The 230,686-nt window shown below is 48.9% G+C and carries 198 protein-coding genes, 1 pseudogene and 2 riboswitches (1 of these 201 cut by a window edge); of the genes and pseudogenes, 38 read left to right on the top strand and 161 right to left on the bottom strand.

Going from position 1 to position 230,686, the window contains the following annotated elements; translation table 11 throughout:
* Window positions 1-224 precede the first annotated feature (224 nt).
* The 22 genes from HP552_RS17045 to HP552_RS35045 form a co-directional block, all read right to left on the bottom strand.
* A complete protein-coding gene (locus tag HP552_RS17045; RefSeq protein ID WP_175396618.1) occupies window positions 225-767 on the bottom strand; it encodes a site-specific integrase in 543 nt (180 codons plus the stop codon).
* A 439-nt stretch (window positions 768-1,206) separates the two neighbouring features.
* Window positions 1,207-1,611 carry a hypothetical protein gene (locus HP552_RS17050; protein ID WP_175396619.1) on the bottom strand — a complete coding sequence of 135 codons (405 nt, stop codon included), beginning with the start codon at window positions 1,609-1,611 and terminating at the stop codon, window positions 1,207-1,209.
* Window positions 1,612-1,637: 26 nt separating this feature from the next.
* Entirely contained in the window at window positions 1,638-1,838 is a 201-nt protein-coding gene (locus HP552_RS17055; protein ID WP_175396620.1) for a hypothetical protein, read from the bottom strand.
* Window positions 1,835-2,068 (bottom strand): hypothetical protein, encoded by a 234-nt coding sequence (locus tag HP552_RS17060; RefSeq protein ID WP_175396621.1) that lies wholly within the window; start codon window positions 2,066-2,068, stop codon window positions 1,835-1,837. The genes HP552_RS17055 and HP552_RS17060 overlap by 4 nt, the downstream gene beginning before the upstream one ends.
* Window positions 2,065-2,304 carry a hypothetical protein gene (locus HP552_RS17065; protein ID WP_175396622.1) on the bottom strand — a complete coding sequence of 80 codons (240 nt, stop codon included), beginning with the start codon at window positions 2,302-2,304 and terminating at the stop codon, window positions 2,065-2,067. The genes HP552_RS17060 and HP552_RS17065 overlap by 4 nt, the downstream gene beginning before the upstream one ends.
* A complete protein-coding gene (locus HP552_RS17070) occupies window positions 2,301-2,582 on the bottom strand; it encodes a hypothetical protein (protein WP_175396623.1) in 282 nt (93 codons plus the stop codon). The genes HP552_RS17065 and HP552_RS17070 overlap by 4 nt, the downstream gene beginning before the upstream one ends.
* Window positions 2,572-2,952 (bottom strand): hypothetical protein, encoded by a 381-nt coding sequence (locus tag HP552_RS17075; RefSeq protein WP_175396624.1) that lies wholly within the window; start codon window positions 2,950-2,952, stop codon window positions 2,572-2,574. Before HP552_RS17075 ends, HP552_RS17070 begins: the two co-directional genes overlap by 11 nt.
* 60 nt (window positions 2,953-3,012) lie before the next feature.
* On the bottom strand, window positions 3,013-3,429 hold the full coding sequence (locus HP552_RS17080; RefSeq protein ID WP_175396625.1) for a hypothetical protein: 417 nt from the start codon (window positions 3,427-3,429) through the stop codon (window positions 3,013-3,015).
* 5 nt (window positions 3,430-3,434) lie between these two features.
* On the bottom strand, window positions 3,435-3,713 hold the full coding sequence (locus HP552_RS17085; RefSeq protein ID WP_175396626.1) for a hypothetical protein: 279 nt from the start codon (window positions 3,711-3,713) through the stop codon (window positions 3,435-3,437).
* Between the two features lie 13 nt (window positions 3,714-3,726).
* Entirely contained in the window at window positions 3,727-4,017 is a 291-nt protein-coding gene (locus tag HP552_RS17090) for a DUF7352 domain-containing protein (protein WP_175396627.1), read from the bottom strand.
* A gap of 44 nt (window positions 4,018-4,061) precedes the next feature.
* Window positions 4,062-4,229: a hypothetical protein gene (locus HP552_RS17095; RefSeq protein ID WP_175396628.1), complete on the bottom strand. Its 168-nt coding sequence runs from the start codon at window positions 4,227-4,229 to the stop codon at window positions 4,062-4,064.
* Between the two features lie 44 nt (window positions 4,230-4,273).
* Entirely contained in the window at window positions 4,274-5,257 is a 984-nt protein-coding gene (locus tag HP552_RS17100; RefSeq protein ID WP_175396629.1) for a DNA cytosine methyltransferase, read from the bottom strand.
* 16 nt (window positions 5,258-5,273) lie between these two features.
* A complete protein-coding gene (locus HP552_RS17105) occupies window positions 5,274-5,678 on the bottom strand; it encodes a zinc-finger domain-containing protein (protein ID WP_175396630.1) in 405 nt (134 codons plus the stop codon).
* On the bottom strand, window positions 5,672-6,067 hold the full coding sequence (locus HP552_RS17110; RefSeq protein WP_175396631.1) for a hypothetical protein: 396 nt from the start codon (window positions 6,065-6,067) through the stop codon (window positions 5,672-5,674). The genes HP552_RS17105 and HP552_RS17110 overlap by 7 nt, the downstream gene beginning before the upstream one ends.
* Window positions 6,064-6,591 carry a Holliday junction resolvase RecU gene (locus HP552_RS17115; RefSeq protein WP_175396632.1) on the bottom strand — a complete coding sequence of 176 codons (528 nt, stop codon included), beginning with the start codon at window positions 6,589-6,591 and terminating at the stop codon, window positions 6,064-6,066. The genes HP552_RS17110 and HP552_RS17115 overlap by 4 nt, the downstream gene beginning before the upstream one ends.
* Window positions 6,591-7,475 carry an ATP-binding protein gene (locus HP552_RS35395; protein ID WP_312884315.1) on the bottom strand — a complete coding sequence of 295 codons (885 nt, stop codon included), beginning with the start codon at window positions 7,473-7,475 and terminating at the stop codon, window positions 6,591-6,593. Before HP552_RS35395 ends, HP552_RS17115 begins: the two co-directional genes overlap by 1 nt.
* Entirely contained in the window at window positions 7,384-8,307 is a 924-nt protein-coding gene (locus HP552_RS35040) for a helix-turn-helix domain-containing protein (RefSeq protein WP_246310939.1), read from the bottom strand. Before HP552_RS35040 ends, HP552_RS35395 begins: the two co-directional genes overlap by 92 nt.
* 53 nt (window positions 8,308-8,360) lie before the next feature.
* Window positions 8,361-8,777, bottom strand: a complete 417-nt coding sequence (locus HP552_RS17125) for a hypothetical protein (protein WP_175396634.1) — start codon at window positions 8,775-8,777, stop codon at window positions 8,361-8,363.
* Window positions 8,774-8,929 (bottom strand): hypothetical protein, encoded by a 156-nt coding sequence (locus tag HP552_RS17130; RefSeq protein ID WP_175396635.1) that lies wholly within the window; start codon window positions 8,927-8,929, stop codon window positions 8,774-8,776. The genes HP552_RS17125 and HP552_RS17130 overlap by 4 nt, the downstream gene beginning before the upstream one ends.
* A gap of 13 nt (window positions 8,930-8,942) precedes the next feature.
* Entirely contained in the window at window positions 8,943-9,686 is a 744-nt protein-coding gene (locus HP552_RS17135; RefSeq protein ID WP_175396636.1) for an ORF6C domain-containing protein, read from the bottom strand.
* Window positions 9,687-9,700: 14 nt separating this feature from the next.
* Window positions 9,701-9,922: a helix-turn-helix domain-containing protein gene (locus tag HP552_RS17140; protein WP_246310940.1), complete on the bottom strand. Its 222-nt coding sequence runs from the start codon at window positions 9,920-9,922 to the stop codon at window positions 9,701-9,703.
* Complete coding sequence (locus HP552_RS35045; protein WP_312884316.1) at window positions 9,882-10,181, bottom strand: helix-turn-helix domain-containing protein; 300 nt, start codon at window positions 10,179-10,181, stop codon at window positions 9,882-9,884. Before HP552_RS35045 ends, HP552_RS17140 begins: the two co-directional genes overlap by 41 nt.
* A gap of 184 nt (window positions 10,182-10,365) precedes the next feature.
* On the opposite strand from HP552_RS35045, the gene HP552_RS17145 reads away from it, so the two are divergent.
* A complete protein-coding gene (locus HP552_RS17145) occupies window positions 10,366-11,031 on the top strand; it encodes a LexA family protein (RefSeq protein WP_175396638.1) in 666 nt (221 codons plus the stop codon).
* Window positions 11,032-11,047: 16 nt separating this feature from the next.
* Window positions 11,048-12,271, top strand: a complete 1,224-nt coding sequence (locus HP552_RS17150) for a site-specific integrase (RefSeq protein ID WP_175396639.1) — start codon at window positions 11,048-11,050, stop codon at window positions 12,269-12,271.
* A 66-nt stretch (window positions 12,272-12,337) separates the two neighbouring features.
* Here the strand turns inward: HP552_RS17150 and HP552_RS17155 are convergent, their stop codons facing one another.
* From HP552_RS17155 to HP552_RS17410, 52 genes and pseudogenes are all read right to left on the bottom strand, one after another.
* Window positions 12,338-13,279: a hypothetical protein gene (locus tag HP552_RS17155; RefSeq protein ID WP_175396640.1), complete on the bottom strand. Its 942-nt coding sequence runs from the start codon at window positions 13,277-13,279 to the stop codon at window positions 12,338-12,340.
* Between the two features lie 504 nt (window positions 13,280-13,783).
* Complete coding sequence (locus HP552_RS17160) at window positions 13,784-14,197, bottom strand: hypothetical protein (protein WP_175396641.1); 414 nt, start codon at window positions 14,195-14,197, stop codon at window positions 13,784-13,786.
* A gap of 295 nt (window positions 14,198-14,492) precedes the next feature.
* Window positions 14,493-15,215, bottom strand: coding sequence for a response regulator transcription factor (locus tag HP552_RS17165; protein ID WP_175396642.1), 723 nt, complete (start codon window positions 15,213-15,215; stop codon window positions 14,493-14,495).
* 4 nt (window positions 15,216-15,219) lie between these two features.
* Window positions 15,220-16,380 (bottom strand): sensor histidine kinase, encoded by a 1,161-nt coding sequence (locus tag HP552_RS17170; protein WP_175396643.1) that lies wholly within the window; start codon window positions 16,378-16,380, stop codon window positions 15,220-15,222.
* Between the two features lie 47 nt (window positions 16,381-16,427).
* Window positions 16,428-19,151, bottom strand: coding sequence for a stalk domain-containing protein (locus HP552_RS17175; protein WP_175396644.1), 2,724 nt, complete (start codon window positions 19,149-19,151; stop codon window positions 16,428-16,430).
* A gap of 345 nt (window positions 19,152-19,496) precedes the next feature.
* The gene (locus HP552_RS17180; RefSeq protein WP_175396645.1) at window positions 19,497-23,225 is read right to left on the bottom strand and encodes a SwmB domain-containing protein; all 3,729 of its coding nucleotides are present in this window, start codon (window positions 23,223-23,225) and stop codon (window positions 19,497-19,499) included.
* A gap of 216 nt (window positions 23,226-23,441) precedes the next feature.
* Entirely contained in the window at window positions 23,442-24,644 is a 1,203-nt protein-coding gene (gene metK, locus HP552_RS17185) for a methionine adenosyltransferase (RefSeq protein ID WP_175396646.1), read from the bottom strand.
* A gap of 255 nt (window positions 24,645-24,899) precedes the next feature.
* Window positions 24,900-25,175: an alpha/beta-type small acid-soluble spore protein gene (locus HP552_RS17190; protein WP_095291345.1), complete on the bottom strand. Its 276-nt coding sequence runs from the start codon at window positions 25,173-25,175 to the stop codon at window positions 24,900-24,902.
* Window positions 25,176-25,312: 137 nt separating this feature from the next.
* Complete coding sequence (locus HP552_RS17195; RefSeq protein ID WP_175396647.1) at window positions 25,313-25,870, bottom strand: hypothetical protein; 558 nt, start codon at window positions 25,868-25,870, stop codon at window positions 25,313-25,315.
* A gap of 137 nt (window positions 25,871-26,007) precedes the next feature.
* Window positions 26,008-28,599: a hypothetical protein gene (locus HP552_RS17200; RefSeq protein ID WP_175396648.1), complete on the bottom strand. Its 2,592-nt coding sequence runs from the start codon at window positions 28,597-28,599 to the stop codon at window positions 26,008-26,010.
* 191 nt (window positions 28,600-28,790) lie between these two features.
* On the bottom strand, window positions 28,791-31,784 hold the full coding sequence (locus HP552_RS17205; RefSeq protein WP_175396649.1) for an S-layer homology domain-containing protein: 2,994 nt from the start codon (window positions 31,782-31,784) through the stop codon (window positions 28,791-28,793).
* A gap of 516 nt (window positions 31,785-32,300) precedes the next feature.
* A complete protein-coding gene (locus HP552_RS17210) occupies window positions 32,301-32,642 on the bottom strand; it encodes a hypothetical protein (protein ID WP_127537230.1) in 342 nt (113 codons plus the stop codon).
* A gap of 205 nt (window positions 32,643-32,847) precedes the next feature.
* On the bottom strand, window positions 32,848-36,732 hold the full coding sequence (locus HP552_RS17215; protein WP_175396650.1) for an S-layer homology domain-containing protein: 3,885 nt from the start codon (window positions 36,730-36,732) through the stop codon (window positions 32,848-32,850).
* A gap of 162 nt (window positions 36,733-36,894) precedes the next feature.
* The gene (locus HP552_RS17220; RefSeq protein WP_175396651.1) at window positions 36,895-38,022 is read right to left on the bottom strand and encodes a glycosyltransferase family 4 protein; all 1,128 of its coding nucleotides are present in this window, start codon (window positions 38,020-38,022) and stop codon (window positions 36,895-36,897) included.
* A gap of 377 nt (window positions 38,023-38,399) precedes the next feature.
* A complete protein-coding gene (locus tag HP552_RS17225) occupies window positions 38,400-39,158 on the bottom strand; it encodes a WecB/TagA/CpsF family glycosyltransferase (protein WP_175396652.1) in 759 nt (252 codons plus the stop codon).
* Window positions 39,159-39,165: 7 nt separating this feature from the next.
* Complete coding sequence (gene csaB / locus HP552_RS17230) at window positions 39,166-40,335, bottom strand: polysaccharide pyruvyl transferase CsaB (protein ID WP_175396653.1); 1,170 nt, start codon at window positions 40,333-40,335, stop codon at window positions 39,166-39,168.
* A complete protein-coding gene (locus tag HP552_RS17235) occupies window positions 40,311-42,332 on the bottom strand; it encodes a DUF5693 family protein (RefSeq protein WP_175396654.1) in 2,022 nt (673 codons plus the stop codon). The genes csaB and HP552_RS17235 overlap by 25 nt, the downstream gene beginning before the upstream one ends.
* 230 nt (window positions 42,333-42,562) lie before the next feature.
* Window positions 42,563-44,284 carry a phospho-sugar mutase gene (locus HP552_RS17240; RefSeq protein ID WP_175396655.1) on the bottom strand — a complete coding sequence of 574 codons (1,722 nt, stop codon included), beginning with the start codon at window positions 44,282-44,284 and terminating at the stop codon, window positions 42,563-42,565.
* A gap of 114 nt (window positions 44,285-44,398) precedes the next feature.
* Window positions 44,399-44,830, bottom strand: coding sequence for a 3-hydroxyacyl-ACP dehydratase FabZ (fabZ, locus tag HP552_RS17245; RefSeq protein WP_175397056.1), 432 nt, complete (start codon window positions 44,828-44,830; stop codon window positions 44,399-44,401).
* A gap of 477 nt (window positions 44,831-45,307) precedes the next feature.
* A complete protein-coding gene (locus HP552_RS17250) occupies window positions 45,308-45,532 on the bottom strand; it encodes a DNA-directed RNA polymerase subunit beta (protein ID WP_175396656.1) in 225 nt (74 codons plus the stop codon).
* A gap of 12 nt (window positions 45,533-45,544) precedes the next feature.
* On the bottom strand, window positions 45,545-46,384 hold the full coding sequence (locus tag HP552_RS17255; protein ID WP_175396657.1) for a flagellar hook-basal body protein: 840 nt from the start codon (window positions 46,382-46,384) through the stop codon (window positions 45,545-45,547).
* A 30-nt stretch (window positions 46,385-46,414) separates the two neighbouring features.
* Window positions 46,415-47,299, bottom strand: a complete 885-nt coding sequence (locus HP552_RS17260) for a flagellar hook-basal body protein (RefSeq protein ID WP_175396658.1) — start codon at window positions 47,297-47,299, stop codon at window positions 46,415-46,417.
* A gap of 103 nt (window positions 47,300-47,402) precedes the next feature.
* Window positions 47,403-48,401, bottom strand: a complete 999-nt coding sequence (locus HP552_RS17265) for a rod shape-determining protein (protein WP_175396659.1) — start codon at window positions 48,399-48,401, stop codon at window positions 47,403-47,405.
* 218 nt (window positions 48,402-48,619) lie between these two features.
* Window positions 48,620-48,907 carry a sporulation transcriptional regulator SpoIIID gene (spoIIID, locus tag HP552_RS17270; RefSeq protein ID WP_024632710.1) on the bottom strand — a complete coding sequence of 96 codons (288 nt, stop codon included), beginning with the start codon at window positions 48,905-48,907 and terminating at the stop codon, window positions 48,620-48,622.
* 171 nt (window positions 48,908-49,078) lie between these two features.
* Entirely contained in the window at window positions 49,079-49,813 is a 735-nt protein-coding gene (locus tag HP552_RS17275) for a M23 family metallopeptidase (protein ID WP_175396660.1), read from the bottom strand.
* An 882-nt stretch (window positions 49,814-50,695) separates the two neighbouring features.
* Entirely contained in the window at window positions 50,696-52,042 is a 1,347-nt protein-coding gene (gene spoIID, locus HP552_RS17280; RefSeq protein WP_175396661.1) for a stage II sporulation protein D, read from the bottom strand.
* A 399-nt stretch (window positions 52,043-52,441) separates the two neighbouring features.
* Window positions 52,442-53,788, bottom strand: a complete 1,347-nt coding sequence (murA, locus tag HP552_RS17285) for a UDP-N-acetylglucosamine 1-carboxyvinyltransferase (protein WP_175397057.1) — start codon at window positions 53,786-53,788, stop codon at window positions 52,442-52,444.
* A gap of 519 nt (window positions 53,789-54,307) precedes the next feature.
* Window positions 54,308-54,565: a DUF1146 family protein gene (locus HP552_RS17290; RefSeq protein WP_175396662.1), complete on the bottom strand. Its 258-nt coding sequence runs from the start codon at window positions 54,563-54,565 to the stop codon at window positions 54,308-54,310.
* A gap of 605 nt (window positions 54,566-55,170) precedes the next feature.
* Window positions 55,171-55,575 (bottom strand): F0F1 ATP synthase subunit epsilon, encoded by a 405-nt coding sequence (locus tag HP552_RS17295; RefSeq protein WP_175396663.1) that lies wholly within the window; start codon window positions 55,573-55,575, stop codon window positions 55,171-55,173.
* Between the two features lie 63 nt (window positions 55,576-55,638).
* Window positions 55,639-57,042, bottom strand: a complete 1,404-nt coding sequence (gene atpD, locus HP552_RS17300) for a F0F1 ATP synthase subunit beta (RefSeq protein ID WP_175396664.1) — start codon at window positions 57,040-57,042, stop codon at window positions 55,639-55,641.
* A 95-nt stretch (window positions 57,043-57,137) separates the two neighbouring features.
* Window positions 57,138-58,010, bottom strand: coding sequence for an ATP synthase F1 subunit gamma (atpG, locus tag HP552_RS17305; protein ID WP_175396665.1), 873 nt, complete (start codon window positions 58,008-58,010; stop codon window positions 57,138-57,140).
* Between the two features lie 128 nt (window positions 58,011-58,138).
* Window positions 58,139-59,653 carry a F0F1 ATP synthase subunit alpha gene (atpA, locus tag HP552_RS17310; protein ID WP_175396666.1) on the bottom strand — a complete coding sequence of 505 codons (1,515 nt, stop codon included), beginning with the start codon at window positions 59,651-59,653 and terminating at the stop codon, window positions 58,139-58,141.
* A 16-nt stretch (window positions 59,654-59,669) separates the two neighbouring features.
* Window positions 59,670-60,218 (bottom strand): F0F1 ATP synthase subunit delta, encoded by a 549-nt coding sequence (locus HP552_RS17315; protein WP_175396667.1) that lies wholly within the window; start codon window positions 60,216-60,218, stop codon window positions 59,670-59,672.
* Entirely contained in the window at window positions 60,215-60,703 is a 489-nt protein-coding gene (gene atpF / locus HP552_RS17320; RefSeq protein WP_095291225.1) for a F0F1 ATP synthase subunit B, read from the bottom strand. Before atpF ends, HP552_RS17315 begins: the two co-directional genes overlap by 4 nt.
* A 114-nt stretch (window positions 60,704-60,817) precedes the next feature.
* The gene (gene atpE / locus HP552_RS17325) at window positions 60,818-61,042 is read right to left on the bottom strand and encodes a F0F1 ATP synthase subunit C (protein WP_017691934.1); all 225 of its coding nucleotides are present in this window, start codon (window positions 61,040-61,042) and stop codon (window positions 60,818-60,820) included.
* A 78-nt stretch (window positions 61,043-61,120) separates the two neighbouring features.
* Window positions 61,121-61,939, bottom strand: a complete 819-nt coding sequence (atpB, locus tag HP552_RS17330; RefSeq protein WP_095291222.1) for a F0F1 ATP synthase subunit A — start codon at window positions 61,937-61,939, stop codon at window positions 61,121-61,123.
* Window positions 61,940-61,984: 45 nt separating this feature from the next.
* Complete coding sequence (locus HP552_RS17335) at window positions 61,985-62,362, bottom strand: ATP synthase subunit I (RefSeq protein WP_095291219.1); 378 nt, start codon at window positions 62,360-62,362, stop codon at window positions 61,985-61,987.
* Window positions 62,355-62,609, bottom strand: a complete 255-nt coding sequence (locus tag HP552_RS17340; protein WP_175396668.1) for an AtpZ/AtpI family protein — start codon at window positions 62,607-62,609, stop codon at window positions 62,355-62,357. The genes HP552_RS17335 and HP552_RS17340 overlap by 8 nt, the downstream gene beginning before the upstream one ends.
* 187 nt (window positions 62,610-62,796) lie before the next feature.
* Window positions 62,797-63,954 carry a non-hydrolyzing UDP-N-acetylglucosamine 2-epimerase gene (wecB, locus tag HP552_RS17345; protein ID WP_175396669.1) on the bottom strand — a complete coding sequence of 386 codons (1,158 nt, stop codon included), beginning with the start codon at window positions 63,952-63,954 and terminating at the stop codon, window positions 62,797-62,799.
* Between the two features lie 38 nt (window positions 63,955-63,992).
* Window positions 63,993-64,622, bottom strand: coding sequence for a uracil phosphoribosyltransferase (gene upp / locus HP552_RS17350; protein WP_053782842.1), 630 nt, complete (start codon window positions 64,620-64,622; stop codon window positions 63,993-63,995).
* A gap of 230 nt (window positions 64,623-64,852) precedes the next feature.
* On the bottom strand, window positions 64,853-66,100 hold the full coding sequence (gene glyA / locus HP552_RS17355) for a serine hydroxymethyltransferase (RefSeq protein WP_095291213.1): 1,248 nt from the start codon (window positions 66,098-66,100) through the stop codon (window positions 64,853-64,855).
* A 265-nt stretch (window positions 66,101-66,365) separates the two neighbouring features.
* Window positions 66,366-66,959: a TIGR01440 family protein gene (locus HP552_RS17360; protein WP_175396670.1), complete on the bottom strand. Its 594-nt coding sequence runs from the start codon at window positions 66,957-66,959 to the stop codon at window positions 66,366-66,368.
* A gap of 142 nt (window positions 66,960-67,101) precedes the next feature.
* Window positions 67,102-67,183, bottom strand: a riboswitch (ZMP/ZTP riboswitch).
* Window positions 67,184-67,321: 138 nt separating this feature from the next.
* Window positions 67,322-67,894: a low molecular weight protein arginine phosphatase gene (locus HP552_RS17365; RefSeq protein WP_175396671.1), complete on the bottom strand. Its 573-nt coding sequence runs from the start codon at window positions 67,892-67,894 to the stop codon at window positions 67,322-67,324.
* A 126-nt stretch (window positions 67,895-68,020) separates the two neighbouring features.
* Window positions 68,021-68,581, bottom strand: a complete 561-nt coding sequence (locus HP552_RS17370) for a manganese efflux pump MntP (protein WP_175396672.1) — start codon at window positions 68,579-68,581, stop codon at window positions 68,021-68,023.
* 268 nt (window positions 68,582-68,849) lie between these two features.
* On the bottom strand, window positions 68,850-70,049 hold the full coding sequence (locus HP552_RS17375) for an L-threonylcarbamoyladenylate synthase (RefSeq protein WP_175397058.1): 1,200 nt from the start codon (window positions 70,047-70,049) through the stop codon (window positions 68,850-68,852).
* Window positions 70,050-70,360: 311 nt separating this feature from the next.
* Window positions 70,361-71,020, bottom strand: a complete 660-nt coding sequence (gene spoIIR / locus HP552_RS17380; RefSeq protein WP_175396673.1) for a stage II sporulation protein R — start codon at window positions 71,018-71,020, stop codon at window positions 70,361-70,363.
* Between the two features lie 261 nt (window positions 71,021-71,281).
* Window positions 71,282-72,501, bottom strand: a pseudogene (locus tag HP552_RS17385) (FtsW/RodA/SpoVE family cell cycle protein).
* A 247-nt stretch (window positions 72,502-72,748) separates the two neighbouring features.
* A complete protein-coding gene (locus HP552_RS17390) occupies window positions 72,749-73,969 on the bottom strand; it encodes an FtsW/RodA/SpoVE family cell cycle protein (RefSeq protein WP_175396674.1) in 1,221 nt (406 codons plus the stop codon).
* Between the two features lie 85 nt (window positions 73,970-74,054).
* Complete coding sequence (gene prmC / locus HP552_RS17395; protein ID WP_175397059.1) at window positions 74,055-74,939, bottom strand: peptide chain release factor N(5)-glutamine methyltransferase; 885 nt, start codon at window positions 74,937-74,939, stop codon at window positions 74,055-74,057.
* A gap of 25 nt (window positions 74,940-74,964) precedes the next feature.
* Window positions 74,965-76,032, bottom strand: a complete 1,068-nt coding sequence (gene prfA, locus HP552_RS17400) for a peptide chain release factor 1 (RefSeq protein WP_175396675.1) — start codon at window positions 76,030-76,032, stop codon at window positions 74,965-74,967.
* Between the two features lie 542 nt (window positions 76,033-76,574).
* Window positions 76,575-77,675 carry a redox-regulated ATPase YchF gene (gene ychF, locus HP552_RS17405; RefSeq protein WP_175396676.1) on the bottom strand — a complete coding sequence of 367 codons (1,101 nt, stop codon included), beginning with the start codon at window positions 77,673-77,675 and terminating at the stop codon, window positions 76,575-76,577.
* Window positions 77,676-77,785: 110 nt separating this feature from the next.
* The gene (locus HP552_RS17410; protein ID WP_281366067.1) at window positions 77,786-78,256 is read right to left on the bottom strand and encodes a GNAT family N-acetyltransferase; all 471 of its coding nucleotides are present in this window, start codon (window positions 78,254-78,256) and stop codon (window positions 77,786-77,788) included.
* A gap of 163 nt (window positions 78,257-78,419) precedes the next feature.
* Here HP552_RS17410 and HP552_RS17415 point away from each other — a divergent pair, with 163 nt between their 5' ends.
* A complete protein-coding gene (locus tag HP552_RS17415; protein WP_175396678.1) occupies window positions 78,420-78,854 on the top strand; it encodes a hypothetical protein in 435 nt (144 codons plus the stop codon).
* Window positions 78,855-78,940: 86 nt separating this feature from the next.
* Here HP552_RS17415 and fni read toward each other — a convergent pair whose 3' ends face one another.
* The 9 genes from fni to HP552_RS17460 all read right to left on the bottom strand — a co-directional run bounded on the left by fni (window position 78,941) and on the right by HP552_RS17460 (window position 89,413).
* Window positions 78,941-80,008 carry a type 2 isopentenyl-diphosphate Delta-isomerase gene (gene fni, locus HP552_RS17420; RefSeq protein WP_175396679.1) on the bottom strand — a complete coding sequence of 356 codons (1,068 nt, stop codon included), beginning with the start codon at window positions 80,006-80,008 and terminating at the stop codon, window positions 78,941-78,943.
* Window positions 80,009-80,147: 139 nt separating this feature from the next.
* Entirely contained in the window at window positions 80,148-81,629 is a 1,482-nt protein-coding gene (locus HP552_RS17425) for a phytoene desaturase family protein (RefSeq protein ID WP_175396680.1), read from the bottom strand.
* Complete coding sequence (locus HP552_RS17430) at window positions 81,626-82,774, bottom strand: glycosyltransferase family 2 protein (RefSeq protein WP_175396681.1); 1,149 nt, start codon at window positions 82,772-82,774, stop codon at window positions 81,626-81,628. The genes HP552_RS17425 and HP552_RS17430 overlap by 4 nt, the downstream gene beginning before the upstream one ends.
* Before the next feature lie 2 nt (window positions 82,775-82,776).
* Window positions 82,777-83,538 (bottom strand): lysophospholipid acyltransferase family protein, encoded by a 762-nt coding sequence (locus tag HP552_RS17435; protein ID WP_175396682.1) that lies wholly within the window; start codon window positions 83,536-83,538, stop codon window positions 82,777-82,779.
* Complete coding sequence (locus tag HP552_RS17440; protein WP_175396683.1) at window positions 83,507-84,274, bottom strand: carotenoid biosynthesis protein; 768 nt, start codon at window positions 84,272-84,274, stop codon at window positions 83,507-83,509. The genes HP552_RS17435 and HP552_RS17440 overlap by 32 nt, the downstream gene beginning before the upstream one ends.
* On the bottom strand, window positions 84,274-85,146 hold the full coding sequence (locus HP552_RS17445) for a phytoene/squalene synthase family protein (protein WP_175396684.1): 873 nt from the start codon (window positions 85,144-85,146) through the stop codon (window positions 84,274-84,276). The genes HP552_RS17440 and HP552_RS17445 overlap by 1 nt, the downstream gene beginning before the upstream one ends.
* Entirely contained in the window at window positions 85,143-86,606 is a 1,464-nt protein-coding gene (locus tag HP552_RS17450) for a phytoene desaturase family protein (protein ID WP_175396685.1), read from the bottom strand. Before HP552_RS17450 ends, HP552_RS17445 begins: the two co-directional genes overlap by 4 nt.
* Window positions 86,603-88,153 carry a phytoene desaturase family protein gene (locus HP552_RS17455; RefSeq protein ID WP_175396686.1) on the bottom strand — a complete coding sequence of 517 codons (1,551 nt, stop codon included), beginning with the start codon at window positions 88,151-88,153 and terminating at the stop codon, window positions 86,603-86,605. Before HP552_RS17455 ends, HP552_RS17450 begins: the two co-directional genes overlap by 4 nt.
* Before the next feature lie 318 nt (window positions 88,154-88,471).
* The gene (locus HP552_RS17460) at window positions 88,472-89,413 is read right to left on the bottom strand and encodes a MerR family transcriptional regulator (RefSeq protein WP_175396687.1); all 942 of its coding nucleotides are present in this window, start codon (window positions 89,411-89,413) and stop codon (window positions 88,472-88,474) included.
* 373 nt (window positions 89,414-89,786) lie between these two features.
* Here HP552_RS17460 and HP552_RS17465 point away from each other — a divergent pair, with 373 nt between their 5' ends.
* The 8 genes from HP552_RS17465 to HP552_RS17495 all read left to right on the top strand — a co-directional run bounded on the left by HP552_RS17465 (window position 89,787) and on the right by HP552_RS17495 (window position 99,288).
* Window positions 89,787-91,157 (top strand): phospholipase D family protein, encoded by a 1,371-nt coding sequence (locus tag HP552_RS17465; RefSeq protein WP_246310963.1) that lies wholly within the window; start codon window positions 89,787-89,789, stop codon window positions 91,155-91,157.
* Window positions 91,158-91,280: 123 nt separating this feature from the next.
* Window positions 91,281-91,904, top strand: a complete 624-nt coding sequence (locus HP552_RS17470) for a TetR/AcrR family transcriptional regulator (protein ID WP_175396689.1) — start codon at window positions 91,281-91,283, stop codon at window positions 91,902-91,904.
* The gene (locus tag HP552_RS17475; RefSeq protein ID WP_175396690.1) at window positions 91,901-92,245 is read left to right on the top strand and encodes a DMT family transporter; all 345 of its coding nucleotides are present in this window, start codon (window positions 91,901-91,903) and stop codon (window positions 92,243-92,245) included. The genes HP552_RS17470 and HP552_RS17475 overlap by 4 nt, the downstream gene beginning before the upstream one ends.
* Window positions 92,245-92,559 carry a DMT family transporter gene (locus tag HP552_RS17480; protein ID WP_175396691.1) on the top strand — a complete coding sequence of 105 codons (315 nt, stop codon included), beginning with the start codon at window positions 92,245-92,247 and terminating at the stop codon, window positions 92,557-92,559. Before HP552_RS17475 ends, HP552_RS17480 begins: the two co-directional genes overlap by 1 nt.
* 112 nt (window positions 92,560-92,671) lie before the next feature.
* On the top strand, window positions 92,672-92,803 hold the full coding sequence (locus tag HP552_RS35400; RefSeq protein ID WP_281366068.1) for a hypothetical protein: 132 nt from the start codon (window positions 92,672-92,674) through the stop codon (window positions 92,801-92,803).
* Between the two features lie 192 nt (window positions 92,804-92,995).
* Window positions 92,996-93,943 (top strand): TetR/AcrR family transcriptional regulator, encoded by a 948-nt coding sequence (locus HP552_RS17485; protein WP_175396692.1) that lies wholly within the window; start codon window positions 92,996-92,998, stop codon window positions 93,941-93,943.
* Between the two features lie 42 nt (window positions 93,944-93,985).
* Entirely contained in the window at window positions 93,986-97,201 is a 3,216-nt protein-coding gene (locus tag HP552_RS17490; protein WP_175396693.1) for an efflux RND transporter permease subunit, read from the top strand.
* Window positions 97,202-97,608: 407 nt separating this feature from the next.
* Window positions 97,609-99,288, top strand: a complete 1,680-nt coding sequence (locus HP552_RS17495) for a PucR family transcriptional regulator (RefSeq protein ID WP_175396694.1) — start codon at window positions 97,609-97,611, stop codon at window positions 99,286-99,288.
* Window positions 99,289-99,300: 12 nt separating this feature from the next.
* Here the strand turns inward: HP552_RS17495 and HP552_RS17500 are convergent, their stop codons facing one another.
* From HP552_RS17500 to HP552_RS17550, 11 genes are all read right to left on the bottom strand, one after another.
* Window positions 99,301-99,528: a hypothetical protein gene (locus HP552_RS17500; RefSeq protein WP_175396695.1), complete on the bottom strand. Its 228-nt coding sequence runs from the start codon at window positions 99,526-99,528 to the stop codon at window positions 99,301-99,303.
* A 5-nt stretch (window positions 99,529-99,533) separates the two neighbouring features.
* The gene (hydA, locus tag HP552_RS17505) at window positions 99,534-100,973 is read right to left on the bottom strand and encodes a dihydropyrimidinase (protein ID WP_175396696.1); all 1,440 of its coding nucleotides are present in this window, start codon (window positions 100,971-100,973) and stop codon (window positions 99,534-99,536) included.
* A complete protein-coding gene (gene preA / locus HP552_RS17510; protein ID WP_175396697.1) occupies window positions 100,970-102,265 on the bottom strand; it encodes an NAD-dependent dihydropyrimidine dehydrogenase subunit PreA in 1,296 nt (431 codons plus the stop codon). The genes hydA and preA overlap by 4 nt, the downstream gene beginning before the upstream one ends.
* 293 nt (window positions 102,266-102,558) lie before the next feature.
* Complete coding sequence (locus tag HP552_RS17515; protein ID WP_175397060.1) at window positions 102,559-103,869, bottom strand: NAD(P)-dependent oxidoreductase; 1,311 nt, start codon at window positions 103,867-103,869, stop codon at window positions 102,559-102,561.
* A 121-nt stretch (window positions 103,870-103,990) separates the two neighbouring features.
* A complete protein-coding gene (locus tag HP552_RS17520) occupies window positions 103,991-104,872 on the bottom strand; it encodes a nitrilase-related carbon-nitrogen hydrolase (RefSeq protein WP_175396698.1) in 882 nt (293 codons plus the stop codon).
* 80 nt (window positions 104,873-104,952) lie between these two features.
* A complete protein-coding gene (locus tag HP552_RS17525; RefSeq protein ID WP_175396699.1) occupies window positions 104,953-106,233 on the bottom strand; it encodes a M20 family metallo-hydrolase in 1,281 nt (426 codons plus the stop codon).
* 58 nt (window positions 106,234-106,291) lie between these two features.
* Complete coding sequence (locus tag HP552_RS17530) at window positions 106,292-107,665, bottom strand: aspartate aminotransferase family protein (protein ID WP_175396700.1); 1,374 nt, start codon at window positions 107,663-107,665, stop codon at window positions 106,292-106,294.
* 22 nt (window positions 107,666-107,687) lie between these two features.
* Window positions 107,688-108,749 carry an ABC transporter substrate-binding protein gene (locus HP552_RS17535; protein ID WP_175396701.1) on the bottom strand — a complete coding sequence of 354 codons (1,062 nt, stop codon included), beginning with the start codon at window positions 108,747-108,749 and terminating at the stop codon, window positions 107,688-107,690.
* 81 nt (window positions 108,750-108,830) lie between these two features.
* Window positions 108,831-109,769 carry an ABC transporter permease gene (locus tag HP552_RS17540; RefSeq protein WP_246310943.1) on the bottom strand — a complete coding sequence of 313 codons (939 nt, stop codon included), beginning with the start codon at window positions 109,767-109,769 and terminating at the stop codon, window positions 108,831-108,833.
* Window positions 109,766-110,578: an ABC transporter permease gene (locus HP552_RS17545; RefSeq protein WP_175396702.1), complete on the bottom strand. Its 813-nt coding sequence runs from the start codon at window positions 110,576-110,578 to the stop codon at window positions 109,766-109,768. The genes HP552_RS17540 and HP552_RS17545 overlap by 4 nt, the downstream gene beginning before the upstream one ends.
* Complete coding sequence (locus HP552_RS17550) at window positions 110,559-111,374, bottom strand: ABC transporter ATP-binding protein (RefSeq protein ID WP_217506472.1); 816 nt, start codon at window positions 111,372-111,374, stop codon at window positions 110,559-110,561. The genes HP552_RS17545 and HP552_RS17550 overlap by 20 nt, the downstream gene beginning before the upstream one ends.
* 563 nt (window positions 111,375-111,937) lie before the next feature.
* Between HP552_RS17550 and HP552_RS17555 the strand changes: the two genes are divergently transcribed.
* The 3 genes from HP552_RS17555 (at window position 111,938) to HP552_RS35405 (ending at window position 116,423) form a co-directional block, all read left to right on the top strand.
* On the top strand, window positions 111,938-114,160 hold the full coding sequence (locus HP552_RS17555) for a methyl-accepting chemotaxis protein (RefSeq protein WP_175396703.1): 2,223 nt from the start codon (window positions 111,938-111,940) through the stop codon (window positions 114,158-114,160).
* A gap of 129 nt (window positions 114,161-114,289) precedes the next feature.
* Window positions 114,290-115,291, top strand: a complete 1,002-nt coding sequence (gene moaA / locus HP552_RS17560) for a GTP 3',8-cyclase MoaA (protein ID WP_175396704.1) — start codon at window positions 114,290-114,292, stop codon at window positions 115,289-115,291.
* A 292-nt stretch (window positions 115,292-115,583) separates the two neighbouring features.
* Window positions 115,584-116,423 carry a methyl-accepting chemotaxis protein gene (locus HP552_RS35405; RefSeq protein WP_175396705.1) on the top strand — a complete coding sequence of 280 codons (840 nt, stop codon included), beginning with the start codon at window positions 115,584-115,586 and terminating at the stop codon, window positions 116,421-116,423.
* 112 nt (window positions 116,424-116,535) lie between these two features.
* On the opposite strand, the gene HP552_RS17570 is transcribed toward HP552_RS35405, so the two are convergent.
* The gene (locus HP552_RS17570; protein WP_175396706.1) at window positions 116,536-117,144 is read right to left on the bottom strand and encodes a LysE/ArgO family amino acid transporter; all 609 of its coding nucleotides are present in this window, start codon (window positions 117,142-117,144) and stop codon (window positions 116,536-116,538) included.
* A 153-nt stretch (window positions 117,145-117,297) separates the two neighbouring features.
* On the opposite strand from HP552_RS17570, the gene HP552_RS17575 reads away from it, so the two are divergent.
* On the top strand, window positions 117,298-118,785 hold the full coding sequence (locus HP552_RS17575; protein WP_175396707.1) for an aminotransferase-like domain-containing protein: 1,488 nt from the start codon (window positions 117,298-117,300) through the stop codon (window positions 118,783-118,785).
* A 93-nt stretch (window positions 118,786-118,878) separates the two neighbouring features.
* On the opposite strand, the gene mobA is transcribed toward HP552_RS17575, so the two are convergent.
* Entirely contained in the window at window positions 118,879-119,508 is a 630-nt protein-coding gene (mobA, locus tag HP552_RS17580; RefSeq protein WP_175396708.1) for a molybdenum cofactor guanylyltransferase, read from the bottom strand.
* Window positions 119,509-119,597: 89 nt separating this feature from the next.
* Between mobA and HP552_RS17585 the strand changes: the two genes are divergently transcribed.
* Window positions 119,598-120,836: an MFS transporter gene (locus HP552_RS17585; RefSeq protein WP_175396709.1), complete on the top strand. Its 1,239-nt coding sequence runs from the start codon at window positions 119,598-119,600 to the stop codon at window positions 120,834-120,836.
* Window positions 120,837-121,124: 288 nt separating this feature from the next.
* Here HP552_RS17585 and HP552_RS17590 read toward each other — a convergent pair whose 3' ends face one another.
* Window positions 121,125-122,852 (bottom strand): glutamine--tRNA ligase/YqeY domain fusion protein, encoded by a 1,728-nt coding sequence (locus tag HP552_RS17590; RefSeq protein WP_175397063.1) that lies wholly within the window; start codon window positions 122,850-122,852, stop codon window positions 121,125-121,127.
* 190 nt (window positions 122,853-123,042) lie between these two features.
* Here HP552_RS17590 and HP552_RS17595 point away from each other — a divergent pair, with 190 nt between their 5' ends.
* The 3 genes from HP552_RS17595 to HP552_RS17605 all read left to right on the top strand — a co-directional run bounded on the left by HP552_RS17595 (window position 123,043) and on the right by HP552_RS17605 (window position 124,665).
* Window positions 123,043-123,300, top strand: coding sequence for a DUF2164 domain-containing protein (locus tag HP552_RS17595; RefSeq protein WP_175396710.1), 258 nt, complete (start codon window positions 123,043-123,045; stop codon window positions 123,298-123,300).
* Window positions 123,301-123,332: 32 nt separating this feature from the next.
* Window positions 123,333-123,881 (top strand): GNAT family N-acetyltransferase, encoded by a 549-nt coding sequence (locus HP552_RS17600; RefSeq protein WP_175396711.1) that lies wholly within the window; start codon window positions 123,333-123,335, stop codon window positions 123,879-123,881.
* Between the two features lie 208 nt (window positions 123,882-124,089).
* Window positions 124,090-124,665, top strand: coding sequence for a hypothetical protein (locus HP552_RS17605; RefSeq protein WP_175396712.1), 576 nt, complete (start codon window positions 124,090-124,092; stop codon window positions 124,663-124,665).
* Window positions 124,666-124,793: 128 nt separating this feature from the next.
* On the opposite strand, the gene HP552_RS17610 is transcribed toward HP552_RS17605, so the two are convergent.
* Together HP552_RS17610 and HP552_RS17615 are read right to left on the bottom strand one after the other, a co-directional pair.
* A complete protein-coding gene (locus tag HP552_RS17610; protein WP_175396713.1) occupies window positions 124,794-125,582 on the bottom strand; it encodes an SDR family oxidoreductase in 789 nt (262 codons plus the stop codon).
* 24 nt (window positions 125,583-125,606) lie between these two features.
* Window positions 125,607-126,110 carry a GNAT family N-acetyltransferase gene (locus HP552_RS17615; protein WP_175396714.1) on the bottom strand — a complete coding sequence of 168 codons (504 nt, stop codon included), beginning with the start codon at window positions 126,108-126,110 and terminating at the stop codon, window positions 125,607-125,609.
* 201 nt (window positions 126,111-126,311) lie between these two features.
* On the opposite strand from HP552_RS17615, the gene HP552_RS17620 reads away from it, so the two are divergent.
* On the top strand, window positions 126,312-127,463 hold the full coding sequence (locus HP552_RS17620) for a MerR family transcriptional regulator (RefSeq protein ID WP_175396715.1): 1,152 nt from the start codon (window positions 126,312-126,314) through the stop codon (window positions 127,461-127,463).
* Between the two features lie 129 nt (window positions 127,464-127,592).
* On the opposite strand, the gene HP552_RS17625 is transcribed toward HP552_RS17620, so the two are convergent.
* The 3 genes from HP552_RS17625 to HP552_RS17635 form a co-directional block, all read right to left on the bottom strand.
* A complete protein-coding gene (locus HP552_RS17625) occupies window positions 127,593-130,973 on the bottom strand; it encodes a GH36-type glycosyl hydrolase domain-containing protein (RefSeq protein WP_175396716.1) in 3,381 nt (1,126 codons plus the stop codon).
* 131 nt (window positions 130,974-131,104) lie between these two features.
* Entirely contained in the window at window positions 131,105-131,872 is a 768-nt protein-coding gene (locus HP552_RS17630; protein ID WP_175396717.1) for an alpha/beta hydrolase, read from the bottom strand.
* Between the two features lie 126 nt (window positions 131,873-131,998).
* Entirely contained in the window at window positions 131,999-133,015 is a 1,017-nt protein-coding gene (locus HP552_RS17635) for a LacI family DNA-binding transcriptional regulator (RefSeq protein WP_175396718.1), read from the bottom strand.
* A 461-nt stretch (window positions 133,016-133,476) separates the two neighbouring features.
* Between HP552_RS17635 and HP552_RS17640 the strand changes: the two genes are divergently transcribed.
* The 3 genes from HP552_RS17640 (at window position 133,477) to HP552_RS17650 (ending at window position 138,059) form a co-directional block, all read left to right on the top strand.
* A complete protein-coding gene (locus HP552_RS17640) occupies window positions 133,477-135,123 on the top strand; it encodes an AraC family transcriptional regulator (RefSeq protein WP_175396719.1) in 1,647 nt (548 codons plus the stop codon).
* Between the two features lie 97 nt (window positions 135,124-135,220).
* Complete coding sequence (locus HP552_RS17645; protein ID WP_175396720.1) at window positions 135,221-136,249, top strand: iron-hydroxamate ABC transporter substrate-binding protein; 1,029 nt, start codon at window positions 135,221-135,223, stop codon at window positions 136,247-136,249.
* Between the two features lie 97 nt (window positions 136,250-136,346).
* On the top strand, window positions 136,347-138,059 hold the full coding sequence (locus HP552_RS17650) for an ABC transporter ATP-binding protein (RefSeq protein ID WP_175396721.1): 1,713 nt from the start codon (window positions 136,347-136,349) through the stop codon (window positions 138,057-138,059).
* A 101-nt stretch (window positions 138,060-138,160) separates the two neighbouring features.
* Here the strand turns inward: HP552_RS17650 and HP552_RS17655 are convergent, their stop codons facing one another.
* The 5 genes from HP552_RS17655 to HP552_RS17675 form a co-directional block, all read right to left on the bottom strand.
* On the bottom strand, window positions 138,161-139,075 hold the full coding sequence (locus tag HP552_RS17655) for a class I SAM-dependent methyltransferase (protein WP_175396722.1): 915 nt from the start codon (window positions 139,073-139,075) through the stop codon (window positions 138,161-138,163).
* Between the two features lie 198 nt (window positions 139,076-139,273).
* Entirely contained in the window at window positions 139,274-140,497 is a 1,224-nt protein-coding gene (locus HP552_RS17660) for an MFS transporter (RefSeq protein ID WP_175397064.1), read from the bottom strand.
* A 178-nt stretch (window positions 140,498-140,675) separates the two neighbouring features.
* On the bottom strand, window positions 140,676-142,739 hold the full coding sequence (locus HP552_RS17665; protein ID WP_175396723.1) for a molybdopterin-containing oxidoreductase family protein: 2,064 nt from the start codon (window positions 142,737-142,739) through the stop codon (window positions 140,676-140,678).
* A 383-nt stretch (window positions 142,740-143,122) separates the two neighbouring features.
* The gene (locus tag HP552_RS17670) at window positions 143,123-143,962 is read right to left on the bottom strand and encodes a formate/nitrite transporter family protein (RefSeq protein WP_175396724.1); all 840 of its coding nucleotides are present in this window, start codon (window positions 143,960-143,962) and stop codon (window positions 143,123-143,125) included.
* Window positions 143,963-144,211: 249 nt separating this feature from the next.
* Window positions 144,212-145,573: an FAD-dependent oxidoreductase gene (locus HP552_RS17675; protein WP_175396725.1), complete on the bottom strand. Its 1,362-nt coding sequence runs from the start codon at window positions 145,571-145,573 to the stop codon at window positions 144,212-144,214.
* A 515-nt stretch (window positions 145,574-146,088) separates the two neighbouring features.
* Here HP552_RS17675 and pelA point away from each other — a divergent pair.
* The gene (gene pelA, locus HP552_RS17680) at window positions 146,089-147,261 is read left to right on the top strand and encodes a pectate lyase (protein WP_246310945.1); all 1,173 of its coding nucleotides are present in this window, start codon (window positions 146,089-146,091) and stop codon (window positions 147,259-147,261) included.
* 72 nt (window positions 147,262-147,333) lie between these two features.
* On the opposite strand, the gene HP552_RS17685 is transcribed toward pelA, so the two are convergent.
* The 11 genes from HP552_RS17685 to HP552_RS17735 form a co-directional block, all read right to left on the bottom strand.
* The gene (locus HP552_RS17685) at window positions 147,334-147,813 is read right to left on the bottom strand and encodes a glutathione peroxidase (RefSeq protein ID WP_175396727.1); all 480 of its coding nucleotides are present in this window, start codon (window positions 147,811-147,813) and stop codon (window positions 147,334-147,336) included.
* Window positions 147,814-147,952: 139 nt separating this feature from the next.
* Entirely contained in the window at window positions 147,953-148,765 is an 813-nt protein-coding gene (locus HP552_RS17690) for a hypothetical protein (protein ID WP_175396728.1), read from the bottom strand.
* Window positions 148,766-148,856: 91 nt separating this feature from the next.
* Window positions 148,857-149,747 (bottom strand): ABC transporter ATP-binding protein, encoded by an 891-nt coding sequence (locus HP552_RS17695; protein WP_175396729.1) that lies wholly within the window; start codon window positions 149,745-149,747, stop codon window positions 148,857-148,859.
* A gap of 320 nt (window positions 149,748-150,067) precedes the next feature.
* On the bottom strand, window positions 150,068-150,586 hold the full coding sequence (locus HP552_RS17700; protein ID WP_175396730.1) for a hypothetical protein: 519 nt from the start codon (window positions 150,584-150,586) through the stop codon (window positions 150,068-150,070).
* Window positions 150,587-150,786: 200 nt separating this feature from the next.
* A complete protein-coding gene (locus HP552_RS17705) occupies window positions 150,787-153,987 on the bottom strand; it encodes a GAP1-N2 domain-containing protein (protein WP_175396731.1) in 3,201 nt (1,066 codons plus the stop codon).
* Window positions 153,984-155,243, bottom strand: a complete 1,260-nt coding sequence (locus HP552_RS17710; protein ID WP_175396732.1) for a TRAFAC clade GTPase domain-containing protein — start codon at window positions 155,241-155,243, stop codon at window positions 153,984-153,986. The genes HP552_RS17705 and HP552_RS17710 overlap by 4 nt, the downstream gene beginning before the upstream one ends.
* Before the next feature lie 48 nt (window positions 155,244-155,291).
* Window positions 155,292-155,939, bottom strand: a complete 648-nt coding sequence (locus tag HP552_RS17715; protein WP_175396733.1) for a beta-mannanase — start codon at window positions 155,937-155,939, stop codon at window positions 155,292-155,294.
* A 21-nt stretch (window positions 155,940-155,960) separates the two neighbouring features.
* Window positions 155,961-157,244, bottom strand: coding sequence for a vWA domain-containing protein (locus tag HP552_RS17720; protein WP_175396734.1), 1,284 nt, complete (start codon window positions 157,242-157,244; stop codon window positions 155,961-155,963).
* A 72-nt stretch (window positions 157,245-157,316) separates the two neighbouring features.
* Window positions 157,317-159,737: a transcription initiation factor TFIID gene (locus HP552_RS17725; protein ID WP_246310946.1), complete on the bottom strand. Its 2,421-nt coding sequence runs from the start codon at window positions 159,735-159,737 to the stop codon at window positions 157,317-157,319.
* Window positions 159,738-159,762: 25 nt separating this feature from the next.
* Window positions 159,763-163,152: a tubulin-like doman-containing protein gene (locus HP552_RS17730; RefSeq protein ID WP_175396735.1), complete on the bottom strand. Its 3,390-nt coding sequence runs from the start codon at window positions 163,150-163,152 to the stop codon at window positions 159,763-159,765.
* A 224-nt stretch (window positions 163,153-163,376) separates the two neighbouring features.
* A complete protein-coding gene (locus HP552_RS17735) occupies window positions 163,377-165,170 on the bottom strand; it encodes a vWA domain-containing protein (protein ID WP_175396736.1) in 1,794 nt (597 codons plus the stop codon).
* A 434-nt stretch (window positions 165,171-165,604) separates the two neighbouring features.
* Here HP552_RS17735 and HP552_RS17740 point away from each other — a divergent pair, with 434 nt between their 5' ends.
* The gene (locus HP552_RS17740) at window positions 165,605-166,537 is read left to right on the top strand and encodes a hypothetical protein (RefSeq protein ID WP_175396737.1); all 933 of its coding nucleotides are present in this window, start codon (window positions 165,605-165,607) and stop codon (window positions 166,535-166,537) included.
* A gap of 206 nt (window positions 166,538-166,743) precedes the next feature.
* Here the strand turns inward: HP552_RS17740 and HP552_RS17745 are convergent, their stop codons facing one another.
* From HP552_RS17745 to HP552_RS17900, 32 genes are all read right to left on the bottom strand, one after another.
* Window positions 166,744-167,916 carry a hypothetical protein gene (locus HP552_RS17745; protein ID WP_175396738.1) on the bottom strand — a complete coding sequence of 391 codons (1,173 nt, stop codon included), beginning with the start codon at window positions 167,914-167,916 and terminating at the stop codon, window positions 166,744-166,746.
* A 357-nt stretch (window positions 167,917-168,273) separates the two neighbouring features.
* Complete coding sequence (locus tag HP552_RS17750) at window positions 168,274-169,821, bottom strand: DEAD/DEAH box helicase (RefSeq protein WP_175396739.1); 1,548 nt, start codon at window positions 169,819-169,821, stop codon at window positions 168,274-168,276.
* Window positions 169,822-170,025: 204 nt separating this feature from the next.
* Window positions 170,026-171,474, bottom strand: a complete 1,449-nt coding sequence (locus HP552_RS17755) for a SulP family inorganic anion transporter (protein ID WP_175396740.1) — start codon at window positions 171,472-171,474, stop codon at window positions 170,026-170,028.
* A 543-nt stretch (window positions 171,475-172,017) separates the two neighbouring features.
* Window positions 172,018-173,688: an ABC1 kinase family protein gene (locus HP552_RS17760; RefSeq protein WP_175396741.1), complete on the bottom strand. Its 1,671-nt coding sequence runs from the start codon at window positions 173,686-173,688 to the stop codon at window positions 172,018-172,020.
* Window positions 173,689-174,069 carry a phasin family protein gene (locus HP552_RS17765; protein WP_175396742.1) on the bottom strand — a complete coding sequence of 127 codons (381 nt, stop codon included), beginning with the start codon at window positions 174,067-174,069 and terminating at the stop codon, window positions 173,689-173,691.
* A 72-nt stretch (window positions 174,070-174,141) separates the two neighbouring features.
* Window positions 174,142-174,780: a ThuA domain-containing protein gene (locus HP552_RS17770; RefSeq protein WP_175396743.1), complete on the bottom strand. Its 639-nt coding sequence runs from the start codon at window positions 174,778-174,780 to the stop codon at window positions 174,142-174,144.
* 219 nt (window positions 174,781-174,999) lie between these two features.
* The gene (locus tag HP552_RS17775; protein ID WP_175396744.1) at window positions 175,000-175,719 is read right to left on the bottom strand and encodes an SDR family oxidoreductase; all 720 of its coding nucleotides are present in this window, start codon (window positions 175,717-175,719) and stop codon (window positions 175,000-175,002) included.
* Between the two features lie 170 nt (window positions 175,720-175,889).
* Entirely contained in the window at window positions 175,890-177,389 is a 1,500-nt protein-coding gene (locus HP552_RS17780) for a cobyrinic acid a,c-diamide synthase CobB (protein ID WP_175396745.1), read from the bottom strand.
* Window positions 177,390-177,487: 98 nt separating this feature from the next.
* On the bottom strand, window positions 177,488-178,576 hold the full coding sequence (locus HP552_RS17785; protein WP_175396746.1) for a cobalt-precorrin 5A hydrolase: 1,089 nt from the start codon (window positions 178,574-178,576) through the stop codon (window positions 177,488-177,490).
* Window positions 178,569-179,366, bottom strand: a complete 798-nt coding sequence (gene cobM / locus HP552_RS17790) for a precorrin-4 C(11)-methyltransferase (protein WP_175396747.1) — start codon at window positions 179,364-179,366, stop codon at window positions 178,569-178,571. Before cobM ends, HP552_RS17785 begins: the two co-directional genes overlap by 8 nt.
* Window positions 179,363-180,079, bottom strand: a complete 717-nt coding sequence (gene cobI, locus HP552_RS17795; protein WP_175396748.1) for a precorrin-2 C(20)-methyltransferase — start codon at window positions 180,077-180,079, stop codon at window positions 179,363-179,365. Before cobI ends, cobM begins: the two co-directional genes overlap by 4 nt.
* A 32-nt stretch (window positions 180,080-180,111) precedes the next feature.
* Window positions 180,112-181,392, bottom strand: coding sequence for a precorrin-6y C5,15-methyltransferase (decarboxylating) subunit CbiE (gene cbiE, locus HP552_RS17800; RefSeq protein ID WP_175396749.1), 1,281 nt, complete (start codon window positions 181,390-181,392; stop codon window positions 180,112-180,114).
* Window positions 181,355-182,491 (bottom strand): cobalt-precorrin-5B (C(1))-methyltransferase, encoded by a 1,137-nt coding sequence (locus HP552_RS17805; protein ID WP_175396750.1) that lies wholly within the window; start codon window positions 182,489-182,491, stop codon window positions 181,355-181,357. Before HP552_RS17805 ends, cbiE begins: the two co-directional genes overlap by 38 nt.
* A gap of 498 nt (window positions 182,492-182,989) precedes the next feature.
* Window positions 182,990-183,637, bottom strand: a complete 648-nt coding sequence (locus HP552_RS17810; RefSeq protein ID WP_175396751.1) for a precorrin-8X methylmutase — start codon at window positions 183,635-183,637, stop codon at window positions 182,990-182,992.
* Window positions 183,638-183,705: 68 nt separating this feature from the next.
* Window positions 183,706-184,476 carry a precorrin-6A reductase gene (gene cobK, locus HP552_RS17815; RefSeq protein ID WP_175396752.1) on the bottom strand — a complete coding sequence of 257 codons (771 nt, stop codon included), beginning with the start codon at window positions 184,474-184,476 and terminating at the stop codon, window positions 183,706-183,708.
* Window positions 184,473-185,717, bottom strand: coding sequence for a sirohydrochlorin chelatase (locus tag HP552_RS17820; RefSeq protein ID WP_175396753.1), 1,245 nt, complete (start codon window positions 185,715-185,717; stop codon window positions 184,473-184,475). The genes cobK and HP552_RS17820 overlap by 4 nt, the downstream gene beginning before the upstream one ends.
* A gap of 207 nt (window positions 185,718-185,924) precedes the next feature.
* Window positions 185,925-187,802: a precorrin-3B C(17)-methyltransferase gene (cobJ, locus tag HP552_RS17825; protein ID WP_175396754.1), complete on the bottom strand. Its 1,878-nt coding sequence runs from the start codon at window positions 187,800-187,802 to the stop codon at window positions 185,925-185,927.
* Window positions 187,803-188,190: 388 nt separating this feature from the next.
* A riboswitch (cobalamin riboswitch) is annotated at window positions 188,191-188,379 on the bottom strand.
* A gap of 194 nt (window positions 188,380-188,573) precedes the next feature.
* The gene (locus tag HP552_RS17830) at window positions 188,574-189,398 is read right to left on the bottom strand and encodes a uroporphyrinogen-III synthase (RefSeq protein ID WP_175396755.1); all 825 of its coding nucleotides are present in this window, start codon (window positions 189,396-189,398) and stop codon (window positions 188,574-188,576) included.
* Window positions 189,399-189,530: 132 nt separating this feature from the next.
* The gene (locus tag HP552_RS17835; protein ID WP_175396756.1) at window positions 189,531-190,733 is read right to left on the bottom strand and encodes a GerAB/ArcD/ProY family transporter; all 1,203 of its coding nucleotides are present in this window, start codon (window positions 190,731-190,733) and stop codon (window positions 189,531-189,533) included.
* 52 nt (window positions 190,734-190,785) lie between these two features.
* Window positions 190,786-191,007, bottom strand: a complete 222-nt coding sequence (locus HP552_RS17840) for a hypothetical protein (protein WP_175396757.1) — start codon at window positions 191,005-191,007, stop codon at window positions 190,786-190,788.
* Window positions 191,000-192,199 (bottom strand): Ger(x)C family spore germination protein, encoded by a 1,200-nt coding sequence (locus HP552_RS17845; protein ID WP_175396758.1) that lies wholly within the window; start codon window positions 192,197-192,199, stop codon window positions 191,000-191,002. Before HP552_RS17845 ends, HP552_RS17840 begins: the two co-directional genes overlap by 8 nt.
* 4 nt (window positions 192,200-192,203) lie before the next feature.
* Entirely contained in the window at window positions 192,204-193,787 is a 1,584-nt protein-coding gene (locus HP552_RS17850) for a spore germination protein (protein ID WP_175396759.1), read from the bottom strand.
* A gap of 175 nt (window positions 193,788-193,962) precedes the next feature.
* Window positions 193,963-194,949, bottom strand: coding sequence for a siderophore ABC transporter substrate-binding protein (locus tag HP552_RS17855; protein WP_175396760.1), 987 nt, complete (start codon window positions 194,947-194,949; stop codon window positions 193,963-193,965).
* Window positions 194,950-194,982: 33 nt separating this feature from the next.
* Entirely contained in the window at window positions 194,983-195,741 is a 759-nt protein-coding gene (locus HP552_RS17860) for an iron ABC transporter ATP-binding protein (protein ID WP_175396761.1), read from the bottom strand.
* Entirely contained in the window at window positions 195,735-196,697 is a 963-nt protein-coding gene (locus tag HP552_RS17865; protein WP_175396762.1) for an iron chelate uptake ABC transporter family permease subunit, read from the bottom strand. Before HP552_RS17865 ends, HP552_RS17860 begins: the two co-directional genes overlap by 7 nt.
* A 2-nt stretch (window positions 196,698-196,699) precedes the next feature.
* Window positions 196,700-197,653, bottom strand: coding sequence for an ABC transporter permease (locus tag HP552_RS17870; RefSeq protein WP_175396763.1), 954 nt, complete (start codon window positions 197,651-197,653; stop codon window positions 196,700-196,702).
* Window positions 197,654-197,922: 269 nt separating this feature from the next.
* Window positions 197,923-198,336, bottom strand: coding sequence for a DoxX family protein (locus tag HP552_RS17875; protein WP_175396764.1), 414 nt, complete (start codon window positions 198,334-198,336; stop codon window positions 197,923-197,925).
* Between the two features lie 39 nt (window positions 198,337-198,375).
* On the bottom strand, window positions 198,376-199,236 hold the full coding sequence (locus tag HP552_RS17880; protein ID WP_175396765.1) for a M56 family metallopeptidase: 861 nt from the start codon (window positions 199,234-199,236) through the stop codon (window positions 198,376-198,378).
* Window position 199,237: 1 nt separating this feature from the next.
* On the bottom strand, window positions 199,238-199,654 hold the full coding sequence (locus HP552_RS17885; RefSeq protein WP_175396766.1) for a BlaI/MecI/CopY family transcriptional regulator: 417 nt from the start codon (window positions 199,652-199,654) through the stop codon (window positions 199,238-199,240).
* Between the two features lie 246 nt (window positions 199,655-199,900).
* The gene (locus HP552_RS17890; protein ID WP_175396767.1) at window positions 199,901-201,364 is read right to left on the bottom strand and encodes a catalase; all 1,464 of its coding nucleotides are present in this window, start codon (window positions 201,362-201,364) and stop codon (window positions 199,901-199,903) included.
* Window positions 201,365-201,599: 235 nt separating this feature from the next.
* Complete coding sequence (locus HP552_RS17895; RefSeq protein WP_175396768.1) at window positions 201,600-202,406, bottom strand: winged helix-turn-helix domain-containing protein; 807 nt, start codon at window positions 202,404-202,406, stop codon at window positions 201,600-201,602.
* Window positions 202,382-202,777 (bottom strand): Fur family transcriptional regulator, encoded by a 396-nt coding sequence (locus tag HP552_RS17900; RefSeq protein ID WP_175396769.1) that lies wholly within the window; start codon window positions 202,775-202,777, stop codon window positions 202,382-202,384. Before HP552_RS17900 ends, HP552_RS17895 begins: the two co-directional genes overlap by 25 nt.
* 274 nt (window positions 202,778-203,051) lie before the next feature.
* Between HP552_RS17900 and HP552_RS17905 the strand changes: the two genes are divergently transcribed.
* Entirely contained in the window at window positions 203,052-204,188 is a 1,137-nt protein-coding gene (locus HP552_RS17905; protein WP_175396770.1) for a GGDEF domain-containing protein, read from the top strand.
* Window positions 204,189-204,278: 90 nt separating this feature from the next.
* On the opposite strand, the gene HP552_RS17910 is transcribed toward HP552_RS17905, so the two are convergent.
* A complete protein-coding gene (locus HP552_RS17910; RefSeq protein ID WP_175396771.1) occupies window positions 204,279-205,217 on the bottom strand; it encodes an aldo/keto reductase family protein in 939 nt (312 codons plus the stop codon).
* Window positions 205,218-205,406: 189 nt separating this feature from the next.
* The gene (locus HP552_RS17915; protein WP_175396772.1) at window positions 205,407-207,044 is read right to left on the bottom strand and encodes an ATP-binding response regulator; all 1,638 of its coding nucleotides are present in this window, start codon (window positions 207,042-207,044) and stop codon (window positions 205,407-205,409) included.
* A gap of 378 nt (window positions 207,045-207,422) precedes the next feature.
* On the opposite strand from HP552_RS17915, the gene HP552_RS17920 reads away from it, so the two are divergent.
* The 3 genes from HP552_RS17920 to HP552_RS17930 all read left to right on the top strand — a co-directional run bounded on the left by HP552_RS17920 (window position 207,423) and on the right by HP552_RS17930 (window position 210,975).
* Window positions 207,423-209,384: an anaerobic ribonucleoside triphosphate reductase gene (locus tag HP552_RS17920; RefSeq protein WP_175396773.1), complete on the top strand. Its 1,962-nt coding sequence runs from the start codon at window positions 207,423-207,425 to the stop codon at window positions 209,382-209,384.
* Entirely contained in the window at window positions 209,381-209,890 is a 510-nt protein-coding gene (nrdG, locus tag HP552_RS17925) for an anaerobic ribonucleoside-triphosphate reductase activating protein (RefSeq protein WP_175396774.1), read from the top strand. The genes HP552_RS17920 and nrdG overlap by 4 nt, the downstream gene beginning before the upstream one ends.
* A gap of 245 nt (window positions 209,891-210,135) precedes the next feature.
* Window positions 210,136-210,975, top strand: coding sequence for a methyl-accepting chemotaxis protein (locus HP552_RS17930; RefSeq protein ID WP_175396775.1), 840 nt, complete (start codon window positions 210,136-210,138; stop codon window positions 210,973-210,975).
* 92 nt (window positions 210,976-211,067) lie between these two features.
* On the opposite strand, the gene HP552_RS17935 is transcribed toward HP552_RS17930, so the two are convergent.
* Window positions 211,068-213,887 (bottom strand): glycoside hydrolase family 3 C-terminal domain-containing protein, encoded by a 2,820-nt coding sequence (locus tag HP552_RS17935; protein WP_175396776.1) that lies wholly within the window; start codon window positions 213,885-213,887, stop codon window positions 211,068-211,070.
* A 385-nt stretch (window positions 213,888-214,272) separates the two neighbouring features.
* Between HP552_RS17935 and HP552_RS17940 the strand changes: the two genes are divergently transcribed.
* The 5 genes from HP552_RS17940 (at window position 214,273) to HP552_RS17960 (ending at window position 218,686) form a co-directional block, all read left to right on the top strand.
* Window positions 214,273-215,817 (top strand): FAD-dependent oxidoreductase, encoded by a 1,545-nt coding sequence (locus HP552_RS17940; protein ID WP_175396777.1) that lies wholly within the window; start codon window positions 214,273-214,275, stop codon window positions 215,815-215,817.
* Between the two features lie 259 nt (window positions 215,818-216,076).
* Entirely contained in the window at window positions 216,077-216,406 is a 330-nt protein-coding gene (locus HP552_RS17945; RefSeq protein ID WP_175396778.1) for a PadR family transcriptional regulator, read from the top strand.
* Entirely contained in the window at window positions 216,399-216,992 is a 594-nt protein-coding gene (locus HP552_RS17950) for a DUF1700 domain-containing protein (protein WP_175396779.1), read from the top strand. The genes HP552_RS17945 and HP552_RS17950 overlap by 8 nt, the downstream gene beginning before the upstream one ends.
* Complete coding sequence (locus HP552_RS17955) at window positions 216,989-217,888, top strand: DUF4097 family beta strand repeat-containing protein (protein ID WP_175396780.1); 900 nt, start codon at window positions 216,989-216,991, stop codon at window positions 217,886-217,888. The genes HP552_RS17950 and HP552_RS17955 overlap by 4 nt, the downstream gene beginning before the upstream one ends.
* A gap of 78 nt (window positions 217,889-217,966) precedes the next feature.
* Complete coding sequence (locus HP552_RS17960) at window positions 217,967-218,686, top strand: 3-ketoacyl-ACP reductase (protein WP_175396781.1); 720 nt, start codon at window positions 217,967-217,969, stop codon at window positions 218,684-218,686.
* A 162-nt stretch (window positions 218,687-218,848) separates the two neighbouring features.
* Here HP552_RS17960 and HP552_RS17965 read toward each other — a convergent pair whose 3' ends face one another.
* Entirely contained in the window at window positions 218,849-219,220 is a 372-nt protein-coding gene (locus tag HP552_RS17965) for a glyoxalase superfamily protein (RefSeq protein WP_175396782.1), read from the bottom strand.
* Between the two features lie 353 nt (window positions 219,221-219,573).
* Between HP552_RS17965 and HP552_RS17970 the strand changes: the two genes are divergently transcribed.
* Window positions 219,574-220,545, top strand: a complete 972-nt coding sequence (locus HP552_RS17970; protein ID WP_217506493.1) for a cation diffusion facilitator family transporter — start codon at window positions 219,574-219,576, stop codon at window positions 220,543-220,545.
* 126 nt (window positions 220,546-220,671) lie between these two features.
* On the opposite strand, the gene HP552_RS17975 is transcribed toward HP552_RS17970, so the two are convergent.
* Window positions 220,672-221,262 (bottom strand): NAD(P)H-dependent oxidoreductase, encoded by a 591-nt coding sequence (locus HP552_RS17975; protein ID WP_175396784.1) that lies wholly within the window; start codon window positions 221,260-221,262, stop codon window positions 220,672-220,674.
* A gap of 157 nt (window positions 221,263-221,419) precedes the next feature.
* On the opposite strand from HP552_RS17975, the gene HP552_RS17980 reads away from it, so the two are divergent.
* Together HP552_RS17980 and HP552_RS17985 are read left to right on the top strand one after the other, a co-directional pair.
* Window positions 221,420-222,457 carry an AraC family transcriptional regulator gene (locus HP552_RS17980; RefSeq protein WP_175396785.1) on the top strand — a complete coding sequence of 346 codons (1,038 nt, stop codon included), beginning with the start codon at window positions 221,420-221,422 and terminating at the stop codon, window positions 222,455-222,457.
* Window positions 222,458-222,650: 193 nt separating this feature from the next.
* A complete protein-coding gene (locus tag HP552_RS17985; RefSeq protein ID WP_175396786.1) occupies window positions 222,651-223,151 on the top strand; it encodes a hypothetical protein in 501 nt (166 codons plus the stop codon).
* A gap of 375 nt (window positions 223,152-223,526) precedes the next feature.
* Here the strand turns inward: HP552_RS17985 and HP552_RS17990 are convergent, their stop codons facing one another.
* The 4 genes from HP552_RS17990 to HP552_RS18005 are packed head-to-tail and all read right to left on the bottom strand — an operon-like array spanning window position 223,527 to window position 227,310.
* On the bottom strand, window positions 223,527-224,600 hold the full coding sequence (locus HP552_RS17990; protein WP_175396787.1) for an ABC transporter substrate-binding protein: 1,074 nt from the start codon (window positions 224,598-224,600) through the stop codon (window positions 223,527-223,529).
* Window positions 224,597-225,403: an ABC transporter permease gene (locus HP552_RS17995; protein WP_175396788.1), complete on the bottom strand. Its 807-nt coding sequence runs from the start codon at window positions 225,401-225,403 to the stop codon at window positions 224,597-224,599. The genes HP552_RS17990 and HP552_RS17995 overlap by 4 nt, the downstream gene beginning before the upstream one ends.
* Complete coding sequence (locus HP552_RS18000; protein ID WP_175396789.1) at window positions 225,378-226,211, bottom strand: ABC transporter permease; 834 nt, start codon at window positions 226,209-226,211, stop codon at window positions 225,378-225,380. Before HP552_RS18000 ends, HP552_RS17995 begins: the two co-directional genes overlap by 26 nt.
* Window positions 226,201-227,310, bottom strand: a complete 1,110-nt coding sequence (locus HP552_RS18005) for an ABC transporter ATP-binding protein (protein ID WP_175396790.1) — start codon at window positions 227,308-227,310, stop codon at window positions 226,201-226,203. The genes HP552_RS18000 and HP552_RS18005 overlap by 11 nt, the downstream gene beginning before the upstream one ends.
* Before the next feature lie 254 nt (window positions 227,311-227,564).
* On the opposite strand from HP552_RS18005, the gene HP552_RS18010 reads away from it, so the two are divergent.
* Complete coding sequence (locus HP552_RS18010) at window positions 227,565-228,911, top strand: MFS transporter (RefSeq protein WP_175396791.1); 1,347 nt, start codon at window positions 227,565-227,567, stop codon at window positions 228,909-228,911.
* Window positions 228,912-228,951: 40 nt separating this feature from the next.
* On the opposite strand, the gene HP552_RS18015 is transcribed toward HP552_RS18010, so the two are convergent.
* Complete coding sequence (locus HP552_RS18015; RefSeq protein WP_175396792.1) at window positions 228,952-229,419, bottom strand: NUDIX hydrolase; 468 nt, start codon at window positions 229,417-229,419, stop codon at window positions 228,952-228,954.
* 145 nt (window positions 229,420-229,564) lie between these two features.
* Window positions 229,565-230,686: the 3' portion of a nitric oxide synthase oxygenase gene (locus tag HP552_RS18020; protein ID WP_175396793.1), read on the bottom strand. 87 nt of this gene lie beyond the right edge of the window; only the last 1,122 of its 1,209 coding nucleotides appear in the window; its start codon lies beyond the right edge, outside the window — the gene reads right to left on this strand; the stop codon is at window positions 229,565-229,567.

The raw sequence follows: 230,686 nt of genomic DNA on the forward strand, positions 1-230,686 counted from the left end.
CAGCCTGCTTCAAATACACCAGCGGAATGCCATAGGCGGAAGCGATCTTTTTCTGGAGCGCTTCTCTATCAAGCTTTTCGTTTTCCATGCTCATCCTTCTTCCTCAATGAGTTATTCATATCTATATATTTTGCATAACTGGCATGGCTTGAAATTTCTTAGTTATATCAAGGGTTTATCCTGTTTTCTGAAAATGAGTTATACACTCGTTATTTATGTATAACTCAGAGTCCAAAGCGACTCATTGCATCATCCATCCGGTTTTGGTCCATTCCGATATAGCGCATTGTAATGGCTTTGTCAGAGTGGTTAAGGATCGTCTGCACGAGCGTTATATCCTTGGTCTTTTGATACATGTGATAGCCGAATGTCTTGCGCATTGTGTGCGTTCCGATATCGACCAGGCCAAAGTGTTTGGCAGCCTTGCGCATGATCTTATAAGCCATATCGCGTTTGATTGGCTTGTTTTCGCCTTGTCTGGATGGGAACAGGTATTCATTTTGTTCCATGCCTTCCGTGTATTTCTTCAACTCACGGCGTAACGTGGCTGTGATCTTAATCCATTTCTTCTTACCTGTTTTCATTTCGATCAATATTATGTGTTCGCCCTGAACGTCTCTCACACGCAACTTGAGCATGTCTTGTATGCGCAGGCCCGTGTTGATTCCGAATACGAACATCATGTAGTTGCGTTCGCTCTCCGACCGTAGGAACTCTTTTATTCCGTCAATGACAGCCGGGTCCCTGATCGGCTGTACGAAGTTCACCGGCTACCACCTCCTTGTTAAAAAGAAAAGAGCCACCCGGTTAACCCTCCGAATGACTCCAAAGACTATCAAGAAAATTTTATCCGGCCTGTCGGGACTCGAACCCAACGTTTCCCTTGAAGGCCATAAAGCACACTCGTAAGAGTGCGCAGAACCCGTAATGTGTACTCAATCGTACGGGACGCAAGGTCCATGCGTTACGGTCGCATATTGTCCGTATTTATATCCCGCCCGGATGGAGCAGCTGTGGGGAATCTAACCCCATCCCCACGCCACACCCTTGACGATCCACGTCTAAGGACATCAAGTCCCACAGCACAGCCGAGTCCAAGCGCGATAACGGGCACTAGGCACACCGGAGAGGGTCAATTCCTCTCTATGTGCCTAGTGTATAATTCATCAACCGTCACTTTGGCGTCAAACCACCGCCATATCACCGTCAAATCACCGTCAGTTTACCGTCACTTTTTCCGATGATTCCGCAAAGTTTCAAGTGTTCGGCAATGGTGTCCACTCCCAAAGCAATCCTGCGGTCAATGGTCTTCTCACTTCTGCGGTGCCTGTCCCAAAACCTATCGATTGTACTGGAGTATTTCATCCCATTCATGTATCTATGTTCAAATATTTGTTTCACTTCATCATCTATAATCAAACCGAATGCAACATTAATTTCATCAACCAGCGGACCCCATTCATCCAGACGCTGTTGTTGTTTCGGTGTTAATTGAGGTCTGCTTCTTAATTCCGGTACGATCCGGGACAACTTAGGATAACGTTTCAGCAGCAACTTCACTTCATTCCGTTCATCCTTTGTTATGCTCTCGTAAAATTCCATTTGATACACCGCAGCCCCCATATATGGCCCCTTTCCTAAAAATCAAATGTAGCTTGTCCTGCTGGCACCTCTTCTGTTTCAGCTTCACGAATTAACCCTTCATCCAACCAACGTTTTGGTGCCTTCTTCTTGTAATTATCCCAAACTGGTGTTCCCGCCACAATACTTTGAAACTTATTTTCCTCAACGGCTTTTTCTGTCCATTCCCAATGTGTTTTCGCTTCGAGTTGGGTCATTTGATTTCACCGCCTGCCCGCTTTCGCCGCATCTCATCAACCTGAAATTTAACGCATCTTGCTTTATAATGATCGGCTTCGCGCCGGAATAAGTCCCGCTCACATGATAACTGGTAGTTAACATCAGTGATTGCCTGCAACGCCTGGTCTTTCTCTTTCAATAATTCAATTAGATCCTCTTGAGATACGCCTTCCCACTCATTTATCAAACCAGCTACTCGGTTTTTCATTCCACCACCAACTTCCCTATCTCCCGTAATTCCGCTTTACTCTTGGCCTTGGTGAAGCTGTTGAGATATGCGATTTTCTTCATGCAACGTCTCATCTCGTCCTTGGCATTCCGCTTTTCAGTAGATGATAAGCCGTGGCTCGAAAATTTATAAACCATATTCTGAGCGCTCAATCCATCTAATAGTGATGCCTGGATAGCCACTGCATCGTCATAGTTTAAGCCGAATTTTCTCATGCTTGTTCCTCCTTGTAATCTTTTATATCCTGTTTGATTTCCTCAACCGTAATCCATCCAAATACCAACCGATCATAGCGACTATAATAAGTTTGATATGGTCTCGCGTATTTATAATCTTCACCATCAAGTTCTTCCAGGAGACTAATCTCATCCTGACTAAACCCTTTTTCCGTTAGAAACATTGACCTCTTTAATACGTAATCATCGACAATTTTTCGAGCTCTTTCTATATCATCGAGAGTTAATCTGAACGATGCTCCAAAGTTACTGAACATCCGTGTCCGCTCCTTCCTTGGGAGCCAACAAAACTGACAATGCCACTCCGTACGCATCACCCAACGCCATATCCCTTGGTATTTTCCATCTATACTTGATTGCAATTTCTGGAACCGTGAAAATGAGTGATCTGAAAATATCGTTTTCACCAGTCAAATGTTTCCCTATCAATTTCGCTTTGTACTCTTCTTGAAAACTTGGATGGTTAATGCTCATTGACCAAATTTTCATGATATGCGTTCTGTGCTTACTCGCTTCATAAGTGACGATACAGAGCATTGCCAAGGCTGCATTCGTTTGCATTGCCTCACGTAGTTCGCGGCTGAATTGATTTCTTATCTTGCGATACTTGTTTTTGAATTGGCTCATATCTTGTATATCCTCCTATTTGGGGAGACCAGACCTGATCCGGCCTCCACTTCGTTAAGTTTATTCAGCCGATTGGCCGCCTTCGGCCAATGATTTACGTTTTATTTTCTCAATAACAATGAAGTCTTTTTTATCAAAGTGCATTGCGGCAGCAGGTTCGTAATTTCCGCTTTTCCAATCAGCATCAAATCTCTCTCGATCATCAATGTAACTGCCGAATAAGGCGTCTTGTTCTATCCAATAAATGAACTCTTTGAATCTTTCATCATCGTTGTCTTCCCAACCATAAAGGCTGTAGTTGTCTGGACTGTATCCCCAAACAGCACCCACAACTTCTGTTCCATTCAAGTTGCGGAAAGCTTGAGCCATATTTTCCAGCACTTCTTGTGGTGGTAGAGAAAATCCAGCATCGTACCTTGATTTAATTTCCTCAGCATTTTTATTCGCTGTATTAAAACGCAATCTATACAGTTCCATTCTGTCTATCCCTCCCAATCAGCATAGTAAATCTCACATGTTTCAATGTTTTGCAAGTGCCGATGCTTTTCATGGTCGATCAATCTTATTCCGAATTTTACGAGCATTTCTGTGTTCCATTCATTGTCTTCGCGACCACTAAAAATTAATTCTTTATCCTGTCCGTTAACTTCATAAACATCAAATTCATAGTTCCATGCCATATAAATAGCTTCGACCACGTTATCAGTCTTTAGTGGAATGAACTCACCACCGTCCCAATCCCATGCCATAAATTTGGACATCTATATACCCTCCCTAAAATGGAATGTCTTGCATTTCAATTACGTGCCATACATACCCATCAATTTGAAGAGTACCTCTGAACTTTGGATGATACTCAGTGTCATCAATGTCCCAACCAGTACCGACTACCATGTACCGCAGTGAAGTCGTATTTTCTATGTGGGATTCACTATCAAGCTTCATCACCCACACAACCATCTGACCATCCTGCACACCGCAGGATACGATTTTGCTTCTGTATGGGACTGCTATGTGCTGAATCTGTTCGGATGGCTGTATCGGGTATTTATGAATGACTGCCATGTGCGTTATATCCTCCCTGGGAAAGAGGCCCTATGACCTCAAATTTATTCGACTACGTTTTTAAATACCAATGTGACAACAGCGTCTTTATTTCTCTTGTATGTTTCGATGTCTTTCCATTCAGCTTCAATTCCATGACTAGCAAATACCATTCGGATCTCATCCAAGAATTCTTCTTTTTTATCTTCATCGTTCCATTTGAATGTAATCATGTGTGTTATCTCTCCTTTGGTGGGCCTAGCCCAGATATGTGGTGCTATAATGCAAGTTCCATCTGCTTTTCCGGTGCTTCTATGAAGTCTTGAGCAAGAATTACTTCAAAGATAGCCTCCAGTTCACTGACAACTATGCTGTTTCCCGATTGGTGGTATAGAGTTCCGTTTAAGCAACCTTCTTTTGATGGGTGTTCCCTTAAAGCTGCTTCAAAATCACTATCATCAAAGCCCATCAGCCTGAAGCACTCTCGTTCCGTCAGATATCGATATCGACCATCTTGCATTTTCACAACTCCACTATTAGGGCATCGCATCTGCTTAGTAGTTATCGTGTAGGCATATTCTTTTATTTCTTCCAACATCCGTCCGCCGAAATTTCCACTTACTAACGGCATGCCGGGCAACTTGCGGACCATGCTTGGTTGGGTAACAATGTACTTTTCATCTACTTCCTTTTCCAACAGTTCCGTTATTGGCTTCATGGGCCGCTTCTTTAATTTGGTGAAATCAAAATATTTATTGTCTAGCAATGAGATGTTGAATAGTCTTTCTCTTGCTTGAGGAATACCGAAATCACGAGCATCTAGCACTTCATATGAATTTGTGTATCCCAATTTCTCCATATCACTCAAATAGTGATTGAATGCCTTCACCATATTTTTAGATAATGCGTTTTTAACGTTTTCCCAGATGACCACTTTCGGTTTCCAAACACCGAAATTTTCAATAATCTTGATAGTTTCAAACATAAGGGAGCTTCTTGTCCCGTCCTCTACATTACCGCCGTATTGTTTGCCTCCAATACTGAAGTCCTGGCACGGAGAACCGTGAACTAATATATCCGGTTGAAGGCTATAACCAACCACTGATTCAGGTTTATATCGATGGTCAAACATTGCGTTATAAGTCCTTACCGCCTTCTCATTCCACTCGACATAATCAATAGACTTATGCTCCACCCCGAGATTGATCAGTGCTTTTCGTGGAGCTCCGATGCCTCCAAACAGTTCGAGGATCTTTATCATGTTGCCTATCCCCTCCCTATCCCCTATTTGTTTTTCGATCCTCTAAAACTGATCTTCTGGGAGCAACTTTCAGGCGCTTTCCCAATTCTTGAATCTGCTTTCCTACCGGGCATTCGTTATTGCATACATTAGTTAATTGAGTTGACCGATTACTTAGCTTAATTCTTGTTTCGCATGGGTCACATTTTGAAATCAAAATTCTGTCAATCTCCTGAAGCGCGTCCTGCCTGGTCATGGATTGTTCTGATGATTCCGCCTGTTTTTCAGTCTTAATGGTGCGAATTTCTTTTAAGTCTTCTTTGCTGCTTGCAGCTTCTTCCGGCGAGTACCCGGAATATCTTCTTTTCAAATAAGCTGCATGAGTAACGTTGTTAGCCGTAGCAATTTCTTTCATTGCAGTCCAACCAGAGTCTTTCAACACTGTGTAACACCTCTCTTGCTATAAGGAGTCTTTTTTTTATCCACTTTATCCGTTGCAGCCCGTTCATGGCTCCAGCCGCTTTTCACCCTGGCATAATACGTATGCTTGGCAATATCATTCTTTTCAGCTATCTCCGGCCAGTTCCCATGTTTCTCATGCTTCCGAACCGTTTCCGTTATCGCCTCTTCAATCGGCCAATTGTAGCGTTTCACCCGTTCAACCACGTGCCCTTTACCAATGTCGTTCGCGGCAGCTGCTTCAATATCCGCCTGTGTAATCTCTGGCGATAAAGACAACTGCCTTACCTGATACCCGCAGAACGGACATTTAAAGACGTCCGTTCTTACTTCCTCCATGTCTGACGTGCATTGATAACATGTGATAATCATGACCCTGTCGCCTGCCACAGTTTGTTTACTACAGACAGGTAATCTACGGGTACCCTTGTCTTTGGAACCTCGTACGCGTGAATCTCAAAGTCCGTGATGCTGATGCTGCTAGATCCCTTTTTCGCTTTATATGCCGTCCAGTAATAACGCAAGGCTGTATAAGGGAGTAAATATATTTTGTTCTGCTTCACAAACTCCACAAGAAGAAAAGCAATCCCGTCCATTTTGTGGCATTTCAGTAGATAATCTACTTGATGGTCTTTTAAATTCTTCAAATCAAACCTTGAAAGACTCGCAACAGATTTGGCTTCAAACACGATTGCTCGGCCTCCCGGAATCAATCCGTCATAATCAACCGTAGATGGTTGTTCGTAATAACCTGATGTAATCCGTCCATTGGTTATCCTTAGAACCTTTACTGGAGTGGCCCGTTTATTTACAACCGCCAGATTGAGTCGGTCATACCGTTGATTTGTGAGGTCTATAATTGCCTCGAATGACATCCCTCTGTTTCCTTGTGTCATTACGCTTCACCTCTCATTCTCCGCAAAGCATCTTCTCTGCGTTTTGAAGTTCCTTGATTCTCGTATATATCAACGCTGCCCAGAATCCGGTCAAACAAGCGTCCGTCCTTATCAAGTGGTGATCCTTTCTTATCACGAGCAAACCATTGTTCCAATCGATTCAAGTCAAGATTCGTTGTGAAATTGGTCAGCTTCCCTTGCCGAGCGTTTATGATCGGGAACAAAATGTCTTTGAATTCCGTTTCGGTTAGGGCTCCACTACCCAGCTCGTCCAATGTAAGCAAGTCGCACTCCGCTGCACCGCGGATAATATCTGAGAGGGTAACTTTGGAACCTTGTTTATATGTGTCTTTTGCTAGATTGAATAATTGTGGTACATCCAGAAACAGACATACCCAGCCGTCCTGATTCAGTTTGTGGTGAATAGCCGCCGCCAGATGGCTTTTTCCGTTCCCTGGAGGACCATAAAACATGACGCCTTGTTTCTTGGACTCAAAGTTTTCATAGAAATTTAAAGCTGCCTTAAAGACATTCTCCGTTCCAGGTCTTGGCTGGAAACTGTCAAAGCTGGCTTGTTTCAAAGTCTCGTTAAGGATGCTTCGGGCATAGATTTTCTCAAGTTGCCCACGCCGATACTTTCGCACCCGCTCCTTTTCCTCTGCTTCACGCTCCGCCTCTACACATGAACATGCTTTGTTTAAGCCCCACCGTCCGCCAAGGACATCCCCGGACAACAAAGTCCGGGTTATTGTCTTCTTGCATCCTAGGCAACTATATGTGCCTTCAAATTCATTAGCGGCGAACAAACTTGTCGTACTCCGAACCGGTTGAAGCGGATCGATCGCCATAGATGTTTCGTTCAGCTCCCGAAGCACCTTCCCCATCGGAGACTTTTGCACCCTGGCTGCTGGTGTATGCTTGGTTATTTTCATTGTATTGATTAGCGTTTGCCGATCCTCCGGCGATAGATCCAGCTCGTCCACTTTCATCGTCATTTCCTCCCGGCAGATAATCTTTCCATGATTCAGCGTTCAAGTATGTTGAAGGAGCCTTTGAATACTCTCCATCCATTCCAATCGTTTTAAGATCCGATGCGTATTGTACGGTACAAGCAATAAGGCTTTGACGATCAGCTGCCTTTATTTTCTTTTTCCAGAGAGTAAAAGTTTTTGCTTTATCCTTTTTTCTATATTTAGGATAGACTCTCCAAAACTCTTCGAATTCGGTAGGATAACCGTGTTTCTCCGTAGGAGACACACTATCTTTCTTTATATCTAGTTCTTTATTAAAAGAGTTATTTATAGATAGTTCTTTATAGGGTGCATCCTGTGCACCACCCTGGTGCATATCCTGCACTACCCGTGGTGCATCCTGTGCACTACCCTGGTGCATATCCTGCACTACCCGTGGTGCATGCTGTGCACTAGGTCGCAAAATTTCGTATATGTTGCTTTCATTAATTCCGTCCGTTCGGCGGGTATGCTTAACTAGTAACTCGTGGTCAATTAACCAGTCCACACAATCAATTGCTTTACGGCGACTCATAGAGCATTTATCCGCTATTTTTTGAAAACTCGGAAACGCTACTGCGTTGTTGGCACAACGGCAAAGGTACAAATAAACCAATTTTTCATGCGTTTTCGTATCTATATCATCAAATATTTCATTCGGGGCCATGAAGAACCCCGTATCAAATTTCAGTTGATTCATCGTCATGTTGTAAATCCTTTCTCGCGGCTGTTTAATTCCCGCGCTTAGGTCGTGGCGACTTACTTGCTCAATACCTGATAATTTGGTATGATTACTGCAAATGAATTAAAAAAGTGGTTTGAATGGCGGTTGCGTTCGTGAGACGCAGCCGCTTTTTTATGTCCGCAGATCTCGTTATAATGAGCTTGGCACCCTTCGGAGCAGAACATTGAGCCATTATTCTCTACCCTCAGAATGCTGTACCGCGAAATCGGCACCTCACAGTTCATGCAATATCCCACCAAGCTGCCCCTCGTAACGTACTCCCGATCGTCTACCGGATTTTCAACCCTTTTCAGTAGCTTTTGAATTCGGAATGTTTTCAAACGATAATCCGCGAGCTTCTCAACGTCATCTGTATCAAGCATTTTGTTATAAGTGTCGAGCAATTGCGCACGTAAGTTCCTACGCAACCGTTCTTTCTTTGCTTCTGTCATGCTTGCCCCTCCATCTGGCGAAGTCCCGCCATTAATTCTGCAATAGATTCATCAAACCAGCTCGCTGTTACCGGGTCCGATTTTTGCAGCCGAACCAAGTGATCCAGCCGCTTCTTCATAGCAATTCTTTCATTAAGACGATCAATCGTCATATTTCTCCCTCCCTTAAAATGCTAGTTGCCGGTTGGCTTCTTCAATTTCCCTGAGCAATCTTCCCTGTGGCGCCCACGCGCTCACCCTGTCCAATGCTCTATCAAAGTCTTTGACCAAAGTGTCACGCATTGAGTTGGTCTGGAAGTAATCTTTGTGATCTCTCCACAATGCGGAGTACGTCTTGTTGCGCAAGCTACGGTCACGGTATGAAGCTGAATCGCTTCCTCCGAGAACAGAAATAACAACCCGGTTAGCTTCTTGAGCTAATTGTCTTTGCTGTCCGTAATTGATTGTTGTATTGTTCTCGACACGTTCCAAGCGGCTTTCGATTTCTGGGAACTGAACCATCATATCTGCTGTTTTGCGAAGAACTATTGCTAAGGCAGCATCCTTGTCTAATACCTGTGATGAATATTGTGTTTCTTTGACGCTGTAATAATCGTCAACAAGTATTTCGTATGCGTCCCATGCTCTGTCAGTATTTAATGACTTGGCATGCATCCAAGCTCCTTTTTCAGTCCATAGATAAAGACGGTTAATGCGATTTGACGAATCATCATTTTGATGAATCGTTTTAAATCTTTTAAGGTTGCTTCCTTCTAGCAGGAAGAAGTGCTTCCCTTCGGTGTAACGTTCTCTGTTACGATTAAAGTTGTTGCTGATTACAGTTGAATCAGCATTAAAAGAATCTGCTAATTGGGCTGTAGTCAAAACGCGGAAACCATTGTGGTTAATAACTTGTAGTTGATTATTCATTTATCTCACCTTCCTTATGCCGAATAATTTTTTCTGCCTCTCTCTTTTGCCAGTGCCCACCAAGTAATGAATTCTTCTTTGTCAGAGTAAAGCGACCGTCCAATCCTGAAAACGGGTATACCACCGTTCTCAGGATTTGTGTTCATCAGGTCATAAACGGTTCTTAACTTGATGTTTGTGAAAGCATGGATGTCATTAGCAGTTAAACTGTTTGGAAGTAACGCTGTCGAATTCATTGAAATCATCCCTTCTTATAGATTCCGGACTTCTTATCCGAAAAAATTCGGATTTCTTACCGAAAAAAATACGGCCTTGCGGCTGCTGGTAAACCTCCTTCGCTTTAATCATAAATTCCCGTGATACTCGTGTAGAGTCCTGTTCGTACCTCCACAATGTGTCTTTGTGAATACCGAATAACCTTGCTGCATCAACAAGATTCAACCCGCAATTCACTCGGGCAGCTTCTAATGTCAACATGGACATGACTTCCGTCATGGTCTCTTGATCAACTATGTTGACCACCCCCTGCCTTGTTGCTGTGCGTTGACATCACAAATATATCCGATTTTTTTCGGATAGTCAACCGATATTTTTCGGATTTTTCCTTTTCTTTTCGGTTTTGTTCGGATATAATTGGGCATATATTGTAGACGACGATTACTTTTAAGGAGTGGAGACGTTGGAACGCGGAAAACACACGGAGTTTGAAATGAAAATTAGGGAAGCTATAGCGGATAATTTAAAAGCCCTAGTTAAAGAAAAGAAGCTTTCTCAGAGGAAGTTAAGTGAAATAACAGGAATACCAACTAGTACTCTTTCGGATTATTTTAATGCACGCTCCCTTGCTTTGCCGGGCAATGTTCAAAAACTGGCATTAGCACTTGATGTACCTAAACATAGAATAGATCCTAGTTACGGCGAAGCAATTGAAGTGCCTATGTCTTCACCTAACAGAATACCTTTAGTTGGAACGATATGTGCCGGGGACGGACTTCTAGCTGACCAAAATATAGAAGAATATATTTACTATCCATTCCCCAATAAAAGACAGCCTGACTTTGCATTACGCGTTAAAGGTGATTCTATGATCGGCGCAGGCATTAACAACGGGGATATAGTTTATATGAAAAAATCATCATGGGCTGAGAATAATGGTCAGATAGTAGCTGCATTATTAAACGATTCAGAAGAAGGCGTTTTGAAGAGAATGAAATGGTCCGAAGGTGTACCAGCTATATCCTTAGTTCCAGAAAACGAAAACTTCGATACCATTACAGCTTTGCCCAATGAAATCAAAGTGTGCGGTGTCTACATGGGTCACTTTAATGTTTATAGTCAAGATTAACTCTGGGGGTATTTAAATGGCATACATAAGACTTAGGGGTTGCAAATGCAAACCAAAGCCCACAGTAAAATCCAAGTGCAAGTGCGGAGCAAAATATTCGTTTACCGTGGATGTTGGTATTGATCCACAAACAGGAAAACGAAAGCAAAAGACAGTTAGTGGTTTCGCTACGAAGAAGGAAGCAGAAAATGCTGCACGGATTGTAGAGTATGAATATTCGCAAGGAACATACGTTCATGAAAAGGATGTTACTTTTAAAGATTTCTCTACTGAGTGGCTTAAGATGTATGCTGCATCAGGTAAAGTTAAAGAAAGCTCTGTTGATGTCCGCAGGGTATGTATTAATAGGATTATGAAGTACTTCGCATATATCCCATTACGAGATATAACCCGCAAAAACTATCAAGATATGCTTTTTGATCTACACTCTCATGGATACTCTAAAGAAACCATTATGGCATCGCATGCTACTGGAAAACTGATTTTTAACAAGGCTGTTGAGTTGGAAATAATTAAAAGCAGTCCTACAAGGTATTCCATTGTGCCAGTCAAAAGGAAAACTGTTGAAGAATTAGAGAGCGGCGATGGCCTGCCAGTATATCTCGAAAAAGAGCAACTTAAAGAGTATTTAAGAAAGCTGAAGTCGAAAATAACTCGCCAAGAGTATGCACAACTGTTTGTCTTGGCATATACCGGGATGAGAATAGGCGAGCTTTGCGTTCTAAAGTGGTCAGATGTGAATTTTGATGAGGGAACGATCAGTATTACAAAAACACTTTACAATGTAAACAACAATACTCGAAACTTCAAATTGCAAACACCAAAAACTTCAGGCTCTCAGCGAGTTATTACAGTTACTCAAAAAGTGTTAAAAGTTTTAAAGGATCTCCGCACTGAGCAAAAAAAGTTTAAAATGAGCAGAATGAAGGAATATGTAGAGCATGATTTTATTTTTGTGAATCGCTCAAAACACCCTGGATACCCTGAGTTACAAAAAACTCTAGGTGATAAGATGCCTCGCTTTACTAAGATTAGTGGTTTAAACTTAAAACTCACGCCGCACACACTGAGACATACTCATGTCTCCCTCCTAGCAGAAGCAAAGGTGAGCCTCGAAGCCATAATGGAGCGCCTTGGTCACCAAGATGATAAAATCACTCGAATAATATACATGCATATCACCAAATCAACAAAGTATGAAGCGGCCAAAAAGTTCGATGAGCTGATGGATGGAATTTAGAATCTCGTGGTCAATATGTGGTCAAAGACAAAATAAAGGCCTCAAAAACCCTTTAATGGCGGTACTTTATCCATCACAAGGAAAGACCATTTCTGTCTTGCCGGCCCCGGTCACGGCCCACAGCAAGAACCGCCCCGGCCCATCCTTTGCGGAGGTAGGCCGGGACAAATATGCCAGCGCCGCAGAAGCTGCCGCGCTCTGCGCTGCGCTAAGCCCCCACCGGGCGAGCCCGCCGTCGGTGGAGGGAGCGGCCGTGCCCTGCACGGCCACAGGCGCTGCACTGCGCAGCAGCAGCGCACAGGCACGGCTGCGCCCCAGCGCGAGGCAAGCCTCGCAGTAGGCGCACGCCGCCAGGCCGCAGGCAGCGCAGGGCACGCGCTGCCTGGCAACGCTGCCGCATCGGCGGCAGCGGGGCGCGCCATGCGCGCTCAGCCACGCGGGCCGGCGGCGCGTGGCCAGTTCCAGGGCGGCTGTGATGCTCAGCCGCCCGTACAGTCGCGCGAGCTGCGCAGCCGCGCGCCAGGAGGCCAGCTGCGGGACGGTGTCCGCCAGCAGCGCCTCTGCCTCGGCCGCCAGCAATTGGCGGCCGCGAAGCCGCTCAGCCAGCAGGGCAGCGCCACGCTCCAGCTGAGCCCACCCTTCGGCGGGATAGACAGCAGGCATCCCGCCCACCCCAGCTCCACTTGGGGCAGCAGCCATCCCACTTGTCCCAGCCCTACGTTCAGCAGCAGCCATCATCGCCCCTCCTGCCAGGCCTGCTTTTTCTCTTCTTACTTCCTGTTCCCCTGACAGCTTTTCATATTCATCCACTTTACGCCGTATATATGCGTGCCAGTGCCCTGTATTCCACTGATCCATCCCTCGCTCCCTCTCAAAATGTTCAACAAGCCAAGACGCCTGACTTAAAGGCAGCGCCTCATCTAACAACAACCAGTTCAGCACCTGCTTCCCACTTGCTCCTTCCAGCCACCAGGTGACATCTACCCGAATATCCAAAGACAGCAGCATTCTCCACCCCTCCCTGAATCGGCACACATATAACGCAACTTTCATCCGAACTCCCCCTCGTAATGGACTTCCTAGAAACGCAAAAAAAGCACATGCTTACGGCTGTTCGCCGGAGCATGTGCTTCATGTCCTGATCTCGTCCAATGTCTTATCCTTTTGTCTTTTTACTATATCAATTGCTCTTATGCAGGACAAGTTTTTGTGATGCCAAATTCACGTTATAGTCCCATTTTACCAATTTGGCGAATCCCCCAAAACTCTCTTTTAAAAAGCGAAACTTTTTCCAATCCGATCCGTCTATACTTTTAAGTTAAGATTTACGGTTTCGAATCGCTTCTTACTTCCAATCCAACAATTCATCATACCGACATTAACCATAGATTGCATAAAAACCCATTTTTAATTTAACAGCAGACTTGGCTACAATGAACAAAAAAGATTACAGCCTGAGCTGCAATCTTCATGTGGATCTATCGAAACCAATTCAGTTCGGTCTTCAATTCATCAATGCTCTGCCTCACGTAGATCAATCAGGCGAAATGCACGGTATCCATCCTGCGTGGAACGTTCCATATCAGGTGGTACGGATGACAGGTACGAGGGCTCCATCCCCTGCCTGTGCATCAGCTTTTCAATAATACGTACTGTTTCCGATTCCATACGATCCGCAACGACTGTCAATGTGAAGCTCTTTCCACGGTAAAACAGCTCCCGGCAAAGTGCTCTTACAACGCCTTCGATCTGCTGTTCCTGATTGGAAGGAATGAGCAGAATCTGCTCGTAACCCTCGGGTTCCGGACGAGAAAGATGACGCTGGTGCATGGCATGAACGGCCACTGCCGCCAGGAAGTATATGAGCAGAATCATAGTCAGATGAGCAACCATGGCAACTGCACCTCCTCGGAAGGTCATGCTCACCCATGGCGAACATCCCTGTATACGACAGTATATGCCGTACTCCTGAAAGGGTTACACCTGCACATTCCAAGCGCCATATTTCTTTCTGATGACATCAGGCGAGAGACAGGCCAGGTCATTCACTCATTCAAACCTAAGCTTGAACAATTGTTCAGCACAGCTTCACACTCTGCTCTTGTGCAGTGGTAAAGTCCATTAACCCGCAGACCAATCCGGGCAATTCGGAACGGGCGCGAGTGAACAGAGATCTATAATGTCATGCGAAATTCTATAAGTTAAAATCTCCTATATCGAATTAGAGCGTAACCCAGCCATACTTGATGGAATTAATAACGGCTTGTGTACGGTCATCCACTTCCATCTTCTGCAGAATGCTGCTGACATGGTTTTTCACCGTTTTCTCACTGATGAACAGGAATTCACCAATCATCTTATTGCTCTTGCCTTCAGCCATCAGGCGAAGTACTTCTGCCTCACGGCGAGTCAGCGGGTTGTTGTCGCCAGCGACAAATTTAACCCCAGCTTCTTTCGAAGCACCCTCACTCATCGCACCTGTTTCATTAAGATACGTCATCCGGCGCAGCTGCATGATCAGTTTACCTGTTACTTTAGGGTGAATGAACGCATGCCCCTCATGAACGGAACGAATCGCATTGATCAGGGACTCGGCTTCCATATCCTTCAGCAAGTATCCGTTGGCACCTTTACGCAATGTTTCGAATACATAACTTTCATCATCATGAATGGACAAAATAATGACTTTGACGTCCGGGAACAGCTCACGCAGTTTCTCCGTCGCTTCAACCCCGTTCTCTACAGGCATGTTGATATCCATCAAAACGATATCCGGTTTATCCTGATTACAGAATTCAAGCACCTGAATCCCATCGCCGCATTCGCCGATGACCTCAATGTCGTCCTCCATATTCAAAATGCGTTTCAGCCCTTCACGGAACAGCTGATGATCATCAGCCAAAAGAACTTTAATTGATGTATTACCAGTATCACGGTTTTCCATCCTGCTACTCCTTTCCCTTATCCACGTTTGTCGGGATATGAATCACGATTTTCGTTCCTTGATTTTCTCCGGATTCGATCTCTATTCTTCCTTCTAACAGTTCAACCCGTTCTCTCATCCCAATCAGACCGAAGTGAGAATGATCCTTGCTTTTCTTCGCAAGAAGCTCCGGTTTGAAGCCAAGCCCATTGTCCTGAACGACAATTTTGACGAGCTGAGCCTGGTATGTAATTTCCACTACAACATGAGTGGGATAAGCATGCTTTGCAGCATTGGACAGACCTTCCTGCACGAGGCGGTAGATCGCAGCCTCCATTGCAGAAGACAAGCGGTGTTCCTTGCCTCTTGTTTCAAAAATCGAGCGGATTTTTGTTTTTACCTCAAAATCCTGCACGTACTTCCGAAGCGTTGGAATCAATCCCAGGTCATCCAGTGCCATAGGACGCAAATTGAATATTACTTTTCTCATTTCTTCAAGACTGGAACGAACCTGGCCTTTCAAATCTACTATTTCGGCCTGAACCATCTTAAAATCCTGCTTAATGAGCATTCTTTCTACAATTTCCGTCCTAAGTACTAGATTGGCGAGCATCTGCGCAGGCCCGTCATGAATCTCACGTGCAATGCGCTTCCGCTCTTCTTCCTGGGCCAAAATTATTTTCAAACCAATCATTTGTCGATTCTTGGCAGACTCTATGATTCGGGTCACCTGACCCAGTTCACCTGACAAGTACTCGAGTACGACCCCCATCTGCGAACCAATCGTCTCGGCACGCTCCACAGAAGCTTCCACATTTTTGGCACGCTTCTGCAGATCATCCCGACGGGCCTTCAGATACATTTCCTTCTCACGATAAATCATCAGGTCCAGCTGCAACTGCGTCGCTTTCTCATACGCCTGTTTGATATCATGCTCGGAATAACGGACGAAGTCACGGCTAACCTCAGTCAGACGGATCCGGGAACGGCGGTAGTTCAGCTCCAATTGATCTACTTTCTCGATCGTTTCCGCCGTCTCCTTCAGAACCGACTTCAACTCCTCGTTCAGAGTTTTTAGCTCCTCACGGGTCGAGTCCATGATTTCGAACATTTGATATTTGCTGTTTTCCATGACTTGTATGGCGTTTTTGATGACGCGGTCTATGGCATCGGCTTGTAAATCCACGTTAGTTCGACTCCATTTCTATCGTTTCCGGTATATATCATACCATATCACGATGAGATGGTAACGGTCTTCGTTTTCTGTTCCCATTTTACAGTCAATCCAAGTTGCTCGGAAACGAGTCGAAGAGGGACTAAAGTCCTACCTCCGGATACATATGGGGCTACTGTTGCGCTTTGTCTTTTTCCATTCAAGATGAATTCTTTCTGACCTACGACCAGGTCGATCAGCTTTCCGCCGCGAATGACGGTGATCCGCTGATTTTTGCTATCCCAGCTTGCCTGTCCGCCAAAAGCATCCAGTACATGCTTGATTGGGACGTACGTCGTACCATTTTTCAGCACTGGTGCTGCATCAATCGCCGTTTTTGTTCCGTTCACGGTCATCGATTTTTGCCCAAGTACCAGGGAAGCTGTTCCGGTAGGCAGTCCGACTTCACTGGATTTCGATGGCATCGTGAAAGCAATATTATCAAATGCAACGGTACCTGTCATCGCCCGTTCATCCTGTCCTTCTTCCACATTGACCACATAGACCCGTTTCAGCTTGGCCGGATAAGCAATGTTCAGACTGCTTAGGTCCACATTCACCTTTTTCCACCCGCTCCAGTCGATCGCCTTCGCGAGGTCGGCATAAACGGTTTTCCCGTTTGCATCGGTAAACTCTGCGCGAAGCCAGTTCAAGCTCTTATCACCCATGACGTCCATTGACATCGATGTCGCAGCAGAAGATACCTCTCTACCCGTTGTACCATTCAATTGGGCATAAGCATACATTTTCCCAGTGCCAGCCGTCATGTCATAGCTCAACTGCAGCACTTTGGAGCCAGCCTTTTCACCTGTACCCGCTGTTACGGAAGCTGAACCAGTCACGCCAGTCGCGTTCGTCGTGAAGTTGATCGGATAGCTTACATTCTCAAAGTTCTCCCAGACGGTTTCACTGTCCGAAGCCGTGAGGACGACAACGGTGCTGTAGCCGTCATAACGGCCGATCGCATATCCAACTTGTGCACCTGGAGTTACAGAAGACACAGTCAATTGATCGCCTGCAATTTTACCTTTGAAGCCGATAAACTCCCACGTCAGCGATTCTGCCGGAACCGTTACACTTTGTCCGTCTTTCGTTTTTGCAGTCACAGGGATGGACATGGTGGTTCCCGCTTTGAGTGAACCGAGGCCAGATCCAGCAGTCAGAGAGGATAGTTCACTTCCTCCTAGTACCGATACTTTAATGGAAGAAGAAGCACCATTGCTTGTTGCTGTCAATGTAGCCGTTCCCGGTTTAACCCCTTTAATTACGCCATTGCTCACACTCACGATACCATTGTTGCTTGATTTCCATGTCAGCTTGATATCACCTGTTGCAATCGGGTTGTAATAGGTGTCATATCCTTTGGCTGTATACTTGCCTTCCTGTCCTACCAGCAGCGTTTGGCTGCCACTTACTGCAAAGCCTTTCAGCTTGCCTTCCGGAGCCGTAGAGAATACGCCCAGCGTGTTTACGACCTGACGCTGCTCCGTACCATACTCTGTATTGAAGGTCAGACCTGCGGTTTCCTCGCCCAACGGACGTGTCACCATGGTGGTGGAGCCGCCGCCATCCAGGTTCATGCCTTTCCATACTCCGATGCTGGTCATGAAGGATTGTAATTCCGTGAGCGACATGCCGCTGCTGTTACTGTTTTTTTCTGCCGCGATAATGTAGACATACCGCCCATCCTGAGAATAACCTACCGCTGTTCTCGCACGAATGCCGCCAATGCCGGATGATGCGATATCCCGAGAGAAGGTAGCCGCTTTTCCTCCATTAACAAGGATCGTATGACCGCCAATCATCATGTCCAGATTACTTGGATCCACCGATTGTCCCGTTGTTTTGGCTACGAGCTTGTAGTCCGCACTAAGCGTTTGTCCAACCGAGAGATGAGTCATAATCCAGGTAGCTGCTGTTCCGTGCGCACGTAAAATGTACCCGTCTTCCGGCACCGTCATGTCTAATGCCTTTTTGTCGGAAATTTGCGTAATGACGCCGTTCTGCACCAGCACCTCTGTCGGTGTTGTAGAAGGATCATTCGGACGTTTGGTTGAAGTCCACGCAGATGTATAAATATACATCGAGTTGGCGTGACTGTATTTGACCGAGCCCGATTCTACCGTATAGTCCTCCTTGTTAATTCCACGCAAAGCAAACGTTGAGCCATCATCGGCCTTCACCGTACCGTCAAAAGAGTATTCGTCGATCATCGGTTTGCCATCCTTAGTCACTGTCAGAGCATACATACCCTTCAGTTCCGAAGGTGTGGATATCAGAACCCCGTCAGAGACCTGTCCACCGATTGGAGCGAGCTCGCCGGATACGTTGAAATAATCGCCGTTCACGGCTGCGACTGCCTCATTTTCTTTGGCCATGCCGCCTGTGCTTTGTTTGCTGTTCAGATTACCGCCCTTACCTGTCATTACATCAAGTTTCACATAAGGGTTTTGCAAATCCACCTGGATCACGTCAGCCAGTACATTCACCTTTGAGCCGGATCTTGTGGTTGTATATTTGTATTTCATCAACTTCGCACCGGAAGTCAGAATTTCCTCACTTAACTTGCTTGTACTTGTAGATGCCGCAGCGGCTACCGACTGCCACGCTGTTCCCGACCAGACCTGCTGCCCTGCTCCCAGGACCGGTGCAATCCAGATTACACCTGCCAGCGTCACGATTGCCCATTTCTTCGCCTTACTGCCTTTAACGTCTTCCAGCTGTTTCCCATGTTTCCCCAGCATGTTTGAAACGTCTCTCCCATCTTGTATATCAATCTTAGACATCATGTGTCCTGCCAGAAGGCAGGGAACAGCCAGATCCCTAGTATACTCTACTATTAATAGACTGCTTTTCGTGGAAAAAGTTACGCACGCAGCCAACATTGAGGTTATTTAAGACAAAAAAAGACTTCAAGTATGGCATCAAATTGCCAAACTTGAAGTCACAAATATGGTGGATAATCTATTAGCGATGCATTCATTCTGCCTATTAACTTGCATAACAAAAAGCGAAAAAGCAATCAGATAAACTTATTTTTCTGATCGCTTCCCGCTTTAATTAGATAAATCTATTTATTCCTATTTGGATTACAGATAACCCAATTTGTTTAGTACACGTTTCAACATTACCGCTGCTTGTGCACGTGTTGCATTACCTTGTGGTACAAATGTCTTCGATGTCATTCCTTGGATAATGCCTTCCTGTACTGCTTTTGCGACAGAATCCTTGGATTGAATTTTGTTGCTGTCCTTAAACTTGGACAATGTTGATGCTGCCGAAGTATTCAGAACGGTTGGCTGACCAGCATAATCCAAAGCCCGAACCATCATGATAGCCATCTGCTCACGAGTGACGAGGCTATCCGGTTTAAAAGTACCATCCGTATTACCAGTGACAATACCCGCTTTAGCTGCTGCACCAATATAAGCGCCCGAGACATCACCATAACGAACATCTTTGAATTGTTGAGCACTAGCATAGTCGCCTGGCAATCCCAATCCTTTTGCCACTAAAGTAGCGAATTCTGCTCGTGATATTTGCTGATCGGGAACATACAAAGTTCCATTTTGTCCATTAATAATCCATTTTGCAGACAACTCACCAATGACATCCTTAGCCCAGTGCGTAGCAGTATCCCGATATGAAACAGGATGGGATGCAGCTACAATAGCCTGATTGCCTTTCAGCTGACCTGTTATAATAACTGCTCTAGTTGCATTGGAGAAATGATGCGGGATATTAGCTAGAGCTGAAGTTCCTTGATCAATGTAAACCAGACCGGTGGCTGGTCCTGATGTCGTTGATGGTAATCTAAGTGCAAGTTTACTCTTCACTTGTTGTTCTGCACGCTGACCACTATAGCCATTATAGGCTGATAGATAAACGTCCGTAACATCGGATACTCTCTGTGCCCCGGCGGATGCAAGCATGCCGTCCATTGTACCAGATACGGTCACAGGAACTGATTCGAGTTGAACATAAAAGTAGGATGATCCTGAACCTGCATTCACACTTTGTGCAATACTGGAAGGATTCAAATCTGACAAAGGCACGGACCACAGACGCTCTCCATATTTTACTCCAATAAATGAAAAGCGTTCACGGGAAGCGATTTCTGTTAGCGTGTCTATTGGGAAACCTACATAAGCTGATGCTTCTGTTGAAGGAACTTCAAATACGACCATTCGACTTGAATTGTTGCTTAAGCTTGCATATTGAAATGCCTGATTTAGCTTGCTAGCATCCACATTAAACTGACGAGTAGAGCGATTATTGCGTGACTGTGCAGAAGATGTTGTCGCCGCATCCGTGCTCATGACATACAAGGACTGGTTAAAAGCCGATGTGTCCGATACGGTTAGCCATGATGGCAAATTGCCACTTAAACTGCCAGTATTGGTAGTTGAACTTGTGCTTTGAGTTTGGCTAATCGATAAAGGTCCAAATGCCTCAACAATTACGTTATCAAGCGTACGCAGCGGAATTATCCCTGGTGCATAACTTACAGTTCCTGTTTGTCCGTTGGTGCCCGAACTGGATAACTTCAGAGTTAATGTTGTACCACTTGATGCTGCAGAAACCACACTTATCTGTGAGCCTCCCAACTGTACACCGAATTGAGAAGCGGTAAGCAGAGTCTGTGACTGCAGAGATTCCCTGAAGGTAATAGTTACGGTATCTCCTTGCATTGTAGCTGATTTTACCATACCATTACCCGCTGTGTAGCTTACAGGTGTTAAGTTGATATAACCAGCGGGATTACCGTTTAAGTCCGTCAAACGCAATGCACCCGGTACATAAGAAAGTGTTACATTCTGGTTCGTGCCTACGGCAGAAGCTAAAGTCAGCGTCACTGTTTCATCTTCAATATCCGTGTCATTTACAAATAAAGGTTTACCATCTACGAGGACAGAATACTGGCTTTTTAACGGTTTGTTGGTTGTTCTAAGTGGTTCATTATAACGGATCCATAACTTAGAGCCACTTATTTCCGCACTCTGAAATTCAGGTGCCTTGGTATCGATGCTATTTCGGACATAGAACCCGGTAAAGCCGGCAAGGGCTTGTCCTCGACTATCTTTCACAGGGGAAGAGCCTGGTGCATACGAGACACGCACCACTTCTCCATCGGTGATGGAACGGCTCAGATTCAATGTAACCATTGAACTATTCGTTAAGGATATACTGTTGATCCCTACCGAAGACTGGTTTGCAGTTACACTGAATTGTGACACTGCATCACTGGAATTGATATATACCGTCTCGGGGTAATATAAGTTAATTGTACTGTAATACACTGTGCCCTCACGTGGTTTGGACATGACAGAGTCAAGTGTATTTTCCACATCTCGTGCTGCAAACGAAGCAGCGGGATTCAGGGAAGTATCCTGTATTGGACGCAGTCCAGGCGTATATCCGATCCGGACAACCTGCCCTACAGCTACACCTGTATCGAGTACGACATATACGCTATCTCCTGATACATATGCAGTGCTGACATTACGCGCTTCCCCATTTACTGTTACCGTGAAGCTGCTATAAGCTGGATTCGCGCTAAACAAACTTTCATCGTAAGTAAGTCGAATCGTATTGTTACTATACATCTTAACTGTTTTGAGAACCGGGGCTGTAGTATCTCTGCTAAGCGTCTTAAAGCCCCATGAACTGGTACCTGTCAATCCTGTAAAGAGATTACCAGCCTTGTCCCTGAACACATTTGCAGGAATATCCACATAATAATTCGTGTTGCTTTCCAGAGTACTCTGCGGAACAATTCGCAGCTGTCTATTGTTTGAAGTGCTAATGGTTGTTGTTACGGCTACGGTTCCACCATTGGCCTTTCTCAACGTCGCATTGCCTGGGTAATTGGTATCAAGCTCTTTATTAAATGTAACCGTTAGTTCTCCCGTCAAAGGCGCATTCGTTGTACCGTTTGTTGGAGAAATAGATGATACGGTGAGAGCAGTAGGATCCGAGATTACGCCAAAACCCCACTCGGTTCCGGTTATTCCTCTCGTGTCGTTCCCCGTTTCATCTCTCAAAAAACCTTCTGGCATAACAACATAATACGTGCTGCTACTATTCCAGTTTTTCTCTGGATCAATCACAATGGAATTCGTCCCCAGACCAGTAATACGTGAAGAACCTGCATTCACAGGTATCTCCTCATATAAAGTAGTCCCTTGAAAAATCTGCAGTTTCCCAGCACCTGCAAAAACCTTTTTATCAAATGTCATCGTTATATTAGATGAGGGCGATACCTGCATTGCTGCATTCGCAGGAATTTTCTCTACTAACGATGCAGAGCCTACACCTTGAGTATGAAATGTCCACTCTTTATTCAGCCCATTGAAAGCTGTATTATTCTCATCCGCGTATACAAATGCATTTTTGTCGATTTGAACGTAATATATCCCTCCTGGCAGAGGTGCATGATTAATCGTCACTTTTTTCCCTACATCCGGAATACTGGCATCATCTGGTGTAATGCTAATATTACTTGATTCCGTTGGGTCCACTAAGATAGGTGGAATGACCTCAGAATCATCTACCACACGTTTTATCGATATGTATCCACTGGTAGTTCCCGCTGCTTTTCGAATGGGTTGGGCAAATTCGATCTCCAATGGGGTTACTCCATTTACATTCTTCTCTCCTGTTACAGGTAATGTTGCCGTGATCCCTAGCGTAGTTAAGTCATCTGCTGCATAAGCAGTGTTTTCCACTCCAAGCAGACCTGTTAGCCAACCTTGGGCGGTTAATAGTACGATTAAAAGCCCGATTGTACTCTTCTTGGCTATTCGTTTCAAACGCACCGATTCGTCCCCCTCAACTTATATTTCTTCTCCTGTCTAATGTACAGACCTCATTATGTATGTCGGTCAAAACGAGCATTTTATTTAGCCAAAAGGCAATAAAAGGTATATTAATTAGGAAGGCAGATTCTTCTTTTGACCCAATTGCTTATGTATGAAAAAAAGCCCTCGATTCCTTATCAGAACCAAGGGCTTCAATCTATTCATATTTTAAACTTACAGACCCGCTTGAGCTTTCAAAGCATCGGCTTTGTCCACTTGCTCCCAAGGTACATCCAGATCTGTACGGCCAAAGTGACCGTAAGCAGCCGTTTGTTTGTAAATTGGGCGACGCAGATCCAGCATACGGATGATGCCAGCTGGGCGCAGATCGAAGTTGTTACGTACCAACTCAACCAGCTTCTCTTCGCTGACTTTGCCAGTTCCGTATGTATCCACGTTGATCGATACCGGATTGGCTACACCAATCGCATAAGCGAGCTGAATTTCCACTTTGTCTGCAAGACCTGCAGCAACGAGGTTTTTCGCTACGTAGCGAGCCGCGTAAGCAGCGGAACGGTCGACTTTTGTCGGATCCTTACCAGAGAAGGCACCACCGCCATGACGAGCATAACCTCCGTAGGTATCTACGATGATTTTACGTCCAGTCAGGCCTGCATCTCCTTGAGGTCCGCCAATAACGAAACGTCCTGTTGGGTTGATGAAATATTTAGTCTGCTCATCCAGCAATTCAGCCGGAACAACAGGCAGGATAACTTGTTCTTTAATGTCTTTTTGGATTTGCTCAAGGGTAGTCTCTTCAGCGTGCTGAGTGGATACTACAATTGTATCGACACGAACTACTTTGTCGCCGTCGTATTCGATCGTTACTTGAGTTTTACCGTCCGGACGGAGGTAATCCAGTGTACCGTTTTTACGTACCTCAGCGAGGCGGCGTGCAATACGGTGGGACAATGCGATTGGCAATGGCATGAGTTCTGGTGTTTCATTCGTTGCAAACCCGAACATCAGACCTTGGTCACCCGCACCGATGTTTTCTGTTTCGCGAGCGACTTGAGCCGGATCACGGTTCTCCAGTGCTGCGTTAACGCCTTGCGCGATATCTGCAGACTGCTCGTTCAGAGATGTCAGAACGGCGCAAGTGTTGTAGTCAAAACCATATTTGGCACGTGTGTACCCGATTTCCTTAACCGTATTACGTACAATGGCCGGAATGTCTACGTATTCAGAAGCTGAACTGATTTCACCGATGACAAGCACTAGGCCTGTAGCCACGGAAACTTCGCACGCTACGCGAGCGTTTGGATCATTCGCCAGAAACGCGTCCAATACGGCGTCCGAGATCTGGTCGCAAATCTTATCCGGATGTCCTTCGGTTACAGACTCCGATGTGAATAGATGTCGGCCTTTAACAGACATGAAGTTTCAACCTCCCATAACTAGTAGTATGGCGATTGCCCGAACAAAACATTTACGGTGATTCGTTCACTGTACCCTCGAAAGCTTTCCGGGCGGAATAAGGACGCGGGGTCCGCAGTTACGAAGATAAGGATTTTTCAGGTAATTGCCCTAACAAAAAATCAACCTTTTCCTCCTGGAAAAGGTTGCATACCTCAAATGCCATCTTATCGCATTTGTCAAGCCGTGTCAAACCAAGTCGGATAAGGAAAAACCTTATAATAACTGCTTTTCTGCCTGACGAATCAGCCTTTTCGTAATCTCGCCACCAACCGATCCGTTCTCACGGGAAGTCAGATGACCCCAGCCTTTGTACTGCCCATAGGAATGATCACTCACAGCTCCCAGCTCAGAACCAAACTCGGTATCTGCACCAGCAAGGGCATTTTGACCATACCCTACATTCAGACCAAACTCGGCAGCAATCTCATATTTCATCTGATCCAGCATCTGACGACTTTCCGGTACCACTCTGCGGTTGCTTCTAGCCATGATTCCTGCACCTCCGTTAATTGGTTTTGTACAATTATAGATTGAGCAGGAACCCTCATGGCTAGCCGTATAAATGTTTGTTAGAACTGGTTAATCTACACATATAAAATGAATAAAAATGCGAATAAATGCTTATCCTATTTTATAGAATATCCGCCGCGAACCATGACCGTCAGACTGTACTTGTTACCATCCAATACCGTTATACCCCGTCCATCCCTTGGAAAAGAGAGCAGGTGATTGGTCGGCGCTGCCTGTCCATTCGTCAGGTCAACCCCATCCGTCAGATCAGCTACACCGTTCGTACCTTCACTGACGATCACTGCTTTGCCGCTGCGTACAATGAACTCCGCGCCAGAGGCACCGATCAGCTGTTGACCCGGCTTCACGGTAACAATCTCTACCGCATCAGATGCTCCAGATACCACTGGTGGAAGCGAGGTATCACCACCTGTGCTACCTGTCCCGGTAGAGCCGCTATTATTGCCAGCGGAGCTTCCCGTTCCGGCATTAGCACCTCCGTTTAAAGCCTTTTGAATTTGTTGATCTACATAACTCTTCGTCACAACTGGATCATCCGCTGTCCCTGGTTGAATGGTTCCTGCACCTATAGCTGTGTTGCTGTATACAGATCCAACCCACACGCCAACACCGATAGCCAGCGCTGCTAGGGATACTTTCATATAAGGTTTCATTGCTTATTTCCTCCTCTGGTAATCTATCTATTATTTACTATAGAGAAAAATACCCAGTGCGACAAGCAAAACCTCGCTCCCATTGATCTGGAAACGAGGTTTTCTAGTGGCATTATCCGAGATAATTGGTTCGGAGCTTACCTAAAATCTTCTGGTTCTTCCTTTGGAAACTTGGACATATCGTATCCGTATCCTTGCTCGGCCAGCCGAATACGCTGTCCCTGGAACTGGTCATATACGGATAAGCGATAGGAACCACCACGCATTTTCTCGAAGAAGCTGTCTTCAATACTCCAACTTAATGTTTGGTTGGTACCCGTTTTTAGATCCGTTCCTATGGTCAGTTCTTTCTCAAATGTTTTACCAGCCTGATCGGTCAATGTAAGAATGAGTTTGTGTTCGTTCTCACCCATCTCAATCTCTTCGTTACGCGACAAGCTGTAATTCATCTCTACCTGAACTGACGAACTGCCTGCCAGATATGCACGCACACTGTTCGCAGTGAAGGTATATGGATAGAGATCAATATTCGTTAATGTGCCCAATACATTAATGGACATTGGCGGCACCTCAAAGGCCAGTGCATTCACGTAGGCAGTTGCCTCTCCATCACCTGTAACAAACTTACTATCCGCAATGCCCTCTCCTACAATCAGACGCATATCCGAGAAGGTGCCTGATTTCGGAACCTTGGCCCAGAACGTAACAATCGACTTTTGCCCAGGTCCAGGTAATCGTTCAGATTGTTTGGCGGTTGCTCGATAATATTGACTGTCCGAGGTTTTGAAGTATCCAACCAGCTTGCCAAGACCGCTCTGACGGAGCGATTTATTGGTCATCTCGAATTCGGTATACACAATATCTGATGAAGTGCCCGGATAACGAATGGTTCTTCGCACGCCCATCTCCGTCTCTTTATCTGCTGTACCAGACGTATATGTCTTGCCTGTGCCTACATAAGAAATCGGCTGAATCAGCCCTGATGTATTCAACGTAATCCATTCATTTGTTTCTTCTTCACTAACTTTCTCAATTAAACTTACCTCCAGTCGGCTCATTCGAAGCTCAGAAGGAATCTTGGTTAGCAGATAGGCTTCCGTTGTCATACCCGCTCCCAACAATTTGCCGCTCTGTGTATAGATTAGCTTCTTATCTCCATCAACTTGAGCGGAGTCAATGGTAAACATAGCTTCCAGCTCAGGTAGCTGTACTGTTTTAGTACCTGCATTACGAATGGTTACTTTGGCTGCGACAATGTCACTGTCCAACCAAGGCAGGCGCTGTAAAGACCCTAGAGAAACACCAAAGGTTCCTTTATTGTTTTTGACCACACTTTCTGTAGTTAATCCATCACCACTGGAAACAGCTTGTGGAATGGCATAAACGCCTACTGGGTAGGAAAATTCAAAGCTATTAGATGGAGTCGTTGATTCCGTGCTTTCACTTTTATTCATCGGACTCATCGCATACAGCTTGATCTTGCTCGTATCTCCGTCTCCCTGCAGACTCGTATTAAGCTTGATCGTTTTAATATCTCCAGGATTCAGCTTCAGAGCATCCAATGCTTTTGTTTCTATTGGATATACTGTTCCATCTGCAGTACGGACCTCAAATGTATATGTTGGTACTTTGATCGCTTTCTTACCTTCATTCTTAAGCACCAGTTGCATGTTGAGATCGTATGCTGCATCATCTACTCGTACCTTGGCAGACTCTAGAAGTGTGGACAACCGTTGACCTTCAACCGATATGATATTCGGCTGATTCGCAGCCACCTCTACGTTCGTTTTACTGGCTTCTGGCAGTTGTAATGCAACTACAGGTAAAACCGTTTTCTCCTCGCCCTGTTCTTCAACTAGAAGGAGTTCAGATTTTTGCAGTTTAACTGAAGTTGGCAGTGATGCCATCAAACTGAGAGCTTTATTCGCCTGAGCCTGAATGCTCACGCTTGTACTATCCTTATCTGGAGTAAGCGGATAATTTGTTCCACTTGGTGTTCGCAGAATCCATTTGATGTTCGGATTTTCAAGCAATTTGTAACTAATATTGTTCAAATTCACACCAATTTTCACATACTGATTCTTATCTTCCCCTGGAAACACCTTAATACCAGCGACCTTTACCTTTACAGCTGAGTCACTAAGTCGAACGGTTTTTGTTTTCCCTACGGGTGTTGTAATGCTATAGGAAGCGGGCACATTGAACTTACCCAGCGTTCGTTCATAGTTCGCATGACTGAAATCCCATTTAACGATTAGAAAGTTCAGGTCGCTCAGCTTTACTTCACGTCCAACTTTCATAACGTACGTCAGATCTACGGTTGATCCAGGAGCAACGGTTTTCTTCTCCTGATCCTTCGCAATCAGTTTTGGTGAGAAGAGCGTTCCACCTTTCGTTTTCACTTTGCTCCAGTAATCCAGCATCATCATTGGCGTGCTGTCATTATTTTTATAAGTTAATGTATACGTAACCACGTTGCCATCATCTTGAGACAGGATATTTACATCTGTTAGCTTTACGGTGCTGCGTGAAGTAACTTTAACAGGGGATAAGTTACTTAATGTATGTACAGTCTTGTTCGTTGTAGTTGTCACTTTCTTCGTTGAGCTGCTGTTTGAACTGTTGGCCGACGTTTTATTGGTTGTGCTCGCTGCCATTGCAATCCCAGCGGTTGAGCTAATCAACAAGGTGCTCGCGAGCAAACTTACAAACAATTTTCTTTGATTCACTTCCAAACCTCCCATAAGTTGCTTGTTGCACTTATAGTATAAACGTTTAATAGGGAAAGAAAGTTACGATGTTGTTGTGTTTAGTCTCCTGAATTAAACCATACAACTTAATAGGATATCGTGAATAATTTTCGGAAAACAAAAAACCAATCCAACATATAAAATGTTGGATTGGTTTAAGGAAATTTAGATTAGTTCGTCGCTTTTACACTTGCATAGAAGTTTTCAGCAGGGTTGTTATTAGTATCAGTTACGAACGAACCAGTAGCGTTGTTAACCAGTTCAACTTCTACCAATTGGCCAGCATTTACTGCTTTTTCAAGAGTCAGAGTCAATACTCTATTAGTAGCAGAAGCAGCTGTAACATTAACTTTAGTTCCGTCTACAGTTACATTGTAAGCAGCTGGTGTAAAGTTAGATTTCACATTTTCAGTGAATTTCAATGTTACTGCTGTACCACTTGCAAGGATTGCATTAGTAGCATCTTTATCGAATACTGGTTTGATACCATCCAGTACAGAAGTAGAGAATGCTTTGAGTTTGCGGCCAACAGAGTCAGCAGAAGTAATATCATCTTGAGCTACAGTCGCCAAAGTTACGCCAGAGTTGTAAGCGATAGCTTTGTCTTTCGCGAAAGTGAACTCAACAACAGTATTACCATCTACTACAGATTGGTTAGTAATGTTGAAGTCGGACTCTTCATTCAAATTAGTGAATTTAAAGTCAGATTTATTTACGAATGTCAATTCGCCTTTAAATTTAACTTCAACTTTGTTTTGAGCTTTTGCATATACTGAATCAGTAACTACTTCAACAGTAGATGTTGTTTGGCTACCGAAAGTTACAGTAGTACCATCCACAAAGTTACCGTTAGTATCAGCAACGTTAACTACACGCAGAGCAGTAGCTGTGTTCAGATCTTTCACATCATCTTTAGAAACTGTCAACAATACTGTATTAGCATTGTACAATTGTACTGTAGTAGAAGATGTTGGGAAAGGTTTGTAAGTAGCGCCAGTCACAACATAATCATATTTGTTAACATCGAGTGCGTTACCGTTACCCGAAGTTGCTACAGATCTATTGAATTGTACATAAACTTGATATTCGTTGTTCGCTGTATCATCGTTGTACCATGCAGCACTTGCTTCCAACGCACCAGTTTGTGTAAGAGAGAATGGTACGGATTGAGGAATAATTGTGTTACCAATAGCTGCTTGGTCACGTACTCCGGAAACTTCAAGAGTGTAGTTACCAGCTGGCAAAGTTCCACCAACAGAAGTAAGCACTACTTTAGTTTCATCAACTTTACCGTTTTTGTCTACAGCATATTTAGGAGCTACAGAAGGGTTACCTTTAGTAGTGAATCCTTTACCAGTGTAGATTTTACCAGCAGAGTCTTTCAGAACATAGTTCTCAACTTTATTGTAATCATCAGTGCTGATTTTCTCGGAGAATTCAACAGTCAATTCTGTTTTACCATCAACAGTTTTAGATGTAACACCAGAAACTGTTGGACGAATTGTGTCAAGTTCAGGAGTCACTTTTGCGTTACGATCAGCAGAGTTGTTACTGTAATCTGTAACACCGTTCAAGTATACTGTGGACTCACCCAAGCTCAGACGGTTAGCATCAGAGAATGTCAATGTTACAACGTTATCTTTGATAGATACAGTTGCACTTTTGTTGCTAGAAGTTTGATAAGCGCTGGATACAGACTTAACTGGCTCATTAAATTCTACAACAACTTTCTTAAGATCGTTGGTAGTAATTTTAGTGATTTCTGGAGCAGTTGTATCTTCAGCGATTGTGAATTTAGTTTCAGCAGTTGCTGTGCTAAATCCAGCGAAATCTTTGATTCCGGAAACTGTCAAAGTATGTTCTCCAACAGGAAGATCAGTTGTAATGAAAGCTACGTTAGGGTATGTGTATTTAACATAACCAGAAATAGCAGTTCCATTAACTTTGTAGTTAGCCAAGTTTGAAGCAGTTGCAGCCGTTACAGGCTCAGAGAACTCAACACGAAGTGCTTTTGTTCCAAGACCTTGAACAGATTTAACTTCTGGCAATTGAGTATCTACTGCAGTGAATTTAACTGTCTCATCGAAAGTTTTAGTTCCAGTAGCATTTTTAACACCTTTAACTACAAGGTTAGTGTCTCTTTGTTGTGGCAGAACCCCTGCAGATTCTTCAACAAGAAGTGTTACTGTCTTCTTGTCAGCAGACAAAGTTGCGGATTCAAATGTACGACCGCTCACAGTGTAGTTTGCAGTGTTTTCAGCTGTAGTAGCATCAACTTCACCATCAAACTTCACAACGAGTTCTTTGTAGTTGCTAGCTGTAGCACTTTCAATTTTAGTTGCTGCAGTTACTACATAAGTAACTTTCTCAGTGAACTCTTTATCTTTGTAAGAGAATTTCACTTCAGTTTCTTTGTTAGCTTCGAGAGCTTTATCCAAAGTTACTTTTACAGTTTCGCCATCGCTGATTTTGAACTCAACTACTTTACCAGCTTCGGATACTGTGTAAGATTCTACTTTCAAGCTTTGAGCTTGATCGATAGAGTAAGCTGCGCCTACCAACAATTCACGGGAAGCGTTAGCGCCAAAGTTAGCGTTAGCGTCGATCAGACCAGCGTTGATCGCTGCTTGAACATAACCTTTAGCCCATGCTGCTGCGCTGTTGTTAGTTTCAGTTGGGATTTCCAGGTCCAGTGCACGAGTCAGGATTGTAGCCATCTCAGCGATAGTTACTTTACCGTTGAAGTCGAAGATTTTCTTCTCAACGTTTTTACCTTCCATGATGCCTGCAGCTGTTACTGCTTCAATGTAAGGAGCAGCCCAGTTTTTAGCGTTGTAGTTTTTGTCGTTGTAAGAGTACACACCAGTGATCTCTTTCAAGCCGAGCAATTTAGTGATAACTTTCGCGAACTCAGCGCGAGTCATCTCTTTGTCCAGACCAGCTGTGCCATCTGGGTAACCGTTGAAGATACCTTTAGCTTTCAATGCATCAAATTGTTGTTGTGGTGTAACTGCTGTATCACCGAATGCTACAGATGCAAACATCGAGAATGCCATTGCTGTAGACAAAGCGACGGATAAAATTTTCTTCATAACCTTTTTTTCTCCTCCTTGGGCGTTCATAACATGGGAATTTTCTTTAATAGGGTCGCTCGTGTTTCTCATTCTATTGTCGCACCCCCTTTCCAGAGTCATGAGCAAGTTAATATAAATGATGTCTGTGAGCTTATCACAGAAACTTGTAAACTAGAGTAATAATAGAACCATACGAAAATAGAGTAGTTTCCTAATCCTACCTTACGTATTATACAATGGGTCTCTCTTGTCGTAAAGCAATTTTTTCTAATAAATAGACAAGATTCTTCACGAGGTCATTCTTGGTAAGAGGCCCAATGTTTTTGACTCTACATCTTAAACGCAGCAGATTTCAAAAAGTTGCGGATTCTTCAAAAAAAGTTTTGAACTTATTTATGTATTGGTACGGTGCGGGCCGGAGAAGGTCCAAAACGGTTGAAGCATCATCATTTCAGCAGCTTGCATTCCATTAGTATGTGTTTTCTCTGATGCAGACGTTTATTTATACCCTTTATTTCCCTCCATGAAGCGACAATTTGTATGATATGTAAAAAAAATAAAAAGCACCCCTACAGGGATGCCTTAAGTAATTCCTCGTTCTATGGCTTAACGAATTTTCATCGCAAGATCAATAATTTGAGCACGCATTTTGGGATCACTGTTCAATTTCAGATACATATCGTCAATGGCCAAACGGTTCTCCCGGTATGTCTTCTCATGCTTCATGGTGGTATGAGACCATTCAATCAATTCATTCTCAGCCAGCACCAATTGGTTATATGCATCATGGAAGCCAGTCGTCTGTACGAGCCCTTCCATAACCTCTTGAGAGATTTCTTGCGTCTTGCGTGTATCTTCCAGCTTTTTCTCCAGAATGACTGCCTGCTTCTCGAACTGTGTCTTTGCCTTCATGTAGCCCAGCTGGGCCTTCGAATAAATCGGTTTCATTAGCTAACTTCACCCTCTAGATCATTGTGTATTTACCGTTATTGTATCTTAAACTCTAGCAAATTACAAAAATAGTTATTGGTAAAAAACATCTTTCTTCTATTATAAAAGTGTTCTTTTGCCGTTTCCTTTACATTCAAAAAGACCCGCCCCTTTAGCACAAGGGACAGGTCCTTCCAATAATGCATAAATGGACTTGGATGAATTAGCTCAAGTTTTTAGGGAATACTTTGGTGCTTTTCTTGAGCAGTTCAACAGCAATTTTACCCGCTTCTGCACGAGTCAAATTACCTTTTGGATTGAAATTGTACTGTGGCTTCTTCTGGCCCGGAACCGTTACAGCGGCTCCTTCCATAATTTTGGCTTTAGATACAGCCACAATGGACGGTCCTGCATACGTTTCAATGCGTCCAGAATCTAGGAATGACTTCGCTAATGTAGCTTGCAGCTTACTATCATTGTTAGCAAGCTTCAATTTTAATGCGCGAGCAATCATTACTGCAGCCTGTTCACGTGTAAGCGGCTGATCCGGTCCGAATACTCCATCAGTAAGTCCAGTGACGATACCTGCTCTTGCCGCTGTTTCAATATGGTCGTAATCCCATGTCGCTGAACGTGCACCCGGCACCAGATCTGCGAAGGTTCGGTTGCTGTCAGAATTAATCGGAAGACTGAGCCCCTTAACCAACAAAGTAGCAAACTCACCACGTGTTGTTTGATCATCTGTTCCGAATTGTTCAAATCTCAGATTGTTCATGAAACCTTTGGAATAGAGCCCATTCAGGATATTACGTGCCCAGTTATGATTCGTAATATCATTGTAACCACGGTTCAATTTCATTACTTTGTAATATCCAAACTCATCAAACGGAACAGTTACTGTATGGCTCTTCGTATCTACTTCCCCACCAATGTTCTCCCACTGGCGCTTGTCTGTGTACCGGTACACTGTGATTGTCGAACCTGCTTCGTCGACCACATTAGGATCAAACGATAGCGTCAACTCACCACGGTTAGATGGTGTAATTTTACGTTCAACCGGTGTCTGAGGATTACCAAACAATCCTTCCAATGAATACGGAGCTAAACCATTCGTAGGCGCTTTGTATGTTGCTGAACCTGCGTCACCACTCTCACCCAACCCACCATTAATCCAGTAAATTTCTGAGATTAATCCAAAGTTTCTGGAGGCGGTGGTTGAGCCAAAATTAAGAGTGTACTCGTCCGGAATACTCCAAGAAGGCGCACCACCGTCTTCACCCGTCCCTGGGAATCCAATAATATTACCATAGTCATTGCGTCGCTCTACAATACCTGTCACTGAATCAGCAATACCAAACAATAACTTGGTATCCGGATAGTACTTTGTGATCCCTCTAGGGGTCGTACTCTGCATTACAGTTCCTTTGGGAAATGTCAGTTGCAGTCCTTTGTTAAACACAGTGTATTTGTTAGCCACCTTAGGTGCCATATACTGAGCATCCACACCAACAGTTCCCGTGTAAAATACATCTATGGTATCGGTGTTGCTTGCACCTGTACGGTTAATGGTAATTTTGATTTTGTTTGACTTGTCCTGTTTTAATCCTACATAGTCGTAGACAAAACGGTTTGGCCCCAAATCCGTGCGTTTGACAGCTGGGTCTTTACCAATGAGTACAGATGTTGCACCTTCGGCTTCAATGTCAAAATGTACAAAGTTTTTATTGACGACTATTTGATCACCCACCGTTGGCTGCGGAGCAAGAATACGATATGCACTTACTTCTCGCACAATTTCTAATTTTCGGGATGTTTTAGCTCCGAGTTCGTTTACTAGTTCTAAGGTGTATACGTATGTTCCTGGTGAATCTGAAGTCAGATCCTGAATTCGCATCATGAAGTCTTTTTGGTCCCCCGCAAACTCGTAAGTGTATCTGGTATCCGCAAAAGTTACTACAGGATTACCCACTGCAGTTGCCGGAATATCTACTGAAAGGATATTTTTCGTCCCCATGTTCAGGTTCAGCTTCGCGGCCCCGCTACCACGCAGAACGAGGTCATACTCCTTCAAGGAAGTTGTATACTTATTATCATTAAAAATAAATTCAGGTGTAAGATTGAAAATGTTTTTTACAACTTCACTCTCTCCACTATATACTTTTGGAGGGAATGTTGGACGGTCTTTTCCCACTGCAGGTTGAAAATTTACAACCGTCGACACGTTGTTGTCAACCACATATATCCGAAGTTCTTTTCTAACTTCACGGGCCTGTCCTGTATCGTCCTTGCCTGTACCCGTAAAGATAATTCGGTTTTCACCGTAGACCAGCGGACCTTTATCGAGTGATATTGGAAGACTGAATTCAAATTCACCTGTATCTGTATCTAACCAGTCTGGAGTTTTGTTCTCTGCTGGTTCTGTCGAATACTCCTTAGCACCGTTCACTAGTACTTCAGCAACAAAATAGTCGCTTTTCAACGTATCGAAATCAATATATTGTCCTTTTACCAGCATGCTTTTTGATGCCGAGGAGTCTACATTGTATGTCTGTCCATCTGTCAGATTCTCAACATAGATGTAGTTCTTGGACGCATAAGAAATAGTTGCATCCCTATACGCTGTGGATTTTTCATAATTGAAACGTACAGTCTGGTTCCCGTTCTTCAATCCCTCAATTTTGTATACATATTGAAGTTTTTTCGTAGTTGCGTCAGTAGGTACTGTATAAAGGTATTTAACAGTAATTGAGCTAGTACCCAAAGGCAAATAGTTTGCCAATAATTTTTCCAAATCAGCTGGTGTACTATTAGTTTCGACTAGGATATAAAAATCTCCTGAATCCACTTTGGCATTGTTCAAAGGTTCTCCTGAAGGAACGTTTGCTTTATTATCTTCAGAATATCCTTTGAGATATTTCAGATTCGTAATTACCGTCTGACCTTCCATATATTGAAAGTCCATCGGTTTGCTTAATGTTTTCGTACCATAACTTACAGAAAGTGTATGATTTTGATCAACATCTACAATATTATTGGTCTTGGTAAAAGGCACTGCATCAATGTCAAATGACGCAAGCCAGTAAGAAGGGGTATTATCCTTCAAACTTGGAATAAACAGCTCTGTCACGTTGGACGGTGTTATCGTTTGGTCGTCTACTGCAATAACCGCACCATCTTTAAAACTTTTTTTGGTAACTTCATCATTCGGAACCAACATTTGTACGTGTACTTTGGCAGATTCCGCTTTCTCAGTAAATACGGGTTCTTTACCAAGCAAGCTTTGTGCATTATTTAGAGAGTCCAAAATATCAAGTTTAACAACGGGATTTTTCTCATCATAAAAATAAAGGGAATAATTAAATGTGAGTTTATCCGATCCATTCTCCACAATCAGTTTAAGATCATTCACGCCCGGATTCATTAAAAGCTGAGGTGAAAAGAAGCTACCATTTTGTAGTAAAGAGGTCCCTTCAACATTTCCTCCATTCACTTGAATAGTTACCTTCGTTGCATTAACTGCCGTACCTTCGAGTGTGATCTCATCTTTGTTAATTACAATCTGAGTCCCCTCGTTCAATTCAAGGTTATCAGATCCACCTAGAACTTGAAGTCTCTCAACATAAGGCACTTTGTCGAATAGAACATAGAACGTTTCGGATCGTTCATTCTGCCCTTGTGCTCCCGTGAAAGTAATCTGGTTCATCCCCGGATACAAGGTTACATTTGCCTTAAAACGATTATCAGGCTGATCCGGATCAATCGTCACTACAGCTGGAGCAACTCGAGCCGGATCCTTAATCCACTTTTTATCAGTTTGATCATAATTTACCAACTGAACATTGGCTCCCAATGTTGATCCTGTAACTTTGGTGAATGTTCCTGTAATCAGTTGCTCCGCACTGGTTACTTTATATACTTTTTCTCTCGTGACCTGATTCGTACCTTCTAGGGTAAGATCAACCGTATTTCTAAGATCAGATACGTCCGGAGTAAAATAACTAGTCGGTTTGTCTGCCGCCGATGCGACTGGTGCCAAGCCTGCCGGTATCAACGATACAACCAGTGCCACCATCATCAGCCAAATCATCGGCCTCTTCGTACGCTGCATGCAATCATCTCTCCTCTTTTTAAGTCAGTTAACTCTTTTATCGGTGCCGAGGTTCCAATTATTTAGTAAAAACAGCAAATTAAACAAAAAAACCTTATCCATAACGGATAAGGCTTGGGGCTTGGATAATATTCAAGAATTGCAGTAAACGAGCGTTTTTATTTAGGATTTCGAGCGAGTCTCCGGATTAATTTTGACGCGCATGCGCATCAGGAAATTAATAACCGGTCTTCGGGTTTTACTAACAAGTCCAATAACTTCTGCACCAACTTGAAGGAAGAACATCATGATACAGATCACGACAAACGTTACCCAGTTGGCTTCGAACATGGCGGCCGACGATTGAATGATCGCCAATACACCGAAGAATGCGGCAATACCGTAAATGATCAGCACCGTCTGACGGTGACTGAATCCAAGCTCACGCAAACAGTGATGCAGGTGACCTTTGTCCGGTGAAAAAATCGGTTTCCGTTGTACCGCACGACGAATGATCGCGAAGAAGGTATCCGAGAGTGGTACACCGATAATGATCAGCGGCGTGATGAAGGACACGACAGCAATTTGTTTGAACCCAAGCATAGAGAGCATCGCCAGAGAGAAACCAAGGAATAGTGATCCCGTATCTCCCATGAAGATCTTTGCCGGGTGAAAGTTGAAGAACAAGAAGCCGACAATACTGCCCAGCAATACAAGACACATCAAGGCAATCATCATATTACCCATCAGGAAGGACATCACGGCAATAGTACCAATCGCAATACCGGATACACCGGCAGCGAGACCATCCAGACCGTCAATCAGGTTAATCGCATTCGTCACACCAACAATCCACAGAATCGTCAGCGGAATGGATACCCAAGCTTCCAGCGAGGAATAAGAATCCTGAAAAGGAATGTTAACAAAATCCACTCGGATATTAAATCCGAATACGACTACTGCAGCAGCAACGAGCTGTCCAAGCAGCTTCACTTTGGCTGACAGTTCGAAACGGTCATCCAGTGCGCCAATCAGGACGATAATCGATCCGCCGATCAGAAAGGCACTGACAAAACTCATATCTCTTGTGGTAAACCATGCAGATACAAAAGGAAGAAGTGCAGCTACAGTAATAATAAAAGCCAGAAATATTCCTAAGCCACCCAGACGTGGCATGATCCGAGTATGCACCTTACGTGCATTCGGCGTATCCATCGCACCTATTTTAACCGCGAACTTTTTGACAAGCGGTGTCAGGGCAAGAGCCAGTCCCATTGACACGATAAATCCAATGATAAAGATCGCTACCATTTGAACATTCGACCCCCAATTATAATACCCATACGAAATTATAAATCCCCTGATCTCTTTTTTATATATAAAGAAATATTGTTAGCCATATTTAATGAAGCATATTTGTTACACGATAACGAAGAGTGCAAGGAAAACCTGGAGAAGTGTAACGTTTGCCTTTATCACCGGATTTCTCCCTATCTAAAGGGAATAAAAGAAATCTGGAGATAACAGCAATCGGAAGGTTGCCTTGCAATCGTAGTGCCAAGTGTAACGGTTTGATTCATTGTTTGCGAACATACATGTAATCCGGAATGAATTATACGCTGATCACAGGCGAAACGCCAACCTCAATTTTTAGCAAAAACGAGCATTTTTCTCGTATTAGCCTGTATTTAACGGACTTTAGTCACGTTTTCTTTGTCCTGGATCACTTTAATCGCGAATTTTGGAAGCGCAAGCATGCGGCCCGCACGGCTCGGTTCACGTAGCAGACGGTAAAACCACTCCAGTCTGAGCTTTTGGAACAGTTTGGGGGCACGTTTGGTTTTGCCTGAAATGACATCAAAACTGCCTCCAACGCCCATGGTTACGGGAACCTGAAGCGCGTCCTTGTACTTGTGAATCCAGGGCTCCTGCGTATCCGCGCCGCGTGCGACAAACAGCAGGTCTGGTGCAGCTTCACGAATGGAAGCAACCACCTGTTCGTCCTCAGCCGGACCAAAATAACCGTCGCGATAACCTACAATGCGGATCGCCGGATATTGCTGTTGTAACCGAACTGCCGTTTCTTGAATCACCTCAGGGGTGGAACCGAGCAAATATACGCCCCACCGATAGTTTTCTCCAACACGCAGCAATTCATGTAAAAGCTCAAATCCGGGTACTCGCTCTGCCACAGGGTCACCACAATAATTGGCAGCCCATACGACACCTGTACCATCCGGTACAATCAATTCGGCAGATTGCATGACTTGCATCATTGAAGGATTCTCCAGTGCTGCCATCACCATGATCGGGTTCGCTGTGATCACCTGGTGCGGCTTCTTTGACAACACGGCTTCCCGGAGAGTCTCCACCGTTTCTTTCATCGTCAGCTTGGAAAAAGGAATACCATAGATAGAAACGGTAGGTATTGGTCCGGTCTGATTCATCTTTATCTCACCCTTTGCGGCCTAAATAGTTAATAATTTGCTGTGCAGGCACTCTGGCCTCCTGCTTCAGTTCAGTAATGCGATCTTCATTTTCTTTCAGCCACTGTGAACGTTGATCCAGAAGTGCAGCTACGCTCTTCGCCAGTTTGTCCCCATCGAGTGCAGTTGTGCTTCCTATAGGTTCACTATCCAAACGGAGCATGAACTGATCGATTTTGGGGTCATATGAGATGCCCACAGGTGGCACATATTGCGATGCAGCATAGATCAAACTGTGCAGGCGCATGCCTATCACAACATCACACTTGCTGACTTCCTCCAGCATGAGCTGCGGATCGGTCAGATCCTGGATTATGCTAACTTCGCTACCTTTGCTGGTGACGTCACCAAGCATCTCCATAATAAAACGGGAGGCTTGTTCGTCTTTCGGCAAATGAAATGGCAGAAAACGCAGATGCACTGCCTTTTTGGCACATAGCTTTTTCAGTCCTGAGGCAATGGCTGTCAGTTCCTTCCGATCAGACTCCCAGAAACGCACGGATACACCGATCACTGGAAGCTTGGTTTGTCCCGCTGATGAAACATCAGTCGAATTCGCGGAAGCAGCCCCAGCGAGAGCACCCTCCACCCCTTTACCCTCAGGCAAAGGCAGCCCCATAACCGGGTCTGGCACAACATGTATCTGATTCCACTGCAGACCAAGCCCCCGCAGATAATCAGCAGACTGTTCATCCCGCACCGACACATATTTACAACCCTTGAAGACGGATCGGATCATCGGATTAAAGATTTTGCGGTTAACCGGTCCAATTCCCTGAGCATAGATAAACGTTGGCTTCTTCAGCCACTGGGCCAGCTTGATTACACCCAGATAATAAGGAATGGATTTCAGTCCGGTTGCATCCTGCAGCAAACTTCCGCCGCCACTGATCAACCCGTCACTTTCCTTGATCGCTTCGCGAACTTCCTTCATCTTCATACGGTGCACGGAACGAACACCATACATGGAGGTCGTAGACTCCGGATCTATGGAGAGCACGATCGGCTCAATAGTGACGCCAGATCTGTGACTCTCCTCTTCCAGTGCAGTAAGAATCGACTTCAGTACCGCTTCGTCTCCGCTGTTGCGGAATCCGTAATATCCCGAGATGACTAACTTTTTAGAAGTGGTGACCATTTTTTCCAACATCCTTCCGCTACTTGCCACACACCCACAGCAATGATACCGAAGATTAAGCCAATTCCCAGTCCCATCACTCCACGAATGAGAGACAATACAGCCGGTGTATGGATATGCGCGAACGTATCCACCATGGACAACTGTCCAATCGCTGCAATAATGAGCACAAAGATGACTTGACGATATTTTAAAGCGGCGAACACGCCAACGATAAACAGCGGGTGTCCCAGCACAAATTCTTTGAACCTTGGTCGTACGCCAAATGTATCTTCCAGCGTTGTACGCAGGAACATCTCAAATGGGGTCACAGAACCCGAGTTCCCTGTACGTGTCAAATAATAATATCCAGCTCCGGCTGCAACAACCGCAAGAACAACCATCAGTATATTAACCGGTGTACGCAGAATCTCTTTGATTCGCTTAATGGAGATCGTACCTGCCCCACGATAAAACAAGATATAAATAGCTACCAGCCCCATTGGAGCAAAGTGCAGCAGGCTCACGCCCCTGAACTGGTTAATAACCAGACTATACGTAATGCTGTTGAGCAATGAGATCATAAAAGGAACAGCAAGGAACGACAAAATTGACGTTCTTACATACAAAATCAACGTTTGTGTCAATCGACGACCCGCAGTTGCGTCCGGTTGACGCTGCTGCTGGTAATTCACGGTTCTAACTGCCAGCACCATCGCTATGGTCGGCGCGGAGATCGCTACAAGCAAGGCAATCCCTTGCTCCAGCAAGGTCGGTTTCAGAAGGTACAAGCCTGCACTTCCAACCAAACCTAGTATAAACACAAGCAGAGTCAGCAATGGTACAAAGTATGAAACCATCAGGGTAATCATGGCAATCGCACCTATCAGCGCAACCAGCTTGGCATAACGCTGGATCGAAGATTCTTTTACCGTGAACGCTTCAGCTTGTCCAAGCTCGAATCCTCGTTTTTCCATTCGTTCAACGGCATGTCCCGGTTCACCCAGACTGTTGATTAGGTTCTCAATCGGATCTGTAATCATGGCTTTCGCCGTGTTTCGGCTTGGTCCAGCATTCAAATAGAGCATACGAATGTTGCGGTCCTTGGTAGCCAGAACAAAACGGTCAGCAATGACGTCCACATCCAGATTGGCATCTCCCTCGCTTAGCGAGTACAGACGAGCGACGTTGTAGTCCGTTTTGTAAGCAAGAATGTCAAAACCGGATTGAGGTTTCTTCAAGTTCTCAATCGCTGCCAGTCCAATGTCATGTTTGTTCAGCAATTGTGCGAACTGATCGAGACTCTTCATCTCCGCATTATCATTGTACCCTTTCACTGCATCGCCATCAAACAGGATACGTTTCACACCATTCTCTTCGAAGAAGGTAAGCAGGCGCTCCATCGATTCCTGGCTGTAAGGAACGCTATCTGCGATCCTTGGCAAAATGTAAAATCCTTTATCACGCAGCATCTTCACGGCAACCGGATCAGGCTGCATCGGCTGCATGTTGGCATTCTCCGGAGGAGTTTGCAAAATTAAGCCGCTGTGACCTTCATATTCCCATGGCACCACCGGAATCTGACGATCCGCGAACGTTTGTTCAATGATGGGTGTATAGGTTTGGGCATTTTCTTCTGATGTGAACAGTACATACGTGAAGTTCTCGTTAGGAGAGACGACGTTTTGAGTCAGGTTGGCAACATCCTGCCCGTTGTATACTGTCAGTTTACGTGACTTTCTAAGCTCATCCAGCGTACTTTCGAATACCGCCATCGTTGTTACACCGGCATCTTTCAGACGAGTTAATTGCTCATTCATGAAATCCTGAGGATGGGCTTGATAAGCCGATATATCCAACAGACCTCTATAATTGAAAACAAGTTCCACCTTTTTAGCGGACGATTCCGTCTGCACCCGATCACTGATAACGGGGATGGAAGCAATCAGACCTATGATGACAACAAGCCACAGCCACTTCCGGGAAGCGGTATTCCAATAAAGCCATTTTTGACGCACTACATGTACCTCCTCAAGTGTTGGAACCAAATCCACGTTCAGCTCAAGTAATTCATTCCTAAAAATAATTAACGGGTATATACACAGCTTGTGTCAACAAGCCTTCTAATATCCGACTACCCTGCTTCAACCTCTACAAAAATTCCACCTAAAAGAAAAGCCCCTCCGCCAACCAACCTTACGGTTGCGGAGAGGCTTTCAACCATTCGTGCTTCGTACAACGTTCGTACTTATTGTCCGTCTACTCGCGACATTACCGTGGCTGCCAGACGCTCAATGCGACCTTCCGCATCTTCGAGGCTCTCACCACGTACCGCAAAGTATACTTTGATCTTCGGTTCGGTTCCCGAAGGACGCAGGCAGAACCATGATCCATCTGCCAAAATGAACTTCAGGACGTTTTCCTTCGGCAAGCCATCCAGGCCAAGGGAATAATCCAGCACGTCTTGTACGACGATACCCGCAACTTCTTGTGGCGGATTGGAACGCCAATCGGTCATTTTCGCTTGAATCTGCGCTACGCCGTCTTTGCCTTTCAGCGTACGGGACTCCAACTTCTCCAGGAAATATCCGAATTGGTTGTACAGCTCTTGCAAGACATCATAGAGCGTCTTGCCTTGACTCTTATAGTACGCAGCAGCTTCAGCAATCAGCATCGAGGCAAGGACAGCATCCTTGTCACGGGCGTAGCTGCCTGCCAGGTAGCCATAACTCTCTTCATATCCGAACAAGAATGTATGACTGCCAGTCGCTTCGAACTGGTTCATTTTTTCACCGATATATTTGAAGCCTGTCAGGGTGTTCATCACTTCAGCACCGTAATGCTCGGCAATAACGGCTCCCATCTCGCTAGTTACAATCGTTTTGACCACTGCGCTGTTGCTTGGCAGCTTACCTGTCTCTTGCAGACGGCTGAGCACATAGTGCACCATGATCGCACCAGATTGGTTACCAGACAGTACAAAATACTTGCCATCATTGTCTTTTACGACTGCACCCATGCGGTCTGCATCCGGATCCGTACCGATCAGAATGTCAGCACCTACGGATTCACCGAGTTTCATGGCAAGCGTAAATGCTTCTCGTTCCTCCGGGTTAGGAGACTTCACTGTAGAGAATTCAGCATCCGGCTGTTCTTGTTCTGCCACAATGTGTACCTGTTCAAAACCGATCTTCTCCAACACACGACGTACAGGAACGTTACCTGTTCCGTGGAGCGGTGTAAAGACAATTTTGAAGTCACGGCCTACACCGGATTGAATCAGGTCACGACTCAGACTCACGCTGGCAACTGTATCAACAAACGCCTGATCTTCCTCTTCACCCAGCCATACCAGCAAGCCTTGAGCTTCTGCTTCTTCCTGGGTCAGCTTTTTCACATCCGCGAGGGAAGGAACCTCCTGAATGTATTGGATGACTTTCTCTGCTTCATGTGGTACCAGTTGACCACCTTCGTGGTTGTACACTTTGTATCCGTTATATTCCGGAGGATTATGACTTGCCGTTACCACAATGCCGCCCGTTGCTTGCAAATGGCGCACGCTGAAGGACAACTGCGGCGTAGGGCGCAGAGATGTGAACAGCTTGGCTACAATGCCGTTTCCAGCAAGAACCAAAGCAGCATCCAGCGTGAATTCAGGCGAGTAGTGACGGGAGTCATGGGCAATGACTACGGAAGGTCTGCCTTCTTTGTCCCCATGCTGCTCCAGCAGATAACGCGCAAACCCTTGAGTCGCCCGACCGACGGTGTATTTGTTCATCCGGTTGCTTCCGGCGCCGATTACACCACGCAATCCACCTGTACCAAACTCCAGATTTCGATAGAAACGATCCTCCAGCTCTTTCGGCTGATCCTGCAAATCACGAAGCTCCTGTTTCGTCGCTTCATCAATCGAAGCATCCTCCAACCACTGCTGTAACGTCTGTGCTGCTGTTCCGCTTAACTGTTCCATTCCTATAAACCCCTTCCGTCTATATAAATTCAATGGTTTGCTGAGCTACTTCAGCATCCTGCATCATTCGGTTCAAACAAACTCCGATCTGATGCAAGTGCTCACCGTATGTAATCAGCTTGGGTCAGACAGTGCAAACATGATCTCGCCTTCAGCAACCACTTTGTCTCCCACGCGGGCTGTCGCTTTGCCTTTACCAATGGAACCCTTCAGGCGTGTGATCTCCACTTCCAGCATCAACGTATCTCCGGGCACAACTTGTCCACGGAATCGGAAATTGTCCAGTCCCGCCAAGAAACCAATTTTGCCTTTGTTGCTCTCCACGTTAAGAATGGCTGCTGCCCCAACCTGAGCCAGTGCCTCCGTAATCAATACACCCGGCATTACCGGGTACTCCGGAAAATGACCAATGAAGAACGGTTCGTTGATCGTTACATTTTTCAAACCAACGGCACGCTTGCCATCCTCCATCTCTACAATCTTGTCCACCAGCAGAAATGGGGGACGGTGCGGGATAATCGCTTGAATCTGTTTGCTATCGAGCACAGTGTACTCTCCTTTCAGGGTCATTTATATGAGCTCTCCATAATGGATTGACCATGTGCATGTTGCGACCGTTACGGTTACGGATCGTTCTTTCGATCGCTGTTGTTTCCGAATGTTTATTGAACCATTATTAAGTGGCATAACATTCGTAAACAAAGGCGAACACTTCGCTTCTTCAGAATCGATTCCGTTCCCTTCACTAGTTCTCAGCATCAAATGGACAACTCAACTATTATAAAGTCGACCTCATATAAATGTTGTTATTTTATTTGGTATGAAAAACGCATTTTCGGTTAACACTACTAATATCCTTCATGACTGCAGTAGTGAAGGTTGAGATAAGGGGTCTCTCTTCGCGATGACAATCGTCTTTCGCAGGGGAGGCCTCTTTTGACGTCAAACGTCATCCATCATTATACTGTTTTCAACGCCAAAAAGAAAACTCCTGCCTGCGCAGGAGTTTTCGCTATTTCACGATCATGAAGCGAACACCAGATCATATACATGTTTCCAGGTACTCCACTGGAATACGGAGCCGATATCCTGTTTGCCCAGTACCACATAACCAGCGACCATGCCGCCAGCGAGGGCCAGAACAAGCAAGACCGGGATCAGAAACCATCTGGCGATGCGCCATCCACTCTTCTTTTTCTTGACTTCCTTCTTCTCCGGCTTGCTGTTCTGCTTCTGTGTATCTGTCATCGCATTCACCTTTTATGCTCTTATAGTGTTGGCAAGACCCGCCATCGAATCACTTGACGTCAGTGCGCGTGCTGCCAGCTGATAGGTCCGCTGCCCTTGCATCAATAATGCCATCTCCTGTGTCAGATCAACGTTGGATTGTTCCAGGTACCCTGCACGGATCATGGCAGTCGCTTCACGTGTTGCCGCATTAGCTCCAAACACATCATCCTCGGTTAATCCCGCATCCAGACCGAATAGGTTATCTGCATATTGCACAAGTCCTTCCGGACGTTCGATGTCTACAAGCTGCAGCTGGGCTCCAATCGTTGCATTCGCTTCATTGCCGCGACGGATCAGCAGATTGCCCTTCTCATCGAAGGCCACTTTGCTGTTGTTCGGAGCAGTAATCCGGTTACCTTGGCGATCAAGCGCAAAATAGCCTTCGCCGTTAACCAGCACCATCATCTGAGGTGCGTTGGGGTCCGGATTAGGTGTTGGATCAGGGACAAAATGGAATGCGCCCTGACGTGTCCACATTTTCTGACCATTCGCTTCAACGGCAAACATGGCGTTGCCTTCGATCGCCAGATCCGTTGGATTCCCCGTCTCGTTCAGTGTACCCTGAGACATATCCTTCGTCACTTCCGTCAGACGGGCACCGAATCCTAGGTTAAATCCCATTGGGGTGGAACGTCCATCGAGCTTATACTTGTCTGGCTGCTGCTGCACCCGGGTCAGTACATCTTCGAACGCTGCCTGCTTGCTTTTATAGCCTGCCGTATTCACGTTGGCAATATTATCGGAAATGACATCCAGACGCTGCTGTATTGCGGTCATGGAGACCTTCGCACTAATCATGGAATTATTCATCTATTGGTTCATCCTCCCTATTGCCGCGTGTTATACACGACCCACGTCATTGACGGCTTTGTCCAAACTGCGATCGTAGAACTGTACAACCTTCTGATTCGCTTCATATGCACGGTAGGCGGCATTCATATCCACCGTAGCTTGGGAAGCATCCACGTTCGACCCTTCCAGATAACCTTGACGGATCTGTACATTATCTCCCGCTGCCATAATTCGCGCTGCAGCGCCTTCCTGATCATACAGGCTAAAATTACCGTCACCCTCGCGAACCAGTTGGTTCGGCTGATCGATTACGCTGATTCCAAGTGTAACGCCAGTGGGCGCTCCTGTGACCGCATCAACAAGACGGCCTTGCTCATCCACTTTAAATTGGTCCACCGAGCCTGTCAACACAACAGGCTGTCCATTATTATCCAGAACCTGAGCTCCGGTTGAGCTTAACAGTTCTCCCGTTCCTGTAACCTGGAAGTGACCATCGCGTGTATATCTTGTATTACCTTCCGCATCCTGCACCGTAAAATACGCCTGAGGCTGATAAATCACCGTACCATCAGCTCGTACAAATTTGCCTGAACCGTCAAAAGCGACAGGTTGTCCTGTCTGCGGATCATTCACGGACAGGTTGGACGAGATGGCGAAGTCACTCTTCTGCCCACTCTCCATAATCGCTCCCTGCAAATTCATGGACAAGCTCTCTTCCGCGAACACCCCTGTGTTCAGCTTGCCCAGCCGCTTCGTTGGAACATTGGCATCTCCACCGACCAACGTAATGAGCATTTCCGGGAAGGAACGGCTTACGCTGTTCACCTGTTTATATCCCGTGGTGTTCATATTCACAATATTTTGAGTCGCAGTGTCATGGCGGCGTTGTTGCGTAATCATTCCCGCGGTAGCGGTGTACAAACCTCTTAGCATGAATTAACCCCTCTCCTCAAGCGCTTGTCCTGCGTCACAGGATCATAGCTTGTCCATTCTGTTCACGAGCATAGGCGAACCTTTAGATATTTATATCGGCAGATTAGAACTTTTTCTTAACCACCTGATCCAAATTGTTGAGCATAATGCCTGTCCCCTTCACGACACAATGCATCGGATCCTCTGCAACCCATACCGGTACATGCAATTCATTGGACAACAGTTCGTCCAGTCCATTCAGCAGAGCACCCCCGCCTGTCAAAACAACGCCCCGGTCAATAATATCCGCCGACAGCTCTGGTGGCGTCCGCTCCAATACCGACTTCGCCGCAACGATAATGGATTGCACGGAATCCCATAGCGCTTCCTGCACTTCATTTCCCGACACCGTTACGGTAACAGGCAGACCGGATACCATATCCCGCCCGCGAATATCCATCTCGGTTTGACGTCCAGCCGGGTTTACGGAACCAATCGCAATCTTGAGATCCTCAGCAGTGCGTTCACCGATCATGAGTTTGTACTTGGCTTTGATAAACTTGATAATTGCTTCGTCGAACTTGTCCCCTGCGACTTTAATAGAAGAGGCGGTGACTACGTCGCCCATAGACAGGACTGCAACGTCAGTCGTTCCGCCGCCGATATCCACGACCATATTGCCGCTCGGCTGAAAAATATCCATTCCCGCACCGATCGCTGCCGCTTTCGGCTCTTCTTCCAGAAACACTTCTTTGGCACCGCTGCGCTCCGCAGCTTCACGGATGGCCTTCTGCTCCACGGAAGTAATATTGGTTGGTGCACAGATCAAGATACGCGGGTGGCTGTACCAGCTTCTCGCCCCCACTCGATTAATGAAATGTCTGAGCATCGCTTCCGTAATTTCGAAGTCCGCAATAACGCCGTCACGCAGCGGTCTAATGGCAACAATGTTACCTGGAGTACGCCCCACCATACGACGCGCTTCTTCCCCAACAGCAAGGACCCGCTTCGTATCGCTTTCAATGGTCACGACGGAAGGTTCATCGAGGACTACCCCACTTCCTTTCACGTGAATAAGCACGTTCGCCGTGCCAAGATCAATACCGATATCCTTGCTAAACATAAAAGAGCCCCCAAAGTGATATTATTTGGTCAGCGTATCCTGTGAAAAAGAGTCCCTTATCACGTCACCGCTCGTTCGACAAAGTGCAACAGATATATGTAAAAATCGGGCTGATAAGATGTCATAATTCGATCCTGTACCAGCTTTTAACATATCATACTTCAGGGGAGGGATTCAATCCATGTGTGAGCTTTTTGACCTACGTCTTTCCGCGATTGTTACGATTTAGCGGAAGCCAACACCTCACGTTTTTTACCGCTTGTTTTTTTGTATTTGATTTTGGTCGCTTCCCCGCCCCGCAAATGGCGGATGGATTTGTGGTACTCCAGGATATGTTTCACCTGGTCAGCAAGATCAGGGTTGATTTCCGGCAGACGCTCCGTCAGATCCTTATGCACAGTACTCTTTGACACGCCGAATTCTTTGGCAATGGTACGGACCGTATTCCTCGTCTCGACAATGCAGCGACCTATTTTTATGGTCCGTTCCTTGATGTAATCGTGCACGCTCCCGCCTCCCTACTGTGTGGATAGTTTGGTACATTATATGAGGAGCATGCCTATATATTCGCGGTTTAGAGGTGTGACAAGCTTCGAAGGTCCCAATAATTTCAGAAAAGCACAAAAAAGAGCAGAGGGAGTTTCCCCCTGCTGCTTTTATCCTGCGTTAAAAATCATTTATTTTTCCGGAAGATATCCTTGCGGGTTAACCGGCTGACCGTCTTCGTACACTTCGAAGTGCAGGTGGTTGCCAAGCGTTTTTTCCAATTCGTTTACGCCAGCAGATGCAATCGCATCTCCCTGTTTCACTTCATCGTCCTGTTTCACTTTGACGTCAGACAGGCTTTGGTATACGGTTTTGAGGTTATCACTGTGCGTGATTTCCACAACTTGACCTGTCAGCGGATTTTGCTCCACCCGTGTCACTTTACCTCCGAGTGCTGCTTTTACTTCAAACGATTTGTTATCCCCACGTGCCAGGTCCACGCCTGTGTTTGGAATAAACGTATCGTTGTACTGCACCATCGCTGCTTCATGCTCTTCCGTTGAACCTTCGTTCTCATAGAACGGTTTTACAACTGAAATTTCCGACGGACTTGCTACTGGCCATGCAAAATTCTCCGACTTCGCGACAACTTCCATACTTTCTTCTCCACCAACTGCTGTTTCCTCTGTACCCGATGCTCCCGTCTCTACTACTCCACTAGCAGGATCGGAGTTCAGCGTTTTCTCGCCTGTACCCTGATAGACCCACACTAATGTTAGTATAATGCCTGCTGCTGCGATGTAGGCTGCCGGGAAAACCCAACGTTTGGACATTGCTCTTTTCCATGAAGAGGGCTGGCTGGCCGGTACTCCTTGAGTTGTTTTAGGAGTTTCTTCTTGGACTGTTTTTTTGTTTTGTTCATTCATCTTGATCACCTCAGTAACAAGTGTTACCGGGTGCAACTCTTTTATACACGCGCGACTCTAATTATTTTCACGGAGCTTTCAAAGACTGCTATATAAGGCCGATTGGAGTTACACTGAGCCACTCCGCGCGCAGAACAACCTTTCGACCGCTGTTATCCCAGGATTTCCATATTATATTCTCCCAAGGGAGAAATCCGGTGATAAAGGCAAGCTTATGCTTCCGAAGCAGCTTTCTTCCAGAAAGCTTTTAGCTTTGCTTCTACAGGTTTTTTCTGCACTCTCCGTTCCGGTGTAACTATGGTTCAGACTGATATAGCCAAGTCTTAATAGCTCCGGAATGGGTGGTTGGTAGAGAGGCCTGGATTGTCTGTAATGGCCAATCCTTCTATGAAGTGAGTTTATCGGCTGAAAGCGAAGCGACATGATATGGGATGTGATTGCATAAACCAATTCATTGCGCTCTAAGCTCATTAAAGTGAGATGGGAGATTGGCGAGGCCGCGGCGCAAATGACTGCTCCATCCAACCTCGAGATTAGATTATTGGAAATTTATAACAAACCCAAGTGGCCTTATTGGCGACAAATTGACAGCTTGGGAGTTCTAACGAATCGTCGACACCCTAATTACTCTTTTGGGCGCTATTATCGGTTTAATTACGTGATATGTCTTGATATAACGCGTCTGAGATTCGTTAAAATTTCTATTCGTCATGATATGCCTCATAAGGTATCTCAGATTCGTTAGAGTCAATGGTTTATAAAAGGCACAACCTAACCTGCTCATCCCTGTACATTCGTGTACATTCGTGTACATTCGGATTTATCCGGATTTATCCGGATTAATTCAGACTGATTCGCATTTATTCATCCGTATTATGTCTCTTATTTCGAGGCCAGCATCTTTGATGCCTGTCCAAACGAGATGCCTGTATAGTAGTGTTTCAGGATCTGCGTTGCGGTGTGTCCCTCCTGCGCCATGCCGTTTGCTCCCCACTGGCTCATGCCCACACCATGTCCATATCCGTAGGTTGTGATTTGGATCTCATCGCCCTCTGCCTTCCAGCTGAATTGACTTGATCTTAATCCAAGCAGCTTTCGCACCTCTGGTCCGCTGAACGTTTTGCCTGCGATCTGCATTTCCTTAATACGGTGGCCCTCTGTTGTAGACAGCACTTCCATCCAGGAGCCGCCCTCCTGGGCTGTAACCGGAATAGCACTGGCATCCAGATTTAACTTTTGAAGAATCTCGCTGCGCTTCATCGTAACCGTTTCTTCAAACTTCGGGGCCAATGTCTTATCCCACGGACTCGCTACACTTTTCAAATACGGCACGACATTGCCCCATACATCTTCGGCGTTTTCGGTGTAACCGTTGCTAGTGGAGAAAAAGGAGGCGGTAATGGCCTTGCCCTGATATGTCATAACCGCATCACGGCTTTCGCGAACGGCCTGCTGTAACTTCTCCCACTCTTTTGCTTTCCCGAGCCGTGTCCATTCATCCTTCACCTGATCCGGTGGCAGAAACACCTGGTGGTTGACCGTATCCGTGACATCTGCATCCCCTGAAGGTACACCGCTGGTATCATGTGCCGCCAGCCTTCTGACGATAAAGGTACGGGCTGCAATCGCTTGGGCTTTCAGTGCCTCTAACTTGAACTCAGCAGGCATCTCCGCCGCAACGACACCCGTCACATATTCCTCAAGCGGGAGATTCATGGTAGTTCCAGTTGCAGAGAGATAAACTCTTACGTTCGGTTCAGGGTACGTAACGGGTACAGCCGGAGCAGGCGCTGGAGTTGATACGCTGCCTGTTGTTGGTGTGGCCGGAGTCGGCTTTGCCGGATCATTCGTCCGGGGCCAGACCAGAATGGCCGGGATCAGGAGTGCCAGCGCAAGTAAGCCTGATACGGCAGCAGCGGGCTGCCAGCGCTTGGAGCCGCTTGACCATCTGCGACTTCTGCCAAATGCACGCATTCGGCGCCGTTTAACTCGGCGGAACTGATCCAGCTCAATGACGGGCACATGAATACGCCCTGCTGACTCACGCTCTGCCCCCCGGTCTCCTGATTCGGTTGGACCGATCGATCTCCTGTTCTCTGCATAAGGGGTACTGATATCCATTGAGGTTAGCTTGTCTTTTTCCGTTCCAGCATTTGAAGTCTCACTCGACTCCTCCATCATTGGACGGGGGACAAGGGGTACCTTAACCTGCACACGAGCTTCTTTCATTTCGACATACCCTCCGTTGTACATAGACCGTCAAATAATGGTCCTATTGTTTAAATCCATAGTTTAGGGTATGAGCCGTGCCGATCTGATAGAACCTAATTTGAGAGAAACGAAGCATGGGCAACTCTTTTTAATCTTAGATTAACATTGCTCTGCTATAGTGAATAAACCGTTGTTCTACAGCCTTTTTTGCATGACAAGACCCTGCAGTGCATTCTCTAAATGTGTTCTTTCATTTTTATGTATATATACAGCATTTGATCCGATACACTTCCATTAGGACCAGCTATTAATAGAATCAGGTACTGAATCTCAGCTTACCTTTCTTATAGCACTATATGTAAAAAAAGAGCACAAAAAAAGCCAAGCCAGATGGCTTAGCTTTTTGCGATTCATGATTTAGGCCCAAGTCGGTTGCACCTTGAACATTGGCACTTCTTCCTCAGCTTTTTCGTTGGCAGGCTTAGCTGCATCCAGTTTCGGTTCTTCAACCGAAATACGGTAAATGTCAGCTCCCAGTCCATTCAGCTTCTCAGCCAGATGAACATAGCCACGGTCGATGTGATGTACACCGCCGACTTCAGTTGTACCTTCAGCAACCAGACCGGCAATGATGAGTGCAGCACCTGCACGCAGATCAGTAGCCGTCACTTTGGCACCCTTCAGTTTGGCATTGCCTGTAATGATGGACGAACGGCCTTCCACTTTGATCTCCGCATTCATCAACTGGAACTCATCCACATGCATGAAGCGATTCTCAAACACCGTCTCGGTTACAACACTGGTTCCTTCAGATGCAAGCAAGAGCGCCATCATCTGGGACTGCATGTCAGTAGGGAATCCAGGGTATGGTAATGTTTTAACATCCACAGCCTTAAGCGGGCGATCCGCAATAACACGAACACCATTCTCATCCGGCAGGATGGTAACACCCATCTCTTCCATCTTCGCAATAACCGACCCCAAATGATCGGAGATCGCACCTTCGATGTACACGTCACCACCCGAAATTGCAGCAGCAGCCATGTAAGTACCTGCTTCCACCCGATCCGGGATTACCGTGTGCTTCACGCCAGCAAGTTTCTCCACACCCTCGATGCGAATAACCCCTGTACCAGCGCCACGGACTTTGGCACCCATTCCGTTAAGGAAGTTAGCCAAATCCACGATTTCAGGTTCTTTTGCCGCATTCTCCAGCACGGTTACACCGTCAGCCAAAGTTGCAGCCATCATAATATTTTGAGTAGCTCCAACAGAAGCTACATCCAGATAAATTTTTGCACCGCGCAACCGTCCTTGGCTGCGAGCTTCGATATAGCCTTGGCCCAAGCTGATCTCGGCACCCATGGCTTCAAAACCTTTCAAATGCTGATCAATTGGCCGTGTACCGATGGCACATCCACCAGGAAGTGAGATTCTTGTATGACCCATACGCGTCAATAAAGGCCCCATGACCAGAAAAGACGCCCGCATTTTACTTACCCATTCATACGGGGCTTCGCAGGAAGTAAGTTTTTCCGCATTTACGGTAATCACTTCGTCCCGGTATGTAACACCCGCTCCCAGCGATTCCAACACCTTGTTAATCGTCATCACATCGTCTAGAGGAGGCGCGTCAATAATAACGCTTTGTCCTTCTTCCCCTAAGAGAGAGGCAGCGATGATCGGAAGAACAGAATTTTTAGCGCCGCTAACTTTGACACTTCCGGTCAACCTTTTGCCACCGCGGACGATAAATTTGCTCATCATGGTTCCCTCCGCGCTTTTATTCCCTTTTCTTCATTCCGGAGTACGTAAGCCCTCTGTGTTAGCAAGGACTGTTGCTGTGTGTGGAATTTCGACATAACCCGGCAGAAAACGCCCTAGATGTCTGTTCAGAAAAGAATTGGTTTATAATCCAAAATTGATGATAACACTTGCCGTGCTGTTGCCTGCAAACTTGTAAATTAAGCCCTACAGGTCAGCAAAACATCAGGACAGACGGATTGGGATGATTATTAGCCGGTAAATACCGGGGATCCCGTTTATAACCTCATATTAAAGTGAACAATTGTGAATTCCCTAACTTCCATCATAACATTGTTGAATTGTACGATACAAGCATTTTTACATAAAACATCTCAAATTCAACCAATTACACGTCACAAACTTTTCTTAATTCTAGGCCGACAAGTCATACTCTAATTGTTGACACAATCAATCGATGTTATTCGACAATACGCTTGCATGAAGAACCTAACAGATGTTTAACCAACCATCTCAACATTAAAACAAATGACGCAGCATTTGGGTCCATGATAAATAATCAATAACGAACCCCGATACCGCATGACCCAGAATAATCGCGAGCAGTAAATGCAGCAATCTTCCTTGGGCACTCTTCGGCTGCCTGATGATCAGATCAAGCTTCAGGTTTTGCAGAGCCCACCATGCCAGTGCTATACACAGCAGTGAGACGATAATCGAAACTAGCCCATTCGTGCTTAATGATTGGTTCAACTGATTTGTTAGATCAATATCCATATATTCATTACCTCCACATTTGTTGCAGCCATCAGCGTAATTTTGCTTAGTCATCCCCGTTTTGGAGTCCTTAGGATGGTTTGTTCCAGCACAACACGACTGAGTTACTGCTGAAGTCCCCACATAGGGAGTCTTCGTGTTGCCCAATCATCGAGCAGCACCATCTGGCTGTGAATGATCATGGAATTCATCTACGCAGCTGCATTCTCTGCTGACTCTATGGAATATAGGCTCTTTCATCATACATTGTCAATTACATTGATTTCCACTTTGAAAATATTTTAATTTTAAATCACCGGGATTTTGTGACTAAAACGACATAAAAGAGCGCTATTTCGATATCGATCTTGTCATTTCCTCGGAAATAACTAGTAATCTTCTAGCCAAAAATGGGTCTATAAGTGGTAACTATCACCACTACTATAGTCCTATAATATATTCCATTTCACAGAAACGGTGATTGTCATTTACAAAAAATAGCGAGATAATTACATGAATTATCCATTAATTATTTCAACATAAAAATAAAAAATGGAATGTTCACCTTTTTGAAATCAAAGCAAAAAAAGCCCGGCAGATCAAGCCGCCGGGCTTCTTTAGATCGTTTATTTGCCGTATACGTTGATCCGGTTAACCGCTTTTTGCAGAGCGATCTCTGCACGGCGGTGATCAAAGTGGTCCTGGTTGCTTTGGCTGCTGAGACGGCGTTCTGCCCGCTCTTTCGCTGCACGCGCACGATCCACATCGATGTTTTCCGGGAATTCGGCACTTTCTGCGAGCACAACCACCTTATCTTTGCGTACTTCGATAAAGCCGCCGCCTATAGCGACCTGCTTGTTCTCTTTTCCGCTTTTGATAACGATCGGTGCAATCTGCAATGGTGTAACCATAGGGATGTGACCCGGCATAATACCCAGTTCCCCTTCAACACCTCGAACAATGATGCTATCGACTTGCTCCGAATAGACCAAACGCTCAGGTGTTACGATTTCCAACAAAAAGGTGCTCAATTCCATCCCTCCTGAAACTATCCGAAGGATAGCTCGCTTCATAAGGACAATCCTGGATTCAGATTATACCAGTGTTTTGGCTTTTTCCACTGCCTCTTCAATTGTACCCACGAAGAGGAATGCTGCTTCCGGCAGATCGTCATGCTTGCCTTCGAGAATTTCTTTAAAGCTGCGCACCGTTTCTTTAACCGGAACGTATTTACCCGGGATACCGTTAAATGCTTCAGCAACGTGGAAAGGCTGGGACAAGAAACGTTGAATTTTACGAGCACGGTAAACGAGCGCTCTGTCTTCTTCACTCAGCTCGTCCATACCCAGGATAGCAATGATATCCTGAAGCTCATTATAACGTGCCAAAATGCGTTTAACGCCTTGTGCAACGCTGTAGTGTTCTTCACCTACAACTTCTGGTGACAAGATCCGGGAGCTGGATGCCAGCGGATCTACCGCAGGGTAGATACCCATCTCGGAGATTTTACGTTCCAGGTTCGTTGTTGCATCCAAGTGAGCAAACGTTGTTGCAGGAGCCGGATCCGTATAGTCATCCGCAGGTACGTAGATCGCCTGGATGGATGTAACCGATCCTTTTTTCGTGGAAGTGATACGCTCTTGCAATTGACCCATTTCTGTTGCCAGCGTAGGCTGGTAACCTACCGCGGAAGGCATACGTCCGAGCAAGGCAGATACTTCTGAACCCGCTTGAGTGAAACGGAAGATGTTATCGATAAAGAGCAACACGTCACGGCCTTCTTCATCACGGAAATATTCCGCCATCGTCAGACCTGTGAGGGCTACACGGAGACGCGCGCCTGGAGGCTCGTTCATTTGTCCGAAGACCATTGCTGTTTTGTTGATAACGCCGGAATCACTCATCTCGTGATACAAGTCATTACCTTCACGTGTACGCTCACCAACACCCGCAAATACGGAGATACCGCCGTGCTCTTGCGCAATGTTGTTGATCAATTCTTGAATCGTAACGGTTTTACCTACACCGGCACCACCGAACAAACCGATTTTACCACCTTTGGCGTAAGGAGCCAGCAAGTCGATAACTTTGATACCCGTTTCCAGCATTTCTGCTTGGGTAGTCAGTTCATCGAATGCAGGAGCAGAGCGGTGAATCGGGTTTTTATGTTCAGCAGCTACCGTACCGCCAGTATCAATCGCTTCGCCGAGTACGTTAAATACACGACCCAGTGTCGCTTCCCCAACAGGTACAGAGATTGGAGCTCCTGTATCTACGGCTTCCATACCACGTACGAGACCGTCCGTGGAGGACATCGCGATACAACGTACCCGGTTGTCACCCAGATGTTTCGAAGCTTCGAGTGTAAGACTTACACTTACGCCGCTTTCGGTTACTGTAGTGATCGTAATGGCATTGAGGATTTCCGGCAGACCGCCGCGATCAAACTCGACGTCAACAACCGGACCCATGATGCTCACAACGCGTCCTTTGTTCATCTTAACGTTCCCCTCCTACAAGCCTGCTACTTTGACAAAAATAATGTTCCGTTCGCTTATCTTTGCAGTGCAAGCCTTCATTAAATAAAAAACGGTTAGCCTTGTGCTGCGTTGGCACCTGCCACAATTTCCGTAATCTCCTGCGTGATCGCTGCTTGACGGGCACGGTTATAAGTCAATGACAAATCGTTGATGAGTTTGGATGCATTTTTGGTTGCATTGCCCATCGCCGTCATTTTCGCACCCAGCTCGCTCGCCTTACCGTTCAGAAGTGCACCATAGATCAGTGTTTCCGCATAACGCGGAAGCAGAACTTCCAGTACAGCTTCAGCTGACGGTTCGTACTCGTAGCTTGCAGTTGGTCCTTCCGCAGCAGATACCTCAGGTGTTTCCATTGGAAGAAGACGTTCTACCGTAGGAATCTGGGTCAACGCATTTACAAAGCGGTTATAACAAATGTACAATTCATCAAATTCAGCCAGTTCAAACCCACGAACAGCTTCGTGTGCGATGGATTTGATATCTGCAAATGAAGGCGAATCCGACAGATCCGTAGTCGTGGAAGCCATCGCAATTTCACGCCGTTTGAAATAATCGCGTCCCTTACGTCCGATGACGAACAACTCGTAGTCATTCTGAGAGTTATGTCGCTCTTTCAGCGTCAGATTAACCTGACGCAAAATATTCGCATTGTATCCACCTGCAAGTCCACGGTCCGATGTAATGATCAGATAAGCTGTCTTTTTGACCGGACGGCTCTCGAGCATCGGATGCTGGATTCCTTGCGTGCTTGATGCAATACTAGCCACAACTTCTTTCAGTTTCTCCGAATAAGGACGGGCTGCCTCAGCTTTTTCCTGCGCTTTGCGCAGTTTTGCAGCTGCAACCATCTCCATTGCTTTGGTGATCTGCTTGGTGCTTTGTACGCTTTTAATTTGCCGCTTAATTTCGCGCATGCCTTTTGCCATGATTTCACCACCTCAAAACTTTGGCGAGCCAAAGTTACTTCGTAAGCATCATCTTACTTTGACGGGGTCAAAGTTTTACATGCAGACATGCGGAATCGGTTTAACAACTCCGCAGCTGCATCATCTATTTAGACAGAGACAGCAAAGCTCTTTCTGAACTTCTCGATTGCGCCTTTCAGCGCATTTTCGTTGTCTGCAGTCAATTCTTTTGTATCACGGATGGACCCGAGAATTTCCGGATGGCTGCTCTCCATGAACGCGAGGAACTCACGCTCGAAACGAGTAACATCACCAGTTGGAATTTCATCCAGGAACCCTTTAACCGCTGTATACAAGCTTACAACCTGCTGTTCAACAGGCAGAGGCTGGTTTACACCCTGTTTCAGGATTTCCATCATGCGAGCACCACGATTCAGGCGGGCCTGAGTGGCTTTGTCCAGATCGGAACCGAACTGGGAGAACGCTTGAAGCTCACGATATTGAGCGAGGTCGAGACGCAGGGAACCTGCAACCTTTTTCATCGCTTTGATCTGAGCAGAACCACCGACACGGGATACGGAAATACCTACGTTGATCGCCGGGCGTTGTCCAGCATTGAACAAGTCGGCTTCCAGGAAGATTTGTCCGTCCGTGATGGAGATTACGTTCGTTGGAATGTAGGCAGATACGTCAGAAGCCTGTGTTTCAATGAATGGCAGAGCGGTTAAAGAACCACCACCAAGTTCATCATTCAGCTTCGCTGCACGCTCCAGCAAACGGGAGTGCAGGTAGAAGACGTCACCCGGATATGCTTCACGGCCCGGAGGACGACGAAGCAGCAAGGAAAGCTCACGGTATGCAGCCGCTTGTTTGGTCAAGTCATCATAGATAACCAACACGTGCTCACCTTTGTACATGAAGTACTCACCCATCGAACAACCGGAATACGGTGCGATGTACAAGAGTGGGGATGGATCGGATGCTGCTGCAGTTACAACGATTGTGTACTCCATTGCGCCTTTACGACGAAGGGTTTCCACAACTTGTGCAACTGTAGATTGTTTTTGACCGATAGCAACATAGATACATTTCATGCCGCTGCCTTTTTGGTTCAGGATCGCATCGATTGCGATCGACGTTTTACCTGTTTGACGGTCACCGATGATCAACTCACGTTGTCCGCGACCGATTGGAACCATCGCATCAATCGCTTTGATCCCTGTTTGCATCGGTTCATGAACCGATTTACGATCCATTACGCCTGGTGCTTTACCTTCAACCGGACGGAATTCCGTTGTAGCGATTGGCCCTTTGCCATCCACTGGAATACCGAGCGGGTTCACAACGCGTCCAATCAATGCTTCGCCAACCGGCACTTGCATGATTTGACCTGTACGTTTAACTTGATCGCCTTCACGGATGTCAGAGTAAGGTCCCAGGATAACGACACCGACATTGCTCTCTTCCACGTTCATGGCGAGGCCCATAACACCGCTTGGGAATTCAACCAACTCGTTGGACATGACATTCTCAAGTCCGTATACACGGGCGATACCGTCACCGACCTCAATAACCGTCCCGACTTCGACTACATCGATATCGTTCTTGTATTGTTCGATCTGGCTCTTAATTAATGTACTGATTTCTTCTGGTTTGATACTCAAGTGTCCTCACCCCAATCTACTGTACTCGTCTGTTAAAAGACTGCTCAAGACGTTCGAGCTTGCCAGCCAAGCTGCCGTCATAGATCGTATCGCCAATGGCGACTTTCAATCCGCCCAGCAGAGTCGGATCGACAATGTTCTCGATACGAATCTTTTTATTCACACGGCCACCGAATTCACGGGCTACCGCTTCTTTTTCTTCATCTTTCAGTGCATAAGTCGAGTAAACGCGCGCATCAGCAATGCCGAGCGAATCGCCCTCGATCTTCAGATAATCACTCAGCAGAGCTTCCAGCAGTTCAACGCGACCACGCTCGATCAGGAGCAGAACAGTGCGCAGGACAGGTTCGGACACTTTGCCGTCAAGGCTTGCATGAAGCACGTTCCGCTTGGCTTCGTCAGAGATGTTCGGAGATACGATAAACTTGATGATCTCGGAATCCCCGGTCAAACCGCTGACAACCGCACGCAGTTCCTGTTCAACTTCAAGCACCTGCTGCTGCTGGAGAGCGACTTCGAACAATGCTTTCGCATAACGCTTGGCAACAATCGTATCGCGGCTCATTGTCGGCCCCCTACCTCATTGAGGTATTGGTTCACAAGCTCCTCTTGTGCAGGACCGTTCTCAACTTCTTTTTTGATCAATTTGGAAGCAATCTGAACGGAAGCTGTACCCAGTTCGCTGCGAAGGGCTGCAACCGCTTTGTTCTTCTCGCTTTCAATTTCACGTACCGCATCGTCTTTCAGACGATTAGCTTCAGCTTTTGCATCAGCCAGAATGGATTCAGCCTGTTTGCCGCCCGTTTGTTTGGACTGTTCAATGATGTCGTGAGCTTCTTTGCGCGCTTGCTCCAGAGCTTGTTTTTGCTCCTCCACATAGGCAATGGCCTGTTCCCGAGTCTGAGCAGCCTCATTCATCTGCGTCAGCACGAGTTCACGACGTTTTTCCATGATGGAGAACAAAGGACCGAAAGCATAACGGCTAAGCAGCCAATATAAAATTGCAAATGCGATAATCGCAAGAAGCGTATTTTCCCATACGAAACTCAATCTGTTCACTCCTTCCTGGAGGTATCCTTGAAACGTTCATCCGCAAGTACGGACATTACCTAAAAAGAAGGCGCGGATGGCTATGGCCTTCCCCGCCAAACCTTATCAATTTAATTAAGCCATACCGTAGAACATGAACGCGAGAACCACACCGATGATCGGCAATACCTCGATCAGACCTACCCCGATAAACATTGTTGTTTGAAGAGTGGATTTTGCTTCCGGTTGACGGGCAATTCCTTCTACTGTCTTGCTGATTACCATACCGTTACCGATACCTGCGCCAAACGCGCCCAGTCCTGCAACAATTGCTGCTGCGATTAATGCCATTGCTCCCATTTGTATATCCTCCTTAAAATGATAAATCGAATTTTTTATTGTTCAGCCTAGTGAAGAAATCTTCGTAGGGCTTGGAACTTAATGTTCGTCGTGCGTCTCGATGCTCTGTGAAATGTACACCATCATCAAGATTACAAAAACAAATGCCTGGATCGCACCGATAAAGATACTGAAGCCTTGCCATACCATCAGCAACGGAATGGCAGCAATTGCACCAAACACTTTGAACGTGGTCAGCTTCAGGATTGTTGTGATCAGTACCTCACCCGCGAAGATATTCGCGAATAGACGCATACCGTGTGTCAGCAGCTTGGATGCCGTCTCAATCAAGTTGATGGGCAAGAACAAGGCGAAAGGCTGAAGGTAGTGCTTGAGATATCCTCTCGTGTTGCGGAACAATCCAAGTCCATGAGATACCATGAACGCTACAAGAGCCAGTCCCATCGTTACCGATAAATCAGCGGTAGGTGATTTCCACCAGGCCAGTTCAACGTGTGGATGTGCTTCAGGGTCCTTGGCATGCGCTTCTTCAAACGCATCAACCGCTGTAACGATCGGCTGACCGAACACTTGCGCATGTTCTGCGCTATCCACTGCGGTTACCGCCTGAAACGGAAGACCCAACATGTTACCGACAAAGATGAACATAATCATGGAAAGAGCGAGAGAGATAAAATGTTTCCCTTTCTTCATATCCATCGTACTGGAAATCAGATTGCGGACGAATTCGACTGCCCACTCCATAAAATTTTGCAGCTTGCCGGGGTTTTCAACGGACAATCTCCGTGTAGCCAGGACAGCAAAGATAAAAACGAGGGCACCTGTAACAACAAGCATCAACACAACCGATAGATCCAATCGAAATCCGCCAAGCATAATAATTGGAGCTTCATGCATATTTTTCTCACCCCTTTCTCGACTTGAAAGCTGCAGCACCTAACTTCATTCTGCTCTGCGGGAATAGACGATCCCTATAATCAGTAAGGAAAATTGCGCAATGACCAGACCGCCTGCAACCGCGTATGTATTGAAATACTGCGGAAAGCGCATCGATATGAATATACCGAGCACAGCGAGTGCCGCTCTTGTCAAAAATCCCAGGTTCACACGCTTCAAGTTACCTTCTGCCGCATCATCAGACATTTTCCTTACTTTGTAGCCCAGGTAAAATGCATTGATCCAGCTAATTCCCGTACCCAGGGCCAGTCCCAAAGCAATTGTCTCCACACGTGGCATAAAGGCCGCTGCGAGAAAACAAATCATAAGAAAGTACATGATGAAAACAGTCATCCATCTGCGGTATCTGGTTAGTTCACTCATCACTGTCCCCCATGAATTTTTTCGCGATAAAGTAGATGCTTACACCGCCTGCGGCCAGAAAAAAGAGAACGCTTACGGCGATCCATATTCCATTACCTCCAATGGTCTTGTCCAACCAGGAGCCAGCGTAATATCCGGCAACAGCGAGAATGGCAATCTCGATCCCAAATGCTGTCACGAGCCCCATCGCTTTCCATACGTTATCGTCATGGTTACGGGATGAATTTGGTTTGTTCGAATCGGCCATTTTCCACGCCACCCTTGCAATCCCAGTTAATTTTACTGAATGATGAGAGCCTTTGTCAATTGATTGATTTTAGCGTTTTAAAGGGTAAAACGGCAGGTTTACAGGCCCCCGGGAGCCCATAAACCCGCGTAAACCGTACAGTTTAACTGTATGCTGTACCCTTTGGAATTCAGTCAGAAAAAACGAATTATTTTTTGAATTTTCTGTGAAATGATTCCGGACGTTCATTATTTATGCCAAAATGGTGCAAAATCGCATTGACAATTCTTTCCGAAGCATGTCCATCACCGTATGGATTGGCAGCTTGACTCATGCTTGCATACAGTGTTTCGTCTGTAAGCAGAGCTCTGGTCCGCTCATATACACGTTCCTCAACCGTACCCACCAGCTCCAACGTTCCGGCTTCGATGCCTTCCGGGCGCTCCGTGGTATCCCGCAGAACGAGCACTGGCACACCAAACGAAGGCGCTTCTTCCTGCAAACCGCCTGAATCCGTCAAAATCAAGTGAGTATGCGGGTAAAAATTATGCAAATCCACGACGTCTAGTGGATCAATCAATTGAATACGGGGATGATTCCCCAAAATCGCGTGAGCCGGCTCCTTCACAGCAGGACTTGGATGCACCGGATACACGATGGCAATATCTTCGAACTCGTCGGCAATCCGTTTGACGGCCTGGAATATGTTGCGGTGAGGCTCGCCTTGGGATTCACGGCGGTGAGCGGTCATCAGCACAAGACGTTTGCCCTGTGCCCATTCAAGTACCGGATGTGTGTAATCCTGCCGTACTGTATATTGAAACACATCTGTTACCGTGTTGCCTGTGACATACGTACTAGACTCCGGTTTATTTTCTTTGGCAAGGTTGGAGAAAGACCAATCCGTCGGTGCAAAATGCAGGTCTGCAAGCACACCGGTTAACTGACGGTTCATCTCTTCCGGGTATGGAGACAGCTTGTTCCATGTACGAAGACCGGCTTCCACATGGCCCACCTGAATCTGCTGCAGAAACGCAGCATAGCTGGCTACAAACGTAGTCAGCGTATCCCCGTGAACAAGCACGATATCGGGTTTCGCTTCGCGCAGAACAGGCTCCAAGCCTCCAAGCACACGAATCGTAATTTCATTCAACGTCTGACGATCTTTCATGACGTCCAGATCATAGTCCGGTTGAATGTTAAACACCTCAAGAACCTGATCCAGCATTTGACGATGCTGTGCGGTCACACAGACGATGGATTCGATAGATTCGGGATGTTTCTGAAGTTCCAAAATAAGCGGAGCCATCTTGATGGCCTCCGGACGAACTCCGAATATCGTCATGACTTTAATTTTGTTGGACATTCAAACAAAGCCCCTTTTCTATTCAGCATGCAGCATGCTTATTTAGTGCCGTACAGACGGTCTCCTGCATCTCCCAGTCCGGGAACGATATAACCGTGATCATCCAGACGGTCGTCCAGTGCGGCCACGTAGATGTCCACATCGGGATGTGCATCCTGAACTGCTTTAACACCCTCAGGAGCTGCAACAAGGTTCATCATTTTGATTTGAGTGCAGCCGCGTTTTTTCAACACGTCAATAGCAGCAATGGCCGAACCACCAGTTGCCAGCATCGGATCAATCACAATCAATTGGCGCTCTGTCACGTCTGTAGGCAGTTTGGTGTAGTATTCTACCGGTTGCAGTGTTTCCGGATCACGGAACAGACCGACATGTCCAACTTTTGCAGCTGGCAACAATTTCACAACGCCATCGAGCATTCCGAGTCCTGCACGCAGAATCGGCACCAGTCCGAGCATACGTCCGGAAATGACTTTGCCTTGTGTTTCAGCTACAGGAGTTTGTACATCAATTGTCTCCAGTTCAACATCTCTTGTAATCTCATAAGCCATCAACGTTGCTACTTCGTCCACCAATTCTCGAAAATCTTTCGTATTCGTACGCATATCGCGTATAAACGTCAGTTTGTGTTGAATCAAAGGGTGATCACATATTACTAATTTTCCCATCTAATTTGTCCCTCCGGTAAGTTCTTCATGTTCAGCATTTCCAATAATGCCTAATCATCATTCATAGGCCCGATAAATCCTGTATATTATATCATCACCTACACCGAATTACACCATCAAAGGACATGTAATCATTACAGAAAACCGAATACTATAAAAATAGGACCGGAAACTTGGCATGTTCCGGTCCTTTTTGCTCTAGATGTGGGTTGTTTCCATTGGTGAATGGACTAGTATTTCAGATCAGTGTACAGCGGGAATTGGTCCGTAAGTGCCGTTACTTCTGCACGAGCTTCATCCAGCTTCGCTGTATCTTTCGGATTTTTCAATGTTTTGGCAATGATTTTACCAATAGCAACCATAGCCTCTTCGTTCATACCACGGGAAGTGGCTGCCGGGGTACCAATACGAATACCACTGGTTACAAACGGGCTGGTAGGATCAAATGGAATTGCATTTTTGTTCACGGTAATACCGATGGAGTCGAGAACATGCTCGGCTTCCTTACCTGTGATGTTCACGCTGCGTGTGTCGATCAGCATCAGGTGGTTGTCTGTACCCCCGGATACGATGTTCAATCCTTCGGCAATCAATGTTTCTGCCAATACCTGAGCATTCTTCACTACGTTCTGTGCGTATGTTTTGAATGAAGGCTGCAGCGCCTCACCCAATGCTACCGCTTTGGAAGCAATAACGTGCATCAAAGGTCCGCCTTGGGAACCCGGGAATACGGCTTTATCAATCGCGGCAGCCCAGGATTTGCGGCACAGAATCATACCACCACGAGGTCCGCGCAGCGTTTTGTGTGTTGTTGTTGTTACAAAATGAGCATGTGGAACCGGGCTCGGATGCAATCCGGCTGCAACCAGTCCTGCAATGTGGGCCATGTCCACCATGAACAATGCGCCTACGTCATTGGCGATGGAAGCCAGTTTTTCAAAATCAATGGTACGCGGATATGCGCTTGCACCTGCAACGATCAGACGAGGGCGATGCTTAAATGCCGCTTTGCGCACTTCATCATAATCGATCAGGAACGTATCTTCCTGTACGCCATAAGCCACGAAATTGTACAGCAAACCGGATGCATTCACCGGGCTGCCGTGAGTCAGGTGTCCACCATGAGCAAGGTTCATGCCCAGTACCGTGTCGCCAGGTTTCAGGGCTGCAAGGTACACTGCCATATTCGCTTGTGCTCCGGAGTGAGGCTGCACGTTCACATGCTCAGCACCAAACAGCTCCTTCGCGCGGTCACGTGCGATATCCTCCACGACATCCACGTGCTCGCAGCCACCATAATAACGTTTGCCTGGGTATCCTTCAGCGTACTTGTTCGTCAGTACAGATCCAAGTGCCTCAATTACCGCTTCACTTACGATGTTCTCGGATGCAATCAGCTCAATGTTGTTCTGTTGACGTTTCAGTTCAAGATTCATCGCTTCTAGTACTGCAGGGTCATTCTTGCGCAATTGTTCCATGTTTAATTCCTCCCAGGTATAAGTGAAGTTATAAAACGAAACTGTCAGGTTACACTTGCCACTTCGAATGCAGAACCATCTTCAGATCGCTGTTATCCCCGGATTTTTTTGAATCCCCTTTATAGGGAAATCCGGTGATAGCCTGTGCTTCCGATGCAGCTTTCTTTCAGAAAGCTTTCAGGCGAACACTTCGTTTCTCTAGATTGGTTCTGCACTCTCCGTTTTCGTGTAAACATTATTTTCGCTTTATAGTAGGTTGAAGATTTTAGTCGCAAAATGTCGAATCTGGTTGCTCTTCCATACGATACACCGCGCGTTCGCCGCCAATCAACTTCGGACGGGTCAAGGCTGTCGTTACACGGGCTTCCCCGATGTAGCGAAGTGCTGTACGGAACGGGACTGCCACATGCCGTAAATGCATGCCAATCATCGTTTCCCCGATATCCATTCCCGCGTGAGCCTGCACATGTTCGGCCAGGCAGGGATCACTCAGCGAGCGATATGCTGCGGATGCCATGGAACCGCCTGCCTTGGGAACGGGGACGGCCCCCACCTCGGTCAAACCAAGACGTGTGAGCAATGAACGCTCCATCACCAGCGCACGGTTTAAATGTTCACAGCACTGGAACACAGGCTCGAAGCCGAATTCCTGCTGCACCTCGCGGATACCCGCAAGAAGCTGCTGTGCCACTTCAATCGCACCACTTGTACCAATTTTCTGGCCTGCGACTTCACTTGTACTTGTACCGATCACCACGATCTGTCCAGGCCCAAGCTGTCCGGCATGTGCCAGTTCTCGCAGAATGGATGCGGTCTGTTCCTGCAATCCGGGTTGTTCCGAATCTAACTCAATAGTCATCCTATCGCCTCCCGATAAAATCATGCCTGACTTCCTCACGGCTGCCCGATTTTGTATTCATGCACGGCATTTCAGGTACTATTATAGCGAATAATCAGATGAAAGACGAAAAAAAGAGCAGTCTGCGGGTACCGCAGAATTGCTCTTTTGCCCAGGCGACCGGCCGTTTGTTCCGGTGCTCCATTGTGGTTGTGCCCACTTCGTCGCCAGTTACACCGGATCCCTGTTTTCCCCTTCATCATAAAACAACCTGCGTCTAAAATCAACGGGTATTTTACACCACATGTTCGTTTTTTCATATGAAACGGAGTCTTAAGATTCGATCGTTACCGCCCAATTACATTTCCCCGCACAGCACCGGTTTATCCCAACTTGTCCAGAAGCCGATCCAGTGCGGTCCTGATCTCTGCAGCAGCTATATTATAATCGTCACGGCTGCCGCCGAACGGGTCGGATATATCAAAGCTCGGAATGCGTTGGCGGATCTCAATCACGCGCTCACGCTCTGACGCCAGAATCTCCTGACCCAGTGCACGTTTCAGCTCCAGTGTCGCAAACAGGCTGTCCAGTTCCTGAAGATCATTCAGAACCTGCTCATCATTTTCCACATACTCTTTCAGGGTATACGTCTTGTGGACCGAATCCGGGAAAACCTGCATTACATGCTGCTTGTGGCTTCGCGTCAATGTAAGGATCAGATCGGCCCAGCCAATGAGGCTCGCACTAAGCTGCGTGGAATGTGCAGGTCCCTCCACTTGATGATCTCTTAATACGGCTTCGGCATGACGGGAAATCGGCATACCAGTTGTTGCTGCTACACCAGCAGAACGAACCTCTACCTGAATGCCCCGTTCTGAAGCCAGCTTGCGTAAAAGCCCCTCCGCCATGGGGCTGCGGCACGTATTCCCTGTACATACAAACAAAATATGTTTCATTGTGATAGCCTCCCCATTTCGCAAATGTTGTCGAATGATGCCATATTTTAATTTTAAACGAAGCATATTTGAAAGAAAATAGGTATGACTGCACAATGCTGCAAGCATTCCGCGTGAATGGCTGTTTTAAAATATAAACAATAGCCCGAAAGCGAGCAGAATGGCTCCACCAATCGCTTCACCGTAATCACCAAGGTTTTGACTCACTCGTCTTCCCAGCAGCAGTCCCATCACGGACATGATTCCGCCACATGCGCCGAAAGCCAGTACCGTCAGTACCAGATCGCTGCTAAACATGCCGAGTGACACGCCGACGGAAAATGAATCCACACTTACACTGAGCGAAAACAAAATTACACCCAGCATGGATCGGTGATCCACCAGTTTTGTGTCTCCTTCACGGAACGCATTCAAAATCATGTGACCACCGAGCAAAACGAGCAACCCGCCTGCAGCATACGTCGTAATGTTTCCAAGGAGAGAACTGACGTATTTCCCCGTATACATACCGATCAGCGGCATGATGACATGGAAAAGGGCTGTGACAAAACTGATTCGCAGCACGTCGCGTAAACGAATGCCTTTCATGCCTATCCCAATGCCAAGCGAGAAGGCATCCAGCCCCAGAGCGACGGCCATGATCAAAATGGTTACCAACTGCCCCAAATGGGCAGATACATCCCACATCCCCATACCCCCAAGTCACGTAAAGGTTCTTGTACACGATATGCGGACAAGGACACAAACATGACGGGAGATAACCTTGCGCTTCCATTATTCCAAATGTATTCTCCCGAATAGAACATATCCCTTAAGTGAGAGATTCGGATAGGAAGCAGAGATGTAAGCATACGGGCGTTAAAAGGTATGGTCCTACCGGCAGGCAGCGAGTATCGTTGGTCGTCACTGCCTGCCGATTAGGCGGACCGGAGAGACAGCAACTCCGGTCCACGTGTTACTGGTCACCAACCTGTATCAGTTGGTGACCCGCCGCCTTGAGCAGCCGATTCATGACGGCTGCTCCCAGCCCTTCGCGTGAGCAGGCTTCAGCCACAATATATGTGGCGCCCTGCTCATCGCAGCTGCGCAGCGCGGCATACAGCCGGCGCGCTGCTTCTTCGAGCTCGCTGGCATCGCCCAGCGAGAACACGGCATCGGCGCGGTACTGCTCCGCGTGCTCGGCGAATGCCAGCACCGCGGTGCGCTCTCCGCGCTGCGCCGCCTCCGCGAGGGCGGCGCTGATCCAGGCCGCCACGGCTGGCGGCGGCCCCTCTACCACGCACAGCGACCCTGTGGGCGCATAGTGCGTGTACTTCATGCCCGGCGAGCGCGGCGCCGGGCTTCCCTCGCCAACGGACCCTTCGGCGAGAATCGCCGGGTCCGTGGCGACACGGGCGGCGACGGCGGACAGCTGTTCCGCCGTAATGCCGCCAGGGCGCAGGATGGTGACGGTACCGTCGTCACCGACCTGCACCACCGTGGACTCGACACCCACCCCGGTGGGGCCGCCGTCCACAATGCCGCCGATGCGGCCAGCCAGATCCTCGCTCACATGTGAAGCGAGCGTCGGGCTTGGCCGCCCGGAGCGGTTGGCGCTTGGCGCGGCCACTGGACACTCGGCCGCGGCAAGCAGCTGCAGAGCCACTGGGTGATCCGGCATGCGTACGGCCACTGTATCCAGACCGGCAGTAACCCGCGGGGAAACTGCCCCTGCCTTAACCGGCAGCACAAGCGTAAGCGGCCCTGGCCAAAAGGCCTCGATCAGCGCTTCCGCCGCTTCATTCACTTCCGTAACCAGCGGATCCAGCTGGTCGCGATGCGCAATATGCACAATCAACGGATTGTCTGACGGGCGGCCTTTGGCTTCAAATATCGCCTCTACTGCGGCTGTACTGCGTGCATCTGCGCCTAATCCGTATACCGTCTCCGTCGGGAACGCTATTGTCTGACCTTGACGAATGCAGGCTGCGGCAGCCTGCAAGTCGGCGAGCGCCTGCTGATAGGCGCTCCCCTTTTTCACAACAGATCCATGTGCTGTAGCCGTCAGCGAGTCGACTTCTGGCCCGGAAGATGACTCTTCCGCATGTTCACTCATAACAGAATTACCCACAATATGAGGAGGTTTCTCGTTCAGCAATGCTCTAACATCCCACATGGAGGTAGGTGATCCTCCCTGAGTTTCCGGAACGCTGTTTTCTGTGAAAACATCTTGTTCATTTTTTCTGTTCATATATCCATCATCCCTAAACTCCAATAGGTTAGTAAACGCGTCCTCTACCTTGGCGGTAGCTGTCTTGCTTATATTTCGAATACCTATAATTATAGCATATCTGTTCAACCTAAGAATGGGCTCCATGTCTCTCCGCGCAACCCCGTATCAAGGCAGCATTCGGAAACCCGTAGTAAAAGGATCAAAAGGGCAGCTCCCTGAATCGAAGTTGCCCTCCATTATGAATGCTCGCAGTATTATGCAAACAATCCAGCCACCCAATCCCACACCTTGACAGCCAGATCCACCAGGAAGAAACGCGCTTCAGGTGTACTTCCTTGGACGGACGCTTCAGCATCTCCAGGCTCAGTTGCCGCAGCAGATACGGTCGTTGGCTTCGCCAGCGCATCCCCCGTACTTGCATCGATGAAGCACAATGGCGGAAACAGCACACACCACCAATTCTGGCCCTTTCCTTCTCCCAGTGTTATACGCACTGCTTCGTAATCTCCTGCGGGATATACAGTGCCTCCATATAGTTTGGTTGGAAACGGAACAACACCGAGCTCTACCTGATAAGGGTAATCCAGTCCACGGCTTGCCAGTTCTTCGCCCACCCGATCTTCAATTTCAGACAAATGCTCGCGAATGACATGGCGCGCTTCATCCAGACTCTGCGGGTTGTCCAATTCTGTAACCCACCCGCTCATCTGAGCAACAACGGCATCCCGAATCTCGCGTTTGACCAGTTGATCCCCTGCTGCATCCGAATTGGCGAGAATGCGCAATCGAATGGATTGTTCCGGAATCGCTGCAGCCGCCAGAGCTGCATCCGTCTTTTGACCTTCCCACATCATAATCATCATCATAAGACAAACCATAATAAGTCCAATTTGTTTCACTACCCGTCTGCTCATTCCGTTTTCCCCCTCGGCTCCCGTGATCATGCTCCCTGCAACTCTCTCATGTCTATCAGTATGCCCGGAAGAGACAGAAGTAAACCTAGTATAAAACATAAATCTAGCATATCGATTCTCTCATTCTAATGCTGATGAACAGCTATCGAAAAAAGGCCAATCCACACCTGGCTCAGGGCGGATTAACCATACTCACACGTTACCGTTGAACAACACTCTATTAACTTACAGAATCTATTGATGTACAAAGCCATTTCTGAACTATACCGTTGTCTTCTCTCTCTTGAGCAGCTGCAATAATCGTTCTGGCAGACTCGGTCTCTGCTCTCCCAGAAGAAGTTCATCTTCCTCTTCCTGTCCATAGAGTTTGATGCTCATAACCAGTCCGATACATGCCATATTTATGAGTAATGAAGTCCCTCCATAACTGATAAACGGAAGCGTAATACCCGTAAGCGGCATCAGTCCGAGGAACGCGCCGATGTTTTCGAACACTTGGTAGAGCAGCATGCCGATAATACCTACAATGATGACCGGACCTGCCCGATCTTTGCACTCCAGACCGATCAGCACCATCCGATGGATAAGAATAAAGTAGAGTAACAAGAGTACCGAGGCCCAACAAAACCAAACTCCTCCGCTATAACGACAAATATGGAATCCGAATACGTATAAGGCACGCGTCCACTTTGCACGGAAGTACCTTGTAAATAACCTTTGCCAATGATGCCTCCTGAACCTATAGCCAAACCGGCATTTTTGGTATGCCACGTCGCCTTGGATGTGGCCTTTTCCGGTACAAGCCAAGGGTCAATCCGTTCCGCCCAATGCTCACGGTCTACCTTTTCGAGAAAGGTGAAGATCTGCTCGTGATATGTCGTATACGCTTTGACGAAACCAAAAAAGGTCGTCCCAATAATCACAAGACCAATAATCGCGTGTTTCAGCTTGATATTACCGATCCAGAACACAGCAGCCAAAATGATAACGTAGCCCAGTGCGTTACCCAGATCATTTTGAATCATGACGAGTGCAAACGGAACGAATGCCCAACATCCGATGGGAACGATATCTCTCCAGAAACCAAGCATGTTTCTCTGACGTTTCACAAGCAAATGTGCGAGGAATAGGATCAAAATCATCTTGAACAACTCCGCAGGTTGAAACGAAAGGTTCTCTCCAAGCTTAATCCAGCCATTGGCGTTATTGATCGGACCACCCACAAAGTTGACGAGCACAAGCAGAACGATTCCTATGCCATACAGATAAAATGCATATTTTACAACCAACTTGTAATTCACTAACCCAATACCCACCACGGCAACAAATCCTGCAGTATAAAATAACAAGGTCTTGATATGATGTCTGGCCAATGTGGAATCTGTCTGCGTACCACTGTAAATGGCAAACACACTGACGATCATCAGCAGTAACAGTACAAAAAGGATGACGCCATCCATCTTTTTCAGCATTCTTAACATGATTCCATCCGACCTCCCGGATAACTATATATCCATTTACCAAATTAACTCAATATTTCCATTGTATAAAATCAGGAGTTAAAATGGAAATTTTTATTGTCCTGAGGAGGATGGGCCGCAAGCCACGTAGCAAACGTAACAAGTATAGCAAAACAAAAACCCCGGAAGAGTCAGATCCAAATGGATTGGATTGATCTTTCCAGGGTTCTATGTCTAACTCATTTTTATTTCTGCACACGTTAAAGAATTACTGTTCCTGCTGAGACGGTTTACGTCTGAACAACTTCATGACCAGATCCGTAATCCCTGGTTGTTCGGCAGAACCGAGAATATCCTCGTTCTCTTCCGTGTGAACCTTGATACTCATCACAATACCCATACTGATCATGTTCAGCACGAGTGAGGTTCCGCCCGAACTGATAAACGGCAGCGTGATCCCGGTCAGCGGCATCAACCCAATGAACGGACCGATGTTGACGAAAATCTGATAGAGCAGCATGGCGATGATGCCGACAATAAGATAAGGCCCAGCGCGATCCTTGCACTCCAGTGCAATCAGCACCAGCCGATGTATGAGAATAAAGTAGAGCAGCAGTAATACCGAGGCGCCTACAAAGCCGAACTCTTCCCCAATCTGTACAAAAATGGAGTCGGCATAGGCCAGCGGCACCCGATTCGACTGAATCGTTGTACCTTCCAAATAGCCTTTACCACTAATGCCACCCGAACCAATCGCCAGCTTCGCGTTGTACGTCTGCCAGAGCACATCTCGCGAGGTCTGATCCGGCACCAGCCATGGGTCGAAACGATCCGCCCAGTGCGAACGGCCAATGTCCTTCAGAAATTTGACGATCTCATCATGATAGTGAATGTACGCCTGTGTTCCACCGACAAAAGCAGCCACGGCAATCATAAAACCAATGAGGGCATGACTAAATTTGATGTTGCCAATCCATAGCAGTCCGACCAGAATGACTACATAACTCAGCGCGTTCCCCAAGTCATTTTGAAGCAGCACAAGCAGCAAAGGTGGCAGCACACAGAGTGAGATCGGTATGACATCACGTCCAAAATAAAGCGGTCGATTCTTCTTTCGGGCCAGAAGGGCCGATAAGAAAACAATGAGACAGAGCTTGAACAACTCCGCTGGCTGCAGACTGAAGCCAAAAATGGACAACCAGCCCTTGGCGCCGTAATATTCCTGACCTATAAACATAACAAGAATAAGCAGCAGCATGCCTACTCCATAAATATATAAATAGTTTTTGATGATGACTTTGTAATTGATCATCGATATTCCAAAAAAGATCACGAAACCTAAAATATAAAAGATAACAGCGTTTCTCGTGAGCCCCTCCAGCTTCGGACGGCCAAAGGTCGTACTATAAATGGACAAAATACTGATGACCATCAGGATCAGTAAGATGAACACAATCGAGTAGTCTATCTTTTTAAATTTATGCAGCATGTAGTTATGTTCCCCCAAGCATTCAGCAATCTTCGGTATATCCCATTGTAGAGGATTTCACGGCAAAAAGGAAACCCGCGGAACCTTACACTTTCGTCACCTGTTCCGAAGTACGAACACCCAGGACATGCCGCTCGATCCCGGCAAGGTCCGGGACAATGATAATTTCCGGCCAATGTCCGGCTGATTCAAGCAATGCTGCGATGTCGCGAGCCTGCCCCTGACCCAGCTCAAATCCAATGACCTGAGGCGGCGCAGGCAGCAGTACCAGCTGCTCCAGCATGACGCGGTACGGCGCAAGTCCGTCCGGACCACCGTCCAGTGCCGTGCGCGGCTCATGATCGCGCACCTCGGGCTGCAACCCGGCGATGTCGGCAGCCGGGATATAAGGCGGGTTGGACACCAGAATGTCCACCCGCACCCCGGCGAACGGGGCCAGCAGATCACCTTCGCGGAAGTCGATCTGCACCCCGTTCGCGGCCGCGTTCCGCGCGGCCACTTGCAGCGCAGCCGCCGAGATATCTCCGGCGCCGACCTGCCAGCGCGGGCGCTGCGAGGCAATCGTCACGGCGATGGCCCCGCTGCCCGTGCCAATATCGACGGCGAGCGGAGCGCCGTCAGGAAACAAGCGGTCGGCTTCGCGCAGCACAGCCTCGACCAGCAGCTCGGTCTCCGGCCGCGGAATCAGCACGGCCGGCGTGACCTCGAACGGCAGCCCGTAGAATTCCTGGCTGCCGATGATGTACTGCGCCGGCTCACCCGCAGCCTTGCGCGTGACGGCGTCTTCCCAGCGGCTGCGGAGCTCGCTGGGAAAGGGATCCGGCTGCATCATGTAGTACGCGGCACCATAGGCGCCGAGCACATGCTCCAGCAGCAGCCGGGCATTATTCTGCGGCTCGTACACGCCGCACTTTTCCAAAAAAGAGGAAGCCTCCACGAAGGCTTCCCGGCAGCTCTGTTCCGGCGTCATCACAAACTGCGCGCGGGTCACAGCATTATTCTCCTCTATCCATCATCTCCGTCTGCTCGGCAATCGTCAGTGCAGACAGGATTTCTTCAATCTCTCCGTTCATGACCTGATCCAGTTTGTGCATGGTCAAACCAATGCGGTGATCTGTCACACGGCTTTGCGGGAAGTTATAGGTACGAATCCGCTCACTGCGGTCACCTGTACCCACTTTGCTCTTGCGCTCCCCTGCAATTTTCGCTTCTTCTTCCTGACGCATCATATCGAAGATCCGGGTACGCAATACTTGCAGCGCTTTTTCCTTATTCGAGTTCTGCGATTTACCATCCTGACACGTTGCCACAATACCTGTTGGCACATGTGTTACCCGTACAGCGGATTTTGTTGTATTAACCGATTGTCCGCCGGCACCGCTGGAACAGAACGTATCCACACGGATGTCTTTGTCATGGATCTCAATATCGAAATCTTCAGCTTCAGGCATGACAGCTACTGTCGAAGTAGAGGTATGAATTCGTCCACCCGATTCGGTTGTCGGAATCCGTTGTACACGGTGTGCACCACTTTCGTATTTCATTTTGCTGTATGCACCGCGACCGTTAATCAGGAAGATAACCTCTTTGAATCCACCGACATCGTTCGTATTGGCGTCCATCAGCTCCACGCGCCAGCCTTGATTATCAGCATAGCGTGTGTACATGCGGTACAGATCCGCTGCAAACAAAGCAGCTTCATCTCCGCCAGCTGCTCCGCGAATTTCCACGATGACATTTTTGTCGTCATTCGGATCTTTTGGCAGCATGAGAACACGAATCAATTCATCCAGTTCTTTCTGGCGAGCGCTTAGCTCATCAATTTCCATTTTGACCATTTCGCGCATCTCGTCATCCAGTTTCTCGCCCTGCATTTCCTTGGCAGCTTCGAGATCCTGACTTACCTGTTTGTACTCATTGTAAGCTTCATACGTCGGCTGCAGATCCGATTGTTCTTTGGAATACTCCCGCAACTTTTTGTTATCACTAGCTACATCCGGGTCACACAGCAACTCGCTAAGCTTGTCATAACGGTCGGCTAATGCCTGTAATTTATCCAACATATATAGTCACCTCACGATTTATTTTTGGTTAATACGCTGTACATCGTTTCCGATGAGCGCTCCATGTTCCATATCTATTTCATCTATTTTTCATAACGCACAGGTTCTCAACAATCTGACTGAACCCCTGACCGTAACATTCATTAATGACCGACGCACAACATCGCTACAACGTCATCAAATCCTTTACTTATAAGTTATATAAAAGAGCCCATGCACCTTAAGCGGAATCCCGCTTTGGCCCTTTAAATGATGAGCCAAATCAACCTAGGTACACGACTCTTAATTATAGCATATTCTTATCACCCTGAACAGATGCTTTTCCACCTGCCTACGGGCTCTCTTAAGATTCATGCCCTCTTCCTCTATTATATCCACGTCTTGCTAACAATCCAGCAAAAGCTGAGCGGAATTCATGCTTTGATCTCTGCATTTGTGATGCAGCCTTCACATTCATCTAAATAAAAAGCCCTGCCATCTTCATGGAGAAGACAGCAGGGCTGTACTTGTTTATCATATATTGCTTTGAGTGGTTATACGTTTTATACGTTGAAGCGGAAATGCATAACATCGCCGTCATTCACAACGTACTCTTTACCTTCCAAACGAAGCTGCCCACGCTCTTTGGCACCGTTCATGGAACCGGCCGCAACCAGATCTTCGTAGGAAACGACCTCTGCACGGATGAATCCGCGCTCGAAGTCGGTGTGAATTACACCGGCTGCGCCAGGCGCTTTCGTACCCTTGCGAATCGTCCACGCACGAACTTCCTGTACACCTGCCGTGAAATACGTGTATAGTCCCAGCAATTTGTAAGCGGCTTTGATCAACAGGTTCAGACCGGAATCCTCGATACCGAGCTCTTCCAGGAACATTTGTTTATCTTCGCCCTCCAGCTCGGAAATTTCTTCTTCGACTTTCGCGCTGATTGGCACCACTTCTGCATTCTCAGCAGCTGCGAATTCTCTTACTTTTTGCACATATGCATTGTTTGCCACATCACCGATTTCGTCCTCGGCTACGTTCGCTGCATACAGAACAGGCTTCAGGGTAAGCAAGTGCAGATCACGTACGATCAGACGCTCTTCATCTGTCAATTCCATGCTGCGTGCTGGCTTGTCTTCGTACAGAACAGTTTTCACTCTCTCCAGTACTTCCACTTCTTGAGCAGCCTGCTTGTTGCCGCCCTTCATGTTTTTCTTGGAACGATCAATTTTCTTCTCCACACTCTCGATATCGGCCAGGATCAGCTCCAGATTAATCGTCTGGATGTCGCTCACCGGGTCAATTTTCCCATCTACGTGTGTGATGTTCTCGTCGACAAAGCAGCGTACCACATGAACAATCGCATCCACTTCACGAATGTGGGCAAGAAACTTGTTACCCAAACCTTCGCCTTTACTTGCACCGCGTACAAGACCTGCGATATCTACAAACTCAAACGCCGTTGGAACCGTCTTTTTCGGCACAACAAGTTCTGTCAATTTGTCCAAACGCTCGTCCGGTACTTCAACGATCCCCACGTTAGGGTCAATCGTACAGAACGGATAGTTTGCCGACTCGGCACCTGCTTGTGTAATTGCGTTAAACAACGTAGATTTTCCGACGTTCGGAAGCCCTACAATTCCAGCTTTCAAAGCCATGTATATGACAACTCCTCATTCATTACTTGTTCGGTATGGATAATCCTATACATTATATATGACAAATCCCAAGGCATCAAGGAACTTCGGGATTTGGACTTACTGACAATTTACCTGTTCAATTCCTTGTACATCGTCAGATCCGTTACCTCATATCCCATCTTGCGATATAGGCTGCTCGCCCGCACATTATGTCCAAACACATGCAAACCAATTCGATCCACACCCAGACTCCGGGCCGCTTGTTCAAGGGCATCCATCGTTTCGGTGCCATACCCTTTGCCTCGATGCGCTTCTTCAACGACAATGTCGAGCAAGAAGGCTTCCTTGCCGCGCCGATTGTCCGTAATGTTAAACCAGATATATCCCACATTGCCGTCCATCGGATGCACCAGGTTATAGATATAAGCTCCAGACGTATTCAGTCCTTCAGGCAAATAGCGATCATAGGATGCCTCTGCAAGATCCTGCGCCTCTTCCGTTGCCCATGCTCCCGCTTCTACCTTTTCTTCTGCAAAATCCTTAATCGAACGCAAGCGAAAGCTCTCAAACTCTTGATCATTCATGGGTACAAGCTCCAAAGTGTTGCCTCCCGGGTTCAGATTCGGTGTAAAAAATGTTCTATCATCCTATACCATTGTAACTTTTTATTTATCAATCTGCATAAAGGAGTTATTGATATTTCCGCACAACTTTTGATAGTCCTGCTTCGTTTATTACCATAATGAAAGGAGTTGAACACGAATGGGCATGCCCCGCCGATCGCTACCTTGGCGAATAATTATCCCCACAATCATCGTGATTGTGATAGGTTTGGTTGTTTATTTCAGCTTTCAGAACGTCTTTGACCTTTTCAGGAACTTCCGGGTCACCATAAATAATGAATCCGACTATGACATTGTCTCCGTTAAAACAGGACTGGAAAAAGGAGACAATTCCAAAAATAACATTGAGGATGGGTCATTGTATATTCTGCAAAAGGATGTTCCCAGCGGTAAAAAGGTAAAGTTTGCTCCACAGCTAAAACTCTCTGGTGAAGGAGCGATCTATCTGGAATTCACCGACAATCAAGGCAAATCCCAGCACCATACCGTGTGCGGCTATACGGAATATTTATCCGGCAACTCCTATGTCACCATAACCAACGATAAGGTCTCTGTTGTAGAGGAGTGTATGTAAACACCCTGCATCTCAATAAACAAAACGGATGCTCAGAAGCATCCGTTTTTTTATCCCACTCAAGTGCCAGTCAGAAACAAGGAACCTTACCGCCGCTCGATCAACCTTGTCGTCTGCTGCAATTCTTCAATCTGTCCGGCACCGATGCCGAACATGACGGTACGCAGTTCGAATTCCACCTGCTCCAGCCGCCCATCCAGTGCTTCATCCGAAGCCACTGCCGATTCGAGCAAAGAGCGACCGAAACCAGCCAGGTCCGCACCCAGTGCGAGCGCCTTGGCTGCATCCACCCCATTCTGTAGTCCGCCGCTGCCAATCAGCACACCTTCCGGATTCAGCGCTCTGACTTCCCGGATGCACTCGGCGGTCGGAATGCCCCAATCGGCAAAAGCTTCGGCTGCAGCGCGGCGAACCGGATTGTTGTTCCGGTATTTCTCCACCTGTACCCAGCTGGTGCCTCCTGCTCCGGCCACGTCGATAAACGCTGCACCTGCTTCATACAACCGCTGCGCCGTGATTCCATCAATCCCCCAGCCTACTTCCTTCACCCCGACAGGTACATCCATTGTGCGGCACAAGTCTTCAATCCGATTTAACAACCCACTGAAGTCCGTATTTCCTTCCGGCTGGAAAATCTCCTGCAAACCGTTCAGATGCAGCACCAGCACATCGGCACCAGCAATCTCAACCGCACGCTGAAAGTCGGCAGTGCTGAAGCCATAGTTCAGCTGCACTGCGCCCAGATTGGCAATCACCGGGATGTCAGGTGCCCAGCGCCGTACATCAAAGGTGGTCGCCAGGTCAGGTTGTTCCACTGCTGCCCGGATGGAACCTACACCAAGCGCCCAGCCTCTGGCATTGGCCACACGGGCAAGCCGCTCATTAATGGCGCCTGTCGTTTTGCTTCCACCTGTCATCGAGCTGATGAGCAGAGGTGTACGAACCCTTTTCCCAAAAAACAATGTGTCCAGGCTTACCTCATCAAAATTCAGTTCAGGCAGCGGATTGTGCCGAAATGTATACCGTTCCATTCCGTTCGTTATCCCTTCTCCTGCCACATTCTCTTCCAGGCAGAGGCGCACATGCTCCAGCTTCCGTTCCCCCGTAGCCACTTCGGGAAGCAGCCGTTCGCCGGCCCGCTCTTGTTCATTCATGGTGAGACCCCCTTATGTGAGAAATTGTGCGGATGGACAGGGATCCCCTGCCGGTTCCGTTCAATATACCGCGCGTCAACTCTACCCAGTATACCGTTCCGAACATGCTATTGAAAGGGCGCACTCGCCTATCCCCGATTCAGCGTACGAGCTCGGATGCAAGCTGCTCGCCAACCAGTTGCCCGGATAGCGTCACAATGGGTGTCCCGCCTCCCGGATGTGTCGTTCCACCCACATACCACAGCCCCTTTACATCCTTGCTTTTGTTGCCCGGACGTGAGAAGGTCTGCTTCACCGAGTTGGATGATATGCCGTAGATTGACCCTTGATGAGCCAATGTATCGCGCTCGATATGTTGAGGCGTGTACCGAATCAGCACATCGGACTGTTTAAGCCCCTGGATTCCCCGCTGTGCCAGCTTATCCAGAACAATCTCACCGTAGCTTTCCGTTTGCTCATCCCAGTTCCAAGCATCGGACAAATATGGGGCGTTCACCAATATGAACAGATTACTTGCCCCAGCTGGAGCCATGCCCGCTTCGGAATAGCCGGAATAACAAATGTAGATTGTCGGATCAAGCGGCATCCTGCGTTCACGAAAGATATGGTTAAACTCCGGCTCATACTGTTCAGGGAAAAAGACAGTATGATGAAGCAGGGAATCATACTGCCGACGCACTCCAGCCAAAGTTACAAATCCGGATATGGATGGCTCATACTTGCGGATTCGACTATCACTCATCTGTTCCCGATGCTCCGGTGCCAGCAGTAGACGATTCACACTGAGCACATCGCCGTTGGCAACAACCTGATCGGCTTCCCGGAAGCCCCGATCTGTGTCCACACCTGTGACTTTGCCATTTCGAACGACAATTTGCCGGACCTCCGTGCCCGTAACAATCTCTACGCCTTTTTCCCGGGCAAGCTTTGTCATGGCAGCAATCAGCTGATAGGTCCCGCCTTTCACACCATAAACACCCTCACCCGCCTCTACATGGCCCATCATGGCGAAGATGGATGGTGCCTGATAAGGTGAAGAGCCGACATAGGTCGCATAACGGCCAAACATTGCCAGGGTATGCGGATGACTGAAATAGGATCGCAGAAGCTGATTCAGTTTCACGGTCGGCCGCACCCGCAGCAAACTGCGCAGCATTTGAAGATTATATTTGTCTTTTGCGGTCAGCAGCAGTTTGCCAAGAAAATGGCGGCTCGCTTCTGCATAGAGGGCTGCTGACTCATCCATAAATGCATCGTAACGGAGTGCGTCCTCCGGGCTGTAGGCTGCGATCTGTTCCTCCATCCACTCCCGCTTTCCGGACAGATCCACCACAGTACCATCAGCAAACACATTGCGTGTGCGGGGCTCCAGCTCATACAGCTGGACGTAATCTTCCATTTCCACTCCCGCATGCTCAAAGACAGAGCGGAAGGCGGATGGCATCGTAATGGTACTGGGACCGCGGTCAAAATGATATCCGTCCAGTATCACCTGCTGCAGCTTGCCTCCTGCGTGTGCCTGCCGCTCCAGCATGGTTACCCGTACGCCTTGTGAAGCAAGGCGTATGGCACAGGACAAGCCTCCAAACCCAGCGCCGACAATGACAACTTTTCTGCTCAACTATACCGCCTGCCTTTCCATACATACCCTTTACCAGAGCGGCCTGCACGCCAGGAAGCCATTCCAATACCAATGACACAGGCCATGCTGATGGGTTGCAACCATGCAAGCCACCACGGCTGCCCGCCCGCTTGATCTGCCACCCTTTTCACCCCCATGCCCAACAGCGTGCCGATGATTCCATATATCATGGATGTAGAACTACCTGAATATAATCCGAAAACGAGTCCTATTGGAGGTACAAGGTACATGACTGTATACATCAACAGGGTGCCCAGCAGGAGCACATCCCTGCGTCCTGTGCCCTCGTACATGTTTTTCTTATAACCGTTCCATACCTCTAAACCGTTCTGATACATTCGTGTGCTGACCAGTTCATGCACATCAACCAGCATGACCGGATGACCTGCGCGCTTGATCGCTTTCGCCAGACTCATGTCATCCACCAGATCTCCCTGAATGGCTGCATGACCACCTGAAGCCTCGTAACTCGAACGATGAATCAGCAGGAATGCTCCCGTTGCGGCGACAAATAACGGACTGGAAGACCTGCGCACCATGAAAATTGGAAGATGACTGATGATCGTAAATACCATCATGGGAACGACCAGCTTCTCCATCCACGTCTTCGCCACCTGATAGGGGAACCCTGTCACAAGACCTCTTCCCTGATCACATCCGGCAGCGACAGTTTGCCGAATCGCCTCTGGTTCCAGTCGCACATCCGCATCAACGAACATAAACCAATCGCCTTTGGCCTCCTGGACCAGTTGGTGACACGCGTATGACTTGCCCATCCACCCTGCCGGGGGTTCGGCTCCACCCAGCAGTCGCACACGTGCATCCCGATTCGCAATTGCCTGAATGATGGATGCCGTCTCATCTTCCGAGCGATCATCCAACACCAGCACTTCCATCCGGAAGCCGGATGTATCACTTGCAAGCACACTCTCCAGACATCCCTCAATATGTAGTTTCTCATTACGAGCCGGAATCAAGACAGAGACGAGTGTATCCGGGTGCAGCAACCGGTCAGCAGGGAACGAGCGGATTTTGGGCAGACAGGTCACATTCCATAGCGCAAAAATCAACTGCACACCTAGCACAGACGTCAAAATGATCCATAATATCTCAGATACACTCATCGTTAACGGATTCCCCGCTTTCGTGCCGCATCGTATTTTTCACTCGTAGATCGTCCGTGACGAATCAGGGAGATTGCTCCCGGTAAACTTCCTTGTCCAATGCGCACCAACTCAGACTTGTGATGGTCTAACTGCTGCTCCAGCACAAGACCAAGTCTGACCGCAATCTCTTCACTCTTCCACACACTCCAGTCTTCCATTATAGGCGCACCGGCCACCATCGATATCTCCGGCAAATCATGCTGAACCATGCCATGACACAGAGTTACAGGTACAGCCAGCGTCTGGGGAGAACGACGAAGCAGTAATCCGATGCCAGGGCGAAACCGAATGGGCCTTGCATCCTGATGCAGGATTTCGCCCTGGGGAAAGATCCACACTCTTTTCCCCGACTGAAGCAGCCCCGTTGTATATTGCATGGTCTTCCGGATTGCAGAAACACTCTCCTTGTTGATGGAGTAAGCGCCCAATTTGCGAAAGAAGGCATATTGCTGCAGCTGCTGCTCTTCCATCATGACATAATGATCCCCTGCGGAAGTCCGGAGCGCTGCGTGATAGAGTAACAGGCCATCCCACCAGGAACTGTGGTTCATGAAATAGAGGACGGATTGATTCGGTGCTATGGACAAGCCGATTTTGCCGCCAAGCTGTGGGTCCAGTTTTCCCGAAAGCGTGAATGAACGAAAGCGCCGACGCAGCAAATAATACTGATTGTATAAGTAGAACATTCGGTTAAACCGTTTTGATTTTACGGCGGGAATCACTCAGCCAGCTCCCTTCTGCAAGCAGCGCGCCCACAAGCGCAATGATGAAACTGCCTGTGATGTCTTCTTTCAATGCAAGCAGACCGAATAACAGGATGAACAGCTGGTACACCCACTTGGCTCGCAGCAAAGAATGGCCGTCAGCAGGCATGGCTGGAAGAAAGAGCGACAGAAACGCACCCATAATGAACCAACTGATGTAATTGGTCCAGGGAACACCATAGAATCCGCCAGGTGCTTCCCATTGCCAGAAACCTCTCGCATGCGCAACCGGATCAAGCACCAGATCAAGCACAATAGCCCAGAATCCGGTCTTGACCGCCCGAACCAGCTTCCCGGGCCAGCCAGAACCGCCGCCGCTTAGCAGAGCGGAGTTTCCGACTACTGCAATCCAGGCGAAGCCCAGGGTGACCGGAACACTGAACAGATGGATGCCGAAAAAATCTGAGTAGCCATACTCCCCAAAGGGCCATTTCGTATGGACACCAACCCACTCTACACCCATGCCGCCCAGCCACAGGATGGCCGAAGCGGCCCAGAGTCCTGGTTCCTTCCATATGACTGACTGGTCGGACAGTCCTGTTCTTTTCCGCCCCTGATAGATCAGATCCAGCACACAGAGTGCATAGAAAACAAGAAACAGACCGTTGGAAAAAGATAATATGTCAGGGACTCCGATGGTGAGCATCAGTGTTGCCCCAATGACGTACCATACCCAATACAAAACCTGTATCATCAGGAAACCGCCGTACGGGAAGCCTGATAAGTCAATACCGGATACCGTTTCACAATCACACCGAGCATCTCCAGTTTCAACTCATCGGTCACAAAGGCCCGTTTGGTATATACGTCATAGTCGTTACGTTCTACCGCTTGTAAGATGGTGGAGTAAAAGGCGGCCGCCAGTTCGATGGCAAATGCACTTTCCGCAGGGTAGGTCTCCAGCCGATCCATCCCAAGCCTGAACCACTCCAATGCTGATGTTTTTAATTCCTGAATGATTGCTACAAACCGTTCGTCCACAATGCCATCTGCCCAGTCCTGTTCGGAGTAGCCATGTTTCTCCATGATTTCGAGGGGGACATAACGACGTGCTCTTGCCCGGTCTTCACCCACATCACGAATAATGTTAACGATCTGCATTCCCTTGCCAAGTGCAATGCCGTTCACGGCCACTTCCGCGCCATTATCATCCCGCAGCACAGGCAGCAGCATTTCACCTACCGTTCCGGCAACGAGATAGCAGTAATGTTCAAGATCTTTCATCGTCCCGTAATGGGTTACCTCAAGATCGATCATTTGTCCATCCATCTGGCGGAAGAAAGGCCCCTTGTCCAGGTGAGGGAAATTAGAAAACAGCCATCTCAATGCAGGCCAGATAAAGTGGCCTTCCGCCTTTTCAAGATGTTCAAAACGATCACGAATTTCGTGTATGGTATACATCGACTTTTCCGGCTCATCCACGCTGTCATCAATGATGCGGCAGAACGCATAGATTACATATACTGCTTCACGACGCGGACTGGGCAAACCTCTGAAGGCCTGATAAAAAGAAGAAGAACCTTTTTGCATCAACTCTTCGCACCTGTTCAAAATCGTTTCATTCATGTTCCCATCTCCTTCATGAGTAGATTGACGGCCATACGCGCACTTTGCATCACGATCGGGACTCCGCCTCCGGGATGGACCGACGCCCCTGCTGCGTACAATCCGCGTATTGCCGGGAATGGTTTCGGCTGTGGCCGATATACACCCGATTGAAACAGGATAGGCGCAATACCGAAACTGCCCCCGCCGTATAGTCCGTCACGCTCGGCATCTGCTGGCGTACGTACCTTCTTCCATCTAATCGCTGCACGAAGCCCCGGGAACCCGCGCTGCTCTGCTTCTTCCAGGACCCGATCGGCCAGTGCATCACTTTCCGTTGACCAGTCCACCCCTTCAGCATCTGGTACCGGAATAAGAAAATATAATACACTGTGGCCTGCCGGAGCAGCAGATTCGTCCACAGCAACGGGGTTAAATACATAAAACGAAGACTTTGCCGGAATACGGCGCTGGTTGAACACTTCCCGCAAGCTTGCATCAAGACTCGGTGGCAGGAAAAATTGATGCGTTGCTGCATCCTCCCAGGTCTTGTCGACACCAACATAAATTAATACACAGCCGGAAGAGGGCCGATACGGCTTTTTTTTGACCGCTGCTTCAGGCATGTTGCCAAGCAAGCCCTTTAAATGAGGGAAATCCCCATTATAGATGACTGCATTCACCTCTTCAGCGCCTGCTGCCGTTTCTACACCCTGGCAGACGCCATCTTGAATACGAAGCCCGGTCACTTCTGTGTTCAGCACGACACGCCCCCCGCGCGCAATCAGTTCTGATTCCAGAATCGAGGGTAATGCAGCATACCCACCCTTCACCATCCAGATTCCATATTCATGTTCCGCATAGGGAAGAAGAGAGTAAATTCCAGGGGTACCAAACGGCGATCCTCCGATATACAGACTCTGAAGCGAATAAGCATCAAGCAGTTCTTCATGATGAAAGTAATCCCCTACAGCTTTACGTACACTTTTGTGTGCACGCAGCCTGCCCATCAGGGACAGAAGAGACGGTGTGAAAAAATCCCTTTTCCGCGGAAATGCTCTTTCCAGAAAAGCAGATCGTCCTGCCGGGAACAGCGTATCCATGTCCTTCATAAATTTCGTAAATCCCCGGCTCTCTCCAGGGAATAACCGCTCAATCTCCTCAGCCTGCTGCCTTCGGTCTGTCATCTTGGTCATGACGCGTCCGCTGCTATAGTGAACCCTGTATAACGGATCACAGCGCAGCAATTCCACCTTGGAGCGATCCACACCGGCCTCCTCCAGAATGCCATGCAGCATGTCAGGCAGAAGCACAATCGTTGGGCCCTGGTCAATGCGATACTCCCCATTTTGTTCATACCCAATGCGTCCGCCAACTCGTGTACCTCGTTCGTATACCGTTACGTCCCAGCCTTGCCGATTCAGCAAAAGTGCCGAGGTCAGCCCGCCAATGCCTGCCCCCACAATGGCTGCCCGCTTCATGAACGGCCTCCGGCCTTAGCGGTCTTCACATATGAGGATCGATTTGAACGGATTCTGGCATCCTCTTCCTGAATCAGCCTGACACTGATTCGAGCGGACTCGAATATGGTAGGCAGGCCGCTGCCCGGATGGGTTCCGCCACCAACCAGCCATACCCTTTTCAATTCTTCAAACTGGTTATGCGGGCGAAGATACATCATCTGACCCAGATTATGAGCCATGTTAAACGTTGCCCCGCGGTACACATCCAGTTCATTTTCCCAATCCAGCGGGGTAAACATCATGGATTCTTCTATACGGCTCCGAATGTCTGCCAGCTCGGGGATCGCCTCAAGCCGCTGCATCATTGCTTCACGTACATTCTCTCGTTCCCCTTCCCAGTCGATGTCCCCCGTAAGGTTCGGAGAAGGCATGAGCACGTATAATGCAGATTTTCCTGCAGGGGCAAGCGTCGAGTCGAGCTTGGAAGGGTTATGAATATATAGAGACGGGTCAGCGGACAGCACTTTATGCTTCGTGATCTCATCGACGTTCAAACGGTAATCTTCGGGAAAATAAATCGAGTGATGCGGGAGATTAATCTCGCCGTCTACCCCAAGATAGAGCATCGCAGTAGAACAGGAGTATTTCTTGCGTTTCATTTTCTCTGGTGTATATTTCTTGAGCACACCCGGTTCAAACAGATGGTTCACCGCATGTGCAAAGTCTGCGTTGACGACCACATGATCCGCTTCAATGCGTTCACCGTTCTCCAGCAACAACCCTTCAGCTCGGCCATTACGAACGATAACCTGTTTAACCGGGCTTGATGTATGTATTCGTCCTCCATACTCTTTTACAATGTCAGCCATGGCTTGAAATACACGATTCACGCCGCCAATCGGATGAAACAGTCCATAGTGGTGCTCAATGAATGACAGGATCGTGAATGTCCCCGGACAATCCCAGGCAGACATACCCAGATATTTGGACTGAAAAGTAAAGGCCCAGCGCAATCGCTCGTCCGTAAAATAACGGGACAGGATGCCGTAAACCGTATTGTTCACATCCAGCTTCGGAAGAGCCGTTACAGCGTCCTTGCGCAGATAGTCTGTCAACTTGCCAAAGGGCCTGCGCAGCAAAGGCATAACTTTGCCGAACTTGATCTCCTCTTCCTGCATAAACCTCAGATAATTGTCCTCATTACCGGGAAACAACTCCTTGATCTGGGCAGCGGTATCCTCACGGTTGCGGGAAGGCGTGAATACCTTATCGCCAAAGTTCAGGGCATATAAGGGAGTCAGCTCCTTCAGGTCCACATAATCGGATAGTTTACGTCCCACAACGTCAAACATCTCTTCAAGCAGCTCTGGCATCATAAGAAAAGTCGCACCCCGGTCGAAGCGATACTCCCCGAGCTCCAGTCTGGCGGAGCGTCCACCGATCACTGGCTGTTTCTCATAAACGTCGACTTCATATCCCTGACCGGACAATAACATGGCTGCTGCAAGTCCGCCCGGACCAGCACCAATAACAGCTGCACGTTTACGTTGCTGATTAGATATCATGCCAACTCACCTTTCTTATGGTCAAAAACATGCTTCCTACGTCCTTGACCTATTATTAAACAGTTGATAATTCATCGAAGCGGATATGGTCCAAAACGTTATACAAATATAATACAAATATTATACGAACTTGTAAACCGAATAATGACTCGCTGGTCAAATTACTGTAAAACTAAACGTTTACAACATAAAAAAACATCCTTTGCGCTTTTGCGTCAAAGGATGTCACTTAATTTATAGCCTATACATTATCATGCAATAGAAGTTGCTCATGAACTCCCTCATGTGGTCTACACCTTGTCAAAAACTGGACACCGCTTAGTTCTGCGTACGCAAAGGATTCTCCGTCAAATACTCCCGCTCCAGCCATGCCTGCCAGTCTGATGAATTCTCCGGCATGATCCAATCCGGATAAGCTGCATTTTTATTGCGCTCATAACCCTTGCCTCCAAGGATAAAGCGCATATACGGAAACTCGGACAGAATGCGATCGATCAACCGATCACTCTTTTCGCTTAAGCTGGGATTCGTAATGGAGAGACAGACCAGTTTAATCTTTTGCTCCCGGATAATGGGGAATACCCCCTCCTCGGGAGTATTGGCACCGAGATATAATACCTCGGCTCCATTTTTGCGCATAAACAGCGAAAATAACAGCAACCCCACCTGATGATGCTCCCCTTCCGGACAGAGTGCCAGAACTTTGGGCAGATGCGGATAGATCGGGAACAGATGGAAAAACTGATAGAACCGCTGTGAGATCAGCTGGGTCATAAAGTGTTCCTGTGCCACCGTTGCTCTGCCCTGCTCCCATGCATCCCCCACACGAACGAGAATGGGGACAAGCACATGATAAAACATGGAGTCATATCCATACATGGTGAAGCCAAAATCAATCAACCCGTTGGCGCGTTCACCCTGAAAATGGTAGAGCGAGTCATAAATCTGATCGGCCATGCGTGAGTATGCCTCTTCCATCGTGGGAACCGGGGTAGTTAGCGGAGCTGGCATGACCGATTCGGGCGGCTGGGGCGGCTTTGCTTTGTTCTCTTTTAACATGCGTACAGCTTCAGATATGTTGGTCTGATGCTGTTCAACCTGCTCCTTCAACCAGCGCAGGTCTTCAACATTCTCATCGGTGTACAGTCGATAACCCGATTCCGTCCGTTCAGGGGTTACCGCACTGTACCGATTCTCCCAAGCCCGGAGCGTTACCGTTGGAATGTCCAGCATGGCAGCGACTTGTTTGATGGAATACACTTTATTACCCACTCTCTTTTCTGAAATATCCAGGCCATCAATAGGTTAACGAATACTTCCTCCGTCCTTGTCAGGTATATGGAAATCCCAACATTCTACAAAAATAATACACTCATTATACACAACGGCCTTACACCTGTCGATTGCATTCAGGCAATTCGTTTATGGACTAAAACCCGTTTCTCCCTGTCCAAATACGCAGCCTGCGTCAATATGGATAACGGAGTGGTAATAGAAGTCAGCAAGTTTACAAAAGGGGGATATGCCGTTGTTTAATACAAGGCGATCATCATCAGAACACAAGACATCCAATCGTCGTTTTCCATACATACGCACAGCTCTTGGAGTTCTTATATTATGGCTCGTGGCAGTCATGATTTATCAAACATACAAGCCACTACCTGCAGGCATTTCCTATGAAAGCCCTGAATATCGGGTAGACGAGGTAGCCTTCCTTCATGACCTCACTTACCCCTCCGGGGACGGACAGATGGAACATGAGCAGCAGATTTTCCAGCGTATGCTTCAGATTGTGGAGGAGGCTGAACAGTTTGTTGTGGTGGATATGTTCCTATTCAACAACTATCAGCATAAGGGACAGCATTTCCCGCCGGTCAGTTTGGAATTCACAGATGCGCTGGTCGCCAAAAAAAAGCAGCATCCCGACATGCAGATTCTGTTTATTACGGATGAAGTGAACACCAACTATAACTCTGCACCCAATGCGCTGCTGGAACGAATGAAGCAGGCTGGTATTCAGGTTGTCATTACAAATGTAGATCCCCTCCGTGATTCGACGCCTGTATACTCGGCGGTCTGGCGTACGTTCTTTCAATGGTTTGGTCAGTCGGGAGACGGCTGGCTGCCGAACCTGATGGCAAGCGACGGCCCAGACATCACGATGCGCTCCTATCTCAAGCTGCTCAACGTAAAAGCCAATCATCGCAAGGTCGTTGCCAGTGAGAAGATGGCGATCATTTCCTCAGGCAACATCCACGATGCCAGTGCCTATCACTCCAACGTGGCTTTTGAGGTTACCGGTCCAGTCATCGGGGATATACTCCAGTCGGAACAGGCTGTACTCGACATATCAGGAGGAGGTCAGGTTCCTTCCTATACTGCTCCTTCCACGGATCCAAACAAGGGGGATTTGCGAATTCGCTATCTGACCGAAGGAAAAGTAAATGATGCGGTATTGCATGAGATCAATCTGACGGAAAAAGGGGATACCTTGTGGATGGGCATGTTCTACATTGCTTCTCCGAAGGTACTGGATGGGCTGCTGGATGCGTCCAAACGGGGAGTCAACATCCGGCTTGTGCTCGATCCGAATGAAAATGCATTCGGTCAGGAGAAAATCGGCATTCCGAATCGTCCTGTAGCCGCAGAGCTGCATGACAAATCAGATGGCAAAATCCAAATCCGTTGGTATAACACAACCAAAGAGCAGTATCACACCAAAATGATGTACATTGCCAAGGCAACCGGGGATCATATCGTACTTGGCGGATCAACCAACCTTACCCCACGAAACATGAATGACTATAATCTTGAAAATGAACTATGGGTGGCTGCGCCCGCGAACCATGAGTTCACTCGCAACGTGGCGGATTATTTCGAACGAGTGTGGAATAATGAGGATGCCGAGTTCACCCTGCACCTGGATGAATTCCAGGAGAAAACGACTTTTCTGAAGGGAATTATCTATAAACTGCAGCTCATACTGGGCTTCACCACGTTCTGATTGGTGTAATGCAGCACCTTAGTCGCCTGTTATAATTTAGCAGGCGGCTCTTTTGAATGACTTGACATCTGATGTGAAATATGAAAATATAATCTCCTAACGACCGTTAGGAAGGTGAATAAAATGACTGCACAATCCATATTAGAAGCGGCCTTGTTCCATTTTGCCAGAGATGGGTATGAGGGTGCGTCCCTTAGAGCTATCGCTGATGAAGTCGGGATTAAGAAACCGTCGATATATGCACATTTCAGCGGCAAGGAAGACTTGTTTCTCCATGCACTGGCCCATGCCTTTCAAGAAGTAAAACGCCATACATTAGAATATTTTCGAGATCATGCGGAGCTTGCACTGGAAGCCCGACTCAAGGGCGTGTTTCCCTGGTTCGAGCAGGAATACAACGCTAATGCTTCTGCCCGATTGATGCTGCGCATGTCTTACTTTCCTCCCCCGGGACTGTACAACGAAGTGATGGATCTCGTGCATCCATTCCTTGATGGCATGGAGCGATCTCTAAACCGACTTCTGCAGCGAGCAATACGTCATGGAGACTTACCTTTGATTCCAACGGAACAAGCTGCCATTGCTTTTATGACTTCTCTCGATGGAATTACCGTTGAGATTATCTATGGAAGCTCAAGTCGTTATAAGCGGCGTCTTGAAGCGGCTTGGCCTGTCTTTTGGCACGGCATTCATCATTTGAACGAACAGGCACAGAAGATTGTGCCGGAAGGAGAAACATCATCATGAACCGCAATTGGTTATATGTATTTATCGGAGGCATTATCGAAATTGTCTGGGTAAGCGGACTGAAGCACGCCTCCAATCTATGGGAATGGGCTTTAACCGCTATAGCCATCATCGTGAGCTTTGCTTTGATCATCGCAGCATCCAAGAGATTGCCCGTGGGCACGGTATATGCCGTCTTTACCGGAATCGGAACCGCAGGCACGGTCCTAACGGAAATGCTGCTGTTCGGCGAGCCTTTCCGTCTGGCCAAAATTCTGCTGATTGGACTCCTGCTCTGCGGCGTAATTGGACTGAAACTGGTCACGGATCAACACGAAGAAGCGAAAGAAGGTGTGGCATAATGGCATGGTTAGCCATTGTAGGCGCAGGCATCTGTGAGATTTTTGGCGTGATCGGCATTAACGGCGCTTCTACCAAAAAGGGCTGGCCTTATATCGTGCTCATGCTCGTTTCCTTTGTATTCAGCTTCTCGCTGTTGTCCTATGCCATGACTTCCATTCCCATGGGCACAGCCTACGCTGTATGGACAGGCATCGGTACTGTAGGCAGCACATTAACGGGCATGTTCCTGTTTGGTGAACGCAAGGAGGCCAAACGACTGTTGTTTATCGCCATGATATTGGTGGCTGCGGTTGGTTTGAAACTGATTACGTAAAAACTGTATCTATTCTGTAAAAACTAGGGCAACTTCCATCTGGAAGCTGCCTTTTTGGTATATCATGTAAGTAGATGATGTATACCCGGTGAATGTGGAAAGGATGATCTGTATGAAGAAATGGTTGGCACATCTCGGCTCGCTCGCAGGATATTCATTTCTCATCCTCATAGGTGCCTTTTACCTGATTGCACTTGCTGCCATTATTATTCTGGCCATCTATGCCTTTCAGAACGGAGCATGACTCTCCTCTCTATCCTGTAGAAGGTGGCTATCCTCATCTCTCCCTCTCCTTCTATTAAATACCGGCTCATCCCTATCGTTTTTCCCAATTCTCTCCCATTTGAATTCACACCCCCAAATCGTTTATACTTGTTCTGACCCTAAAGTCAATTCAAGAACTCATAAGTTCCGCACTGAGGTGAATGTATCGTTAATGAACCCTATTCATGAGATGAATGAGAAGAAAAAACTCATTATTACGACAGCCCTTAAGCTGTTTTCTGCCAAAGGCAGTGCTGCAACTTCCATGCAGGAAATTGCAGAGCTATGCGGCATGTCCAAGGGAAGCCTCTATCTGATGTTCAAATCCAAAGAGGAGTTGGAAGCTAGTACAATGGAGTACTGCATTTACACCCTGATGGATGAGATGTCCCAGATTGAACATGAGGCCGGTCTCACATCCAGAGAACGTCTGCACAAGCAGATTGAAACGCTGCTGGTTCACGTTTCCGAACTGAAGGAGTTTCTCCGGGTACAGCTGCGCAGCATCATGATGGATGATGAGCAGCATCCCGGCAGCAAATGCAATCCGAAGCACAGGGATATGGAGATCCGTACCTTGCACTGGTTTAAGGATAAGCTTGAGGATCTGTATGGTCCCGAGATTGAGCCTTATACCGTAGACCTTATTTTGCTAACGCATGGTCTGTTCCTGTCCTACGTCAAGATCTGGTTCACGGAAATGCCATCCCTAACCGTTTCCAAAATGGCCTCGAATCTACTGCAAACGATCGATTATGCAGCGTATGGGCTGCTGAATCAGCGGCCTGCACCTTTGATTCCTTTGGAAAACTGGCCGGCATGGACCAGCGATTCACATACGGATTCGACGATGATGCGTCATCCCATTCACATCATCAAACAGATGCAGGATATCGTGACTTCCGATCTGACTGCAGGACAATCCCGGAACGATGCCCTTGAAACTATCGCCATTCTGAAACAGGAAATGATGGAATTCACACCGCGGCGTGCCATTATTCTGGGCATGATGCACAACCTGGAGAACATTCCAGCGATTGAATCCTTGCACTCCGAGCTTCAGCATATTCTGGATGCCATGTACAGCCGGTTCATCCAAGCTGACTCGTCACACAAATAAGATAAAAAAACAGGGAGAACTGAGAGGAGAAGAAACTGTCGTATGAAAGGAATTATTAATTTCTCACTGAACAACAAGTTTGCGATCTGGATTCTGACCATTATCGTTTCCTTCGCTGGTTTGTACAGCGGACTAACGATGAAGCAGGAGACCATTCCGAACATCAATGTGCCATTTCTGAGTGTCACGGCGATTGATCCCGGAGCTGCCCCAGAAGGTATTGTCGAAGATGTCACCAAACCGTTGGAACAAACCCTTCGTAATGTTGAGGGAATTAAGACCCTAACATCCACATCCATGGAGAACGCTGCTTCCATCACACTTGAATTTGATTATGGAACTGATCTGGACAATGCAACCGCAGCTGTTCGCGAGGCACTGAACGAAGTGCAGCTCCCGGACGGTGTACAGAAACCGACCATTTCCAAGTTCAGCATCAACTCGTTCCCGGTTGTCTCTCTGAGCTTGTCCGATAAGGACGGCGGAGATCTGGAGCAATTGACCAGACTCGTTGAATCCGACATTCAACCTGCACTCGAAGATATCGACGGTGTAGCCCAAGTACAGGTTTCCGGTCAATATGTCAAGGAAGTACAACTGAAGTTTGACCAGGAGAAAATGAATGAACTGGGCCTCACTGAAGATACAGTAAATGGTATCGTTCAAGGTTCTTCTGTCCGCGTACCACTGGGACTGTTCGAACTGGACGAAGCACAGAAAGCTGTTGTGGTTGACGGAAACATCATCGATCTGGATGATCTGAAAAACCTCGCCATTCCTGTGGTACCAAGCGGTGCTGGCGCAGCAGCTGCAGATCCATCTGCTCAAGCCGGCGGTGCTGCTGGTCAAGCCACAGCTCCGGATGCCGCACAGGGTTCCAATCCAGCTGCCGGACAATCGGCTGGTGGAAATGCAAGTGCAGGTAGTGCTTCTCGCGCCGCCAGTGCGACAGGAATTCCTACGGTAAAATTAAGCGAGATCGCGAAGATTGAAGTGATTGGTCAGGCCGAATCCATTTCACGGACAGACGGCATGGAATCCATCGGTATTTCCGTTGTGAAATCGAATGATGCCAACACGGTTGATGTGGTTAACGCAGTCAAGGAGAAAGCGGAAGAATTGCAGACGCAATTCAAAAACGCGCAGCTGACTGTATTGCTCGACCAAGGTAAACCGATTCAGGATTCCGTGAATACGATGCTCGGCAAAGCCATTTTCGGTGCTCTATTTGCCATCCTGATCATCCTGCTGTTCCTGCGTAACATTCGTTCAACCATTATTTCCATTATCTCTATCCCGCTCTCCTTGCTTATGGCAATGACTGCGCTCCTTCTCATGGACATCACATTGAACATGATGACGCTGGGTGCCATGACGGTGGCGATTGGCCGGGTAGTCGATGACTCCATCGTCGTTATCGAGAATATCTATCGCAGATTGACCCTTAAGGGAGAGAAACTGAAAGGCCGTGAATTGATCCGGGAAGCTACTCGGGAAATGTTCATTCCGATCCTCTCTTCCACAATTGTAACCATTGCCGTATTCTTGCCACTCGCACTCGTAAGCGGTATGGTGGGCGAGCTCTTCCTGCCATTTGCATTAACCATGGTATTTGCATTGCTGGCATCCCTGATTGTGGCGATTACCATTGTGCCAATGCTGGCTCATACCCTGTTCCGCAAAGGCTTGAAGAATAAGCAGAATCACGAGGAAAAACCGGGGAAGATGGCCGAAGGCTACAAACGCCTTTTGAACTGGACTTTATCACATAAAATCATTACGGTCGGTATCGCTGTGATATTGCTGGTCGGCAGTTTGTTCCTGTACCCGTTCATCGGTGCAAGCTTCTTGCCAGAGCAGCAGGACAAATACGTGACCATCACATACAGTCCGGAAACCGGAGCTTTGCGTGAAGATGTTGAAAAAGAAGCACTTGTCGCTGAAAAGTGGTTGCTTGAACAGCCTGGTCTGGAGAAAATGCAGTATTCCATCGGCGGCAGCAATCCACTGAGCAGCATGGGTGGCGGAAGCTCCAACTCGGCTCTCTTCTATATTGAATATAACGAAGATACAAAAGATTTCACTCAAGTGAAAGAACAGCTTGTAGAAGGTTTGAGGAAGGAAGTTACTGTAGGTACCTGGACTGAGCTGGATATGTCCGGCGGTCTGGGAGGCAGCAGCCTCAGCATCTCCATCTATGGCGACAACGTAGACCAGATCAAACCGGTTACGGATGAAGTGTTCAAACTGGTTGAAGCGGATACGGAATCGTTCGAAAAAGCGGACACCACTCTCTCTGACACCTATGGGCAATATACCCTCGTTGCGGATCAGGAGAAGCTTAGCTCGCTGGGTCTGACTGCAGGCCAACTGGCTATGGCACTGAGCCCTGCACAGGAACGCTCTGTGCTGACGGAAGTGGACATTGATAACAAAACCTATAAAGTGTACGTCGAGACAGACCAAAAAACATTTGACAGCATCGCTGATATTGAAAATGAAAAAGTGACTTCTCCGCTCGGTATCCAAGTACCGATCAAAGATGTCGCTAAAGTCGAAGAAGGTACATCTCCGAACTCGATTATGCGTATTGATGGCAAAGTTGTTGCTCAGGTGTCAGCCAACATTTTGGCTTCCGATGTGCAAAAAGCTTCGCAAAACTTGCAGGATAACATCGACAAGCTGGATCTGCCTGATGGTGTGGAAGTGAAGTTTGGCGGTACAACCGAACAAATCAATGACACCTTCACCCAACTGGGTCTCGCCATGCTGGCAGCCATCGCCATTGTATACTTTGTACTGGTCGTTACATTTGGCGGCGGACTGGCGCCATTTGCTATCCTGTTCTCCCTGCCGTTTACCGTTATTGGTATTATGGTAGGCCTGTTCCTGGCTGGCGGTACCATTGACGTCTCTGCCATGATGGGTGGACTCATGCTGATCGGGATCGTGGTCACCAATGCGATCGTCCTGATCGACCGTGTCATTCACATGGAGAAAGACGGTATGTCTACTCGGGAAGCCCTGCTTGAAGCTGGTGCAACACGTCTGCGTCCAATCCTGATGACCGCACTTGCAACGATTGGTGCCTTGCTGCCACTCGTTACAGGACTGGAAGAGAGCGCGGGAATCATCTCGAAAGGTCTGGGTATTACCGTTATCGGCGGTCTGATCAGCTCCACGCTGCTCACCCTGGTGATTGTGCCAATCGTGTATGAATTCCTGATGAAGTTCAAGAAGAAAAGAATTGAAGATTAATCTGCTTGTTTGAGCATCGATTCGAAAGAATGAAATAAACATGCTATTATAATCTGCCTCCTGTTTCTCATTGAAATGACTGTTCATTTCAATGAAAGACCAGGAGGTTTTTTTATGGGTGGAAACGGAATACCACCCATACATGTTAGGTAAAACAACACCAATCAGGACTTCAACTATGCCAGATTACAAAATGAAGATCCTGTTTTGTAAAATAAAACAAATGAGCGAGAGTTTTCACTTCATGTTCTGTAAATGGACTTATAATATAGCTTAATTATGTATGTCAGCGGACTTCAAACTGCTTACCCTGCTCGTACATCACAACATAACAAACGCTCTTCAGAAACCCGCATCATAAGGCGGGATTGCAAACGGCATGCAATTCGAGGGAGGACGGTGGTTGTATGGGGGAAACGACGCTTCAACTTCAGATGAGAGATATGCTAAAACGGCCTGTATTTCGCAAGGCAGAGGTACTTGCCAGTGAACGGGCACTGGAGCGATATGTCCGCTGGGTCCATATCATGGAGGTACCTGACGTGGGCGATCTTTTAAACGGAGGAGAACTCGTGCTGACCACCGGCATTGGCTGGCAGGATAATGAGCAGCAAGGGTTGTCTTTCCTGCGCCAGTTAATCGCCCGCGGTGCTGCAGGACTCTGTATTGAGCTGGGGACACACACCAAGTCGCAACTCGGAGCAATGAAAGAAATTGCAGCAGCGGATGATTTTCCGCTCATCTGGTTCCATGAACAAGTCCGCTATATTGATATTACGCAAGACCTGCACTTCGCCCTGATTCGCAGTCATCAGCGAATGCTCGCCGAGCTCGACAATCTTACTACCTCGTTCAACCAACTACTTCTAAATGGAGACGGCGTGCAGCCGCTGCTTCGATTGTTATCCCGCACAACCGGTTACCCTGTGGCGTTATATCCACTTGAAGGGGAAGCCAGCGCTGTCCCTTATTGTCCCCCAGAGCTGTTGGAGAACCGCAGAGTGGCGTGGTTAACTCAGCGCAGCCACTCATCCCAGACAGACCAAATGGATCAAAAGAATCGTTCAGGGCAACCAATGAACGCCCTTACCCTCCCTATTCAGGCGCTGGAGTATACATTTGCCGATCTTGTACTCTTCCTGGAGAAGCTTCCCGATCACGAACTTGAGTTACAGCATCACAAGCCTTCCGATGAATTTGTCATTCAGGCAGTGGAGCGCTGTGCAGCCGCCATAGCACAGGATTGGATGCGGACCAAATACATGGAAGAAAAGCGTCGTTACAAGGAAGACATGTGGGTGATTGACTGGCTGAATGGACATCACACGGCCAAAGAAATTCAGGAATATCTTATCAGCCGAGGCCCCCTGCTTGCTTCCAGCAAAGGTACCGTTGTTTTGTTTGACAGCAATCCGAATTATACCGACAGCCTCAAACTTCAGAAATTGCTCATACAGCGCAACATTGTCGCACGCTCTGTATTTTCCCGGGAAGGGTTTACCCTGTTCAGCACGGTATTGAACCATCAGATTATCCTGATCATTCTCGATCCCCAGCCCGTTCCTCAGCGCAAAAGCAGTCTCTGGCGCTGCATAGAGCAGCTGCAGCAGCATGAAACAGACCAGACCCACCGTCTGTTCTCCTGCCTACTGGGCATTGGTCACAGCTGTACCGATTTGTCACGTCTCAAGGACAGCCTGGATGCAGCCAAAGAAACACTTCGCATTCAGAAAGATACCGGACCCATGCAGCAGCCGTTTTACAGCAACCTCCACGGTTATCGCATCATTGCAGGGATGAAGCAGAGCGGCAGCTTGGAGGACTTTATCGAAGAATATCTCGGTCCCGTCATTCGGCATGATGCAGAAAAAGGCGGACAGCTGCTGCGAACACTCAAACAGTATTTTGTGCTTTGCTGCTCCAAGCAGGAGACTGCCACCGCCTTATTTATTGTCAGACAGACCCTCTATCATCGGTTGGACAAAATTGAAGCTTTGCTCGGAGAAGACTATGTCCTCCCCGAGAAACGCGTCGCCATTGAACTCGCCATCTATGCTTATGAATACGTCCATGGTCCAATTGCATAACTTGCTTAAAGGCTACGCCCCTCGCTGTTCACGAAGCTGCCGGATCAGAAAGTGGACGAACCACTTTCGTCCGGACGCCGTACCAACATGCTGCTCCTTCATTTCACCTGGTTGATCGGGATGCTCCCAGACTACACTGGCACCTTCCAGATGTTCCTGAACCGAATAGATCCGATAACCTAGCGTAACCATTCGTTCGATCGCCATTTTCTCCGCTTCAAAAGCTTCATTCTCCAGCATCAGTCTCACCCTCCCGTCGATGTCGTGACCGTTTGCCGCACAGGCATGGGTGCACCCGCATCATATTTGGCACGCTTCACATATTGACCCGCTCCGGCCGCTCCGGCAAACTGTCGATCCTTAATGACATAGTCCCCCCGGCACAGTACGGTGATAGGACAGCCCTGCACCTGCATGCCTTCGAAGGCACTATAGTCCACATTCATATGATGTGTACTGGCCGATATCTCCCGGGCAACAGAAGGATCGAAAATAACGATATCCGCGTCAGTACCGACAGCAAGTGTCCCCTTCTGCGGAAACAGACCAAACAGTTTGCTCGCCCGGGTAGAACACAGATCCACCCACTGATTCAATGAAATACGGCCCCTGGCAACTCCCTCCGAATACAGGATACTAAGCCGATCTTCAATGACAGGCCCGCCATTCGGGATTTTGCTAAAATCATTCTTTCCCAGATCCTTCTGCCCCTTGAAATTGAATGAGCAGTGATCCGAGCCAATGGTCTGCAATTGGCCGCTCTTCAGTGCATTCCACAACACATCCTGATGTGAGGCTTCCCGAAGCGGCGGGGACCAGACGTACTTCGCACCTTCGAAATCAGGCTGATCCATAATGGATTGATCCAGCGTAAGATACTGAGGGCACGTCTCGCCCCAGATCCGGTATCCCATGTCACGCATGCGCGCAATCTGCTCCACCGCCTCGGCACAAGTGACGTGCACGACATACAGCTGTGAATCCGCAAGTGCAGCCAGACGCGCGGCACGTCCTGTCGCCTCTCCCTCCAGAATGGAAGGACGCGTAAGTGCATGATGAATGGGCGCGGTCCGCCCATCGGCGAGTGCCTGACGCACAAGCAGATCAATGACATCTCCATTCTCGGCATGCACCATGACCAAAGCACCGTACTCCTTGGCTTTTTGTAACGTCTGAAAGAGGATGCCATCATCCGCCTGGAACTGGTTTTTATAGGCCATGAACACCTTGAAGGAAGACACCCCTTCCTCCTCAATGACCTGCGGCAGCTCCTCCAGTACCTGATCATTCATCTCCCCGATCATCAGATGAAACCCATAGTCGATGGCAGCTTTCCCCTCGGCCTTCCCATGCCACTCCTTGAGGGAATCGATGAGCGGTTTGCCTTTTTGCGTCAGACAGAAATCAAGGATTGTCGTTGTCCCGCCAAAGGCAGCAGCAGCGGTTCCCGAGGCAAAATCATCCGCGGTAACGGTACCACCAAACGGCATATCCAGATGTGTATGCGGATCAATCCCGCCAGGAATGACATAACAGCCGGAAGCATCCACAATCTCCGTTCGGTCATCCGCCACCACGCCCATGCCAATCTGCGTGATCTTTCCGTTTTCGATGAGTATATCTGCTTCAAATGTATCCGATGCCGTGACCAACACGCCATTCCGAATCAGTTTGCGTCCACTCATGATATCGCCTCCTTGGTTGATTGATCTCTGGCCGATTGCAGCAAGGCAATCGCAGACTGACGTTCGTTCCAGGTTAATGGGGTCTGTTCATGTGCAATCTCCACCATTTCAATTGCCCCGTCTACCGGACAAACAATGGAGCACAGATTACATCCCACACAATCTTCCTCTACCACTTCCAGGTAGGAACCGGAAGGATCGGTCAACATATCAATACATTGATGCGATGTGTCTTCACAAGCGATATGGCACTTGTTGCAGTTAATGCAGACATCCCGGTTGATGCGGGCGACCACTTTATAATTGAGATCCAGATTGCCCCAGTCCGAGTACCTCGGCACTGTCTGACCCACAAGTTCCGCTACACTGCTCAGGCCCTTCTCATCCAGATAATCGTTCAACCCGTCAATCATGTCCTCCACAATGCGAAAACCATGATGCATCGCTGCCGTGCATACCTGAACCCCTGTCGCACCCATGAGCAGGAACTCTGCCGTATCCCGCCAATCGGATATGCCTCCAATTCCTGAGATTGGCACCCCTACTTCCGGATGTCGTGCACACTCGGCCACCATGTTCAGGGCAATCGGCTTCACGGCAGGTCCGCAATAACCGCCATGGGCACCTTTGCCGCCTACATGGGGCACGGTATTCCATGAATCCAGATCCACACCCGCCAGGGAATTGATGGTATTGATCAGGGAGATGGCATCTGCACCACCACGCACAGCTGCCCGAGCGGTCGCCGTAATATCCGTGATATTCGGCGTGAGCTTCACAATCACGGGTGTGGTCGCTACTTCCTTCACCCACATCGTTTGCAGCTCAACCAGGTCCGGCTGCTGACCGGAAGCTGCTCCCATGCCACGCTCAGCCATGCCGTGAGGACACCCGAAGTTTAGCTCCAGACCATCCACGCCGATCGCTTCCACCTTTTTGACAATCTCATGCCACTTCTCCCGTTTGGGTTCCACCATCAGCGAAGCAATGACTGCACGATCCGGAAAACGTTTCTTGGTTTCAGCGATTTCCCGCAGATTAACCTCCAACGGGCGATCGGAGATCAATTCAATATTGTTAAATCCCGCTACCCGCTGCCCGCCAAAATGTACCGCAGCAAACCGGGAAGAAGTATTGATGATCGGTTCACCCAGCGTCTTCCACACCGCTCCGCCCCAGCCTGCCTCGAAGGCACGCTGTACCTGATATCCCGTATTGGTCGGTGGCGCGGATGCCAGCCAGAATGGATTAGGTGATCGAATACCTGCCAGATTTATCGATAAGTCAGCCATAACGATCCCTCCTTGGTGTTGTTTGCACATCTGGTTCTACACCTATGACTTCGTGGTCCGAACAACCTTTTGATCTGTCTGTAATTTAACGAACTGAGCACACTCTATTAGACGTAATACTACAAGTATGGCGTTGTAACGAATCCACTACGTTTTATTTTCGCGTGCCATCAGTACTCGCTCCAATATCTACCGGTATAGCGTCACTGATGTTCGTTAGCCTCTCCCTTTCATGCTGACCTTTAAAATAAGGTGCTGGCAGTTCGTTAGCGTTCGAAACAAACGAGCTAACCTCAAGCTGACTCTTCCACCTGTCCAGGCAGCGCCTTCATCAGTGCGGCTGCGGCCAGTTTGCCCTGCTGTGCTGCCGAGACAACCATGGCTTCGCCCTGACCCTGGCCGAAGATCACATCGCCCGCCGCATAGACCTGTGGATGCGAGGTGCGATAGGTCTGCGGTTCCACTTCAACAACGCCCCAGTGATGACGCAGGCCGAAGGCTTCAATGAGTGGCAGCAGCCGGTTCTGTCCAATCGCCCGGACAACGGTGTCACAGTCAATCATGAACTCTGTCCCTGCCTGGGGTACGGGTACTGCACGCCCACCTCCTGGCGGGGTAACCAGCTCCATTTTCACACACTCCACAGCCCGGACTCGCCCATTCTCATCACCAATGATGCGCTGTGGCATCGTAAACCAGCGGAATTCCACACCTTCCTGTTTCGCAAACGTATACTCAAACGCATATGCCGTCATCTGGCTCTCCCCGCGCCGATAGAGCATCTGCACGCGCTCTGCTCCCAGGCGAACCGAGCAGGTAGCCGCATCCACTGCCGTGTTGCCTGCACCGATGACAGCTACGTTCAGACCGTTGAGCGCAGGCGGGACGCCCTGCTTCGTGGATTCCACCAGTTCAATCGCATCGTATACCCCTTCCAGCGTCTCTCCTTCGATTCCCAGCATCGGAACAGAACCCATCCCACAGGCCAGAATGACAGCTTCATGCTGCTCCAACAATTGGGAAGGGGCCATATCCATGCCTATACGTACACCGTAACGAATGTTCACCCCCAATGCTTCGACCTGCTCCACTTCCCACAAGGCTACCGCTTCCGGCAAACGGAAAGATACAATTCCGTACGTATTCAATCCCCCGCCTTTGGGTTTGGCTTCATAGATCGTCACGTCATAACCTACACGACCGAGCTCTCTGGCTGCGGACAATCCGGCAGGACCGGCCCCTACAACAGCGATGGATCTCCCATTGGAGGCAGCTGCCTGAAATAGCGGCTCATTTTTCGCACGTGCCCAGTCTGTAGCATATCGCTGCAAATCACCGATGCGAATGGGCTTCGACGATTCATTCAGCACACAGGCGCCTTCACACAATTCCTCGGTTGGACAGACCCGTGCACAGCTTGCACCCACCGGATTGGCATCCATAATGGTTCGAGCCGAACCTTTAAGGTGACCTGTCGAGATTTTACGGATAAATGAAGGGATGTTAATGTCTGTGGGACACGCCTTGATACACGGTGCATCGTAACAGTACAGGCAGCGGTTTGATTCCTCCCTCGCTTCCTTGCCTGACATAGCGGGTTTCATCTCGGCAAAACGGCTCTCCCATCCATAATCGGATAACGTTGCTCCCGGACTGTTTATCACGACCACGCACCTCCTAAGGATTAATCTGGGTTGATCTTCTAACAGAACCTTTCAATCGCCTTTACAGGTTAACCAGATGTTCATACGTCTCGGGTCGCCGATCCCGGTAAAATTGCCACACATTGCGTACTTCACGGATCATTTCCGTATCCATCTCCCCAATGACAACCTCATCCTGATCCCTGCTGCCCATGGCAACCATTCGTCCACGCGGGTCCACCAGATACGACTGACCATAAAATTCACCCATGTTCCATGGGGCTTCCACACCTACCCGGTTAATGGCAGCGACATAATAGCCGTTGGCGACCGCATGAGCAGGCTGCTCCAATTTCCACAGATATTCCGATGTACCGGCCACTGTAGCTGACGGATTGAAGACAATTTCGGCCCCTGCGAGCCCCAGCAGACGAGCTCCTTCCGGGAAATGCCGATCATAACAGATGTACACGCCAACCTTGGCGTACGCTGTATCAAATACCGGGTATCCCAGATTCCCGGGCCTGAAATAATATTTTTCCCAAAACCCATTCGTGCCCTCGCCGGCTTCCACATGCGGGATATGATGTTTACGGTATTTCCCGAGGTAGGAGCCATCGGCATCAATCACGGCAGCCGTATTGTAATACGATGCAATACCTTCCACCTCGTACACAGGCAAAATGATAACCACGCCCAGTTCCTTCGCAAGCACCTGAAAACGTCTGGTCGTCGGTCCTTCCGGTACGAGTTCGGCAGATGCATACCATTTCGGATTTTGCTCCGTACAAAAGTACGGCCCATAGAAAACTTCCTGCAATCCGATAATCTGAGCGCCCCGGGCAGCGGCTTCACGGACCAGGCTGATGTGCTTTTCAATGGCAGCCTCTTTGTGGTTTTCAACCGGGGCTGATCCTTCCACTGCATGTGAAGCCTGAATCAGGCCAATACTGACTTTTCCCATACGTTAAATGCCCTCCTTCTGCCATGATTGATTGGTATAAAATAAACCCACCCAACGTTTTGAGTCCCTTAAAATGTTGATCAGTCGCTCGATTCAATGTCAGCAGGCAGCCGGCTGCACATTTGCCGAATCGTACGGTAGAGCACCTCTGTTCCCAGTGCAATGTCCTCTGGCGAGGAATACTCACTCGGATGGTGGCTGATCCCATCCTTGCTGCGGACAAAGATCATGCCATACTCACACACATGGGACAGCGCCAGCGCATCATGGAACGGGCCGCTCATCAGCTCCGGCAGGGGCAGCCCCATCTCCTCTGCAGACGAACGAATGGCCGCCTGGATCCTTTCCGCACAATATCGCGGTTCACTGTTGGTATCTTCGGTCAGGGAATAGGTCAGGCCATGCTGACTGCATATTTCATCGAGCACATTCATCAGCCTGGCTTCGAGTTGATTCCGGCGTTCCATCTCCATATCGCGCAGATCCACGGTGAAGCTGACTTCTTCGGGGATAATGTTGCGTGAGTCCGGGAATACCCTCAGACTGCCTACGGTACCAACCGTAGGGGCATCCGGATCTGCTCTTACCATGTCGTCAAATGCCGCAATGACCCTGGCACTGCCTGCAAGCGCATCATGCCGCATGGCCATCGGTACAGAACCGGCATGCCCTGCCATGCCCTTGATCGTAACCGTGAGCCATAACGGACCAGAAATGCCTGTTACCAGGCCCACCGGGGCATCTAATGATTCCAACACAGGGCCCTGTTCAATATGCAGCTCCAGATAGCTGCCAATCGAGCCTGTCGCATAGACACCCTCAGCAAACTTCTCTACGGAGCAACCGAAGGCTTGCAGGGCCTCACAGCGGGTCACCCCATTTTTGTCCTGCCGCTCCAGTTCTCCCTCTTCCAGCTGTCCAGTCATTCCACGCGAGCCAAACAACCCTTTATTGAAGCGGGAACCCTCTTCATCGCAAAAGGCAATGACCTCAATTGGCATAGAGGGCTGAATGCCATTCTCCATCAGACACTGTACAACTTCCAGCGCGCCCAGAACACCGATCGCTCCATCGTATCGGCCGCCGTAAGGCTGTGAATCAATATGCGAGCCAATCATGAGAATAGGCAGTGTCGGATCTGTCCCTTCAAGGCGGCCGATCAGATTCCCGAACGGATCGATCCGGGTTGCCAGTCCGGCTTCTTCCATCCAGAGTCGTACCTGAATAATGCCATCCATGTCTTCGGGCGTGAGGGCAAGCCGGCATACGCCCGTCTCTCCAATTCGTCCGATACGGGACAATTGTTCAATTCGTTCATTCAATCGAAGCTGGTTAATGCCTTTTCCGGTTGTGATCTGCATCTTCCCTCGCCTCCATGCGAATTATTGCCAAACGGTCTAATTATTCCTGCGATTCAGGCTATCCTGCCTCTAAACTGCGCAGTGCTTTGAGTACACTGCCAGTAATCAAATTCAGCTCATCTTCCGTGGTGACAAATGGAGGAGAGATCGTCAAAATGTTAGCGAACCCTGGTACCGTGTCCCCGTTTTTACCGATCAGTACCCCATCCTTCTTGCAGCTGGCCAGCACTTGTACCACTTTCCCTACATCTGCCGGGGAGCCATCCGCTTCAATGAGCTCAATGCCACACGCAAAGCCAAACATCCGGATATCTCCGACCACGGACAGCTCCAGCAGCGGCTCCAGCTTCTCCCGAAGCAGGTGCCCCAGCTGATCCGCACGCTCGACCAGGTTTTCACGCTCCAGAATGTCGAGATTGGCCAATGCCACCCGGCAGGAAACCGGATTGCCGCCGAATGTATTCACATGGCGAAAGTGTGCATCCGGCCCGGATTCCCGGAACGTATCGTATAGATCCGCTCGTACAGCAGTAGCGGATAGCGGAGAATACGCGCTGGTCATTCCCTTGGCCATGGTGACAATATCCGGCTGCACCCCATAGTTCTGATGTCCAAACTTCTGTCCGGAGCGCCCGAACCCGCAGATCACTTCATCCACGATTAGCAGCACACCGTAGCGCTGACAGATCTCCTGCACGGTTCGCATATAATCCGGAGGCGGGACAATCATGCCGCCCCCGGTAATCACCGGCTCCATAATGACCGCCGCTACGGTCTCGGGACCTTCCCAGCGGATGACCTCTTCATAGATGGTCGCACATTCGAGTCCGCATCCTTCCTTGTTCCGTCCAAACGGACAGCGATAACAATACGGAGGTGGAACATGGGAGAAGCCCACACCCAGCGGTTCGTACTTGATCTTACGGGCTGCCTGCCCGGTAGCGCCGAGTGCGCCCATGGAGTTGCCGTGATAGGCCCGGTGCCGGGAAATGAACTTGTGTCTGGTTGGCTCACCATTCTGGTGATGAAACTGACGGGCTATTTTAAACGCCACCTCATTCGCATCTGAGCCCGAGTTGGAAAAGAAGATCCGATAATCTCCCTCCAGCCAGTCATTCAGCTTCTCTGCCAGCAAAATCGCCGGTTCGTGACTCTGCGTCATCGGTACATAAGCGAGTGCTTTCATCTGTTCATAGGCACTCCTCGCAATCTCCTCACGTCCATGCCCCACATTCACACACCACAGTCCGGACATCGCATCCAGATAACGCGTACCATCCTGATCGGTAATCCAGCTGCCTTCCCCGCTAACGGCAATCATCGGATGATCGTTATGAGGCGAGATGTGATGCCACACATATTTGCGGTCCTTCTCCAGCCATTCTTCCTTGGTACTGCCAAGCGGCTGAGGTTGCTGATCCACAGAGCTCATCCGTTATCCTCCTTCGACTGCCTTATTTTACCGCTTCTTCATAGATGCTCTTCTCCAGTGCTTCGTCCAGATTGGCTGCCTTCTTGATCAGTCCATAGTTGAGGGCAATGTCCGCTGTACGGGCAAACGATTCATCCACGAAACTGCCCACCTGCTGCTCTGTAAATCCTTCCGGACGAATCAGCTTCGCGATCTCTGCCAGCATCGTCACCTGATGTTCACGGGTCGTACTTCCGTCGGTCACATTGCTCATGACGGTATCCACAGTCTCTTCCTGATTGTCGATGGCGTAGTTCCAGCCTTTCAGAATGGCACGGGTAACTTTTACAGCCAGGTCACGATTGCTGTCGACCCAATCCTTTTTCGCAATCAATGTATCTTCCAGCATGCCTACGCCGGCATCCTCGATGTTGAACACATCCAGATCAGACTCCTGTACTCCACTTTCCAGCACAACGTGATATTCGTTATATATCGTGGCTGTTGCTACATCCACCTGGTCATTGAAAAACTGATCCATCGTAAAGCCCTGTTTCACCAGCTCGATATCCTTCTTCGGATCAAGTCCGTTCTTCTCCATGAAAGCGAGGACCTGGAACTGCTGGCTGCCGAACCATGTGCTTACCTTTTTGCCCTTCATTTGTGCCGGATCGGTAATTCCCGCTGACTTCTTGGCGATCAGGCGATAGCTGCTCTTCTGTGAAATCTGGGCAAGGGAGACCAGCGGAAGACCGTTATCACGGCTCACCAGCAGACTGTCCACCCCGGTGATCCCCACATCGGCTGCGCCGTTCACCACCTGCTGTTCAATGACGATATCCGGACCACCCGGAATAATCTCGGCATCAATGCCCTCATCTGCAAAAAAACCTTGTTCCTTCGCGGCATAAATACCGGCGAACTGAGCCTGGGGCACCCATTTGAGCTGAATTTTCACTTTGGTTAAGGGCTGCTCCGCAGCTCCTCCTGCACTTGCTGCAGCAGGTTCGGCAGAAGGTTCCGTTTTCGTGGAGCATGCTGCCAACATGGCAACAACAAGCATCAGCACCAACACCAGTAAACCTGATTTCGACGTTTTGTACATTTACAGAACAACCCCCTTGTTTTTATAAGGATTCCATCAGGTACTGCAACGGATCCGTGGATTCCCTGTGTCCCGTTGGTCTCATGAGTTTGTACGTGTACGATTCCACGGAATAAGCCGTTTTTCCGCCAGTACAACCGCTTCATACAGCACGATGCCGAGGGCAGCGGCAATAACGATACAGGACCAGGCAAGCGGCATGTTTGCGAGGCGAATCTGATCCGAAAGCAGGTATCCAAGTCCTTGGGATGCGATAAAAAATTCACCCACAATGGCTCCGATAATACTGGTGGACATATTGATCTTCAGCCCGGCAAAAAGGGAAGGCATGGCGTGAGGCAGCCGCAATTTCAAGAAGACCTGCATGTTGCTGGCAGCAAGCCCGCCCAGCAGTTCACTATACTGCGGCTGTATGGAGGTAAGCCCCTTGAACAAGCTGACCGCCATCGCGGCCATCGTAATGACGGCCACTACCGCGATCCGTGACCAGATGCCATCGCCAAACCAGTTATTCATGATCGGAGCCAGCGCGACAATCGGCACTGCGTTTAGAGCTGACATCACGGCAACCCCTGCCTTGCCGCTGATCGGAAAGAACGAGGCGCCCGCTGCCGCCAGCGCACCCAGCAGGGAACCGAGCAGGAAACCACCCAACATTTCCGTTCCACTATATAGAGCATATCGAAAGAGCATTTCCGCATTTTCCCTGATGGATGCCGCAATGGCCGAGGGTACAGGAAGCTGATAACTTTCCAAGGAAAATAACCGATGAAAGAACCGGAACTGCCACAAAGCGAGAAATAACATGCCTGCCAGCCAGGGAAGCAAGTACAACACGATCCGTTTCCGCCCTGTATTACCATCTGATCGTTCCTTCTCTGCTTGTCCCCGTTGACCCTGAACCTCCGACCCTGGGACAGAAGCAGCAGCCAAAGACGATCCAGACAGAGATGACGTACCAGAGACAGAAGCAACCCCGCTCTCATCGCGATTGTGGTTCATCATCACACCTTCATTCATGCTCTGCTCCCTCCCTTGGCTCTGAATTCGGGCTGCCAGGGTGTCAACCAGCGCTCTGCCAGGCTGATAACCAGATACGAGATCAGTCCAATGCCGATACTGAGCACGATCGTGGCCCAGAACATGCCGACCTGAGCACTGCCATAGTACAGGGAACTGACCATCAGGACTCCAAGTCCATCCGGTGCACCCATCAGCTCCACCACAATGGAGGAGGTCACTGCGAGCGGGGCAGCGATCTTCATGCCCGCGAACAGTCCCGGTAGTGAGGAAGGCAGCAGACATTTGATATATCGAGTTGTCAACGAGGCTCCACAAGAACGCATCAGCTCCAGATGTTCCGGTGCAGCGCTTTTTAATCCTTTGAGTGTGTGAATAATGATGGGGAAGAACGTGACATAAGCCGCCATGAATATCCGTGCCCACTCGGCGTTATGAATGATGCCGTAGACAATCGGTGCGAGACCGATGACCGGAATCATCTGCGAGGAGATGACATAGGGAGATAATGTACGTTCCAGCCAAACGGCGACACTCATCAGAAGCGCCAGCACCAGACCCAGTAGCGTTCCCCCGGCAAATCCAATGGCAGCATTGCCGAACGTCACCGCTCCCTGCTCAGCGAGTGTCCCCGAGTAGCGAATCAGCGCGGCAAGAACGTCATGAAGATAAGGCAGTCGGGATGCGGCCTGCTGCGGTGACATTAACAAGTGGAGAATCCAGGCAACGCCTTCCCACAGCAGCAATATGGACAGTATCCAGATCACGACCCAGGAACGATACTCCAGCTTAAATGAGCGCAGGGACATGATCCGGATCACGCTCCTTGTGGAAACAATTGCGTATGGTGGTCAGCATGTGGTAGAAATCTTCGGTCTCCCTCAGTTCATTGGTACGGACCGAGGGCAGGGCGACAGGATGAATGGAATGCACCTGTCCGGGATGTGCGGAGAGGACGATAATGCGGTCCGATAAAAACACCGCTTCGGGGATACTGTGCGTAACAAAGAGGAATGTTTTGCCCGTGGACCGCTTAATATCAAGCAGCTCCAGTTGAAGCTTCTCCTTCGTGAATTCGTCGAGCGCGGAGAATGGTTCATCCATCAGCAGCAATGGCGGATCAAGCGCAAGTGCACGGGCGATGGATACCCGCTGCTGCATGCCTCCGCTGAGCTGCCAAGGATAATGGTCAGCAAACCGGGTAAGTCCGACCATTTCCAGCAGCTCACCGCTGATGCGGCGGCACTCTTTTTTGCTCGTGCCCAAAATCTCCAGCGGCAGCTCAACGTTGTGACGCACTGTTCGCCAATCAAACAGAGCTGGAGTCTGAAATACGATTCCGAATTGCCTCTGGAGACGCGCCTTCTCTGGTTCTGCACCTGCAATCCGGACGGTGCCTGATGTTGGCTGCAGCAAATCGGCTATGAGCCTGAGCAGCGTCGATTTGCCGCAGCCAGAGGGGCCAAGCAAAGAGACAAATTCATTGGGCTGGATGTGGAATGTAACATCAGACAGCGCGGTGACCTGTTTTGCTCCAGTGCCAAATACAACAGATACATGATCCACTTCAATGTGGCTAACTTCGGGGACGTTCATGGATGACATGGGCATTCTCCTTTTCGCGGGAAGTTGGTTACATTTCACACCAAGGCCGAATGGAAGGTTTGCGTTCACGAACGTAACAGGTTTTTCTGGTTAGGTAATACTATATATCATTGGGCGGGGATTACATTATACAGACTGTTTTGAGTATGGGCCCGTTCATGTTACACAGTGTAAAATGAGACGAATTCTCATTCATGACGATGTCAATGCTCTGACTGTTTATCTGACATCACTTTACTGAATAATCGCATATTCCAATGAAGAATTATTGTCCTCTGCCCAAAGAATTGGCATTGGTGGGGATATGCCTTCCAACGTCTTTCGGCCTATCCTATAGGCCAATCGCAGCCCTTCCCTCCCTGAAAAGCGCATGTTTCTTTGTATTTATTGAATAAATATTCGGAAAATATGACATATACCCTCGTATTCTTGTCGTTTTTCTTGTATAACGTTCTATATGGAAAAGACAGGAATACACCGTCTTTTAGAAATTACAGAATCTATATCGTTTCTAAGAAAGGGCTATGCAAAAGCTTTCAACTTCAAAGATCGGGGTGGTCTGCATGTTTGATTGGCTTGGATGGAAAAAAGGGTGGCCGTTATGGCGGTCGTATCGGTTGAACGCACATATCAAGGGTGATGTGGAGCAGATTTTTGAGGGGATTGCCGATACGAGGCAGCAGCTTCTGATGGATTGGGCCGATGAGCAATGGAGTCATATGGATCGTTTACTGCATCAGGTCAAATCGGCTGGGCCGCTGGATGCAGAACATGCAGCGCAGAATAGAAACAAATGGGATGTATGGTTCAAAGCTGCGTACATCCGGGCAGCAGATAGTACGGAAATTTTTATGCTCGATGAGCAGAATCAGGTTGTATTTTCTACATATAAAAAACATGTTGGACAGATCTATGAAGATAACGAAGTTTTGATTGGACCAGGGTTACAGTATTCCAAAACGGATATGAACGGGAAACGATGTCTATATGGCCCCTATTCAGATCCGTTAACACTGGACATTGGGCGGCGCTCCTTCTCTTTTCACGATGATGTCACCCTGATGTTCATTGAACCTATCGTACAGGAAGGACGTTACATCGGTTCACTGTGCTGCCGTATCCCCAATGATGTACTGGGGGACTTGATTCAACGGGAATCCGGACACATCTATCCTGATTCGGGGGACAACTATCTCTTTATGGCTGAATCGAAACTGCGGCCACAGCTGCAACCCGGAACGGCTTTGTCCCGCAGTCGCTTCGAGGATCGTACATTTACACATGGCGAAAATCTCAAGGATGGCGTTACTACCGAATGGGGGATTGTATCCGTCAAAGAGCATACCGAGCTGGAACTGATGTTTACCGACCCTTCCACCGGCGAGCTGCATCCGGGTGTAGCAAACACCATCCGCAACGGGTCCAACCTGTTTGCTGCCTATCCGGGTTACTCCGATTACCGCCATATTTCCGTAATTGGCAAAGGAATCACCTTCCAGCTTCCCCACTGTCCGGATCGTTGGGGAATGATGTGCGAAGGCGATCTGGAGGAAGTGTACCGGATACGCAGTATCGGCTGGCGTCAGTTCAAGCTGCACAGCCTGTTCATCGGTTTGTCAGGCATTGGGGGAGCAGGTCTCGTGTATGCACTTTCAGGCAGCGCATGGAGTGCAGCAGCCATAGCGGCATTCAATATCATTTTTGGCTTGTTCATCGCAGATCAGCTGCAACGGAGACACTACCAACGCGTCCATGAGGACTTGCGGCGCATCAGCAGGTTTATACGAATCAATGCTGAAGGTCAGGGCGATCTAACACAGCGTCTGGACATGTCTGCTTTTGCCCAGGACGAATCAGGTGAGCTCGCGAAATGGATCAACAACATGATTGATTCGCTCGAAGGCATCATGCTCAAGGTTCAGGTTGCGACCGTGGATGTGATGAACAATCAGTATCAGATGCGCACTTCCACCGAGACAACCCAAGTTACCACCGAACGTGTAAACCACAAGCTCGGCTCCATGATCCACGGCATACGCGAACAACTGGAGGATCTGGATCAGGCCAAGCTGGCTGCCGACCATATGCGGCTTACGCTGCAGCAGTTGGAGACCTCCGCCACCGAACAGATTGTGGTAGCGCGTCAGGAAGTGGAACGCATTGGCGACAAAATGAATCAGATCTCAGGAACAGTCACAGATACCAACCGTACGATTTTGTCCTTTATGGATACCATGCAGGACATTTACCGTGCACTGGCGGCAATTGATGAGATTTCTGCTCAAACCAACCTCCTTGCGCTGAATGCGTCCATTGAAGCAGCACATGTAGGAGAACATGGCCGCGGCTTCGCAGTCGTTGCCGGTGAGATTCGCAAACTGGCTGAGCTGTCCCGTTCCTCTACCGAGGACATTCATCAGATTCTGGATAATATCACAGCTGCAGCGGGAGCTGCTGCCCGCTCCATCCATGAAGGAGATCAGGTTCTGGCTGAAGGCAGCACCCTTGTGCAAGCCGCTGCACAGCTTCTGCAAAAGGCAACAGCCGAGGATCCGCAGAGGACTCAGGTTGTGGATCGGGTCGTGATGCTCATGGAAAGTATTGCTGCCATCAGCCATAAAAACCGCTCCACGTCCGCAGAGGTGGAGGCCGAGATGATGGCACTGCTCAGCGACATGATGCATGTTCAGCAATCATCCCATAACGTGGAGGTCATTACTGTTTTCCTGCAGCAGCTTGTGGGCCAATTCCAGTTGACTCATCCCGAAAAAATGGCTGTCATCTGACGTCATCGTTGACGCGGATTGGAGAAATGGCTAAAATTTGATGCAACTGTTCCTTTTGAATTTCGACATTGTCGTATCGTTCATTTTATATAAGTTTTTCCAATCCGAATAAATGAAAGGGTGGTCTGCATGGAGATGCTTCAGGATTCTTTTGGCAGGATACATGACTATATCCGTATTTCTGTTACGGACCGCTGTAATTTGCGTTGTGTGTACTGCATGCCAGCTGAAGGCATGGAGTTCGCCCCGCATGATGAAATTATGAGTTATGAAGAAATCACTCAGGTACTCAAGGTGCTTGCCCCGATGGGGATGCGCAAGGTACGCCTGACTGGTGGTGAACCTTTGGTACGCAAGGATCTGCACAAGCTCGTTGGCATGATCTCGGCTATCGACGGAATTGAGGATATTGCGCTGACTACCAATGCGCTGCTGCTCGATAAACAGGCTCAGGCACTGAAAGATGCTGGGCTGAACCGTATTAACATCAGTCTCGATTCCCTTCATGCGGACCGATTCTCCATGATTACTCGTGGTGGAGATGTCAACAAGGTGCTCAAAGGGATCGAAGCTGCAACGGCGGTTGGACTTGCGCCAATCAAGTTGAACGTCGTACTCATGAAAGGCATCAATGATGATGAGATCAAGGATTTCATTGCCATGACGATCGATCAACCGCTGCATGTGCGTTTTATTGAATACATGCCAATCGGACATGCTTCGGATTCATGGCGCAAATCATATCTGCCGCTGGAAACTGTCACCGATGCATGTGCAGAGGCTGGCTGGACAGTAGAGAGCACCTCAGGCCCGGCGGGAAACGGCCCTTCCCGTAACATGAAGATTGTTGGTTCGCAGGGAACCTTCGGCCTGATTCACCCGGTAAGTGATCACTTCTGTGATAACTGCAACCGGCTTCGCCTGACGGCAGACGGACATATCAAAGCCTGTCTGTACTGGTCGGATGAATACAATGTCCGCCGCTACGTTGATGATCCGGATGCCATGGCAGCCCTTTTCCTCAAGGCACTCGGCACGAAGCCGAAGAACCATGAAATGGCCCTGGCGTTGGAGCAAAAGATGCAAAGCCATACCCCAACCGTACGGCGCATGTCCCAGATCGGCGGGTAGCCGTTTTTTAGGCACCATCGTGGGTGCGGATTTATGCAAATAAGCGCAAAAAGCGTTGTGTAAGCCATACTATTTCGTTTATAAGCTGCGGAGGAGGTATCCTTCGCAGCTTTTTTCATGAAATTATCACATGAGATGACTTAAATGAGCACTTATTTTTACCTTTCTGCTACTGAAATTGTTACAATAAGAATGAATACATATTCCCTCTGGATCTTCACGATCCACCTGATCTGGACGATGTATAGTCAAAAAAACCAATTAAAATATGCCGCACACAGGAGTTGACGGAATGAGCATTGTTGAAGCACTCGTTGCAGCAAGCCCTTATTTTAAAATCATGCTTAAGGAACATAATCTGATGATCGCTGTAACGGACACCGAGAAATTCTGGTATTATGTGCCCAGCGAGGATCTTGACCTCGGTATCAAGGCTGGGGATCCTGTCTCGCTTGAGGATCCTACACTGCGCCGTGCCCTGATTCATGGCGAAACTTCAGCCAATCGTATCGAAGCCCATCATTATGGGACCGCCCTCAATTCTACAGCTACTCCTCTGCGAGATGAGGCGGGTAATATTGTCGGTGCCCTGGCCATCGGCTTCTCTCTAAAAAATGAAGAGCATCTGGAACATTTCACTGAATTGATCAGCAGCATCAGTGGCAGATTGACCGACATGGTCCAGACTGTAGCGGCCCAATCTGAGGAGTTGACCGCTTCCTCTTCTCAAATTTTGGACAACACCCGAGTTGCTGTACAAAATGCAACCGAGGTCAATAAAGTCGCCTCGTTTATCCGGGAAGTCTCTGAGCAAACCAATCTATTGGGTCTAAACGCGGCCATTGAAGCGGCAAGAGCGGGTGAAGCAGGCGCCGGGTTCGGAGTGGTGGCATCCGAAGTGCGCAAACTTTCCACCGGGACAAAGGAAGCTACCGTAAATATCGAACGTTCCCTCAAGGATGTACAGCATTCGATCCGTCAGATGGAACAGGAGATCACTTCCATCTCCCAGTCCAGTACCCAGCAAGCCGAGCTCGTAACGGAATTTAGCGAGGTCATTGACCAGTTGAACAATGTGAGTGAGGAACTGAAAGTCTTTATAGAATCCATGATTCTGAAGACAGAATCTTAATAAATATTAATCTCCATGTTATTAGCTCAACTTCATCTATAACTTGGCTAATCCCCGCACATTTACCGTGCGGGGATTGTTTTGTTTTTTAGACTACTGCACCTTTAGACAATTACATATGAATCAGCTTCCATAACATCATGCACGCCATTACAACCATTACCCCTGCGGATAACCGATTGAAGACCAGACTAATACGTCCGGTACGATCCGTTCTCCCAATCAGCCTTCCGGCACTTGCCAGTACGAGAAACCATATCCACGAAACCGCTGCTGCTGTTATGGCAAAGGTGACCCGATCCATCCCTTCATACTGAAGCGAGCTGGTACCGATTACAGCTACCGTGTCCAGCAGCGCATGCGGGTTAAGCAAGGATACGGAAGCGGCGAAGGCAATCTGACGTCCTGCAGACAGCGCGGTTAACGAACCATTTGCTACCCCGGATGACCTCCAAATACTCCATGCCATATATAGCAGAAACGCAGCCCCTCCTGCATACAACACACCTGCCAGCAGCGGCCACTGGAGCAATATGAGGGATATCCCTCCCACTGCCGCTCCAATTAACAGCGTATCGCTGATCCCTGCTGTCACTACCGCCGGAAGCGCACGCATTAAACTTCGCTGACTCATCCCCTGGTTAAAAATAAAAACATTCTGCACACCAAGTGGCAGGATCAGGCCAAACGCCAGTACCACGGCATGAATAAACACACTCATTGTTCATCCCCCTTATATCTGTCTCCATAATAGGTGAGATGAATTCCGGTGTGACCAACCAATTGGATGGCATAGAACCCAACCAAATGATATAGTGTTCGATACAGAAGCAAGAAGCTTCAATTATCCAAACAAACTGGAGGCAAACTCGGCATGAATCATTCCGATCCACGGCAAGGCATCGATTGGAAACCTGACCCGGCACAATCCTTGCCCCTGTATCGCCAGATCGAATTATATATCAGTCAAAAGATAACGACTGGAGAGTGGACAGCGGGCTACCGCCTTCCCTCGCAGCGAGCATTGGCACAATCCATGGGAGTAAATCGCAGCACACTGGTTACTGCCATGGACAACCTGGCAGCCGCAGGCATGATTGAGGGCAAACACGGCGGCGGAACGTATGTATCCGGCTCCGGTTGGCATGCACTTGCCCATGGAGCCGCACCGGACTGGAACGAAGCCATTCAGGAAGGCTGGTATTATCCCAACCTGCCTGAAGTGCAGCTCATTAACCGAGCTGAGTTCCAGCATGGCATCATTCGACTGGGAACCGGAGAACTTGCGCCTGAACTGATGCCCGAGGACGCCTTCAAGGAAATTCTTCGTTCCTTGTCCAGGCGCTCACGTACACTAAACTACCTTGAGCCCCAAGGCAGTCTCGAACTTCGCGAGGCTTTGTCTGACTTTCTACTGACCTGTGGCATTCAGGCGTCTCCAAGTGCCATTCTAATCGTCTCGGGTTCGCTTCAGGCACTGCATTTGATATCGGTCGGTCTGCTTCCCCGCGGATCGGCTGTTCTGCTGGAGAAGCCCTCCTACCTCTACTCCATTCATGCGTTTCAATCTGCCGGAATCAAAATGAATGGCATTCCCATGGATGCGGGTGGATTACACATTCAGCGTCTGAAGGACACTCTACGAAACGGACTTCCTCAGAGTCACACCTCGTCGCTGCTCTATACCATTCCAAGCTTTCATAATCCGACAGGCTCTGTCATGAGTGACACTCGCCGAAACGAGCTGATATCTACAGCCCATGCCGAAGGCATTTCCATTCTGGAGGATGCCGCCTACACGGATTTGTGGCTGGACGAGCCTTCGCCGCAATCGCTTAAGGCGCGGGATCTGGATGGACGCGTGCTTCATATGGGCACACTATCCAAAGCTGTCAGTCCTGGCCTGCGTCTTGGATGGCTGGTTGGGCCAGAGCCGGTTATTCGTCGCCTGGCTGATATCAAGATGCAGACAGACTATGGTACCAGCTCCCTGGCTCAGGAAGCCGCAGCGTTATGGTTTGCGGAAGGGTACCACACCCGGCACATGGACTGTCTGCGGCCTGAGCTTCGCCGTCGCAGAGACTTCATGCTTGAGCTTCTGAAACGTTATTTCACGGAAATTGCCGAGTGGAATAAACCAGCCGGCGGCTTTTACATCTGGCTCCGGTTCACAGCTGGCTCTCTTTCGATTCGCAAGCTGTTTCATGCCTGTCTCCGGGATGGCGTGCTCATACATCCGGGTTATCTGTATGACCGCCTGGATGCAGACCACCTTCGGCTGTCCTACGCGTATGCTTCGCCTGAGGAGATGGAGCGTGGAATGCAGCTGCTGGCGCAGACAGCCAAAAACCTGTTTAAATGACAACAAATAACCGCCTTAAACCGTAACGGGACACCCTCAAGGCCAAGACGGTTTATGACGGCATTCTATACTTAAATCCGGATGCATCATCGATCACATGATCGGCGGACGGTTGCCCACCAGGTTATGATACTCCTGCATGGTGTTCATATTGCTTAACTGACCTGCTGCATCCTGGACGCCTGCCTTTTCCAGATCCTCTCCGTCGACATACCTACCCCCAATCTCCTCCAGCCAACGGGTGACCCGCAAACGGTCTTCGACCAAGCACTGTTCGAGGCTGGGAAGTACGCGCGTATGATAAATGCCCACCAGTGGATGAACCCATCCTTCCAAGCGCGGCACAATCGCCGGATGCTTCTGGTCCGATTCAGCCAGCCATTGCAGGGCGGTAAAAAAGGCGGGCTGGATCAGAGGCAGGTCACAAGCACAGACCAGATTCCATTCGGTCTCCGATGCTTCTAGGGCTGCATGCAGCCCGGCCAGCGGGCCCTTTTCCGGGTAACGATCCTGAACACAGGTATAACCGAGCTCATGATAAACAGCTGCATTGGGCCCAGCAGCAATAATGACCCGGGATACTGCAGGAGCCATAGCTGCGGCCACATGCTCCAGAACAATGGAACCATGCAGAGGGAGCAGCGCCTTGTTGGTGCCCATCCGGCTGGACAGGCCGCCTGCCAGTATAATGCCGGTCCATTCCTTCATGTTCACGGTAATCATCCCTTCCGGTTCTCATATAATAAACTTATTCTATACATTGAATCCCCTTTCAACAAATGATACATTGAAGAATATTGATTCTGAAAGGAATGGCTCTATTGGACAGATATGCACCCGGAAGAGGCAATGCCTCTTTGGTCTCGCTGAAACTATATAACTTTTTCATTTACGGAGCCATCTCCATCTTCGCTGGTTTTCTTCAACTGTACCTGCAGGAAATCGGCATGACCAAGCTGGAAATCGGCAGTCTGATGGCAATCGGTCCCTTTGTATCCCTGTTCGCCAATCCGTTCTGGGGCTTCTGGAGCGACAAATCCCGCAATATTCGTATTATTCTTATGATGATGATGGGAGGCACATTTGTGCTTGCCCAAGCCGTCTTTCATGCACCGACATATGCCTGGATCTATGGAGCCATGATTTTCTTTTATTTCTTCCAAAGTCCGCTGTTTGCCCAGACCAACAGTCTCATTCTCGGGTACATCGATGGGACCACCCAGAAATTCGGCACCTTCCGGTTGTGGGGCTCACTCGGTTGGGCTCTGACTGCTGCGGCTGCCGGACCACTTATTGACCGCCTGGGCGTGGGCAGTGTATCGATTGTCTTTGCCTGCATGATTGCCATCGCCTTTGCGTTTGCCATGTTTCTGCCAAGGCAGCCCATCGCTTCGGATACCCCAGTGGTCACGTTCCGCCGCTTCGGCAGGGTGATGTTCAATCCGTACTTTATGACATTTATTGCGCTAGGTGTGCTGGTGTCGGTACCGAATGCGATGAACAGTACATTTATGTCGCTCTACATTACAGAGATGGGTGGCAATAAACAGATGGTCGGGTGGGCCATCTTCACGTCATCCATTCTCGAAGTAGGTGTCTTCCTGCTGCTGGATCGCTTTTTGAAACGAAAAATGAGCATGCTGCTTGCAAGTCTCGTACTCGTCAGCCTGCTGTTCGCTGTCCGCTGGCAGCTGATGGCTGAGGCCGTTAACCCGCTGCAGATTGTATTTATCCAGCTGATGCACTCGATTACGTTTGGTGGGTACTTCTATGTGGGCACCCAGCTGACCATGCTGTTTATCCCAAGGCCCTATCGTTCCTCTGGTCAAGCAGTGTATACGATGGCCTGGGGCGGCATATCCGGTGTCATTGCCGGCTTATTCGGTGGCTGGTTATTCCAGAGCTTTGGTGCCGAGGTCATGTATAACATTGGCGTTTTTTTCTCACTCATCGGCGCAGTCGGCTTTGGAGTGATGTGGTTGATCAACCGCAGAAACGGTTACCAGCCTGTTGTACTAACCGAGATGGGCAGCATGGATGAGGATGGATAATGTTTTGTTTCGCAGAGGTTGAACCTTTTACACTGGAGCACTACGAGGACAGAACAATCTTTCGATCGCTGTTATCCCCGGATTTTTCGATTCCCTTTTTCAGAGGGTAAAATCACGGTGATAAAGGCGAACGCTTCGCTTCTCCAGCTTTATTCTGTCCTCTCCGTTGTGGTGTATATTAAAAGTTCAAAATAAGAAAACAAAAGATTATGGAAAAAGGGAAGTTAGAAAAAGGGCGTCTCCACGCAGCTATTGCGCGGAGACGCCCTTTTTTTTATTTCATGTATCTTATGCCTTCGGCAGTTGGAACGAGCTTTTCAGGGACACGACCCGGTTGAATACAGGGCGGCCTGGCTCGGAATGCTTCGGATCCACGCTGAAATATCCATGACGGAAGAACTGGAATTTATCCTGTGCCTTCGCTTCCTTCATCTCTTGCTCCACGTATCCGTGGACAATCTCAAGGGAGTTCGGATTCAATTGATCCAGGAACGTTTTTTCCGGTTGCTCTTCCACGACCTCAGCCCCGGCTACTTCCGCTTCTGCATCTGCTTCCGGTGCTTCTGCCGAGATCAAAGGCTCGTACAGACGGAACTCAGCAGGTACTGCTTGGCTCGCTTCTACCCAGTGGATCGTACCTTTGACTTTACGACCCGTGAAGCCACTGCCGCTCTTCGTCTCCGGATCATACGTGCAGTGAATCTCGACCACATTGCCTTCCGCATCCTTAATGACATCGTTGCATTTGATAAAGTACGCATGCTTCAGGCGAACTTCATTGCCAGGGAACAAACGGAAGTATTTGTTCGGCGGATTTTCCATGAAGTCGTCTTGCTCAATGTAAATCTCACGGGAGAATGGAATTTGACGATTGCCCATTTCCGGATTTTCCACATTGTTCTCCGCTTCCAACCACTCCACTTCTCCTTCAGGGTAGTTGGTGATGACCACTTTCAGCGGGTGCAGAACCGCCATCGTGCGCGGAGCTTTCAGTTTCAAGTCTTCACGTACAAAGTGCTCCAGCGTTTGCAGGTCGATAACCCCTTGGCTCTTCGAAATGCCTGTCTCGAATACAAAATCACGAATCGCTTCCGGTGTATACCCCCGGCGACGGAGACCCGAGATCGTTGGCATGCGCGGATCATCCCATCCATCCACATGTCCTTCGTCCACGAGCAGTTTCAGCTTCCGTTTGCTGGTTACCATCTGGGACAGATTCAGGCGGCCAAATTCATATTGATGAGGTTGGCTCTCCATCTCGCATTCGGCAATGACCCAGTCATAGAATGGGCGTTGGTCCTCAAATTCCAGGGAACACAGAGAATGCGTCACACCTTCGATGGCATCTTCCAGCGGATGAGCGAAGGCATACATCGGATAGATGCACCATTTGTCACCTGTGTTATGGTGGTGCGCATGAGCGATACGGTAGATTACCGGATCACGCAGGTTGATATTAGGCGAAGCCATATCAATCTTCGCACGCAGCACTTTTTCTCCGTTCTGGAATTCACCTGCGCGCATCCGTGCGAACAGGTCGAGGTTCTCCTCAACGGTACGATCTCGGTACGGGCTGTTCTTGCCCGGTTCTGTCAGCGTACCACGCATTTCCCGAATTTTGTCGGCGCTTTGGTCGTCGACATAGGCCTTTCCTTTTTGGATCAGCAGGACAGCACGGTTGTACATCTCGTCAAAATAGTCGGAGGCAAAACGTTTCTCATTCCACTCGAAGCCGAGCCATTTGACATCCTCCTGAATGGATTGCACGTATTCCACATCTTCCTTGACCGGATTCGTGTCATCAAAACGCAGGTTCGTTTTACCGCCGAATTCAGCGCCCAGCGTGAAGTTGATCCAGATGGCCTTGGCGTGGCCAATATGCAGATAACCGTTCGGTTCCGGAGGAAAACGGGTAATGACTTCCTGGACTTTTCCTGACCGGAGATCTTCGGTGATAATATTTTTGATAAAGTTAGGAGGGGTTGTACGATTGTCCACAGGTATCAAACCTTTCATGAATTGATTGGTGCTTTCAGAAATTACAAAGTGTTTCATCTAAATATACCTTTAACGAGGGACGAGTTCAATAAAGAACGGCACCAAAGTCCGGATTGCCTGCACACAAGATAGGCCAAAAACCATTTTGACGGGTTCGCGCGAATCATGTAGCATGATAGTAAAAACAAAATAAAGGGAGGGATTCCCATTGAACACGCTCAAACTGACCAAAGAACAGCAGGATGAAGCCATCCGTACCATCCAATCGTATTTCGAAGAGGAACGCGGCGAAGAACTTGGCGATCTGGCGGCTTGGGGGGTGCTGGATCTGTTTATGACGGAGCTCGCTCCCTACATATATAATCAGGCAGTCCGTGACGCCCGTACCACCGTGAATCAGCGTATGGCCTCCATGGAAGAAGATTTGTTTGCACTGGAGCGCAAACTGCCTCCAGCCTCTCGCTAAACCACTAATTATAAAGAAAGAAGGTTGCACTCATGTTTACCTATTCATTGGATGAATATACCGAGCTCCGTCCACTCTCCATGGAGCACACCAAGCCTCTGTTCGAACTCACGGATCGCTCGCGCGATCAACTGAGACACTGGCTGCCATGGGTGGACCATGTAACGGAGGTAGAACACACCTCAAACTTCATTAGCAACGCGCTGAAGCAGGGCGCTGAAAACGGAGGCTTCACCGCAGGTGTCTGGCTGAAGGGTGATCTCGCTGGCATTATCGGCTTTCATGAGATCAACTGGACCAACCGTTCGGTAAGTATCGGATACTGGCTTGGGAAAGGCTTCGAGGGCCAAGGCTTAATGACCAGTGCTTGCCGTGTTCTGGTTGATCACGCCCTGGTCACCCTGGATCTGAACCGGGTCGAGATTCGTTCGGCCACCAATAACAAGCGCAGCCGGGCCATCCCTGAGCGTCTTGGATTTGTTCTTGAAGGCGTAATCCGCCAGGCAGAGAAATTGCCCAAGGGATATGTCAATCATGCCGTATACGGCATGCTGCAGCATGAATGGGAACTATTGCGTTAACCCGCATACATAATGTTACACACAATGGATGTCTCTCTCCCGTAAGAAGCTACTCTTCTTGCGGGAGAGAGACATCTTTGGTTGGGCACCCTATTTATTTTACTGCACCTTAAGGTCTCTTTCAGCCTCTCTTCATCCTGGTTGCCTACGATAACGTTGTGGGTCCAGTATCCACACCTACCATACTGAGAAAGAAGGATGATCGCTGATGAAGAGAAGCAGAACTTCAAGGACAATGATGATGACCAGCACGATGGCTTTGACGATCGCACTTGGCGGAGGATTGCTTGCCAACAACCTCGCTCATGCCGATCCGGCTGCAGGCACTTCTGCTCAGAACAAGAACGCCAGCAACTCCGCAACGAATTCACATACATCGAAATCCACAGACGGCAAAAAGGGACATGGACTTGGCCGATATTCGGACGAACTGGCCTCTGCCCTCGGCGTAACAGCAGACGAGCTGAAGGAAGCCCGTAAAGCAGGAAGCACCATTGCCGAGATCGCTGCCAGCAAAAATGTGAACGTGCAGACCGTCATCGACAAACTTGTCGCTGCCGGAAAGAGCGAGCTGCAGCAGCGGCTGTCTGATGGAAAAATCACGCAAACCCAGTACGATAAGCGAACAACCGGCCTGAACGAGCGTGTGACTGACTTGGTGAACGGGGTTCTGCCGGAAGGACGGAATGGTTACCGGGCCAAACGTGGCGATGAATCCGGAGCCCAGTCCGACTCGGGCAGCTCCGACCAATCAACAAGCACAAGCAGCACGGATCCTTCCTAGTTGGAAGTACCAGCTGGATTGTATGCTTCCAATCAAAAACCCTCTGTCTTCACCATATGGTGTAGCAGAGGGTTTTAGGTCTATTCAGATCGCATATCCGATTCCATTCAGATGAAATAGCTTTCGCCCTATAGAGCTCGTACCATACCGCCATCTACCACTAGAGAAGTACCGGTAATATACGTATTGGCACCGGACAAAAGAAACACCACTGCTTTGGCGAATTCCTCGGGCTGGCCGTACCGTCCCAGCGGAATTTCCTTCCGGAACTGCTCCGCTACCTCTTCCTCACTGATTCCGTTCTGCTCTGCCCGCGCTGAGTCTAGTTCACGTATCCGGTCCGTACCAATTCGTCCGGGCGCTACCGTATTGATTAAAATGCCATAAGGCGCCAGCTCCTGTGACAACGTCTTCGCCAGACCAAAGACTCCGGTGCGGAACGTATTGGACAGAATCAGCCCGGGAATGGGCTGCTTCACCGAAGTTGAAGCAATATTCACAATATGTCCGCCATTAGCCTTCATATAAGGAAGCGCACCCCGAATCATGCGTACGTAGCTCATGACATTTAACTCAAATGCCCGTTCCCAATCCTCATCCGTAAGGGATTCGAATGTGCCCGAAGGGGGACCACCCGAGTTGTTCACGAGAATATCAATCTGCCCGAACAGCTCTCCTGTCCGATCTATTAGCGAGCTAATGTCTTCCTTGCGTGTAACATCCGTTACACAGTATTCAATCTGTCCTCCACCATTCAGTTCCAGCAGCTCTTGCTTTACGGCTGCAAGCTTCTCCTCGTTTCGACTCGCAAGCATCACGTCTGCGCCTTCAGCGGCCAGCTGTGCTGCCACCGCCTTGCCCAGTCCCTGACTGGATGCAAGCACCAGCGCTTTTTTACCCCGAAGCCCCATGTCCATCGTTGTTCCTCCTTTGTCCCTGGACTATCGTTCAGTCCGGATAAAATAACTCATGAGAATATCGTCTACATATTTCCCTGCGATATAAAATTCCGACACCAGTCGGCCCTCTGTCTCAAACCCGCACTGTGTATAAAACGCAATCGCTCCCGGATTGCTCGACAGAACGCGGAGCCGCAGCTTGTGAATCCCTTGTTCACGAGCATGTTCTTTCATCGCATGCATTAAGGACGTTGCCACGCCACTGCGCCGATCATTGGGATGAACAGCAATATTGATCTCATAGACATGACGATTGACAGGCATTCCCGTAGCCGGATAAAAGCCCACATAACCGCAGACCCGCTCTCCCTCTACGGCCACCAGTTGGCTGCCGGGCGGACAATGCTGTAAAAATTGCTGTCTCGACTTCCAGTGAAACGGCGCGGGGGAGGTATGTATATCCCACACCAGAGCATCCATCTCCATCAGCTGGGGTGCATCCTTCATCTCGGATGGTCGAATCTTATACGTTTGACGGGTAAGCATCACATTTCAACCTTTCGTGCAGTTATCACATTATCTTAGCGCATGACATGGCTTGCAGCTTGAACGAACCTATGCGCATTTTTTTCTTTTGACTACATTGTAGCACAGCCATGAGCCCGAACTAAAATCGGGTATTCCCTCTTAACCTTTACGTAACGTCATCGTTTATACTGATGATAATGATTGAAGGAGGTTGGGTTCTTGAATATTAAAGAGGCGGCAGGCAGGCTTGGCATATCCCCCAGGGCTATTCGCTTTTATGAGGAAAAAGGGTTGATTCTCCCTTCCAAACAGGCCGGTAACGGATACCGGAGCTACACGGAGAATGACATTTGGCGGCTGCAAACCATCGCCGCACTGCGTGAGATCGGCATGTCGCTTCAGGATATTACTCATGCGCTCGGAGAGATTGACCAAGGCAATCAGCAGCGGCTGGAAGAGTATCTGGAGCTGCAGCAAGCCGTCATGTATGCCCAGTGGATTGAACTGAAACGCATGCTGGATACGACTCAGCGCATGATTGATCTCAACCGTCAGGATGGGCCGCTGGACGTAAGTCATCTGCATGAGCTTGCAGACAGTTCCCGCCGCCTGCGGGAAGCACGCCAGAACTGGCATGACCGTTGGAATTATGATACCCAGGCAGCGATTCATGATGAGCGGGTGCAGGCGGCAGACGGCATGACCGCTGGGCATAACCCGGAGGAAGCAGGTAGCATGCCTTACAACGAATCCACGAACGCCGGAGAAGGCCCGGCAACCAAGGAGGCTCCGTCTTCCTTTTACCTGTATCACAACTATGACGAGGCACTGGAACAGACAGCACATTGGATATCCCCTGCTCCCCGTGAACAAGGACTGGATATTGGGACAGGCACTGGCAATCTGGCGGGCAAGTTATTGGAACGTGGTGCCACCATGACCGGGATTGACCAGTCGAGAGAGATGCTGCGCACATGCCGCACCAAATATCCCAAGATGCATGTGAAGCTGGGGAACTTCCTCGCACTGCCTTTTGCCGATCAAACCTTTGATTTTCTCGTATCCAGCTTCGCCTTCCATCATCTGAGTCCGGATCAGCAGCAGCTGGCGCTGCAGGAAATGCAAAGAGTTTTAACCGCACGAGGACGGATCTGTCTAACGGATCTCATGTTTGTGGACGCTGCACACCATGAAGAGTATATAAGACAAGCTGAGACGGCAGGAGACACCCTGCAGCTGCGTGCCGTAAGGGAACGCCACTTCCCCTTGCTGAACGAGCTGTGCAGCTGGCTGGAGGAGCACGGTTACGTTACGAAGCATATGCGTTACAATTCACTTCTGCATACGCTGCTCGCGGTACCACTGCGCTGATAACCAATGATCAACATCACTTTTGGTGTAATCAACAGCAATAAGATTATGAAAAAAAGGCCATCCTGCCTGTTAAGGAGGATAGCCTTTCATTACACTCAAACTTCAAAAAGCTCATACGAAGTTGAATTACATATAAATATCAACGATGGTACGTTCCGAAGTACGCAGCTGTCTGAACTCATCCAGGGAAATGCAGACTCCGCCCTGGCGATAACGGTTCGCCGTAACTTCAGTCCGGATATCCTTACCGTTCACAGTTACACGATTAACTGATCCTTCGTTCAAATGATAGATAAACGTTACTGGTTCCCCCGCATATTCAAACTCAAATTGCATGCCGTCCAGCTCTGCTGGCAGGACAGGGTCAATGACCAGATCCCCACCTTCCTGACGAATGCCGAGTGCATTCGAAATCAGTTGGTTCATGTAGATTCCAGGGCCGCTAGAGTAGATTCTCCATCCACCCTTCACCTGTACTGTTCCTTTACGAAGCTGGTCAAAATGCTCCTGCGCCTCATAACGCGTGTTGAACTTGCCGTCAGAACTGCTGAAATACGCATTGGCCTGGCGGATTTCCGCGTTAGGCACAACCTCGCCGATTCCGACCGGGTTGATCATCGCCAGTCCATTCCATACCTGATCCGTCTTGCCCAGCTTCGCCATCGCCTCCACATAACGAATGTGGGCGTGTACGTACTGCAAACCAATCTCGCGTCCGAAGTTGGACGCTTGCTCTGCCCGCTTGAAGTGACTGCTCACACCGCCAGCGTATTGAGCCGGACGGTTCATCAGGCGCACCCCATCCGGGCACAGGAACTGCTCACGAATCAGTGCATAATGTGATTCTGCCTGTTCTGCCGTGAGCAATTCACCGATCATGCTGCGTGTCATAGGCAGCAGGCGGTATTGGATGCCTGTCTCCGTATCGGTCGGATGCAGCATCAGCTTCGCCTGATCTGCGTCTTCCATGTACACAAAGCCTGGAATGACATCGGTCCCCAGCATGTAACGGTTAAAGTCTTCGCGGATGCCAACAGCCAGAGCTTCAAGCTCCTCTGCAAAGGAAGCATCCTTATATTTCAAGGCCTGCGAGAGCACGTTGACGGATTGATACGTCAAAGCTACTGTCCAGCTGCTCACCATAAACTGCTTGAGCTGTGCATTGGCCGGCTGGAGTGTATCATCCCAGTCTCCATCACCATAGGAAGACAGGAAGGTATCGTGCAGGAAGTGCGAACGGATATATTCAATCTCTTTCTTCGCATGATCGAGTACGGTCGCTGTGTCTTCCGTGAACCCGAAGCTGTGTTTGACAGTGTATGGCACTTTCTCATCCAAAATCGCATAATCTCGAGTTGCTGTCAGATAGTCTGCCAGCACTTTCAGCGGCCAGACGATAATATCGCCATGACTCTCTTCCTGCTGAATGGCAAAATATTTGTCAAACATGAACCATTGCGGCCAGTTGCCGTCATCTTCGTATTGGTGCGTGTAGACCATTTTGATGATGTCACGTACCTGCTCGTATTTTTGCGTGGCCATGAAGTATTCAACCGGACCCTGACATACATCCCGTGTACCCCATGCTGCGCCGCCATACTGCTCCAAACCGTGAGGCACGGAGTAGTGAACCAGCATGTTGTGTGTATACCACCAAGCCAGGGCATTCACTTTGAACAAATCTTCAGCGCTTTGACCTTCCCCGCGAGACAGACGGAACCCGTTCATCACACCCGCGAAAAATTCACGATAAGCCTGTACTTCCTCTTCAAAAGTAAGAGTCGATCCGGCCTCATTCGCTTGACCTTCCAGTACACCCTGAACCGTAAGTGTCCACTCCGCACTCTCTTCCAGACTGAGCGTAACCAGAGAAGCAGATCCACTGCGGATACCACTTGCCAGCAGCGTTTCGTCACCTGCGTTCACTGAAGCACCTTCGACAGACATGCGATATTGCAAATCAGGATACGTTCCGGCACTGATCGCTTGCGGATCAGCCTTGAAGATTAGTGTCTGACCATCTTGCGTCATATGCAGCGGATATTCGTATTCGTTCACATTCATGGTGATCTGGTTGGTGATCAGATAGCGATAGGCTTTGCCGCTTGTCGAACGCACATTCATGCGCACTTCAGTTGTATGTGCCCCTGTGTAGTTCGTCACGATGAGTGTATCGGATTCGGTTTTGTACATCCAGCGTACATAGTTGAAGCCAATTTCGAACAGGGATGGCATGGTCAGCAGACGATACTTGCCTTCCATCTCCACGTAGATGCGTTGTCCGGCAGTCTTCGGCACGTTCAGCGCATTGCGTGCGTTACTGATCATTTTATTAAAATTGGTGTTGCCAATAACCAGCTGTGAGTTGAAGATACCATACATATACGACGTTGTCGTAATGACCTGTGCTCCAAGCTTCACGTTGCCACCGCTCATCAAAATATGACCATGTGGACGCTCCACCAGCAGTTCCTTCGCTTTCAGAACGATATGTTCGTAACTGCCTGTGAAGAAGGATAAGAGCGAATCTTCATTGCGTTCTTCCTGATGTCGATCAGGGAACAAACGATTAATTTCTTCTTCCGTCATGTCCAGTGCCACAAGCGGCTCACCCAGACTGGAAGACAGCTTCACTTGTTCGAGCGTTTCACCGAATTGAACATCGAGTTGCTGTACAGCGTCCCATGCCGCTGCCACCTCATCTGCATATTCCAGTGCAGAGATGCCTTCCGGATGATCGGACTTCGCCAGTCCATAGAATACAACTTCAGCTTCCCCATCCAGGTTCAAAAGCTCAGATTGCAGCGCCGTATAGGCGAACTCATATTGATACGTCTCATTCGCCAGTGTTTTACGGCTCAGTCCTTCCGGTTCGTTGGTTTCCTTGTAGGAGAGGCCGAAGAACTGGAAGCCGTCAGTGGAATATCCGACTGCTTTGGTCAAAGAACCCTGCTGCATATAAGGGAACGCGCCGCCCTGAGGCTGGTTCTGACGGGAACAAACGACGTAACCCTTGGCTCCATCTTCAAATACGGTATGGTCAATGTACTGCGACAGATAGGCCTCATTACTGCGTACAGCACCTGGATCAGCCAGTCCCACATCCTGTCCGTATACGATATCAACACCGTTATGCTGCCCTTTTAGTTTCACATCCCAGAACCAGACGCCTTGGGACGCTGCAGTGAACACAACCTGGTAGCCAATGCTTTCTTCGTTGCCTTCCAATGCAACGCTGCCTTCCCAAATCAGCTGATTGCCTGGTTGAGTCTTGCTTGTCATCACCTTACTGTTCGAACGTGCACCGAGCAATGGAAAAGAGCTGATTTTCTCGCCCTCGTGTACGCGCAGGTACAGATTGTTCAGAGATCCATCGATCTGGTTGCTCAGCAGCTGGTTCAGCATGGTTGTACCGGATGTTGCCTGATACAGGTCCCCGCTGTTCAAAAAGGTAAAGCTCAATTCCCCGGCAGTCAGCCGGATCGGTTCATTAATCATCGTTGTCATGTCATTCACTCCTTCATGTAGTATAAATCGAAACGTTTCGAATTTTCCAAAAAAGAATAGGGCTCCTCTGCAAATCGGCCTCTACAGGCCAATCCGGTTCCGAACCCCTTGGTTTCATTCCCACTGGCTTGTTACACTTTAACGGGCAGCCATTCCAGGACACGTTGGATCTTCATATCCCAATAACTCCACTCGTGGCCTCCTGGCTCTTCCTCATACGTTACCTGCACATCAAGTTCTTTCATCATATGGCGGAATGTCTGGTTGGCTTCATACAAAAAATCTTCTGTTCCGCAGCATTGATACAGCTGTGGGAACGCCGTCCTCGCTGCTGCCAGCCTGCGGCTTACAGCCAGCAGATCATCATCGCTGCCCTCGATCCGCTCAGGGCTGCCGAAGATACTCTCCATTTCCGCACGAGTGAAGTTCCCCTGCCCACGCACCCTGGCCGCCAGATCGAGCCCACCTGACAGACTGGCTGCCGCAGCATATCGTTCCGGGAAACGCAGACCCAGTTTGAATGCACCATACCCGCCCATGGAAACGCCCGCTACAAAGGTATCTTCACGGCGGTCCGAGATCGGAAATAGGGACTTCACAAATGCAGGCAGTTCCTCACTTATATATGTAAAATAAGACCCGCCTTGCTGCATATCCATATAGTAGCTTCGTCCAGCCGAGGGCATCACAACCGCAATTCCTCTGGCCTCGGCATAGCGTTCGATACAAGAATGGCGTGTCCATTCGGAGTGATCGGCACCGCGTCCGTGCAGCAGATACAGTACAGGCAGTTTTCCATCCCGGCTTGCACGGAGCGGTGAATGCTCCGGCAATATGAGAGTGATGTCTGTCGACAAGCTAAGACTTTCAGCGAACAACTGGCATTGTATCAAAGCCATTCCTTCATCTCCTGTCCAACCAGATTTACAATAGGTCCATTGAATGTCTGACTTGAGATATGGTAATTCATATAGCAATCCATATGCCACGGCAGCAATCAATCACTCTCATGCAGCCGATAACTCTTACGCGGGCTGTGTGCCCGATTCCGCCTGTACGGAGCGTACAGACTGACGCTCTACCATATCAATCGTTAACGTATAGGATGGATTCACGGCCTCACCGTTCAGCATCTGGAACAGCAGATGTCCTGCAAGTGATCCGGCTTCGTGCTTCGGCTGGCGCACCGTGGTGAGCGGAGGATGAACAAACTCGGACAGTTGAATGTCATCAAACCCGATGACCGAAATGTCATTCGGTACAGATATGCCGCTCTCTTCCAGTGCTTTTAAGCCCCCGATGGCCATTTCATCATTCCCGTAAAATACGGCAGTTGGAAGCTCGCCCTGCATAATCATCATTTTGGTTGCGCTGTACCCGCCCTCACGTACGAAATTGCCGCTCAGACGCCATTTGGATTTCTCTTCAAGTCCCGCTTCCTTCATGGCTCTCAGATATCCTTGGTAACGCAGGCCATTATCATAAGAGTTGGACGGCCCGCTAATATAGGCAATCATCCGATGCCCCTCATCAATGAGGTGACGCGTAGCCAGATATCCGCCTTGTTCCCCGTCAACCAACACGTTGACCAGATGGTCACCCGACAGATGACGATCCATCACAATAATGGGGAAACGCTGTCCAGCAGATTCCACCAAAATATCATCATGAATGTTGTGTGCCAGTATAATCGCACCATCCACTCTTTTTTCCCGCAAAAAACGAACCGCAGTCGAATCACGTCCACCCATCGAACTGCACGCAATCAGATCATATCCGTTCGCAAGCGCCACATCCTGAACGCTGCGAATCAGCTCCGAGTAATACGGACCCGAAAGATCAGTCAAAATCAACGCAATTGTATTCGTCCGGCTCCGTTTCAGGTCCATGGCAAAGCCGTTTTTGCGGTAATTCAGTTCCCGTGCTGCCTCGAGCACTTTTGCCTTGGTCTTGGCACTGACCTTACTATCCCCGTTCAGGGCATAGGAAGCGGTCGAGAGCGCCACACCTGCCAGCTTTGCCACATCCTTAATCGTTGCCATTCCACGTTCGCCCCTTCTAACTTGACCAATTTCATATGTTATCTACATTTTATACTGTAAATGGTTGCGACAACCACCCAATTCTATACTTTTCCATGGGATGATTGTCGGTCACCTCTTTAATCGAAACGTTTCGAAGGTATTTCAAAAAAAATGCTACGATCCAGCTTCCTGCCCCGCGGCTCATTCATATAAGCTTTATTCAGGGAGCAATCAGCGTCGAGACACGTTTCTTCATGCTAAGCTCTGCAGACAACTCCATACTCAAATGGTATGGACATTGCTTCTCAGCAAGACATTGAAACGTTTCGACATTTTCATTATAGTCGGAGTTGATAGCGATTTCAACCTCTTTATTCATTTTCACTGAAATAAGTGGACCGAATGATCCAATGAACCACATTCAGCAATTATGGTTTATACTGCATATGAATTAAAACCAAGTAAGGAGACACTATGTTATGAGCTATTTGGAGCAAAACGTTTATCAATACCCTCTGCCCAGAAACGCCTCTGTGCACGAGATTTGGTCCTTTCCACCGGCTATGTACAGGCCGCGGCATCTGATGCAGTTCCATGACCAAGAGGCCTTCTCCCGTACAGACGAAGAGTGGCACAGACTGCATGTTATTTATGTCGTCACTTCAGGTCAGGCACGACTAGTCAGCATGGATAGTAAATGGACAGTAAACACGGGCTCCGCGGTGATCCGGCAGGCCGGGACCATTCTTCAGCATGAACGCACACGCGGCTCCCTCTCACCCGTACAGGGCATTGCCATAGCATTCGAGGAAGCCGATAATACACCACTGCTCTGGCCATTCAGCTCTCCTGTTTCCATTACAAGCCGCGGGATCGCTGAGATTGCATCAGAACTGGTATTAACCTGTTCCAAAAACGAGGAGTCCGGCCCGTTCAAGTCTCACATGCTGTTCTATCAGCTGCTTGATGTAATACATGATCATTCTCACCGTTCAACTCGTGATGAGCATTCATGGCTGTCCCTTGTCATCAGACAAATTCATGAGATGGTTGAACATCCACTGACCCGGGACCAGTTAGCGAGAGATGCCAATGTGAGCCCCGAACACTTTTCGCGCGAATTCAAGAAACATACCGGTCTTACCTTTGTGGAATATGTCACGCGGCTAAGAATCAGGCTGGCACAGGAGCATCTGCTGTTCGCCAATCCCACTTTGCAGGAGCTTGCACAGCTGACAGGATACCGGGATATTTTCTATCTAAGCCGCAAATTCAAGCAGCTGGTCGGAACAGCACCGACACTCTACCGCAAAACGCCCAAGAAGATTGTATCCCTTACGTATAACTGCACAGCCTCTCTGCTGGCATTGGGTTATACCCCTCACATGGGTGCGGTGGCCTCCTGGATGGAAGAGAAACTCGTCCGGAGTGGAGAGATTTCGTTCAAACAGCATTCCGAGTATGAACTGTTTACTCGTTTTGATCTCATTGCCGAATCTGGCGCCGATGTCATCATCGGTTATGCGCCGCACTCCAGTACGGATGAGCTGCGCCAGATCGCGCCAACCGTTCTCTTGCCCTTCGAGGAAATGGACTGGCAGGAGCAATTCCTTCAAATTGGCCGGGTTACGGGCCTGGAGAACCATGCCAAGGCACTGCTGAGCCAATACGACCAACTGCAGCGAGAAGCCAATCATACGCTGGACCAACGGATCGGAACGCGCGGATCGGCTGTATGCATTTTTTGGACTGGTGAAGGTGGAGCATATATCTATGGCCAAGGTTGGGGCAGGGCTTCGCATATCCTGTATCAGTCACTCGGATTCAGCCCCCCAGCACGTATGGAAAAGGACGGCCAACTGCTCACCGGATACGTTCATGTACCCATTTCAGACATTCACCTGTATGCTGCTGATCACATATTTATGGCTTACCCTACAGATAAAAAGGAACGACAGGCTCTGGAAGCCCTGCTCGGTCAGGAACCCTGGAGCAGCTTGAATGCCGTTCGCAATGGACATGTATATGAGATTGATGCGGACATGTTTTACGGATTTGATCCACTCTCTGTCACGGAGCAGCTGCAGGATATCATACACAAACTAACATCACAATTGTCCATGTAACAGTGATCATAGTTGTCCATTTACAAATGTAAGATCTTCCTCTATGTTATTAATGAGAATAATAATCATTATTGATTATCACAGGGGGAACTTACCGATGTTTGTCGTTAAAAACCGCTTTTCGGGCTTGCTGCTTATGCTGGCCATCATCATGATCTTGTCTGCCTGCAGCAGTGGCGCAGGTTCTGCCACTACAGAACAGACCACAGCAGGGACGGAAGCCACAAACGGGTCGACAGAAACAACTACAGCATCTTCGAACGACTCAGGCACTTCCGCCAATGCAACACGAATCTATAAATCCCTTAGTGGGGATGTTGAAATACCAGCTGAACCCCAACGCATTGTAACGGATATGTACGTAAGTGATCTGCTTGCTCTGGGTGTGAAGCCCGTGGGGGCAATTAAATACTACCTGGAGAATCCATTCTATGCTGATCAAGTCGCAGACGTCGAAAATATTGGGGATCGCGGCTCCGTTTCTCTTGAGAAGGTCGTTGAATTGAATCCGGATCTGATCATTACCTACTCCGCTGACGCTGAAGAGATTGAGAAGTATCAGAAAATTGCTCCTACCGTTGTCATTCCCTACGGCACATTCACCAATGTGCATGATGAAATTCGGGGATTCGGAGAACTGCTGGACAAATCCGAAGAAGCTGAAGCCTGGCTGAAAACGTATGACGAGCACATTGGAGCTGCGCGTGCCAAGGTTAAGGCGGTTATTAAACCCGAGGAGACGTTCTCGATTCTCGAAGTATCCGACAAGAGCTACTATGGCTACGGAGATAATTTCGGCCGTGGTGGACAGGCCGTCTACCGTGCATTGGAACTCGCACCGCTCGAGATCACCAAGAAAGAGCTCATGGGTGATACGCAGTGGAAGGAAATTTCGCGGGAGGTCATCGGCGACTATGCAGGGGATCATATTTTCCTTACCGTGGATGAGAGTCATGCCAATTACCAGGGTGATTCCATCTGGCAGAACCTGCCGGCTGTGAAAAATAATCAGGTGTATGAATTGCAGGAGGACCGTTACTGGTACTTCGATCCGATCGCAATTCAGGGTCAGGCAGAGGAATTCGCCGATATGATCGTGGAACGTGCAGAGCAAAACCGGAAGTAAGCAGGATTTATCCAATACATTGAATACGACAGAAAGCTGTGTCCGGACAGGCCTGAGGCCTGCCTGGGCATTTGCGTTATAGAAGGGAGAACTACATATGCTTCGCCGTTTCATGGCGTATTACCGTCCTTACAGAGGACTATTCATTCTGGATTTCTCCTGTGCCATCGCAGCAGCCCTGTTGGAACTGGTATTTCCGCTTGCTGTAAATCAGGTAGTGGATAAGCTGCTCCCCGAGGGCAACTGGTCCATGATTCTAACGGCATGTGCTGCATTGCTCGGCATCTACCTGCTCAGCTCCTTTTTCCATTATGCGGTCACTTACTGGGGACACAAGCTGGGTATTAACATTGAGTCCGATATGCGGAGGGAACTGTTCACGCGCGTGCAGAAGCAATCCTTCCGCTTCTTCGACAATAACAAAACAGGCCATCTTGTCTCACGGATGACCAACGATCTGATGGATATCGGAGAGATTGCTCACCACGGACCGGAGGATCTGTTCATTGCACTGATGACACTTGCCGGTGCCTTCGGCATCATGCTCAGCATCAACTGGCAGCTTGCCGTGTTAACCTTCATCATCGTGCCGCTGATGATCTACCTTTCCCTGTATTTCAGCCGTAAAATGTCGAAAGCCTTCAAACGCATGTTTGCCGATATTGCAGACTATAATGCACGGGTGGAGAACAATGTGAGCGGAATTCGGGTAGTACAGGCTTTTGCCAATGAAAATCATGAAATCGGCCGTTTTACTGAGAACAATGAGCGTTTCCGGCTCACCAAACTGATCACTTACCGCATTATGGCGTGGAACTCCTCGCTCAGTTTTATTTTAATGAAATTCGTTTCGCTGTTTGTTCTCGTATGTGGAACATGGTATGTCATTCAAGGAAGTATGACCTACGGGGAATTTATTGCTTTCGTCATGCTCTCCAATATATTCCTTGGTCCGATCCAACAGATTAATTCCGTCATCGAAACCTATCCCAAAGGCATCGCCGGATTCAAACGCTATCTGGAGCTGCTGGAAGCTGTGCCGGACGTAGAAGACACACCGCAGGCCAAACCGATCACGAGCGTAAAAGGAGACATCGCTTTCCATAACGTTACTTTTGCCTATGGTGAACATAAACCTACGCTGGATCAGGTCAACCTGGAGATTCAGGCCGGGCAGACCGTAGCACTGGTTGGTCCCTCCGGTGCTGGTAAATCCACGCTCTGCAGCCTTATCCCGCGCTTCTATGATGTAGACGCCGGCGAAATCTCCATTGATGGCATTCCAGTAAAGGACATGACTTTGGAGTCGCTGCGCTCCAATATCGGCATTGTACAGCAGGATATATTCCTGTTTGACGGCACCATCCGTGAAAATATTGCCTACGGCAAACTGAATGCATCGGATGAAGAAATTTGGGAAGCCATCCGCCGGGCACAATTGGAAGAACTGGTACGCTCACAACCAGAAGGATTGAACACCATGATTGGTGAACGGGGTGTCAAATTGTCCGGCGGGCAGAAGCAGCGTCTGTCCATCGCACGCATGATTCTGAAAAACCCGCCCATCCTTATTCTCGACGAAGCAACTTCAGCTCTGGACACCGAAACAGAAGCAGCCATTCAACTGGCGCTGTCCGAGCTTGCCCAAGGGCGCACTACGCTGGTTATTGCACACCGATTGGCGACCATCAGACACGCAGACCGCATCGTTGTTGTGGAAAACGGCGGCGTTGCCGAACAGGGCAGCCATGATGAGCTTCTCGCACGTAAAGGCTCGTACAGCCGACTGCATCAGGCGCAATTCGGGTAACGTGATTTAATTAATTTACACTGTTCAATACGAATACCCTTCCCCTGTAAAACCAGGAGAAGGGTATTTTTGATTCAAAGCGAAGCATGCTGAACAGGCATTTATTTTTTGACCGCATGGATAAAATGGATGGTTTCAAATGCAGAGAGGTCATCAGTACGATTACTGAAGTATCGCTCTTGGATATCTTCTGGCGACAGATGCTCATAAATGAGCAGGCCAGCATCCACCAGCATGCGCTCAATCTCGCTGTACGTAAAACAGGATTGCATCGGCTCGCCACCTACGGCAGCCAGCTTTACCATGTTCTCTACCCGGTTAAACATTCCTTTTTCCTCAAAGAGTCGTTCGTCTGCAGCATCCAGTACAATTGAACTTCCGGATGGGAGGTTGGCAAAGGCATGCATCATGAGATTGGACAACACCTCTTTGGTCAGATAATACGTAACGCCCAGCAGGCTAAAGAACGTTTTCTGATTCCGAAAGCCCCTGTTCGTTAGATTCTCGTAACTAAACTCATGCGTGAAATCCATCGGAACAAAATGCAGGTTGCTAGGAATAGATAGGTCGGCCCAATTCAGCCTATCGATCTTGAACTGCTGTGTGGCCGGGTGGTCTACTTCAAAGATATTCAGACTGTCGCTCAGTTCCGGAGTTCTTAATGCAAAGGTATCCATTCCTGCTCCCAGAATGACATACTGTCTGGCTCCCAGTGTAACTTCATGGAGCAGCACCTGCTCGCAATAGGCAGCCCTCGACAGAGCAATCGGGGACAGCTGAACTTGTGTGATCCATTTCAATATTTGATCGGGATCCTCCTTAACAATATCAGCCATTTCCGGATTAAAAAAATGAATGCCCTTTACCATTTGCTCACGAATCTGTTCAAATTCCTGCGGAGCAATCAGCTCCCTGGCTATATAATCATTGAAAATCAGAGGTGTGTCATACTGACTGTGATAAGCGCGGCCAAAGGCCGAGATCAAGGATGTGATGCTGGATTCATTTGGCTTCATCGTGGATCCTCCCGCACAACAAAAATAAGGTTCCCCCTGGCCAGGAGAACCTTAGTATATACGGAAACAAATAATATGTAAATTATAGCATAAAAACATTATTTTGTCAATCATGATTTTATGGAACATACAGACATGCTGGATGGACTTTCATCCCGTCCAACATGTCTGCTCCAATGATACTCCATCTAGAAGACTCTAGTTATCCAAACCATACTCCTTCACCTCGCGGTGGCGATTCAGCACGGCATGGAGTACAAAACCGAGCAGTGCCACCCCCGCCATGGCTGTCGCCAGCCAGGCTACGGAAATCAAGCCTTGCTTATCATACATCACACCCATCACATACGGGCCTATGACACGACCAATCGATCCGATCCCGCCTGACACCCCGATATAAAATGGTGCGGATCTGCCAGCATGTTCAGATATAAAGGCCGGAGTTGCAGGCGAGATCAGCATTTCCCCAAAGGTAGCCAGAACCATTGCAAGAACCATACCTGGGTAGCTGTACATGGTAATCATGACGATGTAAGCCATACCGTAGAACACCGCACTTGCTGCCATCTGCGCAGTGGAGGTGCGGGCCATGGTACGTTTAACCCAGCTGGTGAACGGTTGACCTACGAAGATCAAAACCCCATTAAGCGTCCAGAGCAGGCCGTACATCCGTTTTTCCATACCTTCAGAGATAATATACGGTGACACGCCAGTATTCCAGATGGAATTGCCAAACAGGATGAACAACACACCCAGACTCATAAACAGGTATAATCTGGTGTTGCCGAGCAGCGCCCAGATCCCCGGGCCATCCTGAACAGTTTTGCGTTTCGTCAAATGGACTTCTCCCTGATCCGGTTCCGCCCGCGACAGATAGTACCAGAAGAAGATCGCAAACCCGGCAGAGGTCACTCCGTTCAGTACAAAACTGAGATGATAGGAAAAGTCGGCCAAAAAACCACTGAGTGCCGTACCAATCGCTACACCGATATTGTTTGCCACATAAATAATATTGAACAGTTCTCCCCGCCGCTCCGCAAACCGAAAGCCAATGAAGGCCTGAATGGCAGGCAGTGACAACGAACTGAACAAACCGATCCAGCCCATCGCACATATAAACACGACCCAGTACGCACTAATCCAGGGCAGTGCAAACAGCCCGAGAGCATTAAGGGCAAGCGATCCGATAATCAGTTTCTTGACGCCTACCCTGTGATATAGTGCGCCACCAAGCAGCTGGCCAAAGATACCACCGAGCGACTGGATTAATATAACGAATCCCGCATTAGCCATGGTCCGTCCGAGTTCATCAAACACATACATCGTGGTCAGCGGCCACATCAAGGCACTTCCTGTCGCGTTAACCAGACTTGCCAGCAAAAATACTTTGACTTCCTTTGGATATGTATCCAACCATCTCATCATCTTTATTCATTCTCCTTAACACCATAAAAAAGCAAAACAACCTCTGCTCACGGCTATTCTTCGACCAGAGCAGAGGCCATTCGTATTTATTAAAGATAACTTTAACTTTCTACATTCTGCTCCAGGGTTTATCCATTGTTCATCTTACCTGAAAAGCCCCAATGCGCAAGCACACTCATTGACGCTTCACTTCGACAGTGGCCGAGAAGAATGTTGCCCCGTTGCCCATATCGGACAGCCGATTGGACGTCAGCGAGTTTACCCGCTGCTTCCGGCCACTGCCATCCCACCACAAGCCCTGGCTGATGACTGTACCCGGCAGCATGGCTTCACTCACCTTTGCGGTAAGTTCGATCCGTCCTCGCTCATTCCACACCACCACCGCATCGCTATCTTGAATGTTTCTCCTCGCAGCATCCTCCGGATGAATTTGCAGCATTGGCATTTTCTCCATACGCTGATGCTTCTCCGTATTGGCAAAGGAAGAGTTCAAGAAGTTGTGGTTCGGTGGCGACAGGAACATAAGCGGATGCACATCATCAGGTCCGGCCGGATGTTCTCCGTCATACCCTTCGACCAAAGCACGATACGTGGGCAGCGGTGGCAGGCCTCTCTCCGCCATCGCCTCGGAGAACAACTCAATCTTACCCGACGGTGTAGGCAGCTGTTCCAGATATGATGCATGTGGAGCCATGTCCAATTTTACAAAACGATGCTCCTGGAGTGCCTCCAGCGTAACTCCGTTCATATAAGGATTACCTGTATCCGTAAGGGCACCCGCAATCATCTGTTCCGGCGTTTCACCGAAAATCTCAGGATCATATCCCATGGCCAGTCCCAGCAGTGAAAACAGCTCCACATTGCTCTTGCTCTCACCCACAGGTGCAATAACCGGCTCCTGCAGATGAACATACTGATGCCAGTAGGAGGTGTAGAGATCCGTCGCTTCAAATGAAGATTTGGCTGGCAGAAGAATGTCCGCATATTTCGCTGTATCCGTCATGAACAGGTCATGCACAACTGTAAACAAATCTTCCCGCGCAAAACCTCGCTCGACCCGCTCGGTATCCGGTGCCACAACCAGTGGATTGCTGCAATAGACCATCATGGCCCGGATGGGCTGCTCCGCTTCCAGCAGCGCTTCACCAATCCGGTTCATGTTCACGACTCGCGGCTCTGGATTGCTGCGAAGCTCCGGACGCTCCAGTGCGTCGCTATTGGTGCTCGCATAGCTGTTGGTGCGCACGGCACCGCCACCGCGCTTCAGCCACTGCCCCGTAATGGCAGGCAGACAGGCTACACTTCGCACATTCATGCCTCCATTATCATGGTGCTGGAGACCGTTACCGATGTGGATGTGCGCCGCCTGTGCTTTACCGTAAAGCTCAGCCAGCTTCACGATATCCGTTTCCGGTACGCCAGTAATGCGTGCAACGCGCTCAGGGGTATAGCTGCGAACATGATCACGGAGAGCCTCATGGCCCACGGTATACTTTTGCATAAAGGCTTCGTCCGTCAATCCCTGTTCAAACAGTACATTCATCAATCCCAGTGCGAGTGCGCTGTCTGTGCCCGGATAGAGGGGGATAAACCAGTCCCCCCATTGCGCCGTACGATTCCGGTGAACATCGATGACCACAATTTGGGCTCCCTTTTTGCGGGCTTTCTCAGCCAGGACCACCTGATGCATGTTTGTGCTGACAATGTTGCCGCCCCAGATGACAATGAGATCCGCATGCTCCGTATCTTCGGGCAGGGTTCCCCGGTTAGCGCCCATCGTATATTTCCATCCTGTATTGCCGGCCGCATTGCAGATCGTTTGCTCCAGCATACTGGCACCAAGCGCATTGAAGAAACGACGGTCCATGCCGTCTACCCCGAGGATGCCCATGTTGCCGTAAAAGCTGTATGGCAGGATGCTTTCAGAACCATACGTCTCGGATACAGATTTGAATTTTCCCGTTATCTCATCAATGGCTTCGTCCCAGCTTATACGTTCGAACTTGCCCTCGCCCTTCGCTCCCACACGTCGCATCGGATATTGCAGCCGCTCGGGATGATATACCCGCTCCGCCATGTTTCTGACTTTATTGCAGATGGCACCCTTTGTAATCGGATGATCCGGATTGCCTGCAACCTTTACGATTCTACCGTTTTCCTTATGAAGCAGCAGGCCGCAAGTATCCGGGCAGTCAAGCGGGCAAACCGCCGGAAACACGCCATTCTCCTGATCGATCATATGTACAAGTCCTCCCCATTTAAAACTATCCTTACATCATATAATTTTGGAGGTAATGGCGTAAAGAGAACAGTCTTGTTTTCGACGCTGTACGCACGATGCATTTTTTCTAAAAAAAGTTTGCACCCCATGATTCACCTCCTAAATTCAGGGGTAAATTAAGAACAAGGCATTAGGTTAGTGTTTCCCCACTTCCTCCTCATGCCATATCATGGACCACTCCCGAAATTCGCCATGAACAGGTTTCGTTCCCCCGAACCTTGTCATGGCGAATTTATTCTGTCTGGACATAAAAAGCGATCCCCTGCTCGCCCGTTCACAGCATACAATCACTGTGTTCCAGGCGATATGGAATCGCTACTATATATGATTGAAATATATTGTTATGCCTGCTTGCTCCACATTGGTCTGGCTTCCGGCTCCACCGTCGGAACAACCGCTTTGACCTCGGGTTCCGTCTTGCGCAAGTACACCATCCAGTAGGCTGCAGCAACGAACAGCGCGCCTCCTGTAAGATTACCGAGCCATACCGGAATGAAGTTCATGATATACTGCCCCCACGAATAATGTCCTTCGAAGATCGCAGCCGGAATAAGAAACATGTTGGCAACCACGTGCTGAAACCCAATAGCGACAAAGGCCATCGTTGGAAACCAGATGCCGAGCACTTTGCCACTCATCGTATCGGATGCATAAGACAGCCAGACCGCCAGGGCAACCAGCCAGTTACACCCGATTCCCGATATAAACGCCTGAAGAAAGCCATCATGCAGCTTGTGTCCTGCCATATCCACAACCTTGGCCAGATATACGCCTTCTCCCGTGAGGCCAAGCACATGCCCGAATGCATATGCCACGAACAGTGCACCCAAAAAATTGCCTATCGTAACTAAAGTAAGGTTTTTCAGCATGCTGCCCACGGACAATTTGCGTGCCAGCGTGGCGAGCGGTACAGCCATCATATTGCCTGTCAGCAGTTCTCCTCCGCCGATCAATACCATAATCAATCCTACGGGGAATACCGCAGCGCCGATCAGGTTGACCAAGCTGCCCCATTCTGCCGGGGCGGAGGCAATAACCCGAATATCCAGCAGGAATCCAAGCGCGATAAATGCCCCTGCCAGGAAACTGAGAACGAGCACAGAGGACACCCTGTTCTGTGCCTTCTTCATCCCCGTTTTCACCGTATATTGTGCAACCTCAAGAGGTGTTTTTGCCGCCATAACCATCCTCTCCTTCACTGTTCACGAAACGCTGTAAACCGTATGACATAGGGAACGTTTGAACGTTTCATTGGATGATATTATTGTATCGCGGCTCGCTTTAAAACTTTGTGCAATTAATCACAACCTCATGGGTTTATTCCAAATTGATCTGTTTTGAATTTAAGGAATTACCTGGCCGGAAGAAAAGATGCGAATATATAAAAAGGAGTAATCCCCAGAGGGATCACTCCTTAGATAAGGTATTTTTTAAACCAATGCAGGTGCTTTCACTTCCACTGGAGGCAGAGCTTGAAGGCCAGCCGAGTTCAGGAAGTTCCACGGTTTGTTGTAATGAGGCTGGAAGAAGAAGTCGATGAAGGCGAGCTCATCTACGGTCATGTTATTCTGTATGCATACCGAGATCGTATTGATCGACTGTGTCAGATCTGCCTTGGACATGACTTGTGCCCCGACAATCCGGCGTGTGGCCTGCTCATAAATCACTTTGAGCAGCAGTTTCTCAGCCGTCGGCATGAACTCCGGACGGTAAGCATCTTCCAGCGTCACGGCTTCGACCACCAGACCTTCATCTGCAGCAGATGTTTCGGTCAGACCTGTACCTGCAATATTTTGGTCATAAATTTTAATGCCCGATGTTCCCTGCGTACCCATGTACGGCGTCGTAGGACGAACGAGGTTACGGGCTACAAGTGTACCCATTCTTACGGCATTGGTCGCCAGCGGAATGTAGGAAGCTTTGCCGGTTGGGTTATAGTGAATTGCACAGCTGTCTCCAGCGGCAAAAATGTCTTTTTGACTTGTTTGCATGTATTTGTCCACGATGATCGCGCCGTTTGGCAGCATATCCACCTGCCCTTTGAGCAATTCGGTATTTGGACGGAATCCAATGCATAGAATTACGAGGTCGGTTTCAAATTCACCTTTGGATGTAATCACCTTTGTCACTTTGCCATTCTCTCCGGTAAATTTCTGCACCGTTTGGCCCAGCGCCAGTTTGATGCCCCGTCCCGTTAATGTCTCTTCAATGGCATCTGTGAATTCAGGATCCAGATATTTATTCAGAATGCGGTCCACGCTATCGATCAATGTTACTTCCTTGCCGTTCATTTGGAACGCTTCAACCAGTTCAACACCGATATACCCTGCTCCGACAACAGTAACGCGTTTAGCTTCTTTTGCCTTTTCGATGATCATATTGGAATGGTTGTAGTTTTTGCAAAGTAAGATGTTTTCCATCTCGATTCCCTCGAGTTTTGGGACTACCGGCCATGAACCTGTCGTCACAATGAGCTTGTCGAACGTGTCTTCAAATTCTTCCCCGGTTTTCAGGTTTTTAGCCTGAAGCTTATGATTCGCAGCGTCCACTGCCGTAACTTCATGCAGCATTTTAGTGACTACACCCAGCTCGGCCAGCTGGTTTGGCGAAGAGTAAAACAATCCATCCGGATCTTTCACGACGCCACCTACATAAAGTGCGATACCACACGAAAGGAAGGAAATATTGTCATTGCGTTCATACACCGTAATGGTAGCATCCGGGTACAATTTGGCGGTATTCACGATCGCTGCGGTTCCTGCATGTGTACATCCGATAACTGCGATTTTCATAATAAAGGTCCCCCTTGAAGTTATAAAATAAAGTTCATCATTTATCATTGTGCTGCCTTGATTCCTCGAATTTGGACGATGTTTGCTATCTCACTTTCTCATACTTGTGAATATATTCACTAATGAGATTAAATGATATTGTGAAAACATTCACTTTACGTCGGTTGCCTTTGTGATTTATTTCACTTCATGTACTCATTATAATGTGATCTTTTTCACATTACAAGTGTTTTCTCAAAATAAATAAAAAACTTCTTTCGAGCCTCTGGGGAATCTCATCCTCACTCAGAATATTGTCCCCTGTTCGAGCCATGATTATGCTTCCGGAACTTCTTGAGAAATCAACTCTTCAATATGTATCCGGCGGCTAGCTGTCCGTCTCTCATGATTAAATTAGTAAAAAAAAATTCTAGATGAATGGTTGCTTTTTATATTGGTAAGCGCTTACAATAATATTGATCCTTAATTTGGGTTTTATATGAATGGAATACCAATTACTATTGGGAGGCGTTCATTTGAAGAAACGTTCAATCTCTGTTTCATTAAGTCTCGTACCTGTCACCGCAATTATTGCCATGCTGACCGCAGACATTGCTAAACCTGTTGTTGCTTTCGCCGATTCGCCGCCTGTTACAATCAAAACGGAGGTGCTATCTTCCAAAACTTCCGCAGGCGTTGATGTATCTTCACTGCTGAATAAGCTCAGGGATTACAGCATGTTCTCCACAGGTGACATGGCCAAGGACACCGCATATGCTCTGAACATGGTATCCTGGCAGCTGCCGCATGGGGGATTTTTCAAAGCGATGGAGGAGAAGTATAAGTCTTCATGGGACGGGATAACACCACGCTCTGACTGGAAAGACTCAAAAGGCGTAGAACTTGGAACGTTTGATAATGATGCAACTACAACAGAGATCCGCTTCCTGGCTGACATGTATGAAAAAACGGGCAATCCCCTCTTCCGGGACAGTGTTCGCAAAGCGGTGGACTTTATCCTCGTTTCCCAATACCCATCAGGCGGATGGCCTCAAGTCTACCCGCAACGTGGCAATTATTCAGATAGTGTCACTTATAATGACAATGCCATGGTGCGAACCATGGTTCTCATCGATGACATCATTGAAAAGCGCAAAGGATTTAACAACGATATCCTGAGTGAGGATACAAGGGGGAAGCTGGAAAAAGCCTTGGATAACGGGATTGCGTATACACTGAAAGCCCAAATTATCAACGACGGTGTACCTACGGTATGGGGTGCCCAGCATGATCCTTCAACTTATGCACCTGTATCCGGAAGAGCCTATGAGCTGGCGTCCAAGTCAGGCTCCGAATCCGTAGCCATCACCGCTTTCCTTATGTCCAGACCTCAGACACCGGAGATTGAACGAGCAGCCAAGGGCGCCCTCCGCTGGTTCGATCAGGTTCGTGAGGATGGAACCAAGTACAATCGCCAAGGGCCTGTTTATTTTGAGCCTGATCCGACGAGTGTGATCTGGTACCGTTTTTACAATGTGGAAGAAGATGCGCCCTTCTACGCCGACCGCGACGGCAAAAAGTACATGGATATCATGGACATTAGCGAGGAGCGGCGAAACGGCTATTCATGGGCTGGCAATTACGCCCGTAATCTCCTTCAGCTTGCCTCAGACCAAGGATATTACACCTTAAAAAAACCGTTGCCCTAATCTGAATGATTTAATTGATCCAAAAAAGCCTGTCCTCCAGCAATGGAGACAGGCTTTATCTGTTCTATTTGTTTAGCCCAGCAGCTTCTCAATCTCTGCAGTCATGGCTTCAGGAGACTCTTTGGGTTCAAAACGTCCGACAACTTCTCCTTCACGATTAACCAGGAATTTGGTGAAATTCCATTGAATCGTGTTATCTTCACTTGCGCCAGGCTGCTGCTCGCGAAGATACTGGAACAACGGATGAGCATCCTCACCGTTCACGTCGACTTTGGCAAATACGGGGAAGTTAACGCCATAGTTTACTTGGCAGAAGGATTCGGCTTCCTCGCTTGTACCTGGCTCCTGACCTCCAAACTGGTTACAAGGGAATCCAAGTACAACCAGACCCTGATCGCGGTAACGATCATATAACTTTTGCAGCTCTCCATACTGCGGAGTCAGCCCACACTTGCTCGCCGTATTGGCGATGACAAGAACTTTACCTTGGTACAGATCCAGCGGCACTTCCTGATTGGCAGTCGTTACGGCCTGATACGAATATACGGACATGACTGATTCCTCCCATGACAGATGTTGGTTTTTGGGCTGCTGCCTTTACGTTGCAAATGACAAAGTAATACAGCGCCTGTCTCCATATTATAGTCCTGTGCCAACCATTTACCAAATTCACAATCCGAACCTCTGCGGGTTACCCTAATTTGGCTGCCACAATAGCGTCATAACGCTCCTGCCGCTCTGCCTTACTGAGTTTGGGGCAGCTATAACAATAGTTCTGGCCTCCATACACCTGATGATGCAGGCAGCATACCGGCTTCATTAGCATGGTCTCTCCAGGTTGGTGCGGATTATCAATTTCGACCGGCTTGAAAGATAGCACATTCTTTTTTAGACCGAGCAGATCTGCAGGCATAGCAATAACGTGCTCATATCCTTCAATTACCGCTTCACGCTCTGCCTCTTCAATGTTCATCTGCAGTGCTGTTGTTTTGTACCAGCGGAGCATGGAGGCAAGCTGTGACCACATCTGACCGAGGTTAGCATCTCCAGCAGATGCTACTCCTTCAATCAGGGGACGCAGCTGCTCCCTGTAATATGAGGTCAGGACATCGGTACGCCATGAGATCTTTGTCGTATCTGTAGGACACACCGGAGATGGGTGAGGATACTCTGTACCATCCACCAGTTGAAAACAGAAGGCCGCGCGGCCATCCTTCACTTCCAACTGCAGATTCATGTTTTCCAGCGATAGATCAACCCACGTATCACAGAGTGCAGTCATGTAATGAACCCCGAGCATCAGCCCGCGAACCGAATGCATGAAATATACGGCCGCAGAACGGATGGATTCTGCCTGAAGGTGTTTGTTATACACTTCGAGCATCTCTCTCGCCTTCTCCGGTTGCCTTAGCGCCGCCATGGGCATTTCATATACCGATTCCATGCTCGCCTCGGTTGTGATTCTTCCATATTGCTGTAACCAGGTGTAGTTGATAGCTCCCATTCCTGCAGTCCTCCCATGAATGCGAATGAGCCGCCTGCACAAGTGCAAAGCGGCTGCATTCTATAATTTAGGACCATACAGGTCCATTTCTTTAACTTCCTGTTGCGGTACGAACACGTTGTTCCGAGCGTCCAGCAGCAGCATTCATCATTGCACTGTTCATCACCATTTGATCTGGCGCTGCCGTTTGCTGGCGTTCACCAGCAAGAGCGTATGGCAGGCACAGCGGCACACCGGAACGCGGATCAATCACGATATCGGCCTCAATGTTGAACACTTCGCGAAGCACGTCACAGTTCATGACTTCTACAGGGGAGCCTGTAGCGATCGCTTTACCTTTTTTAATGCCAATCATGTGATGTGCGTAACGGGAAGCATGATTCAGGTCATGTACAACCATGACAATGGTGCGATTTGCCGTTGCATTCAGCATCTCCAGCAATTGCAGAACTTCAAGCTGGTGAGCCATGTCGAGGAATGTCGTCGGCTCGTCCAGGAACAAGATGTCAGTCTCTTGTGCAAGTGCCATGGCAATCCAGGCACGCTGGCGTTGTCCACCAGACAACTGATCAATTGGACGATCATGAAACTCGGTCATGCCAGTTACTTCGATGGCCCATTCAATCATGCGTTTGTCTTCAGCACGCATGGAGCCAAATCCTTTTTGATAAGGGAATCTTCCGTAGGAGACCAGTTCCGTTACTGTAAGTCCCTCGGGTGCCGTAGGATTTTGCGGCAAAATCGCAAGCTGCTTGGCTACTTCGCGGGTGGATTGCTTATGAATGGACTTCCCGTCGAGCAGTACGCTACCTGCTTTTGGATTCATGATCCGTGCCATCGTTTTCAGGATGGTCGACTTACCTGAACCATTGGCTCCAACAAGCGCAGTAATTTTTCCTTGGGGAATTTGAATATTCAGATCCTCAACAATCAGTCTTTCTTCATAAGCGATATCCAGCTTGGACGTCTCCAGACGAAACATGCGATCATCCCTCTCTCATTTATCCCGGTTATGTATTCCGGCTATCGATAACGAAAACGAATTTATATGTTCAGCGTATTTCCGGCACAACAAATCTTCTATACTAAAGATACTGATAATCATTATCATTTGTCAACCCAAAAAACCAATCTTTTCGCTTTGTTTTAGGATATCTTGGTGTGTTTAAAGGTTCTATTGTCGGGGTTCCTATGATTGTTGTGAGAGTTTTCTCAACGTAAACGCGCATTTTATCACTGTTGTTCACTCTCCAAAATTTCTGAATCTAGGTTATTGTGTCTGATTTGTGAACAAGCATAATTCTATTCCTTATTTTCCAACAGAACTTGGGATGCATTTAAAATCATTCTCTTCTCATCTACAAAACCGGACTGCTCGGATTGAAAATAGGCATTGAGCACAATGGTCCCCTCTGATTCGGTTAACTTTTGAATTTGTGCTCGAGTGAGTGTGATCTCAACTTGTTCCGTATACCATTCCTCATTCGTCAAGTTTGTTGTCAGACCTTCACTTGTCGTTGTCCGTGGCGGAAGAATGGTCTCCCCACTCACTTGTATATCCACTGCAAAAACTTGCTTGGAATGCAGAATCACATGACTGACATCATTCCCCACATACTTCAAACCTGGTTGAAAAGTGAACGTATGATCATCTGATTTCTGAATGGCGAATCGGAGCATGTACTCCCCTAATTGTTTCGTTGCAATCACTGGGCCGCCATCTTCTTTTTGAATATGATCCGGCTGTGCGTCTCCACTTAAAGTGTTCGAACAACCCAAGAGCACAATACACATCAAAAGTATGAAATACACACGCATCATTGGTTACCTGCCTTCATTTTATTATTAGAATAGCTCCTCTCATGTCAGACATCTCCAAAAATCAGAAAGTTGCATATTTTGATAAATATAAGAACTCCCTAAATTATTCGTGAGAAAATAAAAAGTAAAAAAAGATGACCCCGACTACATGCCAAGGTCATCTTGCATTCCCATTTTGGTTATAAATAATTACGCTACGGCTACAGCTTCGGTTCTGGCATCAGGTTGATTACCACCGTACCCATCTGGACACTTACGATGTCTTCCGGATTAATTTCAGGAGGTAACGTCATCTGCTGCCCATAGGGATACAGGCGATCCGCTTCAGCGACCGTTAGCTCTTTTGATGAAGTCGAATCTGATCCCACCGCTGTGTCCGAAGTATCGGACGATGTGTTGTCCGTTCCCTGCTCCATATCTCCATCAGCATCTGCGGAGCCAGAAGTATTCCCGCTTTCTCCATTCATCTCTGCATCTGCTGCTTGATCTGTAGTGGAATCATCCATCGTTGGTGTACCTGTCCCCTGGTCGGAGTCCTCTACCTGCTCTTCATCATTCGCAGAGCCTGTAGACGTATCCCCAGAAGTTCCTTCAGATGAACTCGTATCTCCTGTCGGCCCCTCCGCATCCGGTTCCTCATTTCGGTTAAAGCTCTCCCAATCGGCCGCCGCATCAACCTCATGCGTTGTTCCATCCTGCATGGTTAATTGGAGCGAGCCGGGCGATAACGCATTACTGTCTGCTTCATTTCTGAAACGGAGCACCAGCTGTGCATCTTTGTTCGTCCCGTCTGCCTCGGATGCCGGAATTACATAAGCGATCTGCTCTGCAAGCTGCACCTCAGGCTCGGCCGGAACCACGGGCTCCTGTGTCTGTGGAGGTGCCGCTTCTGGCGATTCTGTTTTATTCACCGTCAGTGCATACGTAACCCCGGTTATACCCAGAATCAGGATGACGATAACCGATCCGAAAAATAGGTTCTTTCTCTTGCCCGTCAGCATGCGCACAAGCGGTGAAGATAATTCCGTTTTGGCCCGATCGTAGGCTGGCTTCATCGTTTTGCCCGCTCTCGCATAATACGGCTTGAACGCCGACTTGGACTTGAAGGCTTCCCGATCATGTTCCTTGAAATAGGCTACAATGGCGTCCGAATACGCTTTGTTCGCCTGGGAGCCCCGAATAAACAACCGCTGATTCCCCGACCATTCGAAAAATGAATACAAGACGTCCGCACTGCCAGCATTGCTTCGGACAAACTCAATCAGCCCCGCATAGTCCAGCTTGCTGCCGCTCCCTCCCCGATAGAAGGCCAGCGACAGCGCCTCGTATGCAGGCGTTCCCGGATGATTCCGCAGTTCGTCCGCGAGCCAGCGGCGTGCCCAACGCTGGAGTTCATTCCGCTCCGCAAGGCTCAGCGATTCCAGTTCCTCTTCTTCACGTCCTTCACCGCTCAGCAACGCTCTGGCCGCCAGCATCATGTTCGTACGCGCGGATACATCCTGGCCCTGACGTGCCGCCCAGTCACGTACCTCGCTGCTGTGCAGCAAAATATCTATGCTCAATAGCTGCTCCCGGTTTACCCGTTCCAGATCAAGATCCTGGATGAGAAACAGATTAATGACATATGCCAGCTTATCGGCGAGACGTGTCAGCTCCTCCTGATAAGCGGATAATCCTGCTGATTCGGCTCCCCTCGGGCGGCCGGACCTGGTCACCGTCTCAGACTGCCCAATTCGAGCTTTAATTCCATCGTTGACCAACATGTCAGAGGAAACCCGGTCGAGCACACTCACCCTTTTGAGCGCTTCATTGGCAGCCTGAACCGGGTTCGGCGCAGAACATAATCGTTCACGCAGCTCCGTGGCTGTCCGTTCCAGCAGGAAGCTGTTGTGCACTGCAGTTGTATGCTTGGTTACCCAACGCTCGATCACCCCTATAACATCCGATGCGGTTTCCGTACGTTTCAGCTGACTGTCCAGATAAGGCTCAAACAGCAGCTTCGTCAGTGATTCATTGGCCAGTACTTTATCGAAGAATGCAAGGCTCAGCCCAGAATCACGATCCAGTAAAGCATACAATTCCTGTACGGCCATCATCCGTTTCTGAGACCTGGCATTGTTCACCGCATAGATGAAATAGTCCACGATCCGGGATTGGACGACAGGCGCAGCGACACGGAAGTACTCCCCGATGCGTGCAGCGACCGTTTCCTCGGGTACATTCTCCCTTTTAACGCTGTCGAGTTCCCGGCTGAGCAGGGTAAGGAACAGTTCATTCAGGCGCGAACGCCGCTGGGCTCCGCCTTCCGGCTTCAGATAGGTAAGCAGTCCGCTTAGAACCCCGCCCTTATTATTCAGGTAGAGCTCTTCCATCCCTTGCTCAAGACGGTAAAACACGGACAGTTCCCCGTAAGCTTCAATGGAAAGCTCGCGTCCTGGTTCTGTGCCGGATAACATCTCATCTGCAAAGGTATAGAATGAAACTGCCGTTTCCGGCTCCTGCAGCAATGACCAGGCAAACTCCGCATAAGGAAGCTGGGCTACCGACGCTTCCGCATGTGTTACCCTCCCGGTAGCCAGATCGAAGGTAAAATCCTTCTCCGTATTCCGGTCTTTGGGACGGAGCGTTCCCCGCTCTACAAACTGAAGATGGACTCCCTTCTTGGCCTGCGGCTCCTTGGCAAATGTCATGAAGCCGAGCTGCCGCCTGAAAGCGTAAGGCAGTGCAGCAAAGAGCAGGCGAAGCAGTTCCTTGGCTCCAGCCGTGATCTCCTCAGCAGGCAGGTCCAGCGAAATGTATACCTTTCGCCGGGTCGCTACGGCCTGCATGACCGCATAGAGCAAACGCTTGAAGAGTGTTTCGTTCATTTTGAGTGCTCCCAAAATATCGGCTGGTGCTGCTGCACGGGCACTAGCTCCGGCTCCCAAGCCAATCCCTTGCCCATTTAATGGCGCACCCGGCAATTCAGTCAAGGCAGGCAATACCGTGCCTTGTTCGATGTCATATGACGTGGCGAATACAGCATCCAGCCAATTCCCCTGCTTCATCTGTTCTTCGGAGCGTTCCGGAGACAGGACATAGTTATGTGCAAAAAAGGCGCTGCGCAGCCCGGTGAAATCTGCAGACTGGTACACATTCTGCCCAAGAATCGTTTCTCCGCTCTCCAGATGAATCAGATGAATGGATGACGGGAACTTCGCCTCGTCCTTCTCACTCCGGCCCGTCAGCTCCGCAGGAGCGTCGTAGACGCAATAGGGATGAAGAATTTTTTTGATAAAAGAAGGATCCAGTCCCGGCGATGCCGCAACCGTATCGAACCCCTCCGTTGTGCGAAACACCCCGCGCCGCTCTCTTGTGTACATCTGTTGTTCAATTGGCGGGGTCATGGAAGAACGCATCATCCCACTCTCCCCTCAATGTACTTCAGCTTGTACAGCAGCCACAGAAACGGCTCGTCCACCCGGATGGGACTCACGACACCCTGCAGCTTCATATCCACCGGATTGCTGCCCAGCGCAGATACTGCGAAATAGGCCGTATCCTTGAAGTACACATCCATCGTGCCTTTGAACGGACGGTCCACCTTCTCGATAAAACGCCGGATCTCTCCGTCGATATTTTCGAATTCGGTCAGATCGAACCAGTCGCGGTGTACCATATTGCGGAATACATTGCTGTTGGATTTGATATAATCCCCCTCTTCATCCTTAAGGGAGTGCAGCATGTCGCTCTTGGTAAGCACAACGGCCGTAGGGATATTCGTCTTGGCTTTGTCCTGATAGGCGATGAAATCACCGAACAGCGTCAATACGACATCGCGCGGCTCATCATATCGTGGTGTCCACTCGCCCGGCTCGTTGCCGAGGTTAATGCGGATTTTGTCCCGAATCGAACGAATCTGAAGTGGGTCCACCATAAACAGGATACCCGCTGAGTTCTTGATATGCTGTCCATGCAGACCCAGGTAATCCTGCTCAACCATACCCTCGCCGGCCACGTCAAAAAAGACCAGGGTCAGCGGTGCTTTATCTTCATCCTTGAACACAAACTGAAAAATAAACGGCTCCTGCAGCTTCTCTTTTTGCGTCGAATCCAGCAGATCCCCCCGCTCGAACAGCGGTTCTTCGTAATCTGCGCGGAACCTGCGGCTAATCTCCGCATTTAGCGGCATGCAGGCTGCATCGAAGTGGTCAGCGGTATAGTGCTGCAGTGTATGAATCAACGATGTCATGTACACCGACTTGCCCACCTGGGATGCACCGATAATGGAAATGATATTGCTTGGTGCCTTGCCTGCCGTAACCGGCAGCTCATTATGACAGTGTGGACACAACCGGCGCCGCGTAACTACTCCGTACCGGTCATTCAGTCCCATCACAATGTTATCCGAATAGATCCGATGTTCCTCAGGCACATCATGCGGAGCCAGAACGGCTTCCATATCGAATACGGTATCCAGCCCAAAGCGTTCGCGATACCGATTCAGCTTCGCATCTTCCCCCAGTGCATAATCTTCATCGTCGTCCCGGTGATGGGCAGCGCGGAACACCACCTCTTCCGGTGAAAACTTGCTGAAGCAATAAGGACATACAATATCGTAAAACGGCGGCCGTTCTTCCGGCTGCTGTCTCTTCAAAAACCGACTAAAAAAACTCATAGCCACTCCCCTCCCTGTTCAGGCAGCTCGAGTCTGCCTCACATTCATCTAGTCTGATATTAGGCGGTAAACGGCTCCGTATTTCGGTCCGTCCGTGAAGAACAGCCTCACATAGTCATCCTTGGCCACTTCCACGGGCGGCATTTCATTTCTTCCTGGAGCAAAATCACTGACAAAAGGGTACACCGTACCGTCTTCCTTGTTCAATGGAACTCCGCCCTGCTTGCGTACATAACAGAGCGCTTCCTTAGGCACCGGCACTTCTGCCGTTACGGTCATGAGTACACTTTTTCGTTTTTGAAAAAAACCGCTTTTGTATCGGATGGAAAAATGGATATCCGCCTTGCCTGCGCTTGCAATGACCGTATTCTCGTCATTCAACTGACGCAGCAGCACCGGGCCGTCCTCGTACATTCGGCAAACATGTACCGTATACCGAATGGCGCCAAACCCTGTCATCCGGTCCATATATCCGTTACTCGCCTTGTATTCTTCTCTCGTATACAGCTTCAACTTGCCTGGAGCAGTCTGGTCCCTGCTCTGCTCGTCGCCAACCAACTCAAGCTCCAGCCGTTCCACGTACACAGCTTCCACACCTTCCGGCCAAAGCCAGCGAAGCGTACAATAGCCATCGTCCACCGCAAGTGTAAGTCTGCGAATCAGAGGCACCGAAGGGTCCGCATCTGCAAATCGCATGTGTCTCCAACCTCCCGATGTTTAAAATCCTTTGCTGCGTGTATCTCTCGCCCGCTGACCGAAACCGTCTGCCGACGGGGTTCCCCTGCCTGCTTCACGGCGACCCCGGCTGCTCCGCGGCGTATTCTCCTTGATGGGAATGATCCAGGTAAACAGCGTAAGCACAGCCGATAATATGAGCATCGCACCGAATCTTACAAACGTATCACCAATAGGTGATCCATCCAGCCCCCATTCCAGCAAAAGTCCTGCAAGCAGGCCTGATACCGCTCCGCCAATACCGAAGCTGACAGCCAGGTGGCGGTTATCGAAGACCAGCCCAAGCGATACACCCAGCGCTATACCAATCAGCAGCATAGCGCCAACACGGAAGATCGCAAGATAGGTACTGTGTTCCATCATGCCCGTGCGTTCGGTCACCAATGTCCGTTCGTCAATCGTATCGTAAATTTGCTGAAATGCCATGTTGAGACCACCGGAATCCGGTACGTCATAGTACATGCCACCTGTCTGCTGAGCGATGCTGCGCAGCAAGTCGGTGCCGGATGGATCTACCAGACTCAGACCGACGGTGTTGACGGCAATCTGTTCATTCGCATATTCGTCCAAAATATCTGAGGTATCGGCCTCGCTGAATCCATCCGAGAGCAATATGGCAACCGTTCCGCGTTTAGGGTCCTGCTTGCCTTTGATCTGCTCCATCGCTTCCCGGAGCACGGCATCGAAGTTTGTACCGCCTGACGTTGTGACAATGCCGTCGATCTTGCTGTTCACCTCGTTTTTGGCTGCTTCACTATCCAATGCGATAAAGGGCTGCAGCAGCTGCGGCTGATCATCAAAGGTGAACACCGCAACCTGCTTGTCACTTTCCATTTGATTGATCAGCGTCTTGGCTGCTTCGAAACGCCCATTATCGGGGTCCGTATCCGTCATACTGCCCGAGTTGTCGATCATCAGCACGATGTCTTTCACCTGTTTCACACCGCCTGGATTGATCTGATACAACAATTGAAAAACCAGCCCAACGACAAACAGCAGAGCCAGCGTTGCCGGAACGAGCAGTTTCCACGATAAGCCAAGATATCTCAGCTTCCAGGAAGACCCGTTCAGCTTGGGCGAGATCATCTCGGCGAGCAAACAGAACAGACCCACACTCAGCGCCAGTACGCCGAAATATAATCCCATCAGCAGCAGGCGCGGCATTTCCCCGAGCCACTGACGCAGCATAATTTCTCCTGCCGCAAATCCCACGGCTCCGCCAATCAGGCTGAACAGGACCAGGAGAAGATTGATTTTTCGCTGCATGTTCGCATGCATCCTTTCCAAACCAGCCTATTGAAGGCTGAATTAATACCAGAGTTGATCTGACATGTCGTACTACCGCATAGGTGACAGTTTATCAGCCAAATCGGAGGGGTGAAGCTCATAACCGTTCTCCGTATACGATTCGTAATAAACCTTGCCGTTGCGATAGACCATCAGATCCTCCAGATGGAACCCTCCCATCAGGTTCAACTTTTCCACACCACTGCTGCGCTCTTCGTACACAACACCCAGCTTATAGATGCGTGACGTTTCCTCGGCATGCGCCGCATAGTCCATGAAGGCACTGTGATGATCACCAAAGAAATACTTTTCTTCATATCGATGTTCCTGTGTATAGTCAAATACCCGTATCCGAATAACCGCCTGATCTTCCAGCGTACGATACAGCCTGCGGAACAGATCGTCACGGGTCAATACGTTCTTGTCCCCATAAGCAATGGTTACATTCGCCCGCTGCAGCAGCTCTTCCTCAAAAGGCACCCTCAGCGGTTCCGCTGTGAGCAGTAATGTATGGCATACCTCCATCAGACGCTGAAGCAACCGCTCATTGCCTTCGGCAGCAAGCCGGTTTATGTCTCCCATATAACGATCCTCAAACCATACATCCCGTCCACGCTTGCCCTCCAAATCGGCTATCAACGCTTCTGTCACCTTGCCATAATACTCCATCACATTTTGCCCGATGTATTCGTCCGCGGCAGCGATACGCTCTTCTGCCGTCTCACGCAGCATGCGTTCCAGTGCTTCCAATGCTGCCGTTACGCTGCGGCTGAAGCTGTGAAGCTCTTCCATCTCCGAATCGCAGATCCGGAACAACTGCAGTTCATTTTCCAGACGTAACAGTTCGACTTTGGGTACATACACTCTCTCCAGCAAACAATCGATCAGGTTCCTTACGTTCTGTTTGTCGCGAAACAATGCCCGTTTGAACGACTGATCCTCCACCTGCTCCTGTTGTCGCTGTTCCAGCAGGGCACGTGCAGAATCGAGCTGAACGGACTTATCACGAATGAGTCCCAGCAGAGCCTCACGTACGCTTCCGGGGCTGCTGTCACTCCATGAGGCCCACTGAAAATAGCCAATCTCCGGATACTCCGTCCGTGACTGCTCCGCTTGCCGGCGCAGGGAGCCCTGGCTGCTGCGCTGACGCAAACGTTCTTCAGCCGGACGTACCATGTTATCACTGAAGTACGCTTCAGCTCCCTGACCGAATAGCGCTCGCTCCGCTTCACGCAGCGATAGCGGCTTCAGATCGGAGAAGCTGACGTTATGCGTCATAATGCCGCTCATGCCGCCCACCAGATCCTGTTCAGGCAGCAGGCCTTCGACCTTACGCTCAACGGAAGCCGCATCCAGTCCGAAGAAAGCAAGCTTGTCCTTCATGCTCCATTCGGGTTCCTGCCGCATCCGATCCAGCAGATATCGGTACAGATGATACAGGACTGCGAGCGCGATTGGTTTGTTTGGCCGTCTGATCTCGGCAAAACCTGCACTCGCATAGCCATGCTGGTCCGAGGTGGTACGAATATTGTTTTTGAATGACGTATTGTTATAGGTGTTGGCTCCCGTGCTGGCAACAGCACCAAATGCATCGGGATCCTGTTTCCGGTTCTTCAGCAGGCAGATTCGGCAGATGATTTCGGCATTCTCCATCCATCCACCGGTTACACCGGTTCCGCGCTCATTTTTGTCTGACAGGATATAGACGAGATCGAACAAGGGCGAAGAAGGATGCTCCACCGGAATCGAAATGCCATCTTCCGTCACTAACAGATTGCCGCTGAACGTATAGTCCAGCGCCTGCATATAATCCAGTTCACGCAGGAAAGCGAGTCCGGCTGCACTTGCATATCCGAAGGAATCCACCTGCTCCATTTCGCTGACCAGCACATGCAGATCCGTCTGAACTGACTTGAAGGATTGGGCCAGAATGGTTTCGGTCAGCTTGGTCAGTTCGGGCAGGAGCACATTCAGCGGATCATCCGCCCTCGTGACAACGGTCACGTAGATCCGGTCAAACGATGAATACAGCCGCCCGTATTCAGCAATCCGGTTGCTCACCCGGCGTAACGTGCGATTCAGACCGAAGAGCGCCTGCTCCGAATCGTGAAAGCTGCGGTGCACATCCTTGCGCATGGTCTTGGAAGGCCGCTCCGCCTGTACGGTGGTTAGAGGCAGGGTATGATGGGTCACCTGACCATCATCCGATGAATCAAGATGTTCCCGTCCCCCCCGGCCTTTCCCGCCCTCCGTTCCAATGTGTAGATACACCACGCCTTCACCGTTATCCCACTTCAACTGATTGATCTCTCGCACTGCAGACATGGCCGGTTCGACCAGGTCGCCTACAAAAAGAAACAGGGCCGGGTAATGGATGCTGCTTCGTCCATCCCCCAGGCTGCCTTGCCGCTCCTGCTCCGCCGCATACTGTGCCGCATACTTCTCCAGGTCACGCTTCAGGGTATTGTTCATACTGAACTCCCTCCCGGCCGCCATGTTACTTCAGCCTTCTGCGAATGTCATTCAGCTTCGACGACATCGTTCTGTAGAATTGATAGATGTCTTCACCGTTCGCCAGCTCCACGCGTTCATATTCCAATCGGTCGCGGGACTCCATGAACAGGGCAGCCAGATCATCCAGTTTCGCCAGCAGCGGAGCGATGTCCTCCGAAGCCGTTAATTCGTTATCCCGGCGGGAAGCTTTGCGCAGCAGTGTGCTGCGATCTTTCTCGGACAGACCACGGAAGTTGCCAAACACTTCATACTCGGCAAAGTTGCGGCTCTTCATCAGGTTCGCAAACGGCTCCCATGCATCTTCTTCCGGATCACGGTCATAGACATAGAGCGCGCCTTTTTTGACGATCGTGTCGGTATACAGAGCTTCGATGAAGCGATCATACCACTGTTCCTCATCCTGGTGCTGTGCAAGAATGCCTTCGAGTTCGGCCACTTTGGCCGAGATGGCATTCATCTTCGCCAGTTCCTCACGTACCCTTGCGATGAGCTGCGGGGAACGTACCAGGTTTTCTTTTGCCATATCCTCATTAATACTACCGAAAATATCTTTAACCCCTACACGCGGCAGGCCTTCCGATTGCAGACGTTTCAGTTCCGTAACTGCCCGCTTCACTTCACCCAGATTCGGGGTCGTTGACGTCAGACGCATGTCGTAGGCATTCAGCTTCGCGGACAGGTCAAATGGCTCTGTTGTGACAACGGCATAACGGTTGCTCGTATTTTCATCGATCGTTTTGGCTGTAATGATGTTGTATCCAATCGCTTGCTCGAATTCGGTACGTACGCGGGCGTTATACTGCTTCACCCGGGCATTTTCGTATACATCGCCCCAGGACTTTTCCGGAATTGGAGACGGCAGGTAGGTCCAGTTGTTTTTCTCTGTCTGCACCAGATGGCGGCCAATGCCTTCCTTGTCCAAAATGGTGCGTTCATAACTTTCCTCATATACTTTGAGCGGCGTGTACACAAACAGCGGCACCCCGTTGCGCGTATTCAGCCAGAAAATCCGGTTGCGCACTTCGCTTTCCTTAACGGTAAAGTGGGATTTGCCGACCGCATTGTTCTGATAGTTGCGAATCCCTTTGAGAATACCCGGTGCCTGTGTCGGCACAGAGACGAATCCCCATGACGGGAAATGCAGACTGCCTGTGCTGTTGCTCAGGTTGAACACCGGAACGGCCTCATCATCCAGCTTGCCTGCGATATGACGTTCCACGAATTTCTCAACAGACTCGTCCTGTCCATATTTGATCACCAGGAAGTCTTCCATGGAACGGGTAATGAGGTCTCCAAATTTCTCGGTCAGGAAGTCTGAAATGGAGCTGACCACGTCAATCTCATTTTCCTTCACCCACTGGTTCGAGTTCTCCAGCAGTTCACGGGAGAAGTCGCGGATCAGATCATCCGTATCACGCTTGTCCAGCAGCCCATCCACCACATTGACGATATCCGGTACACTAACCACATTCCAGTAGTATGTTTTATTCCCTTTGTGATCGGACTGTTCCTCGCCACGCGTCAGAATATCCCCGTTCTTGGAGAAAATCGAGCTGAGTGCATTCAGTGTCTCCGTAAATACGTTGTAGATGCGGCTGTTCTCCTGATTGAGCAATTCGTACAGATCTTCATAAAACTCGATCATCTGATCGTTGCGCTCCACGTCGGCGTGCAGCCAGTATTCATGAATTTTTGCTTCAATATAAGCATTCTTCTTTTTCTCTTTTGAAACAAAAGCACTCTTCGCGTCGCCCAGTTTTTCCTCGGACTGCTCTTGTGCAGCTTCAATGTCACGCGGAATGCGGAACGCATTCTCACGCAGGGTTTCGATATACGACTGGATCATCTTCAGTATACAGAACCCTTTCTCCGTGTAGATCAGACGGGAGACGTAGAACGGACCCTGTTCGGGATGCAAAAACATGCGCCGGATCTGTTCGGTAAACTGACCGGCAATCTCGCCCGGCAGCTGTTTCTTCGCCTTGATATATTCTTCACGGGCACGGGCCAGGAAGTTCTGCTCCAGCTCGGTGTCCATGTTCACCACCTGTGATTTCACCACATTCCCGTACGACAGACGTTCGCTGTTCTGATAACCGGGCAGAGGTTCAGGTACTCGGGATTCGAAAGATTTCACAACACTTTCGAGATCGATGCCCAGCTTGCGGGCGAACTTCTCCGTGTCCTCCTGGTTCGGTGCTTTGGAGAACATGGTGCTCATTTTGTCGAACATCCGGTAAGCCAGATAGGTTGTCATCTCTTCAATCGGGAGTACCGCCGAAGAGGCACCAATAATGTTGTAATCATAGTTGGCAGGATAAGCCTTGTTCATCTGCGCAATGTTGGTGCGAATGTTACTAATATAATCGTGAATCGCAAATTCTTCGCCCGACTGCTTCTCCTCGCTGGCCATGAAGTTGGTGATGTTCTCAGCCGTAACATTCATACAGTAGTCATAAGCATTCTCCAGCAGCTTGCCTTCCGTATTCGTTGCCGAAATCAGATGACACAGGTTAAATGGCGGCAGCGGTGAATTTACGGTCAGAATATTGCCGTATTTCTGTGTGAAACGCTCCCCACGGCTGTCCACGTTCATCCAGTAATCCAGCTCTTTGAGAGCAGCATACCCGTTCTTGCGAATGTATTCGCGGGTGTGTTCGCTCAAGCTTTTGTTCGACAGGTTTACGTCTGGCGTAAACAGGTATCCCAGCGTATTAACGCGGTCAATCCCGGCAGAACCATGATCGCGTTCGATGATGCCGCGTACGATATAGGAAATATCGAGGAAGCAGCCGCTGCCCGTACCACCGGACAAACCGGTGAGCAGGAACACCATCAGCTTTTTGTTGGTACCTACGGATAACGTTTTGATCTTTTTGTCGATGGCTTGCACGACCTGATTAATCTTGGTGAACAGCAGCAAACGTCCAGCCTGACGTACACCTGCTGCTCCATTCATACCGTCCGTGATGCTCAGTTCCGGAGACAACCAGTCTGTAATATATGGCTCAAGTACGCTGCGGTTCTGCAGCAGTCCACCGATCTCGGCATTGGACAGCAGGACGAATTCGTTTATCGGGTCAAGCCCGATGCCTTTGTACTTCTTGGCACGGTCCTGCTCGTTCGTTTCAAACGCGAGAAATTCCACGTTGTCCGGCTTGTCCATTTTTTTCTTGGATACCGGGTCCTGAGGCAGCTTGAAGCGGCGGTTAATCTGATATTTGAGACGCAGCAGCGCATCAATTCCCGTTCCTCCAAGACCAATAATCAGGATCGGGTTATCGATCGTGTCGACCCTGATTTTCTCACTGACAATCCCTCCGCCAAGCGATACGTCCAGCTGCTGAATATGTTCTCTGACAATTGGTTTCATACCATGTCCTCCCTTTGGTTAACGCAGTCGGAACTACAACATAATTACACTTGCCACTCCGATGACAGAACAACCTTCCGATCGCTGTTATCCCCAGATTTTTTGATCTTCTTTTTCAAAGGTGAAAATCTAGGGATAAAGGCGAACGCTTCGCTTCTCCAGCTTTTTTCTGTCCTCTGCGTTCTCGTGTAAACGGTTAGTACCAACTTCTATTGGCATTCCTTTTAGACCAGATACTCAATCAAAATGGTTTTATCCGCCTGTTGCAGCGGGATGCTCAGTCGGTCACCGTTCTTCAGTTCAACGCCTGAGCTTGCATCAACGGCACGTCCGGATTTCTCCAATGTACCGCCTGCGGTGTTGCGAATGATAATTCGATCCCCATTGCTGGGCGTAAATACATATTTTTCGGTTTCCTTCAATTCCGGATCGAGCTGCAACAGCTGGTGCAGATGGAATCTGCCCCGGAAGGAAGCCAGCTTTTTGTATTGCGGATAGGACTTGTCTCCGGTGTTCTCATCGCGGATTTCGACAATAATTTGTCCGACAAAACCACGGTTTTTGCGTTTCAGCCAGCCCATCAGGAACCAGGCACCAACGCCAATCACCAGTAAGGCCACGACTCCCAAAATTACGGGTAACCATGGAAACGGCTTGTCCTGCGCACCGCCTGAAGTGGTTGGCTGCGTTCCCGTGCCTGCTGCACTGCCCGCATTGATAGTGATTGGAGCACTTTCACGGTAAAAGCTGTCTTCTTCCGCACGAATCACCAGCTCATAGTTATGATTGTCCGGCACTTCAAAGGTACCGGCAAAGCCGCTGCCCGTATTTTCCAGCGGTTGTTCTTCGCTCTTGCCCGTATCCAGATCAGTCACGACCAATGTCGCCTTCATATCGGCATACAGATCATTATCCTGAAGCGGCTGGCCTCCATTTTCCAACTTGGCTGCCAGATCCACATTGTCACCTTTCGTATAGGACTTGGTCTTAATTGGGTCCACGACGAGCTGCAGATCATAGTTGAACAGCAGGTTGATATCAATGCTATCTTTGGGAGCCCCTTTTACCCGAAGTTTCCAGTCTCCCTCCTGCGGCTTGAGAAGCTTCACCAGTGAATAACTTTTGGATGTGGAGAGCTTGGCTTCATCTGAATTCAGGTCCACCGCTTTGCCGGAAGGATCGGTCAATTCAATCTGCACTTGCTTAGAAGACATAATCGAGATGTTCGCTTCAAGCACGCTATCATTCGGCACATTCACGGTAACTTCCTGATAACTGCCGTTCCCTGTGATTGAAGGCAATTTCACGACATTCAGCTTGGCGTGGTCTGCAAAAATCTCACTCAGAATCTGCGGCAGATCATCCGGTGTATCGGTTATGAATGACTTGCCTCCAGTCTGCTTGGCCAGATCAGCAAGTGCATCCTTGTTCAGTTTGCCGTCTGCGTTCAGTCCGATCGTATATACCGGAATGCCCTGATCCTGTGCTTCCTTGACCGCCTTGGCCAAATCCGCATCCGACTCTGCCTGCGTGCGGCCTTTGGTATCGTTAAAATCGTTGTTCCCGTCAGCCAGCAATACGATCATTGGGGAATGCGAAGCATCAGCACCGTGATTCAGCACATTCACCGCTTCAGCTACCCCGACAGAGATATCCGTATATGGCCCTCGGCCGAGCTGGTCAATAAAGTCTTTCAGGCTGCTCTTGTCCGCATCGGACTGAATCTCCAGCAGTGCCTTTTCCCGCTCAACCTGATCGGTATAAGCGACGATCCCTACCTTGTCCCCCTGGACCGGCAGCATATCAATAAACATTTTCATGGCTTCATTACTGATCTTGTCACGGTCACTTGTATTCATCGAGTTACTTACATCGGCTACAAGTACCGCGTCGATCCCGCTCGTCTGTGCCTGAGCAGCTGCAGCTTGGGGCAGCAACGTCTGAGGCAGCAGCAGCGTAAGAAGTGTCAGCAGAACCAGGGTTCCACTGAGCCAGCGTATTTTGCTTGTCCGCAGCATTGGGTGTACTCCTTCACGTTTGAGATTAAAATGGGAATAGTTTATTATAGGCGTCAAGCCTTAAGGAAATCTTAACAGTCTACTAATATATTCTGAAAAGCACCCCTATCTTGAGTTACAGTTTTGTAATGACTGACAAAAATCGACCCACTCGGCTCTTTCGTTGGCATTTTAATTCCAACTATGGAAATATGATATAGTTATTGGCAGCAAACTGCAATCATACAAAACCGAACCTACTGATTTACACTATTCTGCATAACAACTATGCCTAGAAAGGAATCGACTATGGTTACATACGGATGCCTCGCCATATTGTTTCTTTTTGTCCTTATAAAAGGGGTCACCCTTTATTTCCAGGGCCGTAAGCCCGTGACACGGGAAGATTCGGACCGTACCCTATACACTATATTGAATGGTGAGCGTGATTAAGCATGAGTACCAAACAAGTGGTATCCATCAGACCTTTTAAGCGAACGACACATGCTTTTGAAAAGCTACATGTCTGTAAGCGCTGCGGGCAATATACCTGCCTCTGGGAAGAAGAGTGTACTTCCTGTGGTCGAAGTGCCCTGGTTTCTATCCAGGAGCGTGCCGGATCACGGGTGAAACGCCGGATCGCTCGCGATCTGTTCCTCGCCGCCCTACTTGGAGCTGCAGCCACCTATTTTGGTGAAACAACGGATCAGACCATGCTGGCAGCCACGGTAACCCTGCTGCTGATCGGATGGCTCATCTTCATGCATCACCGTTCCTTCCCTGCCCAGGAAAATCGGCAAATGAAGCGCATGTTAAACGAAGATCGGGAGGATATCCGGCAGGGCATCAACCGGAACTGGGCTCTCGTGGCCGAAGCCCGCAAAGAAGACGAGGCACTCGCTTACGAGATGCTTCGCGAGATTGGTTCACTCGTCTACAACGACCGGATTCGTCTTCAGCAGGTTGCCCTGCTGCAATCCTTCGTGCTGCGCAGTGATATGGATCTGCAGCTTCAACCTCTGCTGCTCCGCAGCTTCGAGCGGCTGTTGGCCGAATATATCGGCGAAATTGCCCGGCTTAAGCCAGAGTTGATTCGTGAAGATGCGATCCGGTATATTGCCACATACGAAGTTAACATTTTACAGCTGCACAATGGAATTCAGATTTTGACCGCCGTAGCAGCTGCCGCCGTGCGCAAAAGCAAATATATTGAGTTATTCCCAAGTCTTATTACCCGCTACGCTCGCTTTATGCCCAAAGACCGGTTTATGCGGCTGTATCGAACCCTTGAGCAGTATCCAGGCAAGGCACGTGGCGGTCTGGCCGAATCCGTAGGGAGAGTGTATAACGAGAAATATCGGAATGACTATGCAGATATCCATTCCTAATGGGTGTTTTAGTGCAAAACGATTCCCTAATATATAGACGATGGAATGTCTGCAAACCCCTGCATCCATTTTGGCACAAGGGGGTTCGGGAGGAGTATCCCCTAAAAAAATAGCCTTCCTTCAACCCAAAAGCACCTTATCCTCTCCTGAGAATAAGGTGCTTTTTCCAAATGGTTAACTAACACTCCGTGAATCTGTCTGCCATGTCATTCTCTCTTTCGTGCCTTCAATGGATAGATCAGAACGTATGGGATCCAGAGCAGTACTGAGCATAATAAAACGCTCGAATACAGGGAGACGTACAATTCGGCCGCAGGCTCCGTATGATCCAGAAGCTCGAGGACCATACTTGCGACAAGCAAGTTTATAAAGGAACCTATGCCGTAGATGAGAATCTGTTTCCAGCGCAGCCTTTTGACCAATACAAAAAACAGCACACTCAACCCCATGATACAGATACTGGGTGTTAGCCAGTGTTCCGCATCCAATTTCCCCTGCATTGCCTCCAAGCCCAGGTAATAAGCGACTCCCCACTGAAGAAGAAATACAAACCAGCCTAAACCGACATTCCTGAATGCCGAGGAGTTACGTTCCTTTTCTTGATATGCTCGCACTCTCTGCAAGAACTCCTCTTCCTCTTCTTTGGACAGACTGCCTTCCTCATAAGCTCTGCTAAAATCTTCATCAACCCTGTCCAAGTAAGTGTAAAATTGCTCGTCCACATTCCCCTTAAACACAAATGGCTTTTGATCCCTGTCATTCAGGAGCTTATCCAGCAGCTCTACTTCTGACATTCGGTCCGAGGTGGGCTCTGCCGTAAACTTCAGCTGAACACCCATCGTGGTTAGACGTTCCAGCCATGTCTCTGCATCCTTATCATCCAGAAAAGAGACGCTGTGGACTCTCCGCTTCATGTTTTGGTCATAAATAAAGTGAATGACGGGCAGCATGATCGCTGTCTCCGGGGTTTTCTCCATATAAAAATGCATACGCTCCATGGCATGCCGGCCGTAGTATACATGTTGAATTCGGGATATTTCAAACCGGTTATCTTCAGAGGTGTCAGAATGAGGAATCCAAGTGACGTAGCTTACCTCGTTCTGATCCAGTTTCGTATATGCCGGGTGGTTATCCCGCCAGGACTCCATCCGCAGGGCTTGCATGGAACGATAGAACATTACAGCACCAAATGGAACAAGACCAAGCAGAAACCAGGTCGCCGCAGAAAAATAGAGTACAATCAGCAGCAGAGGAACGACAACCATCGCGATCCCCATAATCCTGTTTGTGGTCAGCTTCGATTTAACGGATGCTCTTATCGGTCTTTGTCTCTCAATCAGTTCTTGGACGTTGTTCTGGGGATTATCATAATCGATCATATCCGCCTCCTTGATGAAATTCGGTATGTACTCCTAATCTGCCTTTCTCTTCATGTCATTGTCAGACGGACTTCCCCACTTCCTGTATACCTGCATTCTCCACATATGCACCATGGCACCCGAGCAGTGGATCAAACATTTACTTTCACATATCTAATCCAATACGTTCCAGAATCCAGAGCGTTGCGCGCAATGCTGCATGTCAAAAAGGGCCACGACGGATATTCGTCGTGGCCCTTGAATGGAGGACTCGGTACATCAGTACCCGAGTCCTCTGATATTCTCGCCATGCTGCTGTCCTCTGCATGGCGTCAAACTCATCGCTCAGCGCGGCTGCACCGCCGCTGACGACAAGGTTTACCGTCCGCGACGAGAATCGCGGCGGTCACCTCTTGCCGGTCCGCGTCCTGCGGATTCCGGACGGCGATTGCCTTCGCGGCCGGAGCTACGCTTGTCCGCGCTGCGGCCAGCCCAGCCGCTGCTGCGCTCATCGCCGCTGCGACCTGCGCCGCGCCCGCCTTGGCCCGCGCCCCGGCTGCTGTCACTGCTGCGCGCAGATCCACGGCCTGCGCTGCGCTCGTCGCCACTGCGGCCGCCGCTGCGACCACCGCTGCGTCCACCTTCACCGCCGCGGGAGCCACGGCCTCCACGTCCGCCTTCACTGCGGCCGGTACGGCCTGCGCCGCGACGGGCACTGCCTGTCCCGGCGGAGCGTCCACCCGAACGTTCATCATCACCTTGACTGTTGATGGAACGTCTGGCCGCTCCGGTTGAGGCAACCGGACCTTCGCTCGTCCACTGGATACGGGTCAGCTTCTGATTGGTTCCTTCTTCAATACGCGCAAGTTCCGGTCTGTCATGTTGTGTTGCAAACGTCACGGCAAGGCCCGTTCCGCCGGCACGACCCGTACGGCCGATCCGGTGGATATAGCTTTCCGCGTCATGTGGAATGTCATAGTTGAATACATGCGTTACGCCTTCAACATCCAGTCCGCGTGCTGCTACATCGGTAGCAACGAGGATTTGCAGTTTCGCGTCGCGGAACGCTTTCATAACATTCTCACGCTTGGATTGGGAGAGGTCCCCATGAAGCTCGTCGCTTTCGTATCCTGCTTCGCGCAAATCTTCATTCAGTTTGGATGCACGACGCTTGGTCCGGCAGAAAATAATCGCCAGATATGGGCGATACGTATCAATCATGCCGCGAAGTGCATCAAACTTGCCACGATCCGTGCACTCGAGCACCTGCTGACGAATCTGATTGATCGGGATAACCGATTTCGAAGATACCTTCACATCTTCCGGGTCTTTCATGTAATTTTTCGCCAGGTTGCGAATGCCCTTCGGCATCGTTGCCGAGAACAGCATCGTCTGACGTTTGTGTGGCAGTTCACGAAGAATGGTCTCCACATCATCCAGGAAGCCCATGTGCAGCATTTGGTCGGCTTCATCCAGTACCAGTTTTCTCACATTATCCAGCTTCAGCGTGCCACGACGAAGATGATCCAGCAGCCGTCCCGGTGTACCGATGACGATCTGAGTACCATTTTGCAGTTTGCGCAGCTGCTTCTCCACGTCCTGTCCACCATATACAGCAAGCACATGAAGCTTATCATCATTCGCCGTCAGCTTCTTCGCTTCCTCTGTAATTTGCAGGGCCAGCTCACGTGTAGGCGCGATGATTAATGCCTGCGGCGAGCGATCCGATACGTTGATTTTCTGAATAATCGGCAGCAAAAAAGCCAGCGTTTTCCCTGTGCCTGTCTGTGCCTCAGCAATAATGTCACGTCCGCCTAACAGTACGGGAATTGAACGCTCCTGTACCGGTGTCGGCACGGCGATCCCCTGATGTTTCAGAATCTCGCACCATTCCGGGCGAATGCCCAGTTGTTCAAAGTTTGCCAATCGTTACACCTCTGTATGTTCATTTAGATAAGCCCATTTCACGTATTCTTCCCCATGAAATGGATTTTCAAAAAGCAATCAGTCCGTCTGCTCTTTTTCTCCATACCGTGTAGTTTACACGTTTGTCCAGCAAAACAAAAGGGCACCGGACCTGTTCCGGCACCCTTTTATTGTATTTTATGACCTACAGGTTATTTATACGGATTAACCGTGGCTCTGTGAAGCCGCAAATCCGCTTTTCTCCAGCAAACGCGAGCTCTCCTCGTTCAGTCCGCGGAGATGCACCGTTTTGCCCAGTTTCGCATACTTGAATTTCACCTTGCCAATGGCAACAACGGCAGTGTTATCCCAAATATGGGACCCGCCAAAATCAATCGTGATCTCCTCCGGATCAGCCTCGGCATCGAATTCATCCACAAAGCGGGATGAAGAACCGAAGAAGAACGGACCATGAACCCGGTATACCTTATGTCCTTGCTCCTGACTGGAATGAACACGAATCTTGGCCTGTTTCCACCCAAAATGCAGGGCACTGAGCACAACGCCAACCAGTACCCCGATGGATAGATCATTGGTGATCACAACAATAACCACCGTAACCACCATCACGAAGGCCTCCGCGCGGGGGACACGGGCAATATTTTTGATAGAGTTCCAGTCAAATGTCCCGATACACACCATAAACATGACGCCAACCAGCGCACCCATCGGCACCTGTTTCACCACTCCGCTGAGCAGCAGCAACAAGATGGCCAGGAATGCACCTGCGGTAAACGTGGACAGCCGTCCCCGGCCGCCAGACTTCACATTGATGACGGATTGTCCAATCATCGCACAGCCGCCCATGCCGCCGAATAAACCGTTGACGAAGTTGGCAATCCCTTGACCACGCACCTCACGGTTTTTGCTGCTTTTGGTCTCGGTCATTTCATCCACGATGGTAGCGGTAAGCAGGGATTCCAGCAAACCGACCAGTGCCATGGTGAATGAATAAGGCAGCAAAATCATCAGCGTGTCCCATGTCCATGCAATATTCGGCAAATGGAACATCGGGAGGGTACTCGTCAAATTCCCCATGTCACCAACCTGCTTCACATCCAGATGAAATACTACCGTAATGATTGTCATTACGATGATCGCAATGAGGGGCGCTGGAACGCCTCTGAAAAACCGAGGCAAAATATAAATGATCGCAAGGGTACCTGCTACCATCGCATACATGATCCAGTTCGCGCCCGTGAAATGCGTCAGCTGCGCCATAAAGATCAGAATCGCCAGGGCGTTCACAAATCCGGTCAGCACCGAGTGAGGTACAAACGTAATGAATTTTCCAACCTTGAAAATTCCCAAAATAAACTGAATAATACCCGTCAATATCGTGGCCGCAAACAGGTATTCCACGCCGTAATCCTTGACCAGACCAACCATTAGTACCGCCATGGCGCCCGTTGCGGCCGAGATCATCCCCGGTCTGCCGCCCGCAATCGAGATCACGATGGCAATGGTAATGGATGCATACAATCCGACCATCGGATCAACGCCCGCAATGATGGAGAAGGCAATGGCTTCCGGAATAAGCGCCAGCGCTACCGTAATGCCTGCCAGCACGTCTCCGCGAATGTTACCAAACCATTGTTGTTTTAACGTATTCATATGTTCTTGCCGTTCCTCCTACATGGTTAACCTCGTGGGTTGATTACCTGAATCGCAGCAGTATGGACCGTCACTGACCAAACCACGTTAGACAGCACAAAACAACGGAACACTCCTTCCGCATCATAGCCTGTACGTGTTTGAATGCAAGATGCTCATCATCCCGGGAAAATCCCCCAAAATCCATGGCGATCCGGTCTTATCCGTTCCAGTGCATTCCACATGATTCTGCTGCAACATTCAGGTTCTAGCTTATAAGACATCCTGATACTGATTCTGATGCCTCTGGTCTTCCCCTCTCAGAAAAACCGGGTCCGTTATGTACTGACCTATTATTATAGACAGAATGTATTCTCTGCACGAACAGGATATATCTTCGTAATTGATATATAATCCTGAAATATCTCTATTTTTTATACTATTCCTCGATTATGCTCTGTTTATCTGCGGTATGCAGTAGGGATTATTTTCCGATCAACAAAAAGAGCCGCTACTGCTTCTTTCACCAAGAAGCGTTAACGACTCTCTCATCATAAAGTGAATCTAGAATTTTCCCGATTTAAATATGGAATAGAGCAGGAATGCTACCATCAGAATGGCGACCAGAAAGCCGATCTCAATGACCGGGATATCCCACAGCATCGTTGACTGATGACTTATGGAAGAACCAATAATGAGTCCGACCATAATGATACAGAACGCGAGCAGCACTATGCTGAAAGACAACCGGTTACTGATCTGGTCCAGTCTCCGCATGAGCGCATCCAATTCAGGAACGCTGATCTCAAGCCTTAGCTTGCCTTTGCTGATAATGGAAGACAGCTGCCTCAGTTGTCCCGGTAGACCAATCACGCTCTCAGCCAGATCGGCTGCACTGCGGAACAACCTGTTCTTGATTCTGCCTGGGCTGAAGCGCTCCTTAAGCAGTTTGCGGCCGAAGGGTTCAGCCATGTCCACAATGCTGAGGGATGGATCCAAATGCTCAATTACACCTTCCATCGTGAGCAGCGATTTTCCCAGCAGCACAATATCAGCTGGCATAACGACCCGATGCCTTTGAGCGACACCGAACAGATCGTTGAGCGCTTGACCCACGCTAATCTTGGAAAAGGGAATATCATAATATTTGCTGCGCAGCTTGTCCAGATCATTATGAAGACCACGGAGATCCATATCATCAGGCATCATGCCCAGTTTCTCAATCGCCCGAATCATGCTGTCCGTGTCCTTGCGCATCAGCCCGATGATGAGCGAAGCCAGCTGCTGCTTCATCTCATCGCTTAGACTTCCCACCATGCCGAAGTCGATAAAAGCGAGTCGTCCATCTTTGAGCACCATCAGATTGCCGGGATGTGGATCGGCATGGAAGAATCCATGAATAAAGATCTGGTTCAACAAGGAATCCACCAGCCGCTGAGCAATGTCATTCAGGTCATGTCCACGTCTGACCAGTTCGTCACGGTCATTCAGTTTGATGCCCTCCACATACTCCATGGTCAGCACGCGAGAGGAGGTCTGATCCCAGTAGATTAACGGGATTTTGACCTTATTGTCCTGTTGGTATTGCTGAGCAATCTTTTCCGTATTCCGCCCCTCGACCGTATAATCCAGTTCAGCCATCAGGGCCTGGGCATACTCCTCCACCATTTGCGGAATCTGGTACTGCTTCACCCAGTCCCATCGCTTCTCGGCCATAGCTGTGAGTTCACGCAAAATATCCAGATCACGCTGTACAATTCGCGAGATGCCGGGACGCTGTATCTTGATCGCTACCGCCTCACCGCTTCGAAGCTTGCCCAGATGCACCTGTCCAATGCTGGCTGCAGCCACAGGGGTATCCTCGAACCGGGAAAAGATCTCTTCCAGCGGTATATCCAATTCCTGTTCCAAAATACCCCGTGCCGTCTCCGAAGAAAACGGTGGCACCTGATCCTGCAGCTTCACCAGTTCACGGATGACCGGCTCAGGCAGCAAATCTGCTCTTGTGCTTGCCAGTTGCCCCAGCTTGACGAAAGCCGGCCCCAGCTCCTGCAGCACAAGCCTGATTCGTTCACTCAGCGTTTTGGTTGTATGTGCTTCACGTGACATCCACCGCCGGGGTATGGCCAGCAGCTGGAACAGGCCCAGCTCCTCGACCATATAACCGAAGCCATGACGCACCAGCGCCATGGCAATTTCCCGGTATCTGCCGACATGTTTAATTCGCACAGCCATCTACTCGATCTCGTTTCCTTTAAGCGGAGGAGGAACTTCAAGTGGAGCTGGGGATGCATCTGGTTGAAGCTGTGGTGTGTGACCCAGTTCGGCGAGCTTTTTCTCCAGTACCGCAACGCGCTGTTCTAGACTGGTGACATCACTCTCGGACGGCACACCAACTTCCTGAAGCACTCGTTTAACCTGCTCATGGATGATTTTCTTGAACTGGCTCTGCTCTTCATCGCCCCGTTCCATCAGACGCTCAACCAAAGCTTTGGATTCACCGGGCGCAAGTTCCCCGCGCTTGACCAGATCATCTACGGTTTTTTCAATTTTTTCCTTGCTTACGACGGTAAGACCCAGCCCTAACGAGATCGCCTTTTTGAACAAATCGCTCATTCCTGTCATCCTCCTCTTCATTGATCTCTATATTATACTCTTTATGGACTGCACCTCAAAGAAACGGTCAGATTACACGTAACGTGCGGCCCATTTGCCTGCCTGCAAAATCAGCTGGCGATAGGATTCGTTTGCAAAAGAAGGCACATGATGTCCTGGCATAAGGTAAACGATCCGGCCCAGCCCATAGGTATGCGCCCAAGCTGCCGGCTTAGGTCCATCCTCAGTTTGGTATTCAAGCAGAACGGTCGTTTCCGCAAATGATCCGAACTCGAACAGATAGGGCTCCTCTTCCATCGTGAATCCAGTGATTCCTTCGGTCACGGGATGTTTATGTTCTGTTACGGTAAACTCCAGCGGTGCATACGGTGGATGGTGCAGAAACTTGGCACCAATCATCTGCTTGAGCTCATAACGATTTTGAAGCGAAATCCCGTTATGTAGAATGACCAGTCCACCTCCGTTACTGACGTAGGACAGCAGTCCGGCTGTCTGCTGAGGAGAGACTTTTCCTTTCCAATCGTCCATGTAGGAGATACACACATCAAATCCGGATATATTTTCCTGCAGCAGCATGTTGCGATTCTCGCTGCACTGCACGGTCATGCTATCATGAAAAATACGGCTGATCTCTGCGTCAACATCCTGCAGCGGATGCCAGTCTGGATGTGTATAATCGCCGAGTAACAATGCCTTTTTACGATGGTCCATTAATAAAAACTCCTTTCAAGTTAAACATATATAAAATGAGAAAAGTTCCTACACAGTTCACTCCGATTGCAGAACCATCTTACGATCGCTGTTATCTCCAGATTTTTTGAATCCTTTTATAAAGGAGAAAATCCAGGGATAGACCGAGCACTTCGTTTCTTCAGATTGGTTCTGCGCTCTCCGTTATCGTGCAAAAATAGACTCAATTTATAAACAAGATTACCAGGGAAGCTCGTCCCCCTTGTAGTCTACATACGCAGGCTGATCACCCATAAACTCCTTATGACGGTCGATGAGCGCTGCGATATGCTGTGCCGATTGTTCTGGCGTGAGGTCTGCGGCGGTATTCAGTTCCCCGCTCATATAGCTCTGCACCCACCCGGGATGAATCAGCATGACTTGTCCACCTTCATCCTTCAGACCGTTATGCACAAGACGGGCCTGCATGTTCAGCGCAGATTTGGACATGCAGTAGGCAAACCAGCCATGCCTGCTGCATTGCTCAATACTGCCTGCCTCCGAAGAGATGTCCACAATCAGCTTGCCTGCTCCCTGAAGAAGGAGGGGCAGCAGTGCATGAGTTACACGCAGCGAACCCAGGGTATTCACGTTGAATACCTCCGCCATCTCTGCAAAATTTAACGGTCCACGGACGTGGTCCGTAATATTCCCTAGTATAGCCGCATTATTGATCAGCATATCCAGATGTTCTGTATCCAGTTTGAGCGTTTCGGTAAAAAGGGCAACCGAGAGATCGTCGGAAATATCCAGCTCGATGACTCGGAGATGCTCCGGATAAGCTTGCGTAAGCAGACGAATCCCTTCGGATTCTTCCACATCGAGACCTGCTGCATAAACAATATAACCTCTCTTCAGCATTTGTGCCGTCAAAGCGAGTCCAAGTCCCCGGGCTGCCCCGGTTACACATACGGTTTTCATCTTACTATCCCTCCTTCGTCAGGCTACTCTATCTTATAATTCATTCCACATGGTCAGGCAAAAACCTTTAATTGTATACGGGAAAGCTGAACTTCACGACCAAAGTCTCATGAGACTTGCTCAGGAGTTACCACCTCATTTTTCTAACTTATAACCGGATTCCATCCTCGTTACTGACCTCTTTTTCCTAATCGGTACGTCAAACAATGCTCTACCCATCTCCGTGCTGCATCAGGATACGAACCCAGATGGACATGCGTATACCCGGCAACGATATGACCTGAGGCATACCCCTCCTGCTTCAGGCCTCGTAATCCCTTGGTCTCATACGCATAAGGAATGGTGTCTTCCTTCCGATAGGTCATTGTCGAATAGTGGAACTCATGACCCCGAAGCACTTCTCCTTTTTTCAGTAAAAAAGAGTCCTGAACTGCGCTTGCCTCCCGATACCCGAGTGCCGCTCGCTTCACTTGCATCTGCACCTGTGCGGGAATAATACCCGCCATGCTGTGGGTTACACCCTGCCTGTCAGTCAGCGTCTCGGCAAGCACCATGTATCCGCCACACTCTGCAAACAGAGGCATATCACTGCGCACTGCCTGACGCAGCCCACTTAAGAATAACTCGTTCTCTGCAATGACAGCTGCAAACTCCTCCGGGAAGCCCCCGCCAAGATAAATGCCATCCGCATCCGATGGAATGCCCTCACCCGCAAGCGGACTGAAATAGGCAAGCTTAGCACCCGCAGCTTCAAGCAATTCCAGATTGTCCAGATAGTAAAAATTAAATGCAGCATCCCGTGCAACAGCAATGACAGGGCGCATATTGACGATCGTTTCCTCTTCTCCTGCTGATCCAGAACCGACATCCTTGCGGACATCGGGCTTACTATCGTATGGTCCGGAAACAGGATTTTCCACCGCGATATCAATGTATTCTGACGTGTTTCCCTCCAAAGGCGGAGCACTCGCTGCAAGCTCCACAATCATGTCCAGATCGGTTCCTTCCAGCAGCACGTCCGCAGCCCGTTGAAATAACGGTTCAAGTTCGCCGCGCTCAATGGCAGGGACCAGCCCCAGATGTCTCTCCGGAATGGACATGTCTTCATCCCGCTTCAGCCAGCCTACAACGGGAATACCGCACATTTGCTCAATGGCTTTCTTCACGATGCTGTAGTGACCCGCACTTCCGCAGCGATTGACGATGACGCCTGCAATGTTCAATTCAGGCTCCAGCTGTTGAAAACCAAGCACAATCGCAGCCGCACTGCGAGCCATGCTGCGAACATCGACAACCAGGATCACCGGGGTTTGAGTTACGAGAGCGATCTCCGCTGTAGAACCCGTATTGCTGAGTGGATCTTTCCCATCGTACAATCCCATGACGCCTTCTATGATGGAAATATCATGTCCCGCTGAAGCCTTGGCAAACGTATTCCGAACATACTCGGGAGATGTCATCCATGCATCCAGATTGCGAGATGCTCTTCCTGTGACGGCAGTATGGTAGGTAGGGTCAATATAATCCGGGCCGCATTTGAAGCCCTGTACACGCAATCCGCGCTGGGCAAGTGCTTTCATCAGGCCGAGGGTCACCGTTGTTTTCCCGGCACCGCTGCCGGTTCCAGCGATGATCAGCCGAGGTCTGGCATTTTTATTGGAATTGTTCATCTTCAAATCCCACCTTTTTCTTGGATATAACAAAACCGCACCAAGAAACGATGCGGTTACACGATACATGCAGCTTCATATTATGAAGCAAAATTTATTTAGTCGAACGGAATTCTCGTTACGGAAATCGTCAAGTTGCCGCTTTTTTTCTTCTCCAGCAGCCAGTGACTGGCTCCGGAAGAGAGTAATGCCGCAGGCTCGCTCACACCATAAGCTCCGGTATATTTAAATACGGTCTCGGACGGATTCGGAAGCTTAACCGTATTCAGCTCGGCCGGCGAGTACGTCACCAATTCCCAGCCGTACTTGGCGCACAGAGCCAGCAGGCCTTCTTCGTCTTTTTTCAGGTCAATCGTCGCTATGTTGCGCACACTCTTCACCGAAAGGGACAACTCTTCCAATGTCGCGAGTACTTCCTGCTCCAATTCCTCCACGGATGTGCCGCGATTGCAGCCCATGCCCAGTACAAGGCTTTTCGGACGGTACAGAACCCCGTTCGCAAGGAATCGCATTTGTTCATCTTCTGTAAGCAGGCGGTCGCTGACCACCAGAGCTGCATTAAACGTGAACGATTCGGTTTCCTCCATGCTGCTGAAGACACGGATATGATCGGGTACGGGTTTGTTATATCGCCACCAGTTCCGCTCCCCTGTCTCCTGAATCAGGGCAACAGGCTCCTCGTTCACAACAGCCGCGCTGACAGGTGTTGCCTTGTCGAAGCTGTCCACGATCCAGCCCAGTTCCCGGCCGAACATGTCTACCGGAATCGTTCCCTGGACGTCTGAAGCCGTCGTGATTACCGCATGTGCGCCGAGTACTTCCGCGACCTGACGAGTCAGTTCATTTGCGCCGCCGAGATGGCCGGATAGTACGCTGATGACGTTCTCGCCGCGGTCATCGATGACCAACACGGCAGGGTCGACTTTTTTGTCCACGAGCAGTGGAGCGATCATCCGCACGACCGCACCTAGAGAGATAAAGAGGAAGATGCCATTATAGCGCTTGAACAAATCAGGCAAAATCAGCTTCACCGAGCCTTCAAACAGCTGATAACCCAGCTGCTCTTCGTCTCCTCGGGCAAACTTGCTCATATAAAATACGTCCGTGCCCTGAAACTGTCCAGCCAGATTGCGCACCATCTCCACCCCGTGTTTTGTAATGGCAACGGCTGCAAACGGATTACTCACCAGACTTCACTCCTTTGCGATAACCATGGGTGAAGGATTTGTCGTACAGCTTGGAACGGTGAGCATCCCGGTTTACCAGATCGGGGTCCAGCGCCCAACCGGCCAGAATCATCGCATGCATTGTAATGCCTGCGGCACGCAGATCCGCTGCCAGGTTGGCAAGGGTGGTCCGTACAATTTTCTGATCAGGCCATGTCGCTCGCTGCACCACTGCAACCGGCGTATCTTCGCTCCAGCCTGCAGCGAGGAATTCAACCACGACTTTTTTCGCCAAAGTCGCACTCAGGAAGAGCGCCACCGTACAGTGATGGGATGCCAGATCACGCAGTTTCTCCCGCTCAGGCACAGGCGTACGCCCTTCTGCACGTGTAAGAATCACCGTCTGCGTTAGTTCCGGTACGGTTAATTCCGCCCCCAATGCAGCTGCCGAAGCAAAGACCGAACTCACACCCGGAATGATCTCATATTCCACACCCTGCTTTTTTAGCAGCACCATTTGCTCCAAAATCGCGCCGTACATCGCCGGGTCGCCGGTATGCACCCGAGCCACACTGCGGCCTGCACGAATGGCTTCACACATCAGCTCTACTTGGCGCTCCAGGTCCATACCGGAGCTTTGCAGCACTTCCGCCTCAGGCTTCGCGGTGGCAATCAGTTCATCATTCACCAGGGAATCGGTATACAGGACTAGATCTGCGCTTCTTAAAATGTTCGATCCTTTTACTGTAATCAGTTCCGGGTCGCCCGGGCCTGCGCCAACGATATAAACTTTCGGCTCCAATGTCTTCATTTGCTCACCACCATCAGGCTCAGATATTCCAGCTCCTGCCCTTTCAGTTCACGGGCATCACGCCAGACCAGTTCATATGGAGAAGTGACTTTGGTCACAACCGAAGCTTTGCCGCCGAGTCCCATCTCGTCCAGCAGTTCAAGCATCGGGTCAAGCACCTTGGCCACTTTGATAAATACAATCGTATCGTGATGCTCAATCGCCTGCCGCATCGCTTCTTTATCTGCCGTAGCCGGAATAATGCCCACCTGCTCGTCTCCGTCTGCCAAATGAATATCCAGCGCTGCTGCTGCACCCAGTACAGATGAGATTCCTGGTATCGAACTAATTGGCACTTCAGGATGCAGCTCCCGCATCAGCCTTGCGAGATGAATAAATGTGCTGTACAGGTTCGGATCACCTTCTGTAACAAAAGCGACATCCTTCCCTTCCCTCAGTGCAGCCCAGCATGCCTCAACGGTCTTGCCCCACTCGCGTTCAAGCACTACCGGATCCTTGGTCATTGGGAAGATCAGGCCGAGCATCTCTTTCTCTTCCGGGTTCACGTATAGTTCCACGATCTCGTGGGCATACGATTTACCGCCTTTGCGCTTCTTCGGGTAAGCGACGACCTGACATTCCCGGATCATCCGGTATGCCTTGACCGTAATCAGCTCCGGGTCTCCCGGCCCAACGCCCACGCCATACAGCGTACCTACTGCTGCCGTACTCATGTTGTTTTCCCCCTTGTCCTGTCCTTGAAAGGTCATTCAGCCGTTCCAGCTTCCGCATCATCTGTCGATGCATGCTGTCCTGTAATTACGTAAATCGGGTTCAATCCATCAAAACGGGTCATGTTTAGGATCGGCTTGCTGCGCGCCGTCTGGAGTAACGTCACGGAGGCAATCAGGCCCGCTTCGCGCATGGCCTTCATGCTGTCATGCAGCGTCTCGATCGTGGCTGCATTCACCACAATGCGTCCCTCCGGGCGGAGCCGGGACGCACACAAGGCGATCAGCTGGCCGAGCTCGCCTCCGCTGCCGCCAATGAAAACCGCATCCGGATCGGGCAGTTCGTCCAGCCCTGCTGGTGCTTTGGCATGAAGGACGGTGAAGTCCGTCCGGAATTTCACCCGGTTGGCCTCGATGTTCACGAGGTCACCTTCATTTTTCTCGATGGCAAATACCTGGCCTCGTGGCGCCAGCCGCGTGCATTCCACTGCCACCGAACCGGAGCCTGCGCCGATGTCCCACACGATGCTGTCCTCCGCGAGCCGCAGCTCAGACAGGCTGAATGCGCGCACTTCACGTTTGGTGATCAGGCCTTTCTCCGGTTTGCGCTGATGGAATTCATCGTCCGCAAAACCGAATCCCCGCCGCGGCGCAGGTGCATCCTTGCGGCGCAGCAAAATAACGACGTTCAGCGGACTGCATTCGGCTGCCGCCAGCTCGTCCAGGGTGTAATGGCGGGCACGCTCATCTGCCCCGCCGAGGTTCTCGGCAACGTAGGCATCATACTCGGTCATGCCGAACTGTTGCAGATAGGCCCCGATCGCAGCGGGGCTGTTATGCTCGTCCGTGAGCAGCGCAATTTTGGCTTTGCCATCGATGCGCTGTGCGAGGCCTTTGAGCGGGCGTCCGTGCACGCTCTCGAGCACGGCATCGTGCCAGCTCTCGCCAAGCTGGGCAAATGCCAGCTGCAGCGAACTAAGATTAGGCCGGATCTCCAGCTGATCCGGGCCTAATTTGCGCGCCAGATACCCGGCAATGCCGTAGAACAGCGGGTCTCCCGAGGCAAGCACAACGACGTTGTGTGTGGCCTGCAACGCTTTTATTTTCACAACCAGATCGCTTAAACCGCTCTTGATCGCTAACTTCTCACCTGCAAATGCCGGGAAATAGTGGAGCTGACGCTCGCCGCCCACAAGTACATCTGCCGCCTGAATGAGATTCAGGCTATCCGTTGTCAATCCTGCCGCGCCTTCTTCACCCACGCCAATAATGCGGATTTTACGATTCTTTGCTCCAGTTGCTGTCTTCGAGTTCACTGATTTCCGCCCTCCCCAGTTCCATTCCTTTCATCGTCACCAATACCACTTCCACCGTTATGCCGCCTCCCGCATGCTCCAGACAGTGCTGACAGGCATATGTACACAGCTTTTCAAAATAGGGCAAGTACCCGGCCTCGGTCATCATGTCCGCCACCTGAGTCGCCGTGTTGGCTTCCTCGATCGCTTGCGCCAGCTCATCTCCGGCTCCGGTCTCGCGGGCCACGGACGCAAGAAATCCAAAATCCACCGGCGCACTCTTGGAGTGCACCATCATGACACCTTGAGCCACTTTGGCAAATTTGCCCGGCATACCGACCAGACTGATGCGTTTCATGCCCAGTCGCTTACCATGCTTGATGGCGAAGCCGACAAAGTCACCCATCTGGATAAAAGCTTCCTCTGGCAGTTCAGGCATCATCTTCATAGCGTATTTCTCGCTGCTGCCGCCTGTCGTCAGCACAATGTGGTCACAGCCGGATGCCTGAGCAACGGAAATAGCTTGTACCACACTGGCTCTATAAGCAGATGTCGAGAACGGAACAACCACGCCCCGGGTGCCCAAAATGGAGATACCTCCCAGAATACCGAGCCGGGAATTTAGTGTCTTCTTGGCGATCTCTTCGCCTTCCGGCACGCTGATCACGACCCGCACCCCTCTGGCTGTGCCGTGTTCGGCAAGCACCTGGGTGACGGCCTCGGTAATCATGCGCCGCGGAACGGGATTAATGGCCGCTTCACCGACCGGCACAGGCAGACCAGGCTTCGTGACACGGCCTACGCCAATTCCCCCATCCAGGTCAATGCCAGGCTCGTCCCGCCAGGACACATGCGCGATGATCTTCGCCAGATGTGTGGCGTCCGGGTCATCTCCGGCATCCTTAATCGTTGCACAGGTGGCTACGCCATCCGTTAGTTCCTGCTCAATCAGTTCGAACGAGTGGTCAAAGCCTGCGGGCAGCGACACAACAGACTGCGCCGGAGTTATCCCTGTTAGCAGGAGTTGGGTTGCCCCTTTGGCAACTGCCGTTGCACACGCCCCTGTGGTGAAGCCGGAACGCATCGGTTTGTCCGGATCGGGTTTTTCTCCGCTTTTCATGGTATTTGACCTCCCGTCCTTTCTTATCGTAAAAGTGATGATTACACTAGCCACTACGCTGGCAGAAAACCTTCAGATCGCTGTTGTCTCCAGATGTTCTTTGATTCCCTTTTGAAAAGGGAGAAATCCGGAGACAAAGGCGAACGCTTCGCTTTTTCAGATTTTTCTGCCCTCTTCGTTATCGTGTAATCACATTGGTATACTCTAAACAACGACCTGCGGTCGTTTTGGGTAACTGATCATTCCATGCCACTAGGAGATGGCATGGAATGTAACGAACCTAGGAGTCGCTATTGGTGCCAAAATCCGCAAACAAAAATAGTAACGAATCATAGCGACGTTATTTCATTAAAAAGACGATGTTCCCAACACTTTTTAGCGTTTTTTACCGGAATAGCGTTGCTCCGGTTCGTTAGAATATGAAATGGATGAACATCCGTGATATAAGATCTATAGGGTTTGTTAACGCTCTCCAATAACCTGTGGTCGTTTACCTAACTAGGCCTTCATTGCCATCAGGGAAATGGCGTTCAGGGCTGCTACCACGATGGTACTGCCGCCTTTGCGGCCGATATTCGTGATAAACGGGATGTCCAGCTTGCGCAGCTCGTCTTTGGATTCTGCTGCGGATACGAATCCAACAGGCATTCCGATGATCAGACCTGGCTTGGCCTCTCCTTCCTTCACCAGACGAATCAGCTCCAGCAATGCTGTTGGTGCGTTACCGATCGCATAAATTCCACCTTCGTACATTTGGGTCGCTTTGCGAGTTGAGATGATCGCCCGGGTTGTATTCAACCGCTTTGCCTCCTCCATCACATCCGGATCGGAAATGTGGACGTGAACGTCTCCGCCGAAACTGCGAATACGATCCTTGCTGACGCCAGCTTGGATCATCTGCACATCGGCAATGACGGATTGGCCGGCACGAAGTGCTGCAATTCCAGCTTGAATGGCATCCGGATGGAACACCATGCTGCGGCCCAGTTCGAAGTCAGCCGAGGCATGAATCACACGTTGTACAACAGGGTATTGCTCATCCGTAAAGGGATGCTCTCCCAGCTCCTCGGTAATCATCTCGAAGCTTTTCCCCTCAATTTCCTGAGGCTGTACGGTCAGAGGTTTAAATTCCGTTTTGAAATCCATTTGCACTCACTCCTTCAATGTAATGTGATTCAAAAATGGTTTATCCAAATTTGGACTATTCGGGTGTTCTACTGCACCAATACACGCTTCAACTCGGAGAGCACGCCTTCAAAATGATCAAACACCGTTCCGAATTCAGCCTCCGGACGGGAAATCAGCACGACATGAATGCCAAGCTCCAGAGCAGATTGGATTTTCTCATCCACAGCCCCGGTCTTGCCGCTTTCCTTGGTAACCATAACGGTAGTCGCATAATGCTTGTACAACGCTTCGTTCATTTCACGGGAAAAGGGTCCCTGCATCGCAATAATATTGCGCTGTTCAACACCCAGTTCTCCGCATTTCTCCATATTGTCGAGGCGCGGAAGCATGCGGGCAACAAGACGAATATCCGGATCACCGAGCAGGTGCTTGGTGAACATTTGCAGCGTCTTGCTGCCTGTTGTCAGCATGACAGAACCTTTAAGCTCTTTCGCTTTAAGTGCTGCTTCATCATAGGAAGACACGACATGAAGCAATGGATGATCATCATATGCCAGTCCTGTCCGCTCATAGCGGATATATGGAATTCCTGCCTGTCTTGCTGCCTCCATCGCATTGGCGTGGGCCTCCTCAGCGAAGGGATGACTTGCATCCACAATGGCACGGCTTTCCTTCTCACGTACAAGTTCGACCATGGCCTCCACAGTGAGTCTGCCCGTACGAACAGATAATCCCGCTTCGTTTAGACTACTGGCCGCACTGTCAGTTACAACCGAAGTAAGTACGTCCGTCCCCTGCTGCTGAATCTGCAGTGCAAGCTCGCGCGCATCACTGGTACCACATAACATGAAGATCATGGGCGATTCACCTGCTCCGATGTTGCAGCAATCTGAACATGATCTCGCGAGGTATTTTCTTTACCATTCCCCTCTTCATCATGATCACTTAACGCAACTTCAGGTTCATGGTGCGAATGTTGAAGAAATTCATCGTCATGATGATGATGGATATCGAGCGATGATTCCCGGCTGATAACCACATGCTCGTGTTCGTGGTTATGGTCGTGAACATGGTGATTATGTTCATGGTGATGGTGGTCATGACTATGATCATGTGTGTGATCGTGATGGTCATGGCTGTGATCGTGATGGTCATGGCTGTGATCATGTCCGTGCTCATGATGGTGATGATCGTGGTGATGATCATGATCGTGATCATGTCCTTGATCGTGATCATGGTGATGGTGATGATGTTTGGCAGCCTCAAGTCTGAATTGGCAGTTGTCACAGTTGGCCGCTACCCGTCCATTTAAGCCTTCATTCGCCCGTTCCAACACCAGTTCCACCAATTGCGGATGGAATCCAAAATATCCGCCTATCTCGACCTGAATGTCGGGATGAGCAGCAGCAAACTCTGCTGTCATTTCCTCAATGCGTTTAATCAGCACACCGGTGAACAGGAAATAAGGCATAATGACAATCTTCTTCGCACCAAGCAGCAGACAGCGCTGCAATCCATCTGGGAATGAAGGCTGGGTCACGCCGATAAAGCTGCTTTCTGCCCATTTATACGGCAGTTTCTCCCACAGCATCCGGGTCATCTTGAAAAAGTCACTATTGGCATCCGGGTCACTGCTTCCCCGGCCAAGCACCAGCACTGCTGTCTCTTCATCCGTGACAGGTGCAGGCGGAGCCGCCACTGCTGTGCCGCCATGAGCTGCTGCAACAAGGACAGGCTGAGCCTCCTGCAGACGGGTCTGCATAATTTGAACCACTTTCTCATGCACGCCAATCGGACGTCCGTACACAAATTCCACCTGCGGATAACGCGCCTTGGCCCGGTCAATCGCATTAGGTATATCAATTTTGGCATGGCCTGCAGCAAACAGAATGATCGGCACCAATACGACACGTGTTGCCCCTTTATCCACACAAGCGGTAACCCCTTCGGCAATGCTTGGTCTTGTTAACTCCAAAAAGCAGGTCTCCACTACGGTATTCTCCGGGGCTTTCTCCGCTACTGCACGTGCAAACTCCATCAACTCCCGGTTTCCCTCAGGATCACGGCTGCCGTGTCCCACCAACAAAATGGCATTCATCTCTGATTCCTTCCTCCCCCGCCTGATCCACAGACCAGGCATCTCATCATTTTTTATTGTGCTTGCTCGGTGAACGCGCCTTCATCGGAAGACAACTTCGTTACCCAATCATTTCGATCTATATGAAAAAAATGCATTTCAACTACCGCCAATATCACATAGGCATCTGTCGTCAAAACGATTGCTTCTCAGACGATGACACGACTACTAGTCACCACATACCGGGTTTACTTCCACGGTGACGGGAGCATCTACGTGACGGAAACCCTGAATTACCCCAACGCGTTTGAAAAATTTGTGGAATCGCTCGTTCGGATGTCCCTTTTCCTTGTACTCCGCCACGATCCGTTCCACAATCCCGCCGATCTGATCGCCTGGAATGCCCTCAGCTACAGGCTGGGCAGGGTGAGCATTTCGTCCAAACTTTTTGCCGCCAAGGAAGAGATCGTAGCCGCCTTTGCGGTAGACAATTCCGATGTCTTCCAGCACGGCACCGTAACACGCCATGCCGCAGCCATTCAGGGCCACACTGGTTTCTTTCGGCGCGCTAATTCCGCCAATAATGGCCTGCAAATGATTGGCCATCGGTACAGCATCGTCCTTCTCCATATTGCAGAAGTCGCAAGCCTTCACCTTGATGACATCTCCGATCGGAACCACGATGAAGTTCGCTGCGCGCAGCTCCTCTACCAGTTGATCCGGCTCAAAGGTCGGTACTCGCAAAATAATCTGATGTTCCGGCGTGTACTCCAGCTCGCCTTCTTCACTCGCACACTGCGCGAGCAGCGCCATCTGGGCTGCGGTAAACTTCTTATTGCCGACGCCAGGCGAGACGCCAACCTCGAACAGCGGCGCTTTGCGTCCCGGCTCGGGTGTCGTGCGTACCGCTGCTGCCGTGACCTGCTGCGGCGTCCCGGCTAACGAGCCCGGCGCAGCCGCATCCAGCCATCGACTGGCTGCTCCGCCAGCGAGCTTGCCTCCTGCCGCGAGCCGCGTCAGTGCCTCGGCAGCCAGCTCAGCCGCATCTGCACGCGGCGCCACTGCGTCTGCACGCGGTACGGGTTCTACCGCCGCGGGCCGCTCGGCGGCGAGCACAGCGGTGCCACTGCTGCGTGCCGGGCTTGCCGCAGGCTGGGCAGCAGGCGCGTCTGCACGCGGCTGCCCTTGCGAAGCCGTGTCCGCACTGCCTTGCGCAGCGCGAACCGGGCCCGAATCTGCTGCCTTGCCGGAGGCAGCAGAGCGGGCTTCCATGGCGCCGAGCGACCATGGCTCGGCTTCCGTGCGCAGTCGCTCATGCGGTCTGAGCGACTGTTCCGCGGTATTCAGCGTATACTTCCGCTGATACCCGCGCGGTGTGACCATGAGTCCTTCGTACATCATGGTCGAGGAGTTACCAATGATCACGGTCGTCAGCATGCCGATGTCATGATTCAGCATGTCTTCCAGCGTGGTCATCACAACATCCTGACGTTCACGGTAAGCACTTTTTACGAGCCCAACCGGTGTCTGCGAATCACGGTAACGAAGCAGCATCTCCTGTGTCTCGACGATCTGGCGTGTGCGGCGTCCACTGCGAGGGTTGTACAGAGCAATGACAAAATCAGCCGCTGCAGCTGCTTCAACTCGCCGAATAATCGTGTCCCATGGCGTGAGGTGGTCACTCAAACTGATCGTACATGCATCATGCATCACGGGTGCACCCAGTAGTGAGGCACAGGATTGAATGGCGGATACGCCCGGAATGACCTCAACGCCAACACCACTCTCCGGCTTCCAGCCCTGCTCCATCAGCACTTCATACACAAGTCCAGCCATACCGTACACTCCGGCATCACCACTGGAGATTACAGCCACAATTTTGCCCATCTCCGCCTGTCTGACCGCTTCCTGTGCCCGGCTGACCTCTTCGGTCATGCCTGTCCGTACAATCTCCTGACCGTCCAGGAGCGGCCTGATCAGATCAACGTAAGTGTTATAACCGATGATGACCTCGCTCTCCCGCAGTGCTTCCAATGCCCTTGTGGTGATATGCTCCATCGCACCCGGGCCAAATCCGATAATCAGCAGCTTCCCTTGACCTTGCATTACTTCTCCTCCTCCGTATCCTCAGTCCCGCGTCTTAGCACGTCAAAATCTTCTATATGATCACTTCACCAGTCCGCAGTTAGGCTTGATGGCATAATCCACTCTCCTCATTCAGACTGATTGTAAACATTGAAGAGGGACGGCTTGGCCAAATTTCCCTGTGCGGCATGTTCAATTACTTCCGGTTCCATAACCTTCTTCTTAAAAAAAACAAAAAAATCCCATCCTTATAACGGATGGGATACGCATGTACGTACACTCAAGAAGACAGTCCACGGCCCTTGCAGAGGAGGGTCCTGTGGCTGCATGGCCGAAAAAGGCCTGCCAGGCGAACCGATTGTTCGCCCGTTTCCTGATTCTTCGTACACCACTCCTTTCCGCGAAGGGTTCGGTGACACAATGCAAGGTAGGTCTCCTGGCTCTGGATCATCAGCTTCCTTTTCTGTCTTCCCCGAATATACGAGTGACTTGGATGAAAAGGGCTTCCCCATTACAGTGGCGGGACCGCTCGGGATTTGCACCCGATTCCCTGTTACCTCTTGCTTCACGCAAGAGCACCTTGCTTGTTTTCATGAATAATAGTGGTTTCATCATAACACCGCTCAGGAAAAAATGTCCATGCTTATGATACTTATCCATTCTTCTATTTTCAGACTAAAAAGAAAAAGTTCTGATCCATAACGGATCAGAACTTTAATTAAGTTATCCATATAAGCAGCCCTCATAAGATCCTACCTGATGCTTTAAAGGGCGTATGTCCGGTTCTGCTTCTCAGGATTTATCTGCATGGGTCGCAGCAATAAATCGTCCCAGTTCAACGATGAGCGCTCCCATCTTTTCTTCCTCCGGAACAACAAGTGCCTCAATGCCTTCTTCACGCATGGCATTAGCCGTCACCTTGCCTACAGAAGCCGGAATCACACCTTCCCGGAAAGCCTGCTGCATCTGTTCCAGCTTGCCCTGGGAAGCTGCATATGCTGCCAAAAAACGTACCTGGGGACCACTCGTAAATGCGACGGCTTCCACCTCATGCTGCACAATCTCATTCAAAAGCAGTTCCAGTTCGGCTTCTTCCGGTGGAACATGGCGATAAGGTAAAACCTGTCTTACGTTCGCACCCTGTTCTTCCAGCCAGTCGACCAGCTTCGGCGCAGTCTCCCCGTGAAGTTGAAGCATCACTTTTTTGCCTGCGAGGTCATGTGGTGCAAATTCGCGGATCAGCCCGTCCGTACTGCCATCATCATCCCGGACCAGTGGAGAGAGCTTGCGCTTGCGAAGTGCATTGACCGTTTTGTATCCTCTTGCAGCAATGGAAGCTTCGGACAGAACATCGAGCAGTTGTCCGGCGATGTCCATATCTTCAGCCATTTCAAAAATGGCATCCAGCCCCATTCCTGTTGTCAGCACTGCCCAGTCCGGTGGGTCCGAGATCAGGGATACGAGACCATCCCGTATATTCCGATCATCCAGAAATACCGTGCCCTGTGCAGGCCGCACGAGTGGAATGCCACCCATTTTCTCGACCAGTAATGCCATTTCCTTCGATTTACGCGGTCCCGTCAGCGCTACACGTATACCCGCCAAATGTTGAGCCATTCTTGTTTCCCCCCAGTTCGTTCAGCCGAACGTTCATCCGTCTGACTACAGTATACAGGCTAGTTTCATGGAGGGAAACCTCGTTTCACGTCATTTGACCTGTTCTTCTATAACGATTTTTTATGATAATGATCAGGAAGGCTGAAGCTCTCCTCCCTGCATATCATCTCGTTTGGTTTTGCCCTCTTTGTCGGATTCATCGTTTTTCTTCTCCTGATCCTGATGCTTTTGTTCTGTTTTCCGCTGCGTATCTCCTTGGCGGGAAGCAGCGGGCTCCCCTCGGCGCGGACGAAGAAACACAAAGAGAATAATGGGGAACAACACCTCAAACAGAATGGCGATCCATGTCCATTCCCGTGTAAAGCGGAACAGCTGAATTGCATTTTTGAAAAACCAGAACGCACACACGAACCCCACCAATGCTACAGGTCCAGTCATGATCTTTCCGGATACCTTGGGAATCATCCGCTTTAGTCCCCAGCAGATGAAGTACAGATCAAATGCAATCTTGGTAATCATCGCAGGTAGAGTTGCTGCTGCCAATGCCAGATCAAACCGGTCGAGAAAATCACTGATCTGCAGCTGCCTTGCAAGCTCATAGGAAGGGTATACCAATCTGGACGCGACGGGCACACCAATCGATGTTATGGTCTCGATCAAAACCAGAATCAACAACAAGGTTGAAATTGTAATTCCCCACAAGACGGATTTGAAACGAAAATCACTGCCCTTAACTACAAAAGGCAATGCAATCATCTCTCCAAAAAAGGAGAATAGGTACCAGCTTCCTCTGCCAACATCTGCAACATCGATGTAAAAATATGGCATCAGATTAGCAAGATCAACTTGCTGAACAAGCATAAACGGCACAACTAAGGAAATCAGAATGAACAAGGTTACATACAACTCGGACATTCCAATTAATGATCCAAGACCTCCCCTTACAATAAAAACAGCCATGACCAAAAGGGACAACACAATGATCGAAATCGGGGTAGTCTCCAGCAATGTAATACTTACGTAGTCACCTATTAACCGGATATCGCGGGCAAATACAAAGAGAAAAAACAAGATATACAGCAGCCCTATTACACGTCCCATAAAAGGATGACGCTCAACGAGAGACTCAAACAAGTCCTGATTGGAGAATCGCTGCTGAACACGATTTAGCATCCACATTGAACACGTCATCACCAGAAACAAAGGGATATAGGATAAATAGGCATGCTGTTCAGCATGGTAGATGGCCTGTGCATGAGGCTGAATCAAAGTGCCTGTAATACTGAGCAGCATCACGAGCAGCACCAGCTGACGATTGGTTACCCCCTGATTCATCGCATACCTCCTTTCTATCTGTTTAACTGAAGATTAGGATATTTCGAAACATCTACGGCAGCGGTAACAATCGTTGTATCCAGTGCGTAAGCCATATCGTGATAAAGAAGGTTTTGCTCAGATAGGTCACATGAATCCAAATCCCGATGCTGCATGCAATCAACCCATAGGATAACCATCTGTTAATCGCTGCTCCCTGTCTCAGGTGCCTAAAGTCCATAACGATGACTGCGATGACCATAGCCAGGTAAGTAAACATGAGCGGCTTAATCATGGATGATCTCCTCCTCCGTCAATCCAATCGGCTTGTTGGTGATCCCTACATTTTCGATAATAATATGGGGCTCTACCACAACCTCCATATTGGGATATATGTCATACCAACGGTCCTTAATCTTGTCCCATTCCTTCGGCATTTGCTGACGAATGGAACGGCCCAATCCCAAAATATCGGCATTATATTTTTTCTGGATCAACCTGACCCCTTCCTCAATGTCATCCTTCACTTTTTTATGAATGGCTTCGTTAAGACTTAGAATTTCAACTTCTCGCAAATCCCCATAATTGGATTCGTTATCAACCAAAACCCCCTTGGCGTATAACTGAATGGTTACGCTCACCTTGCCATTGCGGATATGTGGACTATAAGATGAATTGTTTTCATTAAGCTTGATGAACAGGCTCCCTTCGCCGCGTGGAGCTTTGAGCAGTACTTCTGGCGTATTGGCTTCTCCCATGGCTAAAATAAGGGCATCCGCGGGAGCCTTTTCGATCATTCCTACCAGCTTGTCCTTTTTGAAAATGGCCAGTCCATCCAACTTAATGTTCGTTTTGACATCCTTCCACTCCTTCGGTACGTTATTCGTAACAGAAGCAACAGGGAGAAAGGGATCTATACCCTCGGCAAGTATGGAATCGATAAAAAGCTTAAGTGAACGTGGATTCCGCATATTCAGGAAGCATAACTCCCTAACCATTTCGGAGGGGAATTTTTCAATCGGTGCGTCAGCATCCAGGACCTTATATGCTTCTCCCCTGGTAACTACAGGCATGGCAGACAGACGGTTTAACGGATACCTTGTCAATAGATCCAGCATGGGGGCAATGCCTTCTCTTGCCAGATCCTCCCCAATAAGCAACGTACGGCGATGAGCATAATAAATTCTCCGAGACAGGGCCTTTTGCGCTTCAAGTGAGGTACCGTGAAAGGTTTTGGCTGTATTGGAAAGCATGAACCACGATTTATCCCCACTTGTGCCTCCCCCCCCTCCTTCACTTCCAGCTGCGCCGGATTGACCCGGAAGAGCAATTTGCAGACTTGTCCTGTAATCCTGCTTTTCCTTATCAATGGCAATTCCAATGACAAAAGCAATATCATTGATTTCCTCGCGATCCCAACAGCCTGACAGCAAAAGGGTACAAAGGAAAAGCAACACTACAGTGCGGTACTTATGCATAAACTGCATGAGCTTACCACCCCTCTTCAGCTTCTGGCGAACCGTTAATCTTTTCATTCATCCGTTTCTGATCCCGATGCACTGTGGAAGGACGATTGATCATTTTCCACCATGGTGCACGAATCACAATATCCTTGGTATCTGTCTTGCTATAAGGACTTAAACCAGACAAATACGGCACACCGAACGAAGTCATCTGAGTGAGATGCACGGAGATCAATACCAGTCCAACGACAATGCCATATAGTCCAAGCATGCCAGCGAGGAGCATAATCGGAAACCGCAGTAAACGAACCGTAATGGCAAAGTTAAAGCGCGGGATGGTGAAAGACGCAATACCTGTCATGGATACGATAATAACCATGGGTGCCGATACAATCCCGGCCTGCACTGCTGCCTGCCCAATCACGAGCGCTCCGAGGATACTGACGGCCTGGCCCACCGTTTTGGGCAGCCTGATCCCGGCTTCGCGCAAGGCTTCAAATGACAATTCCATAAAAAGAGCTTCAACCAGGGCAGGAAACGGAATGGCTTCCCTTGCTCCGGCGATGCTCAGAATTAGCGTTGTAGGCAGCATGTCCTGGTGGAAGGTTGTAATCGCGATATACAGTGCTGGCAGAAATAGCGCAATAGCGACAAATAAAAAACGAATCCATCGCACCAGATTGGTGATAAAGAACCGTTCATAATAATCCTCACTGGCCTGCAGCATTTGCCACATGGTGACGGGGCCAATCAGGGCAAACGGGCTGCCATCCACCAGAATGACAAAACGGCCCTCCAGCAGGTTACCCACTACCGTATCGGGACGTTCCGTATAATGCATCTGCGGGAACGGGGAATACGGATGGTCTTCGATCAATTCCTCGATATACCCCGTTTCTAGAACGCCATCAATCTTGATCTTATTCAGGCGTTTTTTGACATCCTTAATCAACTTGGGATCTACAATGTCATCCAAATAGGTCAGTACGACATTGGTTTTGGTTTCTGTCCCGATCGTCATACTCAGCATCTTGAGCGAAGAAGTTTTTAACTTGAATCGAATCAGTGCTGTGTTCACACGTAAAGTTTCAGTAAACCCTTCACGAGGACCCCGGATAACGGATTCGGTTTGGGGTTCCTCTACTCCCCGCCGGACGCCGCCTTTGACATTAAAGAGCCAAGCCTCCCGGCTTCCATTAATCAGCAGCAGTGCCGAGGATTCCAGCACGCCGTCTGCAGCGGCAGCCCAGGAATCTACCTTTTTGACCTGAGTAAGTGCAATTCGGGTATCATCAATCGGCACATCAGGTTCATCGGTACGCTGCTCAATCAGCCCCCGAATTAATGGTCGCAGCATGTGATCCTGGATATCAGCCGAATTCACGATTCCTTCGATATACACCAGGAGTCCCTGCACTTCAGGTGAGATCATGACATTGCGGAAAACAACATCCGAACTGTCCGAGAAGATGTCTTCGAGCGCGAGCATGTGGCTCTCATGCGTCAGTCCGATGGGTTGCTTTAATATGGGCGGAGACGGCAGCCCCAAGGGTATGTGTTTTTTTTCTGCTGTTGCTGGGGAAGCTTCTTTCCCTCTTGTCCTATCGGCCATATACCGTCCCTCCGCTCTTTTTTATACAAGGTAGCTTGTGCCAGATGAACGGGAATTATGTGGGCAATTTGCAAAAATCCATGCAGCCTTCCCACTTCAGGAAAACAAAAAAAGATCTCTGCATTTGCAGAGATCTTCTTTTCCCAATTCCATATGTTGCTGAGTTTCATTCCATTTAATTGACGCTTGCGTCCACTTCCTTAATCATTTCCTGAATGGACTCCAGACCGCCGCCGGACAAGTACCAGTAATTCGGGTCAAGGTACACAATATGTCCTTCTTTGTAAGCCGTCGTATTTTTAACCAGATCGTTCTCGATCACCTGCTTGGCTGGGGCTGCTTCACCTTGACCGGCTACCACTGCACTGCGGTCTACTACGAACAGGTAATCCGGATTCGTCTCCATCACGTATTCAAAGGAAACGCTCTGTCCATGCGTGGACACTTCAATATTCGCATCTGCCGGTGTAAATCCAAATACATCATGGATCACACCAAATCGTGAACCTGCGCCATATGCACTCAGTTTGCCTTCGTTTGTCAGAACAATCAGTGCGTTTTTCCCTGCAGCCGTTACTTTATCTTTCAACGCTTTGGCAGACGATTCAATGGAAGCCAGTTGTTGCTCTGCTTCTGCTTCCTTGCCGAAAATCTCACCAAGTGTCTTCACGTTACTCGTCAGTGAATTCATGTAGTCTTCAGTATCGACCGCCATATAAATGGTAGGTGCAATCTCACTCAATTCTTCATATGAATCCGACAGACGACCCGAGATGATGATCAGGTCAGGACTCATGGCATTTACTTTTTCAAAATCAGCCTCTTTCAATCCACCGACATTGGTGTACTTGGCATCATTATACTTTTCCAGATATGGAGGAATGCCCTCTTGAGGAACCCCGGCAACTTCTACCCCCAGCTGATCCAGGGAATCGAGTACACCATAGTCAAACACAACCACTTTTTGCGGGTTCTTTTTCACTGTTGTCTCGCCCAATTGATGTTTAATAACGATCTCCTCACTGGATTGCTCCGCGGCAGCATTCGCCTCCGAACCCGTACCCGTACTTTCGCCCGTATTCTCTGCTGTTTTAGTTCCCCCACATGCTGCCAGAACAACGGACAATACAACCAACAATGTAAACAACCAACCCTTTTTCATAAACAGACACCTCTCACTCTATATTGGTTTATTTCACGCAAAATACACACAAATCTTACGCCCATCAATCCACTGCACCGGGATGTGCATGTCATACACCTGCTGCAATACATCCGTATCAATGATGTCCTCCGTTTTACCTTCCTGCACGACCCGGCCTTCCTTGAGCGCGACAATATAATCGGAGTAACATGATGCAAAATTGATGTCATGAATGACGATCACAATCGTTTTGCCCAGCTCGTCCACCATTTTGCGCAGCACTTTCATAATCTGCACGGAATGTTTCATATCCAGATTGTTCAGTGGTTCATCCAGCAGGATATATTCAGTGTTCTGTGCAATAACCATGGCGATGTACGCCCGCTGCCGCTGTCCACCACTGAGCTCATCCAAAAACTTTTTGCGGAACGGCCCGAGCTCCATATAATCGATGGCTTCCTGAATCCACTGGTGATCCTCTGGTGTAAGCCTTCCTTGTGAATAAGGGAAACGCCCAAAGGCCACGAGATCCTCTACCGTCAACCTGATATTAATATGGTTGGATTGTTTGAGTACCGAAATCTTTTTGGACAATTCCTTGCTCTTCCAGCCTTCGATTTCCCGGCCTTCAATCAGAACCTGGCCTGTGTCTTTGCTGATCAGTCTCGTAATCATGGATAACAGCGTGCTTTTGCCGGCACCATTCGGCCCGATAAATGAAGTGATCTTTCCTTTGGCAATATTCAGTGATACGTCATCCACTACCCGGACGCCGCCGTATTGTTTTGAGACATTTCTGACTTCTACCACGACTTATTCTCCTTTAGCAGTAAATAGATGAAATACACACCGCCTATAAAATTGATAATGACACTTACGGTGGTGGAGAAGGTGAAGACCCGCTCCACCACCAGCTGTCCACCTACCAAGGCAACGACGGAGATGATAACCGAGCCCCAGATCAGCACGACATGCCGATGTGACCGGAATACCTGATGAGCCAGATTCACGACCAGCAATCCCAGGAACATGATCGGACCTACAAGCGCGGTGGAGATGGACACCAGGACCATGACAACCAGCAGCAGCCGTTTGACAATGTAGTGATAATCGACACCAAGGTTCACTGCGTGATCCTTCCCAAGTGCCAGTACATCAAGGTACTTGGTAAATTTCTGTGCATACAGCAAGATCAGGAAGATGGCTGCCATGGAAATGATCAACAGATCGGTATTTACATTGTTGAAGCTGGCAAACATCTTGCCCTGAAGGATAAGAAACTCATTCGGATCAATCAGCACCTCCATGAAGGAGGACAGGCTCTGGAACAATGTTCCCAGAATCAGACCCACGAGCAGCAGCAGATAGATATTGCGCCCACGTTCTCGTTTGAACATAAATTGATGAAGAAGCAGTGCAAACAGAGTCATTAACAGGACGGACACCGCAAAGTTAAGATTTTTATTCACAAAGCTGATGTGACTGCTTCCAAACACAAACACGGCAAAGGTCTGGAACAACATATACAGGGAGTCAAGCCCCATAATGCCGGGTGTAAGAATCCGATTGTTGGTTATCGTCTGGAAAATGGCGGTTGAGTATGCAATACATGCTCCGGTGAGCACGATGGCCAGAATTTTTTTCCCTCGGCGCGGCAGGATGTAATCCCAATTGCCTCCAGATTGAATGACCATAAATACACCGATCAGAACCACTGCCGCTGCGATCAAAATGCCAAATTTTAAAGTATTTGCTGTATATTTCATTCTCATGACCCATATGCCTTTCTTCGAAGCAGTAAATACAGAAACAGCACACTGCCCACGACTCCCACTGTCAAACTGATGGACAACTGGTACGGATAAATGATCAACTGCCCCAAAATGTCACAGACCAGAACAAATATGGCGCCCAGCACTGCCGTATGAGGCAGCGTATCCCGCAGGTTGTCCCCCTTATACAGCGTAACGATATTCGGTACGACCAGGCCCAAAAACGGAATGGTGCCTACGGTGATAATGACGACGGCAGAAACCATGGCCACCAAAATCAACCCGAGGTTAACCACTCTCCGGTAGGCCAACCCCAGGTTGGTCGAGAAGTCTTCCCCCATACCCGCCAGTGTAAACCGGTTGGCGAAGAGATAGACGATAATCAGAAGCGGAATACTGATATAGATCAGTTCATACCGCCCCTTCATAATCGTGGAGAAATCACCCTGCAGCCAGGAAGACATGTTCTGGATCAGATCGTTTTTGTAAGCAAAAAAAGTCGTGACCGAGCTAACGATGTTGCCGAACATCAGACCCAGAAGGGCGATGTAGATCGTATCCTTGAACTTGACCTTCTCAAGGATCCGCATAAAAATCAGCGTACCCGCCAGCGCAAAGGCGAAGGCGACCAGCATTTTTTGCAGAGGGGATGCCCCGGGAAACCACATCAACGTCACCAGGATGCCCAATCGGGCTGAATCCATGGTGCCTGCCGTTGTAGGCGAAACAAACCGGTTGCGTGTCAGCTGCTGCATAATCAGACCAATGACGCTCATACTGACGCCAGCGACCAGAATGCTGATCAAGCGGGGAAAACGGCTGACTTGCAATACCTGCAGCTGGATTGGGGTCAAGTGGAATATATCCAGGGGCGAAATGTCCGAATTCCCGATAAATATGTATACGATAGACAGAACAGCCAGTGCGATTAACATGTAACCTAACTTCATCTCTCTAATAATCCCCTCACCGATAGCCGTAAAACAACGTAATTGCTCTTATCTCTCAGCATATGATATTGATATTCATTATCAATTAATTTGAATTATATCTATATTAATTTCCAGATGTCAACCTGGTTGAGCTTCGCAATTTTTGGGGTTTCGTGAAACAACCCGAAAGATATATTCGGCATGACTAAATAGATATAAGGAAATAGGCCTTCCGTTATGGAAGGCCCATGTCGTTCATTTCCGCTAATCACAAACAGTAACCTGTGTCATGCACTCGCATTACGACTAACCGAGCCCTGTCTGGCGAAAAACTGGTCAACTGCCAGAAAGCGGCTGCCTGTGAACAGCAAGGTCAACGAACCGACCAGCAGAAGGTAATCAAACTCTGTCCCGCTCATAAATGGCTGACCTACTTTGGCGGTGAGCAGAACACCAGCCATCACCACTATAAACAACGCAGCAAATACGCGTGTTCCCAGCCCCAAAATCATCGCTGCCCCTCCGGCCAGCTCAATAATAGCTACCACCGAGGCAAGAAAACCGGGAATGCCAATACTTTCGAAAAAACCGACTGTCCCACTAATTCCACCTTCGAATTTGCTCCAACCATGCAATACAAAAATTAGTCCAATCATAATTCTTGAGAAAAACAGGCCAATCTCTACACTCCGACTATTCATGTTCATCTCCTCCTTGGTATTAAGTTCAACACATCAGAATTATCCGATCGACCAGACAAACAAAACAGACATCATCAGAAACACCGTTGCAGACATTACAATGGCAAACCACGGCAGGGCGAGCGCAACGTCCTGCTCCGGATCGAGCAGACGGGAGATACGTACATTTACCGAAGTATCGGCAAATGAGGATTGCACAGCCATTTCCCGTACCCGCCATGGTTCTGGACAAGCACGGATCAGTTTGAGCAAGGCACTGCCAATGCCCGCTGCATTCCCCGTACGCTCAATCGCTTCATTATCAGCCAGGATTTCTCTGACAATATGATATTGCTTCGAAGTATGCTTCAATACGGGAATGTACGGCATCATGATCGCAAAGACCGAAAGCAAAGTTGTCTTGAGTGGATCACGGTGCCACAAATGATGAACTTCATGATAGACAACTGCCGCTTCCTCTTCAGCATCGAGCATGTCCAGCAATCCCGTTGAAAGTACGATCGAAGGTTTCCATAAACCAATCGTAAAAGCAATCGGTGAATGCTTGTCCACAACGATGAATGCCGGTTGCTTGAGATGACGGTACTTGGCCTCCATTTCTCCCGACATAGCCGAGTTCTCGATCGAACGGAGCTTTCTTACGGCAGCCCTTGTCTTCATCATGCGATGCATGAACAGCCAACCTGTTCCTCCAAACGTCAGTGCTACCAGCAGCATCAGAAAATGGCCTACCGATAACCAGCCCAGCCGGCTCATCCAATGATTGCACAGCCAGAGCAGATTAAAGGGAATATCCCAACCGAATATTTTGTACATCGTGTACATGAACATCTGCATAAACACCAGCAGCGGAATGCCAAACCCGACAGTAAACAACAGCTTCGAGCGGGCCTTCCACATATCAGTCGCTATCCTTTTTCCATTGTTTGATCTTCTGCTCCAGACGTTCGATCAACCCTGCATCGGCTTCGTCCAGTGCATCCAGCATATGGCTCACTGCCAGTGCTCCGAACTCGTCTACCAGTTCATGTGACAGTTCTTTCGATTGGTCGTTCATAAACTCCTCCTTGCTCTGTACCGGGTGATACAGTGACGTCCGGCCCTTCTGTGTCTTGCAAAGCAACCCCTTATCTACGAGCCGGTTCATGACCGTCATGACCGTATTGAAATTAACATCTCGTTCTTGTTCAAGTGCGGTTTGCACTTCGCGAATGCTGCTGCCTGGACGCGCCCATAATATATCCATTATTTTCGCTTCCAGCGGACCAAAAAAACGATTCAGCCCACGCTCACCCACTTTAAAATTGTGTATTTTCATGTTCAGACACCCCTCACACTACCCATTGTAGTGCCAACAAACGAGAAGTCAACCTCTATGTCAGGTATTTATTGTAAATGATTTGTAAATTTGTTTTCCATTTCTGAATTTCATTGGAGAATAGTACACCCTGCTTGAATGCAAAAAAAGCAAAAGGCTGGGCAGTTCTGCAATTTCTGCAGTCCTGTCCAGCCTTTTGCCATCGCTGTATTTGTTACTCTGTATGAGAAATATTAATAATGGCTCTTATTTACGGTCTGCCGATGGCATATATGCCGAAATATCTACACCAAGTCCACGAGCCAAACGTCCGCCAAACTGTCCATCAGCTTGGAAGAAGTGGCATAATGCACGCATCTGTGTCTGTGCCGGCACGCCCTTCAGGTCGTTAATCAGATTATCAAGCAAATTGTTCTGTTCTTCTGCCGTAAATGAACGGAACAATTCTCCTGCCTGGGTGTAATCATCGGTTTTCTCGATTTTCTCTCGTGTAACATGCCCCTGCAGTGGGATCTGAGTGTCCCGGTATGCCGGATCTTCCTGCGGACTGCTGGAGGAACTGTTCGGTTCATAGTTCACTGGAGACGGGTCCTGATTCACATTCATGAGTCCATCACGCTGATGGTTGCGAACCGGCGCGTATGGGCAGTTAACTGGAATCTGCAGATAGTTCGGCCCAAGTCTGTGACGCTGTGTATCCGGATAGGAGAACAGACGTCCTTGCAGCAGTTTATCCTCGGATGGCTCTATTCCCGGTACCAAAGCACTTGGTGAGAAGGCTGCCTGCTCTACTTCAGCGAAGAAATTTTGCGGATTGCGATTCAGCGTCATGGTCCCTACCGTCTGGAACGGAATGATATCTTCAGGCCAGGTTTTGGTCGGATCAAGCGGATCAAAAGAGAAATCATCCATATGCTCCGGCTTCAGGAGCTGCACCTGCAGCTTCCATTGCGGGTATTGGCCGTTTTTGATGTGGTCATGCAGATCCCGGGTAGCGTGGTTAAAGTCCTGTCCTTGAACTTCTGACGCTTCCTGCCGAGAGAAACCGCGTACTCCCTGCGCAGATTCCCATTTATACTTCACATAATGGATCTCGCCTTGGGCGTTAATCCATTTGAAGGCGTGCACGCCGAATCCATCCATCTCACGGTAGTTAGCGGGTGTACCCAAATCGGAGAACAGCCAGGTCATCATATGTGTGGATTCAGGTGAGAGGGTCATGAAATCCCAGTACCGTGCAGGGTCCTGAATATTGGTATCTGGCGCAGGTTTCAGGGAATGTACCATATCCGGAAATTTCATCGCATCACGGATGAAGAATACAGGCAGGTGGTTACCCACAATATCATAGTTGCCTTCTCTGGTGTACAGTTTGACCGCAAACCCGCGTGGATCACGCGCAGTCTCTGGTGAACCCGTTCCGTGAATAACCGTGGAGAACCGAACCAATACTGGCGTCTCCGTTCCTGGCTCCTGCAGGAAGTCCGCTTTGGTAAACTCCTTCATGCTCTTCTCCAGTGTGAATACACCATGTGCACCAGCACCTCTGGCATGCACTACCCGTTCCGGAATACGTTCACGGTCAAAATGGGCGATCTTCTCGATCAGATGATAATCCTCAAGCAAGGTTGGTCCTCTTCTGCCTGCTGTGCGGGAATTTTGGTTGTCACCCACAGGTGCTCCCTGGTTGGTTGTCATACGTTCTGTCATATCTGAATCCTCCTCATGATGGTCTCATGCCTGCTGTATATACTATTTAAATCATATTCGTCATTGCTTTAAATATACATTTAGACTTGATCTAACTGTTAAAATGATTCTAACATGTCCAATATAGAGCCTGCATGAGGTTCTCATGAGGTTATAATGAGTTTCCCAGTCGTTTCATGAATGAAGGATGAACATACGTTAATAACAAAACCTGCTGAAAATAAAAAAAAGCGGACTAATCCGCCAGGCGGTAGCCCACTCCTCTTACAGTTACAATATATTGCGGGGAAGCCGCGTTATCGCCAAGCTTTTTGCGCAAGCTTTTGATATGAACATCAACCACATTGCTTCCACCCGTAAAATCAGTCTCCCATATGTCGCTGAGCATTTCCTCCCGGGAAATTACAGCTCCTTTGGCATCAATCAGTTTGAGCAGCAAATCGTATTCGGTCTTGGTCAGATGAATCCGGTTGTTATCCCGCTGCACACTCATACGTTCACGGTCCAGCCACAGATCCTTGAACCCGATACGTTGTCCTTCCTCAGGCAAAAAACCACGTTTCGGTGTAACCGGACTATTGCCAATCATACGCTGTACCCGGTACAGTGCCTCCTGCGGACGTGCCGGCCAAACCAGCAGTTCCTCCTGAAGCATCGGTCCGCTGGCACTGCCGATCATATTCTCGCCCACCAGATAAAGACATGGCGCCACATGCTCTGCCTCCCGGTTTAACCGGCTGCTGATCCCCGCGAACGCATCAATCGTTCCAGCCACAGACAGATCATAGATCAGCAGATCAAATACCAAGCGTTCATGAAGATCCGGTTCCCAGCGATGGAACACCAATACATCGAAGCAGCTGTCCGTCAACGCTTTGACCAGCTCATGAACCTGGCCCGGCATTGGACTAATCAGAATGACACGCCGCGTAACAGGACAAGCCTCCACAAAGGGAGCTGAATCAGCGAGAGCTGGCTTGACCCGCAGCGGCAAACGGCGATCAGACATCCTGATTTTTACTTGATCCGTTTGTTTTTGCATTCCCCGCAGACACCTCCAAAGACCACATGAGCATGATCAATTGCATATCCGGTTTCCTCGGCCACCTGCTGCATCCAATCGACAGGAACCTCTGTCATAACCTCATCCACTTTGCCACAGACTTCACACATAATGTGCTGGTGATCATCCATGCGGGCATCGTATCGGCTTGCAGTCTCACCGAGCTTAAGCTCCCGGATCAATTCCTTGTCCGTTAAATAACGCAGCGAATTATACACGGTGCCATAGGCCAAATTATATCCTTGCTCAACCAGACGGTTCATCACGTCTGCGGCAGTCGGATGGTCTTCCGAGTGGCGCACTACATCGTAAACGGCCTGTCTTTGTATCGTCAGATTTAGAGTTCTCACGGCAATTCTCCTTTATTAATCCATTCAAAATTATATACAATGACATAGCATCCACTGATCGCTATGGTCCCTAGAAACATGAAAATCAATTTTGATTTAGATTAAGTATAAATCTTAATGTATAATGAAGTCAACATCAGCTCTATGAACAAATAAGTTATATTAATAATGATCCATTTCCAGCAATCAACTTTCATATTTGCCATAATATGGTTCGCTACTGCACTCTTTTTCAGATAAACTATACTAATGTGCGTTAAAGGGGGGCTGTTCATTGTTAAGCACGTTCTTTATTAATGTTTGTGTCATGATCACATTCATGTACATATCCGGAATTATCGCCAAATACTATAATATTCGTGTCCCGTTTCCTTCACTGCGTGTGCAGTTGATTGGCGGTATCCTGTTTGGTGTCTATGGCACTGTGCTGATGAACTATTCTTTCCCTCTGAATGACGACACCATTGTGGATCTACGCCATCTTGCGATCGTTACAGCAGCAGTTTATTTGGGGGGACTGGCCTCGGTCATTGCCGGACTTGTCATCTCGATTCTGCGTGTAGTCATGTTTGGTTTATCGTCCGCAGCGATTGATGCCGCCTTCGTTATGACGCTCATCGGGCTGTCGGGGGTATATTTTGCGTACGCTTCCTGGTCAAGATTAACCAAAATTATTACTATGAACCTGCTCGGCATAACACTGATTTTTGTGATTTTGGTGCTGAATACCAGCAGTATGAATTCATTAATGAAAATATATCCGTTACAGATGACCATTTCTTTTGTTGGTGGGATCTTTATTTATTTTATTGCAGAATTTATTAATAAATCGAATGAAATGTTATTTCTGCTGGAACGAAGGGCATCCACAGACCACCTCACCAATCTCAGCAATCGCCGGCAATTTGAGAAATCACTGGAACTGCAGCTGGAGCGAGCCAGGGAAAGCAAACAGAAACTATCCCTGCTGGTCATTGATATTGATCGGTTCAAAAAGGTGAATGACACGTACGGCCACAGCTCTGGTGATGCTGTCTTGAAGCAGCTTGGACAATTGCTTATTGAGCATTCACGATCAGCTGACATCGTCTCACGGAACGGAGGCGAGGAATTTGCCATTCTGCTGCTGGATTGCGGAAGTCACCAGGCCCTCGCGATCGCTGAATCGATTCGGCAGTCTGTCGAAAAGTATCTCTTTGCTCTGCCTGACGGCACGACGATTCGCCTGACCATTTCCATCGGGGTGGCTGTCTTCCCGGATCATTGTGATGAGCGGGATGACGCTGACTTCTTCGAACAGGCTGACCGTGCACTATATGAAGCCAAAAATACCGGCCGAAACCGGTATGCGCCATTCCGAAGCGGCCCGCTGTGTTTGCCGGGAAACGTTTGCTCTGACATGATTGAATAAGGGATGCCCCAAGCCTTCTTCTGGCCAACGGGGCATCCCTTTTCTTCATTTCGATATGCAATAAACCTTGAGGATTTCTCGACTATCCGATTAGGAAAGGATTTGCTCGATTTCTTCGACGATGGCGGCATCCAGTTTTACACCCGATGCAGCAGCGTTCTCCTTCACCTGCTCGGGACGGCTTGCGCCTACAAGTGCACTGGACACATTGTTCTGACGCAGAATCCAGGCAAGGGCCAGTTGTCCCACCTTCAGATCAAGTTTGTCCGCTACTTCAATCAATTGGCGTACTTTCCCGATTTTGTCTGCATTGATTTTCCCTTCGTCCCAGCCCAGCTTCGCTGCACGGGAGTTCTCCGGGATATCCGAGACCGAGGTATACTTACCCGTTAACAGACCTTGTGCAAGTGGAGAATAGACAACTTGTCCAATCCCTTTGCGTTCACCCAGCGGAATAATCTCATTCTCAATATAACGGTCGAACATGTTATACACCGGCTGATTGACCACGATATGATCCAGGAGAAGACGATCGGCGGTACCCAAGGCAGCTTCCATCTGAGCGGCTGTCCATTGACTCACCCCTACGTACAGCACCTTGCCCTGACGAACCAGATCATCCAGTGCCCGCAGCGTTTCTTCAATTGGTGTTTCGTTATGATAACGATGGCAATAATAGATGTCCACATACTCCACGCCTAAACGCTTCAAGCTGGCATCACATTGCTCCTTAATATGTTTGCGGGATAAGCCCTGGTCATTCGGACCGTCTCCCATTTTGCCAAATACTTTGGTTGCGAGAACATAGGAGTCACGGGAATACGCTTTCAAAGTCTGCCCGAGCAGTTCTTCTGCCGCACCACGCTCATATACATTCGCTGTATCAAAAAAGTTGATGCCTTCATCGAATGCGGCTTCAATCGACTTCACCGCATTTTCACGCTCCACATACCCTCCGTACGTCAGCCAGCTGCCCAAGCTGATCTCGCTTACTTTCAGTCCGCTTCCACCCAATCTGCGGTATTCCATTGAATGCACATCCTCCTCTATGGTTATGTAGTTATGATCGTTACTTTTCTATTGTAACGTAACCAGCGTGGATGAAAAGGACTTTGACGAAGAAAATGGTAATTTAGTAAATTGAATTGTTCGGGGTGCCTCTTCCCACCAGCAATAAAAAACGCACCTGCTCAGGTGCGCCATGTAATCTTATTATGCTCAATGCAATATTGCGCTCAGCGCGTTTAATAAATCCAACTGTCTCACCGGCTTGGTCAAAACAGCATCAACGATTCCCGCCTCATGCGGATCGATATGCAATCCGTACGGAACCAGAATGATGATCGGGAGTTGTTTTGCGCTGCTCTTCAATTCGTGCACTAACTTGACAGCATGCGCTTGGTGTAATCCCATATCGATCACGGCAACGTCAGGCTCAAGTCCCTCATCCATCCATTGATGTGCCTGCTCCGAGTCTGAAGTCATGTGAACATCCATCTGCCATCTGCGCATGAGGGAAGATACCCCCTGCAAGATGTCGGGTGCTTTGACAAGCAGAACCCTCTTGCCTTTCAATCGCTGCTGAATGCTTGCAAGCTGCGGAAGTTCCCAGTGTCTGATCAGCGGCAGCCTGATTTGGAATTCTGTTTCCTCTTCTCCCAAGCTGTTTACCTCAATATGACCATGCATCAGAATGGCAAGATTTTGGCTGACGGCCAAACCGAGATTAGTACCCACAAGCTTCTGGATGCTGAACTTTCCATCCAGCGTATTGAATGCCTGCAAATTTTTGTCCGACGTCAACATCCGCCCAGTGTATTTGACATGGAGCAATAAAGTACCCACCTCATCCAAATCATTACCGTCCACAAGAGCTCTAACCAGTACAGAACCTGCACGGGTTGAATCAATGGCGTATTTCAGCACATTTGCGAGCAGTTGGCCGATCTTGGCCTCGTCTCCCACGAACACCTGAGATATATTCATTTCCAGGTTCAAACCAAGTTCAATTCCCTTGTCCATGGCCTGAGCAACATGCAAATAAACGGTATTCTCAATGGTGGAAACCAAATCAAAGGGATCGTCCTGGACTACCGTTTTACCCGTATCATTAATGTTGAAGTTCATTATATTATTTAGCAGGGACAGCAGAATGTTGCCGCTTGTCTCGATCATGTTCACATACTCCACATGTTCGTCAGGCATATCCGGTGTGCGCATCAGATCGGTTAACCCAAGAATGCCGTTGAGCGGGTTGCGAATCTCGTGGCTCATGAGTGCAATCATCTGTGTCTTCGTCATCGCTTCCGACTCTGCACGTTCCTTCTCGATCTGCAACTGGTGCTTCAGCTGCTCCGTGTCATTCAGCTTTTGTTTCTGCAGGAGCAGATTGCTCTCCAAATCAACGACATACCCAAGAAACACGGCCATCGCGTTCAACGTTTTCATATCAGCTTCACTGATCACATAGTCTGGATCATCCATTATACAAATCGTACCAAATGTCTCACCCGAACGCCGCATAATGGGGATGCCTACAAAAAAACGATTACCCAGCTCCCTCGTTACACCCATTGAACAAGTTAGCGGATGTGCGGCAGTATCCGTAATCGTCAGATGATGTGTTGGATCTTGCAGTACCAGACTGCAGTAAGAGGACTCAAATGGGAGTTCGCTGCCTCTGACGACCCATTCTTCCCTGCGATTAAATGCTTCAAGAATGACATTAGTCATCCCATCATTGGTGGCTACGAAGATCGTATTAACCTTCAATACCCCACTTAACACGTCCACGATGTGAGACGCAGCTTCCTGTATGTTTTCAAAGAAACCTCTAGTCATGCCTACCGTTCCCATGATTCACCCCTCAAGTCTTAGCTGCAGTTCTACATTCCCATATCAAAAAATGAATCTGTCCTGTATATGAAGGTCGAATCTTCTTCTTAATCCATTGTCACAACATGTACATATATGTTTACCACCACAGATGTCTAAGAGAATCATAGCGTAAACACGCTCATCCCCTGCACAGCATAAATAGAAATTATACGCTTCCCCATTCACTTTGAAAACCTTTATTCATCAATACCGGTTAACTTCAGTCTGGAGAGTGTAGCGGTGTGATGATCATCACACCCTAAAATCCATATATAGTTTATAAATGGATAATGTAAAACTACATATAGTATCTAATTGAATTCAAACCATAAACAAATCATTTAGGAGGAACCTGATATGAACATGCTTGAGTATGCCACTCCATCGGCATCCGATCTACTATCCGACCTGGGAAGACGAATTATTGGCGCAGAAGACGCGGATACACTGAGGGAGAACGCCAACCTCAACGGCGATTCGTTCAGCGGCAAAATGAGCAGGCTCGGCTCGGAAACGGCCAAGTGGCATGCTCTGCGTCATGTGCTCCCGGATGAGCTTGCTGCGTCTGTGGAAGACGGTGATCTCTATGTCCACGATCTGGATCAGTATGCGCTCGGAACGACCAATTGTATCTTTATTCCGTTTGATCGCCTGCTGGCCTCCGGATTTAATACGGGAAATGGTTCCGTGCGTACGCCACAGACCATTATGTCAGCCATGGCACTGGTCGCCATTATTTTTCAATCGCAGCAAAATAGCCAATACGGCGGGGTCTCCGCCAACAAAATCGACTGGGATCTTGCTCCTTATGTACAGCGATCCTTCCGCAAGCATTATCGTAAGGGTCAGCGGCTGCTTGGAGAACATGCACTAATCGGTGATGAGCAGCTGCATTTGGATAGCCTTGAGGCACGGGAAGCGTGCCCACGTGCTTACGATTTCGCTTGTGAAGAGACAGAGCTTGAGACTGGACAGGCTGCCGAATCCCTGATTCATAACCTGAACACCATGAGCAGCCGGGCAGGCGGACAGATTCCCTTTACCTCCCTGAACTATGGACTATGTACTTCTGCCGAGGGAAGGCTCGTATCCCGTTCTCTGCTGGAGGCAACCATCCGCGGCCTCGGTGGCGGGGAAACCCCTGTGTTTCCACAGCATATCTTCCAGTGCAAACAGGGAATCAACCAGGCGCAAGGGGAGCCGAACTATGACTTGTTTCGCCTTGCCGTAACCTGTTCTTCCCGGCGCATGTATCCCAACTTTGTCAACGTGGATGCATCATTCAACCTGCCTTACTACCGCCCGGAGGATCCGGATACCATCATTGCTACCATGGGATGCCGGACACGCACACTGGCCGATCGTTTCGGACGAAATCGTCAGAGCGGTAAGGGCAACCTGTCGTTTAACACCATCAATCTGGTCAAGCTTGGCATTTGTTATGGCATCTGCCAGGGGGCACGGGCTGTCGCGGACCGCACGGGATTCTATGAAGCACTGGAAGTGGTGATGGACCGTGCGGCTTCCGGACTGCTGCACCGCTATCGCATTCAAACAGCACAGCCTGCCAAGGCATCCGATTTCATGATGAGAGAAGGTGTGTGGGAAGGCGGCGAGCAGCTCGCACCGGATGAGCCTGTGGCTGAACTGTTGAAGCATGGCACATTGTCCATTGGTTTCATTGGGCTTGCCGAATGCATGACCGCCCTGTATGGCCGGCATCATGGACAGGATCCCCATATACACCGTGAAGGGCTGAACGTCATCCGCACCATGCGCGAATTCTGTGACCGAATGAGTGAACAGCATAACCTGAATGTTACATTGTTCGCCACGCCAGCGGAGGGGCTGTCCGGCAAATTTACCAAGATTGATCGTGAGCGGTATGGCTTCATTCCAGGGGTCACTGACCGTGAATACTATACGAACTCGTTTCACATCCCGGTCTATTACACACTGCCAGCCTATCGCAAAATTGAATTGGAGGCGCCCTTCCATACGCTGTGCAATGCCGGAGCCATTTCCTATGTTGAACTGGATGGAAACGTACGGGCCAATACCAGCGCCTTCCAACGCATTGTACAATATGCACTGGCACAGGATATCGGTTACTTCTCCATTAATCACCCCATTGACCGCTGTCCTTCGTGTGGGTATGAGGGTGTCATCGGAGATGTGTGCCCAGGTTGTGAAGCACATGAAAACCATGTACACTTTCAGCGATTGCGCCGGGTCACCGGTTATCTTACCGGCGATTACAAGGTGCGTTTCAATTCCGCGAAGCAAGCTGAAGTCCGGGACCGGGTGAAACATAAGTGAATCTGTACGGTTATATTCCCGAGTCCGTGAATGAAGGTCCCGGTTTGCGAGCTGTCATCTTTATCAGCGGTTGCCGCCACGCCTGTCCGGGGTGCTTCAGTCCGGATTCATGGAGTTTCCGGTCAGGGGAGCAGTTTACCGAGGAACGGCAGCAGCAGATTTTACGTGAAGTCACTGCCCACCCCCTACTGGACGGGATTACGCTATGCGGAGGCGATCCTTTTTTCTCGGCTGAGCAATGCATCCCCTTGGTTCGCCGTTTTCGCGCAGCGTGCCCTGATCGGACAGTGTGGGCGTATACGGGATTTCTCTATGAAGAGCTTGTTGCTGATCCTGTACGGGCGGAGCTGGCGGGACTGTGCGATGTCATTATAGACGGCCCTTATGTGGCCGCTGAGCGTGATGTGTCTTTACCTTTTCGGGGCAGCCGCAATCAGCGATTGGTTGATGTGCAGGCAACGTTAAGGGAAAATAGGATTGTTACACTCGAGATGGATGCATTGTGACAGTTGTTTTCTTTCCATTAAATGAAGATGATATTCTACTCTGACCTCATATCCACAGTATCATCGAACCTTACATTTCCATTCAAAAGACACGGATCCTGGATTCGTGTCTATTTTGAACGGGAATATTTTTTCTTTTTTGCTACTCAGATCTTGATTACATGTCGATATAATATATAGGTGGTTACTAAAATAAACCTTAACACTTTTCTATATTATACATTTCAGGAGGCTATGACCCAGTTATGGATATTATTCAAGCATTAATTACATGCATGCCGTTTTTCCGCGATACCATACGTCAGGATGTAACCCTTTCCATTATTGATCGCGAAAAATTCCTATACTTTTCTGCAGGAGAGTCGTTAAAGCAATTGGAATTCAAAGCGGGGGACCCTCTGCTTGAAGCCAATCGTGATTTTGCCGATCTGAAAGGCAGTACGGAGAAACAATTTGATCATTATCCCAAAGAATTGTTCGGTGTTCCGTTTGATGTGTCCTACCTTCCGATCAAAAATGAACAGGGTGAAGTCATCGCCATCTTCAATCTGCTCTACAGCATGGATGATCAGGCACAGTTACAACAGCTCATGGAGGCGACCGAGCAGCTGACCAACCAGCTCATTGACAGTGTCCAGCATGTGGCTGCACACTCCGAAGAACTGAGTGCCACCACAGAAGAAATCCGGAATAATTCCAGAGAAGCTGTGCAGAAATCAGGGAACGTCACTCAGGTAGCCAGCTTCATTCGAGAAATCTCGGAACAAACCAATCTGCTAGGGCTGAATGCGGCCATCGAGGCGGCTCGTGTAGGTGAAGCGGGTGCAGGATTCGGCGTCGTTGCCAAGGAAATCCGCAAACTGTCCGTGGACACCAAAGAAGCAACCACCCAAATTGAGGAGTCCCTCCTCGCTGTCCGGCAATCCATTCATATGATGGAGAATGAGCTTGGGGAGATTACCGCCAGCTCGCAGGAACAGGCAGAATTGGTTACCAATTTCATGAGTACCATTGAACAGCTGAATGACACCAGCCAGCAACTAAAACAGTTTGTGCACAAACTGATTACGTTTGATGGCAGATAAACGGCAAATACGTACGATGTTCAAACATAAAAGCCCCCGAATCTACTCGGAGGCTTTTTTCATGTTGATCGTTGCTGGTACTGCCTGTTGGTTTAGCGGATCTCAAAATGGCTTACACGTACACCCGCAGACAATACTAGGTATATGTCACGTTGACCTGCTGCACCTTGAAGGTCAGCCTTGACCGTTGACCATTGCTGCGCACCGCTCTGTGCAATGTCGACACGTCCTGCCAGTGTACCATCCGCTGCATCCAGACGCACTTCGAGCACTGCACCTTCCTGTTCAGCCGATACACGTGCCTCAATGACAGCTGCATGGCTGCCCAGATCTGCATCCTTGAAGGCAATCCATCCCTGTTCGCCAATCACACGGACAGAGGTACCCCCTTCTTTGCTCTCATCCAGATCCACACCGAAATAGGCGTCATAATTCTCAGCACGTGTTACCACGCTCAGATTACGAGCAGGGATGGTTTCCCCATCGACCGTCAGATCGGCAACCAGTTGAATATCGGATGACGATTTGCCGACCATGATGGAATATGTTCCTGCTTCAACCACATAACGATCCCGGGTCACATCCCAGATAGCCAGTTCCTGTACCGGCAGGTTGAAGCTCACTTTCACTGTGGCTCCCGCTTCCACATGGAGACGACGGAATCCTTTTAACGTTTTGAGCGGACGTTTCACTCGGGATTTGCCGGCACGTACATATAACTGCACCACTTCATCACTGGCAATGGTTCCGTTGTTTGTTACGTCAACTGATACTTTAACCGTTCCTTCGGTTCCAGCTTGGCCAGGATTTAACTCCAGGTTACTGTATTTGAACGGAGCATACGTTAATCCATGTCCGAATGGATACAGAACATTGCCTTCAAAATACTGATACGTACGCCCGGATTGAATAATATCGTAGTCCTTGATATCCGTTAATTGATCAGCCGATTGTACCCACGTCATGTTCAAACGGCCTGCTGGCGCGTAATCTCCGTAGAGCACATCGGCCACAGCGTTACCCAGCTCCTGTCCCGCATGGGAAGTGTACAATACAGCCGGGATGTTCTCTTGAACCCAATTGGATGTGAACGGATAACTGCCCACAATAACAACAATGGTATTCGGATTCGCAGCATATACAGCCTCAACCAGACGCTGTTGGGATTCAGCCAGATCCAGACTTGGACGGTCGATCTCTTCCTTCCCGTTCACAAGCGGGTTATTACCTACAAATACAATCGCCGTTTCGGCTTCCTTGGCTGCTGCTACGGCTTCATCCAGTCCGTTCACAACAATATCCTTTTTAAATGTCTCCGTGACTCCAAAAGACTTCAACTCTTCGGACACAGCGAATGCATCGTTACCGCCATTTGGCGCAGTAACCGTTTTGCCATTCCAAGTCGTCAGGCCCACACTGCCGTCTTCCTGCGGAAGCAGGTGGAATACTTCCTTGACGAACCAGCCGTACACTTCATCTGCTGAAGCCGTTACCGTTTCTTCATCTGTCGTCAAATATTTGCCGTTACTTTCTGCCTGGAGCGTGTAACTTCCGAAGCCCCAGTCTGTCAGCGTAAACGTCTCTGCCTCTCCCGAAGCAATGACAGGTGATTTCTCAGCTTCAGACAGCCCAACTGCTTTTCCGTTTGCTACCGAGGTCAGCGTAATCCGGTCATTTCCATCCTTGAATGCAACCTTGTCGCTGCCTATTTTGCCGCTAATCGCTTCAAGCGGGGATACACTGTACGGCATGGTGCCTGCGTACCAGTCACGATAGACCGTGCCGCCAAGCTGACCAATAACGGCCACTTTGCCTGATTTTGTTTTATCCAGCGGAAGTGTGCCTTTGTCATTCTTGAGCAAAACAACCTGTTCTCTTGCTGCTCTGAGGGACAATGCCTTCGCCTTCTCTGTCATCATCGCTTCTTCGCCAATGGACGCATACGGATTGCCTTCAGCCGGATCAAACTCACCCAGGCGGAAACGTACACGGAACGTATTAAACAACGCCAGATCGATATCTTCCATGGTAAGCGTTCCTTGTTCCAGACCTTCACGGAGCGCTTGCTTGGACAGATCAGCATCATCCGTAATGCTGTCGATTCCCGCTTTTACCGATTCCACGGTACCCGGTGTATGAGAGTCATAATACTTATGGTCATTTTTGATCCCCATTACATCACCCGCATCGCTGACAACGAAACCGTCCATACCCCATTCGCCTTTGACAATCTCGTTAACGAATGGATGCAGCAGTGCAGGCGTTCCGTTAATGGAGTTATACGCGGTCATCATGGACTGCGCGCCGCCTTCCTTAAAAGGCTTCTCGAAGGCTTTCAGATAATATTCGCGCATGTTGCGCGGATCAATGCTGGATGAGCCGCTTCCGCGGTCGACTTCATTATTGTTGGCAAGAAAATGCTTCAATGTCGCAACGGCCTTGTAGTACTTCGGATGATCTCCCTGAATCCCTTTGACGAGCGCAGTTGTAAGCTCCGCGGTCAGTTCGGGATCTTCACCATAAGCCTCTTCATTCCGGCCCCAACGCGGATCACGTTCCATATCCACCGTAGGTGCCCACAGCGTGAGACCGTTGACAGCCGGATTCCGTTTGTAAAACACTCGTGCCTCGTCCCCAATGACGGAGCCGATTTCTTCCATGAGTTCCGCATCCCATGTGCATGCCAATCCTACGGGCTGCGGGAAGGATGTAGCTTCGCCAAGCCAGGCCAGGCCGTGAGCGGCTTCCGTTCCGTGTTTATATGCAGCAATGCCCAGACGCTCTACGGCTGGCTGATATTGCAGCATGGATTCGATTTTCTCATCTTCGGTCAGACGGGATACAAGGTCTTTCACTCTTGTGTCCAGTTCGAGCGTTGTATCCTGAAATGGATATTTGGTTTGATTGGTCATGGGTTGGAATCTCCTTTGGGCTTGTGATCGTTTATTTGTCGATGATAGCGAATACATAAAATGTAATATACTCTGTCCATTTCAACACACCAATACTCTTCTCATACAGGCAAAAAACCTTGCCAAATCAACATTTTAAAGAGTCATATTATGTTCTTATCTCCATTTACTAAAACGGTTTCGATAACCTTATCATAAAGCATGTTCAGCAAAAAAAACAGGGGTTCTATACAGGAAAATGTGAACATTAGTCTGTAAAGTCTGCATCGGATCGTTTTATTCGGACACAGTGTGGCAATCATGGATAGGAGTACGTCCCATTCGTGCTTGCCTGGGATACGAACCATGGATTTGACCTGAAGAAAGATCAAGGAGGAAATACCGAATGAGCGATAACCAACAGCCCCCAACGGGCCTGCCCCCTGTTCCGGAGTCCATCTGGAGGGCTACTCATGAATTCGATGCATATCCGAAGCTTACTGAAGATATCAAGGCGGACGTAGCCATTATTGGTGCAGGCATTGCAGGTATCACAACAGCCTATTTGCTTGCCCAAACAGGCATGCGTGTAGTGGTTCTGGAAGCCGGAAAAGTACTGGATGGTACAACCGGTCATACCACAGCCAAGGTTTCTGCACAGCATGGGGTCATATTCGATGAGCTGCTCCACCACTTTGGACAAGAACAGGCACGCATGTATTATGAAGGCAATGCTGCAGCTGCCAACTGGATGCAGAATCTGGTGAGGGAAAAACAGATCGATTGCCAGTGGGCAGAAGAAGATGCCTACGTGTATATTCAATCGGAGGATAACCTGAAAAAGCTGGAGATCGAGCTTACCGCCTACGGCAAGCTGAACATTCCGGGTGAATGGGTCGACCCACTTCCAATTCGGGTTCCGTCGAGGGCAGGCATAAAAATGCCTGGTCAGGCTCGCTTCGACCCACTGGCTTATCTGCATTATCTGCTCGATTCAGCGGTCAAGCAAGGGGTGCAGATCTATGAGCATACAACGGTGACCGATGTGGAGGAAGATGCCTCACTTCATGTACGAACCTATGGTAATGGTCCATCCGTGACAGCTGAACATGTCGTTGTGGCTTCCCACTTCCCTGTGTATGACCCGGGTTTTTATTTTACAAGGCTGCACGCCGAGCGCTCATATGCTGTTGCAGTGGAACCTCAAAAACCCTATGCCGGCGGCATGTATATATCGGACGATGAACCGACCAGGTCCCTGCGCAAAGTGCTTCATGAAGGAAAGGAACTGATTCTTTTCGGGGGAGAAAACCACAAAACCGGACAGGGGATCTGCACCTATGGCCATTACGAACGCCTCGAACGATTCGCAGAGGAGACGTACGGCATCCGCAGCATTCCTTTCCGCTGGTCTGCCCAGGATCTGATATCCATCGATAAGGTGCCCTATATTGGACCCATTACCGGAAGACATGAACGGGTCTATGTTGCTACCGGGTTCGCCAAGTGGGGCATGACCACAGGAACAATGGCGGGACATATCCTGGCAGACCGTATCACTGGTCGTGACAACCCCCATGCCGCTGTATTCGATCCCGCGAGATTCAAAACCGATCCTGGTGTAAAAAACTTTATTATAGAAAACGCGAATGTAGCAAAAGAATTAATCTCCGGCAAAGTAGGCATTGTTCACAAGGACGTCAGCGAGATTGGCAACGATGAGGGCGCCGTGGTTCGTCATAACGGCAAACGGGCCGGTGCCTACAAGGACACCAGTGGCAGACTGTTCTTGGTCGATACAACCTGTACTCATCTGGGATGTGAAGTGGAATGGAATGAAGGAGAACGCTCGTGGGACTGCCCTTGTCACGGTTCCCGCTTCGATTTTGCTGGTAAAGTGATTGAAGGACCCGCTGTCAAAGACCTCAAAGTGCTTGAAGCCTCAGAATAATAGTAAAGATTCGGTTTACAGACCCGGGTAGGACTCCGTCTTCGGACGGAGGCATCTTACCCGGGTTTTGCGTATGCTGGTTTTATGGGAAGTTATTGATCCACAATGTCACCAGACAACGATAACTCAGGACAGAATCGTGACACGGAACTATTTTTAAATCACTACCTTGCATTAAACAGTACTGAATGCTATGATGAATCCATAACTACTGATCAATACACACTAGTGATTGAAGAAGGAATAAGGAGGAACCTGTGTGAACGTGAATATCCAGTTCAAAAAGGGAGTGCTGGAGCTATGCGTCCTGGTACTGATTAACCGCCAGGATCGGTATGGCTACGAACTGGCTCAGGCGGTTTCCAAACATATTGAAGTTGCTGAAGGCGCACTGTATCCATTGCTGCGCAGACTCGTACAAGACGGTTATTGCACCACCTATTTGCAAGAATCAACCGAGGGGCCACCGCGTAAATATTACAAGCTGTCCGATACTGGTCGTGATTACATGCAGGCCTTGACTACAGAATGGAATGAATTTGTGCGCAATGTCGCAAATCTTATTGAGGAAGGAACCCATAATGAATAGACAACAATTTATGCAGGCCATGGAAATTCATCTGCGGCCAATGGAAGCTCAGGAACGGGCAGAATTGCTCGCAGACTATGATCAGCATTTCGAACTCGGACTTCGAGAAGGCAGACCGGAAGAGGAGATTGCCCGTGAACTGGGCCGTCCGGAAGAGATTGCACGGGAAGCACTTGGTGACCGCTATGACGTAAATACACCGGGCTCAGATCCCTTTTACGCTCCGACTTACGGAGAAATGCGGCAACCGAAGAGCAGTAATCGAGCAGCTCGCAACTTTTTTACCGGAATTGGATTGATTTTTCTGAATTTGATCCTGGGGATTCCTCTGGGGTTAACACTCTGGTCGGTGTGGCTTGTGATTGCCAGTCTGTCCTTGCTGGTCTTGGCCCCTGTCGCAGCTGCTTTGGACTTCCTTTTTCTCAATCATTTCGACAAGGCAGAACTGTTCGTGGCCATTGGGGCATTCGGTGTGGGTATTCTATTTGCCATTGCTGCGAAATCGGTATTCAAGGGCTTCAAGGCAGCCACTCTTCGATACCTTAGATGGAACAATAAGACGATGAAAGGAGACGTTTCCGCATGAGTACAAAAAAATGGTTGGCTTTAGCAGTGATTTGTATCGGTATAGGTTTGCTCGGAACGTCCATATATGGAGTTCAGTTCGGAGACAAGCGAGAAGAATATTCCAAGCGATGGGATTTTAAAAGTGATGAGTTACAAAGTGTAATCATGAATGCTAATTTTAGCGCGGATATCGAATTCGTGGTCAGCCCGGACTCCGGTAGTTATATCGAGGTAGACGGTAAATGGGACCCAGCTGTTATCCAAAGCTTCGAACAGGCTAATTTTTCAGATGGAACATTTAAACTGTCCCAAACCGAACGTGAGCAATTACAGTTTTTCACCCTATATTGGAATGACCGTGATTCCAAAATTACCGTTGCCCTGCCTGAAGGGCACCAACTAAATGAGGTTAAGCTCGATTCTTCTTCAAGCGACTGGACTTTGACCGGTTTAAACGCCAATCTGCTTGAGCTGAATAATACCTCGGGATCCATTCAGCTGGAAGATATCTCTGCCCCACGTATTGAACTGGAATTAACATCAGGCGATCTCGAAGCTTCCAGGATTCACGGGAATCTGGATGTGTCTATGAACTCCGGTAATTTCCAGGCAGATCAGATCACAGGTGATTTGAACAGCCGAATCCAATCCGGCGATACCGAGATTACCAAATTAAGCGGCGCCGCCTTGATCAAATTCACTTCCGGTAGCGTGAAGGTTGAGCAAGCTGCATCCGGGCCTATCGATGTGTCGGGACAATCGGGAGATATATTCATTCAAGCCGCACCGGACTTTGAGGGAGTCTATGACGCCCGGGCCACTTCCGGAGATGTTAATGTTCCGGAATCTCCGATGATTAACCAGGAAGTCATCAAGGCCCGTACCACTTCAGGCAGCATCAAAATCACTAATTAATGATGAAGCAAATATCCGAACTGTGGGTAATATAGTATAATTAAATGCCAGTCCAACTTTTAAGGAGGAGTTACCCACATGGAACTTAAAAATAAAACGGCTGTCATTACTGGCGCCGGTAAAGGCATTGGCCGCGCCATTGCTGAAGCACTTGCTAAGGAAGGTGTACATCTCGGCTTAATCGCCCGTACCGCCTCCGATCTGGAGGCCCTTCAGCAATCCTTGAGCCAGGAATACGGCATTAAAGTAACAAGTGCCGTTGCTGACATCTCCGATCGCACCCAAGCTGAAGCCGCTGTAGCAGCGATCGAAATGGAGCTTGGTGCAGTCGATATCCTCATTAATAACGCAGGCATTGCCAGCTTCGGAACATTGCTTGACATGGATCCGGAAGAGTGGGAGCGCATCCTGCATGTCAACGTTATGGGTACATATTACGTCACACGTGCCGTACTGCCGAGCATGATCAAGGAAAGCAGCGGCAGTATCATTAATATCGCTTCTACTGCAGGGGAGCGCGGATTCGCTACAGGTTCAGCGTACTGTGCATCCAAGTTCGCTCTGCTTGGGATGACTGAATCCCTGATGCAGGAAGTACGCAAATCCAACATTCGGGTAACAGCATTGACACCAAGTACGGTAAATACCGAGCTTGCGACCAATGCCGGTCTGAAAATTGGAGACGAAGACCGCATGATGCAAGCGGAAGATGTAGCCGAGCTTGCTCTGGCGACACTCAAGCTCTCCGACCGTGTATTTGTTAAAGCTGCAGGTATTTGGACAACCAATCCACAGTAAACAACAGAAATGATCAGGCCGCCGGAGAAGCTCTTGGCGGTCTTTTTAATTGATTGCCGTCTCATCACCCTTATTGGTCACCTCATAAGGAACGATGGTATTTCCAGCTAAAGCCAACCAATAATCCATCATTCTTTCCCTCCCCTTCTCTTTGCTAAGTCCTCAGTCTATCTTGCTGGAAGCTTCATAGTAAATAATCCGGTTGCCAAACGGATCCGTCACAGTCATTTCCCTCATTCCCCAAGGCGTATCATTAATCCCCGGTCTGGAGTGTTTATATTTTTTCTGATTAAGCTTGTCACACAATTCATCCAGATTAACCGTTTCTATTCTTAGGGCCGCCCCCGGTGTACAATCGCCATGATGCTCGGACAGATGAAGGACAACAGAATTGAGCGATATCTGCATATATAAGGGCATATCCTCTTCAAAACGGTGCTCCCAATCTACGCCAAACCCCAGATAGTCAACGTAAAACACTCTGGCCTTGTCCTCATCAAATATCCTCAAAATAGGCACAATCCCTTTCAACATCCTGATCACTTCCTTTGGAATAATATATGATTCCACTTCAGCCCGCTAAACTGTATTAGATATTTTTTATACGTAACATATTTCCATAATACAATAAATCTTGAACCTGCAATGGAATCATGATCGTTTTTGTTCAAATATAAGGATCTGTGAATTTGCGCTTATTCATTTTCTATAATTTTGTCCATATTATAATATGACCTTTTATGCATAATGCTGGGATATGTAAAGCGGGTTATAATAACATTTAGTGGTAATGCACAAGATGTAACGAAGAATCTTGAATTTTACATCTATCAAATCTTTTGGGAGGAACATTCAACGTGGCTGAACAAGCAAAGTCTGAGAGCTTCATGTCTCTCGTCAAAAAGGGAAACACGTCCTCGGCCGTAGCTATGGCAGGTAATGCCGTACTCGCTCTGTGCAAAGGAGGAGCCTTTCTATTCAGTGGCAGCGGGGCCATGTTTGCCTCTGCCATGCACTCGCTCGCCGATGCCATCAACCAGGGGTTCGTCTTTGTCGGAAGTGTGTTATCCGAAAAAAAACCGACACGTCGCTTCCCAACCGGATTTGGACGGGTCATCAACATTTTCTGTATGATTGCCGTGATCGTGGTCACAATTATGGCATACGAAACCATCCATGAGGGAATTCACCTGCTGCAGCATCCTGCTGGTCATTCAGGCGGTCTCTGGATCAACATCGGTGTGCTCGTATTGAACATTGTGATTGACGGTGCCATCCTGATCAAAGCGATGAAGGAAATCCTTGTTGAAGCGCGTGCGCCCAAGGCGTCCGGTTTCTCCCTTGTTCCTGCAGCGATCAAAAACGTGGGACGCGCTGCACCACCAACACGTCTCGTATTCTACGAAGATGTGGTAGCGGTACTCGGGGCAACGCTTGCCTTAATCTCTGTCATTGTCATTGCATTGACCAATTTCGCATTGCTTGATGGCATTGTGACGACCCTAATTGGCTGTCTGATGATTGCTGTAGCCTTCCGGGTCGGATACGACAATATGATTGGACTCATCGGTGTCGCTGCTCCGCAGGATATTGAGGACAAAGTGTCGCAGACCATTCTGGCAGACTCCCATGTGGCCGATATCCAGATGATGCGCATCATCCAGGAAGGCCGTTATTACCATGTTGAAGGACTGATTGAGCTGACCAAAGGCCTTTCTCTGGCCGATGCTGACGATATCAAGTTCCGTGTTCAGGAGAAATTGATGACCAATCCGGACATCGCCGATGCAGCCATTTCCATTATTGAAGATGATGGGGTGAAAAGCTGGGGCAAGAAACACTCGGATGTCATAAAATAACGACCGCTTTGATATAAATTAAAACAGACCAAGCCCACTCCAGCTGAAGTGGGCTTCTTCATGCTCAATTAACTTTCGACTATAGCCTTCAGGCTGCCGTTCCGTCCTGCAGATCAGATTAGTGTCTTATTGACCCTTGCCCTGTTTCATCCCCAAGGCCTCGATTTTCTCCAGCCACTTCAGGCGAAACGCTTCAGTCGATCCCTTGATTGGACTAATCTCAGTAACCCGTACCGGGGATACACCGGAAAAATTCAAAATATTCGATTTCATGACCCGGTGCCCGGCTTGCCTATATATCAAATGATTATACCAACGGGGTGTATCCATCGTAACAATGAGATGCGCGGACTTTCCTTTTAATAATTTGTCCCACAGGAGCGAGCCTTCCCGATATTTCATGGCAAACCCCGGCAAAAATATACGGTCGATAAATCCTTTCAGAACAGCCGGCATCGCTCCCCACCATAAAGGATACACAAACACCAGATGGTCTGCCCAACGAATGAGCTCCTGGGCTTTCACCAGATCATCCTCAAGATCCGTCCGCTTCCGATACCCGTATTTCAGGTTGGGATTAAACTGAATGTGGCTCAAATCAATAAAATTCACATTACTTCCGGCTCTTTGAGCCCCTTTGATATAAGCATCTGATAGCCCTTTGCAATAACTTTCCGGATCAGGATGGCCGTTAATGACCAGAATATTGGATTTCATACTTGGGTTCCTCCTGTATAATAAGTACGTAAGCATTTTGCATAAAATGCTGACATGAAAGCCGAAGAAGCAGGCGTACTATCATCATAAGGTGAACCTACATCTAAACAAATGATCGAGGACGCCAAAAAATTGCTAATTCGTGCAATGGAGGTACATGAATAACCACAATCTCGGAGTATCCATTTCCATGTTGTATCCAATCATGAAAACTCTCGTTCACAAAGGATATGAACCCGAAACCTTTTTCAAGTATGCCGGTTTTGACTCGGCAATATTGCAGCATGCTGAAGCCCGAATTCCAGTCGAAGAACTGGAACGAATTCTGCTGAAAGCTTCTGAATACTCCAATGATTTGTATTTTGGCTTAAATCAAGGACTCCTGCTCGACTTTGCTGACCTGGGCCTTCTCGGTTACGTTATGATGCATTCCAAGACGATTGGTGATGCACTCGCTGCATATCAGCGGTATAACATCATTTTGTACAGCGGATTCAATCTGGATTGGGAGATCCAAGGGCAAGATGTGGTTTTTCGTCTGTTTTTGCAGTCACCGCAGCAGATGTCCCGTCATTGTGTGGAAGATATGACTGTCTCCGTGTTATCTCTCATCCGCAAATTGGGGAATTGCCCAGTGGACATAAAGGAGATCCGTTTTAGCCATGAAGCACCTGAAGCAGCAAGAAACCTGACCCCATACGTCGACATGTTCGGAGTAACTCCCCAATTTGGAGACAACCATAATCAATTACGCCTGCACAAAAACATTCTCAGTCACCCCGTTCTTTACTCAGATGAAAAGATGCTGAAAGTATTTGAAACGATGGCCCAGGAAAGCAAGGAACAGCTGCATTCTTCCCATACGTTCTCTGGCAAAGTCAGCCGCTGGCTGCTTGATAGCCTTCCTGCCACCTTTCCGACATTACAACATACCGCAGAGCATCTGGGTGTTAGCATTCGCACACTTCAAAGCCGATTGCGTGAAGAAGGTACGACATACCATGAAATATCTGTTCAGGTACGCAAGGAGCTTGCGCTGAATTATTTGCGGGGAGGAAACTATTCTGTTGGTGAAATTGCCTATGCCCTTCATTTTTCCGAGCAAAGTGCTTTTCAGAACGCCTTCAAAAAGTGGACCGGACGGACGCCCGGGCAATACCGCGCGGACCTGAAGCAGTCTGTGGCATTCGATTAGGACTATACGAAGGTACGACTTCGGTTTGAGGAACCTGATCCTTGGAATCTTCCTAGACTTAAGTCTAGGTTCATTTTAACTCCAAAGACCGAGGATAGCCTTTTCTCGTTCATGGTATGCTGTGTGTAACGAGAAAAAAGACTTCACGACTGTTCGGAATGACTCTAATGAAATGATAAAAAGGAGAGATATCATGGCTAAACGTACGATCCTTGCGCCTGTGCTCATTTTGCTGGGCGTGTACCTGATTCTGAACCAGGGAGGTTCACTCGGTCCGGGGACAATCTTTGCCAACTTCTGGCCGACCCTGTTTGTGATCCCGCTCGGGCTGTTTTTCCACTGGCTGTACTTCTCCATGATTGGCAGAGGGGTTGGGTTGCTTGTACCGGGCGGTATTTTGCTGACTGCCGGTGTGGTTAGCCAGATTGCCATGCTCTTCGGTAACTGGGGCACGATGTGGCCTGGATTTATCCTTGCGGTAGCTGTAGGTTTGTTTGAATTGTACTGGTTTGGCGGACGGAACAAATGGCTGCTTATCCCTATCAACATTTTGACGGTGATCTCGCTGTTATTCTTCTCCGTCATGTCCATTGGTTCGATGCTGAGCAGCCTGTCCTTCATCCAGCCGTTCTTGGCGATTTTGCTGATTATGGGTGGGGCATGGTTAATTGTGGGTCGCAAAAGAAACATGTAGTGGCATAAGCTGAAGGGCTCGATTACACTAGACCACTCCGATGACAGAACAACTTCCGATCGCTGTTATTCCCGGATTTCCTTGATTCTCCCCTTTAAAATGGAGAAATCCGGGAATAGCTTATGCTTCCGAAGTAGCTTTCTTTCAGAAAGCTTTTAGGCGCACGCTTTGCTTCTCCAGTTTGTCTGTCCTCTCCGTTATGTGTAAACCCGTTATGGTAAAAACCTGAGCTGTTTGCTTGGAGTGTGGGTAGTCAGAAGAAAAATCCCCTGATCCTTTAAATGGATTCAGGGGATTTTTACTTTAAAAGCATATATGCAAGTGGGATATAGCCTAGTATGCAGCTCGTGCGGCATCTGTTATGCCGGTCATCTGCTATTTGCTGTGCATTTTAAACTCAAGGAACAAGTCGTTGTAATGCGAAAGCATTTTTTTACCCAAGTTATCGTACACTTCCAGCTTGCCTGTCAGTGTCTCATCCGGATAGAAACGCTCATCGCCCGAGATATCCTCTGGCAGCAGTTTCAGTGCCTCGGCGTTTGGTGTGGAGTATCCGACATACTCGGCATTACGTGCGGCGTGATCCGGGTCCAGCATAAAGTTAATAAACTGGTGTGCTCCTTCAATGTTGCTCGCCGTCTTCGGAATGACCATGTTATCGAACCAGAGATTCGAGCCTTCCTCAGGCACCACGTAATCGAGCTTGTCGTTCTCGTCCATAATCTCGGACGCATCTCCGGACCATACGAGTCCAACTGCTGCTTCCTCGTTGGCCAGCAGCATTTTGATCTCATCACCCACAATGGCTCTGACGTTCGGCGTCAGGGTAGACAGTTTTGCCAACGCCTCCTGCAGGTGGTCTTCGTTGGTATCATTCAGGGAATAGTGCAGACTGTTCAGTCCCATCCCCATGACTTCACGAGCACCGTCGAGCAGCAGGATCTGGTTTTTCAGGCGCGGGTCCCACAGGTCGTTCCAGCTCTCAAACGTCAATCCGTCAACCAGCTCCGGATTGTAGACAATCCCCACCGTCCCCCAGAAATACGGGATGGAATACTGGTTGCCTTCATCAAAGGACAAGTCCAAGAACCGGGAATCAATGTTTTTCAAATTCGTTAATTTGCTGTGATCGATGGGAACGAGCAGGTTCTCTTCTTTCATTTTGCTAATCGCATATTCGGAAGGGATGGCTACGTCAAAGGTCGTTCCCCCCTGCTCAATCTTGGTCAGCATCGCTTCATTGGAGTCGAACGTCTGGTAGATGACCTTGATGCCCGTCTCTTCCTCAAACTCCGTCAGCAGATCCGGGTCGATATAATCGCCCCAGTTATAGATGGTCAGCGTGTTGCCGCCAGAGTATCCCTGGCTCTTATTGAGATATGACGCCAGAATCATCAGGGCAAAGGCTGCCACAAACACGATTGCAAACGTCCGTACCAGTTGCTTCATGGACGCAGCCCCCTTCCGGCAGGTGTCCGTGCGGCGCGGCGGTTAATGAAGTAATATCCTATAACCAGCACCACCGTCAGCAGGAAGAGCAGGGTCGACAGTGCATTAATGGACAGTGACACACCCTGTCTGGCCCGGGAATAGATCTCTACCGAGAGTGTGGAGTATCCGTTCCCCGTGACAAAGAATGTAACCGCGAAGTCATCCAGGGAATACGTCAGTGCCATGAAAAATCCGGCAAATATACCCGGTTTGACGTAGGGCAGCACCACACGTGTCAGGACCTGCCATGATCCCGCTCCCAGATCGCGTGCCGCATCCATTAGCGTTGGGCTCATTTCCTGCAGCTTGGGCAGGACCATGATGACCACGATTGGCACACTGAATGCGATATGGGACAGCAGGACGGATGTGAATCCCAGTTTGATCCCGATCATGGTGAACAAAATCAGGAAGGATGCTCCGATAATGACATCCGGGCTTACGATCAACACGTTATTGAGAGACAACAGCGTGTTTTTGGTCCGTTTACGCCGCACATGATAGATCGCAAGAGCTCCTGCCACACCAAGTATGGTCGAAATTGCTGATGACAGCAGGGCGATAATAAATGTGTTGAGTACTATGATCAGTAGCCGGGTATCGGCAAAAACTTCCCTGTACCATTCCAGCGTGAACCCTTCGAAATTACGCATGTGGCCGCCACTGTTGAACGAATAGAAGATCAGGTACGCAATCGGTGCATACAGGACCGCAAATACGACGGCCAGATAGACGTTAGACAGCTTTCCGTTTCTTCCCATTACGCACCTCCTTCTTCCCTGATCCGGTCAGAAACATGATGATCGCCATCGCAATAATCAAAAATACGGCAATCGTTGACCCCATCCCCCAGTCCTGGGTGACGAGGAAATGCTGTTCAATGGCTGTTCCCAGCGTAATAACCCGGTTCCCCGCAATAAGGCGGGTGATCATGAACAGGGATAATGCTGGAATAAATACAGCCTGGCATCCCGATTTAACTCCAGAGAGCGTCAGCGGGAAGATGACCCGGCGAAACGTCAGCCAGGATGAAGCTCCGAGATCCCGCGCTGCATAGATCAGCGAAGGATTCATTTCCTCCAACGCGTTGAAGATTGGAAGAATCATAAACGGAATGAAGATGTACACCGAAACAAAGATAAAGCTGAAGTCGGTGAACAAAATCTGCTGCGAACCTATACCGATCACTTCGAGCAGGGAGTTGGTCAGGCCATATGTTCCGAACAGGCCGATAAAGGCATAGGCTTTTAACAACAGATTAATCCAGCTTGGCAAAATGATCAGCAGAAGCCACAGCTGCTTGTGCTTCGTCCGGGTCAGCAAATACGCTGTCGGATACGAAACTAACAGGGCAAACACCGTAATCAGCAAGGCATACCAGAATGAACTCAGTGTCATCTGCATATATACAGGCGTAAAGAACCGGGCATAGTTGCCAAAGGTGAAGTTACCCTCCACATCAAAAAACGAGTAATAGACAACCAGCAGTACCGGAGCGACAACGAACAGCACCATCCATAATACATATGGAATCAGATACGCATTGCGTGTACTCGCCTTACTCTGCATGGGTGGCCTCTTGATAGGCTTCAAGTCGTTTGTCGAATTCTTCTTCGGTCTCATTAAAGCGCATGACGTGGATGGCTTCCGGGTCAAAATACAGGCCAATCCGTTCCCCTACGACCGCTTTCTTCGTAGAATGCACAAGCCATTCATTGCCTGCATCGTCGTAACTGGATATCTCGTAATGCACTCCGCGGAACAGCTGGGAGTCGACATTGACCTTCAGCTTGCCCTGGTCTTCGGTTGTAATCTCCAAGTCCTCTGGACGTATCACGATCTCAACCGGCTCGTTCGGCTGTAATCCCTGGTCGACACATTCATACTGGGCTCCGGCGAATTCCACCACAAAGTCCTGTTTCATCTTGCCGGATACAATGTTCGACTCCCCGATGAAGTCTGCCACAAAACGGTTAATCGGCTCATCATAGATGTCATTCGGCGTACCGCTCTGCTGGATCACACCGCCGTTCAGGACGAATATCTCATCCGACATCGCTAGCGCTTCCTCCTGATCATGCGTGACAAAGATAAATGTAATGCCCAGCCGCTGCTGCAGCTCACGTAGTTCGTACTGCATTTCGGTCCGAAGCTTCAGATCGAGTGCAGACAATGGCTCGTCCAACAACAGGATCTCTGGTTCATTTACAATCGCACGTGCAATCGCGACCCGCTGACGCTGTCCACCGGACATCTCGCCAATCTCACGGTTTTCATATCCGGACAGGTTGACGAATTTGAGGGCTTCCAATACTTTGCTGCGTATTTCAGCCGTTTTCATCTTTTTGATCCGCAAACCAAATGCCACGTTCTCAAATACATTCAAATGCGGAAATAACGCGTAATCCTGAAACACGGTATTGACCTGGCGCTGGTGGGCAGGAACACGGTTGATCAGTGCTCCGTTAAAATAAATACTGCCCTGTGTCGGCTCCGCAAAGCCGGCGATCAGCCTTAATATTGTCGTTTTGCCGCAGCCCGATGGGCCAAGCAGCGTATAAAATTTACCCCGCTCAATCTCGAAGCTGACTTCCTTCAATACGGCTTCATCCTGATCGTATTGCTGAGTCACCCGGTCGAACCGGATAATTGGTTGTTGATCTGACATGTTTCATCTCGCCCCCTTAAACTTGAGGTACAACTTACCCTGTACACTTTCTATAAATACATTATTACAAATCCCATCTATTATATATGATTCAGCTATATCCGCAATGGTTTTGGTGTAAACGCTGTGTGTCTTTTCTTCTTATTTTCACAAATCCTGCATACATTACGGGTATATGTCGATATCTACGCATACCTCTGGGGAGATTGGAGGGATTTTGAAGCCAGATTTTTGTGCGAAAGGAGTCTTTGCTCGTGGACATTCGCCGCAACCTGCCTTTGCTGATGATCATTTGTTTTCTTAGTCAGATGGGCGGATTCATGATCCTGCCCCTGTTTCCTTTGTTTATTGAGGAATTCGGCCTGTCCGGCTGGATGATGGGGGGTATTTTTGCTCTCTTTTATGTAGGGAAAGTCATTGGCGGGGTGCCGGCAGCGGCACTGTACCGTAAACTTGGAGGCAAAAAGGCGCTTGTTGTCATGCTGTTTGTTCTCGCAGTCTGCATGGGTGGCTTTGCGGTGGCTTCTGCTGCTTATTTGTTTGGCCTGCTGCGGCTGCTGCAAGGACTCGCCTCCACCGGACTTACGGTCATTGTGCGTTCCATCATCGGGGATGGGGGCAATACTGACAACCGTGGCCTGTACAATGGGTATATCAGCAGCAGTGAAGGCGGAGGTATGGTTCTCGGCCCGGTAATCAGTGGTTGGCTTGCACTGCATTGGCCGCTGTCGGTTCCTTTCTTGCTTGTTACAGTGTGCTGCCTGATGGCCATGGGAACAGCCATGGGGATGAAGACCAGGCTGGGCTCTGATCAACCATCTGAACACATCGGACGTAAACATCCTTCAGGTTCGGACTTAGGAACAGCTTCTAACATGGCTGTAGAACATGCCCATGCGATTAAACTCCCCTCTTCAGCAACTGATGATACCGCTGTAAACAATACTGCTGTGTACGGTATGGTCACAGCTTCTCCAACTTCCACTTCCGTTTCGCCTGCTCATAACGCTCCAAGCTCTTTTACAGGGCTTACCCGGCGACAACAACTTATTGGCTACGGCACGGTACATTTTCTGGAGATGAGCGCCTATGCCGTATTTCTGACGTACTTCGCCCTGTATGCGGCACACATTATGCACTGGGACCCGTTTGCGACCAGCCTTGCTTTTACTGTGGCCGGGATTTCAACCCTTGCTGCTGCTCCAGCAGCCGGATATCTGTCGGACCGTATGGGGGATCGTCTGTTACTCTGCATGTTCGGCATGTTGATGATCGGCATCGAAGTCATTGTTTTTCTAAGTACATCCTCTTATGTGTGGGTGTATGTTGGCATGCTGATTGGCGGGGTTGGCGGTGCCTGTTACATGGATTCGTTCTTTGCTCATATCGGGGACCACATCCCTGACACAGGTAGAAGCGAAGTCATAGGCAAAATTGTCTCCGCAGCCGAGATTGGCTCCATCGTGTCTCCTCTGATTGCTGCGCTGCTGGTGGAGTACATTTCGCTTTATGCTGTATTTGTGTTCAACCTTGTACTAATCGCTGCTGCCATCGCAGTTCAAGCAGGGATGCGGAGCCGGTACAGATCGAAACAAGGGTAACGCACAAGACTGCCCACACGAGTGGGCGGTCTTCTTTATTTTATTTTCTTCCTATTATAGAGGCTATATATTGTGCATTTTCGAGGATTTTTCTTTTTAAGTACGGGTCTGTCTTGTCAGGTAAATCTGTTGGTTTGTAAAACTTCGCTTCAAGAACTTCAATCCCATCTGGCCTCAGCTCTCCCTCATACTCCGTGCAAATGTACCCGATGACCACATTATAATATTCATGCCCGTTTTTTAATTTGGTATATAACTCCTTCCCGGAAAAGACACCGTATAGTTCAAGTTTCTTGAGCTCTATGCCAATCTCTTCATGGACCTCTCTCATCGCTGCCTCTTCTACCGACTCGCCGAGCTCCATGAATCCACCCGGTACTCCCCAGGTATCATCGATATGCCGAACCAGCAGAATCTCACCCGTCTTATTCAAAATCAAAATACTCGGTCTCACCAATATAACAGGAGCATTGCCAATCATTCCTCGCAGCGATTCAATGTAACCCATGGGCTATTCCCTCCCTATGTGAAGTCATGACCTCATTATAGGTGTGTTACATATTTCCATATAGAGAAAAAATTCTATTGTTTCTTTCCTATTTTATAGACTTTCGTTTGATGCAAAACAGCAAAAAATAACCCGCTCGCACGATTTAGTGTGCAAACGGGCATTTCATCGGTGAATCTCCGGCCGGCGGTTGTTGATTCTCTGACTTGATACTGTGCTTTTCGCTATTCTGCAGTTCTGCTCCAGATGCTTTTCCATCCAGGGTATACGCCTGATCCTGTCTGAAAAAGTTCGGCTTCACGATATCATTGCGATAGGAACTGTGGAAAATATGCGTCGTCGCCGGAGATACGGGCGGAATCAGCCAAACCCAATCGCCGGTCAGCTCACGACCGGCCATCTCCTCCCGCTGCTCAAACAATGCAAATTGCGCTGCAGCCGTGTGGTGATCCACAATGCTGACGCCTGCTTTCTTGAACGAATGCAGTACGGCTACATTCAATTCAACAAGTGCTCGGTCTTTCCATAGCGTCGTTTCACTTGACGTATTTAGTCCAAGCGCTGCTGCCACCGCAGGCAACTTGTTGTACCTGAACGTATCCGCCAGATTGCGGGCACCGATCTCGGTTCCCATATACCAGCCGTTAAACGGCGCAGCCGGGTAAGAGATGCCGCCAATCTCGAGTCTCATGTCGGCAATCATCGGCACACCGTACCAGCGCAGGCCGAGCTTAGCAATCTCGGGCCGCTCCGGGTGTTCAATTGACACCTCCACAATGTCTTCCTGAGGTACAGAGTACCATTCAGGAGATTCCCCCTGCGCCTCAATAATGAGCGGCAGTACATCATAAGCGCTCCCTGCCCCTTTCCAGCCAAGTGACAGGGCCACCTTGGTCAATTCCACGGATGCGGGATCACCAACGATGCCTTGGCCTGTCTCGTATCCGGCATAACGGATGAGCTGGTGGTTCCAGATCCGCACGGGAGTTCCGCTTGGGCCATTCGGTGGAAGGATCGTAATCATGGGAATGACTTTACCACCATTGGATGCAACGCGGATATGATTCAGCACTGCATCCGCCGCCGTTCCAGCCGTGTCTGCGTGACGCGCATCCACAATCCGCAGTTTATCCCAGAATAATCGACCAATACAGCGGTTGCTGTTCCTCCATGCCATTTTACAGCCCTGCTCCAATTCTTCGGCTGTATGCACATAGGTGCCGGTATCTTCAATCTCTTGGTTAACGGCAATAAGCCGGGCCTCCGC

This window comes from Paenibacillus xylanilyticus (assembly GCF_013359935.1).
GTDB lineage: Bacteria > Bacillota > Bacilli > Paenibacillales > Paenibacillaceae > Paenibacillus > Paenibacillus xylanilyticus.

What these genes read in the sequence shown, in the direction of transcription:
- HP552_RS17055 (WP_175396620.1), bottom strand. Translation starts at nt 1,838, where the DNA reads ATGACCCAACTCGAAGCGAAAACACATTGGGAATGGACAGAAAAAGCC.
- HP552_RS17060 (WP_175396621.1), bottom strand. Translation starts at nt 2,068, where the DNA reads ATGAAAAACCGAGTAGCTGGTTTGATAAATGAGTGGGAAGGCGTATCT.
- HP552_RS17065 (WP_175396622.1), bottom strand. Translation starts at nt 2,304, where the DNA reads ATGAGAAAATTCGGCTTAAACTATGACGATGCAGTGGCTATCCAGGCA.
- HP552_RS17070 (WP_175396623.1), bottom strand. Translation starts at nt 2,582, where the DNA reads ATGTTCAGTAACTTTGGAGCATCGTTCAGATTAACTCTCGATGATATA.
- HP552_RS17075 (WP_175396624.1), bottom strand. Translation starts at nt 2,952, where the DNA reads ATGAGCCAATTCAAAAACAAGTATCGCAAGATAAGAAATCAATTCAGC.
- HP552_RS17080 (WP_175396625.1), bottom strand. Translation starts at nt 3,429, where the DNA reads ATGGAACTGTATAGATTGCGTTTTAATACAGCGAATAAAAATGCTGAG.
- HP552_RS17085 (WP_175396626.1), bottom strand. Translation starts at nt 3,713, where the DNA reads ATGTCCAAATTTATGGCATGGGATTGGGACGGTGGTGAGTTCATTCCA.
- HP552_RS17090 (WP_175396627.1), bottom strand. Translation starts at nt 4,017, where the DNA reads ATGGCAGTCATTCATAAATACCCGATACAGCCATCCGAACAGATTCAG.
- HP552_RS17095 (WP_175396628.1), bottom strand. Translation starts at nt 4,229, where the DNA reads ATGATTACATTCAAATGGAACGATGAAGATAAAAAAGAAGAATTCTTG.
- HP552_RS17100 (WP_175396629.1), bottom strand. Translation starts at nt 5,257, where the DNA reads ATGATAAAGATCCTCGAACTGTTTGGAGGCATCGGAGCTCCACGAAAA.
- HP552_RS17110 (WP_175396631.1), bottom strand. Translation starts at nt 6,067, where the DNA reads ATGATTATCACATGTTATCAATGCACGTCAGACATGGAGGAAGTAAGA.
- HP552_RS17115 (WP_175396632.1), bottom strand. Translation starts at nt 6,591, where the DNA reads ATGACACAAGGAAACAGAGGGATGTCATTCGAGGCAATTATAGACCTC.
- HP552_RS35395 (WP_312884315.1), bottom strand. Translation starts at nt 7,475, where the DNA reads ATGGGGAAGGTGCTTCGGGAGCTGAACGAAACATCTATGGCGATCGAT.
- HP552_RS35040 (WP_246310939.1), bottom strand. Translation starts at nt 8,307, where the DNA reads ATGACGATGAATCAACTGAAATTTGATACGGGGTTCTTCATGGCCCCG.
- HP552_RS17125 (WP_175396634.1), bottom strand. Translation starts at nt 8,777, where the DNA reads ATGACAGAAGCAAAGAAAGAACGGTTGCGTAGGAACTTACGTGCGCAA.
- HP552_RS17130 (WP_175396635.1), bottom strand. Translation starts at nt 8,929, where the DNA reads ATGACGATTGATCGTCTTAATGAAAGAATTGCTATGAAGAAGCGGCTG.
- HP552_RS17135 (WP_175396636.1), bottom strand. Translation starts at nt 9,686, where the DNA reads ATGAATAATCAACTACAAGTTATTAACCACAATGGTTTCCGCGTTTTG.
- HP552_RS17140 (WP_246310940.1), bottom strand. Translation starts at nt 9,922, where the DNA reads ATGAATTCGACAGCGTTACTTCCAAACAGTTTAACTGCTAATGACATC.
- HP552_RS35045 (WP_312884316.1), bottom strand. Translation starts at nt 10,181, where the DNA reads ATGACGGAAGTCATGTCCATGTTGACATTAGAAGCTGCCCGAGTGAAT.
- HP552_RS17150 (WP_175396639.1), top strand. Translation starts at nt 11,048, where the DNA reads ATGGCATACATAAGACTTAGGGGTTGCAAATGCAAACCAAAGCCCACA.
- HP552_RS17155 (WP_175396640.1), bottom strand. Translation starts at nt 13,279, where the DNA reads ATGCTGCTGTCTTTGGATATTCGGGTAGATGTCACCTGGTGGCTGGAA.
- HP552_RS17165 (WP_175396642.1), bottom strand. Translation starts at nt 15,215, where the DNA reads ATGGAAAACCGTGATACTGGTAATACATCAATTAAAGTTCTTTTGGCT.
- HP552_RS17175 (WP_175396644.1), bottom strand. Translation starts at nt 19,151, where the DNA reads ATGCTGGGGAAACATGGGAAACAGCTGGAAGACGTTAAAGGCAGTAAG.
- metK (WP_175396646.1), bottom strand. Translation starts at nt 24,644, where the DNA reads ATGTCTGTTAAAGGCCGACATCTATTCACATCGGAGTCTGTAACCGAA.
- HP552_RS17190 (WP_095291345.1), bottom strand. Translation starts at nt 25,175, where the DNA reads ATGGCTAGAAGCAACCGCAGAGTGGTACCGGAAAGTCGTCAGATGCTG.
- HP552_RS17195 (WP_175396647.1), bottom strand. Translation starts at nt 25,870, where the DNA reads ATGAAACCTTATATGAAAGTATCCCTAGCAGCGCTGGCTATCGGTGTT.
- HP552_RS17205 (WP_175396649.1), bottom strand. Translation starts at nt 31,784, where the DNA reads ATGAGAAACACGAGCGACCCTATTAAAGAAAATTCCCATGTTATGAAC.
- HP552_RS17210 (WP_127537230.1), bottom strand. Translation starts at nt 32,642, where the DNA reads ATGAAACCGATTTATTCGAAGGCCCAGCTGGGCTACATGAAGGCAAAG.
- HP552_RS17215 (WP_175396650.1), bottom strand. Translation starts at nt 36,732, where the DNA reads ATGCAGCGTACGAAGAGGCCGATGATTTGGCTGATGATGGTGGCACTG.
- HP552_RS17220 (WP_175396651.1), bottom strand. Translation starts at nt 38,022, where the DNA reads ATGGTAGCGATCTTTATCATTGGATTTATCGTGTCAATGGGACTGGCT.
- HP552_RS17225 (WP_175396652.1), bottom strand. Translation starts at nt 39,158, where the DNA reads ATGAATCAGACCGGACCAATACCTACCGTTTCTATCTATGGTATTCCT.
- csaB (WP_175396653.1), bottom strand. Translation starts at nt 40,335, where the DNA reads ATGGTCACCACTTCTAAAAAGTTAGTCATCTCGGGATATTACGGATTC.
- HP552_RS17240 (WP_175396655.1), bottom strand. Translation starts at nt 44,284, where the DNA reads ATGGAACAGTTAAGCGGAACAGCAGCACAGACGTTACAGCAGTGGTTG.
- HP552_RS17250 (WP_175396656.1), bottom strand. Translation starts at nt 45,532, where the DNA reads ATGACAGATACACAGAAGCAGAACAGCAAGCCGGAGAAGAAGGAAGTC.
- HP552_RS17255 (WP_175396657.1), bottom strand. Translation starts at nt 46,384, where the DNA reads ATGAATAATTCCATGATTAGTGCGAAGGTCTCCATGACCGCAATACAG.
- HP552_RS17260 (WP_175396658.1), bottom strand. Translation starts at nt 47,299, where the DNA reads ATGCTAAGAGGTTTGTACACCGCTACCGCGGGAATGATTACGCAACAA.
- HP552_RS17265 (WP_175396659.1), bottom strand. Translation starts at nt 48,401, where the DNA reads ATGTTTAGCAAGGATATCGGTATTGATCTTGGCACGGCGAACGTGCTT.
- HP552_RS17275 (WP_175396660.1), bottom strand. Translation starts at nt 49,813, where the DNA reads ATGAATGAACAAAACAAAAAAACAGTCCAAGAAGAAACTCCTAAAACA.
- spoIID (WP_175396661.1), bottom strand. Translation starts at nt 52,042, where the DNA reads ATGAAAGAAGCTCGTGTGCAGGTTAAGGTACCCCTTGTCCCCCGTCCA.
- murA (WP_175397057.1), bottom strand. Translation starts at nt 53,788, where the DNA reads ATGAGCAAATTTATCGTCCGCGGTGGCAAAAGGTTGACCGGAAGTGTC.
- HP552_RS17290 (WP_175396662.1), bottom strand. Translation starts at nt 54,565, where the DNA reads ATGGATATTGATCTAACAAATCAGTTGAACCAATCATTAAGCACGAAT.
- atpD (WP_175396664.1), bottom strand. Translation starts at nt 57,042, where the DNA reads ATGAACAAAGGACGCGTTGTGAGCATCATGGGTCCGGTTGTTGACGTC.
- atpG (WP_175396665.1), bottom strand. Translation starts at nt 58,010, where the DNA reads ATGGCAAAAGGCATGCGCGAAATTAAGCGGCAAATTAAAAGCGTACAA.
- HP552_RS17315 (WP_175396667.1), bottom strand. Translation starts at nt 60,218, where the DNA reads ATGAGCCGCGATACGATTGTTGCCAAGCGTTATGCGAAAGCATTGTTC.
- atpE (WP_017691934.1), bottom strand. Translation starts at nt 61,042, where the DNA reads ATGGGAGCAATGGCATTAATCGCAGCAGCAATTGTTGCAGGACTGGGC.
- atpB (WP_095291222.1), bottom strand. Translation starts at nt 61,939, where the DNA reads ATGCATGAAGCTCCAATTATTATGCTTGGCGGATTTCGATTGGATCTA.
- HP552_RS17335 (WP_095291219.1), bottom strand. Translation starts at nt 62,362, where the DNA reads ATGAGTGAACTAACCAGATACCGCAGATGGATGACTGTTTTCATCATG.
- HP552_RS17340 (WP_175396668.1), bottom strand. Translation starts at nt 62,609, where the DNA reads ATGGCCGATTCGAACAAACCAAATTCATCCCGTAACCATGACGATAAC.
- wecB (WP_175396669.1), bottom strand. Translation starts at nt 63,954, where the DNA reads ATGTCCAACAAAATTAAAGTCATGACGATATTCGGAGTTCGTCCGGAG.
- upp (WP_053782842.1), bottom strand. Translation starts at nt 64,622, where the DNA reads ATGGGAAAATTAGTAATATGTGATCACCCTTTGATTCAACACAAACTG.
- glyA (WP_095291213.1), bottom strand. Translation starts at nt 66,100, where the DNA reads ATGGAACAATTGCGCAAGAATGACCCTGCAGTACTAGAAGCGATGAAT.
- HP552_RS17360 (WP_175396670.1), bottom strand. Translation starts at nt 66,959, where the DNA reads ATGACTATTGAGTTAGATTCGGAACAACCCGGATTGCAGGAACAGACC.
- HP552_RS17365 (WP_175396671.1), bottom strand. Translation starts at nt 67,894, where the DNA reads ATGAAACATATTTTGTTTGTATGTACAGGGAATACGTGCCGCAGCCCC.
- HP552_RS17370 (WP_175396672.1), bottom strand. Translation starts at nt 68,581, where the DNA reads ATGTGGGATGTATCTGCCCATTTGGGGCAGTTGGTAACCATTTTGATC.
- HP552_RS17375 (WP_175397058.1), bottom strand. Translation starts at nt 70,049, where the DNA reads ATGTGGGATGTTAGAGCATTGCTGAACGAGAAACCTCCTCATATTGTG.
- spoIIR (WP_175396673.1), bottom strand. Translation starts at nt 71,020, where the DNA reads ATGAGCAGACGGGTAGTGAAACAAATTGGACTTATTATGGTTTGTCTT.
- HP552_RS17390 (WP_175396674.1), bottom strand. Translation starts at nt 73,969, where the DNA reads ATGCTGCATAAATTTAAAAAGATAGACTACTCGATTGTGTTCATCTTA.
- prmC (WP_175397059.1), bottom strand. Translation starts at nt 74,939, where the DNA reads ATGACGCCGGAACAGAGCTGCCGGGAAGCCTTCGTGGAGGCTTCCTCT.
- prfA (WP_175396675.1), bottom strand. Translation starts at nt 76,032, where the DNA reads ATGTTGGATAAATTACAGGCATTAGCCGACCGTTATGACAAGCTTAGC.
- ychF (WP_175396676.1), bottom strand. Translation starts at nt 77,675, where the DNA reads ATGGCTTTGAAAGCTGGAATTGTAGGGCTTCCGAACGTCGGAAAATCT.
- HP552_RS17415 (WP_175396678.1), top strand. Translation starts at nt 78,420, where the DNA reads ATGGGCATGCCCCGCCGATCGCTACCTTGGCGAATAATTATCCCCACA.
- fni (WP_175396679.1), bottom strand. Translation starts at nt 80,008, where the DNA reads ATGAATGAACAAGAGCGGGCCGGCGAACGGCTGCTTCCCGAAGTGGCT.
- HP552_RS17430 (WP_175396681.1), bottom strand. Translation starts at nt 82,774, where the DNA reads ATGAGTGTATCTGAGATATTATGGATCATTTTGACGTCTGTGCTAGGT.
- HP552_RS17440 (WP_175396683.1), bottom strand. Translation starts at nt 84,274, where the DNA reads ATGATACAGGTTTTGTATTGGGTATGGTACGTCATTGGGGCAACACTG.
- HP552_RS17445 (WP_175396684.1), bottom strand. Translation starts at nt 85,146, where the DNA reads ATGAATGAAACGATTTTGAACAGGTGCGAAGAGTTGATGCAAAAAGGT.
- HP552_RS17450 (WP_175396685.1), bottom strand. Translation starts at nt 86,606, where the DNA reads ATGAAGCGGGCAGCCATTGTGGGGGCAGGCATTGGCGGGCTGACCTCG.
- HP552_RS17455 (WP_175396686.1), bottom strand. Translation starts at nt 88,153, where the DNA reads ATGATATCTAATCAGCAACGTAAACGTGCAGCTGTTATTGGTGCTGGT.
- HP552_RS17465 (WP_246310963.1), top strand. Translation starts at nt 89,787, where the DNA reads ATGATTTATCAAACATACAAGCCACTACCTGCAGGCATTTCCTATGAA.
- HP552_RS17470 (WP_175396689.1), top strand. Translation starts at nt 91,281, where the DNA reads ATGACTGCACAATCCATATTAGAAGCGGCCTTGTTCCATTTTGCCAGA.
- HP552_RS17475 (WP_175396690.1), top strand. Translation starts at nt 91,901, where the DNA reads ATGAACCGCAATTGGTTATATGTATTTATCGGAGGCATTATCGAAATT.
- HP552_RS17480 (WP_175396691.1), top strand. Translation starts at nt 92,245, where the DNA reads ATGGCATGGTTAGCCATTGTAGGCGCAGGCATCTGTGAGATTTTTGGC.
- HP552_RS35400 (WP_281366068.1), top strand. Translation starts at nt 92,672, where the DNA reads ATGAAGAAATGGTTGGCACATCTCGGCTCGCTCGCAGGATATTCATTT.
- HP552_RS17485 (WP_175396692.1), top strand. Translation starts at nt 92,996, where the DNA reads ATGAACCCTATTCATGAGATGAATGAGAAGAAAAAACTCATTATTACG.
- HP552_RS17490 (WP_175396693.1), top strand. Translation starts at nt 93,986, where the DNA reads ATGAAAGGAATTATTAATTTCTCACTGAACAACAAGTTTGCGATCTGG.
- HP552_RS17495 (WP_175396694.1), top strand. Translation starts at nt 97,609, where the DNA reads ATGGGGGAAACGACGCTTCAACTTCAGATGAGAGATATGCTAAAACGG.
- HP552_RS17500 (WP_175396695.1), bottom strand. Translation starts at nt 99,528, where the DNA reads ATGCTGGAGAATGAAGCTTTTGAAGCGGAGAAAATGGCGATCGAACGA.
- hydA (WP_175396696.1), bottom strand. Translation starts at nt 100,973, where the DNA reads ATGAGTGGACGCAAACTGATTCGGAATGGCGTGTTGGTCACGGCATCG.
- preA (WP_175396697.1), bottom strand. Translation starts at nt 102,265, where the DNA reads ATGGCTGACTTATCGATAAATCTGGCAGGTATTCGATCACCTAATCCA.
- HP552_RS17515 (WP_175397060.1), bottom strand. Translation starts at nt 103,869, where the DNA reads ATGAAACCCGCTATGTCAGGCAAGGAAGCGAGGGAGGAATCAAACCGC.
- HP552_RS17520 (WP_175396698.1), bottom strand. Translation starts at nt 104,872, where the DNA reads ATGGGAAAAGTCAGTATTGGCCTGATTCAGGCTTCACATGCAGTGGAA.
- HP552_RS17525 (WP_175396699.1), bottom strand. Translation starts at nt 106,233, where the DNA reads ATGCAGATCACAACCGGAAAAGGCATTAACCAGCTTCGATTGAATGAA.
- HP552_RS17530 (WP_175396700.1), bottom strand. Translation starts at nt 107,665, where the DNA reads ATGAGCTCTGTGGATCAGCAACCTCAGCCGCTTGGCAGTACCAAGGAA.
- HP552_RS17535 (WP_175396701.1), bottom strand. Translation starts at nt 108,749, where the DNA reads ATGTACAAAACGTCGAAATCAGGTTTACTGGTGTTGGTGCTGATGCTT.
- HP552_RS17540 (WP_246310943.1), bottom strand. Translation starts at nt 109,769, where the DNA reads ATGAATGAAGGTGTGATGATGAACCACAATCGCGATGAGAGCGGGGTT.
- HP552_RS17545 (WP_175396702.1), bottom strand. Translation starts at nt 110,578, where the DNA reads ATGTCCCTGCGCTCATTTAAGCTGGAGTATCGTTCCTGGGTCGTGATC.
- HP552_RS17550 (WP_217506472.1), bottom strand. Translation starts at nt 111,374, where the DNA reads ATGTCATCCATGAACGTCCCCGAAGTTAGCCACATTGAAGTGGATCAT.
- HP552_RS17555 (WP_175396703.1), top strand. Translation starts at nt 111,938, where the DNA reads ATGTTTGATTGGCTTGGATGGAAAAAAGGGTGGCCGTTATGGCGGTCG.
- moaA (WP_175396704.1), top strand. Translation starts at nt 114,290, where the DNA reads ATGGAGATGCTTCAGGATTCTTTTGGCAGGATACATGACTATATCCGT.
- HP552_RS35405 (WP_175396705.1), top strand. Translation starts at nt 115,584, where the DNA reads ATGAGCATTGTTGAAGCACTCGTTGCAGCAAGCCCTTATTTTAAAATC.
- HP552_RS17570 (WP_175396706.1), bottom strand. Translation starts at nt 117,144, where the DNA reads ATGAGTGTGTTTATTCATGCCGTGGTACTGGCGTTTGGCCTGATCCTG.
- HP552_RS17575 (WP_175396707.1), top strand. Translation starts at nt 117,298, where the DNA reads ATGAATCATTCCGATCCACGGCAAGGCATCGATTGGAAACCTGACCCG.
- mobA (WP_175396708.1), bottom strand. Translation starts at nt 119,508, where the DNA reads ATGATTACCGTGAACATGAAGGAATGGACCGGCATTATACTGGCAGGC.
- HP552_RS17585 (WP_175396709.1), top strand. Translation starts at nt 119,598, where the DNA reads ATGGCTCTATTGGACAGATATGCACCCGGAAGAGGCAATGCCTCTTTG.
- HP552_RS17590 (WP_175397063.1), bottom strand. Translation starts at nt 122,852, where the DNA reads ATGAAAGGTTTGATACCTGTGGACAATCGTACAACCCCTCCTAACTTT.
- HP552_RS17600 (WP_175396711.1), top strand. Translation starts at nt 123,333, where the DNA reads ATGTTTACCTATTCATTGGATGAATATACCGAGCTCCGTCCACTCTCC.
- HP552_RS17605 (WP_175396712.1), top strand. Translation starts at nt 124,090, where the DNA reads ATGAAGAGAAGCAGAACTTCAAGGACAATGATGATGACCAGCACGATG.
- HP552_RS17610 (WP_175396713.1), bottom strand. Translation starts at nt 125,582, where the DNA reads ATGGACATGGGGCTTCGGGGTAAAAAAGCGCTGGTGCTTGCATCCAGT.
- HP552_RS17615 (WP_175396714.1), bottom strand. Translation starts at nt 126,110, where the DNA reads ATGCTTACCCGTCAAACGTATAAGATTCGACCATCCGAGATGAAGGAT.
- HP552_RS17625 (WP_175396716.1), bottom strand. Translation starts at nt 130,973, where the DNA reads ATGACAACGATGATTAATGAACCGATCCGGCTGACTGCCGGGGAATTG.
- HP552_RS17630 (WP_175396717.1), bottom strand. Translation starts at nt 131,872, where the DNA reads ATGGCTTTGATACAATGCCAGTTGTTCGCTGAAAGTCTTAGCTTGTCG.
- HP552_RS17635 (WP_175396718.1), bottom strand. Translation starts at nt 133,015, where the DNA reads ATGGCAACGATTAAGGATGTGGCAAAGCTGGCAGGTGTGGCGCTCTCG.
- HP552_RS17640 (WP_175396719.1), top strand. Translation starts at nt 133,477, where the DNA reads ATGAGCTATTTGGAGCAAAACGTTTATCAATACCCTCTGCCCAGAAAC.
- HP552_RS17645 (WP_175396720.1), top strand. Translation starts at nt 135,221, where the DNA reads ATGTTTGTCGTTAAAAACCGCTTTTCGGGCTTGCTGCTTATGCTGGCC.
- HP552_RS17650 (WP_175396721.1), top strand. Translation starts at nt 136,347, where the DNA reads ATGCTTCGCCGTTTCATGGCGTATTACCGTCCTTACAGAGGACTATTC.
- HP552_RS17655 (WP_175396722.1), bottom strand. Translation starts at nt 139,075, where the DNA reads ATGAAGCCAAATGAATCCAGCATCACATCCTTGATCTCGGCCTTTGGC.
- HP552_RS17660 (WP_175397064.1), bottom strand. Translation starts at nt 140,497, where the DNA reads ATGAGATGGTTGGATACATATCCAAAGGAAGTCAAAGTATTTTTGCTG.
- HP552_RS17665 (WP_175396723.1), bottom strand. Translation starts at nt 142,739, where the DNA reads ATGATCGATCAGGAGAATGGCGTGTTTCCGGCGGTTTGCCCGCTTGAC.
- HP552_RS17670 (WP_175396724.1), bottom strand. Translation starts at nt 143,962, where the DNA reads ATGGCGGCAAAAACACCTCTTGAGGTTGCACAATATACGGTGAAAACG.
- HP552_RS17675 (WP_175396725.1), bottom strand. Translation starts at nt 145,573, where the DNA reads ATGAAAATCGCAGTTATCGGATGTACACATGCAGGAACCGCAGCGATC.
- HP552_RS17685 (WP_175396727.1), bottom strand. Translation starts at nt 147,813, where the DNA reads ATGTCCGTATATTCGTATCAGGCCGTAACGACTGCCAATCAGGAAGTG.
- HP552_RS17690 (WP_175396728.1), bottom strand. Translation starts at nt 148,765, where the DNA reads ATGGGAGCTATCAACTACACCTGGTTACAGCAATATGGAAGAATCACA.
- HP552_RS17695 (WP_175396729.1), bottom strand. Translation starts at nt 149,747, where the DNA reads ATGTTTCGTCTGGAGACGTCCAAGCTGGATATCGCTTATGAAGAAAGA.
- HP552_RS17700 (WP_175396730.1), bottom strand. Translation starts at nt 150,586, where the DNA reads ATGATGCGTGTGTATTTCATACTTTTGATGTGTATTGTGCTCTTGGGT.
- HP552_RS17705 (WP_175396731.1), bottom strand. Translation starts at nt 153,987, where the DNA reads ATGATGCGTTCTTCCATGACCCCGCCAATTGAACAACAGATGTACACA.
- HP552_RS17710 (WP_175396732.1), bottom strand. Translation starts at nt 155,243, where the DNA reads ATGAGTTTTTTTAGTCGGTTTTTGAAGAGACAGCAGCCGGAAGAACGG.
- HP552_RS17715 (WP_175396733.1), bottom strand. Translation starts at nt 155,939, where the DNA reads ATGCGATTTGCAGATGCGGACCCTTCGGTGCCTCTGATTCGCAGACTT.
- HP552_RS17720 (WP_175396734.1), bottom strand. Translation starts at nt 157,244, where the DNA reads ATGCAGCGAAAAATCAATCTTCTCCTGGTCCTGTTCAGCCTGATTGGC.
- HP552_RS17725 (WP_246310946.1), bottom strand. Translation starts at nt 159,737, where the DNA reads ATGAACAATACCCTGAAGCGTGACCTGGAGAAGTATGCGGCACAGTAT.
- HP552_RS17730 (WP_175396735.1), bottom strand. Translation starts at nt 163,152, where the DNA reads ATGAAACCAATTGTCAGAGAACATATTCAGCAGCTGGACGTATCGCTT.
- HP552_RS17735 (WP_175396736.1), bottom strand. Translation starts at nt 165,170, where the DNA reads ATGCTGCGGACAAGCAAAATACGCTGGCTCAGTGGAACCCTGGTTCTG.
- HP552_RS17740 (WP_175396737.1), top strand. Translation starts at nt 165,605, where the DNA reads ATGAGTACCAAACAAGTGGTATCCATCAGACCTTTTAAGCGAACGACA.
- HP552_RS17745 (WP_175396738.1), bottom strand. Translation starts at nt 167,916, where the DNA reads ATGATCGATTATGATAATCCCCAGAACAACGTCCAAGAACTGATTGAG.
- HP552_RS17755 (WP_175396740.1), bottom strand. Translation starts at nt 171,474, where the DNA reads ATGAATACGTTAAAACAACAATGGTTTGGTAACATTCGCGGAGACGTG.
- HP552_RS17760 (WP_175396741.1), bottom strand. Translation starts at nt 173,688, where the DNA reads ATGGCTGTGCGAATTAAACATGTCGGCAGATACCGGGAAATTGCCATG.
- HP552_RS17765 (WP_175396742.1), bottom strand. Translation starts at nt 174,069, where the DNA reads ATGAGCGATTTGTTCAAAAAGGCGATCTCGTTAGGGCTGGGTCTTACC.
- HP552_RS17770 (WP_175396743.1), bottom strand. Translation starts at nt 174,780, where the DNA reads ATGGACCATCGTAAAAAGGCATTGTTACTCGGCGATTATACACATCCA.
- HP552_RS17775 (WP_175396744.1), bottom strand. Translation starts at nt 175,719, where the DNA reads ATGAAAACCGTATGTGTAACCGGGGCAGCCCGGGGACTTGGACTCGCT.
- HP552_RS17780 (WP_175396745.1), bottom strand. Translation starts at nt 177,389, where the DNA reads ATGAACAATTCCAATAAAAATGCCAGACCTCGGCTGATCATCGCTGGA.
- cobM (WP_175396747.1), bottom strand. Translation starts at nt 179,366, where the DNA reads ATGAAGACATTGGAGCCGAAAGTTTATATCGTTGGCGCAGGCCCGGGC.
- cobI (WP_175396748.1), bottom strand. Translation starts at nt 180,079, where the DNA reads ATGAGTACGGCAGCAGTAGGTACGCTGTATGGCGTGGGCGTTGGGCCG.
- HP552_RS17805 (WP_175396750.1), bottom strand. Translation starts at nt 182,491, where the DNA reads ATGAAAAGCGGAGAAAAACCCGATCCGGACAAACCGATGCGTTCCGGC.
- HP552_RS17810 (WP_175396751.1), bottom strand. Translation starts at nt 183,637, where the DNA reads ATGGATTTCAAAACGGAATTTAAACCTCTGACCGTACAGCCTCAGGAA.
- cobK (WP_175396752.1), bottom strand. Translation starts at nt 184,476, where the DNA reads ATGATCTTCATGTTATGTGGTACCAGTGATGCGCGCGAGCTTGCACTG.
- HP552_RS17820 (WP_175396753.1), bottom strand. Translation starts at nt 185,717, where the DNA reads ATGAATGCCATTTTGTTGGTGGGACACGGCAGCCGTGATCCTGAGGGA.
- cobJ (WP_175396754.1), bottom strand. Translation starts at nt 187,802, where the DNA reads ATGCAAGGTCAAGGGAAGCTGCTGATTATCGGATTTGGCCCGGGTGCG.
- HP552_RS17830 (WP_175396755.1), bottom strand. Translation starts at nt 189,398, where the DNA reads ATGGCTCAACATTTGGCGGGTATACGTGTAGCGCTGACGGGACCGCGT.
- HP552_RS17835 (WP_175396756.1), bottom strand. Translation starts at nt 190,733, where the DNA reads ATGAATCAGGGGGTAACCAATCGTCAGCTGGTGCTGCTCGTGATGCTG.
- HP552_RS17840 (WP_175396757.1), bottom strand. Translation starts at nt 191,007, where the DNA reads ATGATTAAGCCGCTCATGTTTACTTACCTGGCTATGGTCATCGCAGTC.
- HP552_RS17845 (WP_175396758.1), bottom strand. Translation starts at nt 192,199, where the DNA reads ATGCAGTTTATGCATAAGTACCGCACTGTAGTGTTGCTTTTCCTTTGT.
- HP552_RS17850 (WP_175396759.1), bottom strand. Translation starts at nt 193,787, where the DNA reads ATGGCCGATAGGACAAGAGGGAAAGAAGCTTCCCCAGCAACAGCAGAA.
- HP552_RS17855 (WP_175396760.1), bottom strand. Translation starts at nt 194,949, where the DNA reads ATGAAAAAGGGTTGGTTGTTTACATTGTTGGTTGTATTGTCCGTTGTT.
- HP552_RS17865 (WP_175396762.1), bottom strand. Translation starts at nt 196,697, where the DNA reads ATGAAATATACAGCAAATACTTTAAAATTTGGCATTTTGATCGCAGCG.
- HP552_RS17870 (WP_175396763.1), bottom strand. Translation starts at nt 197,653, where the DNA reads ATGAAGTTAGGTTACATGTTAATCGCACTGGCTGTTCTGTCTATCGTA.
- HP552_RS17875 (WP_175396764.1), bottom strand. Translation starts at nt 198,336, where the DNA reads ATGAATAGTCGGAGTGTAGAGATTGGCCTGTTTTTCTCAAGAATTATG.
- HP552_RS17880 (WP_175396765.1), bottom strand. Translation starts at nt 199,236, where the DNA reads ATGTGGAAGGCCCGCTCGAAGCTGTTGTTTACTGTCGGGTTTGGCATT.
- HP552_RS17885 (WP_175396766.1), bottom strand. Translation starts at nt 199,654, where the DNA reads ATGAAAATACACAATTTTAAAGTGGGTGAGCGTGGGCTGAATCGTTTT.
- HP552_RS17890 (WP_175396767.1), bottom strand. Translation starts at nt 201,364, where the DNA reads ATGACAGAACGTATGACAACCAACCAGGGAGCACCTGTGGGTGACAAC.
- HP552_RS17895 (WP_175396768.1), bottom strand. Translation starts at nt 202,406, where the DNA reads ATGCAAAAACAAACGGATCAAGTAAAAATCAGGATGTCTGATCGCCGT.
- HP552_RS17910 (WP_175396771.1), bottom strand. Translation starts at nt 205,217, where the DNA reads ATGGAATACCGCAGATTGGGTGGAAGCGGACTGAAAGTAAGCGAGATC.
- HP552_RS17915 (WP_175396772.1), bottom strand. Translation starts at nt 207,044, where the DNA reads ATGGGAACGGTAGGCATGACTAGAGGTTTCTTTGAAAACATACAGGAA.
- HP552_RS17920 (WP_175396773.1), top strand. Translation starts at nt 207,423, where the DNA reads ATGAACATGCTTGAGTATGCCACTCCATCGGCATCCGATCTACTATCC.
- HP552_RS17930 (WP_175396775.1), top strand. Translation starts at nt 210,136, where the DNA reads ATGGATATTATTCAAGCATTAATTACATGCATGCCGTTTTTCCGCGAT.
- HP552_RS17935 (WP_175396776.1), bottom strand. Translation starts at nt 213,887, where the DNA reads ATGACCAATCAAACCAAATATCCATTTCAGGATACAACGCTCGAACTG.
- HP552_RS17940 (WP_175396777.1), top strand. Translation starts at nt 214,273, where the DNA reads ATGAGCGATAACCAACAGCCCCCAACGGGCCTGCCCCCTGTTCCGGAG.
- HP552_RS17950 (WP_175396779.1), top strand. Translation starts at nt 216,399, where the DNA reads ATGAATAGACAACAATTTATGCAGGCCATGGAAATTCATCTGCGGCCA.
- HP552_RS17955 (WP_175396780.1), top strand. Translation starts at nt 216,989, where the DNA reads ATGAGTACAAAAAAATGGTTGGCTTTAGCAGTGATTTGTATCGGTATA.
- HP552_RS17960 (WP_175396781.1), top strand. Translation starts at nt 217,967, where the DNA reads ATGGAACTTAAAAATAAAACGGCTGTCATTACTGGCGCCGGTAAAGGC.
- HP552_RS17965 (WP_175396782.1), bottom strand. Translation starts at nt 219,220, where the DNA reads ATGTTGAAAGGGATTGTGCCTATTTTGAGGATATTTGATGAGGACAAG.
- HP552_RS17970 (WP_217506493.1), top strand. Translation starts at nt 219,574, where the DNA reads ATGTCTCTCGTCAAAAAGGGAAACACGTCCTCGGCCGTAGCTATGGCA.
- HP552_RS17975 (WP_175396784.1), bottom strand. Translation starts at nt 221,262, where the DNA reads ATGAAATCCAATATTCTGGTCATTAACGGCCATCCTGATCCGGAAAGT.
- HP552_RS17980 (WP_175396785.1), top strand. Translation starts at nt 221,420, where the DNA reads ATGAATAACCACAATCTCGGAGTATCCATTTCCATGTTGTATCCAATC.
- HP552_RS17985 (WP_175396786.1), top strand. Translation starts at nt 222,651, where the DNA reads ATGGCTAAACGTACGATCCTTGCGCCTGTGCTCATTTTGCTGGGCGTG.
- HP552_RS17990 (WP_175396787.1), bottom strand. Translation starts at nt 224,600, where the DNA reads ATGAAGCAACTGGTACGGACGTTTGCAATCGTGTTTGTGGCAGCCTTT.
- HP552_RS17995 (WP_175396788.1), bottom strand. Translation starts at nt 225,403, where the DNA reads ATGGGAAGAAACGGAAAGCTGTCTAACGTCTATCTGGCCGTCGTATTT.
- HP552_RS18000 (WP_175396789.1), bottom strand. Translation starts at nt 226,211, where the DNA reads ATGCAGAGTAAGGCGAGTACACGCAATGCGTATCTGATTCCATATGTA.
- HP552_RS18005 (WP_175396790.1), bottom strand. Translation starts at nt 227,310, where the DNA reads ATGTCAGATCAACAACCAATTATCCGGTTCGACCGGGTGACTCAGCAA.
- HP552_RS18015 (WP_175396792.1), bottom strand. Translation starts at nt 229,419, where the DNA reads ATGGGTTACATTGAATCGCTGCGAGGAATGATTGGCAATGCTCCTGTT.